Source organism: Flavobacterium sp. B114r (assembly GCF_056824125.1).
In genome coordinates, this window is sequence record NZ_CP124858.1 from 1 (window position 1) to 230,686 (window position 230,686).

Below are 230,686 nucleotides of genomic sequence, written 5' to 3' on the forward strand. Positions count from 1 at the left end.
ATGACTAAAACTGCTCAATCGGTATGGGAAAACTGTTTGTCCTTTATAAAAGACAATATTCAAGATCAAGCATATAAAACTTGGTTCGAACCAATCAAATCAGTTGAGCTAACCGACAACGCGTTATATATTCAAGTACCAAGTAAATTTTTCTACGAATGGCTAGAAGAACATTACGTGAAATTATTGAAAGTCGCACTTACCAAAGAACTGGGAAAAAACGCAAAGTTACTCTATAAAATTAAAATGGAGAACACTTATGGCAACAAACAACCGTTTACCGAACAGTTGCCAAGTGCCAACAGAGTGCCAATGAAACCGCAAGAGGTTGATGCTCCGTTTAAAAACTTAAACCCTGAACTTAAAAATCCGTTTGTAATTCCCGGAATTAGAAATCTTAAAATTGAATCGCAATTAAATGCGAACTACAGTTTTGACAATTTCCTTGAAGGTGATTCTAACCGTTTAGCCCGTTCTGCAGGTATGGCTGTTGCCAATAAACCTGGAGGAACATCATTTAATCCTTTATTGATTTTTGGTGGAGTTGGTTTAGGAAAAACACACTTAGCACATGCTATAGGTGTAGAAGTAAAAGATAAATATCCTGAAAAGACGGTTTTATATATTTCTGCCGAAATTTTTACACAACAATATATTGATTCGGTTAAAAAGAATAATCGTAATGATTTCATTCACTTTTACCAATTAATCGACGTTTTGATTATTGATGATGTTCAGTTTTTATCTGGAAAATCAGGAACTCAGGACGTATTTTTCCATATTTTTAACTATTTACACCAAAACGGAAAACAGGTAATTTTGACTTCGGACAAAGCTCCTGTTGACATGCAGGATATTGAGCAACGTTTATTATCTCGTTTTAAATGGGGATTGTCTGCTGAATTACACCAGCCGGATTACGAAACCAGAATTTCGATCTTAAAAAACATTCTTTATCGCGATGGTGTTGAAATCCCGGAAGATATTATTGAATATGTTGCACGCAATATCAAAAGCAATGTTAGAGAACTTGAAGGTGCTATTATATCGTTAATTGCACAATCTTCTTTCAATAAAAAAGAAGTTACAATTGAGTTGGCTAAAAGCGTTGTTGAGAAATTTGTTAAAAACGTAAAGAGAGAAATCTCTATCGATTATATTCAAAAAATTGTATCAGACTATTTCCAGTTAGACATTGAAACACTTCAATCAAAAACCAGAAAAAGACACGTGGTACAGGCAAGACAATTGGCTATGTTTTTTGCAAAGAAATTCACAAAAGCTTCTTTAGCAAACATTGGCTCACAAATTGGAGATCGTGATCACGCTACTGTATTACATGCTTGTAAAACTGTTGACAATTTAGTTTCTACAGACAAACAATTCAAGAAATTTGTCGAAGACATTAACAAAAAACTAACGCTATAAACGCGAATCATGCCAGTAAAAATTTTAATGGTTTGTTTGGGAAATATTTGCAGATCACCTTTAGCCGAAGGTATTCTAGCATCAAAATTACCCCATGATAAATTTATTGTTGATTCAGCCGGAACAGGTTCATGGCACGTAGGTAATGCTCCGGACAAACGTTCGATTGCAGTAGCCCAGAAAAATGGATTATGCATAGACGCTCAAAAGGGACGACAATTTAAAATCACCGATTTTGATGAGTTTGATTACATTTATGTAATGGACAGTTCCAATTATAGCGACGTAATTCATCTTGCAAAAACGCCTGAACACAAAAACAAAGTTCAGCTTATTCTAAAAGAACTTTTTCCTAATAAAAATACAGATGTTCCTGATCCTTATTACGGAGCAACAAATAGCTTTGACGATGTATATAAAATGCTGGATGAAGCTGCTGAAATTATTGCCAAAAAACTTATCAAAAAACATTCATAATTTAATTTGTATTTTAATTACTTAACTGGTAATTAAAATACATTTTTGTTTAAACTCTAAAATATCACAAAATGAAACTTCTAGGAAAATTATATTTAATTCCAACAACAATGGGCGAAAGCGATCCAATGGATGTTTTGCCACAAACCGTAAAAAGAAGTATCGATTTTATAGATCATTATATTGTTGAAAACGAAAAAACGGCAAGAAAATCAATAAAAGCGGTTTCGCCGGAAAAAAAACAATCAGAACTAATACTTTTCACCCTTAATAAACGTACCGAACCAAGCGAGCATTTAGATTTTATCAAACCTTTGCTGGAAGGAAAAAACGTAGGATTAATGAGTGAAGCTGGTTGTCCGGGTGTTGCTGATCCCGGTGCTGTAATTGTAAAATTAGCACATGAAAAAGGAATTCAGGTTGTTCCGTTAGTTGGTCCTTCGTCTATATTGTTAGCAATGATGGCTTCCGGAATGAACGGACAAAGTTTTACTTTCAACGGGTATTTGCCAATTGATAAAGACGAGAAAAAATCGGCATTGAAGTATTTTGAAAAATTATCGCAGGACAAAAATCAATCTCAACTTTTTATTGAAACTCCTTATCGAAACAATAAATTAGTTGAAGATATTCTTCAAATATTAAATCCTTCGACGCATTTATGTATTGCGACTGATATTACGTTACCAACAGAATTTATTAAAACATTGCGTGTTGCAGATTGGAAAAAACTAAAAGTTGATTTACATAATCGACCTACGATTTTTATTATACATAAAATGTAAACTAACTTTAAGACACTATATCATGAAAAAGTTTTTAATACTAATTCTAATTTGTGTTGCGCAAAAAACATTTTCACAAAAGGAGATCAGGAGAATTCCTGAACCTCCGAAAAATATAAATGGAAATATCATTCCTCCTAACGAAATCGACATATACAACCCTATTGGGATTGACGTAAAACCAGAGTTCCCAGGAGAAAAAGTAGAATTTCATCAATTTATAGAGAGAAACTATAAAAAATCAAACAAGAGACCAACTTTGCAAGGAAAAGTATTCGCCACTTTTAATATTGAAATAAACGGTTCATTAAGTGATATAAAAATCCTTCGAGATATTGCATCTTACAGCGGAGAGGAACTGGTAAGGGTTTTAAAATTATCTCCTACATGGAAACCTGGAAAACTAAACGGTAAAGGAGTCAGAACTATATACTCACTTGTTGTGCCTGTACAGCTATAAGTCTGCAATTATCAATCTTTTTCTTAATCTAATTTCATGAGCAAACTTCCAAATGTAACAACAAGCATTTTTACGGTCATGTCTAAAATGGCAACCGAATATAATGCAATAAATCTTTCGCAGGGATTTCCGAATTTTCCTGTAGACGAAAGATTAACAGCTATTTTGGCAAAATTATCGAAAGAAAATGTGCACCAGTATACACCAATGGCAGGTTTTCCTCCATTGATGAATCAGATTGCAAAATTGGTTCAGAGTTCATACAACAGAATAATTGTTCCTGAAACAGAAATCTTAGTTACTGCCGGCGCAACTCAGGGAATTTTCACTTCAATTTTGGCCTTGGTAAAAACAGGTGACGAAGTTATTATTCTGGATCCGAGTTATGACTCTTATGAATCCCCTGTTCTTCTTTGTAATGCAAAACCTGTTCGGGTAGCTTTAAATGACAATTATACACCAAATTGGGAAACCATAGAAAAAGCCTGTTCGCCAAAAACAAAGATGATTATTATCAATAATCCGCATAACCCAACAGGAAAAATTTTGACAGAAGAAGATTTTCTTCAACTAGAAAAACTACTATCAAAACATCCTGACATTATTGTTTTATCAGATGAAGTTTATGAATACATCACTTTCGAAGAAAAACATATTTCTGCACACACTAAAGATTTTCTTTTAAACCGTTGCATAATGGTTTCTTCTTTTGGAAAATCATTTCATATTACGGGCTGGAAAATAGGCTATACTGTTGCACCCGAACATTTGATGAAAGAAATTAAAAAAGTACACCAGTTTTTGGTTTTTAGCGTCAACAGTATTTCACAAGCTGCCATTAGTGAATATTTAGATCTTGTAAATGTCAATCTTTTAGGGAAATTCTATCAGGAAAAACGAGATTATTTCCAGAAATCACTTCAAAATAGTCGTTTTGAGTTAAAACCTTGCGAAGGAACTTATTTTCAGGTGGCTTCTTATGCAAGTATTTCAAACGACGATGATGTTACTTTTTGTAAAAAACTAATAACCGATCATGGCGTTGCTGCTATCCCTATTTCTACTTTTTATTCTGATCATAAAGACCAAAAATTAATACGTTTTTGCTTTGCCAAAGATGATTTTACTTTAGAATCTGCCGCAAAAAAATTGTGTGATATATAAAGTTTATCAAAAATTTATAACATTATTATGCGCGCATCCTATTTATTTAATTAATATTGTAATAAAAAGAAAAAAATATGAGCTATACAGATAAAATGTTAAGAGATGACGCTTTAAAAGGTAAAGTCATAGTAGTTACAGGTGGCGGAAGCGGTTTAGGAAAAGCAATGACAAAATATTTCTTAGAATTAGGCGCTCAGGTAGCGATTACTTCAAGAGATTTAGACAAGCTAAAAGCTACTGCAACTGAACTTGAAACTGAAACAGGAGGTAAATGTTTACCACTTCAATGTGATGTTCGTCATTATGAAGAAGTAGAAAACATGCTTCAGGAAGTTTTAAAAGCTTTTGGCAAAGTTGATGTTCTTTTGAATAATGCTGCCGGAAATTTTATTTCTCCAACAGAACGTTTATCTGCAAATGCATTTGATACTGTTATAGATATCGTATTAAAAGGGTCTAAAAACTGTACGCTTGCTTTTGGTAAGCACTGGATCGATACCAAACAAAAATCATCTACAATTTTAAATATAGTTACTACTTATGCCTGGACTGGTTCAGCTTATGTTGTACCAAGTGCTACTGCAAAAGCAGGAGTGTTAGCCATGACGCGCAGTTTAGCAGTCGAATGGGCAAAATACGGAATCCGCTCTAATGCAATCGCTCCGGGACCATTCCCTACAAAAGGTGCATGGGACAGATTATTGCCGGGCGATCTTGCTGAAAAATTTGACATGGCCAAAAAAGTTCCATTGAAACGTGTAGGTGATCATCAGGAATTAGCAAATTTGGCAGCTTATTTAGTATCTGATTTTTCAGCTTATGTAAATGGTGAAGTGATTACTATTGATGGTGGAGAATGGCTAAAAGGCGCAGGGCAATTTAATTTACTAGAAGCAATTCCTGAAGAACTTTGGGACCAGCTTGAAATGATGATAAAAGCAAAAAAGAATAAATAATTTTACGTGCTTACTAAATTCAGAATATTTTTTATAAACTATACTGATTGCACCAAATCCCGAAGGTTCTACTTTCGGGATTTTTTTATGTTTTTTACCATATAAGTAATATAAGTTCAATGAAGTAATAAATTGTTTAAAGATCTGTTTGCTTAAATTTACTTATATAACTTATATGGTTAAATAAGTTAATATGTGTAGACAATCCAGTTAAATTATTATTTTTGCCGAACAAAATATATAATATAAAATTATGCTCATTATTGGAATTGCAGGAGGAACAGGAAGTGGAAAAACAACGGTGGTACACCAGATCATGAACGAATTACCAGACACTGAAGTGGGCGTAATTTCTCAGGATTCGTACTATAAAGAAACCCATAATTTGTCATTCGACGAAAGAGCATTAATCAATTTTGATCACCCGCGCGCGATCGATTTTGAATTATTGGTAAAACATTTAAAAGCTTTAAAAGAAGGCGAAACTATCGACCAACCGGTATATTCATTCATTCAGCACAACAGAACTGACGATACGGTATCAACGCATCCAAGAAAGGTAATGATTGTTGAAGGGATATTAATTTTAACGAATCCTGAGCTACGCGACCTTTTTGACGTTAAAGTATATGTTCACGCTGATTCTGACGAAAGATTAATTCGTCGTTTAAAGAGAGATATTTCTGAACGCGGACGCGATATCGACGAGGTTTTAACACGTTATCAGAACACTTTAAAACCTATGCATGAGCAATTTATAGAACCTTCAAAAGCCTTCGCAGATATTATTATTCCTAATGATAAATACAATACTGTTGCCATTGATGTAGTTCGTGCTGTAATTAATCAACGAATTTCATAAATTTTATCGTAAATTTATTCCATAGAAATAAGGAGCTATTTCCCGCTCTCGCCTTTATCTTTTTATGGCAGAAAAAGCCATAAAAAGGATATCGGCTCCATCGGGGCTAGAACACCAATCAAAATTATAAGAAGTAATCAGTCAAAGAGAAAATGAAATTCAAAAATCCATATAAAGGCAAACGCTGGTTCAAATTAGTAGGCAACAAATATGTCTGGGTTTTACTCTTTTTTGTAATCTGGATGTTCTTCTTAGACAATTACTCTTATTTTGATCATCGCTTTTTAGACAACCAGATCAACGAACTACAAGACAACAAAAAGTATTACCAGGTCGAAATAAAAAAAGATCAGGAACAAATTAAGCAACTTAAAAACCCTGAACAAATAGAAAAATATGCTCGCGAAAAGTATTTCATGAAAAAAGACAGCGAAGATATTTATATCATCCAATTTGAAGGAGATACTATTCAAGACACTAAAGAATAATCAGAAAAAAGCACACAATCCCAATGGCTACTACCCTATTCGACGATTTTAATCCGATTTCATCCAAACAATGGAAACAAAAAATTCAGTTCGAATTAGACGGAGCTGATTATAACGAAACTGTTATTTGGAATTCTCCGGAAGATATTCAGGTAAAACCATTTTATCATATCGATGAATTTTCAAAAACTGCTTCAGTACAAACAGAAGCATCTAATTTTAAAATTTGCCAAAACATCTTTGTTTATGATATTGAGAAATCGATTCAAAGAGCCATTAACACTATCGAAAGAGGTGCGGAAAGTTTGCGTTTTACCATACAAAACGAAAAAATTGATGTCAAAAAATTATTAGAAACTCTTCCTTTAGAAAACAGAACAGTTTACTTTAATTTATCGTTTATTTCAATCGATTTCGTAAAAATATTAGACACTATTTCAATTCAGAAAAAAGCTATTTTTTATTGTAATATTGACCCAATTGGTCATTTTGCAAGAGAAGGGAACTGGTTTACTACATCAGATAAAAATAATTTTGAAACGATTGAAAAAATTTCAAAAGCAACAACAAATCTTAATTTATTAAGTATAGATTCAGGTTTGTATCAAAATGCAGGTGCCAATATTACACAACAAATAGCCTATAGTTTAGCGCATGCCAATGAATATTTGAATCGTTTACCAAGTATTACAAAACCAATTGTTTTTGAAATATCTGTAGGCACCAATTATTTTTTTGAAATTGCAAAACTTCGTGCTTTACGAATGCTTTTCAAATTGATCGCTTCAGAATACAATCCCAATTTAGAATGTCATTTTTTGGTAACACCAACCAAACGTAATAAAACGATTTACGATTATAACGTAAACATGCTTCGTACCACAACCGAATGTATGTCAGCCATATTAGGCGGTGCAGATGCTGTTGCAAATTTACCTTATGATTCATTATACCATAAAGACAATGAATTTGGTGATAGAATTGCCAGAAATCAATTATTGGTTTTAAAACACGAAAGTTACTTCGACAAAGTCAATAATCCGGCTGATGGAAGTTATTATATAGAAAGTCTAACCACACAATTGGCCGAGAAAAGTTTAACTTTATTTAAAGATATCGAGGCAAATGGTGGATTTTTAAAACTTCTAAACGACGGAACTATCAAAAAGAAGATTCAGGAAAGCGCTGTAAAAGAGCAGGAATTGTTCGATTCTAAAAAAGAAGTTTTATTAGGAACAAATAAATATCCTAATAAAGATGACAAGATGAAGCATGATTTAGAATTGTTTCCTTTTGTAAAAATAAAACCTCGAAAAACTTTAATTACACCTATTATAGAAAAAAGATTAGCTGAGAAGCTGGAACAAGAAAGATTAGAACTTGAATAAATATTTTTTCTAAGTAATTAATAAACCTGCTCAAAAGAGTATTTCCATGATAAGAAAAGACCTTAAACATATTAAGTTAAATGTAAAAAATGAAAAGTTAGACAAACTGGCCAATAATCCCAATTCTATAACTGAAAACTTTTACACGGCTGAAGGAATTGAACTCAAAAAAACTTATTCTGAAAAAGATATTGAGGATTTAGAGTTCTTAGAATTCGGAGCTGGCTTTGCACCGAATTTACGTGGACCATATGCTACTATGTACGTAAGACGACCATGGACGATTAGACAATATGCAGGATTTTCGACCGCTGAAGAAAGTAATGCTTTTTACCGAAGAAATTTAGCAGCAGGACAAAAAGGGCTTTCGATCGCATTTGATTTACCAACGCATCGTGGTTATGACTCAGATCATGAAAGAGTTGTGGGTGATGTAGGGAAAGCCGGAGTTGCCATCGATTCTGTCGAAGACATGAAAGTTCTATTTGATCAGATTCCACTTGATGAAATGTCAGTTTCAATGACTATGAACGGCGCCGTTTTGCCAATTATGGCATTTTATATCGTTGCAGCAGAAGAGCAAGGTGTTGCCATTGAAAAATTATCCGGCACGATCCAGAATGATATCCTGAAAGAGTTTATGGTTCGTAATACTTATATCTATCCTCCAACGCCTTCTATGAAGATTATAGCTGATATCTTTGAATTTACGAGCAAGAAAATGCCTAAATTTAATTCGATCTCGATTTCAGGATATCATATGCAGGAAGCCGGAGCAACTGCTGATATTGAATTGGCTTATACGCTGGCTGATGGTTTAGAATATATCAGAACCGGACTTTCTACAGGAATGACGATTGACGAGTTTGCCCCTCGCCTTTCTTTCTTTTGGGCAATTGGTATGAATCATTTTATGGAAATCGCCAAGATGCGTGCCGGAAGAATGATTTGGGCAAAATTAGTACAACAATTTAATCCTAAAAGCGATAAATCATTAGCTCTAAGAACGCATTGCCAGACAAGTGGCTGGAGTCTAACAGAACAAGATCCGTTTAATAATGTGGCAAGAACTTGTATCGAAGCTACTGCCGCTGCTTTTGGAGGAACTCAATCCTTACATACTAATGCTTTAGATGAAGCGATTGCATTACCAACAGACTTTTCGGCAAGGATTGCTCGTAATACTCAGATTTTTTTACAGGAAGAAACTAAAATCACAAAAACTGTTGATCCTTGGGGAGGAAGTTATTATGTTGAAAGTTTAACTAATGAAATTCTAAAAAGTACCTGGAAACTAATTGAAGAAGTAGAGGAATTAGGAGGAATGACAAAAGCTATTGAAGCAGGAATTCCAAAACTACGAATAGAAGAAGCAGCTGCCAGAAAACAAGCCAGAATAGATAGCGGACAAGATATTATTGTTGGTGTTAATCAATACCGACTGGAAAAAGAAGATCCTTTGCATATTTTGGATGTAGACAACCAAATGGTCCGCAAACAACAATTAGAGCAACTAGAACAGATAAAAGCAAAAAGAGATACTGAAAAAGTAAATCAATCACTCGAAAAATTAATACTTTGTGCCAAAACCGGACAAGGAAACTTATTAGAAATTGCTATTGAAGCTGCTCGAAACAGAGCAACATTAGGCGAAATCAGCGATGCTCTTGAAAGTATTTTTGGAAGATACAAAGCACAGATTAAATCCTTTAGCGGTGTGTATAGTGCAGCAATAAAAAATGACGAGAATTTTGAGAAGGCAAAACAATTAGCTAATGCCTTTGCCAAACAAGAAGGAAGACGTCCCAGAATCATGATTGCCAAAATGGGACAAGACGGACATGATCGCGGCGCAAAAGTAGTCGCAACCGGATATGCTGATGTAGGTTTTGATGTAGATATAGGTCCTCTTTTTCAAACTCCAGCCGAAGCAGCCAAACAAGCTGTTGAAAATGATGTGCATATTTTAGGCGTTTCATCACTGGCTGCAGGACATAAAACATTGGTCCCTCAAGTTATTGAAGAACTTAAAAAACACGGACGTGAAGATATCATGGTAATTGTTGGCGGTGTAATTCCGGCGCAAGATTATCAATTTCTGTTTGATGCCGGAGCCGTAGCTGTTTTTGGGCCAGGAACTAAAATCAGTGAAGCAGCTATTAAAATCTTAGAAATCTTAATTGACTAAAGAGCATAAAAAAATCCCGAACAATTTCGGGATTTTTTTATGCTTATTCTAAATTTGATCGTGTATTGTAGCATCATTATCTGCCTCAATATGGGATAAATCATAACCTCCAAAGGCTTTCATGTAACTTTTCAATGAAGTTCCATAGGCATCTTTAAAATGTCTGTTTCCATTATTTTTGAAAAAGTTTTTAACTGAACCAGCACCTCCAAGGTGTGCAGCTGCCAAAATTCCAGATTCGGTAATTTGAATGCCACTGATAATTTTACCTTGATACTTTTGAATTTCATTACGTAAAATCCATTTGTTTTTGGATAGCAAAGCAATAAATGCTTTTTCCTGTAAGGCAGGATCTTTTAAAAATGCTTTATTATTATGAACACCAACCGCTCTTAAGGCTTTAGAACCAAATTGGTATTTTCCCATGTAACCCAATGAATTTACCAATCGGTATTTTCCTTGAGATTCTTTAAAAGCAACTGCTTCTTTAAAACTTATAAGGCGCTTTTCTGTAAATAGAACATTTACCTTTTTTTCTGTAGGATAATCATCCTCTTCTTGCGATGGAAATACGTATTCAGATCCATCTGTTTTTTCGATTAGGAACCACGGTTTGGTTTCCATATTAAAGGGTTTAAAACCCAAACTCAAAAATGTAATAATAACGATCAAACTCGCATAAAAATACCACTTCTTTATCATAAATTGTTTTTCTTCAAGACGCTGTCACCCTCTTGAAATTTCTACGGTGCAAAGATAAGAAATACAAAACAATACTCATAATCAGCGTTTTACATATTTTATAAAATACAATAATCTCTTTTAATCCCTTTATTGACCGAGTATTCGAGCGATCGAACAGCTTCTGAAATTAGCTCCAAAAACTAAAAAAAAGAGTAAAAAAAAAGGGCTTTTTTAGCATTTTTTTATCAAATTCAAACAAAAAACAAGAAAAAACCTACTTTAAAATCTCGTTTTTAACAACGAAAAATGAATTTGATTTTAAAAATTCACATAAATCGAATCGAAATAAAAGATACTTTTTACTCAAATTCGAAGTCTGGTTTTTTACGAAAAATTAAAATTTACCTGAAAGCAAATGCTTTTTTTGTCAAAAGTATTTTCATAACATTCCATAAGTACAAAAATTGCAATTAAATGAATTTGCAACGGTTTTCCGAAATGCTTAGGTGTCATGTTTTTTTATGTAGGAAATAAAAAAATACCTCCCTATCAAACTATAATAAAAAAAACCGAAGCCATAAAAGCTTCGGTTTTCCATATAATTTCAATTGCACTACATGCAAATGCTCATTTATCTTGTTACCCCCTGGCTAGCAATCCAGTCTGAATATTTTTTTGCATTTTTAGTATGTTCTTCATAAGTAGCCGCAAATTCGTGATAACCAAATCGATCTACACTTGCACAAAAATAAATATAATCGTTTTTTTCCGGGTTTAAAACCGCTTCAAGAGCAGTAATATCAGGCATTGCGATTGGCCCTGGCGGAAGTCCTATGTTTACATACGTATTATAAGGCGATTTCATTACCAAATCATTATAAAAAACTCTTTTGATAACCTGATCAAAATTATTATCTTTTAATTTCAAGGCATAAATAACAGTTGGATCTGCCTGCAACGGCATTTCTAATCGTAAACGATTCAAATAAACGCCGGCAATGCGAGGTCTTTCATCTTTTTTGACAGATTCTTTATGAACGATTGAGGCCAAAATTGTTGCTTGTACAGGTGTTAATCCTTGTTTCTTTGCTTTTTCTATTCTTTCAGGAGTCCAGAAATTATGGTATTCCTTAATCATTTTATCACGGAATTTCTCTGCAGACGTATTCCAGTAAATTTCATAAGTATTGGGAATAAACATAGCAAATACATTATCTTCATTAAAACCATTTTCTTTCAAAAAAGCAGGATCTTTAATTGCTTTCATTAAAGACAAACTATCTGCTTCAATCTCTGCACCTACTCTTCCGGCAAAATTTTCTAAGCGCTCCTGATTATTAAAAGCCAATTTTACAGGAATATTAGCTCGCATCGCACGAACTAAATCAAGATTATTCATGTCTTTTTTAAGTAAAAAACGACCGGATTTTACATTTTCAGGATAGCTTCTTTTATTGGCAACCATTTCAAAATTGTCAAAATTCTTGATATAGGGTTCTAATATTTTCTTTACATCAGTATAATTTGCACCAGTTGGAACATATACATAAAGTTCTTTTTCTTCGAATTTGGTATTGGCGCTGAATATTTTATTAATTAAAATAAAACCATAAATCATTAAAACTGAAATTACAGCTACAGCAGATATCGTGATTATTTTTTTTAAGCTCAAAGTCTAAAGTTTAAATTTGTTTGTTAATTAACTGAAAAATTGCTTCATCGTGATAGCGGTTATTGAGCAAAATCCAATCTTTTTTAATTCCTATTTTCTCAAAGCCAAATTTAGTAAAAAGAGCTATACTTGGTACATTTCCTACAGCAATATTTGCATACAATTGATGTAAATTTAAATTATGAAAGGAATACTTAATTAAAAGTTCTAATGCCTCAGATCCAATTTTATTGTTTCTATTTTCACCACTCTGAATAACGATTCCAACTCCTGCTCTGTTATTTTTTGGATCAAATTCAAATAAATCAATTAAACCAATCGCCGGAAAATCCTGATCCTGGCAAATTGCCAGACGAAGTTGTTTTGCTTCGTAAATATCCTGTTGTGCATTTTCGAGATATTGCCTAACCAAAAATCGACTATAAGGCGTTTGTGTGTTACTGACTTCCCAAATATTTTCATCATTCTCCATCGCATATACAAACTCTAAATCATTAGGTTCTAATGCTCGAAGATAAATATTTTCGCCTTTCAGTGTAATCATTGTTGATTATATATTTGTCTTCGACTTGTCTCAGACTGACATTATTGATTAAATTTCTATTGTTCCCTTAAAAACAAATTTTGCTGGTCCGGTTAAGAAAACATTCGTAAAATGATCTCCTAATTTATCAAAAGAAACGGTTAATTTTCCTCCTTCAACATTTAGGTTAATCGAAGTTTTATCTGTCTCACCAATAGCGTTCATAGCAATAGCTACTGCAGTTGCTCCAGTACCACAAGCCAGCGTTTCATCTTCTACTCCTCTTTCGTAGGTACGAAGTGAAAAAGTACTGTCATCGACTTTTTTTACAAAATTAATGTTACTTCCTTTTTCTCCATACAACTCCCCATAACGAATTGCGGCACCATTCTCTTTTACATTATAATGTTCTAAATCATCAACAATCTGAACATGATGTGGGGAACCTGTGTCTAAAAAAGTATAAGAACCTTTTTTTTGCACTTCATCAACGTCAATCATTTGTAACGAAATAATAGCATCATCACCAACAGAAGCATGATGTAAACCATCTGTTGCAATAAATGTAGCTTTGTTTTCAATTACACCCAATTGATTGGCAAATGCTACTAAACAACGACCTCCATTTCCGCACATTGAACTCTGATTTCCATCTGAATTATAATATACCATTCTAAAGTCAGTTTCAGTATCATTTTCTAACAAAATAAGTCCATCCGCTCCTATTCCGAATCGTCTGTCGCACAAACGTTCAATTAATTTCGTATCTTTCTTGGGGAAAAAATCTAAACGATTATCAATCATTACGAAATCGTTTCCTGTTCCTTGATATTTATAAAATTCTACTTGCATTTTTCTTGAATTGAGAAATACAAAAGTACGAACTATTAATGATATGTTAATCATTGTTAAACAGAGTTAAACGACTTTACTTCAGATTTTTTTTGATATAATTTTACATTAGATAACTTAAATATTGATCAACTATGAAACGATTTTCTACCCTATTTTTAGTATCACTTTTAAGTGGTGCTACTACACTTGGTGCATACAAGTTATTATTTGAAAATAACGACTCTGTTTTTGGTACAAAAAATCCAGTAGTAACTCTTGCTCCAAATTCTTTCTCAAAGCAAGTAGGATTGGCTGCGGAAACTGTTGATTTTACTGCAGCAGCAGATAAAACTATTCATACTGTAGTACACGTAAAAAATGTGTCTCGCAGAACCGTAACTAATCCGATGTTAGAATACTTTTATGGTTACGGAGGTCAACAAACACAAGAACAGGTAGGAACAGGATCCGGGGTTATTATTTCTGCAGATGGTTATATTGTAACCAATAATCACGTGATAAAAAATGCTACCGAAATTGAAATTACTTTAAACAATAAAAAATCATATACAGCAAAACTTATTGGAACTGATTCTAAAATGGATATTGCATTATTAAAAATCAATACCGATGAAAAATTACCTTATACTGTTTTTGCAAATTCTGATGCTGTAAAAGTTGGCGAATGGGTTCTGGCTGTTGGAAATCCGTACAACCTAACTTCGACTGTAACTGCCGGAATTGTTTCGGCGAAAGCCAGAAATTTGGACACAAACGGAATACAATCTTTTATTCAGACAGATGCTGCTGTAAACCCGGGCAATAGTGGAGGTGCATTGGTAAATACTCGTGGAGAATTAATTGGCATTAACACTATGATATCCTCCACAACAGGATCTTATGTAGGATACTCATTTGCAGTGCCATCAAATATTGCCAGAAAAATTATCGAAGATATCATGGAGTTTGGTAATGTACAAAGAGCGATACTGGGTGTCGAAGGTGGCGAACTTAATAATGCCGCGTCCAAAGAACTAGGTGTCTCTCAAACTCAGGGCTTTTATATCAATAAAGTAAATAAACAATCAGGAGCCGAAAAATCTGGTCTTCAAAAAGGAGATATTATCGTAAAATTAGATAATCGGGACATTGCTACTTATGCTGATTTTTCAGGATATATTAATACAAAAAGACCAAATGATGTCGTTCAGGTAACCTATATTCGTGATGGAAAAAACAAAGTAGTTCCTGTTACCTTGAGCAAAAATGAATTTTTTAGTACTGAATTTAAAGGAATCGAATTAGAAAATATAGATGCTACCGATAAAAAGAGATTCGGTCTAAACTATGGTGTAAAAATAAAAGCGCTGACAAACGAAAATCTCAAACAATATAATAATGAATTACAAGGCAATATTATTTTGAGTATTGACAATATAAAAGCAACAGATATCGAAACGGTTTCAAAACTTTTAGGCCAAAAAGACGAAAATCAAAGCATACGAATTGAAATGATTAATAAAAAAGGAGAGATCATCCGAGTTATCATCTAATTCTTTTTATTTCCCAAAACTAAGCCATTCTGAAAAATCAGGATGGCTTTTTTATTTCGTAGAGGTTTTTAAAAATAAATCACAAAATAGCTTACGAAATCGATTGAAATAAATACTTTTGCGCCAAATTCAAAAATATTCGTGTATTTATTTTTTCAATTTAATCAATTATGAGTAACAAATCTTTGTACCAAAAAGAGGTATCATTACAAGTCGACCGAAGAAGAGCTGGTGTCGAATTAATTAAAATCATAAGCGATTTATGGTATGACAAATCCATTGAAATGGTCTTATTCAAGAATCAATTATTGGATAAAAATGTCAGCGATATAATCAATTTGCATCAATATGCAGGTGAATTTGTGGGTAAACCTATCACCATTTTTGATTCAGTTGAAATCGCAAAAGTTATCTTAACCTTAGATCTTCCTCCTGCAAAATTAGATCTTGGAAAACTAACTTATGAATATCGTTTAGAAGATGAAAAATATCCTGATGCAAGATATTTTGTAATCGATAAATTAAAAAAGGCTAAATCATCAGAAGAAATTCAGCCAAAAGATGTTGTTTTATATGGTTTTGGTAGAATTGGCAGATTATTAGCCCGGGAATTAATGTCTAAAACTGGTAAAGGAAACCAATTGCGCTTAAGAGCGATTGTAACACGTGACAAGAACGACACATCAACTTTAGAGAAACGAGCTTCTCTTTTACGTTATGATTCTATTCATGGAGATTTTCAGGGATCTGTAATTGCTGATCCAAAAAATAATGCTTTGATTATAAACGGAACTACGGTACATATTATCACTGCAAATGCACCGGAAGAAATTGACTATACTCAATACGGAATCAATGATGCGTTGGTAATTGATAATACGGGAGCTTTTACAACTGAAGAAGCTTTAAAAAAGCATTTGACTTCACCAGGAACTAGCAAAGTTTTATTGACAGCTCCCGGAAAAGGAATACCTAATATTGTTCATGGTGTAAATCATAATGAATATAATCCTGACGAAATTGATATTTTCTCCGCCGCTTCCTGTACGACAAATGCCATAACTCCTGTCTTAAAAGCTATTGAAGATACTTTGGGAGTGGTAAAAGGCCATCTGGAAACTATTCATGCCTATACAAACGATCAGAATCTGGTTGATAATATGCATAAAAAATACCGTCGCGGAAGAGCTGCAGCTTTAAATATGGTTATTACCGAAACTGGTGCCGGAAGTGCTGTTGCGAAAGCTTTGCCCTCATTAGAAGGAAAATTGACTTCGAATGCTATTAGAGTTCCGGTTCCAAATGGATCTCTAGTTGTTTTGAATTTAGAAGTTAAAAAGGCAACTTCTATTGCTTCAATTAACAAAATCATGAAAAAATATGCTCTCGAAGGAGAATTAGTAGAGCAAATAAAATATTCATTAAATAATGAATTAGTTTCATCTGATATCGTTGGAACATCTGCTCCCTCTATTTATGACAGCAACGCCACAATTGTATCAAATGACGGAAAAAACATTGTGCTCTATATTTGGTACGATAACGAATACGGCTACAGTCATCAGGTTATTCGATTGGCCAAATACATTGCCAAAGTGAGACGTTTTACTTACTATTAATATAAAACCAAAACCACCCATTATTTTTAAAACCATCAGGCAGTGCTTGGTGGTTTTTGTTTGAATGAAAAAGAACACAATAGGAATAGTTTAGATTATATAGGCAGAACAGTTGTGCTCTTAACTTCTGAAATTACAAAAACAGTATTAATTAAAGACACCTCAGGTAATATTGATAATTTTTTTTGATGAAATTGATGGTAACTTTCCATATCTGGAATTATAATTTTAAGCATATAATCAAAGTTTCCGGATACGTAATTACATTCCACCACTTCAGGCAAATTCAAAATCGACTGATTAAATCCTTCTGAAGTATCATATGTTTGTTTCGTTAGCGTTACCTGACAATAAACCGTGAGATTATTGCCTAATTTTTTCTTGTTTAAAATTGAAACATACTTCTCAATAACACCTTCTTTTTCAAGCCGTTTAACCCGATCATGTACAGGTGTAAGAGACAGATTTATTTTGTTTGCAATATCTTTTAAAGTATAGTGCGCATTTTCTTGCAAAAGTCGTAGGATTTTTTTGTCAATTTCATCTAAAGCCATAACGAAAACGTTTTCTGTAATTAATAAAATTTAGTCATTTTTTCTTTTTGAGCAAGATAGTAGGCTCTCAAAAAGAATATTTTTCTGTAAAAGTATTAAATAAAATAATATTTTCTTATTTATAGGTGCTCAATCCATAATATATTCTCTATCTGTAGTTTTGTAAAAGAATTTCAATAAAAACGAAAAAATATAACAAAATGATAATAGGTGTTCCAAAAGAAATAAAAAATAACGAAAACCGTGTGGCTTTAACTCCCGCCGGAGTTTCTGAAATGAAAAAACACGGACATGCAGTTTATGTTCAGGCAACAGCTGGTCTAGGAAGTGGTTTTAGTGATGAGGAATATGCAAATGCCGGAGCGGTTGTTTTAGCCACTATTGAGGAAGTATATGCTATTGCTGAAATGATCATTAAAGTAAAAGAACCAATTGCATCTGAATATCCATTAATCAAAAAAGATCAATTATTATTTACTTACTTTCACTTTGCTTCATCAGAACCATTAACTCATGCTATGCTTGAGAAAGGTGCTGTATGTTTAGCTTATGAAACGGTTGAAAAAGCAGATCGCAGCTTACCATTATTAGTTCCAATGTCTGAAGTTGCCGGTCGTATGGCTATTCAGCAAGGAGCAAAATATCTTGAAAAACCATTAAAAGGAAGAGGAATTCTTTTGGGTGGAGTTCCAGGTGTACCTCCTGCTAAAGTTTTAGTTTTAGGTGGGGGAATCGTTGGAACTCAAGCTGCAAAAATGGCGGCTGGTTTAGGAGCTCAGGTAACTATTATGGATTTAAGTTTGCCTCGTTTACGTTATTTAGATGACATTATGCCTGCAAACGTGAGTACAGAAATGTCAAATCATTACAACATTACAAAAGCAATTGCTACAGCTGATTTAATTGTTGGAGCAGTTTTAATTCCAGGAGCAAAAGCGCCTCACTTAATTACTCGTGACATGCTTAAATTAATGCGCCCGGGAACTGTTGTTGTAGATGTTGCAGTTGACCAAGGTGGATGTATCGAAACTTGTACTCCTACAACTCACGAAAATCCAACTTTTATCATTGATGATATTGTTCACTACTGTGTAGCAAATATGCCAGGTGCTGTGCCTTACACATCTACTTTGGCTTTGACTAATGCAACTTTGCCTTACGCGGTGCAATTAGCAAATAAAGGCTGGGAAAAAGCTTGTAACGAAAATGAAGAATTGAAAAAAGGATTAAACATTGCTAACGGAAAAATTCTTTACAAAGGAGTTGCTGAAGCTTGGAACCTTCCTTTTAACGAAGAGTTAGTGTTAGCAAACGCATAGTGCTAACATTAAATAAGTGCTTACTAAACACTATTCAAAAGGCTTTTCTTAATTGAAAAGCCTTTTTTTTATCACATAAAAAAACCTGCCATTATATGACAGGTTTTATTTTGTATGCTAGAGAGAAACTATTTTTTCTCATCTAAAACTTCTTGCAACACTTTTGCTTCAGTTCCATTTGGGAAAGTTACTTTGATTTTTTGCGCAATTGTTGGCGCAATCTCAGTAATGGCTTTCTTATCATAAGATTCTCCTTTTTTAATATGCCATCCGTAAAAAATAGCTGGCACATGTGTATCATAAGAATAAGGCGTTCCGTGTGACGTTCCTGTAGTTGTGTACTCGATAACTCCGGGTTTATCAATAATTACCAAATCACCATTTTGGGTGACATCATAACCTTTCGCGACAAAATTCAAATAATAATCATTTCCTGCATTAGCTAAAATTTCTTCTTCAGTATATACTTTTTTAACTTGTGGCTGAGCTATTAAAAAATCCTTAAAAGCTTGTTTTACTTTTACTAAATCTAACTTTTTATCTTTAATAATTTGTTTATTGAAGAAAACATTAAAGTTTGAGTAGTTTAAGATTAAATCAACTCCAAATGTTTTAACAGAGAAATCCTGTAAACTTTTTTTAACTTCTTTTGAAGGATAATTATCTACATTATATTTATGATCTTTTAAATAAATCACATTTTCAGCTCCTGCATGATCAGCAGTTAGAAAAAGTAAATAATTTCCTTTCCCAACAGTTTTATCCAGATAATTTAAGAAATCTGCGATTGTTTGATCTAATCTCAAATAGGTATCCTGAAGTTCCATAGAACGTGGCCCAAGTAAGTGACCTACATAATCAGTAGAAGAGAAACTTACAGTTAAAAAGTCTGTAATATTATCCTTTCCTAATTCTTCTTTTTCAATAGCTTTCTTAGCAAATTCAGCCAGTAAGTCATTTCCAAAAGGAGTTGCTCTTAGAATTCCAGCATCATTCTTTTCATACATTGATTTTAAATCATACGGAAAAACAGGCGCTGCACTTCCGTACAATTTACCTTCATAAGGATTATCATCAGGTAAACTTTCGTTATATGTTGAAGCTGGTTTGTACAAATCCCATCCTTTGTTAATATATGGCATATAATGTTTCTCATTATTGAATTGAATAACCCACTCAGGTAATTTTTCTCCATAAAAAGTACTTGAAATAAAAGATCCGGTTTTACTGTACCAAAATGCCCAGTTTGCAAAGTGACCTGCCGGCAAAATTGCGCCACGATCTTTAAGGCTAATTCCAATTACTTTTCCTTGAAAATTGGTCGCCATTCTTACTTCGTCAGTAATAGTAGTACTTTGCAAATTTTTAGGAGACATAGCACCTTCTTCTGCTGTACCATCACCAACAGTTTTCACACCTGCATCATCCGTACAATACATTTGCTTTCCAAGTGTTCTGCTAAACCATTCATTACCTACAATTCCATGTGTAGCTGGCGTAGTTCCAGTATAAATTGATGCATGTCCCGGGGCTGTATAAGTTGGCATGTAATTATAATGCATATTCTGAAAAGTATATCCATTATTCATCAATCTCTTAAATCCGTTTGGTGAAAAATCATCTGAAAACCGATATAAATATTCCATTTTCATCTGATCTACTACAATCCCTACCACTAACTTAGGGCGTTGTTGAGCATTTAAATTTGAGAGAACAAACAATGTCAACAATACAATACTTTTTTTCATACTTAAATTATAATATTTAATACAAAAATACAGATTCACATTTAGATAGGCTAACACACCATAATTTAAAACTTAAAAATGAATATAATTTAACAGAAACTTTTACAGAAAATTATCCAATACTTGATTTTGGCGTTTCCCTTCGGGTCGGGCTGTACGCTAAATCTTTTGCGATAGAGATATTAGTTTGTTTCGCCAGAGGCTTGTAGTATCGCAAAAGGATATCGCTGCCATCCCTAACGCAATCTAAGATAAAGAGAAGTGTCATTTTTAAAATTCCAGATTCCAAAGTATCACGCCTTGTGCCTTTGTGAACTTTCCACCAACATTCAATTAAAAGATTTTTTAGTCCTTCTCTTTTAAAAAGCAAACTAGAAGCTATTTAAAAAAAAAATAAGAATCAATAAAAACAAAAAGAAAGACAACTTTCCACAATTGCATTTGGTCACAAAATATCATCGGATCCAGCTTTGCGAACTTAACAATTACAAACTTTCCTTGCGCACTTTGCGGTTAAACTACAAAGCATTATAAAACATTACCCCAGTATTTTGTAAAACAAAAAACCCTGTTTCGCTAGAAACAGGGTTTTCAAAAGAAAGGCGACGACATACTCTCCCACATAACTGCAGTACCATCTGCGCAGGCGGGCTTAACTACTCTGTTCGGGATGGGAAGAGGTGAGCCCCGCCGCAATAACCACCTTAAGGCCGTTTTGCAATGGGTAATTAGCTGTTGCTAATCAACATTACACAATATCTTAACATACTGAGATAAAGAAAAGTATTTTTATTTATTATTTTTAGAAAGTTTCTTCCTCCCGATCACTCGGGAGGAAAAGGGTGTACATAAGCTTACGGATTATTAGTACTACTCGACTATGACATTACTGCCTTTACATCTATAGCCTATCAACGTGGTCATCTCCCACGATCCTTAAAAGAAATCTCATCTTGTGGTGGGTTTCGCGCTTATATGCTTTCAGCGCTTATCCCTTCCAAACGTAGCTACTCTGCGATGCTCCTGGCGGAACAACAGATACACTAGAGGTTTGTCCAATTCGGTCCTCTCGTACTAGAATCAGATCCACTCAAATTTCTAACGCCCACAGTAGATAGAGACCGAACTGTCTCACGACGTTCTGAACCCAGCTCGCGTGCCACTTTAATGGGCGAACAGCCCAACCCTTGGGACCTTCTCCAGCCCCAGGATGTGACGAGCCGACATCGAGGTGCCAAACCCCCCCGTCGATATGAGCTCTTGGGGGAGATCAGCCTGTTATCCCCGGCGTACCTTTTATCCTTTGAGCGATGGCCCTTCCATGCGGAACCACCGGATCACTATGCTCTACTTTCGTACCTGATCGACCTGTATGTCTCTCAGTCAAGCTCCCTTATGCCATTGCACTCTACGCACGGTTACCAAGCGTACTGAGGGAACCTTTAGAAGCCTCCGTTACTCTTTTGGAGGCGACCACCCCAGTCAAACTACCCACCAAGCAATGTCCCCCGTAAAACGGGGTTAGGCCTCAGATAAACAAAGGGTTGTATTTCAACAATGACTCCACAACGCCTGGCGACGCCACTTCACAGTCTCCAACCTATCCTACACATCATTTATCCAAGGTCAATACTAAGCTATAGTAAAGGTGCACAGGGTCTTTTCGTCCCACTGCGGGTAAACGGCATCTTCACCGTTACTACAATTTCACCGAGCTCATGGCTGAGACAGTGTCCAGATCGTTACACCATTCGTGCAGGTCGGAACTTACCCGACAAGGAATTTCGCTACCTTAGGACCGTTATAGTTACGGCCGCCGTTTACTGGGGCTTCAATTCAATGCTTCTCCGAAGATAACATCTCCTCTTAACCTTCCAGCACCGGGCAGGTGTCAGGCCCTATACTTCATCTTACGATTTTGCAGAGCCCTGTGTTTTTGATAAACAGTCGCCTGGACCTCTTCACTGCGGCCCTGATTACTCAGGGCGACCCTTCTCCCGAAGTTACGGGTCTATTTTGCCTAATTCCTTAGCCATGAATCTCTCGAGCACCTTAGGATTCTCTCCTCAACTACCTGTGTCGGTTTACGGTACTGGTACTAATTACCTGAAGTTTAGAGGTTTTTCTTGGAAGCCCTTAGGCGCACTATCTCTTTGTCCGAAGACTCCGAGTACTATCGTATTTCCCCAAAACCCGTGGATTTGCCTGCGGGTCTTATAGGTAGGTACTTCAACGAACTATTCCGTCAGTTCGCGGCGCTTTCATCACTCCGTCACCCCATCACAGTAATTAGTAGTACGGGAATATTAACCCGTTAGCCATCGACTGTCCCTTTCGGGTTCGCCTTAGGACCAGACTAACCCACAGCTGATTAGCATAGCTGTGGAAACCTTAGTTTTTCGGTGTGCGGGTTTCTCGCCCGCATTATCGTTACTTATGCCTACATTTTCTTTTCTAACCAGTCCAGCATACCTTACGATACACCTTCAACCCTGTTAGAATGCTCCCCTACCACTTACAATTGCTTGTAAATCCATAGCTTCGGTAATATACTTATGCCCGATTATTATCCATGCTCGTCCGCTCGACTAGTGAGCTGTTACGCACTCTTTAAATGAATGGCTGCTTCCAAGCCAACATCCTAGCTGTCTGGGCAGACAAACCTCGTTCTTTCAACTTAGTATATATTTGGGGACCTTAGCTGATGGTCTGGGTTCTTTCCCTCTCGGACTTGGACCTTAGCACCCAAGCCCTCACTGTTAGTGAACATTATATAGCATTCGGAGTTTGTCAGGAATTGGTAGGCGGTGAAGCCCCCGCATCCAATCAGTAGCTCTACCTCTATATAACTTTATAACTAACGCTGCACCTAAATGCATTTCGGGGAGTACGAGCTATTTCCGAGTTTGATTGGCCTTTCACCCCTACCCACAGGTCATCCGAAGACTTTTCAACGTCAACCGGTTCGGTCCTCCACTGTGTGTTACCACAGCTTCAACCTGCCCATGGGTAGATCACACGGTTTCGCGTCTAACACTACTGACTAAAGCGCCCTATTCAGACTCGCTTTCGCTACGGATCCGTGGCTTAACCACTTAACCTTGCCAGCAACGTTAACTCGTAGGCTCATTATGCAAAAGGCACGCCGTCACCCCACGAAAGGGCTCCGACCGCTTGTAAGCGTATGGTTTCAGGATCTATTTCACTCCGTTATTCACGGTTCTTTTCACCTTTCCCTCACGGTACTGGTTCACTATCGGTCTCTCAGGAGTATTTAGCCTTAGCGGATGGTCCCGCCAAATTCAGACAGGGTTTCACGTGCCCCGCCCTACTCAGGATACCACTATCTATTATACTCGTTACCCATACGGGACTATCACCCTCTATGGTGTCACTTTCCAGTAACTTCCGGTTCCTTGTACATAAAATATCGTGGTCCTACAACCCCAATCTTGCCGTAACAACATTGGTTTGGGCTAATCCGCGTTCGCTCGCCACTACTTACGGAATCACTTTTGTTTTCTTCTCCTCCGCCTACTTAGATGTTTCAGTTCAGCGGGTTTGCCCACCTATCGGTGTACTATGTCTTCAACATAGTGGGTTGCCCCATTCAGGTATCTACGGATCAATCGGTGTGTGCCCGTCCCCGTAGCTTTTCGCAGCTTATCACGCCTTTCATCGCCTCTGAGAGCCAAGGCATCCCCCATACGCCCTTATTTTGCTTATTGTACCAATCATAAATTAATATGACCGTTTTTTTTTGTCTTTTACAATAAAATTGTAAAAAACGCTTTCTACTTTTTATTATTTTCTTATCTCAATATGTCAATGAACTTTTTCTTTTTCAGAATAAAGAACATAGAGAATAGATAATAGACCAAGTCTATATTCTTTTTTCTATATTCTATCTTCTTAAAGATAGTGGAGAATAACGGAGTCGAACCGTTGACCTCCTGCGTGCAAGGCAGGCGCTCTAGCCAGCTGAGCTAATCCCCCTTTTTAATTAAAAATTAAAAATCGTGAATTAAAAATTATGAACTATGTGATCCTTAATCTTTCAACTTCTAAAATTTCCTTCTTTTTAAGAGTAAAATAGTTGTCTCGGACAGACTCGAACTGTCGACCCCTACATTATCAGTGTAGTACTCTAACCAGCTGAGCTACGAGACACTCTTATTCTTAAAATTTATTATTTGAACTAACAGCAAGAGTAAAATAGTCTTAAAATCAAAACCTATAAAGCTTCTTCTTTTTTCCTCAGCGTGTTGATAAATCAACTAACACTTGAGGCTCTAGAAAGGAGGTGTTCCAGCCGCACCTTCCGGTACGGCTACCTTGTTACGACTTAGCCCTAGTTACCAGTTTTACCCTAGGCAGCTCCTTGCGGTCACCGACTTCAGGCACCCCCAGCTTCCATGGCTTGACGGGCGGTGTGTACAAGGCCCGGGAACGTATTCACCGGATCATGGCTGATATCCGATTACTAGCGATTCCAGCTTCACGGAGTCGAGTTGCAGACTCCGATCCGAACTGTGACCGGTTTTATAGATTCGCTCCTGGTCGCCCAGTGGCTGCTCTCTGTACCGGCCATTGTAGCACGTGTGTAGCCCAAGGCGTAAGGGCCGTGATGATTTGACGTCATCCCCACCTTCCTCACAGTTTGCACTGGCAGTCTTGTTAGAGTTCCCGACATGACTCGCTGGCAACTAACAACAGGGGTTGCGCTCGTTATAGGACTTAACCTGACACCTCACGGCACGAGCTGACGACAACCATGCAGCACCTTGTAAATTGTCTTGCGAAAGATCTGTTTCCAAACCGGTCAATCTACATTTAAGCCTTGGTAAGGTTCCTCGCGTATCATCGAATTAAACCACATGCTCCACCGCTTGTGCGGGCCCCCGTCAATTCCTTTGAGTTTCATTCTTGCGAACGTACTCCCCAGGTGGGATACTTATCACTTTCGCTTAGCCACTGAGATTGCTCCCAACAGCTAGTATCCATCGTTTACGGCGTGGACTACCAGGGTATCTAATCCTGTTCGCTACCCACGCTTTCGTCCATCAGCGTCAATCCATTAGTAGTAACCTGCCTTCGCAATTGGTATTCCATGTAATCTCTAAGCATTTCACCGCTACACTACATATTCTAGTTACTTCCTAATAATTCAAGTCTAACAGTATCAATGGCCGTTCCACCGTTGAGCGATGGGCTTTCACCACTGACTTATTAAACCGCCTACGGACCCTTTAAACCCAATGATTCCGGATAACGCTTGGATCCTCCGTATTACCGCGGCTGCTGGCACGGAGTTAGCCGATCCTTATTCTTACGATACCGTCAAGCTACTTCACGAAGTAGTGTTTCTTCTCGTATAAAAGCAGTTTACAATCCATAGGACCGTCATCCTGCACGCGGCATGGCTGGATCAGGCTTGCGCCCATTGTCCAATATTCCTCACTGCTGCCTCCCGTAGGAGTCTGGTCCGTGTCTCAGTACCAGTGTGGGGGATCTCCCTCTCAGGACCCCTACCCATCGTAGCCTTGGTAAGCCGTTACCTTACCAACTAGCTAATGGGACGCATGCTCATCTTTTACCGTTGTGACTTTAATTATAAAATGATGCCATTTCATAATACTATGAGGTATTAATCCAAATTTCTCTGGGCTATCCCTCTGTAAAAGGTAGATTGCATACGCGTTACGCACCCGTGCGCCGGTCTCTGCTTCCGAAGAAGCATACCCCTCGACTTGCATGTGTTAAGCCTGCCGCTAGCGTTCATCCTGAGCCAGGATCAAACTCTTCATCGTATATTGTTGATCTAATCACTTAGATCGTATTGTTATTCGAATCAGTCTCTATCGGTTCTTTTTCAATCTCTCGATTATCTTACTCTTTATTCTTTTGTTTTAACATCTCTGTTAAAACGGCTGTCAATTCAATATGTCTACGAACGTGTCTTCTTATTTTGTTTCGCTTGTTTCTCAAAGCGGGTGCAAAAGTAGAAATTTATTTTTAACTGGCAAGTAAATTTTGAAGTTTTTTTTTTTAGAAAATTTCTTTTCCTTTTCTTCTCATTTCCCAACCAATCTATCAATGAACTTCCGTTGTTTTGCGGGGTGCAAATGTAACATCTGTTTTCAAATCTCACAAGCTTTTCGAAATCTTTTTTAGAAAATAAATTTTCGTTTTGATCAGTAAGGCTTGTCAGTATTTCAGTGAACGTCTGTCGTTGTTGCGGGTGCAAAAGTAGGTGGTTTGTTTAGTAAAACAATACCTTTTTCAAAGTATTTTTAATCTTTTTCTTAAGTCGCTGGTTTGGTGTTTTTTACAATCCGATTTCTTTTTGAGTTTTCTCCAGATTAACTGGTTTATGCTGGTTTTACCGTAAAAGGCGCTGGTTTTGCCACGAAGACCCTAAGACGCAAAGCCTGCTTTTCCTTGTGTTTTCTGGTTTATCGGAATTCCGATTGCTATCTCTGATAAAACGTTAAGTTCTCTTTATACTTATTGCAAATGTTCTTCTCATGAAAACTACTGCCCTAGCCCCGATAGTAGTGGAAATCCTTGTGTCGGGGTTCGGCACAAAAGATTGGAACGGATAGCGGGAAATAACTCCTCATCTTTATTAAACCCCAAATTCTAAAAAAAACCAAAATCCCAAAAAAAACTATCGGGATCTTTCAGCCGGATAAAAACTACTCTTATATATAGGTAGTAAAAACAAACCCTACGTGTTTTGAAAACCTGTCGGATTGGGCGATGGAAATCCTACCTTATATAATACCCAAACATACCTTTGTATTAATGATCAAAACTAACTAACATATATATTATCGCATAAACATGTATATATATATTGTATGTGTTTTTGTAATGCTTTATATTTGCATTCACAAAATTATAAACAATGATTAAGATTACTTTACCCGACGGGTCAATTAGAGAGTTTGCTTCTGGCATAACTCCGATGGAGGTTGCTAAGAGCATTAGTGAAGGATTTGCAAGAAACGTGATTTCGGCATCTTTTAATGGTACAACAATAGAAACCGAAACTCCATTGACGACCGACGGTAGTCTTATTTTATATACATGGAATGATGCGGAAGGAAAAAAAGCTTTCTGGCACTCCACTTCGCACGTAATGGCGCAAGCGCTTGAAGAATTGTTTCCTGGAATCAAATTGACTCTTGGACCTGCAATCTCAAACGGTTTCTATTATGATGTAGATTTTGAAGACCAAAAGATCACTGATGCTGATTTTAAAAAGATTGAAGATCGCGTTCTTGAGATTTCAAGAGGGAAACATGAATTTAAAATGCGCCCTGTTAGTAAAGCAGATGCACTAGAACTATATAAGGACAACGTTTACAAGACTGAGTTGATTTCTAACCTTGAAGACGGAACTATTACGTTTTGTGATCACGCTACTTTTACTGATTTATGTAGAGGTGGACATATCCCAAATACCGGAATCATCAAGGCTTTTAAAATCATGAGTGTTGCCGGCGCTTATTGGAGAGGTGATGAAAAGAACAAACAGTTGACTCGTGTTTACGGAACTTCGTTCCCTAAACAAAAAGATTTAACTGAATATCTTGAACTTCTTGAGGAAGCTAAACGTCGTGATCACCGTAAATTAGGTAAAGAACTTGAATTATTTGCTTTTTCTCAAAAAGTTGGTGCTGGTTTACCTTTGTGGCTACCAAAAGGCGCTGCACTTAGAGATCGTTTGGAGCAATTTTTAAAGAAAGCACAAAAGAAAGCCGGATACGAACAAGTAGTTACTCCACATATTGGACAGAAAGAGCTTTATGTTACTTCTGGTCATTATGCAAAATATGGTGCCGATAGTTTTCAACCTATTCACACTCCTGCTGAAGGGGAAGAGTTTTTATTGAAACCTATGAACTGCCCTCATCACTGTGAAATCTATAATGTAAGACCTTGGTCTTATAAAGATTTACCTAAGCGTTATGCTGAATTTGGTACTGTTTACAGATATGAGCAATCTGGCGAATTGCATGGTTTAACTCGTGTTAGAGGATTTACCCAGGATGATGCACACATTTTTTGTACTCCTGAACAATTGGATGAAGAGTTTAAAAAAGTAATTGACCTGGTTCTTTATGTATTTGGTTCTTTAGGCTTTGAAAACTTTACTGCTCAAATTTCATTAAGAGATAAGGAAAACAGGGACAAATATATTGGTTCTGACGAGAACTGGGAGAAGGCAGAGAATGCAATTATTAATGCTGCAGCCGATAAAGGACTGAATACTGTTGTTGAATATGGCGAAGCTGCTTTTTACGGCCCTAAACTTGACTTTATGGTTAAGGATGCTTTAGGCAGACAATGGCAATTAGGGACTATTCAGGTGGATTATAATCTTCCTGAGCGTTTTGAATTGACTTATAAAGGTGCTGATAATGAATTACATCGCCCTGTTATGATTCACAGAGCTCCTTTTGGATCGATGGAACGTTTTATAGCAATTTTACTAGAACACACAGCAGGAAATTTCCCACTTTGGCTAATGCCGGAACAGGCTATAATCTTGTCTTTGAGCGAGAAATACGAAATATATGCTAAAAAAGTTTTAGATTTGCTAGAAAATCACGAAATTCGCGCCCTAATTGACAACCGAAGCGAGACTATTGGTAAGAAAATTAGAGATGCTGAAATGCAAAAAATACCGTTTATGCTTATTGTAGGTGAGGAAGAGGAGAAAAACGGAACTATTTCGATCCGTCGTCACGGTCAAGAAGGAAAAGGGAATATTACAGTTACAATTGATGAATTTGTCGCTATTGTAAACGAAGAAATAAAAAAGACATTAAAAGTTTTTACAGTTTAACTTAAATTATAAAGTCATAGCAATAAGAAGCAACAGAGGTTATCAACCTCGAGTAGAAAAAAAAGATGCACACAGAATAAATAACCTTATTCGTGGTGTACAAGAAGTAAGACTAGTAGGCGAGAACATCGAACCAGGTGTATTTAAGCTTGCAGAGGCTTTACGTTTAGCGGATCAATTCGAATTGGATTTGGTTGAAATTTCGCCAAATGCTGAGCCGCCGGTTTGTAAAATCATGGATTACAAGAAATTTGTTTACGAACAAAAGAAACGTGATAAGGTATTAAAAGCAAAGTCGACACAAGTTGTAGTAAAAGAGATTCGATTTGGTCCTCAAACAGATGAACACGATTACGAATTTAAAAGAAAGAATGCTGAGAAGTTCCTAAAAGAAGGTGCTAAATTAAAAGCTTTCGTTTTCTTTAAAGGTCGTTCTATCATCTATAAAGATCAGGGACAAATTTTATTACTGCGTTTGGCTACAGATTTAGAAGAGTACGGTAAAGTGGAAGCTATGCCAGTTTTGGAAGGAAAGAGAATGATTATGTTCATTGCTCCGAAGAAAAAAAAATAATTATTTGCTATAAGCAATAAGTTCTAAGCTTTAAGCAAATTGTTATTGTAAACTTTTGCCTAAAGTCTAAAGCTTAAAGCCTAAAGCTTTTGAAAATATAAGTAAGTAAGAATAAATTAAAACACTAGGAAAAATGCCTAAAATGAAAACAAAATCTAGCGCCAAGAAACGTTTCAAAGTTACTGGTTCTGGAAAGATTAAAAGAAAGCATGCTTTTAAAAGTCACATCTTGACTAAAAAATCTAAAAAACGTAAATTAGCTTTGACACATTCAGCGCTAGTTCACAAAACAGATATGAAAAGCATCAAACAACAATTAAGAATTATCTAATATAAGTCTAAAGTTGTAAAGTCTTAAAGTTGCAAAGTTCAAACTTTTGACATTTGACTTTTAAAACCTTTGACTAAAGATTTTCTTTAGGTTAAAAATTATTTATATAACCTTGGAGTATGGCTTTTAAGTTCCTTTGATTTAATTCAGGACGCCTGCTACAAAAACACATTAAAATTATGCCAAGAGCAGTAAATTCAGTTGCCAAAAGAGCAAGAAGAAAAAAAATAATGAAGCAAGCCAAAGGTTTCTTTGGTAGACGTAAAAACGTTTGGACAGTTGCTAAGAATGCAGTAGAGAAAGCAATGTGCTACGCTTACCGCGATAGAAAACAAAACAAAAGAAATTTCCGTGCTTTATGGATTCAACGTATCAACGCTGGAGCTAGATTAGAAGGAATTTCTTATTCTCAATTCATGGGGAAAGTAAAAGCTAACGGAATCGAATTGAACCGTAAAGTTCTTGCAGATTTAGCGATGAATCACCCTGAAGCTTTCAAAGCAATACTTAACAAAGTAAAATAAACGTTTTATAAACTCAATTTAGATTACTTACTTATCATAGAAAAGCCATTCGTTAACACGAATGGCTTTTTGCATTTATAGTATTTTTTCATATTAAATTAATGATATAAAAAGATAAACTAACTCTAAATTTTAAAAACGATTTTAAAAAGTACATTTGCATATAATCTAAATCATAAACATGCATAAAGCACTTTTGCAACATATTGAAAAATTTATAACATTAGAACCTTCTGAAGCTGATATTTTAGAATCTTGTTTGAACGTCACTACCATTAAAAGAAAAGAACTCGTATTACAGGAAGGTCAAGTTTGTGATACATTGCACTTTATTATAAAAGGTTGTATGCGACAATACATTATAAATTCGAAAGGAACTGAGCAAACTCTTCAATTTGGAATCGAAAATTGGTGGATTACAGATTATTTAAGTTATCATAATACGATTCCTTCCCATTTCTACATACAAGCTGTCGAGAAGTCGGAGGTAATTGCCTTAGACAAAGCGACACTAGAAGCCATTCTTATTCAGATTCCAAAACTGGAACGTTACTTTAGAATTGTTGCTCAAAAATCATTTGGCGCTGCTCAAATGCGTATTAAGTTTTTGTTTACGATGTCAGCAGAAGAAAGATATCATCACTTTAACAATCTGAACCCGGAATTTGTACAACGTGTCCCGCAATATATGCTTGCCTCCTATCTCGATTTTTCTGCTGAATTCATGAGTAAAATACGTGCCGGAAAGGTATAACTGTATTTCTTGAAGTAGTTCAAGTTTTTTTAAGCAGATATGCCTCAACTTTGTATCAACATTAAAAAACAAGTAAAATGAAACCAAGAATCGTTATCCCAACAGTTGCTCCGGAAGCCTATGAAGCTTTAATTAATTTAGAAAAATATAGTGCAACTACTTCTTTAACTTCTACTCATAAGGAGTTAATAAAAATTCGTGCGTCACAAATAAATGGTTGTGCTTTTTGTATTAATATGCACACGGCAGATGCCAGAAAATATGGTGAAACCGAAAAACGTATTTATTTATTAAATGCATGGCGTGAAGCTGACGTTTATACTGAAGAAGAAAAAGCAATTCTAGCATTGACCGAAGAAATTACTATGATTAGCAATCATGTTTCTGATGAAGTATATCAAAATGCAGCCCGCTTATTTGAAGACAAATATTTAGCTGAGATCATTCTGGTTATTATCACTATTAATTCATGGAACAGATTAGCAATAGCAACAGGACTAAGAGCTGTGTAATTTTAAGAATTCAGGTTTTACACTAATATACAGGCGTTACTTACAAATACTAACACATCGCCTGTATATAATTGTAAATCAGGACAAACAATATTTTTAAAATTAAACAAAATACCGTATTTATACTCTTTTTTAAGAACTTAAATTCTTTACTTTTGGCGCATGAAACCACATATAATGCGTCTCTTTATATATCTATTTCTTGCTTTTTTTGCCTTTGTTTCCTGCCAGCAAAAAAGTAAAAATATCACAACCAAAAAAAGCACAAAACCTGAAGTTGAAAAATTAATTGGTATCGCAGATCGTTTTTATGATACTAAAAAATTTGATAGCGCATTCTACTACTACAATAAAGTGAAATTTATTTGCAACCCTAAAACGGATGTAGAAAATTACGTCAGATCTTTAAATAGAATGGCGGATATTCAACAATCTCAGTGGGATTATACTGGGAGTGAATCTACGGTTATTGAGGCTTTAAAATATCTGCAATATACGAAGAGTCATGACCTCGCATGGAATACTTATATTACTTTAAGCATTAATTACTTAAACACCTATGATTATAAAAAGGCAATACTATACAATCAAAAGGCATTAGGATTAAAAATAAAACCATGGCAAAAGTTAGCAGCCCAAAATAATATTGCAGTTATATTAATGGAAGAGGAGAAATACTATGAGTCTCTTGACATTTTTCTTTCTCTAATTAAAAAAAAAGAAGTAACAAACGACGATCGGTTTTATGCCAAAGTAATGGATAATATAGGATTTTGTTACTTTAAAATAAATAATTTAAAGGAGGCTATTGATTCTTTTAACCAAAGTCTTGAAATAAGACAAAAGGGAAAATGGTCCTTTGATCTAGGGAAAAGCTATCTTCATTTTGCAAAATACTACGAAAAAATTAATCCTGCATTAGCCAAAAGATACATGTTAATAAGCTATGAGCAATTTAGTATTATAAATAATGCTGATGAAAGACTCTCTGCTTTAAAACTAATTATCAAAAATAGTTCTGGTGAAGAATTAAAAAAACATTCGATTATTTATGTCAATCTAGTTGACAGTATTTTTGAAGCAAAACAAAAAGCTAAAAACCAATTTGCCAAAATTAAGTACGATTCTAAAAAAGAAAAAAATGAAAATCTCATACTTAAAACCTATAAGGCAGAAAATGAACTACAACTGGAAAAACAAAAAAATAGAAATATAGTTTCTTATGTTGTTATTGCTTTAAGTTTAAGTTTACTCACAATTCTCTATTTCTATTTAACTCTGAGGGGAAATAGAGAAAAAATTGAAGCTACTTATAACAGCGAAACTCGCTTTGCAAAAAAGCTACATGATGAACTTGCGAACGATATCTATCATACTATGGCTTTTGCCGAAAACAAGAATTTAGCTCTAGCCGAAAACAAAGCAAAATTACTAAATAATTTAGATGCTATTTACTCCAGAACATCTGATATGTCGAAAGAAAATTGCGCTATTATTTTTGATAAAAATTATATTTTGGTATTAAGGGAAATGATTGCCGGGTTTGGTACACCAAAAATTAGTGTTATTATAAATAAATTGGGCTCTATAAACTGGCATGATATTGAAAAAAATACTAAAACAACGATCTACAGGGTTTTACAGGAATTACTTGTCAATATGAAAAAACATAGTAATGCTTCAATAGTCGAAATTAATTTTAAAATTTCGGATGAAAGCATTATTATCAATTATACGGATAACGGGAAAGGTGTTGATCTTAATAGTATAACTTTCAAAAATGGACTTCATAATGTTGAAAATCGGATTTTGAATATTCACGGAGAAATTAATATTGATTCTGCTCCACATAAAGGTTTTAAAGTTTTTTTTAAATTTCCTTTACAATAATGGGAAAGTTAACTTATCTACTAAAAAATAGAGACTTTTTAAAATATCCTGTAGCAATACTGTTACTGGGAGCAATCTTTTTTTTACTTAACTATTACAAAAAAGAAACTCATTCGATCTCAAGTAAAAAAGATAATTCTGTTGAGATAAAAAAACTTACAGATATGGCGGATGTTTTTTATGACTCTAATAAAATAGACAGTGCCTATTTCTATTTTAACAAAGTCAAAAACATTTGCGATCCTCATACAAATACTATCGATTATGTATATGCACTATCCTGTCTTTCTGAACTGCAAATGAGCAAAGGGAATTATATCGCCAGTGAAGCAAATGCTACTGCGGCATTACCTTGTTTAAAACATATTAAAAACCCTAGGTATTCCTGGATTGTTTACAATCAATTGGGGATAAACTATACTAATAGCTACAACTATAATAATGCAATAGTCTATTTTAAGAAGGCGATTTCCTTAAAATCAAGTGCCTGGAGAAAATATATTGCTTTAAATAATCTGGCAGCGGTTTATATGAATCAGGAAAAATATAGGGAAGCCAAAAAAATCCTTTTAATATTATCAACTCAAAAAAGGGTTTCTAAGCATGAAGAAATTGATTATGACAATTATTCTTATGTAATTGATAATTTAGGGTTCTGTTATTATAGACTAGGTGATTCTAAAACTGCCTCTAAGCTACTTTATGAAGCTCTAAATATAAGACTAAGACACAAAACACCGGAATCATTAATTTTGAGCTATAAGCATCTTGCTGTATTTTTTGAAAAAACGAATCCTAAATTAGCAAAACATTACGCTAAAAAAACATATAGAGAGGCTCTAAAAACAAAAAATGTATCTGACTTAACTAATGCTTTGTCCTTAGCAATTAAAAATAGCGAGGGAAATGAATTAAAAAAATATTCCTTAAATTATATCAAAATAATTGATAGCATTACTGCTGCAAGACAACAAGCAAGGAATCAATTTTCTAATATTAAATATACTTCGCAAAAAGATAAAACTGAAAATCTTCAGCTTAAAAAACAAAAAGTAGAAAATGAATTGCAGTTAGAAAGACAGAAAAATAGAAATATCATTTCTTATATCATTATCTTGTTTACTTCTATACTAAGTTTATTTCTTTATTTTCATTTGATTACTAAAGGAAAAAAAGAAAAGAATCATGCAATTCTGGAAAGTGAAATGCGTATTTCTAAAAAATTACACGATGAACTTGCTAATGATGTCTATACTACATTGAATTTTGCAAAAAGCACAGATCTTAAACTGGGCGAAAACAAAGAACACTTGCTAAATAATCTTGAAAATATTTATTCGAGAACCAGAAACATCTCTAAAGAAAACAGTCCTATTATTACTGATCATAATTATAACATCGCATTAAAGGAAATGATATCGGGTTACAAAACATCTGATGTAAATATAATACTGAATGGATTTGATTTGATTTTCTGGAGCGAAATCGAAAAAAATAAAAAAATAATTCTTTATCGAATTATACAGGAGCTGTTTTCGAACATGAAAAAACACAGTAAAGCGACATTGGTCAGTATTTCTTTTAAAATGATCAACAAAAATTTGACTGTAATTTATAATGACAACGGGCTTGGAACTCAAAATGAAGTACTAAATTTAAAAAATGGACTACAAAATGTGGAAAGCCGTATTAAAACTATAAATGGAAATATTATTTTTGACAATAATTCAGAAAAAGGCTTTAGATTAAGCTTCTCATTTCCTTTATAAACACAATCGTATGTTCAAAAAAGTATTAGTTGCCGAAGATTTAGATAGTATAAGTATAGCAGTTATTCAAGTACTTGAAGACTTAAATATTCCTACAATTGATCACGTTAAATATTGTGACGATGGTTTATTAAAAATCAAAAGAGCTTTGATTGAAAAGGAACCTTATGATTTACTGATAAGTGACTTATCGTTTAAATCTGATCATCGTACTATAAATCTTTCTAACGGCGAAGAACTTATCGAAGCGGCTAACGCTGTTCAGCCCAAATTAAAAAAAATTGTATTCTCGATAGAAGACAAATCTTATCGCATAAAATCTCTTTTTTACGATTTAGGGATTAATGCATATGTATCTAAAGGAAGAAACAGCATTTCTGAATTGAAAAAAGCTATTGAGGGAACTTTTAGAAATGAAGAGAAAATACTTTCTTCTGATCTGTCTTTTAGTTTTAATGACAAGGCTTTAATTGAGATCGAATCTTACGACATTTCAATCTTAAAACTTTTGGCTCAGGGATATATATTAGAGAATATATCAAGTGAATTTAAGGCTTCATCAATAACTCCTAACGGAACGAGCAGTATTGAAAAACGAATCAATAAATTAAAAATATATTTTAAGGCTAACAATAATGTGCATCTTATTGCTATTGCCAAAGATTTTGGATTGGTGTAAATTTTATAGTGCTTTTACGGATTCCCGTAAGGAAATGATTTATAATACATTTAATTTTGTTTAGAATTTATTAACCACCTAATGAAACCTAAACCTAAAATTAGTTTTGGTAGAAGCTTAAAACAAGTTTATAACTTAAAAATTAATACTACTAAAAATAAAATTATAATGAAAACGATGTTACTTTGTCTTTTCCTATCATTAAGTTTTGCTTTCGTTTCGGAAAAAACAGGATGGCTGGAGGTAGATTGGAAAATCATATTTATACCTGCTTTGCTTGTTTTGCAGATAATAATTATTGGAACTGCTCTAAAAAACCGATATAAGAAGCATTAAATCGATTGCTTCTTAAAAAAAACTAACAGGCAGGCCGTTTTTATTTAAAATGTGCTGAAGTAAGAAGAAACAATTATTATAAAATTTTGAAATGCTTATATTTGAATTTTTAAATACTGCATGAAATATATTTTAAGTTTTGTTCTCTTACTTTTTACTTGCCTTACCTTTTCGCAAACTAAAATCCTCTCCTGGAATTTAGAGAACTTTGGAAAATCAAAATCTGAATCTGAATTAAATTTTATTGTCAATACAATTGCATCATATGATATTATAGCAATTCAGGAAGTTGTTGCCGGATATGGAGGCGCTCAGGCTGTCGCAAAACTCGCAATGATACTGAATGAAAAAGGTTCAAAATGGGATTATGCAATTAGTGATCCTACAAGTGGTACCAGCTATAAAACTGAACGTTATGCTTTTTTATGGAAAACTAGCAAGGTAAAACTAAAAGGGAATACCTGGCTGGAAAAAAAATATCATCTGGAAATTGATCGTGAACCTTTTTTTGCAACTTTCGAGATTGAAAAAAAGACAGTAACACTGGTTAATTATCATGCTATAACAAAAAGTAAGCAACCGGAAACAGAAATTAAATACTTTAAATTTCTACCGCTCCAATATCCCAATTTGAATCTTGTTTTTACAGGTGATTTTAATTGCCCGCAATCACACACTGTTTTTAATCCGTTGAAAAAGATGGGTTACTCTCCTATTTTACAAAAACAAAAAACGACATTAAAACAGAAATGCATCAATGAAACTTGTTTAGCATCTGAGTTTGATAATATGTTCTATAAAACAGATTCTGTGATTTATATTAATTCAGGTATAATTCCGTTTTATACAAAATTTAATTCTTTGAAAGAAGCCCGAAGAATTTCTGATCACATTCCTATTTGGTTTGAATTTTCTTTGAAGTAATTACGTTTTAAGCTTTTTCTTTTTTGCTGCCGGAAACAAAACATTATTCAAAATCAAACGATATCCGGGAGAATTGGGATGTAAATCTAAAACTGTTGGAGGATCTCCTACCTGATGCTGAAAATCTTCAGGGTCGTGTCCTCCAAAAAAGGTAAACATACCTTTTCCTTTTTCACCATGAATGTATCTTGATTCACCGTTAAGTTCACAAGTCCCCATTATTAATACATTAGATTTTATTAATGCTGTATCAAAGGATGTTGTCTGTCCCATAAAACCTTTTACTAATTGCGTATGGTTTTGACACAACATACTTGGAATTGGGTCCCATTTTGCAGAAAATTCCATTAATGTAAAATAGTCTTTTTCCATAGGAATTCTACGTTTCGAGGTCATATCTATATCCGAAAATTCATAAACTTCTGGTTTTCTTTCTAATACAAAATCTTTAAACGCAAACGAGTTTGCGTAATTTAATTTTGACTGGTAATTCGATTCGCTTGCATCTCCATCAAACATTGCTTCACAGATATCAACACCATCTGCTGCAAGTGCAATATCAAAACTATCAGTTGCAGAACACATAGCAAACATAAAACCACCACCAATGACAAAATCTCTAATTTTTTTTGCGACTGCGCCTTTTTCCTGTGATACTTTGCTATATCCTAATTTTGCAGCCAGAGCTTCGGCATCCTTTTTTTGTTCGATATACCACGGTGTATTTTTATATGCGGCATAAAATTTCCCGTATTGTCCGGTAAAGTCTTCATGATGCAGGTGTAACCAATCGTAAAGCAGCAATTGATCGCTTAAAACTTCTTCATCATAAATTGGCGTAAAAGGAATTTCCGCATACGTCAAAACCAATGTTACGGCATCATCCCAGGGTTGTTTTCCTTTTGGAGTATAAACTGCAATTTTAGGTGCTTTCTCTAAAATAACGGATTCCATATTTTGTGACGGACTTGAAATATCATTTAAAATAGAAGCTTCTTCACTATCTGAGAGTACTTCAAAACTTACACCTCTAATTTTACATTCTTTGCGAATTTCATCTGCATCCGGAAGTAAAAATGAACCTCCACGATAATTAAGCAACCAACTTGCCTTATAATCTTTACTTAAGCACCAATAGGTTATTCCGTATGCTTTTAGGTGATTTTGTTGTGTCGTTTCGTCCATCGGAATTAAGATAAACGATGCTTTTGCAGTTAATGAAAGTAGAAATATGAAAATACAAGCTAAACTCTTATTCATTATAAAATTATTTTAGTAAAGATATAAAGGAAGCATTAAAAAACACAATAGATATAGGTGTTTTATAAATCAATAAATGTTAAATAAGCCTTTACACAGAATTGAATTTTATTTCTTCACTTCTGAAAATCAGGTAAAAACACCTATTTGCCAAAGATATTTTATTACTACATTTGCTATCCCAGATCATCAAACTAATCAATGAAAAACCAAAACCATGAAGTTTAATGATAGTAATAATCAACCAAAGGGATTTAATGTGATGCAAAAAATAGGCTTATGCTTACTTGTACTAAGTATTATTTTGTATTATGTATTGTCAATTCAATTTTTAACAAGCTAAAATTAAATTGTTAAGACAGCAATTTCATTTTGAATTGCGTACACAACTAATCCCGCAATATTTCTGGATTCTGTTTTTAGCAGTAAATTGTTACGATGTCCTTCTACAGTTCTCGGACTTAAATAAAGGTGTTCAGCAATTTCTGTAGTCGTTTTTTGCTGACAAATAAGTTGAAGGATCTCTATTTCGCGGGGCGAAAGAAAACTTGTTTCTAAATTTCCTTTTGAATTTTTAGTGGAGACGATAGTTTCCTGAATTGTTTTTAAAACATTTTCATTATAATAAAATCCTTTTTTTGCTACCTGATTGATTGTATGGATCAAATCTTTTGGAGTTGTATTTTTTATTAAATATGCAACTGCTCCAACCTGAATCATATTTGCAATAAATGATTTTGAATCATAACTTGTTAAAGCTATTATTTTAATTTCAGGATATGATTTTCTGATGATTTTTGTAGCTTCGACACCATTTAAGACTGGCATTTTCAAATCCATCACAATAATATCCGGTTTGAATAAACTATCTTCTAAACTAGCAAGAAGTTCTTCTCCGTTGGATGCTTCAAAAATAATATCGATATTATCTTCTCTTTGCAATAAGAAGGCAATTCCTTTGCGGAATAAAACTTCGTCATCGACTAAAGCAATTTTAATAGCGGCACTCATTTTATTTGATTTTGGTCGTTTGGTTTGCCGAAATTACAAAATATGAAACGAAAACGACCTAAGAATACCAAGATATTGGCTAAAAATCATGTTTGTTTCTTGAATTTTAGCTTAAAAAGTAAAAACTACGGCAAAACCACTTCCTATTTCAGCGGTAAAATTAATGGTTCCGTTTAAAAAAGAAATTCGGCTATCAATGTTCTTCATTCCTAGTCCTTTTTGATTATCAGCTTTTTTACTATCAAAGCCAACTCCGTTATCTTCATAATTACAGGTATTAATTCCATTTACATTTTTAAAAGCTATCCAAATTTGAGTTGCTTTTCCGTGACGTAATGAATTGTTCATTAATTCCTGCAAAATTCTAAACACATGCAAATGGCGATCAATGTCTTTATCATCTAAATCCAGCTCATTAGTATAATTTACATTTACAGATTTACTACTTTCAAATTCTTCACATAACTCTTCTATACCTGCATTAAGCCCAAATTTCTCAAAAACCGGCGGCAATAAATTATGGGCAATTTTTCTGGAATTCTCCAATGCTTTTGCTGTCAGGTTGATAATATTTTCTGTAATCTCCTTTGTTTCGGCTTCAGTTAGATTTGGTGCAGAAAGCAAATGTGCATTCAATGAAACAATATTAAGTTTAGAGCTAATATCATCATGCAGGTCCTGGGCAATTCGTTTTCGCTCATCTTCCTGAGTTATAATAACAGCATGCAATTGTTCTTTGTTCAGATAAATTTCTAAATCTCTTTTTTCTAATTCTTTCTGAATGATTTTTTTTCTTGAAAAATAAAAGAACACTACCAAAAAAACTGCAACAACCATTAGAAAACAAGAGGTGTACAAAATAATTGTAACTATTTCTTTCTCGTAACCAAGATTTTCTCTCATACCTTAACCCCCTTTTTGGAAAAACTTTTTACCCATTCAAATAAAATAAAAAAGTGATAAACAATAAATAAAAAAGCATTTAATCTCCAGCTAAGATATTTAAAATCGTCACTTAATCCGATGGTTAGATTACCAAGTAAGAATAAAACCGTTCCTCCAAACATATAACCAATAACCCCTATTGTAAGATAATAATATTGTTTATTTTCTGTAAGCATGTTATAAAAATGAATTAGCGCAAAAACTACCGTTAATAAAGAAGTGATAGTAATTTGAAATAAATTAAATTTAAACTGTAAACTCGGATCATAAACAAGTCTCGATATTAAAATCAGCAAAGCAAGGCCTAGAGCTATCAAGACAAATTTCTTTTGAACTACCTGCTGGTATAATGATCTGTAAAACAATCCCAATAAAACCATTTGTTCTAAAAAATAAAAATTCATCAGCACTAAATTATTCATTTTTAAGTGATACAGAAATTCCATTCCAAATTGCACTAAGAGCGAAAACACCAAGTAAAGTAATAAAAAAACATTAGCTTTTTCCTTTCGAAAAAAGCTATATGAATATAAACCTACATTGATTACTAAAATAAAATAACCAAAGTATATCAAAAAATCATCCATTATACAAGCGGACTAGCCGGATCTCCATAAGGAGGACATGGGCGGGTTGCGTCGTAAGTAACTGCTTGAGCTTCTTCGATTTCATTACCTGAGAAGAACACATCTCTATAGATTCCTTTTTCATCTAGTTTAGTTCCTACAAAAACCAAAACCTGCTCTCCTGCATTATTAATAGCTTTATAAGCTCGAACAGCATCTATTGGATTTTCTAATACTGCTTTTAAAGTTGCTAACGGAATAAGATACGCATCCGTTTTTCTTCCTGCCTCTTCTTCTTCTCTGCTGGCTTTACGGTAATGTGCTGTCCAGGTTTTAGCAACAGACAATTCGACTTCTACACCTCCTAAATTTTCAAGATTTTGTTCTTTAGACATAATAATTTGTTTTTGGTTATTAATTAATTTACAATTGTTGGAATCAATTGTTTGGCTAAACTACTGAATTTTATCAAAAAACATTAACAATTAGACATAAAAAAAGCCTCTTAAAGAGGCTTAATTGTTTGATTAAAACGGAACATCGCTGTCGTCATCGTCGTCATTTAAATTACTGCCAAACGCTTCATTAGGCGATGGCAAACTTTTAGTTATGAATGGGTTTTCTTCATGATTCATTTTTGATGGCAAATCGTCATAGTTACCTGAGAAATCATCCAGGTTATCAAATTTTCCAAGGTGTCCAATAAATTTCAATCGGACGTTTTCGATACCACCATTACGGTGTTTCGCGATCATAATTTCTGCTTGCCCGGTAGTTGAAGAAGCTTCATCATCATCCCACTCTTCAATTTTGTAATATTCAGGTCGGTATAAGAACGAAACAATATCAGCATCCTGCTCAATCGCCCCGGATTCACGAAGATCCGATAGCAAAGGACGTTTACTGGATCCACGCGTTTCAACAGCACGCGATAACTGAGAAAGTGCAATTACGGGAACGTTAAGCTCTTTTGCCAAAGCTTTTAAGTTTCGGGAAATCGTAGAGATCTCCTGCTCACGATTTCCTCCTCCTTTACTATTTCCTCCGGCAGTCATCAACTGCAAATAATCTACAATAATAATTTTGATCCCGTGTTGCGAAACCAAACGACGGCATTTTGCTCTTAAATCGAAAATAGAAAGAGATGGTGTATCATCAATAAACAAAGGAGCTTTTTCCAGGTTCTTTACTTTGGTACTCAACATTGTCCATTCATGAGGTTCTAATTTACCTGTACGTAATTTCTCTGATGACAATCCTGTTTCAGACGAAATCAACCTGGTAATTAACTGGACAGAAGCCATCTCTAAAGAGAACAATGCCACTGGATGTCCAAAATCGATGGCAATATTTCTCGCCATCGAAAGTACGAAAGCTGTTTTACCCATCGCCGGCCTTGCTGCAATGATAATTAAATCACTTGGCTGCCATCCGGAAGTCAGTTTATCTAAATTGGTAAAACCGGTTTCAACACCACTTAATCCTTCTTGTTTAGAAATTTCTTCAATACGTTTTTTCGCTTGTAAAACTAAACTTTGTGCAGTTTCAGAACTACGCTTTATATTTCCTTGTGTTACTTCGTATAATTTTGATTCGGCCTGATCCAGCAAATTAAATACGTCTGTTGTTTCATCATAAGACGCTTCGATAATTTCAGACGAAATTCGGATCAAACTTCTTTGAATAAACTTCTGAAGAATGATACGGGAGTGAAATTCGATATGCGCAGAAGAGGCAATTTTTTGTGTAAGCTGAATTAGATAAAAATCTCCTCCTGCTAATTCTAATTTTCCATTTTTTTTCAGCTGACTCGAAACCGTCAATAAGTCAATTGGCTGTGTATCGGTAAAAAGTTGAACGATTGCTTCGAAAATAAATTTGTGTGCATCTTTATAAAAAGCATCGGCTTGTAAAATATCAATTACATCATCTACCCCTTTTTTATCAATCATCATCGCCCCAAGCACAGCTTCTTCTAAATCAAGCACTTGCGGAGGAAGTTTTCCTTTTTCTAAATTAATAATTGTGGTTTTATCTACCTTTGCAGGTTTTACATTTTTGAAATTTTCCATATAGCGAAAGTAGCAAAATTTAAAAAAAAATTGCTATCGAGTTATAACTATTAATTGTTTATAAATAAGTCTATTTTGTTCATAACCAAAAAAAAATCCGAAACTGTAAGGCTTCGGATTTTAAATCATTTTACATGAATTTACTCTTTATACTCACCCATCTTACTGTATTTGTCCATTCTTTGGGCAATCAGGTCCGTTGTTGATAAGTCTTTCAATTCATTATATCCTTTGGTAATATATTCTGCTACTGTTTTAAAAGTAGTTTCCCGGTCGTAGTGTGCTCCACCAAGTGGTTCCGGTATTACATCATCAACTAATTTTTGTCTCTTCATATCAGATGAAGTCAATTTTAAAGCATCGGCAGCACGTTCTTTGTACTCCCAGCTTTTCCATAAAATAGAAGAACATGATTCTGGAGAAATTACTGAGTACCACGTGTTTTCTAACATGTATACTTTATCTCCAACACCAATTCCTAAAGCTCCTCCTGAAGCACCTTCACCAACGATAATCGTGATAATTGGCACTTTTAAACGAACCATTTCGAAAATATTTCTGGCAATTGCTTCCCCTTGTCCTCTTTCTTCAGCTTCTAATCCAGGATATGCACCAGGAGTGTCTATTAAAGTTAAAACCGGAATTCCGAATTTCTCTGCCATTTTCATCAAACGCAAAGCTTTACGATATCCTTCTGGGTTTGCCATACCAAAATTACGGTACTGACGTGTTTTAGTATTAAAACCTTTTTGCTGACCAACAATCATAAACGACTGACCGTTTATTTTTCCTAATCCGCCAACCATCGCTTTATCATCTTTAAAATTTCTGTCTCCATGAAGTTCTAAGAATGTATCGCCACAAACTGCTCTGATATAATCTAAAGTATAAGGTCTGTTTGGGTGCCTTGATAACTGAACTCGTTGCCAAGCCGTAAGATTTTTGTATATTTCTTTTTTAGTTTGTTCTAATTTTTTGTTGATTTCCTTGCACGTAGACGTTACATCAACATCAGATTCTTTTCCAATTATAACACACTTTTGTAACTGTTCTTCAAGTTCTTTTATTGGAAGCTCAAAATCTAAATATTCCATGGATTTTTGAATTTTGTTTGTAAATCGAACCGCAAATATAAAAATATTATATCATTGGTGTGATTAAATCGTATTTAAAATATAAAAATGTAATTTAAAAATAAGGAAATTATTACACTTCTTTCTTATTTTTATAATGTTTAAAAACGCCATTTAAGATCACTGTAATTACAATAATCAGGGCGCCAATATAAAATTCTGTACTCATTTTCTCTTTTCCTCCCAAAATAAAATAAGCCAGCATAATGCCGTAAACAGGCTCTAAATTAGTGGTTAACATTACTGTATACGGACTTAATTTCTGCATTACTTTCACTGATGCCGTAAACGCATAAGCTGTACAAACTGAGGCCAGGACCAATAATAAAACCCAATTATTTAATGACATTGTAAAAAAATCTGCAGTGAATTTTCCCTGTATTAAAAAATAAATTGAAATAAAGAAAACTCCGGCTCCAAACTCATAAAACGTAATAACTGACGGTTCATGATCTGATATTAACTTTCCATTCATTAAAGTAAACAAAACACCCAGAATAATCGACGCCAAAGCATAATACATTCCGTGCAGGTATTTTACTTCTACTTGCATAATCAAGGCTAATCCGGCGATGATAATCAAACCGAAAAAAACTTCATAGAATAAAATCTTTCTTCCGTAAAAAAGCGGTTCTAATAATGAAGCAAAAAAAGCACCTAACGAAAATATCGAAAGAGTAATTGAGACATTAGAAACATGAATGGCTTTGAAAAAGAAAATCCAATGAAGCGCAATCAACAATCCCACAAAAATTAATTTGGCAAAAGATGTCGCTGATATTACAAAAGACTGTTTCTTATAGACTATAAAAGCTGCAAGAAAAACTCCCGCAAGAAGCATTCTGAACCAAACTAAATTTTCGGCATCAATAGTTATTAAAGCCCCAAGAATAGCCGTAAACCCCCATATAAAAACAATTAAATGAAGATTTAGGTAACTTTTTAAATTATCGTTTCGCATTACGTAATAAGTAGACTGCCAAAACTCCAAAAACAATATTTGGGAACCAGACAGCTAATAAAGGTGAGAATGTAGATTTTTCAGCAAGAGTACCAAATATTTTATCAAAAAACACAAATGAAAAGGCAATCGCAATTCCAATTGCAAGATTCGTTCCCATACCACCACGACGTTTCATTGACGAAACTGCCACAGCAATAATTGTTAAAATAAAAGCGGACACCGGTACACTATACTTTTTATAAAGCACGACTAAATAAGTATTGATATTTCCCGAACCTCTTTTGCGCTCTTTCTCAATAAAATCGATCAGTTTTCCTAACGGAAGAGTTTCTGCAATATAAACTACCGGAGTTAAATCTGCCAATTCAAATTTAAAAGGCACATTCTTTTCAGGGCTCTTCTCTATTTTATCGTTCAGTTCTCCAAGCGTTCTTTTCGTATAATCATACAAAGTGTAGGTCTTTTTTTTCGGATCCCATTTAATTCGGCTAGCCGTAATTTTATAGATCAACTGATCTTTTTCAAAATGTTCTAATGTAAAATTAAAAGCCGTTTTAGACTCTTCATTAAAACTATTTACAAAAATAAAATCATTATCATTAATCTGTCTGTATACATTGGTATTATTACCTCGCATTTCGACTTTTCCATTACCTTTCAGATACGTATACCTAAAATTATTGAATCCCTCACTTGCTGCAGGAACAATAAAAAATCCCATTAGAAGCACAAAAACCGAAACGATAGACGCGCCAATAATATAGGGACGCAAGAAACGTGTAAATGAAATTCCCGAACTTAAAATTGCAATAATCTCTGTATTATTTGCCAGTTTTGAGGTAAACCAAATTACGGATAAAAATAAAAATATTGGAAATAATGAGTTCGCAAAATAAACGGTAAAGTTGTAGTAATAGATCGCAATTGCGCTAAACGGAATTTTATTTTCCAGCATTTTGTTCACCTTTTCAGAGACATCAATTACAATTCCAATTGGAATAAATAATAAGATCATCACCGAGAAAGTGGCCAAATATCTTTTTAGAATATACTTATCTATTATTGTCAGCATAGATTTTTTGTTTTAGGTTTCAAGTTTTATTTGTTTCAAGTTTCCGGTTTCAGTGAAGAACTTGAAACTTGAAACCTGAAACCTGAAACTTTCTTATAGTCTTTGACTCATATTTTTAACCATCATTTCTTTCCATGGTCTAAAATCTCCTGCTAAGATATGTTTTCTGGCCTCACGAACCAACCACATATAAAAACCAAGATTATGAATCGTGGCAATTTGCTTTCCTAAATATTCATTAGCTGCAAATAAGTGACGTAAATACGCTTTTGTATATTCAGTATCTACAAAAGTATGTCCCATTTCGTCGATTGGAGAAAAATCATCTTCCCATTTTTTATTCTTTATATTGATTGTTCCGTTTGCGGTAAACAACATACCATTTCTGGCATTACGAGTTGGCATAACACAATCGAACATATCAATACCTAACGCAATATTCTCAAGAATATTAATTGGAGTTCCAACTCCCATTAAATAACGTGGTTTATCTTCTGGCAAAATTTCACAAACAACTTCGGTCATGGCGTACATTTCCTCAGCTGGTTCTCCTACTGACAAACCTCCAATTGCGTTTCCTTGCTGTCCTGAATTGGCAATATATTCAGCAGATTGCTGACGTAAATCTTTATAAGTACTTCCCTGAACAATTGGGAAAAATGTTTGCTCGTATCCGTATTTAAAAGGTAATTTATCTAAATGACCAATACAACGATCCAGCCAACGGTGGGTCATGTGCATCGAACGTTGTGCATATCGGTAATCACAAGGATAAGGCGTACATTCATCAAAAGCCATAATAATATCAGCTCCAATCGTACGCTGAATCTCCATTACGCTTTCTGGTGAGAAAAAATGATATGAACCATCAATATGTGATTTAAACTTCACACCTTCCTCTTTAATTTTTCTGTTATTAGAAAGAGAATACACTTGATATCCACCAGAATCAGTCAAAATATTACGATCCCAATTCATAAATTTATGCAATCCTCCTGCTTTTTCAAGAATTTCAGTCTGTGGGCGTAAATATAAATGGTAGGTGTTTCCTAGAATAATATCCGGATTTATATCCTCTTTTAGCTCGCGTTGGTGTACTCCTTTTACAGATGCAACCGTACCGACAGGCATAAAAATAGGCGTTTCGATTACGCCGTGATCTGTAGTAATACTTCCCGCTCTCGCTTTAGATTGCGGATCTTTTTTCAATAAATCAAACTTCATCTGTTTCTTTTTTCAGTCGGCAAAGGTAAGCTAATTTCAGAGAAAATTAATTAGATAATTTTTCAATTAGATAATTAGATAACGAATCAAGATTGAGATTCAATTTTCAAACTTGAAACCTGACCCGAGGCAAAGCCGAATTGGCGAACTTAAAACAAATAAAAGATGAAATTGAGAATTTTGAATTTGGAATTTAAAAAATTAAAGTTCAAAATATTTGGGCGTTCCCAAAAGGTCGGGCTATCCGCTGTATTCCCAATTAACAAAAACTAAGGCTAAAAAGGCATGTTTTTCTAAATCGGGAGATGCCGCTTCAATCCCTAACACAAAAAAACGTGACAGTTCTACCAGAAATCTTTAAATTTGAATAAATCAAAAAAAATCTGCTCACCCGAGATAGCGAACAGGTGAAGCAATCTGCAAATCTGTGAGCAAAAAAACAAAACACATGAACTTATCTCAAAAACTAGGATATCCTGAAAATAGCAAACTACTGATCATACATGCCGATGATGCCGGATTATCACATTCTGAAAATCAAGCCACTATAAAAACACTTCAAAACGGATCTGTAAATTCATACAGCATAATGGTTCCCTGCGCATGGTTTTTTGAAATGGCAACATTTGCAAAAAACAATCCAAATTATGATTGCGGAATACATTTAACACTGACTTGCGAATGGGAAAATTATAAATTTGGCCCAGTTCTTCCCGCATCTGAAGTTTCAAGTTTAATAGACAAAAATGGTTATTTTTATAAAACCAGAGCCGATTTTAAAAACAATGCAATTCTATCAGAAATAAAAAAAGAACTTACGGCTCAAATCGAAAGAGCATTACAATTTGGAATTCAACCTACGCATCTCGATTCGCATATGTGCAGCGTAGGAGTTACCCCTGAAATTTTAGAAATTTATAAAGACCTTGGAGATACCTATAATTTACCTGTTTTCATCAACAAACAATTTGTTGAATCGATAAGTTTGTCTGACGAAAAATACAATTACGAAAACACTCTTTTGGCAGATAATCTTTTGATTGGACATTTTGCTGATTTCGAAAAAGGCGAATTGCGACATGCCTACGCAAAAGCATTAGACAACATTCAGCCCGGATTCAATGTTTTTCTGTTACATCCCGCTTTTGATGATTTCGAAATGCAAGGCATTACAATCAATCATCCTAATTTTGGTTCAGCATGGCGCCAAACTGATTTTGATTTTTTTACAAGTGAAGAATGCAAATCAAAACTAAAAGAAAACAACATTCAATTGATTAGCTGGCGCGACATTAAGAAAATTACACAATGATTTTTCGAAATGTGAATACTGCAATTTCCTGATTTAAAAAATGTAAGAATATCAAACTGTTATTTTCGTAACTTTATATGATACTTAAAAAAATAAAAAATCATGATAAATTCAGAAGAAAAAAAACCAGCAAACGAAAATGAAATCGAAAAAAATCTGGAAGAATTAAATTATCCTGCTTCAGAAGACATTTACAGCAATGAAGACAAATTAGAAGACATCGACCCGGAGGAAATTTCAACCGAAAAAACGATCAGTCAGGACAATCATGAATGGAAACAAAACAGTGATAAACTCGGAAACGATTTAGATATTCCAGGTTCAGAACTTGACGATAAACAGGAAGAAATTGGCTCTGAAGATGAGGAAAATAATTTTTACAGTGAAGGCGATACGGAATAAAAAACGTATTGATATCATTTAAGCATACTTTAAGTCCCGAATTCGGGACTTTTTTTATGATTTTTCAGCAAAAAAAAAGAGCTTTTTTACCATCATATTCAGAAAATCTAAAATTAATCCATCGTTTTTATACATCTACAAAAAAAGCGGGTTAATTTAACAATTGTGACAAACTAAAGCGAAAAATCATTTGTCAGCCCGCAAAATAACAATTACTTTTGCATTCAGTTTAACTTTTACATATAAAATGAAGCCTAACACACAACAATTAAGCGATTTAACTATCCAAGTAAGAAGAGATATTCTTCGAATGGTACATGCTGTCAACTCAGGTCACCCAGGTGGTTCACTAGGTTGTACTGAATTTTTGGTAACTCTTTATCAAAATATTATGGAGCGTAAAGAAGGTTTTGATATGGACGGAATTGGAGAAGATCTTTTCTTCCTTTCAAATGGTCATATTTCTCCTGTATTTTATAGCGTACTAGCACGTAGCGGTTATTTCCCTGTTTCAGAACTTTCAACTTTTAGATTACTAAACTCACGTTTACAAGGACATCCAACAACTCATGAAGGATTGCCTGGAGTTCGTATCGCTTCTGGTTCATTAGGACAAGGTTTATCTGTAGCTCTTGGTGCTGCTCAAGCAAAAAAATTAAATGGCGACAATCATATCATTTATTCTTTGCATGGAGACGGTGAACTACAAGAAGGTCAAAACTGGGAAGCTATCATGTATGCTTCTGCCAAAAAAGTAGACAATATCATTTCGACTATTGACCTTAACGGGAAACAAATCGACGGAACAACTGACGAAGTTTTACCAATGGGAAGTATTCGTGCTAAATTTGAAGCTTTTGACTGGGACGTTCTTGAAATAAAAGAAGGAAATAATATCGATGCTATTCTTGCAGGTTTGAATGATGCTAAATCAAGAACAGGAAAAGGAAAACCAGTTTGTATCTTATTACATACTGAAATGGGTAACGGAGTTGACTTTATGATGCATACACATGCATGGCATGGTAAAGCACCAAGCAACGATCAATTAGCAAGTGCTTTAGCTCAAAACATCTCAACTTTAGCCGATTATTAAAAAATAGCCTTAAGCTTTAAGCAATAAGCTTTATGCCTATTGCCTACAGCCTATTGCTTATAGCAAAAAAACAAAATGAAAAAATACGAAAATACAGGAAGTAAAGATACCCGTTCTGGTTTTGGAGCAGGAATGACTGAATTAGGTCAAAAAAACGAAAATGTTGTAGCACTTTGTGCTGATTTAATCGGATCATTAAAATTTGATGATTTCAAAAAAAATCACCCGGAGCGTTTTTTCCAAATTGGTATTGCAGAAGCTAACATGATTGGTATTGCTGCAGGTTTAACAATTGGGGGGAAAATTCCTTTTACAGGAACTTTCGCAAACTTCTCTACAGGAAGGGTTTACGATCAAATTCGCCAATCTGTTGCTTATTCTGATAAAAACGTAAAAATTTGCGCTTCTCACGCTGGTTTAACACTAGGAGAAGACGGAGCAACACACCAAATCCTTGAAGATATTGGATTAATGAAAATGTTACCTGGAATGACTGTAATTAATACTTGCGATTACAATCAGACTAAAGCAGCAACATTAGCATTAGCTGATCATCATGGTCCGGCTTATTTACGTTTTGGCCGTCCGGTAGTACCTAATTTTACTCCCGCTGACGAACCTTTCGTAATTGGAAAAGCAATTTTATTAAGCGAAGGAACGGATGTTACGATTGTAGCAACAGGACACTTAGTTTGGGAAGCTCTTATTGCAGCTGAAGCTTTAGAAGCAAAAGGAATTTCTGCTGAAGTAATCAACATCCACACTATTAAACCTCTTGACGAAGAAGCAATTCTAAAATCATTGGCTAAAACAAAATGTGTAGTAACTGCTGAAGAACACAATATTCTTGGAGGTCTTGGAGAAAGCATTTCAAGAGTACTAGCTTTAAACAATCCAGCTCCACAAGAGTTTGTTGCTGTAAACGATAGTTTTGGTGAATCCGGAACTCCTGAGCAATTAATGGATAAATACAAATTAAACAATCAGGCGATTGTTGAAGCTGTAGAAAGAGTAATCAAAAGAAAATAATTTTTAGATTTCTTACTTATAGAAAAAGCCTCGAAAATTACTTTTCGAGGCTTTTTTTGTACTAATAAATAACTCTACTACACTTTTACCTAAACAAACACGAACGCCTTCTAAACTCAACTCACACAAACACAAAAAAAAAACCTCGAAATCACTTTCGAGGTTTATTATTTCTAAACTAAAATTTAATTCTGTTTGATAGGATACGTTTTATCCAAATGTATTCTTAATCTTGGCGTAGCCGTATAATCTTCAGGTAAATATGCTTTTACATTGGTCGAAGATTCAGGTTTACTAGGATCCGCTAGTGCTCCTGTAGGTCTTCTAGGAATTCCTCTTGGCTCCCATTCATTTACATTTGGTGTTGCAGGATTATCTTCCCTAGGATCCCAAGGATAAAACAAACTCACCCCATAATTAGGAGGACCAACCTGATCGCTTGGTTTTGTTATCTCAAATCTTGTTTTAAATCCATCACCGTCATCATCATAATCTAAAAAGTCCGGAATACCATCTCCATCTGTATCATCAATTAAATCAGCCGGAGGATTAGGATACTTAACCTTATCAGTAAAATTATAAAGATAACCATCACCATTAACATCTTCAAGATAATCAGGAATTCCGTCCGGAATATTTAAAGACTGACCACCCACAGACTCAATATCATGATCCATTCTCTGCAAATCAAGCAATTTAAAACTATAAACTATCGGCGTATACGCAGGAATCGTACCATTGCCTGAAGCGTAATAAGCTAAACCAGAAGGCAAAAACATCATACCAGCTCCATAATCCTGATAGGTAATAACTCCCGTACCCGCATTTGTAGTAGAGGTTCCTGTCTTAAATTTAGGCATAATCTCTCCATAACCTTCTCTAGCAATCGTAACCCCTGTAGTAGCTGCAGCATATATAAACAAATCCTGAGTAGCAGGAAATCCATATGTAGTCTCGGCAACAGTACCATCTAACAAAGAGCACGAATAAGATGTAACCACTCTATCCGTATTAATAGGAGTAATTCCTGTTCCTTGCCTAAAACTTAAATAATATATTGTATAAGTAATATCATTACTATACACAGGTCTTGTTTGCAAAGGGTAAACCTTCTGGTCCCAAATTGAGGTTTGCGTACCTCCTGCAGGAATTTTGGAGATCTTAACATCAAAATCAGCCGTTACCTCCTCAATAAAATTAGTCTTTAAATATTTAATAATAGAATCATTATCTGCTTTATATTGTTCCGCATAATCTCTTAAAGGAACGGTCACCACATCATTGTCATCACTTTTACTACAAGAAACCAAAGAAATGCCGGCAAGCAATAAAATAAAATAATATTTAAATTTATTCATTATTGTTAATTTTTTAGGTGCGCAAGATACAATATTGATTTATTTTTGTAAAGATTTTAACGTTGATTTTAGAAAAATTATGAGAATAGATAAATACCTGTGGTGCGTGCGTTATTATAAAACCAGAAACATGGTTACTGAAGCATGCAAAAAAAACCATATTACTGTAAATGGGCAAGTTGCAAAACCATCAAAAGAGGTTTTTCCAACGGATAAAATTACCTTTAGAAAAGATCAAATCACACAAATTATCACCGTACTCGACATACCTGAAAGTCGTGTTGGCGCAAAACTTGTTGATATATATCGAAAAAACGAAACTCCGGCTGAAGCTTACGCACATTTAGAATTATTAAAACTGTCTAAAGAGCACTATCGCAAAACCGGAACAGGAAGACCAACAAAAAAAGACAGAAGGGATATTGATGAATATGGCAATGATATTATTGATGAAAATGAAGAAAAATAAATTCCTAATTCCCAAAAGACCAAAAATCAAAAACCTCAACACTGGAATTTGATTCCGAAGCTTCGGGATAGATACTGGAATTTCATTCCCTAAATTTGTACTTTAGCAAAAAAAAATAAATCATGAGCAAAAACATTATCTTAACGAACCAGGAAATAGAACATAAAATAAAACGTATTGCCTATCAGATATACGAAACTTTTGTAGACGAAGAAGAAATTGTAATTGCCGGAATCGCTGCTAACGGATTTATTTTTGCTCAAAAACTTGCTTTGGCCTTAACTACTATTTCAACATTAAAAGTTTCTATTTGCGAAGTTAAAGTCGACAAACAAAATCCGCAATTACCCATACACACTTCATTAAGTAAAGAAGAATATAAAAACAAAGGATTAGTATTGGTCGATGATGTCTTAAATTCAGGTACCACTTTGATCTATGCTGTTCGTCATTTCTTAGACGTTCCGTTAAAGAAATTCAAAACAGCAGTACTTGTAGACAGAAATCATAAAAAATATCCTGTAAAGGCAGATTTTAAAGGAATCTCCTTATCAACATCTTTACTAGAGCATGTTCAGGTTGTTTTTGACGACAATGGCGACGATTATGCCTTTTTAAGCTAAGATTTCTAAAATATCCTGAACCGTTTCTTCGATAGTTTTATTATCAACCGCAACTTTGTGTTGTGCATGGTTGTAATAATAACTTCTATCGAACAAATGCTTCGCAATAAATTCTTTCATTTCTTCTTCATTCATATTAGCGATTAATGGACGCTTGCTTTTGTTATGAACCAGCCTATCGTACAAAGTCTCTATCGAAGCTTTTAAATAAACAGAAGTAACATCATCGCTTTTCAATAATTCATGATTATTGGCATAACAAGGCGTTCCTCCGCCTAAACCTATTATGCTTTTTTCTGAAGACTGAAGTAATTCTACAAATATTTCGTGTTCTAATTTTCTAAAATGAATCTCTCCAAATTGTTCGAAAATTTCATTTATTGATAAATTTGCTTTTTTTTCGATGCATTTATCTAAATCCAGAAAGGGAATATTTGTAATTTTTGATAAGTTCTGGGCAATTGTTGACTTTCCGCAACCCATATATCCTAATAATATAATCTTTTTCATTTTAATAATGACCTATAAATTAAGGCGTTGTAAATTTTGATTAAAAAAAGACAAATTTATAATAAATAAGCTTGCAAATATCAAAAATAACTCCTTATATTTGCACCCGCATTCAAGGAAAGAATTTGACTCGATAGCTCAGTTGGTAGAGCACATCACTTTTAATGATGGGGTCCTGGGTTCGAGCCCCAGTCGGGTCACAAATTTTGTGATTCACAAAATAACTTTTCTTGATAGCAATGACTCGATAGCTCAGTTGGTAGAGCACATCACTTTTAATGATGGGGTCCTGGGTTCGAGCCCCAGTCGGGTCACAAAAGGTCGAGTATTTATTTACTTGACCTTTTTTTATTTCAGGCCACGTGGAGAAACGGTAGACTTGCCATCTTGAGGGGGTGGTGCTCGTAAGGGCGTGTGGGTTCAAATCCCACCGTGGTCACTATAAAAAAATGAAAGCCTGCAAAGTGTATATTTTGCAGGCTTTTTTGGGATCAAACGCAAAAGTTGGGGATTACGCAAAAAGATTGCATAATCTGAATAAGAAAAAATCGGATGAGTCGCAAAAGTTGGGGATTAACCAAAAGGCTAGATAATATGAATAAGAAGAAATTTACTTTACGCACTCCTCTAAATTGACTTCTAAATGCTTTTACTCATTCAGTAATCGCAATATAGCTAACGATGTTTGTGTTTTTAGTGTTTTTCAGACATCTTTAAATAATCAATAAACCTGTCTATAGGCTTTATACATATGTTAGTTTCTTATCCGTGGATTTTATTAGTTTCATCGCCTTCGTATCTTCTTCAACTTTATGCAGATATTTTCAATGTAGAGTTTATTAAATTTTATAAGTTATCCTATTTGCGCCCCTGTTCTTGGAAAAGCTTTTGAAATCCCGTATTTATTGGAGTGGATTAATACATTTTCTAGAACAAAAAGCTAAGACTATATTCTTTTAATCAATAAAAAATTGACAATTAAAGTATCAAATTCTGTATAATATTTTTATATTCACTAACTATATTTTATATGCATATCTAAGGTAAACTTATTTTATTAGAAATCTTGTAAATGCCCGCTAATATCGATCTTAAAGCAAGGGTTAAAGACCTATAAGCTTTGCAAAATTAGATTTCTTTTGCTTGGACGAATATTGATATTCACAAGTTCAAATTTATAATATCTAAAACCAGTATCACCTGATCTTAAATCTCTAAATACCTTATTAACAGTTTTACCTTTTATTAAGCCTCCAACATTAAATGCAAGTTCAACAACTGATCTTCCTGTCAGAGTTAAAGTATCTTAACTAAACTTGCTCAAAAATACTTTTGAACTGATATAAAATGCGTTCGATCAAGCGCAAATCTTCGGTTACTATTTCGGCGCTTCCTTTCATTTCCTGCTGAAACACGATTTGTTTTTTATATGAAGTCATTAATCCGTTTGGAAGCGCGACATCCATTAATAAATTCCCATCTTTATCAGGAACCAGAGAAATATTTCGAATTTTACCTTTTAACACTCCAAACTCACGATCAGGAAAATTCGCTAATCTGATATTTACAGTTTGCCCCACTTTTATTTTTCCGGAATTCAACGCCGGCGCTTTTACTTTTCCAACAAAACCATTTTTTGTATCCGGAATAATAGAAAAAACATTATCCCCAACATTTATGGTTTGATTCTCTGTCCAAACCTGCAAAAAAGTAACCACGCCACTCACAGAAGATTTCAAAGTATAGGCCATCTCCCAGTCTTTTATTACTTTTTTAAGCTGATAAAAAGATTGCGCCATGTTTCTCCCTAACGTAACTTCTTCCTTAGTGCCGCTTATTTGCGAATTCTGACTTAGTTTTGAATTATCAATCAAAGACGACCTTAATTGAGAAATTGACGTTAAGAGGTTTTTATAACTCTTTTGTGCCTGAAGATAACCAAGCTTCTTCGCCTCCATCTCCTGAGCCGAAATAATACCTCTATTGAATAACGTTTCAAAACGGGCAATTTCATTTTTTTGAAGCTGTAATTCGCTTTCGTTTATTATCTTTTGCTGCTGAAGTATTTCCAGTCTTTCTTTTATCTGTACCTTTTCTGAAACCTGCGCCCTGTTTTCAACTTGAAATGGCTGTAGATCCTTATTCAATTGTTCAGCCTGATAATCTTTTTGAAAAACAGCAAAAGCACTTTCAATCTCTCCTAATTGCGAATTTTTTAATAGAGCAAAAGGAAATGCTTTTTTAGGATTATTAATATCATATTGATCAACTATCTTTTTTAATAAAAAAACATCTTTATAATTGGCTGTATTTTCAATAATAGCCAATGTACCGTTTTTTGCCACTATCGACTTGTCTTTTACCAAAATAGCTTCAATACGGCCAGAAGATTTAGAAACTATTTTCTCTGGCGGAATATTGGTTGTAATTACAATTTCAGTATTTACAACATCCGGATATTTTATAAACCAGGACACAAAAAACAGCATAAAAATAATTATGAATATCAAAACGGTCCCCCAACGGATCATCCAATGTGGTACTTTGGTGAGAATGTCCTGTACTTCTTCACTTCTTAGTTCGAATGTGGTGTCTTCAGCCATGATTTAATTTCCTAATTGTAATTGATTTTTAACCAACTCAAAATAATTCCCTTTTAGTTTTACCAAAGTCTCATGATTCCCAATTTCGATGATTTTTCCTTTGTCCAAAACTACAATTTGATCTGCATTCATAACTGTACTCAATCGATGTGCAATAACAATTACGGTTTTGTCTTTAAAGAAAATATCCAGTTTGCGCATAATCTCTTTTTCATTATTGGCATCTAAAGCTGATGTAGCTTCATCAAAAAATAATATTTCAGGGTTTTTATAAACTGCCCGTGCAATTAGCAAACGTTGTTTCTGTCCCGTACTCATCCCTACTCCTTCTGCACCAATTTTAGTATTATAACCAATTGGCAAACCGCTGATGTATTCTTTTATATTGGCAACATCTGCAGCATATACCAATCTTTCCTTATCGACTTTATCAACTCCAATAGCGATATTATTGGCAATGGTATCGCTAAAAATAAAACCTTCCTGCATTACCGCTCCTATATTTGACCTCCAGGCTTTTTGCGAAATATTTTTAAGTTGTGTATTTCCAATATTTACTTCCCCTTTTTCAGGTTCATAAAACTTAAGAAGCACCTTCATTAAAGTTGTTTTTCCACTTCCGCTAACCCCAACAATTGCAGTTACTTTATTGGCTGGAATTTTTAGCGTTAAATCGTCTAAAACAGGAATATCAGATCCCAGATAACGATACGAAAGATTCTTTATATCAATATCTGAATCATACGGAACATCGCTTGTCTGATGAACTTCCTGCTGGGTTTCATCTTCTTTTTCATGAATTTCAGACAATCTGGCCAATGAGATTTTAGCATCCTGAAGTTCTCTTACAAATTCTATAAGCTGGGTTATTGGTCCGTTTAAGCTTCCCACGATTGAACTTATCGCCAGCATCATTCCCAACGTTATAGAACCATCAATTACCAATTTTGCAGAAAGGAATATGATGAAAATATTTTTTAACTCATTGATCACAGAGGAACCAATAGTTTGGGTTTGCTCTAAAACTAATCCTTTTATAGAAACCCTGAACAATCTTGCCTGAACATATTCCCAGCCCCAGCGTTTTTGTTTTTCGGCATTATGGAGTTTAATTTCCTGCATTCCGTTAATAAGTTCCATTACTTTACTCTGTTCTTGGGAAACCTCAGCAAAGCGCTTATAATCCAGCACTTCTCTTCTTTTCAGAAATAAAGTAATCCATCCAAAGTAAAGTATGCTTCCTGCAAAAAACACAAAAAATATCTGCAGGTTGAAATAGGCTAAAACTCCTCCCATCACAAACATATTAATTACAGAAAACAGCACATTTAATGACGATGTTGTCAGGATTTTTTCGATTCTGCGATGATCATTTATGCGCTGCATGATATCTCCGGTCATTCTCACATCAAAAAACGAAATAGGAAGATTCATTAATTTAATGAAAAAATCAGAAATAAGCGAAATGTTTATTCTTGTAGAAAGATGTAATAATATCCAGCTTCTTATCAGTTCTAAGCCTGTTCTTCCGGCAAAGAGAAATAACTGAGCAAAAAGAATGAGATAAATAAAATGAATGTTTTGGTTTTGTATCCCAACATCAACAATACTTTGGGTTAAAAACGGAAAAATTAGCTGAATCAAACTACTCGCTAATAAACCAATACTAAGTTGTGTCAAAAATGATTTGTATCGCAATACATATTGTGATAGCAATTTAAAACCTAACCCTTTATTTTCTTCCTTATCAAATTCAGATTGGAAAAACTTGGGCGAAGCTTCCATCAATAATGCAATTCCTTCCTGAGTGGCATCATCGGCATTATTGCCTATCCAGAATTTAAGAAAATCCTGTTTGTTGTATTCAATTAAGCCAAAAGCGGGATCAGAAACATAATAAATATTTCTTTTTATTTTGTAAAGTACTACATAATGGTTTTTATTCCAATGTATAATACAAGGTAAAGGCGCTTCATTTAATCGTTTAAGATCCATTTTTGCACCAAGCGTCCTGAAGCCAATTTTCTCGGCGGCATCACTTAAAAAAAGCAAATTACTGCCTTCGCGAGTTGTTTCGCTGCTATCTCGCAAATCCTGAATGTTAATTGTTTTTCCGTAATGTTTCGATATAATTTTTAAACACGTTGGACCGCAATCTTTAAAATCGGCTTGTCTGTAATTGGTGAATTTTTTCAATTTTAAAATATGCAGGATTTTGTTAGATTATCTTATTTCTTATATTTAAGATGATTAAGGTAGCTTTTTGTTAAGTAATACATCTTGAATTCATTAAATCTTTGCTTTTGTTTAAAATGCCTATTCATGCTCATGTGTATTAATAACCATGCATAAGATGCCATGTCAGGCACTTTGGAACTATTTTTAGAAAACTTATTTTTTAAGGAATCATTATCTAAAAAATTGCCATAATCATATTTCTCAATTTCAAATTTCATTACAGCAAAATCTTTATTAAACTCTTTTCTTAACTCACCTGTAAGCTCAAACTCCTGAGAATAATTCTTTATAACATCCTCACAATTTTGTATCATATCATCTATGGAAAAATTTAAAAAAGCTAAATAATTTTTTATTTTTAGAATTGCAGTTATTTCAACAGTTTTTTCTTCTAAATCATTATCAAGAATACGCTGTAAAAGATCACGGCTGTCCAAATTAAAAACATCTTCCGAAAATTCCATCATTTCAAGACCTCCATATCGATATAATTCTTGCTCATATGGCAATATATGATATTTGCTGATAACATTTTTTGATTTTAATTTATGAATAATATTTATAATAAATTGTTTATTTTCTATCGACTTTGTTTTAAAACGTAATCTTAAGTGTCGATCTGGATTATTATAATTTACGAAGAAAAATTGATCTGTTTTATTTTTTGCAATAATTTCATTTTGAATAATTTTAAATATTTCAGGATCAGAGTGAACATTGCAAAATACTTCTAAATAAAGCCAGTGAGATACTACCGCAGCATTTTGAGAAGTGACTTTATTGATATGGACAGCCTCATAGTTGTTGTGTGGCCTCAAATAATGTGAGTTTTTAACACTGACAACTAATTCATGTGCAAAATTTTCATTACCTCTGCTAATCGAAGGATCAAAGCTTTCGTATAAACATTCTGAAATATAAAAAAATTTGTCTGTCTTTAATTTTTCTAACAAATAAGAAATGTTATCTTGATTATCCAGATCCAAAACAACCAGTCTTCGCTTATCTAGAATTGTTATCTTTTTTGCAAACGAATACTCTATTCTCTTTTTTAATAAGTAATCACTAAATCCCGATAAATCAAAATTAGTATCAATCAATAATATTTGTGCAGGCTGAAGTAAAATTCCCTTTTCAAGATATAATCTCGGAACATACGGAATAAAATTCCTGTATAAATTAAAATTAAAATTTACTCCATAAATTTCTTTGTTGTAGAATTCGTAGTCACAAAGAAAATTATAGGCATCTGAATCAAAAAGCATTTGATTGATTGCAGATCCTTTTTTTGGTAAAACTTCCTTTTGGTGCTGTTTTGAAATTAGTGAAATGTTTTTGCCATGAAGATGAATAAAAAGATCCGACAATAAAATAGGATTACCTGCTTCTGTATACGATGCATTGATAGGAATACAGTAATCATAACGCTGCTCTACAGGCGCAACATTTATACTTCTAAAACTGCCCACGCACTTAATGTCGGCAACAATTTTACTTTTATGAATCTCTTTTTCGTAATTCACAATATCCTCACATGCATCTTTTGTAATATCACTAAATCTCGAAATTAAGTTCAGAGCAGATGGATCTCCCATGCCTAGTACATATATAATTGATTCTCCTGACTTTTTGCAAATTAAAGTTTCTAAAATTACATTAAACGTCACAGGTAATTTAGAGGCTTTTATGTCTATATTATCGCTGACAGGCAGATTTAAAAATAGCTCGCTGTTATCAGAAGCTATAATTTTCAGGAGGATATCCTGATGGAGCTTCAATTCTTTTTCCTCTTTTAAAGCCCTGTAATTTATACCCGAATAAGGATTAAAAATATCATTTAAGGGTATGAAGCCGTCGTTATATTTCTCACTTAATTTAGCATTGAATTTGTTTAAATTATCATTTATAATAGTAGTTTGTGAATTATAATTTACGGTAAAGTCTATATATTTCTGTATTTTGCTCTGAATTTCAAAATCTAAACTCCCACCCTCTGTTTCAAAAGAATTAATGGCATAAAAATTTTTAGGCCTGTCATTCTCTTCAAAAAAATCATCTTGTTCTTTTATATAAGTTTTGATAAAATTTGTAAGTTCCTCTTTGGTTTCTATCAGATGTTCTTTCTTCTGCACCAAGCCAGAGAGATATGCAGCATATGGACTGTTCAGTTTACCCGCATATGACTCGTACAAAAAGAATTCTATAATCAGTCCTGTTTCAATAATCTCCAGTAAAAAAGTCTCAACTTCTTCAGTATCGAAACCTTGCGAGATAAGGTCTTCGATAACCAAATCCATTTTTTTAGGATACTTAAACTGATCTAACAGCCACTGCAAATCTTCGTCTACATCAAGTTCAGTATAGTTAAGTTCTATTTTATCATCCGCTTGATTTTTAGATTTATAAAAATTTAATTTTTCCTTATCCATAAAATAAACAGATGGATTAACACAATAATTTAAATGCTTCCAATTGTCAGATGGACCTTCATTTAATTTTGACGAAATAAAAAAATTGTCATATTTAACCAAAAAACGCAAAGAATCATTTTTAATAATATTGGTTTCAGTATCCCATTGCAGCGTACCAACACTGTTAAAAACACCAAAAGGAGTTGGATTAAAATGTGCTCGCAAAAAATAATTAGACAAAGATGCCTCTGTTTTTTGTGTCCTGTTTTTGCTTAGAGCATTGTATAAACTTCCCGAGGCAGTCAACAGACAAAGATTAAACAGCTCATTGTTCTCAAAGAAATCAGGCAGATCGTGTTTATTCAGGTCGTAGGATTGAATAGAAAAATTAGCAACCCGTTTAATAATGTTATTAAAAAAAATCATTTTTTGTATACTTTTTATAAATAATAATGACTAGTAAAGGTTGAAAGTCTCCAGCCATTTTGTATCCGCTTTTTTTTCCATAGTCAACAATGTCAATCCAATTCCTGCAGATCCCAGTAAAAGATTATTTTCTGCATGGTATCTTTGATTTAAATTGTCATAACAAAGAAATTCTTCAAAATTATTGGTCTGCTTTTGTAATATGACAAACCACTGCTCTATGGCCAAACTGTAATCGAGACTATATTTTTTAGCCGCTAAATAATACTGAATTAAAGCTCCGGCAGAACCATGGCAAAAACCGCTGTCATTAATTCCTGAATCTTCAAAACTTATTTTTGAACTGTTGTTCATCAATGAAATTGACTCGTTTACTAAATCATCATCGTTTAGAAAGACACCTGTATTATAAAGCGCATTTGAAATACCTAAATCACCCTGGCACCATGATAATCTAGAAGGGATAAATTCATTTGACTGCAATGAAAATATATTTGCAAAATACTGCTTAGATTCATTATCGTATTTTTTATAAGACATTAGAAAATCAACACAAATTCTTAAAGGTTTACGAATATCTATTTCCAATCCTTCAACATTTTTTTCCATGTAAATTAAAAAATTCAAATAACCTGCAACACCATGCGCAGCACCAAATGAATAATATTCTCCACGATTTTCTGATGATTTTACTAAAACATTTTTAAAATCTGCATTTATTTTCGAAATTAAATCGTGTGAAAAATGCTGTAAAACTTTAAAAATATTTTGGTTTTTACTTACCTTATATCTTTCTATAAAATACATCGATATACCCATTGACTCGTGCAAAAAATCAAAATTATTTGACTCATACAGCAACTTAAATTCTTCTAGTAAAATACCGTCGATAGTCTCAAAATACTCTTCATCTATATCAATACTTTTATTTTGAAGACGCAATAATGCTATCCCATATCCTGCAAACCCCGAACAAAGGGAAACAGAATCAACTCCCTCTTCAATCAATTGGTTCGCTTTTTCTATAATTGCCAATAATTTATTTTCGTATTCCTCAATTGGATATGCTTGGTGCAGATAGTCGTAAAACAGTATCATTCCGGATAATCCAACATATAATCCAACACTATTATTTTGGTCAAAAGAACCCCAAATGTCCTTTTCAATTTTTATTATATTATCTTTCATTATTTGAAATGATATATTTTTTATTTAACAATGCCTTAAAAACCATACTTATTATTTACAAAAAGAATCGCTTTATCCAGCACTTCATCTTTTCCCTGCTGAATACCCAAAATTGTTGGTTTTACTTCAACGTCAATAGGTATGCCGATTCGCTGTGTTTCTTTTTTATTAGGATAAAAGACTCCTTGTGAAGTAAAGGATGAATTGAAATCTTTAATTATTGTAAACGAATAATTTGCACCATCTGCTCCAGATGTCTGACTGCCTATTATTGTAGTTTTCGGAGCTGTCTGGAAACTCATAACAGTATATTCTGCATGACTTAATGTTGTTTCATTTACCAATACAATGACTTCGCCTTTATAATAGTCACTATTTGTTTTACCGCATTTATCCATCTCATTTTTCCAAATAAAACGTCCGGGAAAACTTAAATCCTGAAAAATAAATTTTGATATATTCCTTGGCTCGGGATTTAAATAATCATTGATATATCGATGCGTCCCCTTTGGTCTGTTTCTCACATCAAAAATAATTGCTTTTGTATTTTTAAATTCTTCCATCATTATTTTGACATCGTCAACTTCTAGTTTACCCATGTTGACATAACCAATGTTGTTTTCCAAAAGCTTCCATTTAGGTTTCGAATTTATTTTTCTTTCAAAGCTCCCTGCCTCATAACGGTGAATTTTCTTTACACCAGACTTATTGTCTCTGATGTATTCAATTTCCAGTTCATCAGTATTTCCATTTAATGCTACCCAGCCGAGATTTGATAAAGCAGCCGGTTTATTAGAACCTTCAAGATATTTTTGAATCTCTTTTGTTATTTGAGGAATTGTCTTACCATTAATCTTAGTTATCAAATCGCCCACTTTTATATCGTCAATTTTCGCAACAGAATCGTTAACTAATTGTGTGACAATTATTTTTTTATCAATTATTTTTGTTCCAAAAGCAGGATATTTTTCTCCCCCTAAATAATTCATCATTTTCATATTGAAGGTCGCTGCATGACTATCATTTAATTTTACAGAAAGCTCACGCATTGCCATAGTAAAATCTTCTTCTGAATCTGGAGTGCTAATATGGGGTAAAATTTCAAGCAATGCATTATCCCAATTTTGATCCATTTGATATTTATACGGAAAGAAATATTCTACATAATTCCAATATCTAAATAATGCTAAAATGCGCAGATTTAGATTTTGCCATTGAAAATCGGGGTACTCGTTCTCGTTAGTAAATTTCAGGTGCACCTCTGCTTCCTCATTGTAAAGAACATAATAGTTTTGTCCCTGAAATCTATTGTCTGCTATAAATTGCAACTTTTCAGAAAGTTCTTTTGAAAAAAATTTATGGTTTGTAATCCAATCCAGGTTTAAGTTTTTATTAAAACAACTTGCTTTTTCATGTAATTCCAAAATTTTAGTGGCAGGCACAACTCCCTGACTAGAAATCCAACTTTCTAAAACTGCTGAAAATTCCTCCTTACTTTTGGCATTTACAATTTCTGGCAATACCTTAAAAAGCTGTTCGTCCCAATTTGTTTTACCACTTGCAATTACAGGATGGTAATACTTCAAAAAGCCCCAAACTTTACAAGTAGTAGCTAACTTTTCTATTTCACTAATTTTGGCATTACCCGATATTGTATACAGTAATACTATAAAAAGCAACAAAATCTTTTTTTTCATTGAGTAAATATTAATTTAATAATTTCTAGTAGGAGGAATTTTAAAAAAATGGTATTTCAAAAACCATCAATTATAATTTCTTAAAAGATTATACATCATTTGTCTTTTTTGAAAATAAGGGCGACATACTGTATTTAAAAGAAATCTTGATTAATTTTAATTACAAGAGGCCGTTCAATTATTTTTGAGCTTCAATAAATTCTAATGCCCGGTCCAAAATTTCATCTTTTCCTTCCTGAATTCCTTTGATAGTGGTTTTGACAGCAATATCTGGTATGATTCCAACTCTTTGAGTTTCATGTTTATCGGGATAATAAACCCCTATCCCAGTAAATCTTGTATAAAAAGCTTTAATTAAATCAAAATCACTTACATTTCCATCAGCTCCCGCAGTCTGGCTGCCAATAATAGTTGTATTATCAGCAGTCTTAAAGCACATCGCTGTCCATTCAGCCTGGCTCAAAGTCTCTTCATTTACTAATACGACAATTTTACCTTTGTAATTATCATTATTTTCTAAACCTGTTATTGATGGCTGGCTCCACTTATATCTGCCTGGATAAGTTAAATCTGGTTTGGTGTAAACAACAAATTCTTTTGGCTTGGAATTTAAGAAATTTGATATTTCCTTGTAAGTTCCATTGGGATAATTTCGAAGGTCGAAAATAATTGCTTTGGTCAGTTTTAATTTTTCAATCATTGAAGGAACATTTTTAATTTTTAAAAGCCCCATGTCAACGTATCCAATATTATTATTTAGAATTTTAAATTTTTCTTTTATTTCCGCATGTCTATATTCATTCCTGTGGGCATCATGAACTTGATACCAATTTATCATTTTACTTTTATACTGACCATCCTCTAAAAATTCTAATTTAACATTATCCGAATATCCAGATAAGATTGGCATCTCTAGATTTTTCAAATAAAAAGCTTCATTTGAACCATTAACAATCTCTTTGTTTTCAGATATAATTTCTTTGATGGTCTTATCATTAATCTTTGTAATAACATCTCCTACTTTTATATCATCTGCTTTGGCAAGACTATCACTCAAAATCTTTGTTACAATTATTTTATCATCGATAATTTTACATTTAGCAGGAAAGTAATTAATATTTTTTTTCTGCTCATCTTCTTTAATAGGATATTTATAAAATATAGCATGAGAGTCATTAAGTCTGACAGTTAATTTTTTCATCGCAGTGTAAAAATCATCTTCATTTTCGGCATTTATAAAAATAGGCACCATTTCCTCTAAAGTGGTATTCCAGTTTTTATCCATTAAATATTTATATGGAAAAAAATACTCCATCAAATTCCAATACATAAACAGTACCTGAAGCCTTGACTCTTTGCTATTTGGCTGAAAATTGGAATAATTCTCATTTTGCAGCAAAACATTTCCAGCATTAAATGTTGTAATGTAATATTGATCTCCCTGAAATCTGTTTTGTTCTATAAATTTTAATTTTACTGCCAAATTTTCAGAAAATAGTTTTTTATTTTTAATCCATGATAAATCAAAGTTTTTGTCAAAATATTGTACATCTTTGGTTAAAGCGATTGGAGTAGCTGCGGGCACTTCTCCTAAAGAGTCGATCCAGTTTTCAAGTACAAGCGAAAACTCATCTTTTGTTTTTGCCTGATAAATTTTTGGCAGCATTTCAAGAAGCTGTTTATCCCAATTAAAATCACCGTGAGCAACTTTTGGATGATAGTATTTTAAAAAACCCCAAACTTTACAGGTTGCTGCTAATTTTTGAGTTTCTGAAAAATTAGTCTGACTATGAATGCTTTGAGCAATTATCAGTATGATAATTAACAATATTTTTTTCATCTGATAATATCTTTTATTAAAAAGGAAATATGACAATCTCTGTAATTCACTAAAAAAAATCCCATATTCTCGATGTTTCTAACAATACTTAGCATATACGATGCTAAGTATTGACATAGCGAATCTTAAATTTAATTTTTAGTCTAAATATTAAAATTTCATAGTATAACACCACATTACGTACGAAGTTGAAAGACGATTACATTGATCAGAAGTTTCCAATCCATATCCGCCTTTTATACTTTTCTTTTCCGCATCGCTTAGTTTTACAACTTTCATGTTTTTTAAACTTAATTTTTTCATAGTTACATTACTTTTAAATAATTAATAAATGTTTGATTTTATTCATTTAAAATGAAATAAGCCGATAATCAGTTTTGCATGTCAGCATCATTCTGCTGAAAAAGTCAATACTTAGCATTTGGAATGCTAAGTATTGCTTTGGGTAAAGTAATATTGAATACTATTTATTCTCAAAAATGGTATAAATTATCCTTTAATTTAATTGGTATTAATGTACATTACACCATTGAACGTATGGCCCTGAAGTACGATTACATTGCTCAGATGTTTCCCAATTGACAGCATAACCACCTTTTATTGATTTTTTTTCCTGTTCAGTAAGTTTTACAACTTTCATGTTTTTTAGGCTTAATTTCTTCATGTTTAAATTTTTTTAATGTTAATAAAAATTTTTAATTAAAAATATCTCTAGATTTCTAAAAATCTCAGAAACTACGTGCACTTAGCTTTAATTTTTCAAAAATGTGTGAGATTATTTTGATCAAAAATATAATTATAAACCATAAAAAAAAATAATAATTCATTTTTTTTAGAAAAAAAATATCTTTTATTTAATTTTTTATGATTAAAATTATATCTAAATTAAATATAACCTTAAATATTAAGTACCTATAAAAGAAAATGCTGATATTCATTTTAGTGTTATTTTCAAAACTTTTAAAAGAAATATTTTTAAATAGATTACAAAAAGACAAATACACTTATTTAAAAAATGCAGATTAAATCTTAAAAGTTAATAAAATGTTAATTTCTTGCTCGCTATACAATTAAGTAATGATATTCGCACACGTTAATTCTATGCTGAAGTATCTTTATTTATTTATAGTTTTATAGTTGTGGTATTTAAGATCATAAATTAATCAGTTTCATTTTAGCATTTAACTTATAACCATAATTATTAATAAATCAAGTCCATTTATTTTACTTAATGCGACAAATTATTTAATTCTTTTTTAATTTACATTTTATGACGAAAATTGCTTTAATTAATTGTTACATTGGTCCGTTTCCCTGGTTTTTTAATTTCTTTTTAAAATCTTGTGAATCCAATCCAACAATTGATTTCTTACTTTTCACAGATAATATTATAGATTACAAAACTCCTCATAACGTTAAGATTATCCCTATCACTCTTTCATATTTTAACCAGTTATCTACTGCAAAATTAGGGTTTGAAATTGAAGTTGAGAAGCCTTACAAGCTTTGTGACTATAAACCTGCTTTTGGCGTAATATTTTCATCTTATCTGACTAAATATGATTTTTGGGGTATTACAGATTTAGATGTTATTTACGGTAGAATTAGAGAATTTATGACCGAGGAAGTATTCGAAGAATTTGATATTATATGCGTTAGACATGATTTTATAACTGCATGTTGTATGCTTTTTAGAAACAATGATTATATTAATAATTTGTTTAAAAAAAGTAAAGACTATCATTTGATTTTTACCTCGCAGAAAAATTACGCATTTGATGAGACTAATTTTGAGCAAGAATCAATTTTTGAAAAAGAAGATATTTTTTCAATTGATTGCGAAATTGAAAGCATGCAACATATAATTCTTAATGAAGAACGAGAAGGTAGACTAAAATCTCATTTTGACTTTTTACTTTGTGAAGGTACAGCAGGAGAATTATTATGGGATAATGGGTTGTTTAGCTACAAAGGAAAGCTTGAAATAATGTTATATCATCTGCTAAACTATAAAGGCAATATTTTCTCAAACAATACTATGAAGTGGGATCAGATTCCGGATGTCTTTTACATTGACAAGTATGACTTTCGCAAAAATAACTCATTCTTATCTCGTTTTAAAGCACACTATACTGATAACTTGAGGCCTAAAATTTGGAATTCTTTTAAAAGATTAGATGCTATTATCTCCATGAAAGTATGCAATAGAACTGTTAATTGTATTGAAGAGGGCGAGTATATGTATTACCTGAGTAAAATGAAAATTGTAATAACCAAAAATGGCCCAAAAGGAGAGAATTTTTTAAAATTTGCAAATTCAAAACATTCTCGACTTTATCAATTAACTTTTAATAAAAAATATTTTTTTGCTGAAAACTTACCATTTATTTTTAGATTAGAAGGTGATAAAAAAACTCATACTAGTTTTAATTTAATTTCCGATATCGGTTATGGAAATGTTTACAACAAAAAAGCAAATTAAGAGAGGAAATAAGTATTTAAGCTAAAAAACAAACTACTTGCAAGAAGATTTCTTTAAAGTTTTAATATATACTTCTACTTAAAAATAAAGATTTCTAAGATTGTCCACATTTATTCTTGAGTTTTTAATTAAATTGAAAATACTTAGCAAAAATAATGATAAGTGTAGCGTTATTTTTAAAATTATTTACTGAATTTCTTTCACTGATAATTTCCTATAAAACTGTTGCGTTAGACAAAGATGAATTCTGATCCTGAAATGTCATCCCGAGGATTGTTCTCACAATGATTGTATCCTAAAGTAGCCGTTGATTCATCTTTTGGTGTTATTTTCCTTTAAATTTATATATTTTTTGATTACATATCAAGCTGATTAGAAATAAATTTTCTAATGAAAGTAAATGGTTGGTCTTTAGATGAACAATAGCTTAAATACTTGTTTAAAAATTAGATTGTAAAAGATTAATATCTGCGATCTATTCCAATTAAACAGAACCTAAATAAATTTATGGAAATAAGTGTTTAAAAACTCGCACCAGTGGTGCGAGTTTTTAGTAAGAGATTTGGATCTGATCTATTTAGTCCTCATGACGAACTTAAAAAATCAAATACTTTTATTTTCAAACCTCTGCCAAATCGCTTAAAATCTGAAAATCTTCTAATAAAAGATTCGAATTTTGTACCAAGGAGTTCACTAAACAAAAAACCTATTTCGTGATGAAATAGGTTATTTTATGTCCTTTTTTTCTAAAACTGCATAATCCTAAATAATTCAAATCCTACTTTAGCTTTAATAATTAACGGTATTCATATTTCACAATTTCTAAATTGAATGATTTCAGTAATTGGTTGTAATTTTCAAGATTCTTTTTATCACTGTCGTAAACATCAATTACTAAAGTTGAATCCGTTTTAATCACACCAAAATTTTGCCCGGCATTTCCAGGAAAACCTTCTTTAATTTTACTTTTAATAAGCTGTGATAAATAATTATTGATAGCCTCTTTTTGCTTATCCTCTAATTTTATTACTTTATCTACATAAGGTTGCTGAAATTCTGGTTTTCCATATAACTTTCCCAGTTTATCACAATCAACTTTTGTTCTTTTATAGTTTGCATAAAATTGTTTATCACCTTTCGAGAATATTTCAAAACTCTCTTTATGACCACCCCATTCTCCACATTCATCAAAATTTGCATAAACAAATAGTCTAGTAGCTGAACCAAATGCTCCGAGGTCGGCAGGTTGAAAAAAATCTATCACATTTTTTTCATTCTTTATTTGAATTTCTGGTCTTTCAGTTTTTTTATTACAAGAAATAGCCACGACTGCAAATACTAATAAAAATTTTTTTTTTATCATAACAGTTTTTTATTACTAAAACGAACCTATTTACACATTACAAAATGCTTAAATTATTTTTATTTCGGCCAACCATAAAGAATAAATCGATTTTATTTCAGCTAAATATAAACTAATTTCAATGTAAAAATGAATTATTCCCTACCACTAATTACCCAAGCAAAAGCTATTTCATATTATTTAAACATCATTCATCAAAAGTTCTTACCAGCTATCTTTTAATCCATATCATTTCACTACAAGAATCTCTAAATAAATCAATTAACAGCACATTCTAATTAAAAACACTCTAAAAAAACTGGTAAAATCCCTCACAAAAACGTTCTTTTTTTTCAATCTTAGAATAATAAAAAGAGATAAAAATACATAAAACGTATTTTACTTTTTTACGCTTTTATCCCCATTTTACCTCATAAATTTTACATTAAATTAAACTTAAATAAGCTATGATTTATCAAAAATAACTTCTTATATTTGCACCCGCGTTCAAGAATCGAATATGACTCGATAGCTCAGTTGGTAGAGCACATCACTTTTAATGATGGGGTCCTGGGTTCGAGCCCCAGTCGGGTCACAAATTGTGATTCACAATACAAGATTCTTGAAAGCAACGACTCGATAGCTCAGTTGGTAGAGCACATCACTTTTAATGATGGGGTCCTGGGTTCGAGCCCCAGTCGGGTCACAAAAAAGGTCAAGTATTAATTTACTTGACCTTTTTTATTTTAGTCCATATCCAGAAAAGACAAACTTCGGATCAAACGCAAAAGTTGGGGATTACGCAAAAAGATTGGATAATCTGAATAAGAAAAAATCTACTTTTCGTACTCCTCTAAATTGACTTCTAAATGCTTTTACTTTGGCATTAAAAGATTCTGCTGAAGCATTTGTACTTCTATTGTCAAAATAGTTTAAGATTGACTGGTAATTAACCGTTATGGTATTTAAAAGAATATTAAAATTTTTAAACCCTGACTCCTCTACATTCCTGTACCAATGTGCCAGTTTGGTCATCGCAATGTGTTTATTGTTATTATTGTTGTAAATACCTCGTAGTTGTTGGGTTAAACTGTATGCTTTTTTAATATCGGGATATAAGCCAAATAACAATTGGGCTCGTTCGTTTTGTCTTTCGGTCCATTTATCGCGGGATTTATAAAGAACATATCGACTTCTGGCGAGCAACTGTTTTACAGAGTCTCCATTAGATAAAAGATCTGGGAGATAAGTTTTGTTTTCTCTTTTCGCTTGTAATATCAATCGATTCTCAGTATCCATAGCTTCCCAACGATATTTTATTCTAATCTCCTGTAATGCTTCTAGAGCTAATTTTTGAACATGAAATCTATCGGTAACCTGTACCGCTTTTGGAAAACATTTTTTGGAAATCAATTTCATGGAATTAGCCATGTCAAGTGTTATTTCTTGAACCCAACTTCTTTTTTTGTAATTAATTTTACAAATATGTTCAATGACCTGATCTGCCTTTGTCCCTTCAATAATAGCAACTAGGCATCCTTTTTTACCTCTAGCTTCCTTATTGGTTACAATAGTAAAAAGCTCACCCTGAGACAAGGCTACTTCATCAATTGACAAGTGAGTACCTATATTTTCAGGATAAATAATCCACTCATGTGCATGTTCACGTGGAGCCCACGTACTAAAGGAGCTTAAAAATTTTTTGTATTGTCTTTGTAATTTTTTCCCATTGACTCCAAAGAAACCTCCAATGGTACGACAGTCAATAGCAGTTTTATCTATTAATTTCTTTTAAAAAAGCCGCAAACTCTTGAGTCATGCGGGTTCCTTTAGCTACTAAATTCCAATCTCTTTTAACGATCTCACCTGTATTTTTATTAGTCCAGCGACGTCTTTTGATATGTAAATACACGAACTTACCCCTCAGAGGAAAGTCCTGTATGGTAATCTCATCTTGAAAACCCTTTGAGACTAATTGAAGATCCCTAAACTCTTCTGGAGGTTTAGCATTCTCTTCAAAATAGAGGTGTAATATTTCTTCGCTATTAGTAGATGAAACTACTTCAAAATGTTCTACTAAAAAATCAGGAAGCATAAACTTCAAAAGTTCTATAGGGGTCATATAAAATTCTTAGATTACAAAGTTCTTATTTTATTTTGACATTTCCTCCCCAAGCTTTGCGCTTCATCCCAAACTTCTTCAGGAGCCATATCTTAAAATGGTTTAGAATAAATTCTCTGAATGATTATTTAATAATACTCAAAATATTGTTCAGTTACTTGTTTAATCTGCCCTTTGTCATTATAGGCAGTGCACAATAACCAATTACCAACATTATCATATTGATACACGTATGTGGTCTTTTCTTTACTTGCAGAATCAATTTTTATCACAGGATTGCCACGTTCATCATTTTGATAGGTAACTACACTTTCAAATGTTGGTTTATCTAAATATCCGGGAGGGCTAATACTCCAAAACGATTCTTTAATTTTATAATTATCAACATCATACTCGTAACGCTTTTCTGTATTGAGTTTGCCATTGGCATCATAATTCTGCTCTACTATTAAATTCCCTTTATTATCACGGATAAAAATGGTTTTCGATTTCAGCATATTCTCCTGATAGAACCAATAGCTTACTTCGTTTTTAGCCGAATCATATTTTACAGTAACAAGATAAGAGTTACTCGCTTTTTTTTCGGGATAATAATAGTCGGTAGCACTAAGATCTCCCTTTGTGTTATAATGATAGTTTATTTCAACAATAGAAGCATTATAAGATATGGAATTAGAAGAAATAAGAAACCCTTTTTCATTGTAAGTATTACCAATTCCCATTCGGCATATTTTATTATCAACTGCAAGAGGGATCGAAGTGCCTTCAAGAAGGCATTTTCCAAATGATTTTACACTCCCCTTCAGATTAACATCTTTTAGATCATTATGATTTGTTTGTGCCAGCGATAGATTATAAGTAAAAAACAGAAAACAGAATGTTGTAAGTAGTGCTTGCATTTTTGTAATTAAATTTTAAAAATCAGATCAAAATAAAACAATCTGAATTAAACACGACCTTTTTTGTAACTTTCTTTTATTTATTTCTTCTAATAGACAGACCTGACTCTTTCAAAACTAGCTCACGGCATATTTAAGATTCATCTAAAGACACCTCAGCCTACTAAAAAAAGATAACCGATGTCATCCTATGAAACATTTGCAAAAAGGTACATTTTACGGACAAACAAATGAGACGATTATATTAGACGGAATAACATTGACGGATACAGTTTACACACACAGTAAAGTAGACTGGCATTATCATGAAAATGCCTATTTTACTTTTATCCTTGAAGGAAATGTTGTCGAAGGCAATAAAAAGGAGGTTTACAATTGCTCTCCGGGAAGCTTACTTTTTCATAACTGGCAGGAACCTCATTATAATATTAAACCTGACGGATTTACAAGAGGGTTTCATCTTGAAATCGAAAAACACTGGTTTAAGACCCTATCATTATCAGATGATAATTTGCAAGGAAGCATCAATATCTTAAAACCGGAAATTAAGTTTTTGATGTATAAAGTATTCAGAGCTGCTAAAATTGAAGATCCAGCCGTAGATTTTTCAGCACAGACACTATTGATAGAAATCTTATCAAAACTAGACATACACAACAATTCATTATTATATAAAAATCCAAAATGGGTAACAATTATTGATGAAATTCTTCATGATCAGATTGGAGACACTATTACCTTAGACTACTTGTCTCAAATAGTCGGAATACATCCTGTTCATCTTTCAAGAGATTTTTCTAAATATTTTCACTGTACTTTGAGCGAATATAGAAGAAAATTAAAAGTAGAAAAAGCACTTTCGCTGCTGTCTTTACAAAAACAGTCCTTAACTGAAATTGCCTATGAATGCGGATTTTCTGATCAAAGCCATTTTACAAGATGCTTTAAGGAAGTAAACGGATTAAATCCTTCTGCACATTTAAAATTGCTTTTAATGAAATAATGCAAATGTTAATCTTGTACAATTTTTAATGCTGGCGGCAGAATAATTTTACATTTCAATCAAATCAAACAAAATATGAAACGAACATTATTCCTGCTGACAATCAATCTTTTTGGACTTATAGCTTTTAGCCAAAATACTAATCTTTTTAAAACTGAAGAAATTACCGGAGATCTCTATCAATCAAACATTGGAAAGGTCACTTTTATGGATGGAAATATCCCGCTGAATCAATATAAAAAATCTGATTTTCTTACGTCTTTTAACCTCGTCTACAAATCAAACCTTAATATTAGATTTTTTCTAAATAATTCCATAACGAACTACTTACATGAGTTAGCCCCTAATTTATCAGCTGAAGAACTTGTAGAAAAAGGTAATCTTCAATTTTCTTTTTACATCGACAACAAACCCATATACAAGGAAAATATTAACTCAGGATGTAATTTTGGCTATGGCAATAGCAAAGACACATCAGTAATATTCAGAATTCCTCTTACGAGTTCTAAAGACGAGAACCTCTGGGCATTGCATATGTGGGATCGTTTTAAACTTAATGGCGGTGGAGAAGCACTAACAAACGGAACTCACAATCTAAGAATTGAAATTAGACCATACATCATCACAAATACAGAAGCTTTAGTTGGAAATTTGGTTGCGAAAGGCCAAATTAAACTAATCATAAAAACGCCGAAAGTAACGGCAAAGCAAATTGAAATACAACCGATATTACCCAATAGCGAATGGGAGATTTCTAATTTTCAATTTGACCGCAAGAAAATAGAAATGCTAAATAAGGAGATTGCTTCTTATGATCTAAAAGAAATAACAAGTGTAGTTGCTATCTATGATGGAAAACTTTTAATAGAGGAGTATTTTAATGATGCCAGCAGAAATACTTTGCATGATACGCGATCAACGGGAAAATCCTTTGCCTCAACATTTATAGGCATTGCTATAAATGATGGATATATTAAAAATGAAAACCAAAGACTAAGTTCATTTTATAATTTAGGAGATTACGCAAATTACAATGCAAAAAAAGACAGCATAACAATAAAAGACTTACTCACGATGAGTTCATCATTTGACGGCTCAGATGCACATAGCGAATCACCAGGAAATGAAGAAAACATGTATCCTACAGATAACTGGGTAAAATTTACGCTGAACTTAGCTATTGACCCTTCTAAAACCAACGGAGGCAAATGGGATTACTTTACAGCAGGAACCATATTATTAGGAGATATTCTGGACAGAAATATTCCTGACGGATTAGAAAAATATGCTGATGAAAAACTTTTCAAACCATTAAACATTACCAATTATAAATGGCAATATACACCACAAAAAGTACCTAATACCGCCGGTAGCTTACAAATGACTTCCCTGGATTACGCAAAATACGCCCAGTTGTACAAAAACAATGGTATATGGAATAACAAACAAGTAATTCCTCAGGCATGGGTCGAAAAAACTTTAACAAAGCAAATTCAGATTCCGGAAAGAGACAATCAATTTTATAGTTATTTATTCTGGAATAAAACGGTTAATTATAAAGGCAAAAATTATGAAACTTATTACTGCGCCGGAAATGGAGGAAACCAATTTATTATTTTCAAAGACTTACCACTTGTCATTATAATCACGTCAAAAGCATTTAACAAACCTTATGGACATCCGCAAGCTGATAAAATAGTACATGACTATTTATTGCCAGCGATTTTGAAATAAAATTTTACATCAAAATAACTGGTCTAAAAAAGACAAACTTAATTAAAAGGCAAAATATATAAAAATGTATTTTGCCTTTTTTATTTAGCCTTATTTTATTCAGTAATTTTATATTGATAAAAAACTTTTGTAAACATGCATACCAATCTTACTTTCCGACTTGCAACAATCGAAGACTTACCGGAAATCATCAGTATGCTTGCTGATGATACTTACGGAGCAACAAGAGAAAATAATACCTCCATAGTTTCTGAAAAATACCTCAACGCATTTAAAAAAATTCAGGAAGATCCTAATCAGGAATTGATCGTCGCAACAATAAACGAAAATAAAGTAGCATCGTTTCAACTTACTTTTATACAATATCTAAATTTTGAAGGAACATTGCGAGCACAAATCGAAGCCGTAAGAACACATTCTGATTATCGAGGTCAGGGAATAGGAACCAACGTTCTTAATTACGCCATTAATCGCGCAAAAGAAAAGGGCTGTCAAATGATTCAGTTAACATCTGACAAAAGAAGAACAGAAGCTATTAAATTCTACGAAAAACTAGGCTTTAAAGCAAGTCATGAAGGTTTTAAACTAAAACTGGATTGATTTTAATATTCCGACAACAAACAATTTTACATAAAAACTAGTCCTGTTTGAATGTTTTTAACGTTCCGTCATCATTAAATTGTATTGAATACTTTTCCCTGCTTCCACTAATACTTGTTGGATACCATTGCATTGCATTTCCCCAAATCGATACATAAGCACTTGTAAGAGATTTAGCCCCTTCTATTTCTTGCGCTTTTTTATTATAAATACCCGTTAGCTTAGCAACATTTACAAATTTGATTTTATTAAGCGGAATCAAACGTTTCTGAACATCGTCTCTAATCGATAATTGAATAGGTCTGGGATCAGACCATTTATTATCCCTATAATCATAACCATCAACGTACTTGGGATTCACAGGATGCTGAAGCATAATATTAATAGTTCCATTATCATAAAAATAAGCAATCGAATAGACAAAAATCTCTTTTCCTGCATATTGAGGTAACTTTCGTAAAGCCTCTTCAGCTTTTTCTAATGCATTTGCATTCGTTAAAAAGTTTACATTTTCACTTTCAACATGCACTTGTGTCTCAACTGCTGTGTGTTTTTCGATAACACTATTTCCAATTGCACGAACATCCGGCTTATCACCTCCTAAAGATTCAGAAGCGGGATTTACTATTTCCTTAATTACTAAAGAATCACCGGACTTAAATGTTTCGCTAATACTTTTAGAGATCTGGTCACAGCTTAAAAGAAACGAAATGCAAATCATTAAGAGAATTAATTTCTTCATACAATATTATTTAAATCGCTTGCAAAAGCAATTTTGTTAGGATTTTCTTCGAGATAAAAAATTTCTATTTGTGATTGTTTAGTAAGATCTAACTCAAGAAGTCCCACCACTTTTTTTAAACTAATTTTATGAACCTGATGTTTATTATCGACATATTCAAGATTAAAACGAATCATAGGCTGTTCATTTATATAAGTTCCGGTCTGGCTTGCGTTAAGCAGTTTTGCCCAGGTTTTAACTCCTTTAAATTTTATCAACATCGAATCGTAATTTACACCAGTAAATTTTCCTAAAATAAATTTTAAAAAATAGCGATAAAATAAAAGCACGATCGGACAAATAATTAATGGATGACCAAAACTCATAAAACGCCATCCTGCACCATAACTTTCTAATTGATACGAATAAAAATAGTATCCAATTAAACCAATGAGAAGAACAAGCCAGGCAACTATTCTAAAAAAAAGACTTCCTATATTTATATTCGCTTGTGCAACAGCAATAACAAAATACGGAGGCTTTTTCATATTCCTGTCAAGCATTAAACTTATTTTCTTTCCAGCCTCGAAACGACGTTCATGAGGTTTACTATCCGTAATAATAGTTTTATGAGTAATTTCGGCATCAGCAAGATTTCTAAACAACAACTCAAGTTCATAGGAATTAAATTTTGCTGTTGGTTTTGAAATTTTTACAGCACTTAAAATTTTTGCTTCTCTCGATATTCCTTTGCTTTTTATTCTTTCTAAATTTCTCTTGGTTATAAAAATCCCTAAAATCCATTTTCTAAAATAACCAATTAAGACAATTAACCAAAGAATAACGGACACCAAAACAAAACTTAATGCCAGCCAGGGATTTTTATCTTTTAGCGTATTTACATCAAATTCACTATTGACAGCATAATAGATTATCATAGGAAAAGGAATTGCAAAAAAGAACATATAGAGCGCCCAGAAAATAATGATAAGATTTTTTTTCATTCCTTTTTAATAATTTGGGGATTACTAATCAAAACATTTCATTACGGTAACATGCCCGTACTTTTTATTTGCAGCAAGCTATCATAAAAACCCTTACACAATTACTACACAGACACATACATACCAAATTTACATAAAAATATTATTTTAGAAAACAACCAGAATAAAAATTCATTCCTTAAAATTCATAAATCCTATCAATCATTTGTTCTCATTAAAGAAAAAAACACATTTTTGACCTGCCTCTATTATCCAGAAAATTTATTCTTAAAACAATAACATTATGCAGTATTTTTACATCATACAAACTCTTTTCAAACAAGCTTATTCCTGAAATAATAAGAGTAATTATTTTCCGTTTGATACTAGAATGAGATCCTATTTTTTCCTTTTCCTTATTTTTCTCCTTCCCTATTTTTGCAAAGCGCAAATTGATACGACCTATATTAAACCTTTTCAGGATGAACTTTCAATAAGAACCTATCTTTCAATGAAATTCATTTCGATGGAACAGGAAGCAGATGGAGAAATTAAGAAATTCATGCCTAACACGCCAATGAATTTAGGCTTTGGAGTTTCTGTAAATAATACCATAATTAATCTGAGTTACGGATATGGCTTGAATTTTATGAAGGAAAAAGAGAAGGGAAAGACAAAAGCATTAGATTTCCAGATTCATAATTACGGACGAAAGTTCATAATTGATCTTTTTGTTCAAAAGTATCAGGGATTTTATACTGCGGATGAAAACGATAAAAACATAAAATTATATCCGGATTTAAACATTCAGCAATATGGTGCATTTGGTCAATATGTTTTTAATAACAAAAAATTCTCCTATAAAGCTGCTTTTAATCAGAACGAAAGGCAATTGAAATCGGCAGGAAGTTTTTTACTTGGTGGCGGAGTTTATTTTACAAAAATAGGATCTGATAGTTCTTTTGTTCATAAAACGAGGAATTCGTTGCGTAACTTTCAGTTTGGAGTAAGCGGAGGTTACGCCTACACCTGGGCCATTAACAAACGTTGGTTCGCTAGCGGATCAGCCACAGTGGGCGCAAATTTTGGTACTGAACGAATAAATGATTTCGGTAAACAAAAGATAGAAATATATCCTACTTTTTTTCCAAGAGTCGCAACAGGATACAATAAAGAAAAGTGGTCACTAGGATTATCATACGTTAATAACCTGATCTTTTCTTCGTTTTCAGAAAGCAACAATAGCAATATCGGTTTATCCTCCGGTAATTTTCAAATCGCTTATATATGGAGGTTTGATTCTAATCCATTCTGGAATAAGAAACCAAAATAAGACAAACACACTTAATGTCCATCAGAGGAAAATAAGAAATTAAATCATTTTATTTTATAAGCGATTAGCCATTTCATTTTTATTTACTGGTCATCAGGAATTTTGCAACAGCATCATAAGCTGGCAAAGAATACGGATCATTTGCACCATTTGCCGCTATCGGATTAGATGCAAAACGCACAATAACCATATCTGCTTTTGGATCTATGTAAATAACTTGTCCGTGAACTCCACGCGCGCAAAACGCTCCGTGATCATTATTGGTAATCCACCACATATCTCTGTAACTCCAACCTTTCAAAAGAGTATAACCGGCTTTTGCAAATGCTTCTTTACTTCCGCCTTTTCTTATATCATCAATGGCTGATTTAGGAATAATTTGCTCCTTGCCTGCTTTACCATTATTTAAAACTAACTGACCAAAGCGTGCCATATCTCTTAAACCAAAATTAAGTCCGCCACCGGCAAAAGGTGTCCCAATAGCATCTACAGAATAATAACCATCTTGCTCCATTCCTAATTTTTTCCAGATTTTTTCAGACAAAACCTCCGCGATTGTTTTTCCGGTAACTCTGGCGATTATCCATCCCAAAACATCTGAATTAACCGTTTTATAACCAAAACTCTCACCATGAACTCCAATTTTCTTTACTGTAGGAAGATATTCGTAATATGTTTTTGGTCCGTCATAATCTTTAGGTTTTGGCAAAGGATTACCAGCAGCCGAAAATTTCCATATTTCGGCATTTGGATCTGCATAGTCCTCACTAAATTGTAAAGCTGTCGTCATATCCATCACTTGCCTTACTGTAGCATCGCCAAAAGCTGAATTTTTAAGTTCCGGGATATAATGCGAAACGTTTTTTGTAGTATCTATCAAACCTTCTTTGGCTAACATAATACCAAGTGTTCCGGTAAAAGATTTTGTAACTGACATTGCAGCATGCTGTCCGTCAACTTTTAATACTCCAAAATATTTTTCATAAACAATCTTTCCATGATGCATAACGATCACGCCATCAGCGTAGACTTTCTGCAGTGATTCTTGCCAGGTAATTGCTTTAGTTTCCCCAAGCGGAACAAAGGTAACTTTATCAATATCGTTCTTACTATTTGTCACGAGTGGGTATGAAGTTCCCAATCCTCGAGAAACATTTATAGTTGGCATGAATTGACGCATATGTGCAACACTCCATCTAAGAGCGGGAAACTGAAAAAAACTGCCATCATCAAAACGGGGAATACGATTGACTGGCGGGGGCGAACCAATCATCCACCCCATCTTTACAGGATCACTTTGTTCTGCATCTAAATACTTTGTTTTTTCCTGGGCACTGGAAGTAATGCTGAACAGAAAAACTAAACCGAAAAATAATAATTGCGAATAACAATAAACTTGTTTCATATTATCTTAATTTATATTTAATGAGTAATAGAAATCGATTTGGGAGGAAATTATTCTTTTTTTTAACAGAAAAACAGTGCTAAAAAACATAAGAATTTAGCTAAGTTAAGAAATTATTTAGGAATATCTTCTTAATATTAAAAATATAGTCTGCAGAAATAAATAAAAAACAATAGTTATTTCGCAAAAGAACTTCTCTTACAAAAAAAGTTTACTAAATTCGTTTTAGAATTATTAACCTACTAACCTAATCCCAAATTGGTTTATGAAACATTTATTACTACTATCGTTTATTATGATTACTTGCTCTACATGGGCACAATCTGCAACCGGCTATTTTGACAAGGCCATCAAAAAAGCGGAAGCCGGCAATACAAAAGGCGCAATTGCTGATTATACAAAAGCCATTAGCATGAATTCTAAATTTGTGGAAGCTTACCAAAATCGCGGCGTTGCAAAACTAAAACTGAATGACTTAAAAGGTGCTCAGGCTGATTTTAGCAAAACAATCGAGTTAGATACCATGAACGCGGATGCCTTTACCGGAAGAGCGAATGTAAACTACAAATTAAACAACTTTAAAGAAACTGTTGATGATTGCACATCGTCTATTGCTTTAAATCCAAAAGATTATATCGCTTATAACTTACGAGCCTTAGCATATAACAAATTAGGCGACAAGAAAAACACTTGTAAGGATTTCTCTAAAGCAATCGAATTAGGAAGTCAAAGCGCTATTAAAAACAAAGCAACTTTTTGTAAATAGACAAGATTAAAGTTATCGAATAAAAAAGCAATCTATAAAATCAACATTTACAGATTGCTTTTTTTATTTAGAAATACTGAACTGATTTCATCCATAACTTATTCTTACATTTGCTGTTCAAAGCAACAACTTTAATGGCACTTTTAAAAAAGATAAATCACAAGGCACAAACTGACAAAAATTCCGGTTTTAGCGCTAATGCAAATAGTTATGGAGGAAGATTTGTAAACAAGGACGGAACTCCCAATATAGAAAAAAGAGGCATGCATTTGTTTCGCCAAATTAGCTGGTACCATACCATGATCGACATGCCCAATTGGAAATTCATGTCTATTTTGTTTTCTTTTTATATTGCAATGAATTTTATATTTGCAGTCGTTTACTACGCTATCGGAATTGAACATCTGGACGGGATTGAACAATCTCAAAGTGTATTGACTCAATTTGGTCAGGCTTACTTTTTCAGTGCTCAAACTTTTACAACTGTTGGTTACGGACATATTAGTCCAACGGGATTTTTGACAAGTGCCTTATCCGCTGCCGAAGCTTTAATTGGTTTATTAAGTTTTGCCATTGCAACAGGTTTATTTTTTGGAAGATTCAGTAAACCAGTAGCTTATTTAAAATTCGCAGACAATGCATTGATTTCACCCTATGGAGAAAACAAAGGACTTATGATACGTCTGGTACCTTTTAAAAATACCAATTTTACAGATGCAACAGCAAAAATTACACTAGGACTGAGTTTAGAAGAAAATGGAGTACAAACCAATAAATTCTACAGCTTAAAACTTGAATTAGACCACATAAATGCCCTTTCATTAAGCTGGACTTTGGTGCATCCAATTACAGAAGATAGTCCATTATTTAATTTTTCTGCAGAAGACTTTAAAAAAGCTCAGGGCGAAATACTAGTTTTCATCACCACTTTTGACAATATGTTTAGCAATACTGTCGCAGCTAGAACCTCTTATACTTTTAATGAAATTGTTTACGGAGCAAAATTTGAGACGATGTATAACCGAAGTAAAGACAACTCTAAAACCGTCCTGCATTTAGACAAACTAAACCATTACGAATCAGTAAACCTCTAGTAATCTATCATTTTGACTAAGTTATAAAGGTATTTTCATATTTTATTCTATTTTTGTTCACCAAATGGCCAGAAATGATAAACAATATTAAGACTGTTTTCAGCATAAAAGATCTCGAAAACTTATCCGGAATAAAAGCACATACCATTCGTATCTGGGAAAAAAGATATAACATCTTAGAGCCAATGCGAACTGACACGAATATCAGGCTTTATAATTTACAAAATCTCCAGAAGCTTTTAAACATTACGCTATTACACGAATACGGTTATAAGATTTCTAAAATCGCAACTTATCCAGAAGAAAAAATTCCGGAATTAGTTCGTGAAATTATTTCGACTAAAAATTCTCAGAATTACGCCATAACTTCTTTCAAAATGGCCATGATGAATTTTGATCAGGAGATATTCTTCAATACTTTTGATTGGCTGATTTCCGAAAAGTCATTTAAAGAAATTTTCAAAGATCACTTTCTTCCTTTACTAAAAGAATTGGGACTATTATGGCAATCAGAAACCATAACTCCTGCAAATGAACATTTCATGAGTCATTTGATCAAACAAAAAATATTAATTTACACGGAAAGCCTTCAAATATTAAAGCCAAGTAAAACCGATAGAATTTTTGTACTCTCATTGCCCTTAAATGAAATTCATCAAATAGGATTGTTATACCTGCAATATGAAATTTTATCTAAAGGCTATAAAACCATTTATCTTGGCGAAAGTATGCCAATAGAAAACCTTGAAGATCTCACCAGACATTTTGAAAATATTACGTTTGTATCTTTTATGACAATTCAGCCAGATCGCAATGTCATCAATCAATATGTAAAATCGATGGGCCAAAAATTACTACTAAACAATAACGAAATTTGGCTTATGGGAAATATGACAGAGCATATCGATCAGAAAATGCTATCAGAAAAAATACGCGTTTTTGACTCTATGGAAGAAACTATTAGTATGCTATAAAGTTTTTGTTTAAAGTTTTTGTATATTTGTTAAACAAATGAAAAAAACAATAGCAATAATAGGATCGGGCTTCTCTGCTTTAGCCGCTTCATGTTACCTGGCGCAGCAAGGAAACAAGGTAACTATTTATGAAAAAAATGATACCATTGGCGGAAGAGCAAGACAATTCAAAAAAGAAGGTTTCACATTTGATATGGGACCAAGCTGGTATTGGATGCCTGACGTATTTGAGCGTTTTTTTCAGGATTTCAACAAAGTAACAACTGATTATTACGAACTTACAAAATTAAATCCAGCATATCGGGTTTATTTTGGAGTCGACGATTTTATCAATATCTATGATAATCTCGAAGAAATAAAAGCCACTTTTGAATCTATTGAAAAAGGAAGTGGTCAAAAACTTGAAACTTTCATCAAACAAGCCAAAAGCAATTATGACATTGCAATTAAAGATTTGGTTTATCGTCCCGGAGTTTCTCCACTTGAATTAATCACACTTGAAACCACTTTAAAACTCAACCAGTTTTTTAGTACCGTAAGTACTGATATACATAAGAAATTTAAAAACGAAAGACTAATTCAGATTCTTGAATTTCCCGTTTTATTCTTAGGTGCAAAACCAACTAAAACACCCTCTTTCTATAATTTTATGAATTATGCCGATTTTGGTTTAGGAACCTGGCATCCCAAAACAGGAATGTTTGATGTGGTTTGCGCAATCGAAAAACTGGCCCTGGAACTTGGAGTTACGATAGAAACGAATTCTCCCATCGAAAAAATAATAGTAGAAAACAATACTGCAAACGCAATTGTAATTAACGGACAAACAATCCATGCAGACATTATCTTAAGTGGAGCCGATTATCAGCATACCGAAACTTTACTGGATAACGAACATCGCGCCTACTCTGAGAAATATTGGGAAAGCAGAGTTTTTGCTCCATCTTCGCTTTTATTCTTTGTTGGTTTTAATAAAAAGATAGAGAACATCTCTCATCACGCACTGTTTTTCGATGTCGATTTTAATCAACACGCAGCAGATATTTACGACGAACCAAAATGGCCTGACGCACCTTTGTTTTATGCCAATTTTCCATCAAAAACAGATTTGACTGCTGCTCCGGAAGGCATGGAAAGCGGATTTTTCCTTATCCCTCTAGCACCTGGAATAAATGATAGCGAAGCACTTAGAGAAGAATATTTCGAAAAAATCATTACTCGCTTTGAGCAATTAACAAAGCAGGAAATTAAAAATAATATTATCTTTAAAAGATCATTCTGCAAAAATGACTTTGTAACAGATTATAATGCTTACAAAGGAAATGCTTACGGAATGGCCAATACTTTATTGCAAACGGCTTTTTTAAGACCGAAATTAAAAAGCAAAAAAGTGCACAATTTGTATTTCACAGGACAATTAACCGTTCCTGGCCCAGGTGTTCCGCCTGCTTTAATTTCAGGAAAACTAGTAGCTGAGTTAATTCAAAAATCTTTTAGATCTTAAAAAATGAAATCACTATTCGACACCGTTTCTTTCAAATGTAGCAAGTTGGTCACACAAAACTACAGTACCTCATTTTCGCTGGCTGTAAAAATGCTTTCACCAAGCATTCGCGAAGCCATTTACAGCATTTACGGATTCGTTCGTTTTGCTGACGAAATCGTCGATTCTTTTCATGACTATGACAAAGAAGGTCTTATCAATGATTTCGAAAAAGAATATTACAAGTCCATGAAAATGGGAATTAGCTTAAACCCAATTCTCAACTCATTTCAACATACCGTAAAAGAATACAATATTACAGACGATCTGGTTCAGGCTTTTCTAAAAAGTATGAAACTGGACCTTATAAAATCAACTTACAGCTCACAAACTGAATATGAAGATTATATATATGGTTCTGCCGATGTGGTGGGCTTAATGTGTTTGAAAGTTTTTGTAAAAGGAAACAATCAAAAATACGAACAGCTAAAAAACGAAGCGATGCGATTAGGTTCAGCTTTTCAAAAAGTGAATTTCCTAAGAGATCTCAAAGATGATAATTTGGTTTTAAACCGAAACTATTTTCCTGGGGTCGATTTAAATTCTTTCGACGAAAATGCAAAAACTACTATTATCAATGAGATCGAAGAAGATTTCAGGATTGCTTATCAGGGAATAGTAAAACTACCTATCGAAGCACAATTTGGAGTTTATACTGCGTATGTGTATTATAAAAAATTGCTTAAAAAACTAAAAAATACACCGTATTATGAAATTGGGAATTCAAGAATCAGAGTTTCAAATTACACCAAAGCGGGACTTTTAGCGCAATCTTTTGTAACTTACAAGTTAAAATTAGTGTAGGATCGATTTCTAGCACATAGAAATATAGAATTTCCCATTTGAATAAAAGTCAAAATAAAATGACAAATCATTTTCACATAACTATGTGTATTTCAACAAGTGAAACGCCTCTTTTTTAAAGCTAACAAAAGCTATGTCTCTATGAGTTTAAATAAACTACATAATAAAAATCAAGAATTAATTTTCAACAATTCAAAACATAAAAAATGATTTCTTTTTTAATCTTTTTAGGCGTTTTTCTTTTCATGGAATGTGTTACCTGGCTTACGCACAAGTACATCATGCACGGATTGATGTGGTATTTTCACGAAGATCACCACCAGCCCAAATACGAAGACACTTTTGAGCGCAACGACATTTTCTTTGTCATTTTTGCCATCCCGAGTATCGTTCTTTTTTATTTTGGCGTTCAGGCCGGATTCAATTATTTATTTTTCATCGCCTGCGGAGTCACCACTTATGGTGCTTGTTATTTTTTAATTCACGATGTTTTAATTCATCAGCGCTTTAAATGGTTCAAAAACACGAAAAACAAATACCTGATTGGCCTTCGAAAAGCACATAAAATTCACCACAAACATCTGGGAAAAGAACACGGAGAATGTTTCGGGATGTTATTCGTTCCATTCAAATATTATAAAATGTAAACTGCTTCTGTTAAAAAAATAATAACCCGTTGGGTGAAATGTCTAAATGTTCTAATTAAACACATAAAAACATAGAATTTATGATTGTGAAAAAGTAAAATAAAAAGAAACTCGTTTCTCACACATAGCTATGTTTGTTAATGCTAGTGAAACGCCTTTTTTGAACATACAAAATCTATGTCTCTATGTGTTCAAAAAATAACCGACAAGTAAAATGTAAATCGATTTTATGAAAGTATATAAACTAGAAACCGTACAACACTTAAACGCCAGTATCGAAAAATGTTGGGACTTTTTTTCGAGTCCACAAAATCTCGAAGCGATTACGCCTAATGATATGAGTTTTGTAATTCAGGATTTCGATGGCAAATGCATGTATCCCGGACAAGTGATTACCTATACATTAAAACCACTTTTGGGAATCAAAATCAACTGGATGACGATCATCACCGTTGCACAGAAAAATCAATATTTTGTAGACGAACAGCGTTTTGGCCCCTATGCATTATGGCATCACAAACACTTTTTTGAAGCCACAGAAAATGGTACAAAAATGATCGATGTTGTTCATTATGCATTGCCTTTTGGTTTCTTGGGCCAACTTGCCAATACAATAATGGTCAAAAATAAACTGAAATCAATTTTCGAATATCGCCATAATAAAATCGAAGAGTTATTCAATTCAAAAGTATAATTACTCAAAAAAAATTTGCAACAGATTATAATGATTCAAATGATTTTTTAATCCGTGTTAATCCGTGTTAATCTGCATGAAAAAAAATCCTTTATAAATCCTTATAATCTGTGGCATAAAAAAAGAATACAATATAATGACTAAACAAAAAGTTACTTTTTTCTGGTTTCGACGTGATTTACGTCTTGATGATAACATCGGATTATTCAATGCCTTGCAATCTGATTTTCCCGTAATTCCGTTATTTATTTTTGACGAAGATATCTTAGAAAATCTTCCTAAAGATGATGCCCGTGTTAGTTTTATCTACGATTCACTTCAGAAAATAAACGAAGAACTTCAAACAATCGATTCTTCTCTATTGATCAAAAAAGGAAAAACTTTTGAGGTTTGGAAATCACTTATCAAAGAATATGACATTCAGCAAATCTTCTTCAATAAAGATTACGAACCTTATGCGATAAAACGAGATTTAGCCATTTCGGCTTTATTAAAAGAAAATAATACGGAATCCTTTTCATTCAAAGATCACGTGATTTTCGAAGAAAAAGAAATCACAAAAGCCGATGGACTTCCGTACACGATTTATACGCCTTATAAAAATAAATGGCTCGAGAAATACCATCTTTCAGGACATGCTCAGGAATATGACACAAAACCTTTATTAATCAATTTTGCTAAAAATCAATTCACATTTCCTGAATTATCTGACATTGGTTTTGAAAGAAGCACGATAAAAGTACTTCCACATAACTTAACTCAAATAGGCAATTATAAAGAAATAAGAGATTTTCCAGCTATAGATGGCACTTCTTATCTTTCGCCACATTTACGTTTTGGAACTGTGAGTATTCGAAAACTGGTTAATTGGGCAAACAAGAAAAACCAAACTTTTTTGAGCGAATTAATCTGGAGAGAATTTTTTATCCAGATTCTGTTTAATTTTCCTAATTGTGTCAATCACAATTTCAAATCAGCTTATGATGGCATTCAATGGCGCAATAACGAAGACGACTTAAAACGCTGGTGTTCAGGAACTACAGGTTACCCAATGGTCGATGCAGGAATGCGTCAGCTTAACGAAACCGGATATATGCACAATCGAGTTCGCATGGTTGTAGCCAGTTTTTTATGCAAACATTTACTGATTAACTGGCAATGGGGAGAAGCGTATTTTGCAGAGAAATTATTAGATTTTGAATTGGCCTCAAACGTTGGCAACTGGCAATGGGCAGCAGGAACAGGATGCGATGCCGCGCCATACTTCAGGGTTTTTAATCCTGAAATACAGCAAAAGAAATTCGACGAAAAAAGCATCTACATTCGCAAATGGATTCCTGAATTTGATTTGGGTTATAATGCACCAATGGTGGAGCATGCTTTTGCGAGAGACAGGGCAATTGCGACTTATAAGAAGGGAATCTTGAAATAAATTCAATTTTTTATCCCGAAGCTTCGGGACCAAATTCCAAACATCTGATGCTTTAAAACTTGAGTACGCAAGTACAAATTGCCTGATATTTAGACCAACAGAATATAAAGACAATTCAAGTCCCAGAGGGACGATATATTTATAGAAAAGATACACATCATCATGCTAAAGCTCCAGCGGAGCGACATATAATTGCCCTTAAGATTATAAAATATACCACCCCGCTGGGGTTCTGTTCAAAAAAAATAATTTTCTATAAATATATCGTCCCTCTGGGACTTACAACGATGATTTTTGATATAACGAAAATCAGATTTCAAGAAGAATCAGGGAAGACAAGCTCGCTGTTATGACATTAATCGATGAAACTTCTAATAAAAACTAAATCCCTAGCCCTGATAGAAGCGGTATCCTTTTGTTTTTTTTTAAACAAAAGATACAAGAGGATAGCAGGAATAGCTCCTAAAACTACTTAATGAGTTTATAAAGCATTCCGTTGAAGATAAAACCATGGAATGGCAAAACGGAATACCAATATAGTTTTCCTAATATACCATTAGGCTTAAAGGTTGCGGCCTGATATAAAGTGTTGTGTATAATTTTGAATTCGAGCCAGGCTTCACCTGGAAGTTTCATTTCGGCGTATAAAATCAGTTTTCCTTCTTGTTTATTGGCATACAAAACACGCCAAAAATCTAAAGCATCGCCGGAATGAATGTCGTGTTTATTGGTTCGGCCGCGACGTAAACCTACGCCACCAAAAAGTTTATCGATAAAACCTCGTAAACTCCAGAGCCAATCGCCGTAATACCAACCTGTTTCGCCTCCTATTGACCAAATTCTATCAATCGTATAATCGCGATTTTCAATTTGTTTTTTTCTTCGGTCGATATAACAGCCTTTTTTAGGAACTTTTAGATGTGCTGAGATATTTCGGTTAAAACGTCCGCTTACAAGGGAATCTTTCCAGCTTGAAGCTACTTTATCTTCTTCGACTTTTAGCAAAGCTCTCGAAAGTGCTTGTTTGTACGTCATTGGTTTTACCTGCAAAAGCTCATTTATGCGGTGATCCTTGCAAATAACCTCGACTTTCATACTGCTTACCAAAGCCGATGCCAGTTTATAAGAGGTTGAAGTAACAAAATACAACCAATACGACGACAACTTAGGTGTCATAACCGGAATGGTAAAAATGTATCGTTTGAGTTTTTTTGCTTCGGCGAATGCCAACAACATTTCTTTATAAGTTAAAATATCAGGACCTCCAATATCAAAACTTTGATTGTACGTAACAGGATTTAAAAGTGATTTTGACAGAAATTCCAAAACGTCAGTGATTGCAATAGGCTGGCACTTTGTATTGAGCCATTTGGGTGTAATCATCACCGGAAGTTTGTTGACCAAATCCCGAATAATCTCAAACGAAGCACTACCCGACCCAACGATAATTCCCGCTCTTAAAGTAGTCAAAGGCACTTTTGCTTTGGCTAAAATACTTTCAACATTTTTGCGGGAAGCCAAATGTTTAGAAAGCGATTTATCATTTACGATTCCGCTTAAATACAGGATTTGTTGCGCCTGAGTCTGATTGAGTCTTTCAACAAAATTAGTAGCCGAAATACTTTCGAGTTCATCATAATTGGTATCAGGTCCTGACATGGAATGAATGAGGTAAAAAGCAGCATCGATATCGGCAGGAATTGCCGATAAAGTTTCTTTTTCGAGAAAATCGACTTCTATGACTTGTACTTTTTGCAGAAAATCTTCGGGTATATAAAATCTGTTTTTATCTCTTACGCAGCAAATTATCTGATGTCCTTGCGCGACTAAAATGGGCAAAAGACGTTTGCCAATATAACCTGTTGCGCCTGTTAAGAGAATTTTCATGGCTGTTTAGATTTTAAATGTCACTAAACCATAATCCATTTCGAAAATTTGACCTGAAATGGAATTCGCTTTTTCCGAAATCAGGAAATCAACCATATTAGCGACTTCTTCAGGTTTTAAGTAACTTTTCATAGGATGGCGATCGATCATATTTTCTTTCATACGATCGTTTCGCAAAATAGAAGCCGAAAGAGAAGTATCTGTAATTGTGGGCGCAATGGCATTGACGCGAACTACAGTTGCCAACTCAGCACCAAGGTTTTTTGTTAAACCTTCGACACCCGCTTTTGCCGTTGCAATACTGGCATGAAAAGGCATTCCTAATTTTACGGCAACCGTACTGAATAAAACGATCGAAGGCTCGTCGCCTCTTTTTAAAACAGGCAAGTATTTCTGAATGGTTTTTACAGCTCCAATAACATTAATTTCGAAATCGTTTCTAAAATCATCAACGCTTAAATTCGAAATGGGTTTAAGCGTAATCGATCCGGGACAATAAATTAAAGCATCAACTTCTGCTATATCCGGCAGTTCGTCCTTCAAAACATCTAAACCAAAATGGGTAAGATTAGGATGTGTAAGTTTGGGCGCGCTTCGGCTGATATTAAAAACCCTATTTGTCTCTAGCTGTTGCAACAAAATAGCACTTCCTATGCCTTTACTTCCTCCGATGATTAATATATTTCTCATTTTTCTGATGTTTATTTGATTACCGGAGGACGATTAGGTTCTAATATTTGAGATAATTATTAACAGCAATCTTAGCTTTCAAATCAAACATTAAATTATATAAACCAAAGAAAGTACGATTCATATAGATAAAATGTTTTGAGCCACGATTTCCGTTCATTTTTTTGAGATTGGTATCGTTAGAGAAACGCTCTCCCAATTTGGCAATGCTCTCAAAGAAAGTTTCATCGGCAAAATCGAAGGTTTCGTTTTGGAAAGGTTTTGTAAAAAGTGATAGTAAATCATGAAACATTTCGGTAAAATATTCTATTTCGGCAGGTGAATCATCCGGGCGAAGAATTTCTAATTCGAATAATTTTTGATTGAAAAGTGCTTTATCTGTAATTACGTTTTTATTGATCAACTCAAAATATGGTACATAAAACTCTTCCGGAATTATTTTCATGCATCCAAAATCAAGTGCAATCAAATTGTTTTGATCGTCTACTAAAAAGTTCCCGGGATGCGGATCTGCATGTACTTTTCGTAATACGTGAATTTGATACATATAGAAATCCCAAAGTGCCTGACCTAATTTGTCGCCAACTGCTGCATCAGTATTTATAGCAGTAAATTCAGAAAGATGAATTCCGGTCATCCAATTCATTGTAATGATTTTCTCTGACGAAAACTCAGGATAATATCTCGGGAAAAGTAAATTTTCGATTTTACTACAAGCCTCAACTACTTCCTGACTTTGTTGTAATTCAAGCAAATAATTGGTTTCTTCTATCAGTTTATCTTCGACTTCTTTAAAATATTTATCAGAATCTTTTCCCTGAAGGTTAAACATTCTAATGGCGATAGGTTTTACTAAAGCTAAATCTGATGAAATGCTATTGGCAACACCGGGATATTGAATCTTAACGGCTAACTTTTTTCCGTCTTTTACTGCCAAATGTACCTGACCAATACTGGCTGCATTAACTGAATTTGCATTGAATTCGTCGAAGATTTCATAAGGCGTTTTTCCAAAATTGGTTTTGAAAGTCTTTAAAACCAATGGCGCTGAAAGTGGCGGAACTGAAAATTGCGACAAAGAGAATTTCTCTACATAGGCCTGCGGCAAAAAGTTCTTGTCCATGCTTAACATTTGGGCTACTTTTAACGCACTTCCTTTCAGGCTTTTTAGTCCGTCGTAAATATCTTCGGCGTTATTTTCATTAAGTTTATCGCGTGTCAAATCAGGATTAACCATTTTTTCGGCATAATGCTTTACGTAGTTTACTCCTATTTTGGCACCTGTTTGCACCAATTTACTGGCTCTTTCTATTTTTGATGTTGGTATATAATCGATTGTTTTCATTATTTGCTGTAGATTTTTTCTTTAAAAAGAAATTTACCTAAATCTATTAAATGATTTAAGGGCGCAACATTCATTAATTCAAATGAAGCATTAACTGATTTTTCGATAAAAATATCTGTTTTTTCAAAAGCTGCTGATTCATCATCAACCCAGAATTTGATCGTAAGCATTAATTGTAACCAAGCTGATTCCTGAATTCCTTTTTCCTGAAATTTTTGCAATTTTTCCTGTTCTAATCTGTAATCATCAGTCAGGATTTCTGAAACATATTCTTTAAAACTATTTCGAAGTGTAGTAAGCTGTACAAGATTCTTTAGCGGATTTCTGTCGAATTTTAACGATTGTAAAACATAACTTCTGTTGGCGGTTAAAATTTCGAAAAAAGTGAAATAAAAACTCAACATTTTGTTTTTCATATCATATTCTAAATATTCTGCGTTTTTGTTTAACAAATCGATTGTATTGGCAAAAAACAATCTGAATATTTCTTTTTCTAATCCTTCTAATGTTCCAAAAAAAGCATAAAATTCAGCTTCAGTAAAATCATTTTCTTTTGCAAAATGATATACCGATTTTGGCTTTTCTCCTTTTTCTAAAACTTCATTCATATATATTGAAACGATGTCTTCTTTACTGATTACCTTGCTTTTAGTTACCATTTTATTAAAGTTTTAAATTTGCATTAAAGGTAATCAATGTTTAATTATCTTTACTTATCGTTAAACAGAATATGATGTTAAATATATTATAAACTATTATGGCTAAAAATATCTTACTTACCGGAGGAACGGGATTTATAGGTCAGCATTTGACTGATTTGCTCATAGAAAATGGTTTTTCAGTATCTGTTTTAAGCCGTTCTGATCGAAAAAACACCTCATCTGTCACCTATTACAAATGGGATTTAACCCAAAATTATATTGATGAAGAAGCGATACTAAAGGCAGATTGTATTATTCATCTGGCAGGTGAAGGAATTGTAGAAAAAAGATGGACAGAAAAGCGCAAAAAAGACATTCTCGAAAGCCGCACAAAGCCCATTGATCTTATCTTTTCTATTCTTAAAAAAAACAATAAAATTTTAGATGCTTTTGTTTCAGCATCGGCAGTTGGAATTTATGGCGCTTATACGAATGAAACAATTTGTGAGGAGACGACGCAGCCGGCAAATGATTTTCTAGGCATAACGTGTCAGGAATGGGAAAAAGCTGTTGATAAAATTAATTCATTAGGTATTAGAACTGTAAAAGTAAGAACGGGAATTGTTTTAGGGAAAGATGAGGGTTTCCTTAAAAAAATTGTTCCCAGCTTTAAATCTGGCCTGGGCGTAATATTAGGTACAGGAAAACAATACATTCCCTGGATTCATATTGCAGATCTGTGCGAGATTTATTTAAAAGCAGTTGTTACTAATGAAATGCATGGTCCTTATAATGCCTGCATTACAGATGATACTACAAATGCTAGTTTATCTAAAACATTAGCCAATTTATTTGGATACAAAATTTGGCTTCCTAAAGCGCCCGCATTTATCCTTAAGATTGTTTTAGGCGAAATGAGTGCAGCTGTTTTAGAAGGACAAAGGGTTTCATCAGAAAAAATACAAAAAACCGGTTTTGTTTTTCAATTTACTGATCTGGAACGTGCGCTTGCAAGCTGCCTTACATAAAACTATTTTAGAGTCAGATACATTAAATCATCAGTATGAACGACTCCAATTAATTCTGTATTTGCAATTCTTGAAATCTTAGAAGCTATTTCATTGGGAATCTGAATATTAAAATCAGACACAGAAATTGGAAAATCAGATATAATCTGAATTCCATCGCCTACTTTTTTAATGAGAGCGTTTACAATTACTTCTTTCGATTTTCCGCGTAGTACAAGCTTTCCTTTAATCTGATATTCCTTTTCGATTTCATTGATATCTTTTAAATCAAATTTTTCAATTTTGCCTTTAAAGATGGCTTTGGGATAGCGGCGGCTTTCCATGTAGTTTTCGTTAAAATGTTCTTGCATCATATCTAACTTAAAACGAAACTCTTTTACAATAACAGTACAAATAAATGTACTTGTTCGTGGCTCTAAAATAATCGCAACCTGTCTGTTTACAGCTTTTATTTCTTCGAAAAATGGTACAGAAGCTTCAAAATTAATTGTTCCTGTAGTAGTAAAAAATTTATCCTGAGCAATAACAGAATACGCTGTAAATAGCAAAATAAATAAAGTAATTTTTTTCATAATCGTCAATATTTAAACAATTATGTCAATCGATTTTTTTATTTATAAGAAGAGAAAAAACTGGACTTAATTAAATTCGGGAAAAATCGAATGGCAATACTCCGTGAAAAACAGTAATCCAATCATTTATACTTAAAGTTACGTAATTTTATGCGATACGGTTGCCGATTTCTCCTAAATATTTGTGAAATGTTTTTTTTGTGTAAAAAGTGAAAATGTAGTTTGCAAAATGATTTTTTGTTTATAGAACATATCGTCTTGCTATTAAGAAATTTTTTAATGCTAATTAACTCTTTCTGCCTCAATAACTCTATCAGAATCTGCAATCTTGTCATCTCGACGCAGGAGAGATCACACAAAAAATTCGACAAAGGTTGGCGAATAGCTGAACGGAAATATTAGTGTGATCTCTCCTGCGTCGAGATGACAAACTTTGTGCTTACTTCTCTCTATTATTACTCATTCCTTAACTTAATGACATTGTGCTTTAGCTGGAGGCACTTATTATACGCAGGAAAAAGCCTTTAGCCAAATCACTTTTTTTAGACTAAAGCCTTTCATATTAATTCTGAATAAACCCCAGCTAAAGCTGGAGTTTATTCAAATAAAATTGTGATGACATTCCTCATACAAACTACAAAATTCTTTTCTGAAATAGCACCAATAATAAATATCTAACCCTGCACTTCTGTACAAATTTCGATTAAGAAACCATCCAGATCTCTGACATACGCCACAATTTGCCCCCATGGTTTTTGCGTTGGCTCTTTTACCAGTATTGCACCAAAAGAAGTTGCTTTCTGAACCAACTCTCCAACATTATCTGTAATAAAACCCAATTCGATTGCAAAAGGTTTATCTTCTAAATTACTTTCGATAAAACCGTCTTTCAAATTTTGTGCGGCTAGTTTTTTTGAAGCAAACGAAATTGTTGTTTCGCCAGTATTTAATTCTCCGTAATCATTTTCGGGAGTTACAAATTTTCTTGAAAAATCAAATGTATTCTCATAAAACCCAACAGACGCTTCTACATCTTGTACGTATAAAATTGTATATCCAAACTTTACCATTTTCCTTAATTTTAATTTGATGAATTATTCTAGCTAATTTCTAACAATACATTGTATTTAGCTAAACCTGCAAGATCTTCGATAGAGTTTACATTGGTTACTTTTTCATGTTCTTCGACCTCTTTTCGAAGTTCGATATGTTTGATTGCTTTTCTAAAACGACGAACTTCATCAAGATTAGATAAGATTAATCCGGGTACCGGAACACTTTTACCTTCCTTATCTTTAGCTACCATTGTAAAATAAGATGAATTGCAATGTTTGATCGCACCTGTCTGAATATTTTCGGCTTCGACACGAATACCTACAACCATTGAGCTTCGACCTACATAGTTAACAGAAGCTTTCATCGTTACTAATTCACCAACCTCAATTGGTTTTAAAAAATTAACCGTATCAACAGATGCTGTTACACAATAATTTCCTGAGAATTTTGATGCGGATGCAAAAGCAATCTGATCGAGTAATTGCAGAATATAACCTCCGTGGATTTTGCCACTAAAGTTAGTATGAGATGGCAGCATTAATTCAGAAATACTTATTTTCGAAGAAGAAACGGGTTTAAAATCTGCAGTCATATTTTTATTTTATAGGATAGGTTTATTTTTTTTAATCGGGGTAACTTAATTCAATAATTGATTTTCATCTTCAATTGAGGCTCTTGCGATAATATTTTCCGGAAGCGACTTTTTAGCCTTTGCTCCCATTTTTTTTAATTTTTCGACACTCGAAATCAAATTTCCTCTGCCATCAACGAGTTTGCTCATTGCACTTTCGTATTCTGTCTTAGTATCTTTTATCTTATTGCCAATTCTAACTAAATCAGTAACAAAACCTTCAAATTTATCGTATAATGCGCCGGCTTGTCTGGCAATTTCAAAAGCATTCTCTTGTTGTTTCTGATTGGTCCACATACTATCAATAGTTCGAAGTGTAGCCAGTAAAGTTGTTGGTGTAACAATTACAATATTGCGATCAAAAGCTTTATTGTACAGCGTTGGATCTTCGTTTAAGGCAATCGCAAAAGCGGGTTCAATAGGAATAAAAAGCAATACAAAATCCGGACTTTCTATTTGGTATAAGTCATGATAATTTTTGTTACCAAGTTGCTCGACGTGTCTTTTAATAGAATTTATATGTTCTTTTAAAAAATCAATTTTTAGGATTTCTGTTTCTTCGTTAATCCACCTTTCATATGCCACTAAAGAAACTTTCGAGTCGACAATCATTTTTTTACCATCAGGTAAATTAATTACGACATCAGGTAAAACTCTATTACCTTCGCTATTCGTAAAACTTTGCTGTACTTCGTATTCACGTCCTTTCTCTAAGCCTGATTTTTCTAAAACACGTTCCAGAACGAGTTCTCCCCAATTTCCCTGCATTTTACTATCGCCTTTTAAAGCTTTGGTCAGGTTTAAGGTTTCTTTGCTCATTTGAGCATTCATCTCGCTAAGCCCTATAATCTGCTGACGTAAAGCTGCATGGTAATCGATGCTTTCTTTATGTGTTTGTTCTACTTTTTTCTCGAAACCCTGAATTTTATCCTGCAAAGGCAGCAAGATATTTTTCATATTCTCACTATTCTGTTCTGTAAATTTGGCGGACTTTTCTTCGAGGATTTTATTGGCTAAATTTTCAAATTCTTTGGTGAATTTTTCCTGTAGTTCTGTGATCTCGTTTTTTTGTTCTTTATGACGTTCCCATAAATTTTCAAAATCTACTTCTTTTTTAGAAAGCTGAATGGCCAGACTATCTTTTTCTGTCCGGATACTCTCTTTTTCAACATTCGTTAACTGAAGTTGTTTTTCGAAATTATTTCTTTCTCTTTCAAATTGCTCTTTTTGCAATTGCATTTGATTTACGTTCGCTGTCAACCGTTCTTCTAAACCTACTTTATCAGATTGAAACCTAGCCGAAAACAGCAATTTACCTAAGTACACGCCTACGAATAAAGCGACAATAAAAGCTAATAAGCCGGGCAGAAAATCGAACATAATTACATTTGTTTTTAAAAAGTAAAAGTAAGCAATAATACGTAGTACTTAATTTTTAAAATTGAAATTTCATTAATTGGTGCTTATTCTGATTTTAATAAACATTGTGAAAATTAATCTTATTTAAAAAAACAAAAAAACTTTCCTTTTTAACGCAACCATTTCAAAAGATGACCATCTACAGTAATATAACCTAATTAAATTTATCATGAAAAAATTAATGTTAAGCTTATTTATAGCTTTTGGATTTAGTGGATGCTCTCTTAATAATGACGATATAAGAGTTGATTGTGGAGCAAGCGAAGAATCAGCTTTTACTAATACTCCTCTTTTATGTTCATACAGTGTCAATACTTATCCTACTGTTCCAACCTATATTTTAGTATCTTCTGATGAGAAACTAAAAACTTTCTTTACAAAGCGTGAAAGCACTTGTCCTAACTCAGGTGATCTTACAATTGATTTTACAAAAACCTACCTTGTTGGTCTTTTCTCAGGTCCTAAAAACACAACCGGATATGGTATAAAAATAACGAGTATCGTAGAAAATAAGTGCGAAATTTTAGTAAACTATTACGAAAAATCACCTCAACCGGGAGAGCCTATTACTGCAATAGTAAACTATCCTAGTGATTTTATCTTAATCCCAAAAACTACAAAAGCGATTCTTTTCAATAAAACGATAGAGAATCCGGACAACATTGTAATAGGAAGTTATTCTAACCAATGTGCTGGTGGTGATTGCCAGAAATTTTATCAGGTAAATGATTTCAATATTTTGAAGTTTTTAAATGTTGTACCTAATGGTTATGATTTTAATCAATATAAATATACGTCTACAACTAAAAAAGGAGAGTATGCATTGTTATTGAAAACTGTTCCTACAGAAATTTTAAATTTAAAAGGACAAACAAAAACTTATGGTACGCCGGATTCTGCTAACCAGGGAGGTACTTATTTTGAACTTCGTCAGGCAGGAACTTCTACTAAGATTTTTATTGATAATAATGATACTGCAGATCAGAGTGCTGAAATAAAAGCTTTCAAAAAAGTAATTCAGGACAAAATCGCAACTCAAAAATAATCGACTATGAAAAAGCAATTCTTATTATTTATTATGGTATGTTGTCTTTTTTCAACTGCTTATTCACTAGAGTCAACTACCATGAATTCCGGTTCTATTGTAAACACGTGGATCTGGCAAAAATCAATTGGAGGAAATAGCAATCCGTATACGGCAACTCCTAAAACCATAGGATTTACCAAGAAAGTAATATTTACTTCTGACGGAAGGGTAATTACCTACAAGAACAATGTAGAGATTAGAAATAGTACATATCAAATAGAAAAAGGCATTAGCTTTTTCGACCAGTCAGAACATGACTTAATTACTTTTGAAGGTAAGACTTACATCATAGAAAGTCTTGACAATCAAAACCTAACAATTGTAAGCAACAACCAGGACGCAGCCCGTACTATTTTTAAAAGATAGTTTTATAAGCTTATAAAAACTATTTTTGCAAAACCAAACAATACCACTTTTTGAAAGACGATTTAGAAAAATACATTCGGCTGTGCATAAAAAATGACAGAGAGGGACAACTGAAAATCTATCAGTTGTTCTCTCCTGTTTTATATGGTATATGCCTAAAGTATATGAAAAATGAAGATGATGCAAAGGATGTCTTTCAGGAAGCATTTGTCATTGTCTTTCAAAAAATAAGTCAATACAAATTTGAAGGAAGTTTTGAAGGATGGCTAAAACGTATTTTTATTAATAAACTAATCGAAACCTTAAATAAGAAGAAGAAAGAAAGTTTCTTTCTGGATGTTTTTGATGCTGATACTGATTTTGTAGAAGAGGAAGAATTAGACGTTCCTCCTATTGAACAAGACAAGTTATTAGAATACATCAGGGATTTACCTGATCAGTACAGGACTGTTTTTAACTTGTATGTTTTTGAAAAAATGAAGCATCGGGAAATTGCAGTATTATTAAAAATCTCAGAAGGAACATCCAAATCAAATTTAAATAGAGCCAAACACATATTGCAAAAAAGAATATTGAGCATAAAAAATTTTAAAATAGCATGAAAAAGCAAAATATAGAAGATATTTTTTCATCGATGGAAGACTTTTCAAGTGTTCCGCCTCCTGAATTATGGGGCGAAATTGAGAAAAAATTAGACAAACCTAAAAAGAAGAAAAGAGTTATTCTTTGGTGGTCGGCTGCAGCGTGCTTATTATTAGGCCTGCTACTCCCTTCTGTTTTACATTTTACTTCGAATTCAGGGATCAAAACTATAAATAATGGTTCTACAGAAAACAATAGTGTTGTTCTTGACGAGAAAAAAAATGAATTAAATACAAAAACACTTCCGACTCAGGAAACGGATTCCGGGCAAATACCGCATACAAAAGAATCAATTGCGAATGAGAATGTACCACCTTTAAAAAGCAATGAAAAGCAATTTGATAATTCTCAAAAGGTTCAAAGCAATAAAACGACAGTTGCACATTCTGACACAAAAAACAATAATAATTCTGATATTACAAATCTAAAATCAAATACTGCAAAATCAAATATTAATAAGCCTGTAACAGAAAAAACACAAGTTGCTGCTACAGAAAAGGTATCTGTTTCAGATCAAAAAAACGGATTTAATACAGGTTCACAAATTCAAATTGCGAATACCGATAAAAAAACTGCAAGTAAAACATTACCTGAAAAAGCATTTATTACAAGTAAATCAAACAGTTTTAATACAAGCTCTGCTAAACAAGTTGCCAATGCTGACAAAAAAGCTTCAGACAAAATTTTAGCCGAAAAAACTTTTGCTGTTGGCAATGTAAATCCATTTAATTCTACTTCAAAAAATCAAATATCGAAATCTGTTTTTGAAGACAAACAAATTTCAAAAAACAATAACAACATCGCTTTAAATGGTGCGAATTTAAACAGTACTCAAAGAACTATCATGGAGAATAAAGCAAAAGAAAATAGTTCAGGCTTAATATCTGAGAAGCAAATAGCGAACAATCAGAAAAGCAATTCAAAATTTAATAATGTTTTGAGCAAACAGGATTCTGTACAATTAGCAGAACTTCAAAACTTAGAAAAAGGCATTGTTACTAATGATGATAAAAAAGAAACAGATAAAAAACCTCTTTCGAATGCCGAAAAATGGGCTGTCGAAGTTTTTGCCGGAGTGGCAAATTCTGAAAATTATAAAAATGACAAAACTCTTGGCAATGCAAATGATTCTAAACAAAGTAACTCTTATGGAGTAAAAACTAAATACAAAATCACTAAGAAATGGGCGGTTGCTTCTGGTTTAAAAATAAATGAATTGGGTCAGAGCGTTGCGAATGTTTCGTACTTAAACGCTAAAAACAATACTTTTTTTAGCTCCAGCGATTACTTTAATCAAAAAGCTACGGCAGATGCAGCACCACATATTAGTACTAATGATAGTTATGTATTTGTTCCCAACACAACTTCTGATGCGTTGAAACAAAATGGTATTCAAAGCAATAATATGCAAACAGGAAATTTAGATCAAAACTTACGATATTTAGAAATGCCTTTAGAAGTTTCGTATGCTATTTTTAGCAGAAACAAGGCTAGTATTAATTTAAATACTGGTGGTTTTATTGGGAAATTAATTTCTAACAATGTGGCTTTAGACGGAAGTTCTATTGGTGAGAATGTAAATGCTAATGATTTTGTGTATGGATCTACGTTGAGCAGTACAATACAATACAGGGTGTACAAAAAAACAAATGTTTTTGTTGAACCTGCGATGAATTATTATGTAAATCCTTTAAGCAATCAATCTTTTAATCAGTTTCAGTGGGGATTGAATTTTGGATTGAATGTATCTTTTTAAAGTTCTTTTTGTCCTAATTTTACAACAACCTAAAAGAGCTTCTTAAATGACAACCAGAAATAACTGGACTATTCCGGAATCATTGCCTAAAGATTTAATTATCGCCAAAGACGTGATTTATGATTGTTGTGATTATGAAGTTTCTCAGCCGAAACCGGAAGCTGAAAGTGCTGATTATGATGCTTACACTTTTTATTTGAACGGAAAGCACATTTGTTACAGAATGTCTAAAATAACTCCAACAAAAACGGGACAGTTTGTAACGTTGTGGAAGCGGAATAAAACTGGAATCATCGAACCTTTTGATTTTTCAGATGCAATAGATTTTGTAATTATCAGTGTTCGTAAGGATGATTTATTTGGACAATTCATTTTTCCTAAAAGCATTTTACTGGAAAAAGGGATTTTTTCGACAGCAACTAAAGAAGGCAAAAGAGCGACAAGGGTTTATCCACCTTGGGATGAGACAACCAGTAAACAAGCACAAAAAACACAACAATGGCAATTGGATTATTTTTATACAATAAATCCGGATCCGGATTTAAATAAATTCAAAGTTCTATTTTAAACGTAAACAAGGCTATCTCAAAATCGAGATAGCCTTGTTTAGTTAATATAAGAAAAAATGCTAAATTGCTGTATAACCACCATCGGCAATGATATAACTTCCGGTTGTAAACGATAACTTTTCGGAACTTAAAAAAACAACCAGCTCTGCAATTTCCTCAGCGGTTCCCAAACGATTCATTGGCGCTTTTGCCGCGATGGCTTTCATAGCATCATTATTTAAATGATCTTTTAACAACGCAGTTTCAATATAACCTGGCCCAACAGCATTACAACGAATGTTTTTTAAAGCATATTCGACTGCTATATTTTTAGTTAAACCTACTACTCCATGTTTTGATGCTGTATAAGCGGGACTAAGAGGAGCTGCAACCTGCCCGTGAATCGATGCAATGTTTACAATACTTCCTCCACCATTTTTTTCCATTTGCTCTAATTGATATCGGCAGGCATAAAAAACACCGCTTAAATTCAAGGCAATTACTTTATCCCAGTCTTCCGGTTCATATTCTCCTGTTGGTTTCGCCGGTCCGCCCATTCCTGCATTATTACAAGAAATGTCAAGTCGGCCATATTTAGAAACAGTTACTTCAACCATATGTTTATTGTCGCTTGCACTCGATGAATCTCCTTTTACAAAAAAAGCTTCTCCACCTTTATCCTTTATCGTTTTTACGGTTGCTTCACCATGTTCTACATTAATATCTGAAAGTACTACTTTTGCTCCTTCTCGAGCGTATGCTTCTGCTACTGCACGTCCAATTCCTGAACCTCCACCTGATACAAAAGCTACCTTGTTTTCTAAAAGTGCCATCTTTAATTTATTTAAAATTTGTACTACAATTTACGAAGATATTGACAGACAATCTTTCTAAATATTAAGTTTAGAATAACATTAACGCCATTTGCCAATCAAATGTTATTTCAAAGAAAAATGCTCGAAATCAGCAAAATATTCACTATTTAAAGAATAACCTTACTCCTCATCTAATTTCATATTTCCTCTGTCTTTATGACTTTCAGGATTAGAATTTGGGTAACGATTTGGTGTAACATCTGAGTTTCTGTCTTTGTTCTCTACCGTTTTTTTTACTTCTTCATCTGTCGAAACTCCACGGTTTGCATTTGCACTATTTGTACTCTTCTTATCTGGAACTTCTTTTATTTCTTCATTTACATCTCTGGCTCTTTCTACAACTTCTTTATTACCATCCTCATCTGTGACGACCTCTTTTTTTAGTTTCGATTTATCTACTTCTGTATCGTGAGAAATATTTTTTCCTTTAGATTCATCTATATTTTTTTGTACGCCATTTATCTTTTTTGATCCTAAATTATTAGTTTCCATAATTCTGTATTTTAGTGTTAGTCTTATAATATTACGAATTCTTAAGCTCAAAACTAAGTCCTTTAACATTGCTTTTAGTTTATTTTAAACTTTATATTTCAAACCTCAAAACCAATAACAATATCATTTTCAAAACATTGACCTGATAAAATTGTAGATTAACATTCAAAATCATACATTTATATATCCTTATACGATTTAAATAAGAGCTATATTTATAAACAACTTTTAAGGTATAAATCACTTATTATGAACTTTTTTAAAATCAAAACAAATTGGTCAAATGCTGAATTTACTATCATAAAATTATGCATTGCATCTGCTTATCTTTTAATTGGAAGCTACTTTCATAATTTCATCAAAGATTATTATGCTCCTTTATTAATAGTTTTTGGTATAACCTTAATTTGGTTTGTGTATTTATGGCTGAAGAAAATGAAAGCAAGAAATCAGTAACAGATACAATAATTATTTTACTCCGTTTATATTCTTCTTTAATTACAGCCGAAACAAAACTATCTTTGCAGTCAAAAAATACAGCATGCATAAACATTTCATTCTTTTTAAACCTTATGGCTATCTGAGCCAATTTATCTATGAATTAAAAAGAAAGAAAAAGCTTTTGGGAGAATTACATGATTTCCCCGAAGGTACAATGGCTATTGGCAGACTTGACGAAGATTCTGAAGGATTGCTCCTGCTAACAACTGACGGAAAAGTAAGCGAGCAGGTGCGAAGCAAAAAAGTTGACAAGGAATATTATGTTCAGGTTGATGGCATTATTACTCCCGAAGCTATCGAAGAACTGCAAAAAGGTGTTGAAATAGGTTTCGATGGTGGAAAATACAAAACGAAACCTTGCTCTGCTTTTATCGTTACCGAAATTCCGGATTTTGGTCCAAGAGCTAAAAAGATACGGGACGAACGCCACGGACCAACTACTTGGGCATCGATAACCGTTAATGAAGGTAAGTTTCGTCAGGTTCGAAAAATGACTGCCGCGGTTGGTTTTCCTACTTTGAGATTGGTTCGTGTTCGAATAGGAAATGTATATTTACAAAACTTAAAAGCAGGAGAAGTTCTGGAAGTGACGGATTTTAAATTAGAAAAATAATTAGATAATGTGTCAATTTGAAAATTACATAATTCTCAAATTAATCGAATAAACAAATAAACGATAATGCTAAACGTTGTTCTTGTAGAACCTGAAATACCAAATAACACTGGAAATATTGGACGATTGTGTGTGGGTACAGAAAGTAGATTACACTTAATTCATCCTTTTGGATTTGTAATTAATGATAAAAACCTAAAACGCTCCGGTTTGGATTATTGGGTACATCTTGATGTTACCGAATATCAAAATATTGAAGAATGGATTCAGCAGATTCCGGATCAGTCTCGTGTTTTCCTGATGAGTTCTCATGCCGAAAAATCTTATCTTGAAACAGATTTTCAGGATGGCGACTGGTTGGTTTTCGGAAAAGAAAGTATAGGTCTAAGTCAGGAAGTTTTAGCCCGTTTTGAAAATCATTTAACGATTCCGATGTCGAAATTAATCCGCAGTTTTAATATTGCCAATTCTGTGGCTTTTGTGCTTGGAGAAGCTAAGAGACAGATTGGTTTGAAGAAATAATATGGAGAAAGAAATTACAGTTGATGAAGCATTGCAAAAAGGAAGGACAAAACTTGTTCACCTCCCCATGCTTGTCACTTTTGCAATCATCATTTCAAGTATTGTTTTAAGCGTTAACGAAATAGTTTCAAGTTGGATTATTCTAATAGGTTTTTTGGCCGGTTTTATATGTGGATGGCTAACGTGGAGCTATTTTGTCAATAAATGGAAAGTCTGGGCATTTGAAAATGTCCGAAATGTTCGTGAATTAAAACGAAAAGCAATTGAGCAAAAATTAATTTGGAAGAGCGACAGTTGGTTTGAAAAAACAGAATTTAAAAGTTTCGAACAAAAAACAAAACTAAAAGCACTGGAAAAAAAATTTCTTGAAAAAGATATCTACGAAGATGATATTACGATCCCAAAAGAAACTTTAATTTATTATTCGAAAACTTCACTGGTATTTTTATTAATCATAAGCTTAGGTATGACTTCTCTTGGGATATATTTTGTTTTAGAGAAAGATTATATCATGTCCTTTCTTATCCTGATTGGTTTATTTCTTGGCTACAATCAAATTAAAAAACTAAGAGATAATGATCCTCAAATCATAATTAATGATAGAGGTATTAAATTGAAAAGCGAAAAAATAGTTTCCTGGAATAAAATCCATGACGAAAGGGTGTTTACACAAAAAGGCGGGAGAAATTCTACAAATTATCTGGCATTTAATGATCAAATGATTGATATCGACGAGTTAACTGTAAAATTTGATGAGTTGGATAAAATGCTAAAAGTTTACAGAGTACGCTTTGAGAACAATAATTAAGTAATTACAAACTTTCCTTTCTCAGCATCAAAAATAATATGTTCGTCTTTGAATAAAGTAGCAAAACTTCCTTTTGAAATCAAATGACAAGGTTCGTCCTGAACAATTAATTCCGGCGTCATAATAATCATTTCATCACTTAACTGAATCGCCAGATCAATATCATGTGTAGAAAATAAAATACACTTTTGGGTTTCCTGCGTGAGCTTTTTCAGCAATTTAAATAACGAAACTTTGTGCAGTAAATCGAGATGTGTTGTGGGTTCGTCCAGAATAATTAGCGGAGTATCTTGCGCCAAAGCTCTTGCGATTAAGACCTTTTGCAATTGTCCGTCGCTGATTTCATAATGTTTTTTCTGAGCCAAATGCTCGATTTGTGTTAGTTCTAATGCCTCCTGAATTTTCTCAATATCAATTTGGGTTAATGTGTCAATCCAGTTTGTATAAGGCTGACGTCCCAAAGCCACTACTTCAAACACGGAAAGATTGCTTGGCGGTAATTTTTCGGTTAAAACCAAACTTAAGTTTTGTGCTAAATCTAAAGGTTTATAGGTATTTACATCTCTATCGTTCAGCAAAACATTTCCGGATAAAGGCTGCTGAATTCCGGTAATAGTTCGTAACAAAGTCGATTTCCCTATTCCGTTCGCTCCAATTAATGAAATTAGTTTTCCTGAAGTTAAATTCAAATTTAAATTTTCGGCAATAGTCACGGTTGCTTTCTTGGACTTATAGCCAATGCTTAAATTTGAGGTTTTTAGAATAGTTTTCATTGTGGATTATTTTTTAAACACATAGAAACATAGATTTAGTTTTATTATAAAAAAGGAATTTAAAATTTACTCATAAATTAAACATAGTTAGCGCCCTAATATTTTGGGAGTAATCTGAAATATTCATTTACAAATGTTTTTTGACCTTCTTTAAAAATATTAAAACAATTAAAGTTAATTATAATTCCTTTTGGAGCTTTCAAAAGCTTCATGTAAGTAAGAAGTTGAGCTTGATGCACTGCATTTATTTCAGAAACTGTTTTCAATTCTACTACCAAACAATTTTCGACAAATAGATCACATCTAAAATCTGCAACTAGTTCTTTCTCTTTATATAATATTGGGACTTTCATCTCTGTGAAAAAATTTAATTTTCTTTGTAAAAGTTCTTCTCTCAAGCATTGATGATAAACACTTTCAAGTAATCCTTTCCCTATTATTTTATGAACTTCAATAGAAGCACCTAAAACTTCATAAGTTAATTCGTCTAAATATTTTTGAGTAATCATTAATTTTTTAATTGAAATAAAAACTATGTTTCTATGTGTTTAAAAACTAAGATACTATTTATTACTGTAAGTTTTTACTGAAAATTTCTTTTTCGCATTAACAACCAAACCACAACTGGCGCTCCAATTATAGATGTTATGGCATTAATAGGCAATGTGGTATCTAATCCCGGTAATTGAGACGCTATATCACAAAACAACATAATGATTCCACCATAAAAAAACGTACTCCAATATAAAACGGAATGATTACTCGTCTGGAAAGTCAGCTTTGCAATGTGTGGAACCGCCAACCCTATAAAAGCTATCGGACCCGCAAAAGCTGTAACACTTCCGGCTAGAATACTTGTTGCAAATATGATGGTTAGTCTCGCTTTTTTGTAATTCAATCCCATGCTTTTAGCATAATTCTCACCTAAAAGCAATGCATTTAGAGGTTTGATGCTACTTGCGCTTAAGAGCAACCCCAAACCAATGCAAACTGATAGTACGGTAATGGATGTCCAGGAAAGATTTCCAAGACTTCCTAAAGACCAAAATGTAAATTTTTGTAATTGTTCTGCTGAACTAAAATAAGTTAAAACGCCAACAATAGCACTGGTAAAACTACCAAACATAAGTCCTACAATTAAAATTGCCATTGTATTTCGTAAGCGTTGTGCGACTAATAAAACCAGCAATAAAACTGAAATGCTTCCTAACGTAGAAGCCAATACAATTCCGTACGGTGATAATAAAACTGAATTCAGAAACGGTGGCAATAACCCTGCTCCCAAAATTACAACTGCCACTGCTAAAATTGCTCCTGAACTTAATCCCAAAACATCTGGACCTGCCAGCGGATTTCTAAATAAGGTCTGCATAAGCAAACCGCTTATCGATAATCCTACACCCACTAACATAGCAGTAATTGCTTTGGGCAAACGATAATTAATAATAATATATTCCCAAGTCGATTTGCTTGCCTGACCTCCGGTTAAGCTCGTATAAACCTCTTCGAATGGGATGGTAACGGATCCTAAACTAATGTCCAGAAAAAACATAAATAAAAGGGCAAGACCAAGTACCGAAAACAGGATTATATTTCGCTTTTTATTAATCAATGCTATTAATTTAATTTAGAGGCAAAAGTAAACTCATAGCTTGGCAATAACTCAGGGTGAAAGATCTTGATGTAGTCTTTTAACACTAAATCCGGACGACTTGGAGCCAATTCATAATAAACTGTTCCTCCTGTTGCTCCGTACTTTCCTTCGAATGTATATACGTTTTTGTTCTTAAAAGCATCAAACTGACTATAGTGCGGATTTGCTTTTTCTACTTCAGCTAAACTTTTAAACGAACCCGAAGCAATCCAGAAATTAGCCGTTTTACCTTTTACTAATATTTTCTCAAAAGACAAACCTTCGCTTCCTGTTCCTTTTAGATCTGACCATAAATAATTGGCATGAGCATCTTTCATAAATTGAGCTACCCAACTATTTCCTTTGGCTACATACCAAATATCTTCGTACATAGAACCGTATAAAACTGTTGACGTTGCAGGTTTATCAGCTACCAGTTTCTTCGCCTGATCGTAACTGGAAACAATTTTATCAAACAATTCTTTGGCTTTATCTTCTTTACCAAACAAAACGCCGTAAAGTTTAATCCATTCTGCTTTTCCTAGTGGCGATTGCTCCATCCAATCTGCTTGAATCAAAATATTTAAACCGCTTTTTTTCAAATTATCCAACGTTGGATTATTGTTGTCTACACCAAAAGTTACAATCAGATCCGGAGATAACTCGATCAATTGTTCGATGTTCAACTTCTCGTTTTCACCCACATTTTTAACCGCTCCTTTATCGATCAGAGCTCTTGTTTTTTCTGATGAAACATAATCAGTATGCGGAAAACCAACTAATTTATCTTCGACTTCCAGCATTTCAAGAAAAGGGATATTTGTTGTAGAAGTTACAACAACAGATTCTAAAGGAACTTTTATGGTCGTATATTTTTGCAAACTATCCGGAACTTTTGCATTTTTTTCTTTTAATACATAAGTGAATTTCGCATTGGCATTTGGCCACGGATCTGAAACAGTTACAACTGAATATCCTTTACTTTTTACAATAGAAAGTCCGGCAGCATATTCGATACTATTTTTTGCAATTTCCGTTTTTTCAATCTCTGCAGTTTCATTCTTTTTACATCCAACAAGAACAAAAAAAGGTAAAATAAAAATTAATTTAGGTAATAAATGTTTCATCTTTAAGTTATATATTTTTTTAAAGGAATAGTTTTTGCTTCTCGGTTTTAGCTCGTAATATGAATTATTACGATTTGACAATTTAAATTTTGATACTGACAAAGGTAACGTAATTTCTATTTTTTATGATTATCTTTATTCTTACAAAAACCAAAAACGACACCTTTAACCTATGAATAGCATAAAAACAAAAGTTTGCTCCAGCTGCGAATCTTCTTTTAGTTGTGGAGATTTATCAGCAGAAAGCAAGTGTTGGTGCAATGACTTTCCTCCTATTTTTAATCTTTCTGAAGGAAATGATTGCCTTTGTCCGGTTTGTTTTAAAGAAGCTTGCGAGGACAAAATTGATGCTTATGTAGAAACAATTACGCCACAAAAAGCCCTTAAAAACAAAGCGATATCTTTGCCAAAACAAGAAAAATTAATTGAAGGAATTGATTATTATATCGAAAACGACAATTATGTTTTTAAAACCTGGTTTCACCTAAAAAGAGGAAGCTGTTGCGGAAATGATTGCCGCCATTGCCCTTATTAAAAGTTATGAGTTATGAATTATTAGTTATAAGTTCATAACTGTTTTTTTAATGCAATTAGTCTTTTGCGTTAGGGATAGCAGCGGTATCCTTTTATTTTTTTCTTTAAAAAATAAAAGATATAGCGGATAGCCCGACCGCAGGGAACGCCATAACAATTCACAACTTACAATTCACAATTAAAAATGATTTACTTAATTACCGGAGGCGAGCGATCAGGAAAAAGCAGTTATGCCCAAACTCTAGCCTTACAACTTTCAGATTCACCAATATATGTCGCAACAGCCAGAAAATGGGATGCTGATTTCCAGAACAGAATCGATCGTCATCAGCAGGAACGTGATGAACGCTGGACAAATATTGAGAAAGAAAAATACTTAAGCGAAATTAATTTTACTAAAAAAACAGCACTTATTGATTGTGTTACCCTTTGGCTGACAAACTTTTTTACAGATCATCAATATGATGTAAATTTAAGCTTAGAGGAAGCAAAAAAGGAGTTTCTTGCGATCGCGAATCAAAAAAATGCTACACTAATTATTGTAACCAACGAAATTGGAATGGGCGTTCATGCCGAAACTCATATTGGCAGAAAATTTACTGAATTGCAAGGCTGGATGAATCAATTTTTGGCTTCTAATGCAGATCAAGTGGTTTTGATGGTTTCCGGAATCCCGGTTAAGATAAAAGGTTAAAAAATAAAAATCCATTTTTTTTAAATTCCAAATTCCAACGCTATCCTTTATCTTTACTTAAATCTTTAAATTTTAAATCCTTTTTAAGATTGAATTGGAATTTAGAATTTAAAAAATTGGAATTTAAAAATGAGCTACTTAGATGATATTTTAAAATCGCGTCGGGACACCCGACATTTTACCACTGACGAAGTTCCTGATGAAGTGATCGAAAAAGCATTGCAAGCCGGACATTGGGCACCTTCTGTAGGATTGACAGATGCTACACGTTATTTTATTATTAAATCTCCTGAAGTTAAAACGGCTGTAAAGAATCTCTTTTTAGATTATAATAAAAAGGCCGAAGAACTAACTGATAATCCTGAACAAAAGGAACGATACAAATCCTTGAAACTTGAAGCGATTGAAGAAGCGCCAATTGGACTTATTATTGCATATGACCGATCTGTTTTGAACCAATTTACGATTGGAACTGTGGGCAGCAACGAAGCAGTAAAATTTAGTTCAGTTTGTGCTGCACAAAATATCTGGCTTTCGCTAACTGAGCAAGGTTACGGAATGGGCTGGGTTTCGATTTTGAATTATTATCAGTTTAAAAAGATTCTTGATTTACCCGAAAACATTGAGCCTTTGGGTTATTTCTGTATTGGAAAACCGGCCACAAATTACGACAATCAACCCATGTTGCAGCAACTGAATTGGAAACAAAAATCTGAAGCTCCTGATTGCAAAGAAATCAAAAATATTACTGAATGTCACATATCTGATTTACCTAACAAAATTTCTGCTAAAAATGAAACTGAAAGTGATTTTAATACACTTTTGCAGGAAAAAATAGACTCTAAAACAAAACCACTTGGAGCTTTGGGAACTCTGGAAACACTTGCTTTTCAGATGGCAACGGTTTTTGAAACTCTAAATCCAAAAATAATAAATCCCAATATCGTTGTTTTTGCCGCTGATCACGGAATTGCAAATCATGGCGTTAGTGCTTATCCGCAAGATGTAACCCGACAAATGGTCGCGAATTTTCTGGAAGGCGGAGCTGCCATAAATGTTTTTTGTAATCAAAACGATATTCATTTATCGATCGTTGATGCCGGAGTCAATTATGATTTCCCTACAAACGCTAATTTGATTAATGCCAAAATTGCCAAAGGAACCCAATCCTTTTTGCATGTTCCTGCCATGAGCGAAAATGAATTGAATTTGTGTTTTGAGAAAGGAAAAGCTATTGTTGAAGACATTGCAAAAACGGGATGCAACTGTATTGGTTTTGGCGAAATGGGAATTGGTAATACCTCTACAGCTTCTGTTTTGATGAGTCTTTTAACAGATTCTCCTATTGAGGAATGTACTGGGAAAGGAACCGGGATTGAAAACGAAAAATTACTTCAGAAACAAGAATTACTCAAAAAAGCAATTGAAAATTATTCAGGCCAAGCCGAATTAAAACAACATCTCGCCTACTTTGGAGGTTTTGAAATCCTGCAAATCGCCAGCGGAATGTTAACTGCCTATGAAAACAAAATGCTGATTTTAGTAGATGGTTTTATTTGCAGCGTAGCATTTTTGATAGCTTCTAAAATAAATCCCGACATTCATAAAAATGCTGTTTTTTGTCATTGCTCTGCCGAAAAAGCACATCAAGGATTATTGAATTATTTTGATGCAAAACCTATTTTAAATCTTGATTTGCGCTTAGGTGAAGGAACTGGATGTGCCATTGCTTTTCCTATTTTAAAATCGGCTGAAGTTTTTCTGAATGATATGGCTAGTTTTGAAAGTGCCGGGGTTAGCAGGAAGTGATGAAGTCCCAGTTTTCAGTTTTCAGAAAAAAAACAATCATTTGCCACAATCTATGTCATTTCGACGAAGGAGAAATCACACTAGAAATTCCCCAAAGAAAATCAACAATCTTTGTCGAGCCCCGAGTATGATTTCTCCTTCGTCGAAATGACAAGACTAAATTAAATTTATATTAAAAATGAAAAAAGAACTACATATCTTCTTCACTTCCTTAATGTTCTACACCCGAATTCCTTGTCCTAAAAACATTGATCATCATCCTGATTATTTGAATAAAGCCACACGTTATTTTCCTTTGATTGGTTGGATTGTGGGAACCATTTCCTTTCTGGCTTTTTATCTTTCTTCTTTTTTTCTCTCAACAGAAACTGCAGTGATTATTGCTCTTATTATATCTGTACTAACAACCGGCGCCTTTCATGAAGATGGATTTGCTGATGTTTGCGATGGTTTTGGCGGAGGATGGACGAAAGAAAAAATCCTGATCATTATGAAAGATAGTGCGATTGGCGCTTATGGAGCAATTGGTTTGGTTTTGCTTTTTTTATTAAAATTCAAATTGCTTTCAGAATCTGTTTCGCTTTTTAAGGCAGATAATGCTATCGCTCTTTTCCAGATTTTTCTTTTATTTATTTCCGCGCATGCTTTAAGTCGTCTTGCTGCTATATCGATTATTTTTACTCACGAATATTCTCGCGAAGACGCTTCGAGCAAAAGCAAACCTATTGCTAAAGAAAATACCTGGAAAGAAATTTTAGGTTCATTTTTCTTTGGGTTAATTCCGTTATTGGTTTTATCTTATTTTCAATATCAATTTCTTTTAGCTGTAATTCCGGTATTTGTAATGCGCTATTTTTTAGCTCGTTATTTTCAAAAATGGATCGACGGCTATACCGGAGATTGCCTGGGAGCAACACAACAAGTTTGTGAAGTTATTTATTATTTAAGCATTCTTTTGATATGGAAATTTATCTAGTCCGTCATACCGAAACGATTTGCGAGAAAGGAGTTTGCTACGGACAATCGGATGTGGGTTTAGCAGAACCTTTTGAAAACATTTTCGAAAACATTGTTTTGCAATTACCCTCAGAAGCTGTTATTTTTTCGAGTCCCTTAAAACGTTGTATGATTTTGGCCGAATACATTCAGAAAAACATACAGGCAAATTCATTCGAAAAAGATGCACGACTGCTAGAAATGAATTTTGGTGATTGGGAAATGAAAAACTGGAACGATATTCCACCGGAACAACTCAATTCCTGGATGGAAGATTTTGTAAATATTAATGCTTTAAACGGGGAATCATTTATAGAATTACATAAAAGAGCTGGTGATTTTTTATCGCAGATTTCAAAAGAAATAACAACGCCTGTCGTTATTGTAGCGCATGCAGGTTTAATTCGAAGTATATTATGTCATCATAGTTCGCTGCCGTTAAAAGACGCCTTTAAAAACAAGGTAGATTTTGGGCAAGTCATCAAAATTGAACTATAAACGTCTTTTTGTTCAGAATTTGTTTTTAAAACTCAAACAAATTTGAAAAATCGACAATTTTAACTTTATCTTTGCACGAAATTAAGGTTGTGTTCATTTTTAACACATTAAAAGGGAATCAAGTAAATAATTAAAAAAATCTTGAGCTGTACCCGCAACTGTAAGCTTTGTTCTTAAACGAATGCTTGTTGTTAACTACAAAACCACTGCTCGCCCCGGCGAATGGGAAGGTAAACAACAAGACGCAAGCCAGGAGACCTGCCTTTGTAACAAATATCGAGCTCTCGGGAAAAAGAGTATTGAAATTATGACTTTAAAAAAACTTTTTGCTTTTTGTTTACTGTTGTTGTGCCAGATTATTTCGGCGCAAAGTGATTCTATTAATAAATTAAAAGAAGTCATCGTTTCTGATACCAATCTTAAGAAATACTCGAACTCACAATCAGTTCAGGTATTGAATGATTCTGTCATTAATAAAAATCAATCTTCCTTAACTTCCCTTTTAAATTACAATACTGTTATTTATTTTAAAGAAAATGGTCTTGGCATGACATCCGGCCCTTCTTTTAGAGGAACTACCGCATCACAAACTGCCGTTATCTGGAATGGTATCAATATCAATTCGCAATTTCTGGGTCAGACAGATTTCAACACCATCGGAACAAGAGATTTCAATTCTATAGCTGTAAAAGGCGGGGGCGGAAGTGTTCTGTACGGCAGCAGTGCCATAGGCGGAAGCATACACCTTAACAATGATTTACAATTTAAAAAAGAGTTTTCAAACCATCTCTTTTTTAGTGCCGGCAGTTACGATACTTACAGTGCCAATTATCGCACTATGGTTTCATCAAATAAGTATAGTCTGCAAGTAAGTTTTTCCAGAAACAGTTCAGAAAATGATTTTAAATATCCTGGAAATACGGATCAGAAAAACATCAATGGAGAATACTACAATACGAGTATGAACACCACTTTTGGTTATAAAATCAATTCTAAGAATACTATAAAATTATACAGCCAGTTTTATGATTCTGAGCGTCATTTTTCTTTAACTACTCCTACAGCATCCAAAACAAAATACGGCGATTTTAATACCCGAAACCTTTTAGAATGGGAAAATAAATTTGATCGGTTTACTTCGAAAGTAAAATTAGCTCATATTGGTGAATCTTATAAATATTTCTCTGACATAGATTCTGATTTGTTTACTTATGGAAAAGTCGAAACCTCAATTATAAAATATGATTTGGCTTTTGATGTAAATGACAAAATAAAACTTAATTCGATCATTGACTATAATCGTAATAAAGGATACGGATCAAGCATCAATAATGTAAAAAGAGAAATAGGTTCTGCAAGTTTATTATTAAGTCATTTAGTAACTGATAAATGGGATTATAACGCTAGTATTCGTCAGGAAGTAACCGACAATTATGGCAATCCTTTTCTTTTTTCTTTAGGAACAAGGTATTTGTTTACCGATTTTTATCGCATAAAATTCAATGCTTCTAAAAATTTCAGAATGCCTACTTACAATGATTTGTTTTGGGAAGGAAGCGGTAATCCTAACTTAAAACCTGAGACATCTTATCAGGCGGAAATTGGCAATGAATTTTTCACGAAAAACTTTTCATTATCTGTAACTACTTACTACAATTCGATCACAGACTTATTGCGCTGGGTACCATCACAAGGAGGCGGAGACAATTGGTCGCCTGAAAACACAAAAAAAGTGAGAGCTTATGGAGCGGAAGTACTTCTGGAATGGAGAACTAAAATAGACAACCATAATTTTACGCTTAATGGTACTTATGCCTATACCGTTTCAGAAAGCAAACAGTTAATAAGCGGTGAATTGGTCTATAAGCAACTTGTATATGTTCCTTATCATAAACTAACAGGATCGGTTTCGTACAATTGGAAAAAAGTATCCTCTTATTTTCAGTATTTATATAATGGCGATGTTTACAGCACTCCTTTTAATAATCCTGCAACCAGAGTAAAAGATTATAACGTTGGAAATTTTGGAGCTGATTATGATTTTGGAAAAAAGAACAGTTACAAAATTGGCTTGCAAATATTTAATATCTGGAACGAAAACTATCAACCTGTCATAAGCAGACAGATGCCCGGAACAAACTATACTTTATACATTAACCTTAATTTTTAAATATCATGAAAAGATTTAATAAACTGTTTTTAACCATTGCGATAAGTTCGGCATTTCTTGTGTCGTGCAGCAATGATGACAATGATAATCAAGCACCAAGAGGAGATTATGATGGTGGGCTATTCATTGTTAACGAAGGTAATTTTTTAACGCCAAATGGAAGTATCTCTTATTTATCAGATGATTTACAAATAGAAAACAACGTATTTACTTTAGTAAACCCAGGCAAAGTTACTGGTGACACTCCTTTATCTGTTAGTTTTAATGGTGATATAGCTTATATTGTTGTAAACGGTTCTAATAAAATCGAAGTCGTTAACAGATATACTTTCAAAAGTATTACCACTATTACTACAAACATAAAAAACCCAAGATACATTGCTTTTGCAAATGGAAAAGGATATATAACAAACTGGGGAGATATCGCTATTAAAACAGATGATTATGTAGCGGTTCTTGATCTTGCCTCAAATGCTGTTACTTCTACAATTCCTGTAGTTGAAGGTCCTGAAAAAATAGTTGAGAACAACGGTAAACTTTATGTAGCGCACAAAGGCGGAGGCGGACAAGGAAACTCACTGAGTATAATAAACGCTGCAAATAATACAGTTACATCAAATTTTGTAGTAGGTGATGTTCCTAGTTCATTAGTAAAAGAAAACGGAACTCTATATGTATTGTGCAACGGAAGACCTAGTTATGCAGCGCCGGAAACAACCGGTAAAATCGTTAAAGTTAATTTAAGCACGAATGCAGTAACATCTACTCTTGATTTTCCCGGACTAACGCATCCTGATTTCTTAGATATTGACAATAGCAAAATATATTATACTATTGGAAACAGTATTTATTCTATGGCAACAAACGCAACGGCTTTACCAACAGCAGAAACATTTAAAGCAAAAGAGGTTGGTTCTCTTTATGGCTTTGCTGCAAAAAATGGTAAATTATATGTGGCTGACGCAGTAAACTATCAGGATAACGGAAACATTTATCTTTATTCTTTAACAGGAACGGTTTTAAATAAATTTGGAGTATCTATTTTACCAAACGGTTTCTACTTTAATAACTAATCTAAAAGCAGATTAAGTTTTAGTTCCTGAACATAAAAAAAAGGCTTTCATTTCTGAAAGCCTTTTTTATTGGTCTTATTTTAATGCTCTTAAAAGTCCTTCCGGCGCTTTCTCTATATACATTTGATCTCTTGTTCCGGTCATTGCTTTACTATCTGTAAAGTTCCTTAAAACTATTCCTTTATCTAATTGTACTTTTTTACCCGTTGATCCGGTAATTTTCGAAATGGCAACACTTAGTAATGGCTCTGACGAATCTCCTAAAACACCTAAATTAGTTATGCGCTCTAATTGTTCGTAAGTAGGTTTTAAACCGTCTGTATATTCACCAAAATCAGCAGCATTTACAATTTTCAAAACCAGGGGTTGCATTGCATATTTATGATTAGGATTTCTTTGTGCTTTTCCAAAAGTTGGAGAATCATATAAAGTTATCGAACCTACATTTTTTCCAACAGTAGTCTCGCCTACCTGAATTACAGAAACATAAGGCGCTAATCCGTTTATTACTAATTCACTCGCAGATGCTGTACCGCTTGTTGTTATAATATATATTTTTGACAAGTTTAAGCTATTAATTGCAGCTCCGTCTATTTTGTCAACAAACCTGTTATTCAATGATTCCGGATCTTCGCTTTCGTAAAACTCATTAATTTTTGCATTCCATTTTTCTTTAGCAAAAATCTTATTGGTAAATTGTCCCGTAATCATACTTGCCAAACGTGTTGCTGTTTGTATAGAACCACCTCCGTTATATCTTAAATCCAAAACAAGATCTGTAATTCCTTGTGATTTTAACTCAGCAAAAGCTGCATTAAGCTGTGAATCATAATTGGCATAAAAACCATTGTACATTAAATAACCAATTTTTGAACTTCCTGATGGAATTACTTTATTAATAAAAACTGGATTTTCATTGAGAGTTGTCTTAACCAGTGCAACTGTCTTTCCGTTAGATTCAAAATCAGTTCCGGTATAAGAAGCCATATTTAAAGTAAAACTATCAGCCGCTAAAAGTGCCTGATAATTTGAAACTGTAAGTTGGGTTCCGTTTACGGCTGTAAAAAGATCTCCACGTTTGATATCTTTGTTCGAAGCATCAGAATTTGGAATAATATAACGCACATAGCCCACTAAATTAGTCGCGCTTCCCGGTCTATAGCCCAATCTAAAATCTACACCATTATTTTTTGTAGTTCCCTGAAGTTCTTGTTCCAAAACGCTGTAATCAGAAACAATCCAACTAAAGCGATCGATTGCCTGACCTTTTGGGAATTTACTAATTGGTTTATTCAATAAGTCCTGAAATAAATCTTCCGGTTTAGAATATCCTCTTAAAAAAGAATTTAAAGATTCCTGATTATTAAAACGATCATCTGCTAAATTAGGAACATCTGCTTGCCATAAATAGAATTGATTTAATCCTTTCCAAACAAAATCATTTACTTGCAAAGCCGCAGGAGCCGCCACATCATCCTGATCCTCGCAAGATTGCAAAGAAAAGGCAAGTAAAAATAATAACAGGACGCTCTTTAATATTGTTTTCATATAGTGGGTATATCTAGTACTAACGTAAAAATAGTATCTTTAGTTTTAACAATGATAAATTTAAAGTGTTTTTTGTTATAAAATTTACACATCATCATGTAACAAAAATAATAGTGCTTCGTCTTGACTATATAAGCTAACGAGTAACCAACGAATAACTACCAAATTTTATGAATCAAAATGTGTTTATAGAATTAATAAATCCTTTTAAAGACAAAGTTTTTCGTCTGGCAAAAAGATTATTAACCAGTACCGAAGAGGCGGAAGATGCAACTCAGGAAGTAATGGTAAAATTATGGAATAAAAAAGAGAATTTAAGCGATTATAACAACGTAGAAGCTGTTGCGATGACCATGACCAAAAATTATTGTCTGGATCAGCTAAAATCAAAAAGAGCCGGAAATCTTAAAATTGTTCATAATAACTATACTGATCGGGAACCTTTATTAGATAAAAAACTAGAAGATTCTAATAGTTTAGAATGGGTGGAAAAAATTATAAACCAGTTGCCTGAACAACTGCAAATATTAATTCAGTTGCGCGATGTTGAACAATATGAATTTGAAGAAATTGCGAAAATTGTCAATATGAATGAAACGGCTATTCGGGTAGCACTTTCGAGAGCGAGAAAAAAAATAAGAGAATCAATGCTTAATACACACGGTTATGGAATTCAATAAAATAGAGGATATATTAGAAAAATACTTTCAGGGAGAAACGACTATTGCCGAAGAAAAAGAATTAAAAGAATATTTTTCTTCACCAAATGTTGCGCAGCATTTAGAGCAATACAAACCTATGTTTGGTTATTTCTCTCAGGTAAAAGAACAAAAATCGACGCAGGAAATACCATTACAAACTAAAAAACGAAATGTAGCATGGTTATCAATTGCGGCTTCGGCTGTTGTTTTACTGGGAATTGGGTCCTATTTTTACGTGAGCGAAAAAAATACACCTCCGGTTGTGGCGCAATCAGAATTAGGAACCTACGATAATCCGGAAGAAGCTCTCGCTGCGACGCAAAAAGCTTTGGCCTTATTATCAAGCAATGTTAATGTAGGTATAGAAAGTGTACAATACATTAAGGAATATGAAGAATCAAAAAACAAAATTTTTAAACAATAATTAAAATTCAATCAAAAATGAAAAATTTCATCATAACACTAGTTTTAGCATTTGTTAGCCACGCTTTTTATGCTCAGGGAGCATTTGACAAATTTGATGGCCAGGATGACGTGACATCAGTAATTGTAAACAAAAAAATGTTTGACTTAATGAGTAAGGTAAAAGTTGATGCTTCTGATAAAGAAACGCAACAATACATTAACCTGATTAAAAAATTAGATTACTTAAAAGTGTTTACTACTAAAAACCCTAAAATTGAAGCAGATATGAAAGCTTCTGCTGACAAGTACGTTAAAACAGCTGGTTTAGAAGAATTAATGAGAGTAAATGACAGTGGTAAAAACGTAAGAATATTGGTTAGATCCGGTGCATCTGATACTCAGATAAAAGAATTGCTAATGTTTATGGACGGTGGCAAAAACGATGATACTGTTTTATTGTCTTTAACGGGTAACTTCGATCTAAATGAAATTTCAGTTCTTACGGACAAAATGCAGCTTCCTGGCGGAACTGAACTAAAAAAAGCTTCTAAAAGCAAAAAATAAGATGAAACTGAACATCATTACCTCAGCCCTTTTAGTACTACTAACTTTAATAAGTTGTAATTCTAATCCTTCGCTGCAAAAGTATTTTGTAGAGAACACAGATAATAAAAACTTTATTGCCCTGGATGTTTCACCTGGTATTTTGAACTTAGAAAAAACAAAACTAACTGCTGAACAAAATGAAGCTTTAAAATCATTTGATAAAATGAATATTTTAGCTTTTAAATCAAACGATAAAAATCAGGCAGAGTTCGAAACAGAAAGAGCTAAAGTTAAAGCAATACTTAAAGATCCAAAATACCAACAGTTGATGAGTTTTGGCTCAGGAAAAGACGGTGCATCAATAAGCTATGTTGGTACTGATGATAATATTGAAGAATTCGTAGTTTTTGCCAACAAAAAAGAAAGCGGCTTTGCTGTAGTTCGCGTGCTGGGAAAAAACATGAATCCAAATAATATCATGACCTTAATGTCTGTATTGAAAGAATCAAAAATCGATATGGAACAATTGAAACCTTTGCAACAATTGGTTAAATAATACATCTATCTTACTTTAAAACGAGAAGGCTCCATAATTATGGAGCTTTTTTTATTTATTCTTCTTTTTGAACATAGAAAAAAATAAATATTAACTCAAAAAAGAAACAAATTATCGAGCTATTTTCTTATAATTATTTGAAAGATTATACTGCATAATATTTAGTTCGATTTATTTTGATGTGAATCAAATTTGGTTATATTTGCATCCGATCAAATAAGTTTATTAAATTAAAACTTACGAATTAGCGAAATAAGGAATTAAAAAATAAAACCAATAATCGTTGAAAAAAGCATTAAAAATCACGCTTAAAATATTTCTGGTTCTTTTTGCATTTATTGCAATATACTTAGTAGCTGTATTTTCTCTTTCTAAAATCACAGTAAATCAAGAAGTGAATACAAAACCTGAAGTCGAAATTTATATTTTAACAAATGGGGTGCATACAGATATTGTTATGCCTACTAAAAATGATCAAATCGACTGGAGCCAACAAGTAAAATTTGAGAACACAAAAGCTGCCGACTCAACTTATAAATATATCGCAATGGGCTGGGGAGATAAAGGCTTTTATCTCGAAACACCGGAATGGTCAGATCTAAAAGCTTCTGTCGCATTCAAGGCGGTATCCGGATTAAGCAATACTGCTATTCATGCTACTTATTATAAAAAGTTAAAAGAAGCCGATGATTGCAAGAGAATGATGATCAGTAAAGAACAATATGATCGTTTGATAAAATACATCTCGGACAGTTTTCAAAAAGATGCTTCGGGAAATTTCTTAAACATAAAAACAAATGCAATCTATGGCAAAACCGATGCTTTCTATGAAGCTAACGGAAGCTATAGTTTGTTTCACACTTGCAATACGTGGGCCAATAGCGGCTTAAAAGCAAGTGGACAAAAATGCTGTTACTGGACGGCTCTGGATTCTGGAATTTTTTCGAAATATAAATAAATTTTAATATAAACATGGTACAAAAAACATCGAATGCCTTTATAGCGGCATCTTGGGTAGCTCTTGGAGCAGGAATGGTTGGATACATCGTTGGGCTTGCAAGAGCAGAAATGCTGTTAAATGAAAAAGGATATTATTTTACCGTTTTAATGTTTGGTCTTTTTGCTGTAGTTTCATTACAAAAAAGTGTTAGAGACAGGCTTGAAAAACTTCCGGTAACAGATATCTACTACGGAATTTGCTGGTTCGGAACGCTATTATCAATTGTATTATTAGCTGTTGGACTTTGGAACGCTACAATTTTACCAAGCGAAAAAGGTTTTTATGCATTTGCTTTTTTACTAGCGTTGTTTGGGGCAATTTCAGTACAAAAAAACACAAGAGATAATATGTCATTCTCTAATGAATAACATTAAAAAAAACTAACTAAACCAACTTCCAAATTAACCTTTAAAAGTTCCATGAAAATGGGACTTTTTTTTATTCGCAGCCTTTTCATATCGAATTTTCAAAGTTTATAATAAGAAATTTAAGCTGAACTAATATGTTCGATTATCCCAAAAACAGTATCCCCACTTTAACTGATTATAATGGATAGCATAAAAGAAAAACACGCATAATATTAACTCTAATTCCCTATTGTAACTTTATACAAAAAAAAGAGACTAATCATAAAAGATTAGTAATGGAAAACCAAAATAAACTAAGTGTTTTAAAATTAGCATGGGTGAATTTAGATTTTAGAAAGACCTATGTTGAATACTCCGAATTAAAAAAATTAATACAATTGAATTCAAATTCAATCGTGAAAAAGATTTTTATTATTAGTTTATTTGAATTTGCTCTTTCTATTTTACCCTTCTTTTTAGACGGGAAAGAGTTTTTTACGAAAGAAATACTAGATATTCAAAACAGTAGGATAATGCTATACTTAGATTATTTGTATTACGCTATTTTTATTTTTTTCATAATACAATTCTACCTCAACTTTAAGAAAATTAATGCCAACTCTAACCTTAATGAATTATCAAAAAACATTTTAAAAACAAGAAAATCAGTTTATAACTACATCTATGTCAGTTTAATTATTTTTAATTTAAACTCGCTTGTCTTTGCTTACTTATATTTAGAGAACAATTCTTCTTATAAGCAATTCATCAGCCACGCTAATTCACAAAACAGTCCACTTCTATTTCAGCTTATTTTTTATAGCATTTTAGTTGTTTTTCTTTCCGCGATCACGTACTCAATATGGCTGATATACAAAATACTATACCTAAAATTAATTAAAAAATTAGATCAGAACTTTCATGAATTAAACAGCTGATCCATACTAAAAACAAAGAGGCTGTCCGAAAAGTAATTTCGGGCAGTTTTTTTTTGTTTTACACATTGATTTTTCTTATATTTAAGTACTAAAATCAATGATTATGCAGCCAGTTTTTAAGCCTCATTCGGTTCACCAGCAAGATCTTTTTCCATTGAATTTAAATGATCTGATCCCAGAGAATCATTCTGCCCGATTAATAGACAGTGTTGTTGAACAGTTGGAAATTTCCGAGATTATATCACAGTTTAAAGGCGGTGGAAGATCCAGCTACCATCCTAAGATGTTATTGAAAATATTGTTTTACGGATATCTCAATAATACCTATTCCAGCCGAAAGCTGGCTAGAGCCGTGAAGGAGAATATATATTTTATGTGGCTCTCGGGAGGACTTCAGCCGGATTTTAGAACTATCAATGACTTTAGAGGAAAAAAATTAAAAGGGAATATCGAAAAACTTTTCAGCCAGGTCGTTCTGATGATGGTAGATTTAGAGCTCATTAGCCTGGAGAGACAATTTATTGATGGTACTAAAATAGAAGCCAACGCACATAAATACAGCTTTGTGTGGAAGAAAGCAGTTGAAAAACATAAAGACAGGCTTCAGGGAAAAATCGATGCTGTTCTGGCAGATATTGGTCAGGCTATCGAGTCAGACATTATGCATACTGATAACCAAACTGATACCAAGGTAGACAGTAAGAAATTAGAAGAAAAAATACACGAGATCAACCAAAGTGAAAAAAAGCAGAAGCTGAGTAAACAGCAGAACAAATCACTTCAAAAACTCGAGAAAGAACAGCTTGTAAAACTTAAAGAATATGAGAAACATCTCGAAATTCTGGGGGATAGAAACAGTTATTCGAAAACCGATACCGATGCTACTTTTATGCGCATGAAAGAAGATCATATGGGCAACGGACAATTAAAAGCGGGTTATAATATTCAGGTTTCTACAGAAAATCAAATTATTACACATTACTCCACCCACCAGACTTCTACTGATTTTACCACATTAAAGACTCACTTAGAAGGATTCAAAAGCAACTACGGCAAACAATCTGCAAAAGTTATAGCCGATGCGGGCTATGGAAGTGAGGAAAATTATCAACTCCTTGAAGACAAAGAAATTGATTTTTTTGTTCCCTACAACATGTACCGTATCGAAGAGACCCGTAAGCATAAAAACAATTTATTCCACGCACAAAACCTGTTTCATAATAATGAGCAAGACTTTTTGGTTTGTCCAATGGGGCAGCAAATGCCTCGTATCTTTACTAAGAAATCAAAAACTACAACTGGTTTTGAACAGTATCATTCGGTATATGAGGCTTTAAATTGCGCAGGATGTCCTCTGCGGGGGCAATGCTTTAAAGCTAAGGGGAACAGACGGATAGAAATTAATCACAATCTTCAAAGACTGAAATTCAAGGCAAGAGAGAATTTAGAAAGTGAATTGGGCAGGGAAATTTATAGTAAAAGATGTATTGAACCAGAGCCGGTTTTTGGTAACATCAAGCAAAACAAAGGATTTAAAAGATTTACACTTACCAAAACAGCCAAAGTAAATACTGAATTTGGCCTGATTGCTATTGCTCACAACTTTTCTAAATGGATCGCTAAAATCCGTTTGGGCAATTTTAACCTCATTTTTGATCTCGTAGAAGCTTTAGAAAAGTTTATAGAAGACCATTTTAGCCCAAATTTACATTTTTCAAGAAACACTCTGTAAATCTACTAGTATAATAAAAGAAAGAGGTCGTCTTTTCAGACAACCTCTTTTATATCAGGATTTGAGATTATTTACTCAAATACATTTTTCTTCTAGAGTACAATTCGTAGAATTGATCGTCTTTTAAATCATCAATAAACAAGATACTTTCTCCCGTTGATTTCATCTCCGGTCCTAATGCTTTGTTTACATTATGGAACTTGCTGAAAGAGAAAACCGGTTGTTTGATTGCATATCCTTTTAATTGTGGATTAAAACCAAAGTCAGTTACTTTATTGTGTCCTAACATTACTTTCGTAGCATAGTTTACATAAGGTTCTCCGTAAGCTTTTGCAATAAACGGTACTGTTCGTGAAGCTCTAGGATTTGCTTCGATAATATAAACTGTATCGTCTTTTATCGCAAACTGAATATTGATCAAACCAACTGTTTTTAGCGCTCTTGCTATTTTTGTTGTATGATCTTTTATTTGCTGCATTACGAATTCTCCTAAGTTAAAAGGAGGCAATGTTGCATTACTATCTCCAGAGTGAACTCCGCAAGGTTCGATATGCTCCATAATTCCTATGATATACACATTTCCGTCAGCATCGCAAATTGCATCTGCTTCTGCCTCGATTGCTCCTGCCAAATAATGGTCTAAAAGCAATTTATTTCCAGGAATTGTTTTCAACAAATTGATAACGTGTTCTTCCAGTTCTTTTTTGTTGATTACGATTTTCATTCCCTGGCCACCTAATACATAAGAAGGACGAATCAATAATGGGAAGTCTAAAGTATCTGCAAGAGCAGAAGCCTCATCAGCTGTTTCTGCTATTCCAAATTGTGGGAAAGGAATCTTTAATTCAGTCAATAATTCAGAGAAACGACCTCTGTCTTCGGCTAAATCAAGCGCATCAAAACTAGTTCCAATGATTTTTACTCCGTATTTAGATAATTTCTCAGCTAATTTCAAAGCTGTTTGACCACCTAACTGCACAATTACACCTTCTGGTTTTTCATGTTGAATGATGTCATAAATATGTTCCCAGAAAACAGGTTCGAAGTATAATTTATCTGCTGTATCAAAATCTGTCGAAACAGTTTCAGGATTACAGTTGATCATAATGGTTTCGTAACCACATTCTTTGGCAGCCAAAACTCCGTGAACACAAGAATAATCAAACTCAATTCCTTGTCCAATTCTGTTAGGTCCTGAACCAAGAACGATAATTTTCTTTTTATCAGTTACAACACTTTCGTTATCTACATAACGCTCGCCGTTTGCTTTTTCTATTTCAGCTTCAAAAGTGGAGTAGTAATAAGGAGTTTTTGCTTTAAATTCTGCCGCACAAGTATCTACTAATTTAAATACACGATTAACATTCAAATTCATACGTAAAGTATGCACTTCACTTTCCAAACAATTCACCATGTGAGCAATTTGTCTGTCAGCAAAACCTTTTTGTTTCGCTTCAAGCAAAAGTTCTTTTGGAAGATTCGAAATTTTATAGTTCGAAATTTCTTTCTCTAAAGTATAAAGTTCTTCATATTGTTTTAAGAACCACATATCGATTTTTGTGATTTCATGAATACGGCTCAACGGAATTCCCATTGCGATTGCATCATAAATTACAAAAACACGATCCCAACTTGCAAAAGTTAGTTTCTCTATAATCTCTTCGTAGTTTTTATATCCTTTTCCGTCAGCACCTAAACCGTTTCTTTTAATTTCTAAAGATTGAGTTGCTTTGTGTAAAGCTTCCTGAAAAGAACGTCCGATACCCATTACTTCACCAACAGATTTCATCTGAAGACCTAAAGTCCTGTCAGCACCTTCGAATTTATCAAAGTTCCAACGAGGTATTTTCACGATTACATAATCCAAAGTCGGTTCAAAAAGAGCCGAAGTTGATTTTGTAATCTGATTTTGCAATTCATCTAAATTGTATCCTAAAGCCAGTTTAGAAGCAATTTTAGCAATTGGATATCCAGTTGCTTTAGATGCTAAAGCTGATGAACGTGACACACGAGGATTAATCTCGATTGCTACGATATCTTCTTTTTCGTCTGGTGAAACCGCAAATTGTACATTACAACCTCCCGCAAAGTTTCCGATACTACGCATCATTAAGATTGCATAGTCACGTAATTTCTGGAAAGTGGTATCTGATAATGTCATTGCTGGTGCAACCGTAATCGAATCTCCGGTATGAATTCCCATTGGATCCATATTTTCGATTGAACAGATAATTACAACATTATCATTTTTATCTCTTAAAAGCTCTAATTCATACTCTTTCCAACCCATCAAAGCTTTGTCAATCAAAACTTCATGTATTGGCGAAGCTTCTAAACCACGTGTTAAAAGCTCATCAAAGTCTTCTTTTTTATAAACAATTGCAGCTCCGGTTCCTCCAAGTGTAAACGAAGGACGTATTACAAGTGGAAAACCAAATTCCTGAGCAATCTCTTTTCCTTCTAAATAAGAAGTAGCTGTTTTTGCAGGTGCAGTTGGCACATTAATTTTTTCAAGAAGTTGTTTAAACTGCTCTCTGTCTTCTGTAATATTAATAGCGTTTACGTCAACTCCAATTAATTTCACTCCAAAATCTGCCCAAATTCCTTTTTCATCAGCTTCTAAACATAAATTCAAAGCCGTTTGTCCACCCATGGTAGGCAAAACAGCATCAATTTGTGGATGTGCTTTTAGAATTTCAATAATCGATTTAGTAGTTAAAGGTTTCAAATATACGTGATCGGCCATTGTTGGGTCGGTCATGATAGTCGCTGGATTTGAGTTTATCAAGATAACTTCAATTCCTTCTTCACGAATAGAACGTGCAGATTGAGAACCTGCATAATCGAATTCGCAGGCCTGACCAATAACAATAGGTCCTGACCCTATTATTAAAACTGATTTTATTGATGTGTCTTTAGGCATTTTATTTGTATTGTGTAGTTATATAAAGTACTTTAAAAAACATTCGTAGTCTATTCTAAACTAGAACGTTGAGAATTTTTTACCGACAAGGTATAAAAAAAGGCGATACTAAAAAAAGTAACGCCTTATTTATGTTTATAGAAACATTATTTTTTGTGTCTAGGTTCGCTAGAAACAGTCAATTTATGTCTTCCTTTAGCTCTTCTACGCGCCAGAACTTTTCTTCCATTTGCAGAAGCCATTCTGTCCATAAATCCGTGCTTATTTCTTCTTTTTCTTTTCGATGGTTGAAATGTTCTTTTGCTCATTGCTTTGTATCTTTAAAATGGTGTCTATTTTCTGTTTTTCTGTTTTGAATATCGTTGTTCCAAAACCGAGTGCAAATATACAAAGACTTTTTTTTCTCGCAAGTAGTTTTATAAAAATATTTTTAATTCATTTTACTATATTTGCAATCATAAATATACATCTATTATGTTTCACAAGAATATTAAACTTATTTTGGCCGGACTTCTAGTAGTCGCAGGCGTTTGGCAATTTACAGAGAGTAATATCGGGAACGGAATATTCCTTATTTTATTGACGGCAATTCCAATTTTTCTTTACTTTAAAAATGAATTTATCCTTTTAGCCTTCCTTAAATTAAGAAAACAAGACTTTGAAGGTGCTAAAAAATGGCTGGCATACATCAAAAATCCGGAAGCCGCTTTAGTACGAAAACAACAAGGATACTTTAATTATCTGCACGGAATCATGTTATCTCAAACCAATATCAATCAGGCCGAGAAACATTTCAAGAAAGCAATCGAACTTGGATTGTCTATGGATATGGATTTAGCAGTAGCAAAATTAAACCTTGCCGGAGTTGCAATGTCACGCCGCAGAAAACTTGAAGCGACTAATTTGCTCAACGAAGCTAAAAAATTAGACAAGCAAGGAATGCTGAAAGAACAAATTACAATGATGAAAGATCAAATGAAGAAAATCTAGAACTTTCTCAAATTCCAAAATATTTTAAAATCCCAAATTCCAAAAGAGTTTGGGATTTTTTTGTTTTCAGGCTGGCGAAGTCGAAGTCTCAACCCAATATTACCATTTCGAAGAATGAGCAATCACATAAAAAAACCGACAAAGATTACACATCGAAACCCGACAGGTTTTAAAAACCTGTCGGGTTTACTATGCGCAACTACCTTTGTCAAAGTTTGAGACCAAGAGTGTAAGGAACTTTTGTAAAAAACTATTATTTTTATTTTCTGTATTTATAAATCTATCAGAAAATGCAAATCAGAACAGAAGTAAAAGAAATATTAAATTATATTTCAGAAGATCAACTTGATTTTTTTGCTCAGCAAACTATGGTTGACTGGAATGCTAAAAAACTAAAAGGCAAGGAATTATTTAAACTTTGTGTTTTTGGAGTCTTAAATGAAAATAGAGCCAGCTCTAGAGTATTTGAGAATTTTTATGAGAATCATTTTTTTTGTAAATATGCTCAAATTCCCAAAGATAAAAGTGTAAGTCACAGCAGTATTGCAGAGAGAATAGGAAAAATAAACGTTGAGTATTTCGAAAAACTTTATCAGCACACCGTTACTGTTTTTCAGGATAAACTCAATGATAAAGATAAGATCAAATTAAGTTTGTATGATTCCACAATTACAAGCTTATCTGCTTCTTTGTTAAGTTTCGGGATGCGAAATGGGCAGAAAAACAAAAAAGGAGAACAGGGCAAAAATAGTATAAAATTTACAATTGGTTTTAATGAATTGCCCTTTAATGTAAAGTTTCACAAGGATCAAAAAATGATTAGTGAAGATTTGGCTTTGGGCAATATTCTAGAAGAGCACATAGCCAACAAAAAAGATATTGCCGTTTTTGATCGTGGAATGAAGAATAGAAAAACAATGGTTGATCTCTCTACTGATGATAAATATTTTGTAACCCGAATTTATAAATCATCTAAATATGAAGTAGAGAAAGGCAGTAAGGTCACTCCATTGGATTTTGAAAATGATATTCTTAAATTAACAAAACATAGCAGGGTTTATCTTTACTCGAATCAAAAAAAGACTAAAATAGTTTTTAGATTAGTGGAAGGGATATTAAAATCTGATGGAGAGAAGATCTTGTTTTTAAGCAATTTGCCAGAAGAAGAATTTACGGCAGATCAAATAGCAGAAATTTATAAAAAGCGTTGGGACATTGAGCGTTTCTTTAGATTTATAAAGCAAGAAATGAATTTTAAGCACTATTTTTCAAGACAGTGGAATGGAATTCAGGTAATGATATATATTATTTTAATTGCATCAATCTTGCTCTTGAGTTATATAAAACTAAATGAATTAAAAGGATATAAGATCCCCAAAATTTCATTTTGTAATCAATTACAAAATGAAATCATTCAACAAATAGTAATACATTGTGGTGGGGATCCTGCTAAAATAGAGACATTCAATACATAAAATAAAGTTCCTTACACTCTTGGTTTGAGACTTTGAAAAAAGGTTCCCAATCATAACATTTAGAATTTAGTCCCGAAGCTTCGGGATAAAAAATAGTATTTAATCTTCTAGTATAATCGAAGGTAAATTTTCATTCAGCCATTTGTATTTATTCAGAATCATGATGTGAGTCCCTCCTTTTACAACAATGCAACTATTAATATACTTTATAGGAAAAACATCGTCCTGATCACCGTGAATATGAACAACGGCTGCATCAATCTCATTTCTATCCCACCGAATAACAGATTCAACGGCCCATTGCAAATATTTGAGATCACGAACAGCTAAAAACTTTTCGTATAATTTAATCCGTTTATTTACTTTTTCTCCAAAAGAGTATTTAGCAAGATTTTCGATATTCAAGATCAGCTTCATCGGAATCAGCTTGTATGCTTTCGTTTTCTTTCCAATTTTCATTCTTCTCGGAAATTCAGCATTACTTCTGACACTCGAAATAATAATTACTTTTCGCGTCTGGATATGTTTTGATATCTCCTGAACCAAAATTCCTCCAAAGGAAACTCCAATTAAAACAGGATTTTCGTGTTTAATATTTTTTGCAATTCGCAATGCATAATCAGACAAAGACTCTTTTGGAAGTGGAATTTCCCATTCTAACAAACACATTTCAAAAACAGATTCATCTAATTTGATTCTTTCAAAAATAGCCGGACTAGCAGCCAGACCAGGCATAAAATAGACAGGGATTTTACTCATTTGTTCGAAAAAGGTTTATAGTTATAGGTTTTAATTTCAAGATAAAATTAATTTTTTTAGCAATATACACTACAAATGTTACACCATAATTGTTTTTTAGACGAAATAAAATCACAAAAAACACGGCCAACCCAGCTATATATGGGGTTTCAAAAAATAATTTTATATTGAAAATCAAATGATTACCTTTGTAGATACTATAATCATTATTTAAACATCATTCCAAGATGTTTCACATAGTGCTATTAACGTTCTTTTTCTATTATTTTTTAATCCAATACCCCAAAAAACATGACTAATATGGAACCTATTGAAACTATGGAAATCAAAGACAACACTTTTGCAAGACAATTTGAAACCATAGTACCCGAAGGATTACTTTCTGTTGAATATTCATTTCAGGAGAAAAAAATCTTTCTAACTAAAATCAACTCACCAGAAGGTTTTGACAATCAAGCATTAATTGATGTAGTACTTAAAAACATCATGGATATCATTATCGAAAAGAAATTCAAATTAATGCCTATTCATCCCAGAATTGTATTATTTATCAAAAAAAACCCTACTTACAAGGAATTACTTCCTCCCGGAATTAGAATTTAATTTTTAAAAATAACCAATAAGTCTCAGCCACAGTCCACCAATAACCATGTAAATAAGTAACATTGTTAATCCGGTGATGAGTCCTTTGACCCACCAGCTTTTTAAATCGACATAGCCGCTCCCGAAAAAAACGGGTGCCGGCCCATGTCCGTAATGCGTTAAAGTTCCATAAAGCGATCCTATAAAACCAAGCATAAAAGCTAATAATAATCCGGGAATCCCTAGTGAAACACCTACACCAAGTAAAGCCGCATACATCGCTGCTACGTGTGCGGTTGCACTTGCAAAAAGATAATGACTAAAAAAGTATACCAGTATAATAATAGGAAAAGCCATTTGCCAGCTTAATCCGCCAATTTCTGCTTTTACCAAATTACTGAACCAGCCAATAAAGCCCAGTTCGTTGAGCGAACTTGCCATCATTACCAAAACCGAAAACCATACAATTGTATCCCAGGCTCCTTTTTCGGCTTTTACATCTTCCCAGGTTAAAACTGAGGTCAGCAATAAAATCACTAAACCAATAAATGCTGTTGTTGTAGCATCGATAGAGAATAAATCTCCTGTCATCCAAAGAAATAATAAGATAAAAAAAGTCAAAAGCATCAGCCATTCATTACGGCTTATTGGCCCCATTTCTTTCAACTTTTGAGCCGCAATTTGTGGCGCATCTCCAGTTTTTTTTAATTCTGGCGGATAAATTTTATACAACACAAGCGGAATCACAAAAAAGGCAACTAAACCGGGAACAATTGCTGCCGTTGCCCACGAAATCCACGTTATTTTAATTCCTAAGTTAAGGGCAAATTTTTGACACATCGGGTTACTCGCTGTTCCGGTAAGAAACATAGACGAAGCTATTAAATTTGCATTATAACTGCTTAATGTCAGATATGAACCTAATTTTCTGTGCGTTTCCGGCTGGTCAGGCATCGAACCAAAACTCATTGCCATTGATTTCATGATGGGATAAATAATCCCTCCTCCTCTGGCGGTATTACTTGGTACAGCCGGGGCCAAAACCAAATCGGCTAAACCCAAACCGTAAGCTAATCCAAGTGAGCTTTTTCCGAATACTCTAATAAATAAAAACGCAATTCGGTTTCCTAAACCTGTTTTGATAAAACCTCTTGCAATAAAAAATGAAATCCCGATAAGCCAAATCACTTTATCTCCAAAACCTCTTAGCGCCAAAGTAATTGATTTTCCGGCTTCACCGGGAGCCAAAACTTGCGAAAAAGCTGTTAACGCAATCGCAATCATACACATCGTACCCATTGGAGCAGCTTTCAAGATGATTCCTAAAATAGTAGAAACAAAAATTGCAAATAAGTGCCAGGCTTCAATTTTTACACCATTTGGCGCAGGGATTAGCCAAATTGCAATTCCAATTGCAAGTGTAATTAAGGTTTGAGGAATTTTTACTTCTTTCATAAAAACAAGAATTAAATTAGATTAAAGTCGGAGTTGTAACTGAATGATAAATAAATCATCATTGTAAAAAGAGGTGTCAGGAATATTTTTATCGAATCGATCAATCTCAAATCCCATCTCTATACGACCTAAATAAGCTTTCCCAAATTCAAGGCTTATCATTGGTGTATATGTTTTTCTAACATTCGAGTTTACCTTAAAATTATTATCAAAAGATTCAAAACGACAGGATAGCTCAAGAGAGGTCAATTTTTTATAATCAACTACATATCTGAAATTTGGCAAAAAATAAACCCCTCTCATTTGGTAATCATCCAAATTTGGCGTTCTGCCATCAACCGGTAAAGAAAAATACAGATTTTGATTAGTTCCTTGTTTGTATTCAATTTGCAAATCAAATGTAAGCCTGTCAGTTAACTTAAAATCACTTGTTATATCAGCCCCCACAGCAAATACTTTCTGATCTGATCTTTTACCGATACCTCCGTTTAATCCTAAATTTATTTTATGAAGTTTTGACAATTCAAAAACCCATCTGCTCGAATATTGTTTTCCGTTATCATTATCCATTTCCTGATTTCTCCCGTTTCCGTTTAAAATGGAAATCGCATAACTTACAGGATTTTTACCAATATCAAAACTTCCGCTTGCAGAAGCACCAATTTGAAAACTCGTCCAGCCATTTTTTCCAAATTCATAATATTGATTTGAGAAATCAAATGATTTGATAATATCCACCGGGACTAATTCTTCGATACCAAATGCGGGACGAAATTGACCTCCGGTTAAAGCAATATATTTATTAAAAGTATATTTTCCGTAAGCATTTTCAAGTACCTTTCCTTTAGGATCGGATTTAAAATCAGCCAGATTTACTAAAATTACTACTTCAGTGGTGTTGCTTAATTTAGTATTAAGACCAACACGCATTCTTTTAATATCAAACGAACTTTGAGTAACTTCTCCTGTTGAATGCTGCACACCCAAAACATCAACATTTTTACCGGAACTTTCTAAATATCTTGCCTGCAAAAGCCCTTTGAACTGAAACTGAGGATATTTGATAGTATTTTCGGCATCTTCGAGTGCTTGGGTATCAGTAGTTTGCGCCTTTGCAAAAAAGGGCACTATTAAAAGAACAAAAATTAGTTTTATTAGTAAAGTTTTATTCATAAGCTCTGTCTATTAAAAATTCATCCATTACTAACATCTTAAAAATCAATCACCTCTACCTACCTCCTGTTAGAACCGCCATTAGCTGGTCTTGGTGCTGCAGGTCTGGGTGCTGCAGGTCTTGTTACGGGTTGTGTTGGCCTAACAGCAGGACGCGTAGACGGAACAGCCGGGGTAACAGGACGCGTGACTGGCCTTGTTACAGGCTGCGTTGGTCTTACAGCTGGCCGTGTCGATGGATTAGTTGGTGTTACCGGACGTGTTGTTGGTCTGGTGGTTCCTCCTGGTCTGGTCGATGGATTCGTAGGTCGTGTTACCGGTCTTGTTGTATTTCCTGGTCTTGTTGATGGGTTTGTTGGGCGTGTTCCCGGCCTGTTACTGTTTCCCGGTCTGGTTGGTCTTGCTGTAACCGGAGCTGGTCTTTTATAGTCCCTGCCATTATAGGTCGTGTTATAACGTCCGTTAGTTCGGTTATTTCTAACAATAACGGATGTATTTCTTCTGCTCGCATAATTATTATAATACCTTGGGTTTCTTATAACAGCAGTTCTTCGATAATATGGGCTTCTGTAATAATGGCCGTGATATCCCCAATAATCATGATAATAAACCGGACGCCAAGGACGCCAGTAAGGAGGATAATATCCCCAATGCCAAGGAGACCGATACGCAACATATACAGGAGAAAACAAAAATAATATAACCGGCCATGCACTAACACTGGCGCTTACATAACTTGGGCTTGTTGTTGTATTATAATTATTGGTTGTATTATTATTTACAATTACAGTGCTACCTCCTGTATATCCGGGATTTGGTGTTCCGGAAACATTGTTTGCAGGCTCTACAATATAATTTTTGCCATATAAATCTTCATCACCAATAGCCTGAACATGAATATTGTTCTTTTTATCCTTATCAACTTCAATAACAGCAACATCTTGTGTTTCGCTATTATTTACTGCAACCTGAAGTACAATTACATGCGTATTTCCTTCTTTGTGACTTTCTATCTCAATATAATCGATCTCTCCATCATTATTCAGATCTAAATTATTGACCTTATTATCCGGATCATTTAATGCTTTTTCAAAATCCTCAAGGGTTTTAGACTTTTGAAAAAGATCTAAAACAGCATATAAGTTAAGGTTATCTCCAGGCAGCCCCAAAGCAACAGGCTCATTATCAGTTTGAGAAAAAACAGGAAGACTAAATAAGCCAGTCAACACAATAGCTAAAAACAAGGCTTTCTTTTTCATGCTAATTAGTAATTAATTTACAAATATTCCTACTAAGGTATAAAAAAACAAATAAAGTACATCAACATCAAAAATCTTTCTATTTTCTTATTAATAACTACTAAAAAGTTGCAATTCAATCAATCATTCTCTTTTATAATCGTAGAATGTAAGACTAATATGCTTAACTTTGTAAATAGCCGTATTTTATACGTACCTATTCCGTTTGTAATACCTTACAAAAATCTGTTTACGATTTATCATATAATAGAAACAAAAATTACAATGAGAAAACATCTACCATTCCTCTTTTTCTTTCTTTCCATAACTTCCGGATATGCTCAGATAGAGATTTCACCCACTCTTGAAGATGCTATTATTAAAGCTATAGAAAAAAGCGCTTCTTTAAAGAACAAAGATCTGGATATTGAAAAATTAAATCTTCAGGAAAAAGGAGTCTGGAACAAATACATTCCTACTGTAGAAGCCAGTGCGCTGTACTCTTATTTTGACAACAAATTGACTGTCGATCTTCCTACGGCTACCATACCTATTGTAAATTATCCTTTGTTTGATGGAAAAACTGCTTTTAAAAATTACGGAAATATTTTTAATGGAAGCGTAATGGCAAAAACAGTCTTATTTAGCGGTATGCAAATTCCAAACGGAGCAAAAGCAATTCATGAAAAAACGAAAGGAACCGTATTTTTAAAAGAATCAGAAAAGGATCAAATCACAAAAGACGTTATTAATACTTTTGATCAGTTAGAACTCTTAAAAGAAATAGACAGACTCATAAAAGAAAGCGAAAAACGACTTGAAACAGAAACCAAACGTGTTACAAAAGCAATAGAACAAGGACTTGCAATTCCTTATGACCGGGATAAAATAAAACTGGCATCTCTTGAATTAGCCTCTAAAAAAATTGAACTGGATGGAAAACGAAAATTAGTTTATAAAAAAATCCAATATTTAACGGGGTATTCCAATGCTGAAACTGATAATGTCAAATACGATTTAATTCCCTATTTGATTACCGATGAAAAGCTAAGTACCCAAAACAAACAGGAAATAAAAGCTCTGGAGTCGTTTAAAACCGCCTATGAATTTTTATTAAAGAAGGAAAAAGGTACTTATCTGCCAACTTTAGGAGCATTTGGTGGTGTTTCTTACTCGAGTTTATTTGATGCAAATGCTACGACACCTATCGTTACGGGAATCAATCAGGCTCTATATTTAGGCTTAAACGAAGTAACAATAAGCAATAACTGGGTTGTGGGCGCAGCAATGAAATGGGAAGTATTTTCAGGTTTTGAAAGAAAACATAAAGTACACGAAGCTAAGATCAATATCGAACAGGTACAAAACCAAATTGATGATACGAAAGAAAAACTGGAATTGCTTCTTGAAAAAAACCTGGTTGATTATAGTGTCCTGACTCAAAAAATTGACATTACCCAACAACAGGAAAAAGTAGCCGCTAATAATTTGAATTTAGCCATAAAACAGTATAAAGAAGGTCTTATCAATATATCAGAACGTCTTGAAGCTGAAAATGATTCATATAAAGCATCTGTAAACAAGACAACTACCTTAATCGAACAACGATTAGCGGCTATTGAAACTATCATCGCTACCGGCGATTTATCAAAAAAACTATCTAAATAAAAGTTCTGTTCTATGAAAAAAGCAATTATGATAATCAGTTTAATTTTCATTTTTATAAGTTGCCAAAAAGCTAAAAAAGAAAATGTAATTCAGGGAAAAACAGAAAAGGAACAAATTGCAGTTGTCAGTAAAATCCCTGGCAAGATTTTAAAAATCTTTGTCAAAGAAGGTGACATAGTGCAAAAAGGAGACACACTGGCGCTGCTTGATATTCCGGAAGTAGATGCTAAAAAAAGTCAGGCCGAAGGTGCCGTTATCTCTGCAAAAGCGCAATACAAAATGGCTGTAAAAGGCGCAACCGAAAATCAAATCAAACAGCTTGAGGCTAAAAAAATGGGATTGAAGGAACAATATGAATTTGCTCAAAAATCGATCAGACGATTGAATAACATGCTTAAAGATTCTTTAATATCGCAACAAACTTATGACGAGACTTTTGCTAAATACCAAGGAGCACAAGCGCAATATAATGCGGTTATTGCTGAACTGGATGATGCAAAAAAAGGTGCTCGTATCGAACAGCAAACTATGGCTTTGGGACAACAAGACAGGGCCCTTGGTGCTTTGCAGGAAGTGGAAACTGCTGACAAGGAACGTTATATTATTGCACCGCAGGACATGAGTATTGAAACTATTACGCTTAATCTCGGCGAACTAGCTTTACCCGGCTATACCTTGTTTAATGGCTATATTGCCAATAGTACTTATTTCCGTTTTACAATTCCTGAAAATCAACTGGCAAAATTCAAAAAAGGGCAAGAAGTTACCGTTCATGTTCCTTATAAAAAAGAAGACATTAAAGGAACCATCTCTACCGTAAAACAACTGGGGGCTTATGGAAATATTGCAACTGCATATCCAGACTATGAAATGCAGGAAAGTTTATTCGAAATAAAGATAACGCCTGCGAATGGCGACCAGACAAAAGATCTTATTACAAAAACAACTGTTACCTTATCTCTTTAACTATGCAAAATTTCTTTTCATTGCTTAAACGGGAATTCAAACTATTTTGGAGCAATAAAGTACTCCGATTGTTATTTATTGGTGCACCTATACTCTATGGCGTATTGCTAGGATATGTTTATGGAAAAGGCAAGGTAACTGATTTACCCATAATTATTGTGGATCAGGACAGGTCTGAATTAAGCTCAAAAGCAATTCAGATGTTTGAAGACAATGAAGTTCTTCATATTTCTTCAATTCTATACGACCAGAATAATCTTTCGCAGATTGCTATCGAAAAAGAAGCTACCTGTGTTGTCATTATTCCTAAAGGTTTTGAGAAATTGACACTTACAAAAAGATATCCTGAAATTACTACTATAGTAAATACATCCAATGTTTTAACTGCCAATTATGCATCAACTGCAATACAGGTCTGTCTTGGAACATTAAAAGCAGGTGTTCAAATTGAGACTTTAAGAAAACAAGGCGTCCCCGAAAATTTGCTCGCCTCACAATACGAACCTTTTAAAACTACTTTCATAAAAAAATACAACCGAAGCACTAATTATATGTACTTTTTATGGCCGGGCGTTTTAGCAACGGTTCTGCAACAAGTACTATTATTAGGGCTGGCACTTTCTTTTGCATCGGAATTTGAAAACGGAACTTTTAAAGAATTAGTCAAAAGATGCCCTTCAATTTTAAAACTTCTCGCGGTAAAAATTATTCCTTACATGATCATGAGTTTTGGTATTTGGCTGATATATTGGCTTTTTACTTTATGGTTCAGGATTCCGTTTTACGAAAACTTACTTCCACTTACCTTTATTGCCGGAATATTTGTACTCTCAGTTTCTTTTATTGGTATACTGGTGAGCATTCTGGTTCCAAGTCAATTGAAAGCTACTGAAATTTTGATGGTTATTGCAACTCCAAGTTTTATCTTAAGTGGTTTTACCTGGCCATTAAGCCAGATGCCACAAGCAGTTCAGGCAATTGCAAATGTAATTCCGTTAACTCATTTCCTCAAAGCATTTAGGATTCTGATTATCGAGAACGGAAATTTTTCTCAAACTACTACACCCATTTGGAATATGATAATTATAGGTGCGGTTTGTTCTATTGCAGCATATATCGCTTTATATTTCAAGAAGAAAAAGGCTCTGAAAGAAGCATAAAACATTCCGTTAAAAATAATAAAAAGCACAAGATTTCTCTTGTGCTTTTTGAATTTATATAATGAATTATTAATTCAAATATCCCAAAAAATTCAACCATAAACCACCAATTACCATATAAATTGCCAACATTGCAAGTCCTGTTATCAACCCTTTGACCCACCAGCTTTTTAAATCCACATAACCACTACCAAAAAATACAGGTGCTGGTCCGTGACCGTAATGGGTTAATGTTCCATAAAGAGAGCCTACGAATCCTAACATAAATGCCAAAAACAATCCAGGAACTCCCAATGACATTCCAACAGCAAGCAATGCCGCATACATAGCTGCAACGTGAGCTGTTGCACTTGCAAAAATGTAATGACTAAAGAAATATACTGCTATGATTATTATAAATGCCAATTGCCAACTCATACCATTAATCTGCACTTTTACAATTTCACTAAACCAACCAATAAATCCCAGCTTATCCAGAGAGCTTGCCACCATTACTAAAACCGCAAACCATACAATAGTGTCCCATGCTCCTTTTTCGGCTTTTACATCTTCCCAAGTTAAAACAGAAGTCAGCAATAATACTACTAAACCTATGAATGCTGTAGTTGTAGCATCGATAGAAAACAGATCTCCGGTCATCCAAAGAAATAGTAGAATAACAAAAGTAAGAAGCATGAGCCATTCGTTTTTAGAGATTGCTCCCATTTCTTTTAATTTCTCTGCCACAATTTTTGGCGCATCACCCGTTTTCTTCAGTTCAGGCGGATAAATTTTACCGCATTACCATCCGGATGCTGAAGTCCTGTTGTAGCATCTATTCCATTTGTAAAACCACTTAGATATCGCCCCTAAAAAGTCCCTGAACTTTAAATTGGGGATATTTTACTTCATTTTGAATATTGGACTCGGAAGTTTGTCCATTTGAAAAAAAAAAAAAAAAAAAAAAGGGAATAAAAAGATTACAAATATAAATCTCTTTAAAAAAAAAACATTTAAAACATTCATGATAAACTTTAGATTAGTTTTATTTTTAATGCATTTTAAGCTACAAAAAAGCTTTTTTGCTACATTAAAGTTATCGCAACTATTCAGTTGTTAATCTGATTTATATCATGTTTTAAACATTTACTCTTTAATCACTTTATTTTTATTTTAAGCAAAAAAAAAGGCGTTAGAATTAACTAACGCCCTCTTTATTATTACATTTTTAACTAGATTACTTCTCGATCTCTCTCATAGAATCCATTTTTTTATGCGCAAGGAAACCTGCTACATCTTCAAAATGTTCCTTAACACGTTTGTTTCCAAACTCAAAAACTTTAGTCGCTAATCCGTCAAGGAAATCACGATCGTGAGAAACCAGGATTAAAGTTCCGTCAAAGTCACGCAATGCATCTTTAATAATATCTTTAGTCTTCATATCAAGGTGATTTGAAGGCTCATCGAGAATTAATAAGTTAACCGGTTCCAACAATAATTTTATCATTGCCAAACGCGTTTTTTCACCACCTGAAAGTACTTTTACTTTCTTGGTAATATCATCGCCCTGAAACATAAAAGCTCCAAGAATATTTTTTATTTGTGTACGGACATCTCCAACTGCAATTGCATCAATAGTTTCAAAAATTGTAGCATTTTCATCTAATAAAGAAGCCTGGTTTTGGGCAAAATATCCAATTTGAGAATTGTGCCCTATTTCAACACTTCCTTCATCGATACCAATCTCTTTCATGATCGCTTTGATCATGGTTGATTTTCCTTCACCATTTTTACCTACAAAAGCCACTTTTTCTCCTCTTTCTATAACAATATTAGCATCTTTAAAAACTACATGATCGCCATATGATTTAGAAAGTTCTTTTACCACTACAGGATATTGACCTGAACGTGCTGCCGGTGGGAATTTAAGTTTCAATGCTGAGTTATCTACTTCATCAACTTGTACGATCACTAATTTCTCAAGCATCTTAACGCGGGACTGGACTGCATCTGTTTTAGAAAAAGTTCCTTTGAACCTATCAATAAACGTTCTGTTATCTGCAATCATTCTTTGTTGCTCATCATATGCTTTTTGCTGGTGTACACGACGGTCTTTTCTTAACTCTAAATAGTGAGAATATTTTGCTTTATAATCGTAGATTCTTCCCATTGTAACCTCGATAGTACGATTTGTAATGTTGTCTACAAATGCTCTATCGTGCGAAATTACCACAACTGCTTTTGCTGAATTAATCAAAAAATCCTCTAACCACTGGATACTTTCAATATCCATGTGATTGGTTGGCTCATCTAATAAAATTAAATCAGGTTTACGCAAAAGAATTTTCGCCAATTCGATACGCATTCTCCATCCTCCTGAAAACTCAGAAGTCTGACGTGTAAAATCTTCACGTTCAAAACCTAAACCAACTAAAATCTTCTCAACTTCGGCTTCGTAATTTACTTCTTCAATAGCATAAAATTTCTCGCTTAAGTCAGAAACTCTTTCGATTAATTTCATGTAAGCATCGCTTTCATAATCTGTACGAACAGTCAATTGCTCATTGATCTCATCTATTTCAGCTTTCATTTGAAAAATTTCCCCAAATGCCTTTGATGCCTCTTCCATTACAGTCGAACCATCTTTAGTTAACAAATGCTGAGGCAAATAAGCTACAACTGCATCTTTTGGAGCAGAGATACTTCCGGTTGAAGGTTTGCTTTGTCCTGCAATTATTTTTAAAAGTGTCGATTTTCCCGCACCATTTTTACCCATAAGGGCAATTTTATCATTTTCATTTATAGCAAAAGAAACATCGCTAAATAATGTAGTTCCACCAAACTGAACTGAAATATCGTTAACTGTAATCATTTAGATTTTTAGATTTTAGACTGCTCAGATTTTACATTTCCGGGCAAGTATTTTTTTGAAAGCGCAAAGATAGATTAATTAGACTATTAGGCAATACTATTTTAGACTACGGGCATCTTCTGATTTTTAATTTACACCTATATTCTTACATTTTTTAAAAATTTAGCCTTATCTTGTATAAGAATTTAAAAATCAGCAAAATATGAGAACGAAATTAAATTTGACTATATGTCTAATTGCAGGATTAATATTTGGACTTTCTGCAAATGCGCAAAAAACTGTAATTAAAAAAGAAGCTTTGCCCGCAAACGCACAAACCTTCCTGAAAACTCACTTTGGGTCGAAGAAACCAAGTTATGTATTGCAAGACAAAGAAATTCTTTCTACAGAATACAAAGTTCAATTTGACAATAAACTTGAAATCGAATTTGATAAAAAAGGAAACTGGAAAGAAGTAGATGCAAAAGGCGCTAAAATTCCCGCATCTATTATCCCTAAAAAAATCGCTTCTTATGTAAAAACCAATTTTCCTAAAGAAAAAATAACCAAAATAGAAATAGGAACTTTTGGTTATGAAACGAAACTAACTAACGATTTAGAATTAAAATTTAACCTAAAAGGGGATTTTACCAAAATCGATAAATAGCATATAACTTAAATAATACAATCATGAAAAAAATAATCTTAACTCTTGTTACTGCTGTATCACTTCTATTTTTAGCCACAGCTTGCGATAGTGGCGAGGACGGCAATCATGACTCTGTAATCAGCGCTGCAGATTTACCAAAATCAGCAAGTGCATTTGTCACCACTTACTTTCCCGGTATCACTTATTTGACCGTAAAAAAACACAATATCCCAGAGAGCGACGGATCTGTTTATGAGGTAAAACTTAGCAATAATTTCGAAATTGATTTTGATGCAAATGGAAACTGGATAGACATTGACGGAAACAACCAGCCGATTCCCACAGATCTGATTTCTGAAAAGATACAAAACTATCTAACGGCTAATTATCCCAATCAATTTGTAACATCAATCGATAATGAGAAAACCTCTATTGAAGTAGAACTTTCTAACAATATAGAACTCGTTTTTGATCTTCAGGGAAATTTTATTAGAATTGATAAATAACCATATTAAAAACAAAACCCCTCAATTATCAAAAATTGAGGGGTTTGTTTTTTTAGTCTTTTCTCCACTTTTTAGTTTCCTCAAAAATGTGTTCCAGAATTGCTGATTCCGTTTCGTCGAAATCTATATTTCTTCGTCCCATAACTAATTTTGCAGTTTCAAAAGCTTTTTTGGTTACATAAGTTGTAAAACCTGCAGCTCCTCCCCAGGAAAAACTAGGGACAAAATTGCGGGGAAAACCACTTCCAAAAATATTAGCACTCACTCCTACTACAGTTCCGGTATTGAACATCGTATTAATTCCGCATTTACTATGATCTCCCATCATTAAACCACAAAACTGAAGTCCTGTTTTAGCAAAACCTTCGGTTTCATAACTCCACAACTTCACTTCTTCGTAGTTGTTTTTCAGGTTCGAATTATTGGTATCTGCTCCAATATTACACCATTCGCCCAAAACCGAATCCCCTAAGAATCCGTCATGCCCTTTATTTGAATTGGCGAACAGCACTGAATTTTTAACTTCTCCGCCAATTCTTGATCCCGGACCAACTGTTGTTGCTCCGTAAACTTTAGCATTGAGTTTTACCTGTGCATTTTCGCACAAAGCAAAAGGGCCGCGAATTACGGTTCCTTCCATAATTTCGCTATTCTTACCTATATATATAGGACCGTTGGATGCATTTAGGGTTACAAACTCTAATTTTGCACCTTCTTCAATAAATACATTTTCGGGAGCGATAACATTTACGCTTTTCGGGATTGGCTGTGATTTTCTGTCTTCGGTCAAATAAATAAAATCCTCCCGAATCGCAGCATCATTTTTAGAAAAGATATCCCACGTATGTTCTACAGTTAAAACATTTTCGTTGTACTGAATAATTTCGTACGTATCAAAATCAACTTCTTCCTGATTTTCTGTTGTAAAAAAAGCAATTACATCATCGCCTTTAAAAATTGCCTGATTGGCTGTAAGATCAGAAACCATTTCTGCAAGAGTATCATTTGGTAAATACGCTGCATTGATCATTATGTTTTCTTCTAATTCTACCATTGGAAATTTCTCTGCCAGATAATCTTCGGTAATAGTGGTAATAGTCGAACCTAAACGCGCCTCCCATTTCTGGCGAATTGTCATTATTCCGATTAATATATCAGCAACAGGTCTTGTAAAGGTAAAAGGTAACAAAGCATTCCGGACGGGACCGTCAAAAAGAATGTAATTCATAAATATTAAATTTGGAAACTTGTTAAAATCTTGATTTGGTTATCGCGATCAAAGTTACAAATATTTTTTTTGTTCTATTAAAAGTACTCTTATTCAAAATAAGAAAATAATTGCATTTTTTTTAAACCTATTTTTTATATTGATAATCATTTAACCAAAAAGTGCGCAAAGTTTATATTATTACGTTTTTGCAAAAAAGTAAAGTTCGCAAAGCTTTATATAGATTTAGCTTGCGAACTTTGTGTTTTCTAAATATAATACCAGATAAAAATCTTTGCGCAATTTGCGATTAAATTTTACAATTCCATAAAAAAAGCCTTCCGATTGGAAGGCTTTATATAAGTAAAAACAGCTTTTATTATTTAGCGTGTTTTGCATATTTAGTTTTAAATTTATCAATACGTCCTGCAGTATCGATAAGTTTAGATTTACCAGTATAAAAAGGGTGAGATGTTCTAGAAATCTCCATTTTTACAACTGGATACTCAACTCCGTCAACTTCAATTGTTTCTCTTGTATCTGCAGTAGATTTAGTGATAAAAATTTCGTCATTTGACATGTCTTTAAATGCAACTAATCTGTAATTTTCTGGGTGAATTCCTTTTTTCATCTTTTCTTTTATTTATTGTTTAGAGCATTTTTATTTTGAAGCTTTTTCGTGGTTAGAAAAAGGTGTAAACAAAGGATACTCTTTTTTTGTTTAAAAATTTAATTATTTTTGAGTGTGCAAATTTACAATTCTTTTTTAATAAACAAACATTTAGTACACTTTTTTTAGTAAAATTCAAAAAGCTTTTTTTCTCTCTCATTATATTGGGAATTGCTATATTTGTGGATTAATAAATCATCGTTTTATGGAAAAAAATACTTCTCCTGCTAAATCATCAATTATATATGGTGTTTTGTTTGGTGTTATCATGGTTTTAGAATTCGTGGTTATGTATATAATTGGTATGAAATCACTGGTAAATTCTAGTGCCGGCTCAATTGTAAACATTGCGAACTATCTTATTTTACCAATCCTGTTTATATATATAGGTTGTACTAATTATAAGAAAAACGTAAACAACGGATTCATTTCTTTTAGTGAGTGCTTAAAAATTGGAATTTCGATCACGTTTGTTGCTGCTTTTGTCTATGCAGCGTTCAGCGTTATATTTAATTTCATTTTCCCGGAGTTCATCAACGAAATGATTGACATTTCAAAAGAAGGAATGCTGGCTAAAAATCCTGAAATGACGGCCAAAGAAATGGAGATGGGAGTCGAAATGATAAGAAAATTCATGAACCCGTTTATTGTTTTCCCTGTAACACTTGTTATGTACTCTTTCTTCGGATTATTGTATTCATCTCTTATAGGGGCAATTATTAAGAATAACAATCCTCAAAGTTTATAAAAAATTAAATGAATTTATCTATACTTATACCGCTTCTAAATGAGGAGGAATCACTAAAAGAACTCTATTCCTGGATTATTAAAGTGATGCAATCTAACAATTACTCTTATGAAATCATTTTTGTAGATGATGGAAGTACGGATGATTCTTGGAATATTATCGAGAGTTTTTCTAACGAAAACCCAAATGTAAAGGGTATTCGTTTCATGAAGAACTTTGGAAAATCACAGGCTTTACATGCTGGTTTTGCAAAAGCACAAGGTGATGTTATTATTACAATGGATGCCGATTTGCAGGATAGTCCGGACGAAATTCCGGGATTATACGAAATGATTACCAAAGAAAAATTTGATTTAGTTTCAGGCTGGAAAAAGAAACGTTACGACTCTGTTGTAGCAAAAAATCTTCCGTCTAAACTTTTTAACTGGGCAGCCAGAAAAACTTCCGGAGTTGAGTTGAACGATTTTAACTGTGGATTAAAAGCTTACAAAAATACGGTTGTAAAAAACATTGAAGTTTCAGGCGAAATGCACCGATACATTCCTGTTTTGGCAAAAAATGCCGGTTTTAATAAAATTGGCGAAAAAGTAGTTATTCACCAGGCTCGAAAATATGGTGAAACCAAATTTGGAATGGAGCGTTTTATAAACGGTTTCCTGGATTTGATTACGATTTGGTTTTTATCGCGATTCGGAAAAAGACCAATGCACTTGTTTGGTGCAATGGGATCTGTAATGTTCATCATTGGATTTTTATTGGCAGGTTATGTTGGAATTTCGAAATTATACCATATGTATAACGGAATGAAATACAGTTTAATCACCAGTAACCCTTGGTTTTTTATTGCTTTGACAACTATGATTTTAGGAACTCAATTATTCCTTGCAGGTTTTCTGGGAGAAATTATTTTGAGAACTAAAAACAACGAAGCACGTTATAAAGTAGCACGAGAAGTTAATTTTTAACGTAAATCCCTAGCCCTGATGGAAGGGAAAATCCTTTTTTATCCGCCGCGTCGGATAAAAAAGATTGGAATGACAGCAGGAAATAGCTCCTGAAAATTATTATTATTTTAAATATAAAAAGATACGAATGATGAATATAGCACCTAATATTTTGAATGCTGTAAACGAATGGTTGACTCCTACATTTGACAACGATACACAAGCTGCGGTTAAGGAATTAATGACTACGTCGCCAAAGGAACTTGAGGAAAGTTTTTATAAAAACCTGGAATTTGGAACTGGCGGAATGCGTGGCGTTATGGGTGTTGGAAACAACAGAATTAACAAATATACCCTTGGGAAAAATACTCAGGGATTATCTGATTATTTGCATCAGGTTTTTCCAAATCAACCTCTAAAAGTAGTTATTGCTTACGATTGTCGTCATAACAGTAATACTTTAGCGAAGGTTGTAGCAGATGTTTTCTCTGCAAACGGAATTCATGTTTATTTGTTTTCTGACTTACGCCCTACTCCTGAATTGTCTTTTGCGCTTAAATATTTAGGCTGTCAATGCGGAATTGTTCTTACGGCATCGCACAATCCTCCGGAATATAACGGTTACAAAGTATACTGGGAAGATGGCGGACAAATTGTTCCTCCTGAAGATGCTGCAATTATCAATGTAATCGAAAATTTAAATTACGATAAAATCAAATTCAATGCTAACGAAAAGCTGATTGAATATATTGATACTGAAATTGACAAAGCATTTATAAAATCATCTATCGAAAACGCAAGTTTTAATACTCCGGCTGCTGCCAAAGACAACTTACAGGTTGTTTTTACTTCGCTTCACGGAACTTCTATAAAATCTATTCCTGATACTTTATCTCAGGCAGGCTACACTAATGTGCATATTGTTCCGGAACAAGCTGAACCAAACGGGGATTTCCCAACAGTAAAATCTCCAAATCCCGAGGAACCGGAAGCTTTGACTATGGCTTTGGCTTTGGCAGACAAAACTAATTCAGATATTGTTGTTGGAACTGATCCTGATTGTGATCGTTTAGGTGTTGCCGTTAGAAATAATGATGGGAAAATGATTTTGCTTAACGGAAATCAAACCATGATTTTAATGACTTCTTTTTTATTGAAACAATGGAAAAAAGCGGGTAAAATTAACGGAAAACAATTCGTAGGCTCTACAATCGTTTCGACTCCAATGATGATGGAACTGGCAACTAGTTACGGTGTTGAATGCAAAGTAGGTTTAACCGGTTTTAAATGGATCGCTAAAATGATCAAGGACTTCCCGGAACTTGAATTTATTGGCGGTGGTGAAGAAAGCTTTGGCTTTATGGTTGGCGATGCCGTGAGAGATAAAGATGCTGTTGCAGCTACTTTATTGATCTGCGAAGTTGCGGCTCAGGCAAAAGCAGCAGGAAGCAGTGTTTATAAAGAACTTTTACAACTTTATGTTGAAAATGGTTTTTATAAAGAATACCTGGTTTCGCTAACTAAAAAAGGAATCGAAGGCTTACAGGAAATCACTCAGATGATGATTGATTTACGTGAAAATCCTTTGAAAGAAATCAGCGGACAAAGAGTAATTATGGTAGAAGATTATCAATCTTCTATTGCTTTGAATTTATTGACCGGCGAAGAAACTACAATGGATATCCCAAAATCTAACGTATTGATTTATTATACTGAAGATGGTTCTAAAATTTGTGCAAGACCAAGCGGAACTGAACCTAAAATTAAATTCTACATTAGTGTTAATGCAGAATTAGATTCAGTTACTAATTTTGATGCTGCCGAAAGTTTCTTAGACGAAAAAATACAAAATATCATTGCAGGAATGCATTTGAAATAAAAAATAATGAGTGACAAACCGGAAACGAATGATCAGCCCGAACTATTAAATTCAATCATTGGATTAATAGATCAGACTCGTCATTTTGTTGCTAAAACGGTTAATCAGGAATTGACTTTATTATATTGGAAGATTGGAAAAACGATTAATGAAGAGATTCTAAAAAATGATCGGGCCGATTACGGAAAGAAAACAATTCAAATCCTGAGCTCAGAACTATCAAAAAGATACGGAACCGGCTTTAGTAAAAGAAACATACATAGTTTCATAAAACTAAATACTGTTTTTCAAGACTTTACAATTGTGCAGACAGTGTCTGCACAATTGAGCTGGTCTCATTTATATTCGATACTAGGAATTGAAAATGATATAAAGCGTGAATTTTATATTCAGATGAGCGCTCACGAACGCTGGAGTGTACGAACCTTGCAGGAACGTATTGACAGTATGCTTTTTGAAAGAACTGCGATCAGCAAAAAACCAGAAGACACAATACTCAATGACTTAGCGTTATTAAAAAACGAAAAACAAATAAGTCCTGATTTAACCTTTCGCGATCCTTACTTCCTGGATTTTTTAGGATTACACGATAGTTATTCTGAGAAGGATTTAGAAAGTTCAATTTTAGCCCAATTACAAAATTTCATTACTGAAATGGGCAGTGAATTTGCTTTTCTTGCCCGCCAAAAAAGGATCACTATTGACGATGAAGATTTCTACATCGACTTGCTTTTTTACCATCGCGGCCTGCGCCGATTGGTTGCCATTGACTTAAAACTAGGAAAATTTAAAGCCGGATACAAAGGTCAAATGGAGCTTTATTTGCGTTGGTTAGAGAAAAACGAGCAAAAAGAAGGAGAAAACAAACCAATTGGATTAATTTTGTGCAGTGAAAAATCTCCAGAACAAATAAATTATCTAATGCTTGATAACGATGAACAAATCAAAGTATCAGCTTACTTAACTCAATTACCAGAAAAAAAATTATTGCTGGAAAAACTCGAAAGAGCCATTGCCATAGCAGAAAATAACATCCATAATAAATGAGTAATTTCAAAAAAATAGTTCCTTTTATATATCCGTATAAAAAATACGCGTTCTTAAATATCTTTTTTAATATTTTGTATGCGCTTTTTAGTACACTTTCGTTTGTCGCTTTAATACCAATGCTTCAGGTATTGTTTGACCAGGCAAAAGAGAGAAAAGCAAAACCAATATATGAGGGAATTTTCAAACTCCAGAAATACGGAGAAGAATATCTAAGCTATTACATCACTACAACAAAAGGCGATCACGATCCTGGTTATATTTTAGCCATAATGGTAGCCATTATAATCTCTATCTTCTTATTGAAAAATTTAGCAGATTATCTGGCTATGTTTTTTATTACTTTTTTACGAAATGGGGTTTTAAAAGACATGCGAAATGCTATGTACAAAAAAACACTTGAACTGCCTTTGGCATTTTATTCAGAGAAAAGAAAAGGAGATGTTATCTCAAGAATTTCCGCGGATGTCAACGAGGTTCAAAACTCATTTTTAGCAATATTAGAACTTATTGTAAAAGAACCATTAACGATACTTTTCACAATAACTACAATGCTAATCATTAGCACCAAACTAACGTTATTTGTTTTTATTTTTATTCCTATTTCAGGCTACATTATTTCATTAATTGGAAAACAGCTTAAAAAACAATCAACAAAAGCACAAGAAGAACAAGGTGCTTTTCTATCTACTATCGAAGAAACTATTGGCGGATTAAAAGTCGTAAAAGGATACAATTCTGAAAACTATTTCAATACCGTTTTTCAAAATTCAACAGAGCGTTTTTTCAATTTATCAAATTCTATAGGCAATCGCCAGAACTTAGCTTCTCCTGCAAGTGAATTTATGGGAATTACTGTTATCGCTATTTTATTGTGGTATGGAGGTCAAATGGTTTTGATCGACAAGACACTAAGCGGCCCTTCCTTTATCGCTTACATGGGATTGGCTTATAATATCTTAACGCCTGCAAAAGCAATCTCTAAAGCTTCTTACGGAGTTAAAAGAGGAAATGCGGCAGCAGAACGTGTACTTGAAGTTCTTGAGCAGGAAAACACTATCGTTTCTAAACCAAATGCAATCGAAAAAACTACTTTTGATGATTCTATCAATATTCAGAATGTAAATTTTAAATATGAAGAAGAAACGGTTTTAAAAGACTTTTCTCTTACTATTAAAAAAGGACAAACTGTGGCACTTGTTGGGCAATCCGGAAGTGGAAAAAGTACCATTGCCAACTTATTGACGCGTTTCTACGATGTAAATGACGGAACAATTTCTATTGACGGAATCAACATCAAAGACATGAATTTACAATCGCTTCGCAGTTTGATGGGATTAGTAACTCAGGACAGTATCTTGTTTAATGATACTATAAAAGCAAATATTTCGTTAGGAAAATTAGATGCTACAGATGACGAAATTATTGAAGCCCTGAAAATTGCAAATGCTTTTGAATTCGTTAAAGATTTGCCTTTAGGAATCTATACTAATATTGGTGATAGCGGAAACAAGCTTTCAGGCGGACAAAAACAACGTTTATCGATTGCCCGTGCTGTATTGAAAAATCCTCCAATTATGATTTTGGACGAAGCTACTTCTGCATTGGATACGGAAAGCGAAAAGTTTGTTCAGGTTGCATTAGAGAATATGATGCAAAACAGAACTTCGATTGTGATTGCGCATCGCCTTTCAACAATTCAGAAAGCAGACTTAATTGTGGTCATGCAAAAAGGAAAAATCGTTGAACAAGGAACGCATGACGAATTGATTGCGCACAACGGAACCTATAACAAACTGGTAACGATGCAGTCTTTTGAATCGTAAATAAAAGAAAACATCTTTTAGCCACAGATTACACAGATTAACACAGATTCTTTTTTTAACGAAATAAATCATTTTAATCTGTATAATCTGTGGCTATTTTTTTTAAAATAAATCTTAAAACAAAAAAATGTATCTCAACAATCAGAATATAAAGCTTCCCGATGATCCGGATACCATTGTTTGGAAATACTTAGACTTATCTAAATTCCTCGATTTATTATTGTCTAAGAAATTATTCATGTCCCGTTCTGATAAATTCGAAGATCAGTACGAAGGCACTTTTAGCGAGCCCACTTATGAAGAGATCAAGAAACTGGCTAATGAAAATCCAGACTTTTTAAACTATTACAAAACACATCGGGAAAAAGTCGCTATAAGCAGCTGGCATATTAACGAATATGAATCGTTTGCCATGTGGCAGATTTTTACACAAAACAGCGAAGGATTAGCCATTCAGTCTACTATTGGAAGATTACAAAAAGCACTGAATCCGGAGAATAACTTTGATCAGTATATTGGCGAGGTCAATTATATCGACTATAAAAAAGAATACATCCCGTTTGATGATTCGTTCTTCCCGTTTCTATTCAAACGAAAAAGCTTTCAATACGAGCGTGAAGTCCGCATTATTACGGATACTTCTAAAAGTACCATAAAACTAAATGACGGCTTGAAAATCAATGTTGACCTTAGACAATTAATTGAAAAGATTTACATTCATCCAAAATCTGAAAACTGGTACAAAAAACTCGTTATTGAATTGGTGGAACGTTTAGGATTTGGTTTTGAAATCGAAAAATCAGATCTTGAGAGCGATATTTTGATTTAGACTGCTATTTGTTGTTTTTTGATTATTCGTTATTCGTTATTCTAAACTGGACTAAAGTCCAGCCCTACAATATGGATCGAGCCTGACGGCTCTTTTCTATCGATCGTGATTAAACAAAAAAAAAGACTATTTAAAAAGTGATTTTTAAATGGTCTTTTTTATATCGTTAAGATTGAGATTCTAATTTTTCAATCTAAAATTTATATCGGCTTATAACTTTTAACTTCCCATTTTTTAGCAGCTAAATCAATGTAGTTATAATGTACAACATCATTTTTATCAAACTGTCCGTTTTGGTTCGTATCTTCAATTGTTCTAAAGTACAAACGGTTTTTAGATTCAATTAAACTCCAATCTATTAACTCCTGAAAGTCTTCTGAAACCTTAGTAAAATTTTCACCACTAATATTACTCAAATACAACGTTTTAATATCACTGCTATCAATTTTACCATCTTTATTGGTATCTGCATCTGCCAAAGTATACACCATAATCTGATTTTGCGTTCTCTCTGCAACTGATTTCAAATAAGTAGCAGTTAATATTAAAGCCGGTTTATCAGTTAACGGTCGAATAGAATCTGAATCTACTTTTTGAAATTTCAGGTTTTGCAAATAACCCGTAATTTCATATTCGCCTAAATTAGAAATAGTAAAACTTACATCGTTCACGCTTGAAGATCCATAACGGGATTTCGTTCCTCTTTCAAAAACACGCAAATCCCCAACAGGATGAATCAAATAATTCGTTCCCGTCATCTGAATAGGCAAATCTGCCACTTCAATCTGCGTTGAATCCGTTTTGGTTACAACACTTACTTTATTGGCACCATCATAAATTACTTTTGGTTTCTGCACTTCATCTTTACAACTCACTAATGTTCCGACGATTGCTAAGGCTATATATTTTAAAGAATTTTTCATGTATGCTAATTATATTATAATATCAAATATAGTATTTTTGATTGTATTATCTAGTTTTATTGAATTTTACTAGGGCAAAGATATTGAGAAGAACAAGTCCAAGATAGCCTATAAAAAGTAATTCCCATTTTTGTTTGAAAAAAGAGGCTTGAAAATTAATTATTTCTTCTTCTTTTTTCGCTTTTTGCTCCCAATAAGCCTGTTGCCTCATAATCTCTCCAGTACCACAATTCATTGTATAATGTTCAATAGTATCTTGAACTTTTTTATAATTGTTGCTACTTCCTAAAATATAAATATCATTTTTATTTGCAATCCATGTAGGAGCATTTTCTTCAGTTAAAACATCAAGACTGGTAATAAAAGTTTGATAATTAGATTTTACACCAAAATGTATTTTAATTCCATTTATCGTATCCTTCTCAATTTTTAATTTCCTTAAATAAAGCCTCATTTCTTTCAGCCTATTGTTTTCTAAATGGCTTCCATCAAAATTAAATACTTTATATTTTCTTAAAGTAAGAATTCTATAATCTTCAAACTCGTTTCCAACAGGAACATATAATTCAATACTACGATAAACCTTAAAAGCATCAATTTTATAAAAATAATACAAACACAACAACGGAATAAAAACCAAAGATATTATTCCCGGCACGTAAAAAATATTTTTTCTTTTCTCACGTTTACTTATCATAATCTCGCATTCAGCTTTACATTAAAAACTCTTGAAGTCATATAATTTGGAATTGCATATTGATTTTTAGAATACACATCACGAACCCAGGTATTGGTAATTGCATTTTGATTATTGAAAAGATTAAAAATCTCTAACCCAACAGATAATTCTTTGAAGTTTTTTAGCCATTTTGCTTTTGCTACTTTAGTACTATTATCAACAAAAACCTTTGCAAAACCAACATCTGCCCTACGATAATCATTCAATCTACCCTGATACTGATATGGATCAGAATATGCCGGAGCTCCACCAGGCAAACCAGTATTATAAACTAGATTCAGGTATAATTTGACACTCGGGATATTGGGCATATAATCTTGAAACAACATCGCAAATTTCAAACGCTGATCTGTTGGTCTCGCGATATATCCTTTGTCTGCATAATTTTCTTCGGTTTTCAGATAACCAAAGCTGATCCAGGATTCTGTTCCCGGAACAAACTCTCCGTTCAGCCTAAAATCAAGACCTTGCGCATAAGCTGTTGCATTATTATTGGCGATATAACGAATTCTGACATTATCGATCGAATACACATTGACATCTGAAAGTGACTTATAATACAATTCTGTAACCCATTTGAAGGGACGATTCCACATCTTGAAATTATAATCATTACTCAGAACAATATGTACCGATTCCTGCGCTTTTACATTTGGATTTACCACTCCATCCGGATCACGAAGTTCCCTGTAAAATGGGGGCTGATGATACAACCCGCCGGAAAGCCTGAAAACCATATCCATATCCCAATCGGGTTTTATTGCAAATTGAGCACGCGGACTAAAAACGATTTGATTTTTTCCTTCAACTGCAGCTCCAGAAACATTCCAGCTCTGAAAACGCGCTCCTATATTATACCAAACCTGATTGGATCCTAATGCTGATTTTTTATTATATTGTGCATATCCTGAAAACCTGTTAATGGTATTAAAGTTTGTAGCACGAACATCCTGATAAGGCAAAAGCGGTCCTGTATAAGGATCGTAAGGCTGATTGTTTTTTGGTAAAATAACAATTGGCGGATTTATAGAAAACCCTGCCGAGTCAATCATTTCCCATTCTACAATTCTGTCACGAATAGATTCTCTGGTATATTTTAAACCAAACTCTAACTGGCTGTCATTTTTCCACTCTTTAAAACCCTTAATCTCAGCATTTGCAATAAGGGCATCCAAATCGTTTCGGGCATGATTCAATTGCGAGCCTATTGCTCGGGTAAAATCGACAGAAGTTGTTTGATCATTACCTACATTTCCTAAACGATATTGTGCCAGAATATCAAAATACTCTTGTTCTATCGTATGAAATAAAGAACCTATAAACTTTAGGGTAAAGGTGGGCGAAACTTTATAAGTTGTTTTGAAAGCACCAAAATAAGTGTCGTATTTATCTCTTTCCCTTCCTTCATAATACACAGCAAGCGCCATTGGCTTATCTACCGTTCCAAACTTCGTCTCACGTGTTAACGGCTGATATAAATATTCATTTTTAGCAATATTACCTAAAAAACTTACTTGCCATTTATTCGAAATGTCGTAATTTATATTAGTTTGAATATCTGCAAAAGTGGGCGTATAATTGGTTTGTGTATCCTGACTGTTTACCAGCAAACTATTATTTCGATAACGAACACCTGTCACGGCAGACCATTTTTTATTTTTAGAAACGGCATCGACAGCAACACTTCCGCCAAGTAAACTAGCCTCTAAAGAAACGCCAAACTGAGTAGGTTTTCTATAGGTAATATCTAAAACAGAAGATAACTTATCGCCAAATTTAGCCTGAAATCCTCCAGCCGAGAAATCAACATTCTGAACTAAATCCGTATTGGTAAAACTCAACCCTTCTTGCTGACCGGAACGAATTAAAAACGGACGATAGACTTCGATTTCGTTTACATAAACTAAATTTTCGTCATAATTACCACCACGAACCGCATATTGCGTGCTTAGTTCATTATTTGAATTGACACCGGGTAATGTTTTCAGAATATTTTCTATTCCTGCATTGGCACCCGGAATTTTCTTAATGGTTGCCGCATCGATAGTTGCAATTCCCTGAACACGTTTTTTATTTCCGGAAGACACAAAAACTTCTCCCATTTGTTCCTCATAATTACTCATTACAGGATTAAAAATAAAAACTTCGTTAGATTCCAGATTTACCGTCAAACTCATCATCTTTAATGAAATATGAGTAAAAACTAAAGAAGTTTTTTTATTTGAAGGCACATCGACTTCAAAAAAACCATTTGCATCTGATTGTGTTGTTTTACCCAGTGATGTAATATTAACATCGGCCACAGGACGATTTTGACTATTTAAAATAATACCTTTAACATGAGCGTTTTGAGCAAATGAAACACAAGAAATGCATAAAAAAAGAAAAACGAATATTATCCTGCTACTGTTCAAACGCTTTGGTTTTATTTTTGTTGGCTTCTAAAAAAATGAGCTTCAAAGATAGCAGAATTGCCCACATTATCAGTGACTTCAATTTTTAAATCGTTGGCTCCTTCTGCAAGTAAGGACTCATCAAAAGTATGTGTGATTTTTTTCGTTTTATTTTCATACTCAAACAAAATCCATTTTCCGTTCAAATAACCATTATAAGATTTAATCCCTGAAGAAGAATCATTAATAACAAACTCAATTTTTTTCTGGTCACTAATCCATTTATCCTCAATAGGCTTTAAAATTTTAATTGTTGGTGCAATCGTATCGAGCACAAGTCCAAATTGCCCTAATACTTTTGATTTGGCTGTAAAAACATCTCCTTTTCTAATTGTGCCATTATAACCAGAACCATTTCTACCAATAAAAAGCTTATCTCTCAATGCTTCAGGATACGAATCATCTTTTATCGTTATGGTAAAATTAGAATGAACCGGCACAGTATCGTCGTGAATATATATTCGATTATTTCTGACATCAAAATTCAAATTAAAATCATCATAAAAAGTTCCTGCAGGAAAGAACACTGACATATTATCTTTTTCGAAATTAGAATCTTTATTGACTTTAATAAAATACTTTGACGTTATTGGTTCTGCTTTTACAATTGGCGTTGCAGCATCATATTCAATAGGAACTGTAATAGAACTTAGGTTTCCGAAATAATCCGAAACTTCAATTCTGTACGTCGAAGCTAAATTTGGTTTAACCGGAACAATTCCGCGAAGAGAATCCGTTTTAATAATGCTTAATGCAAAAGGCGTTTTCATAAAAAGTTTCTGAACGCGCTGACCTGATTTTTTATATTTAGCATAATCAATCAGAGCATTTACATAACGCATCTCATCAAATGAATAGGTATTGAACTGATAATTATAATTTTGATTTCCGTTAAAAAAAGTAGAGACATTAAAAACCCCGTTTTTATTAAACGAAACATTATCATAATCTACCGCAGAGATTCCAAAACCAATTTTTCCGTTTGCTTTTACTTTACTTGCCAGATAGGTTCCGTCTTTTTGCAATGCGAGATTCAGCAGCAAAGGCAGTTTAGACTGATTGACTGTCGAATTATCTAACGGATATACATAAACACTTGAAACAGTAGGTTTTTTCGTGTCTTTTATATTTTTATCAAACCCGAAGAATATCGGATTAATAACAAATTCTGTTTTAGAATCGCGAATTTCAAAATGCAAATGCGGTCCTTCAGAAGAACCTGTGTTTCCGGAAAGTCCAATTATTTGTCCTTTTGTAACCGGCAATTCACCTGGCTTCAGAAACATTTCGATTTCATATGCTTTTTCTTTATAATGCGTTTTTTTTACATAATCCTGAATTGGACCAACGGCAGTTTGCAAATGTCCGTAGACCGAAGTATATCCGTTTGGGTGTGTAATATAGATGCATTTTCCGTTTCCGAAAGTAGAAATTTTTATTCTCGAAACGTATCCATCCGCAATTGCATGTACACTTAATCCTTCTCTTTGATTGGTTTTCAAATCGAAACCTGCGTGAAAATGATTGGGTCTCAACTCCCCGAAATTACCGGAAAGCTGCATAGGAATATCAAGCGGAGCGAGGAAATCATCTTTAGGATATTGGGTTTGAGCAAAAATAAACGGACAAAAAAATAGGGTGAGTAGTGAGAATTTCATAAGCAACATTTTTGCTAAGATAAAAAATAAAGAAGCCAAATCCGAGTATAAAGCTACAAAAATACAATTGATTGAATTTCATTTATTTGGTTATTTTTAATGTAAAAAAATCGATAAAAAATTGCATTAATAAAAAGGAATACTAACTTTGTATGATTAAGTAATGAATAGGATTTACAATGAGTGTAATTGCAGAAATAATTGATACTCTTGAATATAAAGTTGAAAAGCTTTTTGAGAAATCAAAAGGCCTGGAGAAAAACAATCAGGTTTTACAATTAGAACTAACCAAAGCTGCGCAAATTATCCAGAAACAATCTGAAGAAATGGAGGCTTTGAAGAAGCAATATGAAACCCTTAAAATCGCTAATTCATTACTTGGCAGCGACAATAACAAGAGAGAGACAAAGCTTAAAATAAATTCATTAATTCGCGAAATCGATTACTGTATAGCGCAACTATCAGACTAGAAAGACATGGACGGAAAGCTTAGAATTAAAATATCAATTGCAGACAGAGTTTATCCATTAACGGTTGAACCAAGTCAGGAAGAGGGACTTAGAAGTGCTTCTAAAAAAATTGATGCTATGATCAAGCAATTCGAAGAAAGTTACGCGGTTCGTGACAAACAAGATGTTCTGGCTATGTGTGCCTTGCAATTTGCATCACAAGTAGAGCAAAAACAAATTGATAACGCAATCGATGGAGAAGAAACCATTGAAAGAATTAAAAGATTAAATTCGCTATTAGATCAATATCTCGAAAATTAAACGTTCTTTACAGAAACTAAGATACTGCCTACATTAGTTCACAATTGGTAAACTCAACACTAACAAATTAAAGTGAGTGAATCTTCGCTACTATAGTATGCCATGCTTCGGCAAGGAAACTTGAACAGTGAGTTAGCTCAAAACTTGTCTTTACGAGTTTATTCAAGCAATTAATGTAGGCTTTTTTTATATATAAATTTTAACAAACATGGACATAATAACGATCATTATTTCAGGTATTATAGGGATTGCAGCAGGTTTTGCAATCGCTAAAATTATCGAAAAGAGCAATATTTCTAATCTAATCAAGAACGCAAAAAAAGAGGCTTCTTCAATTTTAAAAGATGCTAATTTAGAAGCCGAGAACATTAAAAAAGATAAAATCCTTCAGGCGAAAGAAAAATTTATCGAATTAAAATCTGAGCACGAGCAAGTTATTTTATCAAGAGATAAAAAAGTAGCAGAAGTGGAGAAAAGAGTTCGCGATAAGGAATCTCAAATCTCAAATGAATTATCGAAAGCTAAAAAAGTAAACGATGATTTTGAAGCTAAAACAGCAGAATACAACAACAAAATCGAGGTTTTAGACAAAAAACAAACTGAAGTTGACAAATTACATAAAAGTCAATTACAACAACTTGAAGTAATCTCAGGACTTTCTGCCGAAGAAGCAAAAGAACAATTAGTAGAAGGCTTAAAAGCCGAAGCTAAAAGTAAAGCAATGTCTCATATTCAGGATACGATTGAAGAGGCTAAACTTACTGCACAACAAGAAGCTAAGAAAATCATCATTAATACAATCCAGAGAGTTGGAACTGAAGAAGCAGTTGAAAATTGCGTTTCAGTATTCAACATTGAATCTGATGATGTAAAAGGTAGAATTATTGGTCGTGAAGGTCGTAATATTAGAGCTCTTGAAGCTGCAACAGGAGTAGAAATCATTGTTGATGATACACCGGAAGCTATTATTCTTTCTTGTTTTGATCCGGTTCGTAGAGAAATTGCCCGTTTGGCATTGCACAAACTGGTAACTGACGGACGTATTCACCCGGCAAGAATTGAAGAGGTTGTTGCTAAAACTGCCAAACAAATTGATGACGAAATTATCGAAGTTGGTAAACGTACTGTTATTGACTTAGGTATTCACGGTTTACACCCTGAATTGATTAAAGTTGTTGGTAGAATGAAATACCGTTCATCTTACGGACAAAACTTATTGCAACACTCCAGAGAAGTTTCTAAACTTTGTGGTATCATGGCTGCCGAACTTGGCTTAAACGTAAAACTGGCTAAAAGAGCAGGTTTACTTCATGATATTGGTAAAGTTCCGGATACTGAAAGTGATTTACCTCACGCATTATTAGGAATGCAATGGGCAGAGAAATACGGTGAAAAAGAAGAAGTTTGCAATGCCATTGGAGCTCACCACGACGAGATCGAGATGAAATCATTACTTTCTCCTATCGTTCAGGTTTGTGATGCTATTTCAGGTGCAAGACCAGGCGCAAGACGTCAGGTTCTGGATTCATACATTCAACGTTTGAAAGATCTTGAAGAAGTAGCTTACGGATTTAGCGGTGTAAAAAATGCATACGCAATTCAGGCAGGTAGAGAACTTCGTGTAATTGTAGAAAGTGAAAAAGTTTCTGATGATAATGCAGCAAACTTATCTTTTGAAATTTCACAAAAAATTCAAACTGAAATGACTTACCCGGGTCAGGTTAAAGTAACAGTAATTAGAGAAACAAGAGCTGTTAATATCGCTAAGTAATCTCAACATTATATAAAAACAACAAAGGCTATCCTAACCGGATAGCCTTTATTGTTTTGCACCAAAGGCAACGTTGCCTATATTTTATAAATAAAAAACCTGTGGAGAGAAAAAAAATTACCACAGGGATTGCAATTTTTTTTAAATATGCTACGTTAAAACCACGAAGCTTTGCGAACTTAGATTGCGTAAACACAACTTAAATCTTAGGTAACTCTGCGAAAAACCTTTGTGCTTTCTTCGTTAAAACCAGTATTTCTATGTCTTTAAATAAATTTTAAAGATCATTAAAGACAATTTTAAAACTCGTCCCTACTCCAACCTCGCTTTCTACAGAAATACTTCCTTTCATGGCCTCAATTTGGTTTCGGGTAATATACAAACCAATTCCCCGGGCCTCCTGATGTTTATGAAACGTTTTATACATTCCGAATAACAACTCTCCGTAAACACTCAAATCTATTCCCAAACCATTATCTGTAATTTTTAATGATTTATAACCTTCCGGCTCAATGGCAAAATCAAAAACAATAACCGGATCACGATCAGGATGTGCGTATTTTATGGCATTCGTCGCAAAATTCAACAGCACACTTTCCATATACGCCGGATTAAAATTTACAGTCAAATACTTCGGCACATTATTTATAATCGTTACATTCTTCTGTTTGTCAAATCCTTTTATTGTAGAGATTGTTTTATCGATATAATCAGAGAGCTTTAACGGAGTAACCGCTATATTAATATTACTCTGCGTTTTTACAATCTGCGTTAGATTAGCTATTGTATCATTCAAATCATTAGAAACTGTTCGTAAATGCTCCAACATTTCGCTAACAGTTTGTTTATCTACATCTGCATCAATAAAATCTAAAATAGACTTTATATTCCCTGCCTGAGTATTTAGATTATGCGAAACGATATGCGAAAAATTAACCAGTCGGCTATTTTGATCACTATATAATTTCATCGTTTTTAAAAGCTCTAATTCTTTTTCCTTTTGCAAAGAAATATCGGTATGTGTACCTATTACCCGTAATGGTTTACCATTTTCGTCTCTTTTAATCACTTTTCCGCGATCCAGAATCCATTTATAATTACCACTGGAAGTCATTACACGATGATAATTTTCGTAGTACGGAATCTTATTGTCAAAATGTTCCTGAATATCTGAGTAATATTTTGGCAAATCATCAGGATGAACAATCTTGTCCCAGCGTTCAGGATCATCAAAAATATCTGCTGATTCTAATTCTAAAATTTTTAATGATAATGAAGAGTAAAAAACAGTATTGGTAACCATGTCCCAATCCCAAATTCCTGCTGTCCCGGCTTCAAGAGCAAACTGAAAACGTTCTTCGGATATACGAAGTTTTTCTTCTTTTTCCTTTAGCTCCGTAATATCAGAAACGTGTCCATAAAAACTAACACAACCATCGTGAGCCAATTCAGTTTTAGACGAAATTTTAAACCAGCGCAATCCTTTCTTAGGCAAAACTGCCCTAAATTCAATATCCCATGGCTTTACTTCTTTTCTTGCTTTTACAAGGGACTGGAAAAAGAAATCGCGATCCTGAGGAAAAATCCTGTCATAAATAATTAGCTTGGGATTATTTGAAAACATATCAGCTGCAAGCTCAAAGATTTCGTCAGCCGATTTACCGACTAAAGGAAAAGTATAATTGTTATCACAATCAATAACAAACTGAAAAAGTAAATCAGGCATTTCTGCAAACAACTTTTTATAAAAATTATTTACTTCTAAGCAATCCTCATTTCCATATAAATCAAAAACCATATATCACTTATTTAGTAGATTCAATTATTTCGAATAATATCTCAACGAAAAAGAACCACTTTATGCCTCTCCTATTTAAAGATTAACACAAAACCTTACACAATATATTAAATTTTCACTTAAAAAGGCAGGTCTTCACATAAAATTATTTTCTGGGATGATAAGAATGCATTACTTCTTTTAAAAAACTTCTGTCTAAATGAACATAAATTTCAGTAGTTGTAATCGATTCATGCCCTAACATTAACTGAATTGATCTTAAATCAGCGCCATTTTCGAGTAAGTGCGTTGCAAAAGAATGTCGCAACGTATGCGGACTTATATTTTTATTTAGATTAATCTTCACAGCCAGGTCTTTTATAATCGTAAAAATCATAGCCCGTGTGAGCTGACTTCCTCTCCGGTTTAAGAATAAAGTATCTTCAAAACCTTTCTTTATCGTTAGGGTTCCCCGAATATTTTTTTGATAAATCTGCATGTATTTTTGGGTATATTTTCCTATTGGTACAAAACGTTCTTTGTTTCCTTTTCCCGTAATTTTAATAAACCCTTCGTCAAAAAACAAATCGGAAATCTTTAGCGAAACCAACTCCGAAACCCGAAGTCCGCAACCGTATAATGTTTCTATAATAGCACGATTTCGTTCGCCTTCGTTTGTACTTAAATCAATAGCTGCAATAAGCGAATCTATTTCCTGAACAGATAAAGTATCGGGGAGTTTACGTCCTGTTTTTGGAGTTTCGATTAATTCTAATGGATTATCATTTCTATAATCTTCGAAAACAAGATAGCCAAAAAAACTTTTTAAACCTGAAATAATACGGGCTTGCGAACGTGGATTCACTTCTTTTGCAACAGCATATATAAATTGTTGAACGGTTTCATCTGAAATTTTCAAGGGAGAAACCTCTATTTGATTCGTTTCTAAAAAAAAACATAATCGTTCGATATCAAAGCCATAGTTCTCGATTGTATTTTTCGACAATCCTCTTTCGATTCGCAAATACGACTGATAATCTTTAATATAGCTGTTCCAATTCATACTTACAAAGTAAAACATTTTTAGGCATAAAAAAACCTTCCGTATTAGAGAAGGTTTTATAAAGTATGTTGCTGTAAATATTAAATTTTATATGCTAATGACAATGCAAAATTGCTATTTTTAAAGCTTGCATTATAAACAAATGGATAATCCTGAATGTCATCAGGAACATCTGCTATATCTGACAATCCTATTGTATAACGTACGCCCAGAGCAAAATTTTCCGTAAAGTCGTACCCGATTCCCAAATTAAGGCCATAATCTGTTGATTTAAACAAATCCTTAATATCTTCCCCTCTACTTTTGGCTGACAACAAAAACCCAATCTGTGGTCCAGCCTCAACACTAAAAGCATCTGTAATATAATATTTAGCCAAAACCGGAATATTTAAATAATTCACTTTGACATTTGCATTCGAATTACCACCTTAACCTTCGACAGTAGTACCCTGAGTCGAGAACAAAAATTCAGGCTGAATCGCAAATTTTTTCGCCACTTTAATTTCAGCGAATCCTCCAACATGAAAACCAGCTAAAGATTTAACATCTTCCTGATAACCTGTAAAATTCGAGATATTCAGTCCGCCTTTTACTCCAAATCTAGTAGATTGGGCACTTGCAAATCCAAATAACATACATGCCATAATTGGTAAAATAATTCTTTTCATTTCATAGATTTTAAATTAAAGAAAAAGAAACACAACAATAATGACAGAATATTCTTATACAAATATAGAAATTTATTTTTGATACAATTCATTTAGACGATTGTTTTTCAACAACTTAAAAATAACAAAATAAAAAAAACCTTCCTGATTAGGGAAGGTTTTGAAAATTTATTTTCTAGAAGTAATTAGAATTTATAAGCTAAAGATAAAGCAAGGTTACTATTTTTAGCACTATCATAATAATCTTCTGTATTATCAATTTCGTTATCTGTAATAGGAGACAATCCTATAGTATAACGAAGACCTACAGAAAGATTATCTGTAAAATTATATCCTGCACCAATATTAAACCCAAAATCTACAGACCTTGTATAGTCTTTAAAATCGCTACCATTTGCTTTTGCAGATAACAAAATACCTAATTGTGGACCAGCTTCAACGCTAAATTTATCCACGATATAATATTTAGCTAAAACCGGAATATTCAAATAATTTAATTTAAGATCTGCATCAGTCCCTAAAGGACCATCAACCTTAGTTCCTTGAGTTGAATACAAAAGCTCTGGCTGGATAAAGAATTTGTCAAAAATTTTGATTTCAGCAAAACCTCCAACGTGAAAACCGACTAACGATTTAGTATCTTCAACATCTCCTCCAACTAAAGTTGAAATATTAAGACCTCCTTTTATTCCAAATCTTGTTTGCTGTGCATTAGTAAATCCAAATGCCATTACCGCTATAGCAGCTAAAATAATTTTCTTCATAATATTTGTTTTGGTTAAATTAATAATCAAATATAAAAATTTACTTCATAAAAAATAATTTTTATTTTAACAAATAAATTGGTAATTAGAAACTTAATCCTGTTAAAAAATTAATTAACGAATCACAATTTGTTACACATTAGGCATACTAAATTAAAAAAGCCTTCTCACATGTGGAGGGCACTGAAAAAGTAACCGTTTATCAAAAGAGGTTGTTTTCAAATATGACAACGGCTTCTTTTTCTCTGATATTCTCGGATAGGTGACGGAGAACACTTTAATACAGACGATTTTCAGAGCCTCTATTTTACTTATAATCTTCTCCATTATCACCATAACCTAATCCTACTTTTACAGCTAAATTATCCATTACAAAATAACCACCCTCAGCACCAACATTCCAAGAAGTAGTACCATCTTCTGAACGCAATGCAAAGCCTGTGTTACCAGTTCCCGTTGCTCCAAAAGAAGTATTACCTTCAATAAGATACTTTCCTTTTTTAGTTTGCTCTTGTGCACTTGCAAAACCAATTGTCATTACTGCAATAGCAGCTAAAATATTTTTTATCATGTTTGTGTTTTTATTTATTACCTAACAAAACTAATCTTATACTTGTTAAAACAAGTACATAATAAAAACAAAAAGCATTAAAATAAGACAGAATTTAATTACAAACAAAAAGCTGAATTTCAACAGATTAGCCAATGAAGTAAAAAACGAAGGTTAATAAAAAACATAAATACGTGAGATTTTTGTTAATTATTTAAAGCTATATATAAAACAATAAAATTAAAATAATGTAGTTTTGACTAATAGATAACATTAAAAAAATACCAAATTTAAAAACACTTTTATGAAAAAAATAATTTTAGCGGCTGTTCTGTTCATCGCAACATCAGCTACAATTCAGGCACAATTACTAAAAATTGGGGTAAAAGCAGGGGTTAACTTTGCTAGCCAAACTGGAGACGCATTTCCAAGTCAGAATATTGACAAAGAAGGAATAACAAACTTTCATGCAGGTTTAGTTGCTGAAATTAAATTATTAGAAAAATTCTCTATTCAACCTGAACTTTTATACTCTACTCAAGGAGCATCTTATAAATTTAAAGATGTGAACCAAGAAGTAAAAAATGACTTGGGATATATATCTATTCCGGTAATGGCTAAAATTTATTTAAGTAAATCATTTAGCTTAGAGGTGGGACCACAAGCTCAATTTTTAGTAAGCGACAAAGATAATGTTAACCTTGGAGACACTAAAACATTCGATTTCGGACTTAATGCTGGTTTAGGTCTAAAACTTACAGAAAGTATTTTTGTGCAAGCTCGTTATGGAATCGGACTTACAGAAGCATCAAAAGATGCAAATGTAAGAAACTCTGTTATACAACTTTCAGCTGGAATAATGTTGTTCTAAAAAAATTTATCACATACTTTTAAGAAAACCGTTCTATTAATTAGAACGGTTTTTTTATTTTTACCAAGTTCTATGACAATTTCAAAAACAATTTCAACCAATAAAATTAATTTAGCTTAATTGAACTTCTATTTCTTATATGGTTTAAAAAACTAAATGTTTTAACTCGCACAAAATATCTTTAAAATATGAAAATCGCTATAATCAACGGCCCCAATTTGAATCTATTAGGAAAAAGAGAACCGGAAGTTTACGGAAGCCAAACTTTTGAAGATTATTTTGAAACGCTGCAAACTAAATTCCCTAACATAGAACTTTCTTACTACCAAAGTAATATAGAAGGTGAGTTGATTGGAAAAATTCAGGAACATGGTTTTACATATGACGGAATTATTTTGAATGCCGGTGCTTATACTCATACTTCAATAGGTTTAGGCGATGCTATAAAAGCGGTTACAACTCCTGTTATCGAAGTACACATTTCGAATACTTATGCCCGCGAAAGTTTCAGACATCAATCGTATTTGTCCGGAAACGCGAAAGGTGTAATTTTAGGCTTTGGATTAAAAAGCTACGAATTGGCCATTCAGTCATTCCTGTAAATACTTATAACTTTCTAACCGAATGTCACCCTGAGAGAAGTCGAAGACTATTGAAAATGAGAGAGCTTTCAGTCCGCTCAGCCTGACAAACAATTTAACAAATAATTAATAGGCTCGTTTTTAACTTATTCTATTTTTGTGAGAGAAACCACTTTCATGAAAAACTATACTTTACTAGCCTTTTTATTTTTTTCGATCTCCAATTTTGCTCAAATAAAGGGAACTATCACTGACGAAAAGGGTAATCCGCTGCCTTTTGTTTCTGTCTTTGAAGAAAACACTTATAGCGGAACTACTTCTAACGAACAGGGAAAATATCAACTTAACGTAAAAGAACCGGGCAAGAACAAGATTACTTTTCAGTATTTAGGCTTCAAAACACAAAAAATCTCAGTTTCTCCTGATTCGAAAACTTTTACGTTGGATGTAAAAATGCATGAAGAAAGTTTTGCATTAAACGAAGTCGTAATTGATCCCAAAAATAATCCGGCAATTGCAATCATAAAAAATGCTATTGCGAACAAAAAAGACAATTCAGATAAAACAGCACGATACACGGCTGATTTTTATTCTAAAGGAATGTTTAAAGTCAAAGATTTACCTAAAAAAATTCTTGGCAAAAAAGTAGATCTTGGAGTTGACATGGCATCAAATCTGGATTCTACGGGATCGGGAATTTTATACTTATCTGAAACCATATCGAAAATTATTTTCGAAAAACCGGACAAATTAAAAGAGAAAATCATTGCTTCTAAAATATCCGGAAACAACAAGGGTTATAGTTACAATACCGCTTCATTATCGACTTACGATTTTTATGACAATACGCTGGACTTTGACGTTAAGCTGATCTCCCCTATTGCAGATAATGCTTTCAGCTATTACAAATACAAACTTGAGGGGAGTTTTTATGACGATAATAATCAACAGATTTACAAAATCAAAGTAATTCCTAAACGTGATAAGGAACCTGTTTTTGAAGGTTACATTTATATAGTCGATGATAGTTTTGCCATTTATGCCATAGATTTAGTCATAAAAGGATACCGCATGAAAAATGAATTCACTGAAGTAATGAACTTAAAACAAAGCTTTAGTTATAATCCAAAAAACAAAATTTGGACAAAAAATGCGCAAACCCTGGATTTTAGTGCAGGTATTTTTGGTGTAAAATTCTCGGGGAAATTCAATTATGTATATTCAAACTATGAGTTCCCTGCTTCGTTTGAAAAAAAGACTTTTGGAAATGAAGTTGTTGCGTTCGAACTTAATGCGAATAAAAAAGACGATGCTTTTTGGAATCAAATCAGACCCATTCCGTTAACGATTGAAGAAAGTACGGATTACACAAAAAAAGACAGTCTTCAAACAATTAGAAAATCCCAAAAATATACTGATTCGCTTGATGCAAAAAACAACAAGTTTAAGGTTTTGGATATATTAATGGGCTATGATTACAAGAATACTTTCAAGAAGCATTCTTTTGAATACAAAGGTTTATTGAATATCACATCATTGAGTTTTAATACTGTTCAGGGGTTTAATTTAGATTCTGGTTTTTCTTTTAAAAAGTGGAATGAAGAACAAGGAAAAAGCACTTCGATCAGTACTACTTTTAATTACGGTTTTTCAGACGAACGTTTTAGGGCGGTTGGAGAATTCAATCATAAATTTAATAATATCAATTATGCTACTATTGGAGTTTCAGGAGGAACAAAAACAGCGCAATTCAATAGTTTCGAACCTATCAGCAAGCTTATCAATTCTATAAGTTCTTTATTTTTTAACGACAATTACATGAAGCTGTATAATCTGGAATTTGCCCAGATCAATTACTCGCAAAACATTCTGAATGGCGTTAATATCGTTGGAAAAGTAGCATACGAACAACGAAAAACCCTTTTTAATACAACCGATTACTCTTTCTTTAAAAGAGACGATGTCTATTCTTCTAATAATCCGTTAGCGCCAAATGATTTTACAACGCCGGCATTTGATCCTCATCATTTATTTAAAGCCGCTCTAAGTACCAGAATCAACTTTGGCAATAAATACATTTCAAGACCTGATGGAAGATATAATATTAAGGACGAAAAATATCCGACAGTATTTTTAGCTTTTGAAAAAGCATTTGCGGCAAGCGAGAAAAAGTACGAATTTGAACGAATTGGAGCTTCTTTTCTTTACGATTTATCGTTAGGAAACAAAGGAATTCTTGGCATGAATTTAAGAGCGGGAAAATTCTTTAATGCCGAAAATATTTCTTTTATCGACTACAGACATTTTAACGGAAATCAAACTCATATTGGCACAAGTGAGCGCTACCTAAACGTTTTTAACCTAATGCCTTATTACGCCAATAGTACAAATGACAGTTATTTTGAAATGCATCTGGAACATAATGATACGGGATTTATCATGAACAAGATTCCTTTGCTGAATCTTTTAAAATCAACGATGAATCTTGGATTTCACTCCCTGGCAATTCCGGACAGGAAACCTTATACTGAATTTACTGTTGGTTTAGACAATTTAGGCTTTGGAAAATTCAAGATATTCAGATTGGATTATGTTCATTCTTATCAAGGCGGAATTCAGCAAAATGGTGTTGTTTTTGGCTTGAAGATTCTAAATGTATTGAATTAGGCTTCTATCTAAATAAGCACAATCTTGTCATTTCGACGAAGGAGAAATCACATCACGATTTTCACGTCTTGTACATAATCACAAAGGAATCAATTATGATTTTTCTTCAAAATTTTATTATTGGAGTCGAATTTCTTTATGTGACTTCTACTTCGTCGAAGTGACAAAAAAACCGCAAATGTTATCATTATCCCGGATCGCGTTAGAGGGAGAAGCGATATCCTTTTGCTTTTTTCTTTAAAAAGTAAAAGATATGGCGGATAGCCCGTTCGCCACGGCGAAAACGACTATAAAAAAATCCGCTTACTCTCTGAAAGAATAAGCGGATTTGAGATTTTATCTTTGACAAGTTTTGAACTTTGACAGCGGTTCATAACATATTACAAGCCTTTGCAACTACTTTGAAACCTTGTCACTTTGAAGCTCTCCTAGTGATAATCATCCGGTTCAATATGTATTAAGACATTCCCCAATTGAGGTATTTTTTCTTTTAAAGTATCTTGTAGTTTGTGTGACAAATCATGTCCTTCTTTTACCGAAATTTTGGCTGATACAATAGCATGGAGATCGACATGATATTTCATTCCGGCTTTACGGATAAAACATTTTTCAGTTCCCAGAATACCAATAACGGTTAGAGATTTTATTCGAATCTCTTCAACTAAGTCATCGTTTAAATTTTCGTCCATAATTTCGCCAAGTGCCGGCCTGAAAATCTTATAGCTGTTATATAAGATAAAAAAAGCAGCAAAAAGTGCCGCCCAGTCATCTGCTGATTCATACCCTTTTCCCATAATAAGTGCAATCGAAATCCCGACAAATGCCGCTACAGAAGTAATGGCATCACTTCGATGGTGCCATGCATCAGCTGCCAATGATGAACTATTGGTTTGCTTACTGCGTTTCATCACTAAACGAAACGAATATTCTTTCCAGACAATAATAGCTCCCAAAACATATAAGGTCCAGGATTTTGGCAAATCATGCGGATTTTGAATATTGGCAATACTTTCGTAACCAATAATGGTCGCAGAAGTAATTAAAAAACCAACTACCAAAAAGGTAATCAGTGGTTCTGCACGACCGTGACCGTAAGGATGGTTTTCATCTGCGGGTTTGTTTGAATATTTTATTCCGAACAAAACCAGACAAGACGAAAATATATCTGTAGTCGATTCGATTGCATCTGCAATCAAGGCATAGGAATTGCCAAAAAAACCTGCCAAACCTTTTATAACGGCCAAACAGGTGTTTCCAACTATACTAAATATAGTAGCTTTTATAGCTTTTTGTTCATTTGTCATGTGAGACTTTTAACGGATTTTAAAATCAAGTTTTAAGATATAAAAACCATTAAGATATTAAGTTTCATTAAGATATTGCAATCTTAATTTTCCTTAACCTCCTAATGGTTTATTTTGAATATTTATTTGACTAAATATTTATTTATGCTCTTATAATTTTTGCTCCAATCGCTCTCAAACGCTCGTCGATACGCTCATATCCACGATCGATTTGTTCAATATTCTGAATTGTACTTGTTCCTTTTGCAGATAATGCAGCAATTAATAATGAAATCCCCGCACGAATATCAGGAGATGACATTGTTGTAGCTTTTAATTGAGATTCAAAATTATGTCCCATAACAACTGCTCTGTGCGGATCACATAACATAATTTTAGCTCCCATGTCAATTAATTTATCTACGAAGAACAAACGGCTTTCAAACATTTTTTGGTGAATCAAAACATCTCCTTTCGCTTGTGTTGCCACAACCAAAACAATGCTCAATAAGTCAGGTGTAAATCCTGGCCATGGCGCATCTGCAATTGTCAGAATAGAACCATCAATATCTGTTTTTACTTCATACCCATCAACGTGAGCAGGGATATAAATATCGTCTCCGCGTTTTTCGATTGTAATACCTAATTTTCTAAAAGTATTCGGGATCAAACCTAAGTTTCCCCAGCTTACATTTTTGATCGTGATTTCGCTTTTTGTCATAGCCGCAAGACCAATCCAAGAACCAATTTCAATCATATCCGGTAAAATTCTATGCTCGCATCCGCCAAGGCTTTTAACACCTTCGATGGTCAATAAGTTAGATCCAACTCCTGTGATCTTAGCTCCCATTGAGTTTAACATTTTGCATAATTGTTGCAAATAAGGTTCACAGGCAGCATTATAAACTGTCGTTTTTCCATTTGCTAAAACAGCAGCCATTACGATATTTGCTGTTCCGGTAACTGATGCTTCGTCAAGCAGCATATCTGTTCCTTGTAATCCTTCTTCCGGAGATTCAACTCCGTAAAAGTGATCTTCTCTATTGTATCTGAATTTCGCTCCAAGGTTAATAAAACCTTCAAAGTGTGTATCTAATCTGCGACGTCCAATTTTATCTCCTCCCGGTTTTGGAATATATCCTTTTCCGAAACGTGCTAATAGTGGTCCAACAATCATAATAGAACCACGTAATGCTCCACCTTCTTTTTTGAAAGCTTCGGTTTCTAAATATCCAACATTAACCTCATCGGCCTGAAACGTAATCGAACCCGGTTCATTTCGTTGAATTTTCACTCCTAAATTACCCAACAATGTGATTAATTTATTAATGTCAATAATATCGGGAATATTATTAATTTTTACTTTATCCCCCGTTAGAAGCACGGCACATAAAATTTGTAATGCCTCATTCTTTGCTCCTTGCGGAGTAATTTCTCCCTTTAAAGGAGTTCCTCCTTCGATTTTAAAAATTCCCATATTTCTTTTTTAGGTTCTGAGTTACTGAGGTTCTAAGGTTCTAAGTTTTTTTTGAGGTACTTAGTAGATTAGCTGCTAGCAACTTTTTATTTCTGATTGTTTTTTTTAAGGTTTTGAGTTACTAAGGTTCTGAGTTACTAAGTTTAAGAAAGACCCAGCAACTTAACATCTTAGACAACTAGCAACTTTTTCTACTTTTGATTGTTGTTTTTCTGAAAAGGTTTTGGTTTTCCGCCTTTAATATTGTTTTTATTACTTTGGATTTTTGGAGGTCCGGCTGGCGTAATTTTATTAGACATGCGTTTGTTGGTACGCAATAAATCTGTTGTATTCAAAAGCTCTTCTGTGCTTTGTAATAAATTAATTTTACCTCCTGACAATTCATATAAATGCTCAAAAATCACATCATCTTTTACTGTGTCTTTGTTCCAGCTTAAATATGATTTTTTCATATGATTGGCAATTACCAATATCAATGCATTTTTCATTTCACCATCTTCCCATCTATTAGCAACATCAATCATGTATTTGATATTGTTACCATAAAATCTGTATTTAGGAAAATTTTGCGGATACTGTAAAACATCCGGTTTTAGCTGCAATACATCTCTCGACGGAATTGGATATGGCGATTCTACATTTAATTTAAAATCAGACATAATAAATAGCTGATCCCATAATTTATGTTGAAAATCCGGTACATCACGCAAATGAGGATTCAGACTTCCCATAACCTGAATAATGTATTTCGCAGCTTTGTTGCGCATTTCATCATCTTCAATAATAGTTGCCTGATCAATCAGTTTTTGCAAATGACGACCATATTCCGGAATAAGTAAACGCTGTCTTTCAGAATTATATTCTAAATTGAAAACAACGTCATTCGCTACTTCTTTTTTATATTTTTCGACCATAACTTATAATGAAACTATACCTTCTATTGTAGAAACTTCAATGTATTTGCTAATCACATGATCAGCACTATGCATTGTAACATCTATAGAAACACTGGTAAATTTACCTGTTTTAGATTTTGTTGTTTTAATTACCGCGCCCATACTGTCAAAAGCTTTTTCAACTCGCTCCACATTATCGTCTACCGAAGGCATTATAAATTTATACAAATATTCTGCAGGCCAAGCATTTGAGTTATCTAACTCAACCTTTAATCTTTCGTAAAATTCGGCGGTGTTTTTTTCTTTATCGTTCTCCATTTGCACTTTAAAATAGAAAGCAAATATACGTTTTTGATTTCAGATTTCAGATTTTCGGTTTTAGATTTTTTTCATTGAAGAAAGCATCGATTCTTTGCCACGAATTTCACTAATTTACACGAATTATATTGTGGTAAATGTATCCTCTGCTTTCACTCTTTTTTGATTAATCCTAAAGTTAAAATCCGTAAAAATTCGTAAAACTGGCGGCAAACTTTTATATTTGAGAAACTTTGCTTCTAAATTTGCAACAAAGTCACGAAGGCGCAAAGCTTAAACAGTCATAAGTTAAAAAACTTTGTTCCTTCGCTACTTTGCGATTCAAAAAAAACATTACAATGAAAAAAATTCTCTTATTTTTTATCGCACTTACAATCAATAACATTCACGGACAGGAAATCAAAACGATGACTTATTTTCAGAATGACACCATCAAACTGGATCTGGATTTATACTTACCTCAAAAGAAAACAAACGAAAAACTTCCGTTAATTATTTTTGCATTCGGCGGAGGATTTTCTGGCGGAGAACGTACGAGCGAAAAAGAATTTGGAATGTTCATGGCAAAAAATGGCTATGCGGTTGCGAGTATTTCGTACAGCTTATATATGAAAGGAAAAGATTTTGGTTGTAAAGGAACGTTGACCGAAAAGATAAAAGCAATCCAGATTGGCGTGAGCGATATGTGGCAGGCAACTTCGTTTTTGATCGAAAATGCCAATAAATACAATATTGATACTTCTAAAATATTCATCTCAGGAATTAGTGCGGGAGCCGAAATTGGTTTTCATGCTTCGTTCTGGGATTATAAACTCATGAATTTATACAAAAACAATCTTCCGGAAAACTTCAAGTACAAAGGTTTTATTGGAGGATCAGGCGCCATTCAGGATATTAATTTAATTACAAAAGAAAAAGCGATTCCAATGTTGTTGGCACACGGAAATAACGATGATACCGTTCCGTATAGTGCTGGTTCGCATCGCTCCTGCCCTACAAATGCATCGGGCTGGATGATTCTTTTTGGATCTTATGCGGTTTACAATCATATGAATGATCTACACAAAGACATTGAACTAATCACTTTTTGCGGCGGCGGACATGAATTATCAGGTTATCTTTTCCACCAAGGTCAACAATATGTTCTGGATTTTGTAAATGATGTGTTGAAAGGAAAGAAATTTGAGTCCCATATTATTATTCCTTCGCAAAAGAAAGGTGTGGGTTCTGAGAAATATTTGTTTTGCGAATAGGCCTTACAGGACATTTTCGCCAACCCATCTTTGTTTTTCTACCGACCAATATAAACTGGACTAAAGTCCAGCCCTACAATATTTGCCGAGTCTACGACTTTTTTTTTATTTAGTTCCGGAGGAACGATCTATTTTACAGAGCTGGACTTTAGTCCAGTTGCGATAACATTTGCATAGGATTATTTTCATTTTTGAACTGTTTTGTTTCAACGTTCCGAAGCATGAAGAAAAAACCTCTCGTTTTTTTCTTTAAAAAGCAAAAGATTGCAACGAATAACTGATTCCAAACCTCCTAATTCACATAAAATTGCGAAATCGTTCGCTCAAGGCAAAATAATCTTTTTAAATACAATAAGTTTAGGTAAATTTGCGCTTTATTTTAAGAAAGTGCAAAAACAAATCATAGTTCTCATTGGTGGCCCGGGAACGGGAAAATCTACTCTTATTAACGAATTGGTAGCTCGTGGCTACTGCTGTTATCCTGAAATTTCAAGACAAGTTACACTCGAAGCACAACAACGGGGAATTGACCAATTGTTTCTGGAACAACCTTTATTATTTAGCGAAATGTTACTTGAAGGACGCATTAAACAATTCAAAGATGCTCTTGAAGAACCTGATGATGTAGTTTTTATAGATCGCGGTATTCCAGATGTTGTCGCTTATATGGATTATATTGGTGATGATTATCCAGCACATTTTGTAAAGGCGTGCGAGGATTTTAAATACACCAAAACTTTTATTTTACCACCTTGGGAAGAAATTTACGAATGCGATACAGAGCGTTACGAAAATTTTGAACAGGCACTAACAATTCAAAAACACCTTGTTGAAACGTATAAGAAATATGGCTACGACTTAATTGAAGTACCAAAAGATACGGTTGAGAACAGAATTCTTTATATCTTAGATAAAATTTAGGCAGGTGTTTAAAGTTGCAAAACTAGAAACTGATTTCTAAATTTTTTAACTTTAAAATGACACCAATGCCAGAAGCGCAAGAAATTCTTTTAAAATATTGGAAACACGACAGTTTTAGACCGTTGCAAAAGGAGATTATTGACTCGGTTTTGGACGGCCAGGACACTTTTGCCTTACTACCAACCGGTGGCGGGAAATCGATTTGTTTTCAGGTTCCGGCCATGATGCAGGAAGGTATTTGTTTGGTCGTTTCGCCTCTGGTCGCTTTGATGAAAGACCAGGTAGGGAATTTGCAGAAGCGGGAAATTAAAGCCATCGCCCTTACAGGAGGAATTCACACGGAGGAAATCATTGACCTTCTTGACAATTGCCAATACGGAAATTACAAGTTTCTATATCTTTCTCCCGAACGATTACAATCCGACTGGATTTTGGAACGTATCAAAAATCTTCCAATAAACTTAATCGCCATTGATGAAGCACATTGTGTTTCGCAATGGGGACATGATTTTCGTCCTGCTTATTTGAAGATTTCAGAACTTAAAAAACACTTCCCGAAAATTCCATTTTTAGCTTTGACCGCCACAGCAACTCCAAGGGTTATTGAAGATATTAAAACTGAATTAGGACTAAAAGACCCTATACTTTTTCAGCAATCTTTTGAAAGGAAAAATATTGCCTACATGGTTTTTGAAGTTGAAGACAAATTGTACCGTGTAGAGCAAATTTTAAAGAAAAATCCGCAGCCTTCTATTATATATGTCAGAAATAGAAAATCTTGCCTGAATATGTCGACGCAATTGCAATCGTTAGGATTTAAGGCGACTTATTATCACGGTGGACTTTCATCAAAAGAAAAAGACAAAAACATGCAATTGTGGATGTCACAACAATCTCAGGTTATTGTTGCCACGAATGCGTTTGGAATGGGAATCGACAAAGACAACGTAAAAACGGTTATTCATACTCAGCTTCCTGAAAATATAGAAAACTATTACCAGGAATCCGGAAGAGCAGGACGAAATGGAGAAAAAGCATTTTCGGTTGTTTTGACCAACTCATCAGATGGGAATCAAACAGAACAACAATTTTTAAGTATTCTTCCTGATAAAAAATTTCTGAATGCGATGTATATCAAACTTTGCAATTATTTTCAGATTGCTTACGGCGAAGGTCTGGACGAATCATTTTCGTTTAAACTAAATCATTTTTGCCAGAAGTACGACTTCCCTACCCTTAAAACTTACAATGCTTTGCAGTTTTTGAATCAGCAGGGAATTATTACGATGTCTCAGGAATTCTCTGAGAAAATTACAATGCAGTTTTTGATTGAATCAAAAGAAGTAATTCGGTACATGAGCCTGAATTCAAATGACGAAGAAATTATTCTGGCAATTCTGAGAACTTATCCCGGAATTTACGAAATGAAAACTCCGTTTAATATTTCGCTGATTGCAAAAAAATCAAATCATACCGAGGCACAGGTTTCAGCTGTTTTAGACAAACTAAAAGAGAAAGATATTATCGATTATAAAGCAAAAAACAACGACGCTACTATATTATTTAATGAAGTACGCGAAGACAACCTTACCATAAACAGGGTTGCAAAATATCTCGAAAAACAAAATCAACTCAAAAAAGATCAGCTTTTATCTGTCCTGCATTATATAAAGGACAATAAAACATGTAAAAACCGATTGATCCTGGATTATTTTGGAGAAGAAACAACTAAAAATTGCGGAGTCTGCTCGTATTGCATTACCCAAAAGGGAAAAATAACGGAAGCGGATTCGATTGCAGATAAAATCCTGCACTTGTTGAGAACAGCAGCTTTGACTTCGAGAGAGATCGAGGCTAAAATAAAACTAGATACAAAGGATGTAATTTTGGCGCTTCAGGAATTACTTGAAAACAATTACATTATCATTCAGCCTAATAATAAATACACTTTAAAATTATAATGGAAAAATTGAGAATCATATTCATGGGAACTCCGGAATTTGCTGTTGGCATTTTGGACACCATTATCAAAAACAATTACGATGTTGTTGGCGTTATTACCGCTGCAGACAAACCGGCTGGACGCGGACAAAAAATAAAATATTCGGCAGTAAAAGAATATGCACTGTCGAACAATCTTACCTTATTGCAACCCACAAATTTAAAAGATGAAAGTTTTCTTGCCGAATTAAAGGCTCTGAATGCTAATTTACAAATTGTTGTTGCTTTTAGAATGTTACCAAAAGTAGTTTGGGAAATGCCAAGCTTGGGCACCTTTAATCTTCATGCGTCTTTATTACCAAATTATCGTGGCGCTGCACCTATTAACTGGGCTATTATTAATGGAGAAACAAAAACGGGCGTTACCACTTTCTTTATTGATGACAAAATCGACACCGGCGCAATGATCTTAAATTCGGAAATTGCTATTGAACCGGAAGAAAATGCAGGACAATTACACGACCGATTAATGTTGCTAGGAAGCGAAACGGTAATTGAAACTTTAAAGGTTATCGAAAGCGGAAATGTAACAACAACAATCCAGAAAGATGATGCCGAAATTAAAACGGCTTACAAACTCAATAAGGAAAATTGTAAGATCGACTGGACCAAATCCGGAGAAGAAATCAATAATTTAATTCGCGGATTAAGTCCATATCCGGCTTCCTGGTGCTTCTTAAAAGACAAGGAGGAAGAATTAAGTATCAAAATATACGAGGCAAAACTTATTGAGGAATCCCATTCTTATGAAGTTGGAAGCTTGATTAGCAGCAAAAAAGAAATCAAGATCGCGATCAAAGATGGCTTTATTCAGCTTTTAGGTTTGCAATTACCAGGAAAAAAGAGAATGCAAGTTGCCGAATTATTGAACGGTATAACATTTTCTGATAGCACAAAGGTCTATTAAGGTCAGTAAAACAGGGGTTTTTACCTGATTTTGAGCGGAAAACGACTTGCGTTATGAACAAAAAAAGCAAGTTATCAACAATTTTTGCTAAAATTAAAGAAAACACTTGCAAGGAACGGATTTCCTACTAAATTTGTGTATTAACAATTTTTTTTAACCAACAATTAATAACTAATTATTATGAACAAATCAGAATTAATCGATGCTATCGCTGCTGATGCAGGAATCACAAAAGCTGCGGCAAAATTAGCTTTAGAGTCATTTTTAGGAAACGTAGGAGCTACTTTGAAAAAAGGTGGGAGAGTTTCATTAGTAGGTTTTGGATCATGGTCTGTATCTGCTAGAGCTGCAAGAGACGGAAGAAACCCTCAAACAGGAAAAACTATTCAGATTGCTGCTAAAAATGTAGTAAAATTTAAAGCTGGAGCTGAATTAGAAGGTGCAGTGAACTAAGTAAGAAAGTTCTCTAAACTTATAATATAATCAAAACCCTCCCATGGAGGGTTTTTTTATGCGGTTTAACGATTTTATTTGTGATTTTAAAAATTTTATTATTAAATTTAATAAAAATTGTAGCCGTATGATTTCAGAAAAATTAAAAAAAGGACACCTGCTTATTGCCGAGCCTTCTATAATTGGAGATTTATCTTTTAATAGATCGGTAATTTTATTAGCAGACCATAACAAAGAAGGATCGATAGGTTTTATCATTAATAAGCCATTAAAGTATACTATTAATGATTTAATTCCTGAGATTGATGCCACTTTCAAGATATACAACGGGGGGCCGGTTGAACAAGACAACCTTTATTTTATTCACAATATCCCGGAATTGATTCCAAATAGTGTTGAGATTTCAAATGGGATTTATTGGGGAGGTGATTTCGAATCGACCAAAGACTTAATAAACGACGGATCTATTGGCAAAAACAATATTCGCTTTTTCTTAGGTTATACTGGTTGGGACGAAAATCAGCTTGAGAATGAAATGCAAGGAAACTCATGGATCATCACTGATAATAGTTATAAAAATAAAATTATCGGAAAGTCAACCACCCATTTTTGGAAAGAGCAGATTATTGAGCTCGGAGGCGATTATCTTATTTGGTCGAATGCACCTGAAAATCCATATCTGAATTAATTTTCAGAAATGGATTCATTTAGTTTCTGCACTAATAAATGCGCCAGATTACTTGTAAACTCCTTTTTTCGATACTTAGTTATCGGTTGTATCCCTGTGATTACATTTGTCAGAAATAATTCGTCAGCTTTTTGAAGATCAAATGGCGAAATTATTTCTTCAAGCATTTCTATGCCTTCAACTTTTTTAGCCAGAGCTATTATTTGTTTGCGCATAATTCCGTTCAGACATCCTTCGGAAATTGGCGGAGTGATCAGTTTTTTACCCATAACCATAAACAAATTGCCTTGCAATGCTTCTACAACATTTTTAGTATCGTTTACTAAAATGCAATTGGCAAGACCATTTTCGTGTGCAAAAATGCTTCCCGTAACATTTATCAATTTATTAGTCGTTTTAATAGACGATAATAACTGCTTGGTTACATAGAAGTCTTTATACAAATCAACTTCATATTCGGCAATATTTACAGCATAAGAAACGCTTTCAAGTGCAGTTGCGTGAATTAAATATGAAACTTCATTCGTTTTTGGTAAATACAAACCTCCGTCTTTTCTAAAAACAGTAATTCTTGCTCTGGCTGATGCCGAAATACTTTTTTGATTCACCAGGCTTAAAACCTCTTCTTCAAAATACTCCATTGTAAAGTTCATAGGAATTTCCATTCGAACTACACGCATCGAAGCCATTAACCTAAAATAATGATCTTCAAGAAACAAGATTTTATTATTGACTATTTTTAGCGTTTCAAAAACTCCGTCTCCGTACAAAAAAGCACGATTTTGAGTTAATATATTATCGTCCTGCGCTACTATGTTTCCGTTAAAATTGATCATAAAAAAACCCTGAATTTTGTTCAGGGCAAATATAAGGTATAAAATAGAAATTCACTAAACAGAACCTATAAGATGTTTCAGATCTGAAATCTGATTCTCCCACAATTGTTTAGCTTCTCCTACTTCTTCTTTTTCAGCAAAATCGACTACCATTAATGATACATCTTTTGTTAATTCATCAACCAAAATATGAAGTTCAAAAAAGTATTCAGTATCCTTACTGCTTTCATCAACCCATTTGAATTTTACTTTTTCTCCTGTTTTTTTAGAAGCTAAACGCGCTTTTTCCTGCGAGTCGTTCCAGATAAAAGTGAAAAATTCGCCTCTTGAATTTACATTATCTGCAAACCATTCTGACAAACCTGACGGCGTTGATATATATTGATACAATAATTGCGGCGAAGAATTTATGGGAAACTCGATTTCGTAACGTATTTTTGACTCCATGTGCTACTTTTAATTTTTTGGAAATATAAGAATATATGTCCAAAAACAATGCATTTTTAAAAAAATTATTTTTTCTTCATTTTATTCTTGTAAGCTTTAATAATATTTCTATCTTTGCACCCGCAATGAGGAACACGGTTCACTTGCAATCTTGGCGAGGTAGCTCAGTTGGTTAGAGCGCAGGATTCATAACCCTGAGGTCACGGGTTCAACTCCCGTCCTCGCTACATAAAAACAAAACCCTAATCATCAATTGATTAGGGTTTTTTTATTGTAGTTTTGTTTAAAAAACTTCATAAGAACATCTCAAATATCTAAAAAAGAAGCAACAATGGATATAGTTAAATTTAAAATCACATCAAAAACGATAAAAGTAGAAGTACGCAATTCGAATAACTACGTTTTTAATTTTAATACAGCTTTAGAAATTGAAAAAGAAGACAGAGATGTTTTACTAAGACTTTACAACGCATTAGACATTCTTTTTAAGAAAGAAAACACTCCTGAAGTAAAAAACTACATTTCGCCCAACCAAACCAATATACTGGATCAGATTTCTGCCGTTGATGGTTTAGAAGAAGAGGAATAAACAACAAACCTCATAATTCAATATTTTCAAACCATTACATTGTCTGAAAAATTGTACTTTTTTCAAAACACTACATTTTTATACAATTTTATAAAAATGTATTTTACAGCTAAAGCAATGTGTTTTACCAAACCCGAAAAATTTTAAAGAATTTTAAATATCTTTGAACTATGAGCACAGTAAGAAAACCATATCATATAGGGCGAAAAATTAGCCGTATTCATGAACTGAAAGACCTTAAACAAGAAGCTTTGGTGCAAGCTTTAGGAACGAATCAATAATCAGTTTCGGCTATAGAAAACGGCGAAACTATTGATCAGGAAAAACTTACTGATATCGCAAGGCACTTGGTGTGAGTGTAGAAGTAATTAAAAATTTCTCAGAAGAAAATATGATTAGTTATTTTAATACTTTTAATGATAATAGTATTGCGAACGGACTGGTTAACAATGCAAATCATTGCACTTTCAATCCATTGGAAAAACTAATGGAATCAGTAAAGGAAAACAAAAAACTTTACGAACGTTTATTACAAGCTAAAAAAGTTAAAATCGAATATTTAGAAAAATTATTAAAAGACAAATAGTTTTACTTTGTAAATCAATTTTCATATAAGAGGCTGTCCGAAAAGTAATTTCGGGCAGTTTTTTTTTGTTTTACACATTGATTTTTCTTATATTTAAGTACTAAAATCAATGATTATGCAGCCAGTTTTTAAGCCTCATTCGGTTCACCAGCAAGATCTTTTTCCATTGAATTTAAATGATCTGATCCCAGAGAATCATTCTGCCCGATTAATAGACAGTGTTGTTGAACAGTTGGAAATTTCCGAGATTATATCACAGTTTAAAGGCGGTGGAAGATCCAGCTACCATCCTAAGATGTTATTGAAAATATTGTTTTACGGATATCTCAATAATACCTATTCCAGCCGAAAGCTGGCTAGAGCCGTGAAGGAGAATATATATTTTATGTGGCTCTCGGGAGGACTTCAGCCGGATTTTAGAACTATCAATGACTTTAGAGGAAAAAAATTAAAAGGGAATATCGAAAAACTTTTCAGCCAGGTCGTTCTGATGATGGTAGATTTAGAGCTCATTAGCCTGGAGAGACAATTTATTGATGGTACTAAAATAGAAGCCAACGCACATAAATACAGCTTTGTGTGGAAGAAAGCAGTTGAAAAACATAAAGACAGGCTTCAGGGAAAAATCGATGCTGTTCTGGCAGATATTGGTCAGGCTATCGAGTCAGACATTATGCATACTGATAACCAAACTGATACCAAGGTAGACAGTAAGAAATTAGAAGAAAAAATACACGAGATCAACCAAAGTGAAAAAAAGCAGAAGCTGAGTAAACAGCAGAACAAATCACTTCAAAAACTCGAGAAAGAACAGCTTGTAAAACTTAAAGAATATGAGAAACATCTCGAAATTCTGGGGGATAGAAACAGTTATTCGAAAACCGATACCGATGCTACTTTTATGCGCATGAAAGAAGATCATATGGGCAACGGACAATTAAAAGCGGGTTATAATATTCAGATTTCTACAGAAAATCAAATTATTACACATTACTCCACCCACCAGACTTCTACTGATTTTACCACATTAAAGACTCACTTAGAAGGATTCAAAAGCAACTACGGCAAACAATCTGCAAAAGTTATAGCCGATGCGGGCTATGGAAGTGAGGAAAATTATCAACTCCTTGAAGACAAAGAAATTGATTTTTTTGTTCCCTACAACATGTACCGTATCGAAGAGACCCGTAAGCATAAAAACAATTTATTCCACGCACAAAACCTGTTTCATAATAATGAGCAAGACTTTTTGGTTTGTCCAATGGGGCAGCAAATGCCTCGTATCTTTACTAAGAAATCAAAAACTACAACTGGTTTTGAACAGTATCATTCGGTATATGAGGCTTTAAATTGCGCAGGATGTCCTCTGCGGGGGCAATGCTTTAAAGCTAAGGGGAACAGACGGATAGAAATTAATCACAATCTTCAAAGACTGAAATTCAAGGCAAGAGAGAATTTAGAAAGTGAATTGGGCAGGGAAATTTATAGTAAAAGATGTATTGAACCAGAGCCGGTTTTTGGTAACATCAAGCAAAACAAAGGATTTAAAAGATTTACACTTACCAAAACAGCCAAAGTAAATACTGAATTTGGCCTGATTGCTATTGCTCACAACTTTTCTAAATGGATCGCTAAAATCCGTTTGGGCAATTTTAACCTCATTTTTGATCTCGTAGAAGCTTTAGAAAAGTTTATAGAAGACCATTTTAGCCCAAATTTACATTTTTCAAGAAACACTCTGTAAATTTACTAGTATAATAAAAGAAAGAGGTCGTCTTTTCAGACAACCTCATTTTATTTACCTACTGCTTTTTGCAAATGAGCCGGGTATCTATCTCCTTGTATTGTGGTTTGAGCAAAAGCATCGTCAATTTTTTTAACGTCTTCTGTCGATAAATTAATTGAGGCTCCACCAATATTTTCTGTTAATCGGTGTGATTTTGTTGTTCCCGGAATTGGTACAATCCAAGGTTTTTGTGCCAATAACCAACCTAAGGCAATTTGCGCTGGAGTTGCTTGCTTTTGAGAAGCAATTATCGCCAGTAAATCAACTAATTTCTGATTTGCTTTTCTGTTTTCTTCACTAAAACGAGGCAAAGTACTTCTAAAGTCCGTAGACTCAAAGCTTGTGTTTTCAGTAATCGCTCCGGTTAAAAAACCTCTTCCTAACGGGCTAAATGATACAAAACCAATTCCTAATTCTTCTAGTGCCGGCAAAATTTCTAATTCCGGTTCTCTCCACCAAATCGAATATTCGCTTTGCAAAGCTGTTACAGGTTGAACTGCGTGCGCTTTTCTAATAGAGGTCACGCTAGCTTCAGACATTCCAAAGTATTTTACTTTTCCTTCTTGTATTAGATCTCTTACCGTTCCGGCCACATCTTCTATTGGCACATTTTGATCTACTCTGTGTTGGTAAAACAAATCAATAACATCAGTTTTCAAACGTCTTAAAGATTCCTCGGCAACGGCCCTGATGTTTTCTGGTCGGCTATCTTGTCCGTTAAGTGCATTTCCTCCTTTAAAACCAAACTTTGTCGCAATAACAACTTCTTTTCTAAAGGGACTTAAAGCTTCTCCTACCAGTTCTTCGTTGGCAATTCCGTAAGCTTCGGCAGTATCAAAAAAGTTAATTCCCTGCTCGTGTGCTTCTCTGATTATTTTTATTGCCTGTTGTTTTTCTATCACCGCACCATAAGCAAAACTCAATCCCATACAACCTAATCCCAGTGCAGAAACTTCTAATCCTTGTGTTCCTAATATTCTCTTTTCCATAATTTCATTTTTTATATTAATTTTATTCAAAAAGTGGTAGCTACCGATTTTAGTATAATCCACTTTCCTTTTCGTTTTTCCAATTGCATTGTTTGCTGTAAACGCCAATTATTTCTGGTTCCCCAAATTCTGGCATCTAAAATGTTCTGACCAACAAACACCGCTTTATCTCCATCAATTGTTACTGAAGTTTTAACTTCCTGAAAGGAGTAATATTTCATTCGCTCACTTTCAATTTCAGAAAACCATTCTTCTTTTGACTGCACATATCCCGTAATATGTGTGAGCGTAAAGTTTGCATCCAAAATAGCATTGATTTCTATTGTATTCCTTTCAATCATCAACTGTGTCAATTGGCGCGTTATCTCCAGAATTTGCGATTTATTATCTGCTGTTTTATCCGTTTCCACACTATCGACTACCAATCCATTTTACAATTTCAGGATCGCGATGATCGAAGAAAACACTTTTTTTAGTATCTAAAATCGAAATTACATCCATATCTTCTAAAGATAATTCAAAATCAAAAATATCAATATTTTCAGCAATTCTTTCTTTTTTAACTGATTTCGGAATCGCCACAACTTCTCTCTGGATCAACCAGCGCAAGATAATTTGTGCTACACTTTTATTGTATTTACCCGCTATTGAAACCAATAATTTGTTGGTAAACATATTATTTCGACCTTCTGCAAATGGTCCCCAACTTTCTATTTGCACTTTGTTTTCTTTCAAAAAATTTTGTGTCTCAATTTGCTGATGAAAAGGATGTGTCTCAATTTGATTAACAGCCGGAACTATTTTGTTATGAATAATCAGATCCAGCAAACGGTCCGGATAAAAATTACTTACGCCAATAGCTTTTATTCTCCCCTCTTCATATAATTCTTCCATTGCGCGCCATGAACCGTAAACATCTCCATAAGGCTGATGAATTAAGTACAAATCAAGATACTCTAATTGTAGTTTTTCTAACGAAGTTTCAAACGCTTTTTTAGTTTTTTCGTAACCTGTGTCTGAAACCCAAAGTTTTGTAGTAATAAACAAATCTTCACGTGGCACTCTGCTTTTTTGAATGGCTTTCCCTACCGCTTCTTCATTACCGTAAGCCGTAGCGGTATCAATTAATCTATAACCTGCTTCGATAGCATTTAGCACACTTTTTTCACATTCGTCAGCATCTGGAATTTGATAAACCCCAAATCCTAACAATGGCATTTCGAGACCGTTATTTAAAATAATATTTTTCACTTTATATAATTTATAGTAGTTAAAAAAAGTTAAGAGCTTACTATTTATTCTTCAGATAAACCGAGTAATCCTTCATTAAGTCTTGCTCCCTGAAAAGTTATTTTTGCAAGTCCTTCTTCTATTTCCTGTAAATCTTTTATCGAAAGTTCGACAGCTGCAGATTTAATATTATCATCTAAATATTCTATTTTATCCATTCCGGGAATTGGCACTATAAAAGGCTTTTGAGCTAATAACCACGCCAAGGCTATTTGCACAGGTGTGGCATTATTTCTATTAGCAATTTTTGTCAGCAACTCCACAACAGGCATATTTGCTCTAATGGCTTCCGAAGTAAAACGTGGGAAAGCAGCACGTAAATCTGTATCGCTGTCAAATTTGGTGTCCGGCGTAATTTTACCTGTCAAAAAACCAGTACCAATTGGCCCCCACGGCACAAAACCAATTCCTAATGCGTCACATAATGGCAAAACTTTTACTTCCGGCTCTCTTGTCCAGATCGAATACTGGTTCTGAACTGCTGAAACCGGCTGAATCTCATGGGCACGCTGAATCGTTTCTGCACCCGCTTCTGAAAGTCCAAAGTATTTTACTTTTCCTTCCTGAATCAAATCTTTTATGGTTCCTGCAACATCTTCGATTGGCACATTTGGATCTACCCGATGTTGGTATAATAAATCAACATAATCTGTTTGTAATCGTTTTAAGGAGGCTTCAACCACTTTGCGAATGTGTTCCGGTTTGCTGTTAATTCCGGTATCCGAAATCATTCCGAATTTTGTTGCAATAACAACTTCTTTTCGAAAAGGTTTCAATGATTCTCCTACTAACTCTTCGTTTGTAAAAGGTCCGTAAGCTTCTGCAGTATCAAAAAAAGTGATTCCTTTTTCATATGCTGAACGAATTACTTTAATTCCTTCGTTTATATCAACTGCTTTTCCTGTTCCAAAACTCAGGTTCATACATCCCATTCCTAATGCAGAAGCTTCTAATCCTTGTGTTCCTAATATTCTTGTTTTCATATTGCTTTTTTTTGACTAAATTGTCTATCATCTTGTCAATACAAAGTTCATTCAATATTAAAAGCTTTCTTTTATACAAATTACTGTTATTAATACCATTTTTACTGATTAGAATTATCACGCTAAGTTATTAATAATCTGAGTAGTATATTTGCATTAATAATTTTAAAAGTTGCATCATGGATCCTATTATAAAACTCGAAAAAATCGCTCAGTACAATCAATTTAAAGGTATTGAAACGCAACATCCTTTAATAAGTGTTTTTGATAACTCTGCAACAAAAGCATTACCCAATCATACGCGCATGCATTTTGGGTTTTATGCCATATTCCTGAAGGCCGGAAATTGCGGCGAATTAAAATATGGCCGCAATAATTATGATTATGATGATGGTACAATGGTGTTTGTTTCGCCCGGACAAGTTATTGAAGTAAATAACCCCGAAGATTATCATCCTACAGGATTAGCGATTCTATTTCATCCTGATCTGATAAAAGGCACTTCGCTGGCAAAAAACATGAGTCAGTATTCTTTCTTTTCTTATGAATCGCATGAAGCTCTTCATTTATCTTTAAAAGAACAGCAAATAATAAAAGATTTATTTAGTAAATTACAATACGAATTAAGCCAGTCTATTGATAAACATAGCAAAAGCATTATAAGTAATAATATAGAGTTGGTACTAAATTATTGTGTTCGCTTTTATGACAGACAATTCATTACCAGAGAAAATATTAATACTGACGTTTTATCAAAATTTGAAAATTTATTACAGGATTATTTTCAATCTGAAAGTGCACAAGATACAGGTTTACCTTCGGTGGGATATTTTGCAGATCGTTTGCATCTTTCGGCTAATTATTTTGGCGATTTAATAAAAAAAGAAACAGGCAAATCAGCTCAGGAACACATTCAGTTAAAGTTGATAAATGTGGCGAAAGAACGAATTTTCGATACTGATAAATCAGTCAGTCAAATTGCGTTTGAACTGGGTTTTAAATATCCACAGCACTTTAATAGAATGTTTAAAAAGAATACGGGTTTTACACCAATTGAATACAGAAATTTAAACTAAAAAATCATAAACCAAATTTCATAAACCACAAGAATGCTAGAGAATTTCCCTTTTTATTTAGGTTTGTTAATTGTTATTTTATTACTGATTATGTTGGCCAATAAAATAAAAGTAGCTTATCCGATATTGTTGGTATTGGCCGGATTGGCAATCAGCTTTATCCCAAAGGTGCCTTTAATACAAATCGAACCTGATTTAATATTCTTTATATTTCTGCCTCCTTTACTGTACGAAGCGGCCTGGACGGTTTCATGGAAAGAAATGTGGCGCTGGCGACGCATTATTACCAGTTTTGCCTTTGTAGTTGTTTTTGTTTCGGCATTATCTGTTGCCTTAGTTGCTAATTATATTATTCCCGGATTTTCATTGGCGCTTGGTTTTGTCTTGGGCGGAATTGTATCTCCTCCGGATGCAGTAAGTGCCGGTGCTATTTTGAAATTTGTAAAAGTACCCAAAACTATTTCATCAATTTTAGAAGGCGAAAGTTTGCTGAATGACGCCTCTTCTTTAATTATTTTCAGATTTGCAATGATTGCCGTTGCAACAGAGCAATTTATATTTTATAAAGCCGCCGTTAGTTTTAGCTGGATGATTTTTGGCGGAGTTGGAATTGGGTTATTAATTGGCTGGCTTTTTATGAAAGCGCACAAATATTTGCCTACAGATGCAAATGTCGATATTGTTTTGTCTTTGCTTACACCCTATATTATTTATCTGGCTGCCGAAGAAGTTCATAGTTCCGGTGTATTGGCCGTAGTATGTGGCGGATTGCTTTTGTCTAATAACCGACACCGATTTTTGAGCAGTAAATCTCGTTTGCAGGGCATCAATGTTTGGCAAAGCCTTACTTTTATTCTGAATGGTTTTGTGTTTATGCTGATTGGCTTAGATCTGCCACAAATTACAAACGGTCTTAAAGTCGAAGATGTTAGCATTTCGTCCGCAATTGGTTATGGCGTTCTGATAACATTTGTCTTAATAATCAGTAGAATGATATCTTCTTACGGAGCCGTTTTGGTGACGCTTGTTGCACGAAATTTTATCACGGTTGCTGACAGCAGAAATCCCGGTTATAAAACTCCGTTTATACTGGGCTGGACGGGAATGAGAGGTGTTGTATCATTGGCTGCTGCCTTATCTATACCTGTTTATCTTAATAATGGCAACGGTTTTCCGCAACGGAACCTCATCTTGTTTATCACGTTTATCGTTATTCTTTTAACTCTGGTAATTCAGGGACTCACATTGCCTTATTTTATTAAAAAAATCAATCTTACTGATATGTATGATCCTCTGCCAAAAGAAGAAGCTCATAATAACCTGCGCCACGAATTAGCCGAATTTGCTTTAGATTATCTAAAGAGTAATTACAGCGATCAGATCGAAAGCAATTCTTCGCTACAGCATCTTATCCAGAAATGGGAACAATACAGCAATGGCATTGATGACGAACAAATAGGAAAAGAACTTAAAGTAATCTATCTCGACTTATTAGACAAGCAAAGGCAATGGCTGATTAATAAAAACAAAGAAGATCAAACTCTTGATGAAACCATTATAAGACGACAAATGCATTATTTAGATATCGAAGAAGAGAAACTAAGGTATATTTAGCATTAATTTTACTGCTATTTCACCTCGAAATTGGTCATTATTTATTTTTTGAAATCAGGAATTTTCTCGGTCAAATTCTTCCAATATCGTTTTGGCATATGCTGAAGATGAAGTCGCATGTTCTTTCTCGATTCAATATTGACACTGCTGAAATAACGTTTCCAAAGATTTTGAAAAAATTCTTCCTTTTCGTCACAGATTTCAGTTAAGAATTTCGAAGAAGCAGCTTCCGGATTGAATTGCAATTGTACGGTTGCAACATTTTCGAGGTCATAATAAATTCCATATTTGCGCTTTGCATCATATATTAACCAACGCTGATCTGCGTAACGGTTTTTAAAATGGCTTTCTATAAGTGGTAACACATCACAATCCGGCTCAACAATGGCATAATACAATTGATCTTTGGTTAATTTGAACCGCACAAATGCTTCCATTCGGTGACTTTCTTTGCCCGTTAATCGAGCCGCCTTTTTTATATCTAAAACTGTACTGTTGCTTAAATCTCTTTCTATATTTATTGAACTGGCGAGTACATATTTTACAAACTGAAACATTGTTTCCTCTATCTGATTTACTTCTGATAAAAAAGCTTTGTAAATATTCGAAATTCCTTCTGCCGACAGGCGTTTTTGTAAACCACTTAAAACGCGCTTTGCTTTGTCAGGATCTGTTGTTACAAAATGAGTGGTTGAAAAAAGCAAAGAATTAGAAACTTCGTTTTTTACAAAAACAATATCGCCAAGCTTATATTCGTAAATTTCAAATACAGCTGTGAGCCATCCTTCATAAGTTGCGTCATAAATTACTTGTGTCATTTAATTTAATTCAGTTATTACAATTACTTCGTATGTTCGCTTGCACGAAATTAAACACATAGAAACATAGATTTATATCTAAAAAAGAAATACATTTCTTTCGCGTAGCTATGTGCATTTTAATCAAGTGCAACGATTTATTTAATAAAAAAAGGCTACGTTTCTATGTTTTAAAAATTACAGCATGACATTTAATCAACTAAAATAAAGCAAGTTGATTTGAGAAATCATTTTTATACTTACTCTTTTGAGAATTTAAAATCTGACTTTTGATTTGTATAGAAGTTAAATCTTTCTGCATTTGAAACGGTGTTGCAAATGCCAGAAAATATTTGGCACGGGTATAAGCAATTCCTAACTTTTGCAAATCCTGTGGCATCAGTTTTTTAAATTGTCTTGCAGCGACTATTTTAGTGGCACTTAAAAAACCAATACCGGGAATGCGTTTTATAAGTTCTAAATCTGCGGTGTTTATATCTACAGGAAATTGATTCAGATTTCGCAAAGCCCATCCTAGTTTAGGATCAATATCCAGATCGAGATTTGGTTGATTGAACCCAACAATCTCATTTACATTAAATCCATAATATCGTATTAGCCAATCGGCCTGATACAAACGGTTTTCGCGTATAATAGGAACCGGTGTTCCAATTGCAGGAAGACGATTGTCATTACTTATTGGCACATATCCGGAATAATACACACGTTTCATATTCATTTGCTGATAGAAATAATCTGCCATGCCCAATATTTCAAGATCACTCTCTTTTGTTGCACCAATAACCATTTGGGTACTTTGACCTGCAGGAGCAAAAAGCGGCGCTTTGTAATTGAGTTTTTTTTCTTCCCGATAACCAACAATTTCATTCTTGAGGTATTCCATGGGTTTGATCACGTCGATATGATTTTTATCCGGCGCCAGTAATTTAAGGCTTTGTTCTGTTGGCATTTCGACATTTACACTCAGACGGTCGGCATACATTCCGGCTTCTTTCAACAATTGGTCACTAGCTCCGGGAATCGCTTTAAGGTGAATATAACCATTAAAATTGTGCTCTAATCGTAATTTCTTCGCTATTCGAACCAAGCGTTCCATTGTATAATCGGCATTGTCAAAGATGCCGGAACTCAAAAAAAGTCCTTCTATATAATTTCTTCTGTAAAAACCGATAGTAAGATCAACCACCTCATCTACTGTAAAAGCAGCACGTTTTATATCGTTGCTTTTTCGGCTTACACAATATGCACAGTCAAAAATACAATGATTGGTCAGCAGGATTTTCAGTAAAGAGACGCAACGTCCGTCTTCGGTAAACGAATGACAAATGCCATATCCTTTAGAATCTCCCAATCCTTTGTCTTTATTCTTTCTATTGCTTAAAGCTGATGAACATGATACGTCATATTTTGCAGCATCGGCCAATATGCCCAACTTCTCCATCACTCTTTCATGTACCATTTTGAACCTTTTTAGTGGTTAAGGAATTAAATTTGTTTGACCTCAAAACTACTATTTTGCGATACAAAAATCCTGAAATCCGTTGTTCTAAATTGTACCAAATTTCAATAAGACAATCTCAACTCACTTTCAACTACAATAATAACCCACTGATTATAAAAACTTTAATACGTAGAAAAATAGCTTTACTTGCTTAAAAAAGGCGTTTCATTTATTTAAAACACACATAACTATATATCGAGAAGAAATATATTTCTTTTTGTCTCTGCGACACATAAAATCTATGTTTCTATGTATTTATTTTTTCAAGGCCCAAACGAAGAATCATCCAAACCAGTTAATAATAAATCAAAGTCCAATTTTTCCTTCTGCCCAATACGGCTGCGTATAGATTTTTTTATTTAGAACACCTTTTTCTTTTAAGACTTTTCTAAAGGCCTGAATTGACTTCGCATTTCCCATTAAATAAAATTGTCCATGCTGCCATAAATCCCAAATTTTAGGATCTAATTTATTCAGCATTTCGATTGCAAATTCGGCTTTTATGTTTGTTTTTTGCACGATATCCACTTCAAGTCCCAACATCTTTGGGATTTCAGCGGTACTTGCATCTAATTCTAAAATGCCTAAATAATTATTTTCGCCGGCATTAATTTCGTCTTTGATACTTTTAAAAACGCTGATACAAGTTTCATCTCCATAAAAGAAATGATACTTTTCTTCCTTTTTAAAAAACTCAAAACCTCGCGGTAATCCCACTGTTACCTGATCATTGGGTTTTAAGTTTTCTACAAAATAACTTCCGGGACCGTTTTTATGAATATGAAAAATAACTTCAAACCATCCTTGTGCACTATTCCATTTACTGGGCGTGTAATTGCGATAATTTGTATCATCTATTCTAATGACTATGGCTTGTCCTATTTTAAAATTAATGTGGGGAAAATGACCTCTGAACTGGATCATTTTTACATTTTCGCTGAGCATTTTAGTCGCTGCAACGCTTACTTTGCAAATCTTGCTAGTAAACGCCAGTTCCATAAAATCTCCAATAATCTTGGGCATCGAATTCATAATGGTATGTTTTAATTTCGATACAAAATTGAAACTAAAACAAAAAGAATTAATTGAAGAAGAAATAGGGATGATTGGACTATTCGCGGAATTTTAACCGGAAGGCTAAAGGTGTTTCACCGTTTATTTTTTTAAACAATCTGGAGAAATAAGTATGATCCTCAAATCCTAACATAAAAGCGATTTCCTTTACATCATTATCTGTGTAGTACAATAATCGTTGCGCTTCTAAAATCATGGCGTTCTGAAGCCAATACGTTACCGATTTTCCCGTCGCAACATTCACACAATAATTTAAATGCGAAGTGGTGACATTTAATTTTTCAGCAAAGAAAGAGGGACTTTCTAAAAAAGTAAAATCAGATAGTAATTTTTTAAAATTAGAATAAATCTGTACCGCTTGATTTTTAATTTCCGTTGTTAACTTATTTGATTCTGAATATATATTTACAAAACGATAGACCAAAGCACTAAAAAGACCATTGACAATAGGTGTTTTATTCGAAGTACTATTTTCAAAAGAACGGTGTAGCAACGACACCGTTTCTAAAACATCTTTCTTCTGAAATTTATCAATTTTACTGACCTGATTCGCAATTTTCAAGTTCTGAAAAACGGTAGCACAATTATTCGGAATTAAAAATGGTGCCACACCTATGTAATATCCGGCAGCATCAGGCGAAATAAATTGTGGCGAATGAATTTGAAATGGCTTAATAACGACAACACTTTGAGCATTTATCTTTACATCTACCATATCACATTTCATGATGACTTTTCCTTTTGTGAGCACAAAAAAAATATAAAAATCATCCCGATGTGCTCCTAATTTTTTTATAACATCAGAATCTTTTACTAATACAGATAACTCACCAATATAGATCCCTCCTACTGCTTCTGATCTCTGGTTGTAAATAGGAATTTTCAAGTTTGAATCTTTTTTAAAATTATAAGTACGTAAACTTTATGACGGATGATGTTATACAAACTTAGAAAATTAATTCTAAAATGATTTTCAATATTCTTTAATAGGCCTGGAAATACAAAAAGCCTTTAACCACAAACGGATTAAAGGCTTTTATTTCTTTATCTAAAATATTAGTGAAGCTTAGAAAGTCACAAATTTCACTCCTAAACTAAACCATCTCGAAGGAAGAGGAACTGCTCCTACTTCATAATATGTGGTATTGAAGATGTTTTGTGCATCGACATAAACTGTTACTTTTTTGATCGCCTGACTTACTCTAAAATCATTTACCCAATAAGATGGTCCGGTTACTCTCTGACTGAAACGAGTCGCAAATAAAGCAGTAAAATTTTTATGCTGAAAATCTATTGTATTGGTTATTTGATGTTCTAATGATGAAACCAGATATTTAGAATAAACTACCGGAATAACATCCTGAAATTTGAAATCTAAATACGAATACGCCAGATTGATATTTAATCTCGAATTCGCAGAAAAGTGTGTACTATAATTGGTACGCAGGTTAAAACCGTTTGTATTCAGATTGCCATAGTTATTACTCTGGTAAGGTTCTGTGGTAACATTTCTGGTCCAGTCGATAAAATTGTTGATTTTTCTATAGAAATAATTGGCATTAAAAGTAAAATCGCGTTTGATGTATTTGAATCCTACTTCGCTCTGAAAAGCATTTTCGGTTTCAAGATTAGGATTTCCTATGTTTCCCGGACGCTGGTTGAGGTATAAATCCGTAAACGAAGGAATACGCTGACTTGTCCCGATGTTCCCTATGATCTTAAAAGCATCTGTTATGGCGTAACTGGCATCAAGCCCAGGATAGACCTGCCATTTGTAATCTGAATTATAATTAAGATAAGCTCCTAAATTTACATCCAGTTTTTCTATAAAAGTGGTTCTGTATTGTAGATAAAGTCCGTAATTTTCACGATTATGTTCTCCAATATTAGACGAACTTATGTCCTCACTTCTTGCTTCTGCACCAAATCCTAGTTCACCATTTTCCATCTTGTACGATGTGTTAACTTCTGCAGCAAATGAATTGGTATAATGCTGGCTTCTTCCGGCATTTAAGTTTGCAATTCCGTAATAGCGGTAGTCGTCATAATTGTATCGGTAACTCAATCTTGGCATCAATGTCCATTTTTCAGACAACTGATGTTTAGATTGTACAGATGCAAATGTAGTTTGCACGACTTCACTTGAATTCTTATCGCCTGGTGCTGCATAAAATCCGTTGGCACCAAAACCGTTATTGATGTAACCAAACGAACTTAAAATTTCATTTTTATCGTTGAGTTGGTAATTACCCTGATAGAATATTTTATTGTTTTCGAAAGCCGTATTGTATCTATATCCGTTGCTTTTATCGTGAGAAGCAAAAAGTGAATGTTGCTGTTTCTCTTTGCTCAAAACACCGCCCACCTGAATTCCGGTACCGTAAAATGTATCTCCGGTATCCTGGGTGTCTTTTTCGAAATTCGATCCTGCATAAGAATTTACCATAAATCCTGATTTTGTTGGCTTTTTGGTAATAATATTAATCGCTCCGGTCAGACTATTAATCCCGTAAGTAAGCGCTGCCGGACCACGAATGATTTCGATTCTCTCGATAACCTCAACCGGAATAGGCAGGTTTAGCATATTGTGTGCCGTTTGGGAATCTATTATTTTAGTTCCGTTCAGAAGAACAACGGTTTGCTCAAAGCTTCCGCCATCAACACTGACGTCAGCCTGACTTCCAAACGGTCCTCTTTGTCTTAGATCGACGCCATTGGCATATTGCAGAATTTCCTGAACAGATCGTCCCGGCAGTTTTGCAATTGTTGCTTTATCAATTACATATACGTTTCTGTTTTTCTTAGATATTGGCGTACTAAACCTATTTTCATGAATAATTACTTCATCAATATTAATGGTATCTTTTTGCACCTGAGCTTGTAAACTAACACATATCAGAGTCAGTGCAGCAAAATAAAGTTTTGTCATTTGTTTTAATTTTTTGCAAAAGTAGTATCTTGCCGTACTACTAATGTGTACCAGTTTTATAAAAATGGATAGTCCGGTTCAAATTCCTTTCAAAAGTTTCATTCAGCTTAAGCCTGAAGAAGCGACTGCTTTATATCTGCAAATCGTTTTTGAATTTATAAAAGCGATACAAATTGGTTTACTTCCTGAGGGCACAAAACTTCCGGGAACCCGCATATTATGCAAACTTTTATGCGTTAACAGAAACACATTGATCAAAGCTTTTCAGGATTTAGAATTACAAGGATGGATTGAAATTTTACCCAATAAAGGAACTTTTATCTTATCTGAAAAACAACAAAAAAACAAGGCGGAATTTACTTCTGAAGAAAACAAAAATGTTGCAAAAGCATCTACAGGTTTTACTTTCAAGCATTCTACTATTCTCGAAAACCCTAAAGAAGTAAGTACTTTGCCTTATCAATTCAACGATGGTTTACCTGATCTGCGACTTGTTCAAACAGATGTGCTGGCAAGATTGTACGTTTCTAAACTAAAGAGACAAAAAAGTACCAAAACTGGCGAACAATTTCAGACACAATCTCATTTCAATTTTAAAACCCAGTTTTCTAATTTTTTAAATCTAACGAGAGGTATTCGGATTTCAACATCAAATTTGCTCACTACAAGCAGTCATGAAATTAGTTTGTATCTGGTTACCAAATTACTTATTTCGCCTGGCGATAAGGTAGTTGTTGCTTCTCCGGGTTACTACATATCAAATATGACATTGTCTGATAGCGGAGCTCAAATTATGACAATACCTGTTGACAAGGAGGGAATCAATACGGAACAACTGAGACAAATTTGCGAGGAACACCAAATCAGGATTTTATATCTTACCTCAAATTACCATTATCCAACGACCACTTCTCTTAGCGCCAAAAGAAGAATGGAGGTATTAGAATTGGCCAATCGTTATGGTTTTGTGATTATCGAAGATGATTATGACTTTGATTTTCATTACGACAATAATCCCGTTTTACCTCTTGCCGCTTTAGATTCAAACGAAAGAGTTGTTTATATCGGATCATTTGGCAGATCATTACCGGCAGGTTTTGGTTATGGTTTTATTGCCGCGCCATCGGCATTTATAAAAGAACTCGAAAAGCATCAAAATATTCTCGAACCGGGAATAGATGTCATCAAAGAACAGGTTTTAACGGAATGGATCAAGGAAGGTGAAGTGCATCGCCTTTCTAAGAAAAATAAAAAGGTATATAAGGAGCGCAGGGATTATTTTATTTTATTATTAAAAGAAAAGTTAGACGGGAGAATCAAATTTCAGATTCCAGTTCGGGGTTTGGCGATTTGGGTAGAATGGCTGGATAATTTTAATTTGATAAAATTACAAAAGCAATGTGCTGCAAATGGATTATTCTTGCCAAAGACGGTTTTATATCAAACCAAAAATCTAACAGCAACACGTTTAGGTTTTGGACATTTAGATGAAACAGAAATGGAGAATGCTGTAGCAATTTTACGCCAATCTCTCGAAGCTATTCTTTAAACAATACAATTAATGCTTTCTAATAATGTCGCATTAAAATAAAAAAATGATATGGAAATAGAACAAATTCTCGATCAAATATATGCATTACCTGAAACTTCAAAATTGAAACTTCAAAATTGTGTGACTGAAATAAATTATCCTAAAGGGCATCTTTTATTGAGGGCTGACAAAATTGAAACGAATATTTATTTTATCCGAAAAGGGATTGCAAGGGCTTATTCTAATCGGGATGATAATGAAGTTACTTTCTGGTTTGGTAAAGAAGGCGATACGGTTTTATCGATGAAGAGTTATGTTGCCAACCAAAAAGGATATGAGGATATCGAACTTTTGGAAGATTGTGAATTGTATGAATTGAAATCTGAAAAGCTGCAAAAGCTCTTTCAGGAAGATATTCATATTGCCAATTGGGGACGAAAGTTTGCAGAAAAGGAATTGGTAAAAACCGAAGAACGCCTTATTTCTCGTCAATTTAGAACTGCTACAGAACGCTACAAAGAACTTCTTATTGATTATCCACATTTAATTCAGCGTGTACAATTAGGTCATATTGCTTCTTATCTGGGCATTTCCCAAGTAAGCCTGAGCAGAATTCGCGCCGACATTAAATAACTTTTATTTTTTAACAAATGTAAAATGCTCTCCGAATCTCTTTTCTAACCTTTGCAAAAAAAAGATATGAACTGGATTATTTTGATTATTGCCGGCTTATTTGAAGTTGGCTTTACTTTGTGTTTAGGAAAAGCAAAAGAAACAACGGGAAACGAAATGTATATGTGGTATACGGGTTTTCTTATTTCTTTAGTTGTTAGTATGGGACTTTTAATGAAAGCAACACAAACTTTACCCCTGGGAACTGCTTATGCTGTCTGGACAGGTATTGGCGCGGTTGGAACTGTTATAATTGGAATTTTAATTTTTAAAGATCCAACGAATTTCTGGCGCCTCTTTTTTATTGCAACTCTTATTGGTTCAATTGTAGGATTAAAAGCGGTATCTCACTAATTTAAAGAAAAAGGATATAGAACAAGCGGGTTAGTAAATACTAATCCGCTTTTTTATGCCGTTATTTAAAACCTCTTTTGAAAATCAGGTATTTATACTTGGTTCCCTAATTATTAAAAAAACGATTTTTGTTTACAAAATGTGACAATCCGTAAGTTATTCTCAATAAACGATTATAAATTAGCAAGACATTTAAGTCAAAAAAATTCATTACACATTTTAACCTAAAAAGATAATCATGAAAAATCTTTGGTGTTGGCGTTGTAAAATAGAAGTTCCTATGCTTGATCAAGAGGAATATAAAGTTGCATCTAAACTGTATCGCAATGGTTTTGAAACAGGAAAGTGCAACATGACGAGAAAGACACGTTTTAAAGACTTACTTGATTATTATAAAGACTTAACAGGATTTGAAGAAACTAATCCTAATGCTATCATGCATCACAGAATTGACTTGTATGGTGCGGCTTGCGAAAATTGTTCTAAACCTTACAGAACTCCCAAAGCTTCTTTTTGTGCTGCATGCGGAAACAAAAAAAAAGCTAATAACTGTACTGAATCTTTACACAAAGAAAAACCAAAATGGTGGCAAAAATTATTGGTTTTGAATAAGGCTGCTTCAAACTGATAAAAAAAATTAATAATCTTTTTTGCAGATTTATTTTTACAGATACCTCTTTCGTTGAAGTTGAAAAGATTGTAATTATAGCAGCGGTGAATCGCTATTTATTTATCCAATGTCAAAAATGCGTTAAAAAACTTTTCGGATAGCAGTTTTTCGACAATAAAAAATACTTTTGTGAGAAAGGAAAAACAAAGACTTATCAGCAACCGGAAAACATAATGGTATGGATTACGAAAAATTCATCTTCTGCCTCGAAGGTGTTCCAGACGTAGACGACGACAGAGCAACTTTAGTGGTACAAAACTTAGAAGAAATTGCAATTGATCAGGGTATTGCCAGTATTTATAAAACCTGCGATACTATCGAAGGATTAGAAGAAAGCTTGAATGTATTGCTTTATGAAGATCATAATTTTAAGGATTATGAAATCATTTATTTGGTTATGCCCGGTGAAGCCAATACGATATGCCTTCATGATTATTACTATAGTTTAGAAGAAATAGCAGAACTTTTTGAGGGGAAAATGAAAGGAAAAATTATTCATTTTGCGAATCTAAAGGTTTTGGACCTCAACAACGAAGAAGCACAATATTTCCTGGACATAACCGGCGCGCGAGCCATTTCCGGTTACGGATCTACTTATAATAAAATTGCCAGTTGCAGCACTATTGACAAAGCCTTTTTTAGTCTCTATCAGGACAATGACGACATTACAGAAGTGGTAGAGGAATTGTACCAAAAACATTATGCTTTGTGCAAATTGCTCGATTTTAGATTGTACTATTAAACGATGAAAAGCAAAACAATCGAAAAGGTAAAAACCTACGAAGCAAAAGGATTCAGGGAGAAGTTTTTGGGCGAAGATAATCCTGCACATTTGCTTTTTAAATCAAATTCTGATCACTTTTTTTGTTTACAAATGAATGAAATAGTGGGTCTGCAATATCCTGTTCCTCCATCTAAACACAGTTGCCATACTTTACTTTTTATTGCATCCGGCAGTCAAACAATGAAAGTGGGATACCAGGAATATCAAACTGTTCCTAATGAAATTATTGTGGTACCGGCAGGTCAGGTTTTTTCGATAAAAAACATTAATAATTCACATACCGGTTATGTCTGTCAATTTCATCCTGATATTTTAATTGGAAAATATGCCAATCGTGAAATATTGAATGATTTTGATTTTCTGAAAATATCCGGAAACCCAAAAGTGAGTTTATCAGCCAATGACACGGCATCAATTATTACGATCTTAAATAGACTGCAAACTGAATATACAGAAACTGAAACAGCCAATCTGGATATTGTACAAGCTTATTTAATTGCCCTGTTTTATGAGATGAATAGAAACACGGTAAAAGCTTCTAAAAATGTGTCGGCAGCAGAAATTCTTACTACTAAATTCAGAGAATTAATTCATCAAAATGTCAAAAATTATCATCAGGTTAGTTATTATGCCTCTCTACTGAATGTGACACCCAATCATCTTAACAAATCTGTTAAAGCTGTCACGAACAAAACAGCGGCTTCATGGATTGATGAAACCATTTTATTAGAAGCCAAATATTTACTTTTTCAAACCTCTCTTTCTGTCAGCCAAATTGCCATGCAGGTGGGTCATGAGGATCATTCTTACTTTAGCAGATTTTTTAAAAAACGCGAGGGCATTACCCCTGTTCAATATCGAAAATTGATTGATAAGTCCTAATTATTGATTAGAGAATCCTATCAAATTGAGAAGCATTTATTGAAATTTGCCAAGTAAAAAAAAGCAAGTTATGATTTATGTTTTTAAAACTTCCGTTGATACAAAATCGAAATTAGAATTCGCAAACGTGTTACTCGAACAATTGCTTCCAGATGCTTTATGGAATTTTGATCTTGAGGATTGCGATAATATTTTAAGAATTGACAGCGACGCTGATATAAATGAAATGGCATTGAAAAATGACATTTTTGATTGTATCGAACTAGAATAAATTGCTTTACAAACACTTCTTTTTAAACCTTAGCTTATTAATATGGAAACGGCATTGCATCAGAACAAAACATTTGACACTATTGATTACTCCGATCAGAAACTATCAGATAACGAATTTGTAAATTGTGAATTTATCAATTGTAATTTCTCGAAAAGTGATTTCAGTTATATCGATTTTTTGGACTGTACTTTCAAGAACTGTAATCTTTCGCTTTCTACCTTAAAAGGTACAGGATTAAAAAACATTAAATTTATTGGCTGCAAATTAATGGGGCTTGACTTTAGTGCCAGTAACAGCTTTTTATTTTCGATGAATTTTCAGGATTGTCTTCTGGATTATTCCACTTTTATTTACAAAAAACTGAAGAAAACAAACTTCATTGATTGCTCTCTTAAAGATGTCGATTTCTCGAACACTGATTTGTCTTTGGCCATTTTTAAAAACTGCGATTTGGCGAACGCTACTTTTCAGGATTGTGTATTAGAGAAAACAGACTTTCGCTCTTCCAGAAATTATGCCTTTGATCCCTCTGAAAATAAAATAAAAAGAACCAGAGTTTCTCAAACGGCACTTGCCGGTTTATTAGAAAAATTTGATCTGGATATTGAGTAAGAATTCCGCTAAGAAGACACACGGATTTTTATAGATTCAAACAGATTTTATTTTTACTGAAACCTTTATAGAAGTAGTAAATATTATTGATACTTTATAACAGCATTTAGTTGTATAAAAAAAGGGATGCAGTTCAAAAAAACTGCATCCCTTTTTAACTAACTCTATAAAAATTTCTTATTTAATCCAACGTGGATCTCCTACTTTATTATCTTTTAATGTTTGATTACCTAGAGTAAAATCTCCGGTAGCAGCACTAGCAAATTGAGGATTTAATGCCGTTCCGGCAGTATCCGATTTAAGAGGTGACACAGGACTAGCCTGATTAAGGGTAGCTGCATTGAAATAATTATTATTAGAAAATGTTGGTGCATTTGTTGTCGCTTGATTGATATATCTTGCAATTGTTTCTGCAAATAATGAGTTACGGACAATTGTAGCATTACTGGCAAAACGAATATATAGAATTTGATATCCACTAGCTGCAATTGTATTAGTAACGCCATAGAAAGTACAACTATCAATTAAGGTATTTGTTGTAAGTCCAGTCCCAAATGAAGTTGTAGCATCTTCTCTAATAAAAGCTCTTGTTGAGGCACAATTGTTAAATGTACTTTTTGTCAGAGTAATATTAGCCACATAACCAACTCTAAAATCAATAAACTCTCCTGTTGCTGCAGTATCGATATTTGTAAGTTCTGAATTGTCTACAGTAATTGATTCAATCTTAGCTCCAATTGCACTTCCTGCAATAGCAAACGAACCAAGATAATCATAAATTTTACATCCGCTAACTAATAGTTTACCATATGTACCACTTTGATTGTATCTTACAAAATCTGTTTGAGTTTTTTCACCATTAAAATTTAAATCGATTAAACTTACATCGGTAACACCTGGATTGAATGTAAATCTTACATATAATTTCGGTTTATCAGAAACCCTTAACCCTCTAATTGTTATAGGTTTACTCAACACGATTTCCCCTTTAAAAACGGTATAATCTCCTGGCATTAATACCAAAACAGAACCAGCAGGTGCATCTGCTATTTTAGCATTTAAGTCGTCTTCTGGTTTAACCAAAATACCTGTTCCTATATCGATTCCGGTAGTAAAAGTTCTAACACCTCTTGTCTTAGTTCCGTTTATCAAAGTTGCGGTATAAGCAGTTTCACTTGTTAGACCTGATACTATAGCAACTCCCGCTATTTTTTCCGCTGGAGTTATCGTATGAATAAGATTTCCGGGATTAGAAGTAATTTGTGTTACAGCACTATTTGGAGTCCATCTTAGTGTAACTTGCTTTGCCTCAATATCAGCATCAGCAACAGGAAATAAAATTTGCTCAGAAAGTGTAGTTGCAGTTGCAACTGTCCACTTAGAATCTGCTAATCCGGTTGTAATTGCTTTTACTCGTATTGAATAAGTTGTTTCGCCTTCCAGCTGAACTGTTAATGGCAATTGAGACCCCGTAACTTGTACCGTTTTATAAATCACTTTAAAATCTATATCATCTGCACTAAATTCTACTGTATAATGATCCGCTGCCGGATTCACTGTCCAGTTAAGTTCGACAAATGTCTGATTTTTTACTTTTGCTGTTAGAGCGATTGGAGAAAATTCTCTTGTATTGCCTATACCGTCTAACAATCCCTCATTATAACTTTCGCAGCCTGAGACTGCAAATGCAAGTACTAATGTGGCTATTAATCCTTTAAGCATATGTTTTGTTTTCATCATAATAACTTTATTAATTTTTTCTAAGATCTTAATAACCGTAATCATTTTTTAATTGATTGTTGCTTCCATCAATAAACACTTGCCATATTGGCCAGAATTGTCTGTTATCAGGATTCACGCCTGGTTTGTACAATGAATTTATCTTAGCATCTGCTGCTGTTCCTGTCCATGTCCAGGTAGCAGATGAATATAGTGCTCCCGGATTTGTTGTTTCTCCTCTGTTTAATCCGTAGATATCAAGAGAAACATTATCAGCTTTATATTTATAGTACAAGGTTGTCGGTATATCAGCATATTCACCTGTTCGAGCTGACAGATTTGTCATTTTTTGTTTTGCCAGATCCAATTTTACTTTCAGCAAATTCCAACGAATAAGTGCTTGCTTACGCTCCATTTCTCCGGTAAACTCAAATTTATTTTCTTCAACGATTGCATTCAGCATTGCCTCTTTACTAGTAATATCATTTACATATTGATCTACTTTAACAGCTTGTGCTGCTGCAGGGAATGCTCTTCTGCGAATTTCTTTCAGATAAGGTGCAGCTGCACCCGGACCTTCTAATTCGTTAGCTGTTTCAGCAGCAATTAAAAGTACTTCTGCATAACGCATGTACATTTTATTTACACCATCATCATTGGTAGAAGTCACATAACGTTTCATCCATTCGTAACGGTATTTACCAAAATACCACGTATCTAGCGTGTTTAACTCTTGTTTAGCAATATTATTAACCGCTGCACCATATTTATAAGGCACACAAGTAACATCTCTACGGGCATCAGCCTGGTCATAGTCATAAAAAACAAATGGTAATGGACCTGCTACACCACCGCGATTGGCTCCATTAGCTTGAAATTGATCACTGGCTGCTGTGTGTTTTACAGCGAAAGTAAACAGCATTCTACCACGTCCGTCAGCAAAAGGAAGCTCCCAAAGAGATTCTCCTCCGGCAGTAGTATTTTCTTCATTGTATTTTCTCCACAATCCCTCAAAAGTAGATTCTAAACGAGCTGCACCACTTTGAATCACTTCACGAGATTCTCTTAATGCCAATCCATACATATTACCCACTGAAAGTTCCGGATCTGTACTTCTTCTTACTCCGTCAGGATATTGCTGAAAACCACTTGAAACCAAAGCCAAACGTGCTCTAAATGCTTTTACAAAAGCTTTATTTATATGCTCTACTGTACTTGTATATGCAGTTTCGTTAGGCCATGCCACTAATGTTGATGCTTCTCCTAGATCTGTAATTAATTGTTTGTAAAGAATGTCTCTACTTGATTTAGGCAAATATAAAGTTGCAGAAGTAATAGGTTCAAAACGAGCCGGAACATCTCCCCATGCTTTAATTAAATCAGCATAGTAAATAGCTCTAAGCGTTAAAGCTTCTCCTAATAATTGCCCCATTTCTGTTCCCGGCAAAGGATTTCCGTACTGACGTAAACCTTTAATACAAATATTAGCACGCTCAATACCTGAGAACATCATTGAATAAGCATTATTGGTAGTATTCATCTCTGTATTGCTTGGCTTTGTATCGTAAACACACAAATCTGCCTTATCCCCTGCTGTTTGCGAAGTAGCATACCATTCTACATCTGTGTTTAATCCGTAATAAGGTAAAAAACGTCCTCTGTAAGAGTTAGTCTCGGCAAATGGTACTTTTATTCCATCAATAGCTCCTTTTGCAAGTCCGGCTGTAGAGAAAATTACAGACGCGTCTAATGTTGATTGTGCAGGTGCTTCTAAATAGTCGTCTTCAAATTGTTGGCAAGAACTGAATAAACCAGAAATAATCAATCCTGCTATTATTATTTTATGTTTCATTTTGTGATAATTTAAAATTAGAAATTAAGATTCATCCCAAAAACCATTTGTCTGCTTCTTGGATAAGGACTTGAATCAACCCCAGGTGTCAATGGATTTTTTCTTTTCGTTGACACTTCCGGATCAGAACCTGAGTAGTTTGTCCAGACAAAAACATTAGTTGCTGTCAGATAAAATCTTAATTTAGAAACTCCAAGTTTAGATGTAAACATCTGAGGGGCTGTATACCCTAATGTTAAAGTATTCAATCTTAAAAACGACGCGTCCTCAACAGCCCAATCAGTAAGAATAGCACTTCTCATATATGGCGACCACATCGTGGTATTAGCATTAAGAGCTGTTAATGCAGCAGGATCTGTTACTAACTGGCCAGAAACAGGATCTAAATTTGTCCATCTCTGTCCATCAGCCATAGTAGAATTTAAATTTTTGTACTTTCCTGAAGCAGTGGCTGTCGAAAACTCGATTTTATCAGCATTGTAGATGTCATTTCCAATACTCCAGTTAAAAGCTGCCATTAAATCAAAACCATAAGCATTTCCGTTGATAATAAAACCACCATAACTTTTAGGATTAACATTACCAATAACTGTTTTATCATTTATATCTACTTTACCATCTCCATTAACATCTTTCAATTTCATATCTCCGGGTTTAAGACCACTTCCGTCTCCTACTAGAGTGGTAGCAGTACTCATTACGCCACTTTTCAAAATATATTTTCCTCCCACAAAATCAAAGTCCGACACTTCGTATCTTCCATCATTTTTATAACCATACATAGACCCTAGAGAAGAATTAACCGCTACCTGATAATCATCGCCAATTTGTGAAGAAGCCCATCCTGTAGCCTGTCCAAAATTATCCATAACACCTAATGAGTTAATTTTATTCTTGTTTATTCCCATATTGAATGAAAAATTCAATCCGTATTTGGCTTTATCAATTGCAACAATATTTATAGTAGCCTCAAAACCTGTATTTTGTGTTTCACCCATGTTACGATATTGATAATCGTATCCGGATCCAGGAACTAAAAAGTTAATTAATAAATCACTTGTAATATTTTTATAGATATCAAAAGTACCGCTTAAGCGATTTTTGAAAAATCCAAAATCCAAACCAACATTTTGGGTAACTGTTGTTTCCCATTTCAATTCAGGATTAGGCATTGTTTTAGAAGGTGCCCAAATACTGGTAACGCCATTGATCCATGTTGTTGGTGTTGATTGAAAAATTTGAACTTGTTGTCCAACTGGTATGTTATTATTTCCTGCTTCACCATAACTGGCTCTTACTTTTAAAAGATTCATCCAGGTTTTATCTTTTAGAAAATTCTCTTCAGAAATTTTCCATCCCGCTGCAAAAGCCGGGAAATATCCCCAACGATTCTCTTTTAAAAATTTACTTGACCCATCTGCACGAAATGTAGCTGTTAATAAGTAACGGTTTTTGTAGTCGTAATTGGCACGTCCAAAAAACGACAATAATTTATCATCAGGGCTGTAATAATTATCTATTGATTGTGGTGTTCCTTGTGTTGTTAATTTTTTTGCCTGATCAAAATCAAAAAATACAGGGTATCCATGAATCGTATTCGTTACAGTATTAGAAGTATATTCAATACTTTCCTGTCCTAAAAGAGCACTCAAATGATGATTTCCACCCATTATTTTTTTGAAATCATAATTCAATGTATTTGCATTTCTAAAACGTCTGTCTTTAGTATCGCTCATAATCATCGCAGGCATATTTTGCAATGGTCCTACAGGAGCGTTAGCAATATAATAAGTAGTTAATCCGTAAAAACGATAATCCAGATTGTTAAAATTATCCAGACCTAAATCTACTTTCAATTTTAAATTTTCTGCAAGCTCCCATCCAAAACTACCTAACATATTATAGTTCTTACGAAACTGTTGACGATCATTGTCTGCAACAGATGTTAAAGGATTTATCAATACATCTGAACCGTCTCCGGATGTATCATCTGAAGTTAAACCTGGTACCGGAAGTGGCGCATAACCAACAATAGTACGCATACGTGAATCTGATGAAGATTTTTCGTTTTGCTCATTTACACCACCACCATCAATTTCAGTATCTGAATAGCGCACCGTAAAAGCGACATCAATCTTATCTGTTATTTTACTTTTTAAAGCCAGGGAAAGGTTGTTACGTTTATAATTAGAACCTATCATAATCGCCTTTTCATCGTAATGAGCATAATTAAAATTATAATTAAGTTTATCAGTTCCTCCTCTGATTCCTAAATCACGACTTTGCACCTCTCCAGTACGTCCAAAAATTTGTTTTTGCCAATCATCTCCTTTTAAACCTTTGTACATATCGTGATCTTGCCAATTTCCAAAATACTTGGTATATGAAGTTGGATCAGAAGCTACTTTTGTCCCTGATTGCGAAAGCAGCGCATACTCGTATTGCCATTTAGTATAATCTTCCGGCGATAAAACATCAATTTCATTGGCCATCTTTTTCATACCATAAAACATGTTCAGACTTACTGCCATTTTACCATCTTTCCCGCTTTTAGTTGTAATGATAATTACCCCATTTGCACCACGTGATCCGTATATTGCAGTTGAAGCAGCATCTTTCAAAACCGTCATAGAGTCAATATCAGATGAGGAAATATCATTCATATTATTTATAGGAAATCCGTCCACAATAATCAAAGGCGAAGCATCCTGAGTAAGAGAACCACCTCCACGAACTCTAATTTTTATATCAGCATCGGGAGAACCCTCTGATGAGGTTACCTGTACACCTGCAATACGACCTGTTAAGGCTTCAGCAACATTTGCCACCGGTACTTTTTTCAAATCGTTACCTGAAATAGTAGAGACAGCACCTGTTAAATCGCTTTTTTTCACAGTTCCGTATCCAACAACGACAACTTCATTTAGAGCATTTGAATCTTCAGATAAAACAACATCAACTTTAGTTTTTCCGTCAACGGCCACTTCTTTGGTTTTAAAACCTATAAAAGAATAGGTTAATACAGCTTTTGAACTGGTAAGCTTTATTTTATAATGCCCGTCAAAATCTGTAGAAGTTCCATTTTTAGTTCCTTTTTCTAATATATTAACACCCGGTAAAGTGAGTCCTGCAGCATCTTTAACTGTTCCTTCAAGTGTTACTGTCTGCGCATTCATTTGATGGCTCGTCAGTAAACACAATAAGAAAACAACTGCAAAGCAACAATTTGCTCCTTTGTTAAATAAATCTTTAAAATTCATGGTTAATTGTTTAAGTTATTAATTAGTTTTTTGTTTTTAAGTGTTTTTTTGTGGTCATTCTAAGTATGCTCTTTCAACTTTTATTTTACTGTTAAAGTTTCATTTCTTCAGTTATACTGTGGGAATTTGCCTTTTTTAGAATATCTGTAAAGCCAAATAATTCATTCAATAAAAAAGTTGTAATCGATTACACAAACATAAATATTTTTTTGATACAAAAAATTAAAACTCATAAAAATTTCCTAAAATAAATAAAATATCAAAAATAAAAGCACTTTTTTATATGACATATGTAATTTAAGTTGAAAATAAATATTAAATATATTTTTAATATTTCGAAATTTGTTGCGATTTTCGAATTAAAACAATCGATTACACTAAAAGTATTTGCAATATTATTAAGTGTTGTTTTAACATTTAAAAAAGATGAAAATTAAAAAAATTTTTACTAAAGTGATGAAGATTTAAAACAATATGAAAGATCATAGAACTAATACATTTCAAAAAACCAGTACTATTCCTACGATTAAAACTTTCATTTATCTGACTTTAAAACTTTAACCTAAAAAAGAATTAGGAACATAACACAAAAAAGCCCCCAAACAATTTTGTTTAAGGGCTTCTGTTATTTTAAAGAAGAATCTACATGTTAAGCACGCTGAAGCTGCAGATTACTTTTATGTTTTTGCATTAAAACAAACGTAATAATCATACCAAGGACAGCCATTGCAACGCCAATAAGATTTGGGGACGCGTAACTATATCCCGCTGCCAAAGGTAATCCTCCCAGAAAAGCTCCCAAAGCATTACCAATATTGAAGCTTCCCTGCAATGCTGCCGAAGCAATCATTTCTGCATCTTTAGCAGTTTTAATCATTAACATTTGAATAGGTGCAATAACTGAGAAAGAAATCGCTCCGGTTAAAAAAGTAAGGAATAACGATATATATTGATTTGAAGAGAACAGATAAACCAAAATCAAATCAATTGACATTACAAATAATAAAGCTAATACTGTTGGTGCAGGCGAATATTTATCGGCTAGTTTACCGCCTAAAAAGTTTCCTACTACCATTCCCAAACCGGCTAGAATCAAAATATACGAAACATCCTCGGCAGAAAATTTAGACACATTTATCAATAAAGGTGCGATATAACTAATCCAGGCAAACAACCCACCAAATCCTATAGCGGTAATCCCGATGATTAACCAGGCTTCTGTTTTCTTAAAAAACAGTAACTGCGTTTTCATATTTACATTTTGATCTTTCTCCAGATTTGGCATCCATAAAGAGATAAACAAAAAGGTTAGCAAACCTACAACAGCAATTAATATAAAGGTATAACGCCATATAAAATTGTGTCCTATATAAGTACCAATAGGTACACCTATTAAATTAGCCAGTGTTAAACCTGAAAACATGATTGCAATTGCCTGCGCTTCTTTGCCTTTATCAGCCAAACGGCTGGCAACTACAGCACCAACGCCAAAAAAGGCTCCGTGTGGTAAACCGGAAAGAAATCTGGACGCGAATAAAAAATTATAGGTAGGTGCAATAATCGAAAGCGCATTAAAAACAGTTAACATCAAAGCTAATATCAGAAGCATTTTTTTTGGAGCAAGATTTCTCCCTAAGATTACTAATAAAGGAGCTCCAATAACAACTCCAATGGCATAAGCAGAAATTAAATATCCTGCAACGGGAATCGAAACATTCATATCTGAGGCTATATCCGGCAACAAACCCATCATAACAAACTCGGTAATACCGATTGTTAAACCTCCTAATGAGAGTGCAATAAGACTTTTTTTCATTTGTTTTTATAAGAAAGGAATAGATTTTCTATGGTGCAAATTTAAGACCGTTCTGCTTAAAATAAATTGTACATTTGTGATATAAACTTGTAAATTTAGGTTATGCCAAAATTAAATCAATTCAAAACCCTGGTTATTGATGAATTTGAAGATGAAAAATTTCACCTTCCACCACACACGCACACTTATTATGAAATTATTTATATAAAAAAAGGAAGTGGAGTCCATCACCTGAACAACAACTTGCTACCTTATAAATCGGGTGATCTGTTTGTGATTTCGCCAGAAGACGAACACTATTTTGACATAAAAAAATCAACCCGATTTTTCTATATTAAGTTTACTGACAATTATTTTAACTCAAAGCAAAACCTTACCTGCGATGAATTTTTAATTCATACTCCGGAAAGTTTCATGAGGGACAAAACACTAAAAGAAACGGTTCTAAAATTAGACGATCCCTGCAAAACAATATTAAAAAACACAATCGAAAATATTGCTGCCTATAACTGCAAAACCGATGTTTCGACCTCGCCTATTGTATTTTATCAAATTCTTTCGATTTTTGGATTAATCAAGGAAACTATGCGCGGTATGAATCTTGTCGTAAAAGGAAATTCTATCGATAACGAACAAATCACTTCATACATTCATCAGAATATTTATCAGCCAAAATTAGTTCAGATAAAAGTTATTGCGAATCATTTTAATATTGCCGAAACGTATTTTAGTGCTTATTTTAAAAGAACCTTTACAATTAATTACCGCGATTATATTCACAATCTAAGAACTACCTTAATCGAAAAACGAATTCACAACAATCAATTGCCTATTAAACAAATAGCATACGAGTTTGGTTTTACAGACGAAAGTCACTTATCTAATTATTTTAAAAAGAGAAAAAACATGAAACCAACGGACTTTAAAAAAACATAACATTCGAAATCTTAAATAAATAGCGGCTGTTAAAAAAAATATCTAAATTTGTATTATTAAATACCATTTTCATTGGCAAAAAAATTCCACATATTATTTCTGTTTATAACTTTTGGCTTCTTTATGATGTCAAATACGGGTTATGCATGTGGAAAAGCAGAAGAAAAAACTTCGTATGAAAAGAACACTACTTCAAAAAAGAATGTTGCTGATTCTTGTCAAAAAGACTGTTGCAAAAAAAATCAGAATTCTAAAAAAGACCAACATGGCTGCAACAGAAAATGTGATCATTCCGGTTGTACAACTTCCGGCCTACTCTATAGTCTGGTAACTGCAAATGAATTTGAGTTCAATAATAATCTATTCAATTTCTCATTTGAGAAAACAACTCCCTATTATAAAAACATCAGTATTTCTGATGGGTTTACTTCTATCTGGTTACCGCCAAAAATAAATTAATTCTATTTCTGAGAGCCATAATTACGTTTTGCCAAAAGACATCAAGGTTCAAGAAAAAAAACAGTCCTTTGTATCCCTCTGTAACTTTACAGAGAATGACTTTTTATAAAGATTAAAATTATTTAACTTAGAGAAAAAAAATATTCTCTACAAAAACACATAAAATGAAAAAATCAATTTCAACTATAGCTGCAGCAATCGCCTTGTTATTTACTGCAAATTTCGTTCAGGCAAATACAATCAAAACAGAAACAACTGCAATCGAAGTTGCAGATTCAAGTCAATTGCAATCTGTTTATGATGCTTATTTTACAGTAAAAGATGCCTTAATTAAAAGTGATGCTAAGCTAACTTCAGCGAAAGCCACAGATTTATTGGCTGCAATTACTGCCATAAAAATGGATAAACTAAAAACTACAGAACACACCGCGTGGATCAAAGTGGTAAAAAAACTAACAGCTGATGCAAAAAGTATTTCAACTACAACAGATCTTAAAAAACAACGTGAGACTTTTAAATCACTTTCAAAAAACACATACGATTTAATTAAAGTTTCTAAATCTGATGTTGCCGTTTACAAACAATATTGTCCAATGGCAGATGCAGATTGGTTAAGCAAAGAAAAAGCAGTTAAGAATCCGTATTACGGTTCTTCAATGCTGACTTGCGGAAATGTGGTAGAAACTATTAAATAAATATGACTATCTACATCAAAAACATGGTGTGTGGTCGCTGTAAAATGGTTGTGAAGTCTGAGTTGGATAAACTCGGGCTTCAGACTGTTTCTGTTGAATTGGGTGAAGTAGAATTGCAAAATGACATTCCGGACAATTTAAAAGAAGTTTTACTTAAAAACTTACAAGATTTGGGTTTTGACTTTATTGATGATAAAAAAAGTAAGACTATAGAGAAAATAAAAAATCTTATTGTCGATTTAGTTCATCATAAGAACAATGAACTCAAAATTAATTTGTCTGATTATTTAGTCAAAAACCTCAACCAGGATTATAGCACGCTAAGTAATCTGTTCTCTGAAATTGAAAATACTACTATCGAGAAATATTTTATCAGTCAAAAAATAGAAAAGGTAAAGGAGTTATTACTTTACAATGAATTATCATTAAGCGAAATTGCCGATTTATTAAACTACAGTAATGTCGCGCATTTAAGCAATCAGTTCAAGAAAATCACGGGCTTTACACCTACGCATTATAAACAGTCGAAAGATAAAAAACGCATTCAGATTGAGAATTTATGAATCTGATTTCATAAAAAAAACGTGCTAAAATTTAGCACGTTTTCTATTTATCAGAATAATGTCCCATCGCAGAAATCACCACAACGGTAACCAGCTCTTCTTTAACTCTATATAAAAGTCTGTCTTTTTTATTTATTTCCCTTGACCATAATCCTGAAAGTTCATGTTTTAATGCCTCAGATTTTCCTACTCCTTCAAACGGATTTTCAATTAGTTCTTCTAATATCTTTGTAATCTTATTTATGCTGGAATGATTACCTGATTCAAATGTTTAGAAATATGCATTTGAGTTTCTGCAGTTATTTCAACCCTAAACTTCCCCATATATCATTTGGATCAAGTGTTATACTTTTAGATTTTCCACTATTATAATCTGCTTCTATCTTTTTTGTTTTTTCCACAAATTCAGGATTATATGGACTTTTTTCTTCGATTTCACACCTTTATTTGTAGGCGCCAACAACTTTGCAAGTTCAAGCAATGTTTTACCCGCTTTGGTTCGCTCGTTTATAGTTATCGTTGTCATAATCTTTATTTTTTTATTATTACTAAGACACAAAAATCATGCTATTTTATTACGATACAATTCTGTAAGTAAAAATATCACTATTTTTGTATACCCCACAAAATCAACCACTTTGAATCCTGAGAATTTCTAAATCTTACAAATCATTCTCAAAATTATACAACCCGAACTAATAGTTACTTCGGAACTTTGCATTGTAATACTTAAAAAAATAGAAACAATGACTCATCAATATGTAATTTCAGGAATGTCGTGCGATGGATGTCGTAAGAAAGTCGAAAAAACTTTGAATTCGATAGAAGGAATTCAGGCCGAAGTAACATTAGATCCTCCGTTGGCCACTATAACAATGGAAAAACATGTTCCGACTGAAAAATTTCAGAAAGTCCTGTCCGAAGCCGGAAAATATACTATTGAGATGACTAATTCTAAAAAAACTTCAGAACCTGCAGCTAAATCTTGTTGTTCAGGTGACAACAAAGAAAGTCATACTGGTCATCATGATAAAAAAGAATCAATTGCATCACATAATCATAATGCAACTGGCGTTTATTATTGTCCAATGCATTGCGAAGGAGATAAAACATATAACAAACCCGGAGATTGTCCGGTTTGCGGTATGGATTTAGTGCAGCAAGTTGCCATTAATGTTGCGCAATTTACTTGCCCGATGCATCCGGAAATTGTTTCGAACGAACCGGGAGATTGCCCAATTTGCGGTATGGATCTGGTACCCATGCAAGCCTCTGAAAACCAAGAGAACAAAACCTACACCGACTTATTAAAGAAGATGAAGATTGCTGTTCTATTTACGCTTCCTATCTTTATTATTTCGATGTCAGAAATGATTCCTAATAATCCTCTTTTTAAAATAATGCAAATTGAAAACTGGAATTGGGTTCAGTTCTTATTTACGCTTCCGGTACTTTTTTACGCAGGCTGGATGTTTTTTGTTCGTGCCTACAAATCAATCATCACATGGAACCTAAATATGTTTACCCTAATTGGGATTGGAACTGGTGTTGCCTTTCTATTTAGTATTGCGGGAATGTTTTTTCCTGATATTTTCCCTTCTGAATTTAAATCGCATCACGGTACCATTCATCTTTATTTTGAAGCTGCAACTGTTATTATAACTTTGGTTTTATTAGGACAATTATTAGAAGCTAAAGCTCACGGACAAACCAATGGCGCCATAAAAGCATTATTGAAATTAGCTCCAACCGAAGCAACTTTGGTCGAAAATGGAAATGACAAAGTAATCTCAATCCATAATATTAAAAAAGGAGATTTACTGCGTGTAAAACCGGGAGAAAAAATTCCGGTTGATGGAAAAATTACTACAGGGGAAAGCAGTATCGATGAAGCTATGATTACGGGAGAGCCAATTCCGGTTGATAAAAAAGTTGACGATACCGTAATTGCCGGAACCATAAACGGAACAAAATCGTTTGTCATGATTGCCGAGAAAGTGGGTTCAGAAACTTTGCTTTCGCAAATCATACAAATGGTAAATGACGCAAGCCGCTCACGTGCTCCAATCCAGAAATTAGCAGATCGCGTGGCCAAATATTTTGTACCAACCGTTGTCATTATTTCCATAATAACCTTTTTTGTCTGGGCAAAATTTGGTCCTGAACCCGCTTACATTTACGGACTGATCAATGCCATTGCGGTATTAATTATCGCTTGTCCCTGTGCTTTAGGATTAGCGACACCAATGTCTGTAATGGTTGGTGTGGGAAAAGGTGCGCAAGTCGGAATCCTGATAAAAAATGCCGAAGCACTAGAAAACATGAGCAAAATTGATGTTCTGATCACAGATAAAACCGGAACTATTACTGAAGGAAAACCATCTGTAGAAAAAATCTATGCCGTAAATAATAATGAAGACAATTTACTGCAAAATATCGCCTCACTTAATCAACATAGCGAACATCCTTTGGCACAAGCCGTAGTTAATTTTGCCAAAGCTAAAAATCAAACGATACTTGAAGTTCCGGACTTTGAAGCCATCGCCGGAAAAGGAGTTACAGGAACTGTCAATAACTCAAAAGTAGCGCTGGGAAATAAAAAATTAATGATCCAGGTTGGCGCTTCTATCTCTGATGCTATCGAAAACAAGATTGCTGCCGAACAAAATCTAGGTAAAACTGTTTCTTATATCGCAGTAGATAAAATTGTTTTGGGTTATGTAACCATCACAGATGCGATCAAAGAAAACAGTAAAAAAGCCATCAAAGAGTTAATCGATCAGGGCGTTGAGGTCATTATGATGACGGGCGATAATGGCAACACTGCCAAAGCTGTTGCGGATCATTTACATCTAAGCTCGTTTAAAGCTGATTGTCTTCCTGAAGATAAACTAAAAGAAATTCAGCGTTTGCAAGCCGAAGGCAAAATTGTTGCCATGGCTGGTGACGGAATCAACGACGCTCCTGCTTTGGCGCAAGCCAATATTGGAATCGCAATGGGAACCGGAACTGATGTCGCCATAGAAAGCGCCAAAATTACTCTTGTAAAAGGAGACTTGAACGGAATTGTAAAAGCTAAAAAACTAAGTTATAATGTGATGAAAAATATCAAACAGAACTTGTTCTTTGCTTTTATATATAATGTCTTGGGCGTTCCCATCGCAGCAGGTATTTTATACCCGGCATTCGGGATTTTGCTTTCACCAATGTTAGCGGCGTTAGCCATGAGTCTGAGCTCAGTTTCAGTAATTGTAAACGCTTTACGATTGAGAAATCTAAAACTTTAAAAATCAATATGAAACTATATACTATACTAATTGCCTTTTTGCTTGTTTTTAGTGCAAACGCTCAAAAAGTAGTTCGTTACGATTTGCACGTTCGCGATACGATTGTCAATTTTTCAGGAAAAGAAAAACGCGCTCTTACAGTCAACGGACAAATTCCGATGCCAACATTGACTTTTACCGAAGGTGATATTGCCGAAATTTATGTGCACAATGATTTAAAAAACGAAGATACTGCGCTGCATTGGCACGGGTTATTTTTACCAAATAAAGAAGACGGAGTTCCGTATTTGACCCAAATGCCAATAAAAGCAGGAACAACGCATAAATATTCTTTCCCGATTATCCAGAACGGAACGTATTGGTATCACAGCCATTCGGGTTTGCAGGAACAAATAGGTTTGTACGGACTTTTTATCATCAATAAAAAGAAAGACGATACTACTTTTAGAAAAGGGATTGACGATTTGCCAACTATTCCGGTTATTTTAAGCGAATGGACGGATTTGAAACCGGAGAATGTCCAACGAATGCTGCACAATGCCAACGATTGGTTTGCCATAAAAAAAGGAACTACTCAAAGTTATGCCGAAGCAATTAAGCACGGTCAGTTCTCGACAAAAATCACGAACGAATGGAAACGTATGAATGCCATGGATGTGAGTGATGTTTATTATGAAAAATTCCTGATTAACGGAAAAAATGAAGATCAGCTTTCACAATTTAAAGCAGGTGACAAAGTACGATTGCGAATTGCAAATGGTGGCGCTTCAAGTTATTTCTGGCTGACTTATGGCGGCGGAAAAATAAAAGTTGTATCCAGCGACGGTAATGATGTTGAACCTGTAGAAGTCGATCGATTAATTATTGCAGTCTCTGAAACCTATGATGTTGTGGTTACGATTCCGGAAGATCATAAAGCCTTTGCTTTTTTGGCTACAGCCGAAGACAGAACCGGATCAGCTTCTTTATTTCTGGGAGAAGGAACAAAACAGACTGTTTCCCATCTTCCAAAATTAAAGTATTTTGAAGGAATGAAAATGATGAACGGCATGATGAAGATGAACGGTGAAATGAATGATATGGGCATGAAGATGTCTTTGAACAAAATGGACATGAATGCTGTAATGTATCCTGAAATTTCCGGCAAAGACAAATCTATGAACATGGAAAATCACGCAGGTCACAATATGGAGGGCATGAAAATGGAGGATATGAAAATGCCAACTGATACTACAGAAACTGCCGAAATTACAACTCTGAATTACGGAATGTTAAAATCACCGACCCAGACAACGCTTCCAAAAGATGCACCTGTAAAGGAATTACGTTTCGAATTATCAGGTAATATGAATAGATATGTTTGGAGTTTAGACAATAAGGTGATTTCTGAAACGGATAAAATCTTAATCAAAAAAGGTGAAAACGTCAGGATTGTATTGTACAACGGATCGATGATGCGTCATCCAATGCATTTACACGGACATGATTTTAGGATTCTGAATGAACACGGTGATTATTCTCCGCTTAAAAATGTAATTGATATTATGCCAATGGAAACCGATACTATCGAATTTCAGGCGAATGCTGATGGCGACTGGTTTTTTCATTGTCACATCTTATATCATATGATGGCGGGAATGGGACGTATTTTTAGTTATGAAAACTCAGCTCCCAATCCGTTGATTCATGATCCGAAAATGGCCTACAAAATGCTAAAAATGGACGATCGAATGTTTCATTTTATGGCCGAAAATGATTTTGCGTCAAACGGAAACGATGGAGAAGCAATGTTAGGCAACACACGTTGGAGCATTGGTACGGAATGGAGATTAGGCTATAATGACAAGCACGGTTATGAAACTGAAACACATATTGGCCGATACATAGGCAAAATGCAATGGTTCATGCCTTTTATAGGTTTTGACTGGCGTTACAGAAAAATGGGAATAGACGAACAGGAACAAAATCTTTTTGGACAAACCAATACCAAAGACAATCGTTCGGTTTTTAGTGCTGGTATCGAATATACTTTGCCAATGCTCGTAAAAGCACAAGTAGAAGTTTTTACAGATGGAAACGTGCGAATAAAATTTGAAAGAAAAGACATTCCGCTTTCAAGACGTTTGCGAATGAACTTAATGTGGAATACAGATAAAGAATATATGGCGGGTCTAAAATATGTGGTTGCCAGAAACTTTGGGATTACAACACATTATGATAGTGATATGGGGGTTGGGTTTGGATTGAATCTTAATTATTAATTGTTTTGTAAACCATATACAATTGGATTACAAGCATAAGAAACAAAACCGGCTCCTAAAAAAGAGAAAGCTAGAAAAAAACCTGTTCTAAAAATCAAGTGACAAAGACAAAAAATGTTGCGCTAAAAAATAATCGTAACACGTATTTAAACAAAAAGGCTTCGAATAATTTGAAGGCACTGAAAAAGTAACCGTTTATCAAAAGAGGCTGTTTTCAAATACGAAAACAGCTTCTTTTTCTTTGATATCCTCGGATAGATGACGAAGAACACTTTCGTACAGACGATTCTCAGAGCCTCCATTTTATTTATAAAATTACCTTTTTAACTTTAAAGGACTTTTTCAGTGCCCTCAATAATTTCGAAGCCTTTTTTATATTTTTTTTTCGCGACGAATTTTACTAATTTTCACGACAAAAAAACTATGCATCTAACTTTGAAAAAGTTATCCATTCAAAAATCTTTTTAATCCCTTTGATCTGTGATGAAAAAGAAACTATTTCAGCCTCACACTCCATTCAAAATCCATTTCAGAAACCTGAATGCCTTCTTCATTTGTTCCTATGGATTTCATCCAGAACGTTTGCCCCTCGCCCGTTGCAATTGTCTGTTTAATAGCATCGGCTATTAAATGTCCATCGTTACAAACGAATGTTATTCTTCCGGTTGCTTTTTTAGTAAAGTTTCCTTTATTATTGGCTACCAGCATCGAGATCTTTTTTCCGCTTTGCTGAATTTGGGAGATTACCAAAGCTCCTGTAGTTAACTCTGCTGCCATTGCCTGAACAGCAAAATACATCGAGTTAAAAGGATTCTGATTAATCCATCTGTGTTTTACACTTACCACGCATCTATCTTCGTCGATTGCCTTTACACGAACACCGCAAATGTATGCAGATGGTAATTTGAATAATACAAATTTGTTGAGTTTAGAAACTGATATTGCCATGATATTTATTTTTTTATGTAAAAATACAAAAAAACTATGCATGCACAATAACTTACAATTACTTTCCAAATACCTCAATAAAATCAAGTCTTCCGAATGATTTTCAGAACATTATAAGTTGATTTCAAATTTTAACTTTGTTAAAATTATGTTAATTTTAGGTACTATGCAAAACAAGATACTGTCTTTTAGATATATATTTGCATAAGAAAATACTATATACTTTTAATCATGGCAACAACAACACCACTCATCATGGAAACAACATCAGAAAAAAACATTGCAGCGTTTACGCATTTAAGCACTTTAAGCCAGTATATCATTCCGTTTGGGAATTATATTTTTCCAGTATTATTCTGGACAAGTTACAAAGACAAATCAGAATTTGTAAATCACCACGGAAAACAGGCATTGAATTTTCAATTAAGTATTTTGCTTTATACTTTAATTTTAGCCTTAATTGCAATACCCATCTTTCTAACTGTTTTTTTACAAAACATTCCTTTGGAAGCCGTTTTTAACGACGAAGATTTTATCATCAGAAATTTTAATTTTCAAGGAAACATCACATTATTAAGTATTGGGGCAACGGCAGTTTTACTTTTTGGATTATTAAAATTTGTTGAATTCTTTTTAGTGATTTACGCTTCGGTAAAAGCTTCAAACGGAGAATTATATAAATATCCGCTTACGATTCCTTTTATAAAGTAATTAGAGAAACGCTCAGTGTGACATAAAAAATTAAAAGTTATAGTTGGAACTTTTCAGGCAATCAACAAGAATAGTTTCGAAATCAATCATCAATCAATCATCATCAATCAAAAAACGAATTGTTCAATCTAAAAAAAACAAAATGAAATTATGAACATTGAAAACACAAAAGCACAGATGCGCAAAGGTGTTCTTGAGTTTTGCATCTTATCAGTATTAAAAGAAAAAGACGCATACACATCAGAAATATTAGACACTTTAAAAAACGCAAAATTACTAGTTGTTGAGGGAACTGTTTACCCACTTCTAACCAGGCTGAAAAACGACGGTTTGCTCAATTATAGATGGGAAGAATCGACATCAGGACCACCACGAAAATATTATGGATTAACCGAAATAGGACAAACATTTTTAAACGAACTTAACGGTACCTGGACAGAATTGTCTGATGCTGTAAATCTAATCACCAATCAAAATCAATAAGTCATGAACAAAACAGTAAATATTAACTTAGGCGGTATGGTCTTTCACATTGATGAAGATGCATATTTAAAATTGACACGCTATTTTGACGCTATAAAACGATCACTAAACAACTCGTCTGGTCAGGATGAAATTATTAAGGATATCGAAATGCGTGTTTCTGAATTATTAATCGAGAAACAAAAAAGCGACAAACATGTTGTAGGACTGAAAGACGTTGAAGAAGTGATTACAGTTATGGGGCAACCCGAAGATTATATTCTTGAAGACGAAGAAAAAACAAATCAGTCTTTTAATGATTATGGTAACAGAAAACATAAAAAATTATACCGTGACAAAGAAAAAGGTATGATTGGTGGTGTTGCAACCGGATTAGGTCACTACTTTGGAATTGATGCTGTCTGGATAAAAATCTTATTCTTAGTATTTGTTTTTGCAGGTTTTGGAACTGGAATTTTAGCTTATTTCGTTCTTTGGATCGTAACTCCGGAAGCGGTTACAACATCAGAAAAATTAGAAATGACTGGTGAACCGGTTACTATTTCGAACATTGAAAAAAAGGTACGTGAAGAAATTGAATCCTTATCTGATAAATTTAAAAACGCAGATTATGATGCAATGGGAAACCAGGTAAAGTCAGGAGCTGAGAGAATAAGTAGTTCATTTGGAGACTTTATTATGACTGTTTTTAAAATCTTCGCTAAATTTTTAGGCGTAATCTTAATCATGTCAGGACTAAGTATTTTAATCATGTTATTGATTGGAGTTTTTACTCTTGGAACTAATATCTTTATTGATTTCCCTTGGCAAAACTTCGTTGAAGCAGGAAACTTTACAGATTATCCTCTATGGTCATTTGGTTTATTAATGTTCTTTGCTGTTGGGATTCCGTTTTTCTTTTTGACACTTTTAGGTTTCAAATTGTTATCTCCAAACTTAAAATCAATTGGCAATATAACAAAGTATACTTTATTAGCCATCTGGATTATAGCAGTTGCCATTACTATTAGTATTGGAATTAAACAAGCGACTGAAATCTCATACGACAATAGATCACTAGAGAAAAAAATACTCAATATTAGTACAAAAGACACATTATTTGTAAAATTCAGATACAACGATTATTATGCAAAAGATCTTAATCATCATAGAGAATTTGAGTTTGTACAAGATTCAGCAAACAATCAATTAATCTACTCAAACGATGTTCGCTTGCATGTTTTGCGCACTGATGAAGCCGCTCCTTATATACAAATAGAAAAAACGGCAAGAGGAAATTCATTGTCATCTGCGAAACAAAGGGCGGAGAAAATTAACTACAAATATCAGATCAACGGAAATCATTTAGTTTTGGATAATTACTTCCTTACTGATGTAAAAAACAAATTTAGAGGTCAGGAAGTTGATGTATATTTGTACCTGCCCGAAGGTCAGTTATTCAAACCAGATACTTCTGTACAAGATTATGATGACTCAGAAAATGATTTTTTCAACTTGCACTTTAGCGGTAATTATAATTATAAAGTTGAAGGTTCAAAAATTAAATGTCTGAATTGCCCATCAAATGAAAATGACTATAATGATTCAGATGAGGAAAACGTAATTGAAAATGACAGCGTAAACGAAGTTTCAATTAAAATTAACGGAAAAGAAGTTTTAAACGGAAAAAAAACTAACGGCAGATTAACCACTGACAAAAACGGAGTTATAATTAAAATTAACTAAGCCATGATAAAAATAATCATTCATATTACGAAATTTCTTATTGCAACTATTACTGCATTATTGTTTGCCTCTTGTAATTTTAATGTGAACTCAATTGAAGGAAGCGGAAATGTTACAACTGAAAAACGAATCGTTAACGGAGATTTTACTAAAGTATCCGTAAGTAATGCCATCGATTTAGTAATTATACAATCAGATTCAACAGAAATCGTCGTTGAAGCTGATGACAATTTACAGAAAGAAATTATTACTACTGTTGAAAACGGAACTCTAATTGTAAAATGCAAATACAGCTCTTTTAGGGATATTACAAAGAAAACGGTAACTGTAAAAATGCCAAAAATCAACAAGCTGGAAGCATCAAGCGCTTCTAATCTGGTAAGCAAAGGGCTTCTTCAGGGCGAGGATATTGATATTGAAACTTCAAGTGCAGCGTCAATAGATATTAATTTGGAATTTGATAATATTTCTGCTGATTCCGGAAGCGGAAGTACAATTGACTTAAAAGGAAAAGCATTAAGACTCAAAGTTGCAGCATCTAGCGGTTCCGGCATAAACGCCAGTAAATTATTTGCAAATGAAGTTCATGCAGAGGCTTCAAGTGGTGCAAGCGTAAATGTGCATCCAATTGTAAGTTTAAAAGCGGAAGCCAATAGTGGAGCAAGTATTAATTACGACATTACACCTAAAACAATAGAGAAAACTTCGAATTCTGGAGGAAGTATCAGCCAGGGATAAACCCTATTAATCTGTTAAATATAAAAAAATCATTCATCGAAAGTGGATGATTTTTTTATATTTGTGAAAATCAAATCTAGAATTAATGAAAAAGAATACAGCCTTACTCCTATTATTATTGGTTACGACGCTAACTTTTGCTCAAAGAAGAGAAAAAATAAAAGGATCTAAAATCGTAACTACTTCAGTAAAAGAAGTAGGGGAATTTGATGGTATTGAAGCCGATGACAACTTGGAAGTTTACCTGGAAAAAGGAGAAAAAAACGAAATAAAAATTGAAGCCGACGATAATTTACATGATATTATCGGGATGGATTTAAGAGAAAAAGTCCTTCGCTTATACACTTCAAAAGAAAGTACAATTTATAAAAAACTAATCGTACGTGTTACTTATACCAACTCACTAAAACAAGTAATTGCTAAAAATGACGCTGTGATTTATGCGATACAAGAACTTCAGTTAGAGGATATCACTTTTAATACTTTTGATTTTTCGAAATTATTCCTGAATGTAAATTCAAAAAAATTCACATTATTTGCTGATGACAAATCCAAAACCGAATTGAATTTAAAATCAGAAGACGCTAATTTACAACTAAGCAAAAATGCGTCAATTAAAACATTAGTATCAGCAATAAAATTCAAATGCGATTTGTACCAGAAAGCTGTTGCTAATATTGAAGGAATTGCCGAAAAAGCAACGATTCGGTTAGACAACAATTCAATCTTTACAGGAACAAAATTTACTTTGAAAGAAGCTAATGTTACCGCTGAAAATTATGCAATTGGATCAGTTTTGGCAGATACTACAATTTCGATCGCTCTTGGAGACAAAGCAGAGCTTTCTCTTTTTGGAAGCCCGGTCATTACCCTGACTCGTTTTTCTGAAGAAGCAAAACTGATTAAGAAAATTAAGTAGTTTTTTTAGTCTCAGTTTTTAGTCACATTTTTCAGTCTCAGTTTATAGTCACAGTTTGCAGTGAGATCGCTTACAAAATAAAAAGTCCCAATCGATTTAAGATTGGGACTTTTATTTTATAGTTCTGTTCACATTTCAATAACTGAAAACTGAGAATGAAAACTTACTCTTTTGAAGCTAAATATCTCTCAGCATCTAATGCAGCCATACATCCTGTTCCGGCAGCAGTAATTGCCTGACGATATACATGATCAGCAGCATCTCCCGCTACGAAAACACCATCAACATTTGTTTTAGATGTTCCGGGAACGTTTACAATATATCCTGTTTCATCAAGAGTAATATAATCTGCAAAAATATCTGTATTTGGTTTGTGTCCAATGGCTACGAAAAATCCTGTAGCAGGAATTTCAATAACTTCACCTGTAGTTTTGTTCAACGCTTTAATTGCGTGTACTACTTGTTGGTCACCTAATACTTCAATAGTATCGTGGTTCAATAAAATTTCGATATTTTCAGTTTTACGAACGCGTTCTTCCATAATTTTAGAAGCCCTGAATTTTTCGCTTCTTACTAACATCGTTACTTTTTTACAAAGTTTAGATAAGTAATGTGCTTCTTCACAAGCAGAATCTCCAGCTCCAACAATTACAACTTCCTGGTTACGGTAGAAAAATCCGTCACAAACAGCACAAGCAGAAACTCCGCCACCCATTTGCAAATAATGTTGTTCTGATGGTAATCCTAAATATTTAGCAGATGCACCTGTCGAAATAATAACAGTTTCGCAGTGTAATTCGATAGAATCGTTAATCCAAACTTTTTTAATATCTCCTGAAAAATCAACTTTAGTAGCCCAGCCATCACGAATATCTGAACCAAAGCGTTTTGCTTGCTCTTGCAATTGAATCATCATTTCAGGTCCTGTAACACCATCAACATAACCAGGGAAATTTTCCACTTCATTTGTCGTAGTCAATTGACCGCCAGGTTGCATTCCTTGATATAAAACTGGATTCATATTTGCTCTGGCTGCATAAATAGCCGCAGTATAACCTGCTGGACCAGAACCAATAATTAGGCATTTAATTTTTTCGATTGTATCTGACATAATATGTATAGTTTTAAGTGATGCAAAGGTAAACTTTATTATAAAAAAGTACCATCAAATCAAATCCTAAATAACTATCTCAAAATAAGTTTTATTTATTTTAATATTTTTCTTTTGTAATTCGAATTTATTACTATCTTTGCATCCGCTTACGGGGTGTAGCGTAGCCCGGTTATCGCGCCTGCTTTGGGAGCAGGAGGCCGCAGGTTCGAATCCTGCCACCCCGACAAAAGTCTTTTCATCTTCTTGAAAAGGCTTTTTTTTTGTATAAAACTGAAAATCAATTCAAAAACAATTCGGATCAAACGCAAAAGTTGGGGATTATGCAAAAATATTGCATAATCTGAATAAGAAAAAATCTACTTTTCGTACTCCTCTAAATTGACTTCTAAATGCTTTTACTTTGGCATTAAAAGATTCTGCTGAAGCATTTGTACTTCTATTGTCAAAATAGTTTAAGATTGACTGGTAATTAACCGTTATGGTATTTAAAAGGATATTAAAATTTTTAAACCCTGACTCCTCTACATTCCTGTACCAATGTGCCAGTTTGGTCATCGCAATGTGTTTATTGTTATTATTGTTGTAAATACCTCGTAGTTGTTGGGTTAAACTGTATGCTTTTTTAATATCTGGATATAAGCCAAATAACAATTGGGCTCGTTCGTTTTGTCTTTCGGTCCATTTATCGCGGGATTTATAAAGAACATATCTACTTCTGGCGAGCAACTGTTTTACAGAGTCTCCATTAGATAAAAGATCTGGGAGATAAGTTTTGTTTTCTCTTTTCGCTTGTAATATCAATCGATTCTCAGTATCCATAGCTTCCCAACGATATTTTATTCTAATCTCCTGTAATGCTTCTAGAGCTAATTTTTGAACATGAAATCTGTCGGTAACCTGTACCGCTCTTGGAAAACATCTTTTGGAGATCAACTTCATGGAATTAGCCATGTCAAGTGTTATTTCTTGGACATAACTTCTTTTTTTGTAATCAATTTTACAGATATGTTCAATGACCTGATCTGCCTTTGTTCCAGCAACAATAGCAACTAAGCATCCTTTTTTACCTCTAGCTTCCTTATTGGTTACAATAGTAAAAAGTTCACCCTGAGACAAGGCTACTTCGTCAATTGACAAGTGGGTACCTATATTTTCAGGATAAATAATCCACTCATGTGCATGTTCACGTGGAGCCCACGTACTAAAGGAGCTTAAAAATTTTTTGTATTGTCTTTGTAATTTTTTCCCATTGACTCCAAAGAAACCTCCAATGGTACGACAGTCAATAGCAGTTTTATCTATTAATTTCTTTTAAAAAAGCCGCAAACTCTTGAGTCATGCGGGTTCCTTTAGCCACTAAATTCCAATCTCTTTTAACGATCTCACCTGTATTTTTATTAGTCCAGCGACGTCTTTTGATATGTAAATACACGAACTTACCCCTCAGAGGAAAGTCCTGTATGGTAATCTCATCTTGAAAACCCTTGGAGACTAATTGAAGATCACTAAACTCTTCTGGAGGTTTAGCATGCTCTTCAAAATAGAGGTGTAATATTTCTTCGCTATTAGTAGAGGAAACTACTTCAAAATGGTTAACTAAAAAATCAGGAAGCATAAACTTCAAAAGTTCTATAGGGGTCATATAAAATTCTTAGATTACAAAGTTCTTATTTTATTTTGACATTTCCTCCCCAAGCTTTGCGCTTCATCCAACAATTCCGTTTCAAATATAGACCGTGGTTTCAACTATGGGAAACGTTTTATGATAATGCATCATAAATAATATATTTGTAAAAAATATTGCGCCCAAACGGTTGAAACCGTTGGCTATGTTTGAATATTACAAACAAGAAGCATGGTTATAATAATCCACTTGAAATCGAGAAAACCTTGGCATCAAATAAAAAAACTCTGATGACATTTGATCTTCAGAGTTTTTTTTAAGATTTTCCAGCAAAAATCTACCTTTATTATTTACTTCTCAGTAGCAATATAGGCAGGATATGATTCACGACTAGGCAAATCAAATTTTTCATCATAAGGTTGGATCCCATCGCCATTACTGAATAATGCTACACGTTTTACACCAGTTGCCGTACTGCCGCCAATACCATTGACAACATTTTGAATATTACCAGGACCTGCAAAACGGGTGATACACATTTTTTCGAGTTTTACATTTGGACTATTCGGTATTTCAAAACCATTTTTCTTGTTTACGATTCCACCATTTCCTGTAAAAACTGCGTAAGACCCCATTCCTATACTGTGATGTTCTTTGACTGTATTTGCTACTTTGAATGCTGCATAACCATCAACCCTTCCATCCTGACTACTCCAGCTTGCCTGATTTGGAGCATCGTACGGCGGTTCGTTTTGAAAGAAAAAAGTCCTGCCTCGTTCTCCTAACCACAACACTTCATATTCTTGATAATGTTCTGCAAATAAAGCATAAAGTGTAACATCATCACCAACAACAATAAGTCCGTTTTTACACCTGTCTCTTGCCCAACGAACATCTCCGCCTTTTTGTGAACCATGATCGGCACGCCACAACCAGAAATGATCCCCGACTACATTGTTGCTGTTTATTTGCATAGAAGTTTGTATCTGAATATTTTTTGACTGAACTCCTCCTACCCTACAAGTAATATCTGTAAGCAAGATAGGATCTGCAGAATGGTCAGCATTTGCGCCTTCGTCACCAATTCTAACTTGATACGTTGTACTGTTGAATGAATCCATAAGAAGTCCGGCAATGATAATTCCGTCTTTGTCGTCAGCAAAAATACATCCCCAAGTATTCTTTTCAGTAGGCTCTAAAGTTACCGAAGCTATTCCGGCACCCAGAAGTATTGCATCTTTTTTATTTACCTGAATAGGAGCATTCAACGCATAATGCCCTGGTGTAAAAAATATATTTTTACCGGCTTTTAGCGCATTATTGATTTCTACATCAGTGTCGCCTTCTTTGGCAACATACCAATCCATAAGCAAATCCTGAATTTTACCTTTGCCCATATCTGTTGCAGACCAGGAAACCCCCACTCTATCCTTTTGCCATGCGGGAACAAACACTTTGTATTCGCCATCATTATCAATAAAAAGAAAAGGTTTTTCTCTGATAATAGGTGTCACAGGAATTGGAGAATTGGCATCATCTGCTTGTGGAGGATTCACGCAGCCTTGCCAAACCATATTGTATGAACCGCCCATAGCTCCTGAGCCTGAAGGAAAAACAGCATTCCTGGTGTACCATTGTTGTTGTCCGCCCCAGTCTGGTCTTGTTGATGTATAATGAGTATCAGCAATAAAACCACCGCTGCCCCAGAAGTTAGTGTCACCAATATCCGAGATATATTTAGAAGTACTTTCAATCGACATTCTTCGTGCACTGGTAGATTGAGAAACTGTCCAGGCAAAATCTCGCATTACAGCCACATTTTCAACAGAACGCCAAAATGTACATGTAGCATTTGCTCCTCC

207 protein-coding genes, 9 tRNA genes, 3 rRNA genes, 4 pseudogenes and 1 riboswitch (1 of these 224 cut by a window edge) are annotated in these 230,686 nt (G+C 33.7%); of the genes and pseudogenes, 124 read left to right on the forward strand and 99 right to left on the reverse strand.

The features are described from left to right. The 10 genes from dnaA (at position 1) to scpA (ending at position 10,199) form a co-directional block, all read left to right on the forward strand. On the forward strand, positions 1 to 1,428 hold the full coding sequence (gene dnaA / locus QLQ94_RS00005) for a chromosomal replication initiator protein DnaA (RefSeq protein WP_271334477.1): 1,428 nt from the start codon (positions 1 to 3) through the stop codon (positions 1,426 to 1,428). A gap of 9 nt (positions 1,429 to 1,437) precedes the next feature. Continuing rightward, positions 1,438 to 1,905, forward strand: coding sequence for a low molecular weight protein-tyrosine-phosphatase (locus QLQ94_RS00010; RefSeq protein WP_482498775.1), 468 nt, complete (start codon positions 1,438 to 1,440; stop codon positions 1,903 to 1,905). A gap of 71 nt (positions 1,906 to 1,976) precedes the next feature. Then, the gene (locus tag QLQ94_RS00015; RefSeq protein WP_427401665.1) at positions 1,977 to 2,690 is read left to right on the forward strand and encodes an SAM-dependent methyltransferase; all 714 of its coding nucleotides are present in this window, start codon (positions 1,977 to 1,979) and stop codon (positions 2,688 to 2,690) included. A 22-nt stretch (positions 2,691 to 2,712) separates the two neighbouring features. After that, positions 2,713 to 3,150 carry an energy transducer TonB gene (locus QLQ94_RS00020; RefSeq protein WP_271334480.1) on the forward strand — a complete coding sequence of 146 codons (438 nt, stop codon included), beginning with the start codon at positions 2,713 to 2,715 and terminating at the stop codon, positions 3,148 to 3,150. A 36-nt stretch (positions 3,151 to 3,186) separates the two neighbouring features. Continuing rightward, positions 3,187 to 4,314 (forward strand): methionine aminotransferase, encoded by a 1,128-nt coding sequence (locus tag QLQ94_RS00025; RefSeq protein WP_271334481.1) that lies wholly within the window; start codon positions 3,187 to 3,189, stop codon positions 4,312 to 4,314. A gap of 77 nt (positions 4,315 to 4,391) precedes the next feature. Then, on the forward strand, positions 4,392 to 5,273 hold the full coding sequence (locus tag QLQ94_RS00030; protein ID WP_271334482.1) for an SDR family oxidoreductase: 882 nt from the start codon (positions 4,392 to 4,394) through the stop codon (positions 5,271 to 5,273). A gap of 253 nt (positions 5,274 to 5,526) precedes the next feature. Then, positions 5,527 to 6,135 (forward strand): uridine kinase, encoded by a 609-nt coding sequence (gene udk / locus QLQ94_RS00035; protein ID WP_055095441.1) that lies wholly within the window; start codon positions 5,527 to 5,529, stop codon positions 6,133 to 6,135. A 152-nt stretch (positions 6,136 to 6,287) separates the two neighbouring features. Further along, positions 6,288 to 6,623, forward strand: a complete 336-nt coding sequence (locus QLQ94_RS00040; RefSeq protein WP_271334483.1) for an FtsB family cell division protein — start codon at positions 6,288 to 6,290, stop codon at positions 6,621 to 6,623. A gap of 23 nt (positions 6,624 to 6,646) precedes the next feature. Then, complete coding sequence (locus tag QLQ94_RS00045; protein ID WP_271334484.1) at positions 6,647 to 8,011, forward strand: methylmalonyl-CoA mutase subunit beta; 1,365 nt, start codon at positions 6,647 to 6,649, stop codon at positions 8,009 to 8,011. Positions 8,012 to 8,057: 46 nt separating this feature from the next. Next, on the forward strand, positions 8,058 to 10,199 hold the full coding sequence (gene scpA / locus QLQ94_RS00050) for a methylmalonyl-CoA mutase (RefSeq protein WP_271334485.1): 2,142 nt from the start codon (positions 8,058 to 8,060) through the stop codon (positions 10,197 to 10,199). A gap of 48 nt (positions 10,200 to 10,247) precedes the next feature. Here the strand turns inward: scpA and QLQ94_RS00055 are convergent, their stop codons facing one another. The 4 genes from QLQ94_RS00055 to dapF form a co-directional block, all read right to left on the reverse strand. Then, positions 10,248 to 10,901, reverse strand: coding sequence for a peptidoglycan-binding protein LysM (locus QLQ94_RS00055; RefSeq protein ID WP_271334486.1), 654 nt, complete (start codon positions 10,899 to 10,901; stop codon positions 10,248 to 10,250). 613 nt (positions 10,902 to 11,514) lie between these two features. Further along, positions 11,515 to 12,555, reverse strand: a complete 1,041-nt coding sequence (gene mltG, locus QLQ94_RS00060; RefSeq protein ID WP_271334487.1) for an endolytic transglycosylase MltG — start codon at positions 12,553 to 12,555, stop codon at positions 11,515 to 11,517. 10 nt (positions 12,556 to 12,565) lie between these two features. Next, positions 12,566 to 13,099 (reverse strand): GNAT family N-acetyltransferase, encoded by a 534-nt coding sequence (locus QLQ94_RS00065; protein ID WP_482498778.1) that lies wholly within the window; start codon positions 13,097 to 13,099, stop codon positions 12,566 to 12,568. 48 nt (positions 13,100 to 13,147) lie between these two features. Then, the gene (gene dapF / locus QLQ94_RS00070) at positions 13,148 to 13,930 is read right to left on the reverse strand and encodes a diaminopimelate epimerase (RefSeq protein ID WP_271334495.1); all 783 of its coding nucleotides are present in this window, start codon (positions 13,928 to 13,930) and stop codon (positions 13,148 to 13,150) included. Positions 13,931 to 14,064: 134 nt separating this feature from the next. Between dapF and QLQ94_RS00075 the strand changes: the two genes are divergently transcribed. Beyond that, a complete protein-coding gene (locus tag QLQ94_RS00075) occupies positions 14,065 to 15,465 on the forward strand; it encodes a S1C family serine protease (RefSeq protein WP_427401662.1) in 1,401 nt (466 codons plus the stop codon). Between the two features lie 170 nt (positions 15,466 to 15,635). After that, positions 15,636 to 17,084 carry a glyceraldehyde-3-phosphate dehydrogenase gene (locus QLQ94_RS00080; protein WP_271334490.1) on the forward strand — a complete coding sequence of 483 codons (1,449 nt, stop codon included), beginning with the start codon at positions 15,636 to 15,638 and terminating at the stop codon, positions 17,082 to 17,084. A gap of 95 nt (positions 17,085 to 17,179) precedes the next feature. Here QLQ94_RS00080 and QLQ94_RS00085 read toward each other — a convergent pair whose 3' ends face one another. Next, positions 17,180 to 17,638, reverse strand: coding sequence for an Lrp/AsnC family transcriptional regulator (locus QLQ94_RS00085; RefSeq protein ID WP_072961962.1), 459 nt, complete (start codon positions 17,636 to 17,638; stop codon positions 17,180 to 17,182). A gap of 200 nt (positions 17,639 to 17,838) precedes the next feature. On the opposite strand from QLQ94_RS00085, the gene ald reads away from it, so the two are divergent. Then, entirely contained in the window at positions 17,839 to 18,957 is a 1,119-nt protein-coding gene (gene ald, locus QLQ94_RS00090; protein WP_271334491.1) for an alanine dehydrogenase, read from the forward strand. Positions 18,958 to 19,085: 128 nt separating this feature from the next. Here the strand turns inward: ald and pafA are convergent, their stop codons facing one another. The 6 genes from pafA to QLQ94_RS00120 form a co-directional block, all read right to left on the reverse strand. Then, on the reverse strand, positions 19,086 to 20,705 hold the full coding sequence (pafA, locus tag QLQ94_RS00095) for an alkaline phosphatase PafA (RefSeq protein ID WP_427401660.1): 1,620 nt from the start codon (positions 20,703 to 20,705) through the stop codon (positions 19,086 to 19,088). A gap of 597 nt (positions 20,706 to 21,302) precedes the next feature. After that, positions 21,303 to 21,412: ribosomal RNA gene (rrf, locus tag QLQ94_RS00100) — 5S ribosomal RNA — on the reverse strand. 137 nt (positions 21,413 to 21,549) lie between these two features. Beyond that, a 23S ribosomal RNA gene (locus QLQ94_RS00105) occupies positions 21,550 to 24,433 on the reverse strand. 194 nt (positions 24,434 to 24,627) lie between these two features. Continuing rightward, positions 24,628 to 24,701: transfer RNA gene (locus tag QLQ94_RS00110), tRNA-Ala, on the reverse strand. 100 nt (positions 24,702 to 24,801) lie between these two features. Then, positions 24,802 to 24,875: transfer RNA gene (locus tag QLQ94_RS00115), tRNA-Ile, on the reverse strand. 126 nt (positions 24,876 to 25,001) lie between these two features. After that, positions 25,002 to 26,515: ribosomal RNA gene (locus tag QLQ94_RS00120) — 16S ribosomal RNA — on the reverse strand. Together the 16S, 23S and 5S rRNA genes with 2 tRNA genes alongside form the textbook arrangement of a ribosomal RNA operon. Before the next feature lie 1,100 nt (positions 26,516 to 27,615). On the opposite strand from QLQ94_RS00120, the gene thrS reads away from it, so the two are divergent. The 11 genes from thrS to QLQ94_RS00175 all read left to right on the forward strand — a co-directional run bounded on the left by thrS (position 27,616) and on the right by QLQ94_RS00175 (position 37,855). Then, positions 27,616 to 29,562, forward strand: a complete 1,947-nt coding sequence (gene thrS, locus QLQ94_RS00125; RefSeq protein WP_427403017.1) for a threonine--tRNA ligase — start codon at positions 27,616 to 27,618, stop codon at positions 29,560 to 29,562. A 16-nt stretch (positions 29,563 to 29,578) separates the two neighbouring features. Then, the gene (gene infC / locus QLQ94_RS00130; protein WP_371296044.1) at positions 29,579 to 30,136 is read left to right on the forward strand and encodes a translation initiation factor IF-3; all 558 of its coding nucleotides are present in this window, start codon (positions 29,579 to 29,581) and stop codon (positions 30,134 to 30,136) included. A 133-nt stretch (positions 30,137 to 30,269) separates the two neighbouring features. After that, entirely contained in the window at positions 30,270 to 30,467 is a 198-nt protein-coding gene (gene rpmI, locus QLQ94_RS00135; protein ID WP_022827375.1) for a 50S ribosomal protein L35, read from the forward strand. Between the two features lie 179 nt (positions 30,468 to 30,646). After that, positions 30,647 to 30,991, forward strand: a complete 345-nt coding sequence (gene rplT / locus QLQ94_RS00140; protein WP_056246768.1) for a 50S ribosomal protein L20 — start codon at positions 30,647 to 30,649, stop codon at positions 30,989 to 30,991. 181 nt (positions 30,992 to 31,172) lie between these two features. Next, entirely contained in the window at positions 31,173 to 31,745 is a 573-nt protein-coding gene (locus QLQ94_RS00145; protein ID WP_271338331.1) for a Crp/Fnr family transcriptional regulator, read from the forward strand. Positions 31,746 to 31,822: 77 nt separating this feature from the next. Then, positions 31,823 to 32,257, forward strand: coding sequence for a carboxymuconolactone decarboxylase family protein (locus tag QLQ94_RS00150; protein WP_427403018.1), 435 nt, complete (start codon positions 31,823 to 31,825; stop codon positions 32,255 to 32,257). A 162-nt stretch (positions 32,258 to 32,419) separates the two neighbouring features. Continuing rightward, the gene (locus tag QLQ94_RS00155; protein ID WP_271338333.1) at positions 32,420 to 34,147 is read left to right on the forward strand and encodes a tetratricopeptide repeat-containing sensor histidine kinase; all 1,728 of its coding nucleotides are present in this window, start codon (positions 32,420 to 32,422) and stop codon (positions 34,145 to 34,147) included. Then, entirely contained in the window at positions 34,147 to 35,916 is a 1,770-nt protein-coding gene (locus QLQ94_RS00160) for a tetratricopeptide repeat-containing sensor histidine kinase (RefSeq protein ID WP_427403019.1), read from the forward strand. Before QLQ94_RS00155 ends, QLQ94_RS00160 begins: the two co-directional genes overlap by 1 nt. 10 nt (positions 35,917 to 35,926) lie before the next feature. Beyond that, the gene (locus QLQ94_RS00165; protein WP_271338335.1) at positions 35,927 to 36,595 is read left to right on the forward strand and encodes a helix-turn-helix domain-containing protein; all 669 of its coding nucleotides are present in this window, start codon (positions 35,927 to 35,929) and stop codon (positions 36,593 to 36,595) included. Positions 36,596 to 36,676: 81 nt separating this feature from the next. After that, positions 36,677 to 36,931 (forward strand): hypothetical protein, encoded by a 255-nt coding sequence (locus tag QLQ94_RS00170; RefSeq protein WP_427403020.1) that lies wholly within the window; start codon positions 36,677 to 36,679, stop codon positions 36,929 to 36,931. 120 nt (positions 36,932 to 37,051) lie between these two features. Further along, positions 37,052 to 37,855, forward strand: a complete 804-nt coding sequence (locus QLQ94_RS00175; protein WP_271338336.1) for an endonuclease/exonuclease/phosphatase family protein — start codon at positions 37,052 to 37,054, stop codon at positions 37,853 to 37,855. On the opposite strand, the gene QLQ94_RS00180 is transcribed toward QLQ94_RS00175, so the two are convergent. The 10 genes from QLQ94_RS00180 to tgt all read right to left on the reverse strand — a co-directional run bounded on the left by QLQ94_RS00180 (position 37,856) and on the right by tgt (position 48,102). Next, entirely contained in the window at positions 37,856 to 39,115 is a 1,260-nt protein-coding gene (locus tag QLQ94_RS00180) for an asparagine synthetase B (RefSeq protein ID WP_271338337.1), read from the reverse strand. It lies immediately after the preceding gene. Between the two features lie 345 nt (positions 39,116 to 39,460). Continuing rightward, positions 39,461 to 40,126, reverse strand: a complete 666-nt coding sequence (locus QLQ94_RS00185; RefSeq protein WP_271338338.1) for a response regulator transcription factor — start codon at positions 40,124 to 40,126, stop codon at positions 39,461 to 39,463. 111 nt (positions 40,127 to 40,237) lie between these two features. Continuing rightward, positions 40,238 to 41,029 (reverse strand): sensor histidine kinase, encoded by a 792-nt coding sequence (locus QLQ94_RS00190; protein ID WP_271338339.1) that lies wholly within the window; start codon positions 41,027 to 41,029, stop codon positions 40,238 to 40,240. Next, the gene (locus QLQ94_RS00195) at positions 41,026 to 41,658 is read right to left on the reverse strand and encodes a hypothetical protein (protein WP_482498784.1); all 633 of its coding nucleotides are present in this window, start codon (positions 41,656 to 41,658) and stop codon (positions 41,026 to 41,028) included. The genes QLQ94_RS00190 and QLQ94_RS00195 overlap by 4 nt, the downstream gene beginning before the upstream one ends. After that, the gene (locus QLQ94_RS00200) at positions 41,658 to 42,032 is read right to left on the reverse strand and encodes a hypothetical protein (RefSeq protein ID WP_271338341.1); all 375 of its coding nucleotides are present in this window, start codon (positions 42,030 to 42,032) and stop codon (positions 41,658 to 41,660) included. Before QLQ94_RS00200 ends, QLQ94_RS00195 begins: the two co-directional genes overlap by 1 nt. 132 nt (positions 42,033 to 42,164) lie before the next feature. After that, entirely contained in the window at positions 42,165 to 43,709 is a 1,545-nt protein-coding gene (dnaB, locus tag QLQ94_RS00205) for a replicative DNA helicase (protein ID WP_271338342.1), read from the reverse strand. A gap of 140 nt (positions 43,710 to 43,849) precedes the next feature. Beyond that, positions 43,850 to 44,803, reverse strand: a complete 954-nt coding sequence (locus QLQ94_RS00210; protein WP_271338343.1) for an acetyl-CoA carboxylase carboxyltransferase subunit alpha — start codon at positions 44,801 to 44,803, stop codon at positions 43,850 to 43,852. A 112-nt stretch (positions 44,804 to 44,915) separates the two neighbouring features. Then, positions 44,916 to 45,803, reverse strand: coding sequence for a DMT family transporter (locus QLQ94_RS00215; protein ID WP_271338344.1), 888 nt, complete (start codon positions 45,801 to 45,803; stop codon positions 44,916 to 44,918). Next, the gene (locus tag QLQ94_RS00220; protein ID WP_427403022.1) at positions 45,790 to 46,878 is read right to left on the reverse strand and encodes an LptF/LptG family permease; all 1,089 of its coding nucleotides are present in this window, start codon (positions 46,876 to 46,878) and stop codon (positions 45,790 to 45,792) included. Before QLQ94_RS00220 ends, QLQ94_RS00215 begins: the two co-directional genes overlap by 14 nt. Before the next feature lie 93 nt (positions 46,879 to 46,971). Then, on the reverse strand, positions 46,972 to 48,102 hold the full coding sequence (tgt, locus tag QLQ94_RS00225) for a tRNA guanosine(34) transglycosylase Tgt (RefSeq protein WP_271338346.1): 1,131 nt from the start codon (positions 48,100 to 48,102) through the stop codon (positions 46,972 to 46,974). Positions 48,103 to 48,550: 448 nt separating this feature from the next. On the opposite strand from tgt, the gene QLQ94_RS00230 reads away from it, so the two are divergent. From QLQ94_RS00230 to QLQ94_RS00245, 4 genes are all read left to right on the forward strand, one after another. Continuing rightward, positions 48,551 to 49,414 carry a polysaccharide deacetylase family protein gene (locus QLQ94_RS00230; RefSeq protein WP_271338347.1) on the forward strand — a complete coding sequence of 288 codons (864 nt, stop codon included), beginning with the start codon at positions 48,551 to 48,553 and terminating at the stop codon, positions 49,412 to 49,414. Positions 49,415 to 49,516: 102 nt separating this feature from the next. After that, positions 49,517 to 49,816 carry a hypothetical protein gene (locus tag QLQ94_RS00235; RefSeq protein ID WP_482498788.1) on the forward strand — a complete coding sequence of 100 codons (300 nt, stop codon included), beginning with the start codon at positions 49,517 to 49,519 and terminating at the stop codon, positions 49,814 to 49,816. 247 nt (positions 49,817 to 50,063) lie between these two features. Next, positions 50,064 to 50,912, forward strand: coding sequence for a transketolase (locus QLQ94_RS00240; RefSeq protein WP_271338349.1), 849 nt, complete (start codon positions 50,064 to 50,066; stop codon positions 50,910 to 50,912). 75 nt (positions 50,913 to 50,987) lie between these two features. Next, entirely contained in the window at positions 50,988 to 51,941 is a 954-nt protein-coding gene (locus QLQ94_RS00245) for a transketolase family protein (RefSeq protein WP_427403023.1), read from the forward strand. 185 nt (positions 51,942 to 52,126) lie between these two features. On the opposite strand, the gene bamM is transcribed toward QLQ94_RS00245, so the two are convergent. Beyond that, a complete protein-coding gene (bamM, locus tag QLQ94_RS00250) occupies positions 52,127 to 53,299 on the reverse strand; it encodes a BamM family beta-barrel-assembly machinery protein (protein ID WP_271338351.1) in 1,173 nt (390 codons plus the stop codon). Positions 53,300 to 53,378: 79 nt separating this feature from the next. On the opposite strand from bamM, the gene QLQ94_RS00255 reads away from it, so the two are divergent. Next, a complete protein-coding gene (locus tag QLQ94_RS00255) occupies positions 53,379 to 53,768 on the forward strand; it encodes an RNA-binding S4 domain-containing protein (RefSeq protein WP_271338352.1) in 390 nt (129 codons plus the stop codon). A gap of 122 nt (positions 53,769 to 53,890) precedes the next feature. Next, a complete protein-coding gene (locus QLQ94_RS00260) occupies positions 53,891 to 54,391 on the forward strand; it encodes a phosphoribosyltransferase domain-containing protein (protein WP_427403024.1) in 501 nt (166 codons plus the stop codon). On the opposite strand, the gene QLQ94_RS00265 is transcribed toward QLQ94_RS00260, so the two are convergent. Then, a complete protein-coding gene (locus QLQ94_RS00265) occupies positions 54,383 to 54,901 on the reverse strand; it encodes a shikimate kinase (protein ID WP_271338354.1) in 519 nt (172 codons plus the stop codon). The genes QLQ94_RS00260 and QLQ94_RS00265 overlap by 9 nt on opposite strands. Before the next feature lie 127 nt (positions 54,902 to 55,028). Here QLQ94_RS00265 and QLQ94_RS00270 point away from each other — a divergent pair. From QLQ94_RS00270 to QLQ94_RS00280, 3 genes are all read left to right on the forward strand, one after another. Beyond that, positions 55,029 to 55,101, forward strand: a tRNA-Lys gene (locus QLQ94_RS00270). Positions 55,102 to 55,142: 41 nt separating this feature from the next. Beyond that, positions 55,143 to 55,215, forward strand: a tRNA-Lys gene (locus QLQ94_RS00275). 42 nt (positions 55,216 to 55,257) lie between these two features. Then, positions 55,258 to 55,340, forward strand: a tRNA-Leu gene (locus tag QLQ94_RS00280). Positions 55,341 to 56,211: 871 nt separating this feature from the next. On the opposite strand, the gene QLQ94_RS00285 is transcribed toward QLQ94_RS00280, so the two are convergent. The 8 genes from QLQ94_RS00285 to QLQ94_RS00320 form a co-directional block, all read right to left on the reverse strand. Then, entirely contained in the window at positions 56,212 to 57,504 is a 1,293-nt protein-coding gene (locus QLQ94_RS00285) for an HlyD family secretion protein (RefSeq protein WP_482498791.1), read from the reverse strand. A 3-nt stretch (positions 57,505 to 57,507) separates the two neighbouring features. Further along, positions 57,508 to 59,700, reverse strand: coding sequence for a peptidase domain-containing ABC transporter (locus QLQ94_RS00290; RefSeq protein ID WP_482498793.1), 2,193 nt, complete (start codon positions 59,698 to 59,700; stop codon positions 57,508 to 57,510). A gap of 32 nt (positions 59,701 to 59,732) precedes the next feature. Continuing rightward, on the reverse strand, positions 59,733 to 62,579 hold the full coding sequence (locus tag QLQ94_RS00295) for a thiopeptide-type bacteriocin biosynthesis protein (RefSeq protein ID WP_427403106.1): 2,847 nt from the start codon (positions 62,577 to 62,579) through the stop codon (positions 59,733 to 59,735). A 30-nt stretch (positions 62,580 to 62,609) separates the two neighbouring features. Beyond that, complete coding sequence (locus QLQ94_RS00300; RefSeq protein ID WP_271335146.1) at positions 62,610 to 63,767, reverse strand: lanthionine synthetase LanC family protein; 1,158 nt, start codon at positions 63,765 to 63,767, stop codon at positions 62,610 to 62,612. Between the two features lie 35 nt (positions 63,768 to 63,802). Continuing rightward, on the reverse strand, positions 63,803 to 65,464 hold the full coding sequence (locus QLQ94_RS00305; protein WP_482498796.1) for a S41 family peptidase: 1,662 nt from the start codon (positions 65,462 to 65,464) through the stop codon (positions 63,803 to 63,805). 178 nt (positions 65,465 to 65,642) lie between these two features. After that, entirely contained in the window at positions 65,643 to 67,304 is a 1,662-nt protein-coding gene (locus QLQ94_RS00310; protein WP_271335148.1) for a S41 family peptidase, read from the reverse strand. Positions 67,305 to 67,454: 150 nt separating this feature from the next. After that, the gene (locus tag QLQ94_RS00315) at positions 67,455 to 67,607 is read right to left on the reverse strand and encodes a hypothetical protein (RefSeq protein ID WP_348079641.1); all 153 of its coding nucleotides are present in this window, start codon (positions 67,605 to 67,607) and stop codon (positions 67,455 to 67,457) included. A gap of 208 nt (positions 67,608 to 67,815) precedes the next feature. Next, entirely contained in the window at positions 67,816 to 67,968 is a 153-nt protein-coding gene (locus QLQ94_RS00320; RefSeq protein WP_271335150.1) for a hypothetical protein, read from the reverse strand. Between the two features lie 606 nt (positions 67,969 to 68,574). Here QLQ94_RS00320 and QLQ94_RS00325 point away from each other — a divergent pair. Next, positions 68,575 to 69,786, forward strand: a complete 1,212-nt coding sequence (locus QLQ94_RS00325; RefSeq protein ID WP_482498799.1) for a DUF6625 family protein — start codon at positions 68,575 to 68,577, stop codon at positions 69,784 to 69,786. A 796-nt stretch (positions 69,787 to 70,582) separates the two neighbouring features. Here QLQ94_RS00325 and QLQ94_RS00330 read toward each other — a convergent pair. After that, on the reverse strand, positions 70,583 to 71,149 hold the full coding sequence (locus tag QLQ94_RS00330) for a hypothetical protein (RefSeq protein WP_271335152.1): 567 nt from the start codon (positions 71,147 to 71,149) through the stop codon (positions 70,583 to 70,585). Between the two features lie 501 nt (positions 71,150 to 71,650). Between QLQ94_RS00330 and QLQ94_RS00335 the strand changes: the two genes are divergently transcribed. Beyond that, a tRNA-Lys gene (locus QLQ94_RS00335) sits at positions 71,651 to 71,723 on the forward strand. 38 nt (positions 71,724 to 71,761) lie between these two features. After that, positions 71,762 to 71,834 (forward strand) — tRNA-Lys (locus QLQ94_RS00340). Positions 71,835 to 71,926: 92 nt separating this feature from the next. Here QLQ94_RS00340 and QLQ94_RS00345 read toward each other — a convergent pair. The 3 genes from QLQ94_RS00345 to QLQ94_RS00355 all read right to left on the reverse strand — a co-directional run bounded on the left by QLQ94_RS00345 (position 71,927) and on the right by QLQ94_RS00355 (position 74,149). Beyond that, on the reverse strand, positions 71,927 to 72,910 hold the full coding sequence (locus tag QLQ94_RS00345) for an ISAon1 family transposase (RefSeq protein WP_482499936.1): 984 nt from the start codon (positions 72,908 to 72,910) through the stop codon (positions 71,927 to 71,929). Then, positions 72,903 to 73,250 carry an ISAon1 family transposase N-terminal region protein gene (locus QLQ94_RS00350; RefSeq protein WP_482498407.1) on the reverse strand — a complete coding sequence of 116 codons (348 nt, stop codon included), beginning with the start codon at positions 73,248 to 73,250 and terminating at the stop codon, positions 72,903 to 72,905. The genes QLQ94_RS00345 and QLQ94_RS00350 overlap by 8 nt, the downstream gene beginning before the upstream one ends. A gap of 128 nt (positions 73,251 to 73,378) precedes the next feature. Further along, positions 73,379 to 74,149, reverse strand: a complete 771-nt coding sequence (locus QLQ94_RS00355) for a hypothetical protein (protein WP_482498801.1) — start codon at positions 74,147 to 74,149, stop codon at positions 73,379 to 73,381. 190 nt (positions 74,150 to 74,339) lie between these two features. Between QLQ94_RS00355 and QLQ94_RS00360 the strand changes: the two genes are divergently transcribed. The 3 genes from QLQ94_RS00360 to QLQ94_RS00370 all read left to right on the forward strand — a co-directional run bounded on the left by QLQ94_RS00360 (position 74,340) and on the right by QLQ94_RS00370 (position 77,486). Beyond that, positions 74,340 to 75,152 (forward strand): helix-turn-helix domain-containing protein, encoded by an 813-nt coding sequence (locus QLQ94_RS00360; protein WP_482498802.1) that lies wholly within the window; start codon positions 74,340 to 74,342, stop codon positions 75,150 to 75,152. 75 nt (positions 75,153 to 75,227) lie between these two features. Then, a complete protein-coding gene (locus QLQ94_RS00365) occupies positions 75,228 to 76,886 on the forward strand; it encodes a serine hydrolase domain-containing protein (protein ID WP_271335155.1) in 1,659 nt (552 codons plus the stop codon). Between the two features lie 135 nt (positions 76,887 to 77,021). Beyond that, the gene (locus tag QLQ94_RS00370) at positions 77,022 to 77,486 is read left to right on the forward strand and encodes a GNAT family N-acetyltransferase (RefSeq protein ID WP_271335156.1); all 465 of its coding nucleotides are present in this window, start codon (positions 77,022 to 77,024) and stop codon (positions 77,484 to 77,486) included. Positions 77,487 to 77,523: 37 nt separating this feature from the next. Here QLQ94_RS00370 and QLQ94_RS00375 read toward each other — a convergent pair whose 3' ends face one another. Then, positions 77,524 to 78,228 (reverse strand): hypothetical protein, encoded by a 705-nt coding sequence (locus QLQ94_RS00375; RefSeq protein WP_271335157.1) that lies wholly within the window; start codon positions 78,226 to 78,228, stop codon positions 77,524 to 77,526. Beyond that, on the reverse strand, positions 78,225 to 79,211 hold the full coding sequence (locus tag QLQ94_RS00380) for a hypothetical protein (protein WP_427402066.1): 987 nt from the start codon (positions 79,209 to 79,211) through the stop codon (positions 78,225 to 78,227). Before QLQ94_RS00380 ends, QLQ94_RS00375 begins: the two co-directional genes overlap by 4 nt. Before the next feature lie 370 nt (positions 79,212 to 79,581). On the opposite strand from QLQ94_RS00380, the gene QLQ94_RS00385 reads away from it, so the two are divergent. Further along, a complete protein-coding gene (locus QLQ94_RS00385; protein WP_271335159.1) occupies positions 79,582 to 80,523 on the forward strand; it encodes a DUF4421 family protein in 942 nt (313 codons plus the stop codon). A gap of 79 nt (positions 80,524 to 80,602) precedes the next feature. On the opposite strand, the gene QLQ94_RS00390 is transcribed toward QLQ94_RS00385, so the two are convergent. After that, positions 80,603 to 81,928, reverse strand: a complete 1,326-nt coding sequence (locus QLQ94_RS00390) for a serine hydrolase domain-containing protein (protein WP_271335160.1) — start codon at positions 81,926 to 81,928, stop codon at positions 80,603 to 80,605. Positions 81,929 to 82,193: 265 nt separating this feature from the next. Between QLQ94_RS00390 and QLQ94_RS00395 the strand changes: the two genes are divergently transcribed. From QLQ94_RS00395 to QLQ94_RS00430, 8 genes are all read left to right on the forward strand, one after another. Further along, the gene (locus QLQ94_RS00395; protein WP_271335161.1) at positions 82,194 to 82,694 is read left to right on the forward strand and encodes a tetratricopeptide repeat protein; all 501 of its coding nucleotides are present in this window, start codon (positions 82,194 to 82,196) and stop codon (positions 82,692 to 82,694) included. Positions 82,695 to 82,828: 134 nt separating this feature from the next. Further along, positions 82,829 to 83,788, forward strand: coding sequence for an ion channel (locus QLQ94_RS00400; protein ID WP_482498805.1), 960 nt, complete (start codon positions 82,829 to 82,831; stop codon positions 83,786 to 83,788). 74 nt (positions 83,789 to 83,862) lie between these two features. Then, the gene (locus tag QLQ94_RS00405; RefSeq protein WP_482498807.1) at positions 83,863 to 84,762 is read left to right on the forward strand and encodes a MerR family transcriptional regulator; all 900 of its coding nucleotides are present in this window, start codon (positions 83,863 to 83,865) and stop codon (positions 84,760 to 84,762) included. Positions 84,763 to 84,799: 37 nt separating this feature from the next. Beyond that, on the forward strand, positions 84,800 to 86,266 hold the full coding sequence (locus QLQ94_RS00410) for a phytoene desaturase family protein (protein ID WP_482498809.1): 1,467 nt from the start codon (positions 84,800 to 84,802) through the stop codon (positions 86,264 to 86,266). Positions 86,267 to 86,269: 3 nt separating this feature from the next. After that, on the forward strand, positions 86,270 to 87,109 hold the full coding sequence (locus tag QLQ94_RS00415; RefSeq protein WP_271335166.1) for a phytoene/squalene synthase family protein: 840 nt from the start codon (positions 86,270 to 86,272) through the stop codon (positions 87,107 to 87,109). A 206-nt stretch (positions 87,110 to 87,315) separates the two neighbouring features. Beyond that, positions 87,316 to 87,756 carry a sterol desaturase family protein gene (locus tag QLQ94_RS00420; protein WP_271335167.1) on the forward strand — a complete coding sequence of 147 codons (441 nt, stop codon included), beginning with the start codon at positions 87,316 to 87,318 and terminating at the stop codon, positions 87,754 to 87,756. 229 nt (positions 87,757 to 87,985) lie between these two features. Beyond that, on the forward strand, positions 87,986 to 88,450 hold the full coding sequence (locus tag QLQ94_RS00425) for an SRPBCC family protein (RefSeq protein WP_482498811.1): 465 nt from the start codon (positions 87,986 to 87,988) through the stop codon (positions 88,448 to 88,450). A gap of 136 nt (positions 88,451 to 88,586) precedes the next feature. After that, complete coding sequence (locus tag QLQ94_RS00430) at positions 88,587 to 89,882, forward strand: cryptochrome/photolyase family protein (RefSeq protein WP_482498813.1); 1,296 nt, start codon at positions 88,587 to 88,589, stop codon at positions 89,880 to 89,882. A gap of 468 nt (positions 89,883 to 90,350) precedes the next feature. On the opposite strand, the gene QLQ94_RS00435 is transcribed toward QLQ94_RS00430, so the two are convergent. From QLQ94_RS00435 to QLQ94_RS00450, 4 genes are read right to left on the reverse strand one after another with little or no spacing between them, the layout of a single operon-like run. Beyond that, complete coding sequence (locus QLQ94_RS00435; RefSeq protein WP_482498815.1) at positions 90,351 to 91,769, reverse strand: SDR family oxidoreductase; 1,419 nt, start codon at positions 91,767 to 91,769, stop codon at positions 90,351 to 90,353. A 6-nt stretch (positions 91,770 to 91,775) separates the two neighbouring features. Continuing rightward, entirely contained in the window at positions 91,776 to 92,459 is a 684-nt protein-coding gene (locus QLQ94_RS00440; protein WP_482498817.1) for an SDR family NAD(P)-dependent oxidoreductase, read from the reverse strand. A 40-nt stretch (positions 92,460 to 92,499) separates the two neighbouring features. Next, positions 92,500 to 93,804, reverse strand: coding sequence for an ABC1 kinase family protein (locus tag QLQ94_RS00445; RefSeq protein WP_271335172.1), 1,305 nt, complete (start codon positions 93,802 to 93,804; stop codon positions 92,500 to 92,502). Further along, positions 93,804 to 94,463 (reverse strand): TetR family transcriptional regulator C-terminal domain-containing protein, encoded by a 660-nt coding sequence (locus QLQ94_RS00450; RefSeq protein WP_271335173.1) that lies wholly within the window; start codon positions 94,461 to 94,463, stop codon positions 93,804 to 93,806. Before QLQ94_RS00450 ends, QLQ94_RS00445 begins: the two co-directional genes overlap by 1 nt. Positions 94,464 to 94,561: 98 nt before the next feature. On the opposite strand from QLQ94_RS00450, the gene QLQ94_RS00455 reads away from it, so the two are divergent. Further along, entirely contained in the window at positions 94,562 to 95,473 is a 912-nt protein-coding gene (locus tag QLQ94_RS00455) for a TIGR01777 family oxidoreductase (protein ID WP_427402059.1), read from the forward strand. Between the two features lie 2 nt (positions 95,474 to 95,475). Here the strand turns inward: QLQ94_RS00455 and QLQ94_RS00460 are convergent, their stop codons facing one another. From QLQ94_RS00460 to QLQ94_RS00475, 4 genes are all read right to left on the reverse strand, one after another. Continuing rightward, complete coding sequence (locus QLQ94_RS00460) at positions 95,476 to 96,045, reverse strand: YceI family protein (protein ID WP_271335175.1); 570 nt, start codon at positions 96,043 to 96,045, stop codon at positions 95,476 to 95,478. A gap of 674 nt (positions 96,046 to 96,719) precedes the next feature. Next, complete coding sequence (locus tag QLQ94_RS00465) at positions 96,720 to 97,115, reverse strand: VOC family protein (RefSeq protein WP_271335176.1); 396 nt, start codon at positions 97,113 to 97,115, stop codon at positions 96,720 to 96,722. 29 nt (positions 97,116 to 97,144) lie between these two features. Then, positions 97,145 to 97,693 (reverse strand): acyl-CoA thioesterase, encoded by a 549-nt coding sequence (locus QLQ94_RS00470; protein WP_271335177.1) that lies wholly within the window; start codon positions 97,691 to 97,693, stop codon positions 97,145 to 97,147. A 45-nt stretch (positions 97,694 to 97,738) separates the two neighbouring features. Continuing rightward, positions 97,739 to 99,112 carry a DNA recombination protein RmuC gene (locus QLQ94_RS00475; RefSeq protein ID WP_427402058.1) on the reverse strand — a complete coding sequence of 458 codons (1,374 nt, stop codon included), beginning with the start codon at positions 99,110 to 99,112 and terminating at the stop codon, positions 97,739 to 97,741. 208 nt (positions 99,113 to 99,320) lie between these two features. On the opposite strand from QLQ94_RS00475, the gene QLQ94_RS00480 reads away from it, so the two are divergent. From QLQ94_RS00480 to QLQ94_RS00500, 5 genes are all read left to right on the forward strand, one after another. Then, the gene (locus QLQ94_RS00480) at positions 99,321 to 100,196 is read left to right on the forward strand and encodes a protease complex subunit PrcB family protein (RefSeq protein ID WP_271335179.1); all 876 of its coding nucleotides are present in this window, start codon (positions 99,321 to 99,323) and stop codon (positions 100,194 to 100,196) included. Between the two features lie 6 nt (positions 100,197 to 100,202). Further along, positions 100,203 to 100,604, forward strand: coding sequence for a hypothetical protein (locus QLQ94_RS00485; RefSeq protein ID WP_271335180.1), 402 nt, complete (start codon positions 100,203 to 100,205; stop codon positions 100,602 to 100,604). Positions 100,605 to 100,729: 125 nt separating this feature from the next. Then, complete coding sequence (locus QLQ94_RS00490; RefSeq protein ID WP_271335280.1) at positions 100,730 to 101,206, forward strand: RNA polymerase sigma factor; 477 nt, start codon at positions 100,730 to 100,732, stop codon at positions 101,204 to 101,206. After that, positions 101,203 to 103,002 carry a hypothetical protein gene (locus tag QLQ94_RS00495; protein WP_271335181.1) on the forward strand — a complete coding sequence of 600 codons (1,800 nt, stop codon included), beginning with the start codon at positions 101,203 to 101,205 and terminating at the stop codon, positions 103,000 to 103,002. The genes QLQ94_RS00490 and QLQ94_RS00495 overlap by 4 nt, the downstream gene beginning before the upstream one ends. A gap of 46 nt (positions 103,003 to 103,048) precedes the next feature. Continuing rightward, positions 103,049 to 103,570, forward strand: coding sequence for a MepB family protein (locus QLQ94_RS00500; RefSeq protein ID WP_271335182.1), 522 nt, complete (start codon positions 103,049 to 103,051; stop codon positions 103,568 to 103,570). A 60-nt stretch (positions 103,571 to 103,630) separates the two neighbouring features. On the opposite strand, the gene QLQ94_RS00505 is transcribed toward QLQ94_RS00500, so the two are convergent. Together QLQ94_RS00505 and QLQ94_RS00510 are read right to left on the reverse strand one after the other, a co-directional pair. Next, positions 103,631 to 104,383 carry an SDR family NAD(P)-dependent oxidoreductase gene (locus tag QLQ94_RS00505; RefSeq protein WP_482498822.1) on the reverse strand — a complete coding sequence of 251 codons (753 nt, stop codon included), beginning with the start codon at positions 104,381 to 104,383 and terminating at the stop codon, positions 103,631 to 103,633. Positions 104,384 to 104,545: 162 nt separating this feature from the next. Beyond that, the gene (locus QLQ94_RS00510) at positions 104,546 to 104,917 is read right to left on the reverse strand and encodes a hypothetical protein (protein WP_271335184.1); all 372 of its coding nucleotides are present in this window, start codon (positions 104,915 to 104,917) and stop codon (positions 104,546 to 104,548) included. A 249-nt stretch (positions 104,918 to 105,166) separates the two neighbouring features. On the opposite strand from QLQ94_RS00510, the gene QLQ94_RS00515 reads away from it, so the two are divergent. The 4 genes from QLQ94_RS00515 to QLQ94_RS00530 all read left to right on the forward strand — a co-directional run bounded on the left by QLQ94_RS00515 (position 105,167) and on the right by QLQ94_RS00530 (position 107,361). After that, positions 105,167 to 105,373 carry a hypothetical protein gene (locus QLQ94_RS00515; RefSeq protein WP_271335185.1) on the forward strand — a complete coding sequence of 69 codons (207 nt, stop codon included), beginning with the start codon at positions 105,167 to 105,169 and terminating at the stop codon, positions 105,371 to 105,373. Positions 105,374 to 105,458: 85 nt separating this feature from the next. Continuing rightward, the gene (locus QLQ94_RS00520) at positions 105,459 to 106,031 is read left to right on the forward strand and encodes a pseudouridine synthase (RefSeq protein WP_271335186.1); all 573 of its coding nucleotides are present in this window, start codon (positions 105,459 to 105,461) and stop codon (positions 106,029 to 106,031) included. Positions 106,032 to 106,097: 66 nt separating this feature from the next. Further along, entirely contained in the window at positions 106,098 to 106,553 is a 456-nt protein-coding gene (locus QLQ94_RS00525; RefSeq protein WP_427402052.1) for a tRNA (cytidine(34)-2'-O)-methyltransferase, read from the forward strand. 1 nt (position 106,554) lies between these two features. Beyond that, on the forward strand, positions 106,555 to 107,361 hold the full coding sequence (locus tag QLQ94_RS00530; RefSeq protein ID WP_427402051.1) for a LapA family protein: 807 nt from the start codon (positions 106,555 to 106,557) through the stop codon (positions 107,359 to 107,361). Here the strand turns inward: QLQ94_RS00530 and QLQ94_RS00535 are convergent. The 4 genes from QLQ94_RS00535 to QLQ94_RS00550 form a co-directional block, all read right to left on the reverse strand. Further along, entirely contained in the window at positions 107,358 to 108,134 is a 777-nt protein-coding gene (locus tag QLQ94_RS00535; protein WP_482498824.1) for an ABC transporter ATP-binding protein, read from the reverse strand. The two genes, QLQ94_RS00530 and QLQ94_RS00535, sit on opposite strands and share 4 nt — an antisense overlap. 95 nt (positions 108,135 to 108,229) lie before the next feature. After that, positions 108,230 to 108,643, reverse strand: a complete 414-nt coding sequence (locus QLQ94_RS00540) for a GxxExxY protein (protein ID WP_427402049.1) — start codon at positions 108,641 to 108,643, stop codon at positions 108,230 to 108,232. Positions 108,644 to 108,717: 74 nt separating this feature from the next. Further along, a complete protein-coding gene (locus tag QLQ94_RS00545) occupies positions 108,718 to 109,746 on the reverse strand; it encodes an iron chelate uptake ABC transporter family permease subunit (RefSeq protein ID WP_427402048.1) in 1,029 nt (342 codons plus the stop codon). A 5-nt stretch (positions 109,747 to 109,751) separates the two neighbouring features. After that, positions 109,752 to 110,894, reverse strand: coding sequence for an ABC transporter substrate-binding protein (locus QLQ94_RS00550; protein ID WP_427402047.1), 1,143 nt, complete (start codon positions 110,892 to 110,894; stop codon positions 109,752 to 109,754). Between the two features lie 172 nt (positions 110,895 to 111,066). Here QLQ94_RS00550 and QLQ94_RS00555 point away from each other — a divergent pair, with 172 nt between their 5' ends. The 7 genes from QLQ94_RS00555 to QLQ94_RS00585 all read left to right on the forward strand — a co-directional run bounded on the left by QLQ94_RS00555 (position 111,067) and on the right by QLQ94_RS00585 (position 118,668). Then, positions 111,067 to 111,429 (forward strand): C1orf53 family protein, encoded by a 363-nt coding sequence (locus tag QLQ94_RS00555; protein ID WP_271335192.1) that lies wholly within the window; start codon positions 111,067 to 111,069, stop codon positions 111,427 to 111,429. A 183-nt stretch (positions 111,430 to 111,612) separates the two neighbouring features. Continuing rightward, positions 111,613 to 112,122: a bifunctional adenosylcobinamide kinase/adenosylcobinamide-phosphate guanylyltransferase gene (cobU, locus tag QLQ94_RS00560; protein WP_271335193.1), complete on the forward strand. Its 510-nt coding sequence runs from the start codon at positions 111,613 to 111,615 to the stop codon at positions 112,120 to 112,122. Between the two features lie 129 nt (positions 112,123 to 112,251). Further along, positions 112,252 to 113,931: a nicotinate-nucleotide--dimethylbenzimidazole phosphoribosyltransferase gene (cobT, locus tag QLQ94_RS00565; RefSeq protein WP_271335194.1), complete on the forward strand. Its 1,680-nt coding sequence runs from the start codon at positions 112,252 to 112,254 to the stop codon at positions 113,929 to 113,931. 178 nt (positions 113,932 to 114,109) lie between these two features. Then, on the forward strand, positions 114,110 to 114,907 hold the full coding sequence (locus QLQ94_RS00570) for an adenosylcobinamide-GDP ribazoletransferase (protein WP_271335195.1): 798 nt from the start codon (positions 114,110 to 114,112) through the stop codon (positions 114,905 to 114,907). Then, positions 114,892 to 115,425 (forward strand): alpha-ribazole phosphatase, encoded by a 534-nt coding sequence (cobC, locus tag QLQ94_RS00575; RefSeq protein ID WP_482498827.1) that lies wholly within the window; start codon positions 114,892 to 114,894, stop codon positions 115,423 to 115,425. Before QLQ94_RS00570 ends, cobC begins: the two co-directional genes overlap by 16 nt. 67 nt (positions 115,426 to 115,492) lie before the next feature. Then, a riboswitch (cobalamin riboswitch) is annotated at positions 115,493 to 115,705 on the forward strand. A 27-nt stretch (positions 115,706 to 115,732) separates the two neighbouring features. Beyond that, on the forward strand, positions 115,733 to 117,595 hold the full coding sequence (locus QLQ94_RS00580; protein WP_271335197.1) for a TonB-dependent receptor plug domain-containing protein: 1,863 nt from the start codon (positions 115,733 to 115,735) through the stop codon (positions 117,593 to 117,595). A 5-nt stretch (positions 117,596 to 117,600) separates the two neighbouring features. Next, positions 117,601 to 118,668 carry a YncE family protein gene (locus QLQ94_RS00585; RefSeq protein ID WP_271335198.1) on the forward strand — a complete coding sequence of 356 codons (1,068 nt, stop codon included), beginning with the start codon at positions 117,601 to 117,603 and terminating at the stop codon, positions 118,666 to 118,668. Between the two features lie 75 nt (positions 118,669 to 118,743). Here QLQ94_RS00585 and QLQ94_RS00590 read toward each other — a convergent pair whose 3' ends face one another. Then, positions 118,744 to 120,216, reverse strand: coding sequence for a S41 family peptidase (locus QLQ94_RS00590; protein ID WP_271335199.1), 1,473 nt, complete (start codon positions 120,214 to 120,216; stop codon positions 118,744 to 118,746). Positions 120,217 to 120,386: 170 nt separating this feature from the next. On the opposite strand from QLQ94_RS00590, the gene QLQ94_RS00595 reads away from it, so the two are divergent. Genes QLQ94_RS00595 through QLQ94_RS00605 form a run of 3 tightly spaced genes read left to right on the forward strand, consistent with a single transcriptional unit; the run spans position 120,387 to position 121,886 of the window. After that, positions 120,387 to 120,896, forward strand: coding sequence for an RNA polymerase sigma factor (locus tag QLQ94_RS00595; RefSeq protein WP_271335200.1), 510 nt, complete (start codon positions 120,387 to 120,389; stop codon positions 120,894 to 120,896). Beyond that, a complete protein-coding gene (locus tag QLQ94_RS00600) occupies positions 120,883 to 121,341 on the forward strand; it encodes a hypothetical protein (RefSeq protein WP_271335201.1) in 459 nt (152 codons plus the stop codon). Before QLQ94_RS00595 ends, QLQ94_RS00600 begins: the two co-directional genes overlap by 14 nt. 17 nt (positions 121,342 to 121,358) lie before the next feature. Continuing rightward, a complete protein-coding gene (locus QLQ94_RS00605) occupies positions 121,359 to 121,886 on the forward strand; it encodes a DUF4252 domain-containing protein (protein ID WP_271335202.1) in 528 nt (175 codons plus the stop codon). Here QLQ94_RS00605 and QLQ94_RS00610 read toward each other — a convergent pair. After that, positions 121,857 to 122,039 (reverse strand): annotated as a pseudogene (locus tag QLQ94_RS00610) (hypothetical protein); the annotation flags it as partial. The gene QLQ94_RS00605 and the pseudogene QLQ94_RS00610 overlap by 30 nt on opposite strands. Here QLQ94_RS00610 and QLQ94_RS00615 point away from each other — a divergent pair. The 4 genes from QLQ94_RS00615 (at position 121,960) to QLQ94_RS00630 (ending at position 126,441) form a co-directional block, all read left to right on the forward strand. Next, positions 121,960 to 122,424, forward strand: a complete 465-nt coding sequence (locus tag QLQ94_RS00615) for a DUF4252 domain-containing protein (RefSeq protein WP_414655386.1) — start codon at positions 121,960 to 121,962, stop codon at positions 122,422 to 122,424. The pseudogene QLQ94_RS00610 and the gene QLQ94_RS00615 sit on opposite strands and share 80 nt — an antisense overlap. 283 nt (positions 122,425 to 122,707) lie before the next feature. After that, positions 122,708 to 123,382, forward strand: coding sequence for a TIGR02117 family protein (locus tag QLQ94_RS00620; RefSeq protein ID WP_427402042.1), 675 nt, complete (start codon positions 122,708 to 122,710; stop codon positions 123,380 to 123,382). 14 nt (positions 123,383 to 123,396) lie between these two features. After that, positions 123,397 to 123,792 carry an inner membrane protein YiaA gene (gene yiaA / locus QLQ94_RS00625; protein ID WP_271335205.1) on the forward strand — a complete coding sequence of 132 codons (396 nt, stop codon included), beginning with the start codon at positions 123,397 to 123,399 and terminating at the stop codon, positions 123,790 to 123,792. Between the two features lie 1,014 nt (positions 123,793 to 124,806). Next, positions 124,807 to 126,441, forward strand: coding sequence for an IS1182 family transposase (locus tag QLQ94_RS00630; protein ID WP_482498831.1), 1,635 nt, complete (start codon positions 124,807 to 124,809; stop codon positions 126,439 to 126,441). Positions 126,442 to 126,508: 67 nt separating this feature from the next. On the opposite strand, the gene carB is transcribed toward QLQ94_RS00630, so the two are convergent. Beyond that, positions 126,509 to 129,364: a carbamoyl-phosphate synthase large subunit gene (carB, locus tag QLQ94_RS00635; protein ID WP_482498833.1), complete on the reverse strand. Its 2,856-nt coding sequence runs from the start codon at positions 129,362 to 129,364 to the stop codon at positions 126,509 to 126,511. Between the two features lie 146 nt (positions 129,365 to 129,510). After that, positions 129,511 to 129,672, reverse strand: a complete 162-nt coding sequence (gene rpmH, locus QLQ94_RS00640; RefSeq protein WP_008464848.1) for a 50S ribosomal protein L34 — start codon at positions 129,670 to 129,672, stop codon at positions 129,511 to 129,513. A 166-nt stretch (positions 129,673 to 129,838) separates the two neighbouring features. On the opposite strand from rpmH, the gene QLQ94_RS00645 reads away from it, so the two are divergent. Further along, complete coding sequence (locus QLQ94_RS00645) at positions 129,839 to 130,354, forward strand: hypothetical protein (protein ID WP_065451088.1); 516 nt, start codon at positions 129,839 to 129,841, stop codon at positions 130,352 to 130,354. 290 nt (positions 130,355 to 130,644) lie between these two features. Further along, a complete protein-coding gene (locus QLQ94_RS00650) occupies positions 130,645 to 131,829 on the forward strand; it encodes an IS4 family transposase (RefSeq protein ID WP_482498835.1) in 1,185 nt (394 codons plus the stop codon). 99 nt (positions 131,830 to 131,928) lie between these two features. On the opposite strand, the gene QLQ94_RS00655 is transcribed toward QLQ94_RS00650, so the two are convergent. Beyond that, positions 131,929 to 132,588 carry an alpha/beta hydrolase gene (locus QLQ94_RS00655; protein ID WP_271335207.1) on the reverse strand — a complete coding sequence of 220 codons (660 nt, stop codon included), beginning with the start codon at positions 132,586 to 132,588 and terminating at the stop codon, positions 131,929 to 131,931. 318 nt (positions 132,589 to 132,906) lie between these two features. Here QLQ94_RS00655 and QLQ94_RS00660 point away from each other — a divergent pair, with 318 nt between their 5' ends. Further along, positions 132,907 to 133,191, forward strand: coding sequence for a GNAT family N-acetyltransferase (locus tag QLQ94_RS00660; RefSeq protein ID WP_414655387.1), 285 nt, complete (start codon positions 132,907 to 132,909; stop codon positions 133,189 to 133,191). 3 nt (positions 133,192 to 133,194) lie between these two features. On the opposite strand, the gene QLQ94_RS00665 is transcribed toward QLQ94_RS00660, so the two are convergent. From QLQ94_RS00665 to QLQ94_RS00675, 3 genes are read right to left on the reverse strand one after another with little or no spacing between them, the layout of a single operon-like run. Beyond that, on the reverse strand, positions 133,195 to 134,625 hold the full coding sequence (locus tag QLQ94_RS00665; RefSeq protein WP_271335209.1) for an anion permease: 1,431 nt from the start codon (positions 134,623 to 134,625) through the stop codon (positions 133,195 to 133,197). A 21-nt stretch (positions 134,626 to 134,646) separates the two neighbouring features. Next, on the reverse strand, positions 134,647 to 135,798 hold the full coding sequence (locus QLQ94_RS00670) for a porin (RefSeq protein ID WP_271335210.1): 1,152 nt from the start codon (positions 135,796 to 135,798) through the stop codon (positions 134,647 to 134,649). A gap of 59 nt (positions 135,799 to 135,857) precedes the next feature. Beyond that, entirely contained in the window at positions 135,858 to 137,057 is a 1,200-nt protein-coding gene (locus QLQ94_RS00675; protein WP_482498837.1) for a hypothetical protein, read from the reverse strand. A gap of 264 nt (positions 137,058 to 137,321) precedes the next feature. On the opposite strand from QLQ94_RS00675, the gene QLQ94_RS00680 reads away from it, so the two are divergent. From QLQ94_RS00680 to QLQ94_RS00690, 3 genes are read left to right on the forward strand one after another with little or no spacing between them, the layout of a single operon-like run. Beyond that, positions 137,322 to 138,704, forward strand: a complete 1,383-nt coding sequence (locus QLQ94_RS00680; protein WP_271335212.1) for a TolC family protein — start codon at positions 137,322 to 137,324, stop codon at positions 138,702 to 138,704. A 12-nt stretch (positions 138,705 to 138,716) separates the two neighbouring features. Then, a complete protein-coding gene (locus QLQ94_RS00685; protein WP_482498839.1) occupies positions 138,717 to 139,670 on the forward strand; it encodes an HlyD family secretion protein in 954 nt (317 codons plus the stop codon). Between the two features lie 2 nt (positions 139,671 to 139,672). Beyond that, positions 139,673 to 140,830 (forward strand): ABC transporter permease, encoded by a 1,158-nt coding sequence (locus QLQ94_RS00690; RefSeq protein ID WP_482498841.1) that lies wholly within the window; start codon positions 139,673 to 139,675, stop codon positions 140,828 to 140,830. 69 nt (positions 140,831 to 140,899) lie between these two features. On the opposite strand, the pseudogene QLQ94_RS00695 reads toward QLQ94_RS00690, so the two are convergent. Continuing rightward, positions 140,900 to 141,604 (reverse strand): annotated as a pseudogene (locus QLQ94_RS00695) (DASS family sodium-coupled anion symporter); the annotation flags it as partial. Positions 141,605 to 142,046: 442 nt separating this feature from the next. Beyond that, positions 142,047 to 143,681: an ABC-F family ATP-binding cassette domain-containing protein gene (locus QLQ94_RS00700; RefSeq protein ID WP_271335215.1), complete on the reverse strand. Its 1,635-nt coding sequence runs from the start codon at positions 143,679 to 143,681 to the stop codon at positions 142,047 to 142,049. A 202-nt stretch (positions 143,682 to 143,883) separates the two neighbouring features. Here QLQ94_RS00700 and QLQ94_RS00705 point away from each other — a divergent pair, with 202 nt between their 5' ends. Both QLQ94_RS00705 and QLQ94_RS00710 read left to right on the forward strand, forming a co-directional pair. After that, on the forward strand, positions 143,884 to 144,327 hold the full coding sequence (locus QLQ94_RS00705; RefSeq protein ID WP_482498843.1) for a PepSY-like domain-containing protein: 444 nt from the start codon (positions 143,884 to 143,886) through the stop codon (positions 144,325 to 144,327). Positions 144,328 to 144,350: 23 nt separating this feature from the next. Beyond that, positions 144,351 to 144,815 (forward strand): PepSY-like domain-containing protein, encoded by a 465-nt coding sequence (locus QLQ94_RS00710; RefSeq protein ID WP_482498845.1) that lies wholly within the window; start codon positions 144,351 to 144,353, stop codon positions 144,813 to 144,815. Between the two features lie 52 nt (positions 144,816 to 144,867). Here the strand turns inward: QLQ94_RS00710 and QLQ94_RS00715 are convergent, their stop codons facing one another. Both QLQ94_RS00715 and QLQ94_RS00720 read right to left on the reverse strand, forming a co-directional pair. Further along, a complete protein-coding gene (locus tag QLQ94_RS00715; protein WP_271335218.1) occupies positions 144,868 to 146,043 on the reverse strand; it encodes a GlmU family protein in 1,176 nt (391 codons plus the stop codon). Positions 146,044 to 146,401: 358 nt separating this feature from the next. Beyond that, positions 146,402 to 146,653 carry a type B 50S ribosomal protein L31 gene (locus QLQ94_RS00720; protein ID WP_213301759.1) on the reverse strand — a complete coding sequence of 84 codons (252 nt, stop codon included), beginning with the start codon at positions 146,651 to 146,653 and terminating at the stop codon, positions 146,402 to 146,404. 244 nt (positions 146,654 to 146,897) lie between these two features. On the opposite strand from QLQ94_RS00720, the gene QLQ94_RS00725 reads away from it, so the two are divergent. From QLQ94_RS00725 to QLQ94_RS00750, 6 genes are all read left to right on the forward strand, one after another. Next, the gene (locus QLQ94_RS00725; RefSeq protein WP_482498847.1) at positions 146,898 to 147,440 is read left to right on the forward strand and encodes a DUF4199 domain-containing protein; all 543 of its coding nucleotides are present in this window, start codon (positions 146,898 to 146,900) and stop codon (positions 147,438 to 147,440) included. 8 nt (positions 147,441 to 147,448) lie between these two features. Beyond that, positions 147,449 to 148,405, forward strand: a complete 957-nt coding sequence (locus QLQ94_RS00730; RefSeq protein ID WP_271335220.1) for a glycosyltransferase family 2 protein — start codon at positions 147,449 to 147,451, stop codon at positions 148,403 to 148,405. Positions 148,406 to 148,535: 130 nt separating this feature from the next. Further along, positions 148,536 to 150,263: a phospho-sugar mutase gene (locus QLQ94_RS00735; protein WP_271335282.1), complete on the forward strand. Its 1,728-nt coding sequence runs from the start codon at positions 148,536 to 148,538 to the stop codon at positions 150,261 to 150,263. A gap of 6 nt (positions 150,264 to 150,269) precedes the next feature. Beyond that, a complete protein-coding gene (locus QLQ94_RS00740) occupies positions 150,270 to 151,310 on the forward strand; it encodes a PDDEXK nuclease domain-containing protein (RefSeq protein ID WP_271335221.1) in 1,041 nt (346 codons plus the stop codon). Beyond that, the gene (locus QLQ94_RS00745) at positions 151,307 to 153,136 is read left to right on the forward strand and encodes an ABC transporter ATP-binding protein (protein ID WP_482498850.1); all 1,830 of its coding nucleotides are present in this window, start codon (positions 151,307 to 151,309) and stop codon (positions 153,134 to 153,136) included. The genes QLQ94_RS00740 and QLQ94_RS00745 overlap by 4 nt, the downstream gene beginning before the upstream one ends. 127 nt (positions 153,137 to 153,263) lie before the next feature. Continuing rightward, on the forward strand, positions 153,264 to 153,965 hold the full coding sequence (locus QLQ94_RS00750; RefSeq protein ID WP_271335223.1) for a hypothetical protein: 702 nt from the start codon (positions 153,264 to 153,266) through the stop codon (positions 153,963 to 153,965). 200 nt (positions 153,966 to 154,165) lie between these two features. On the opposite strand, the gene QLQ94_RS00755 is transcribed toward QLQ94_RS00750, so the two are convergent. From QLQ94_RS00755 to QLQ94_RS00770, 4 genes are read right to left on the reverse strand one after another with little or no spacing between them, the layout of a single operon-like run. Next, positions 154,166 to 154,888, reverse strand: coding sequence for a hypothetical protein (locus QLQ94_RS00755; protein WP_271335224.1), 723 nt, complete (start codon positions 154,886 to 154,888; stop codon positions 154,166 to 154,168). A 46-nt stretch (positions 154,889 to 154,934) separates the two neighbouring features. Continuing rightward, positions 154,935 to 155,585 (reverse strand): hypothetical protein, encoded by a 651-nt coding sequence (locus tag QLQ94_RS00760; RefSeq protein WP_482498852.1) that lies wholly within the window; start codon positions 155,583 to 155,585, stop codon positions 154,935 to 154,937. Then, positions 155,582 to 158,041, reverse strand: a complete 2,460-nt coding sequence (locus QLQ94_RS00765; RefSeq protein WP_482498854.1) for a TonB-dependent receptor — start codon at positions 158,039 to 158,041, stop codon at positions 155,582 to 155,584. Before QLQ94_RS00765 ends, QLQ94_RS00760 begins: the two co-directional genes overlap by 4 nt. A gap of 11 nt (positions 158,042 to 158,052) precedes the next feature. Next, positions 158,053 to 159,738 carry a M23 family metallopeptidase gene (locus QLQ94_RS00770; protein ID WP_482498856.1) on the reverse strand — a complete coding sequence of 562 codons (1,686 nt, stop codon included), beginning with the start codon at positions 159,736 to 159,738 and terminating at the stop codon, positions 158,053 to 158,055. A 179-nt stretch (positions 159,739 to 159,917) separates the two neighbouring features. Between QLQ94_RS00770 and QLQ94_RS00775 the strand changes: the two genes are divergently transcribed. The 3 genes from QLQ94_RS00775 to rny all read left to right on the forward strand — a co-directional run bounded on the left by QLQ94_RS00775 (position 159,918) and on the right by rny (position 162,279). Next, entirely contained in the window at positions 159,918 to 160,208 is a 291-nt protein-coding gene (locus tag QLQ94_RS00775; RefSeq protein ID WP_271335228.1) for a hypothetical protein, read from the forward strand. Between the two features lie 6 nt (positions 160,209 to 160,214). Beyond that, positions 160,215 to 160,508 (forward strand): cell division protein ZapA, encoded by a 294-nt coding sequence (locus QLQ94_RS00780; RefSeq protein WP_056246511.1) that lies wholly within the window; start codon positions 160,215 to 160,217, stop codon positions 160,506 to 160,508. Between the two features lie 208 nt (positions 160,509 to 160,716). Then, on the forward strand, positions 160,717 to 162,279 hold the full coding sequence (gene rny, locus QLQ94_RS00785) for a ribonuclease Y (protein ID WP_271335229.1): 1,563 nt from the start codon (positions 160,717 to 160,719) through the stop codon (positions 162,277 to 162,279). Positions 162,280 to 162,556: 277 nt separating this feature from the next. Here the strand turns inward: rny and QLQ94_RS00790 are convergent, their stop codons facing one another. The 5 genes and pseudogenes from QLQ94_RS00790 to QLQ94_RS00810 form a co-directional block, all read right to left on the reverse strand. Then, positions 162,557 to 164,077: a PAS domain-containing sensor histidine kinase gene (locus QLQ94_RS00790; protein WP_271335230.1), complete on the reverse strand. Its 1,521-nt coding sequence runs from the start codon at positions 164,075 to 164,077 to the stop codon at positions 162,557 to 162,559. Positions 164,078 to 164,222: 145 nt separating this feature from the next. Next, positions 164,223 to 165,119 (reverse strand): site-specific tyrosine recombinase XerD, encoded by an 897-nt coding sequence (gene xerD, locus QLQ94_RS00795; RefSeq protein WP_271335283.1) that lies wholly within the window; start codon positions 165,117 to 165,119, stop codon positions 164,223 to 164,225. Positions 165,120 to 165,199: 80 nt separating this feature from the next. Continuing rightward, positions 165,200 to 165,787 (reverse strand): annotated as a pseudogene (locus tag QLQ94_RS00800) (porin family protein). 185 nt (positions 165,788 to 165,972) lie between these two features. Continuing rightward, complete coding sequence (locus QLQ94_RS00805) at positions 165,973 to 166,551, reverse strand: porin family protein (protein ID WP_271335231.1); 579 nt, start codon at positions 166,549 to 166,551, stop codon at positions 165,973 to 165,975. Between the two features lie 307 nt (positions 166,552 to 166,858). Then, positions 166,859 to 167,122, reverse strand: a complete 264-nt coding sequence (locus tag QLQ94_RS00810) for a hypothetical protein (protein ID WP_271335232.1) — start codon at positions 167,120 to 167,122, stop codon at positions 166,859 to 166,861. 283 nt (positions 167,123 to 167,405) lie between these two features. Between QLQ94_RS00810 and QLQ94_RS00815 the strand changes: the two genes are divergently transcribed. The 3 genes from QLQ94_RS00815 to QLQ94_RS00825 all read left to right on the forward strand — a co-directional run bounded on the left by QLQ94_RS00815 (position 167,406) and on the right by QLQ94_RS00825 (position 171,220). Continuing rightward, entirely contained in the window at positions 167,406 to 167,972 is a 567-nt protein-coding gene (locus QLQ94_RS00815) for a porin family protein (protein WP_271335233.1), read from the forward strand. Between the two features lie 188 nt (positions 167,973 to 168,160). Then, positions 168,161 to 168,574, forward strand: a complete 414-nt coding sequence (gene aroQ / locus QLQ94_RS00820) for a type II 3-dehydroquinate dehydratase (RefSeq protein ID WP_271335234.1) — start codon at positions 168,161 to 168,163, stop codon at positions 168,572 to 168,574. A gap of 156 nt (positions 168,575 to 168,730) precedes the next feature. Further along, a complete protein-coding gene (locus QLQ94_RS00825; RefSeq protein WP_482498859.1) occupies positions 168,731 to 171,220 on the forward strand; it encodes a DUF5686 and carboxypeptidase regulatory-like domain-containing protein in 2,490 nt (829 codons plus the stop codon). A gap of 428 nt (positions 171,221 to 171,648) precedes the next feature. On the opposite strand, the gene QLQ94_RS00830 is transcribed toward QLQ94_RS00825, so the two are convergent. The 4 genes from QLQ94_RS00830 to QLQ94_RS00845 form a co-directional block, all read right to left on the reverse strand. Then, positions 171,649 to 172,524, reverse strand: a complete 876-nt coding sequence (locus QLQ94_RS00830) for a cation diffusion facilitator family transporter (RefSeq protein WP_271335236.1) — start codon at positions 172,522 to 172,524, stop codon at positions 171,649 to 171,651. 142 nt (positions 172,525 to 172,666) lie between these two features. Then, a complete protein-coding gene (gene murA / locus QLQ94_RS00835; RefSeq protein ID WP_271335237.1) occupies positions 172,667 to 173,980 on the reverse strand; it encodes a UDP-N-acetylglucosamine 1-carboxyvinyltransferase in 1,314 nt (437 codons plus the stop codon). A gap of 191 nt (positions 173,981 to 174,171) precedes the next feature. Continuing rightward, entirely contained in the window at positions 174,172 to 174,894 is a 723-nt protein-coding gene (locus QLQ94_RS00840; protein ID WP_271335238.1) for a DUF4290 domain-containing protein, read from the reverse strand. A gap of 3 nt (positions 174,895 to 174,897) precedes the next feature. Next, the gene (locus tag QLQ94_RS00845; RefSeq protein WP_482498862.1) at positions 174,898 to 175,194 is read right to left on the reverse strand and encodes a DUF493 family protein; all 297 of its coding nucleotides are present in this window, start codon (positions 175,192 to 175,194) and stop codon (positions 174,898 to 174,900) included. A 338-nt stretch (positions 175,195 to 175,532) separates the two neighbouring features. On the opposite strand from QLQ94_RS00845, the gene QLQ94_RS00850 reads away from it, so the two are divergent. The 6 genes from QLQ94_RS00850 to QLQ94_RS00875 all read left to right on the forward strand — a co-directional run bounded on the left by QLQ94_RS00850 (position 175,533) and on the right by QLQ94_RS00875 (position 181,417). Continuing rightward, entirely contained in the window at positions 175,533 to 176,447 is a 915-nt protein-coding gene (locus QLQ94_RS00850) for a carboxylesterase family protein (RefSeq protein WP_271335240.1), read from the forward strand. A gap of 387 nt (positions 176,448 to 176,834) precedes the next feature. After that, the gene (locus tag QLQ94_RS00855; protein WP_271335284.1) at positions 176,835 to 177,368 is read left to right on the forward strand and encodes an AAA family ATPase; all 534 of its coding nucleotides are present in this window, start codon (positions 176,835 to 176,837) and stop codon (positions 177,366 to 177,368) included. Positions 177,369 to 177,433: 65 nt separating this feature from the next. After that, positions 177,434 to 179,329, forward strand: coding sequence for a RecQ family ATP-dependent DNA helicase (locus tag QLQ94_RS00860; RefSeq protein WP_427402026.1), 1,896 nt, complete (start codon positions 177,434 to 177,436; stop codon positions 179,327 to 179,329). After that, positions 179,329 to 180,276, forward strand: coding sequence for a methionyl-tRNA formyltransferase (gene fmt / locus QLQ94_RS00865; RefSeq protein WP_482498865.1), 948 nt, complete (start codon positions 179,329 to 179,331; stop codon positions 180,274 to 180,276). The genes QLQ94_RS00860 and fmt overlap by 1 nt, the downstream gene beginning before the upstream one ends. Before the next feature lie 180 nt (positions 180,277 to 180,456). Beyond that, positions 180,457 to 180,729 (forward strand): HU family DNA-binding protein, encoded by a 273-nt coding sequence (locus tag QLQ94_RS00870; protein ID WP_017498096.1) that lies wholly within the window; start codon positions 180,457 to 180,459, stop codon positions 180,727 to 180,729. Between the two features lie 127 nt (positions 180,730 to 180,856). Next, positions 180,857 to 181,417 carry a YqgE/AlgH family protein gene (locus tag QLQ94_RS00875; protein ID WP_072959341.1) on the forward strand — a complete coding sequence of 187 codons (561 nt, stop codon included), beginning with the start codon at positions 180,857 to 180,859 and terminating at the stop codon, positions 181,415 to 181,417. Here the strand turns inward: QLQ94_RS00875 and QLQ94_RS00880 are convergent. Together QLQ94_RS00880 and QLQ94_RS00885 are read right to left on the reverse strand one after the other, a co-directional pair. Further along, positions 181,414 to 182,253 (reverse strand): aminotransferase class IV, encoded by an 840-nt coding sequence (locus tag QLQ94_RS00880; protein WP_271335243.1) that lies wholly within the window; start codon positions 182,251 to 182,253, stop codon positions 181,414 to 181,416. The genes QLQ94_RS00875 and QLQ94_RS00880 overlap by 4 nt on opposite strands. A 54-nt stretch (positions 182,254 to 182,307) precedes the next feature. Next, complete coding sequence (locus QLQ94_RS00885) at positions 182,308 to 182,700, reverse strand: START-like domain-containing protein (RefSeq protein WP_140509532.1); 393 nt, start codon at positions 182,698 to 182,700, stop codon at positions 182,308 to 182,310. 153 nt (positions 182,701 to 182,853) lie between these two features. Between QLQ94_RS00885 and QLQ94_RS00890 the strand changes: the two genes are divergently transcribed. From QLQ94_RS00890 to QLQ94_RS00905, 4 genes and pseudogenes are all read left to right on the forward strand, one after another. Next, positions 182,854 to 182,927: transfer RNA gene (locus tag QLQ94_RS00890), tRNA-Met, on the forward strand. A 104-nt stretch (positions 182,928 to 183,031) separates the two neighbouring features. Further along, positions 183,032 to 183,289 (forward strand): hypothetical protein, encoded by a 258-nt coding sequence (locus QLQ94_RS00895; protein ID WP_271335245.1) that lies wholly within the window; start codon positions 183,032 to 183,034, stop codon positions 183,287 to 183,289. Positions 183,290 to 183,459: 170 nt separating this feature from the next. Further along, positions 183,460 to 183,875, forward strand: a pseudogene (locus tag QLQ94_RS00900) (helix-turn-helix domain-containing protein). A gap of 109 nt (positions 183,876 to 183,984) precedes the next feature. Next, positions 183,985 to 185,619 carry an IS1182 family transposase gene (locus QLQ94_RS00905; RefSeq protein WP_072959494.1) on the forward strand — a complete coding sequence of 545 codons (1,635 nt, stop codon included), beginning with the start codon at positions 183,985 to 183,987 and terminating at the stop codon, positions 185,617 to 185,619. A 50-nt stretch (positions 185,620 to 185,669) separates the two neighbouring features. Here QLQ94_RS00905 and QLQ94_RS00910 read toward each other — a convergent pair whose 3' ends face one another. From QLQ94_RS00910 to QLQ94_RS00925, 4 genes are read right to left on the reverse strand one after another with little or no spacing between them, the layout of a single operon-like run. Further along, positions 185,670 to 186,650: an aldo/keto reductase gene (locus tag QLQ94_RS00910; protein ID WP_271335246.1), complete on the reverse strand. Its 981-nt coding sequence runs from the start codon at positions 186,648 to 186,650 to the stop codon at positions 185,670 to 185,672. Positions 186,651 to 186,676: 26 nt separating this feature from the next. After that, positions 186,677 to 187,075: a nuclear transport factor 2 family protein gene (locus tag QLQ94_RS00915; RefSeq protein ID WP_271335247.1), complete on the reverse strand. Its 399-nt coding sequence runs from the start codon at positions 187,073 to 187,075 to the stop codon at positions 186,677 to 186,679. Next, complete coding sequence (locus QLQ94_RS00920) at positions 187,062 to 187,901, reverse strand: aldo/keto reductase (protein ID WP_271335248.1); 840 nt, start codon at positions 187,899 to 187,901, stop codon at positions 187,062 to 187,064. Before QLQ94_RS00920 ends, QLQ94_RS00915 begins: the two co-directional genes overlap by 14 nt. A 44-nt stretch (positions 187,902 to 187,945) precedes the next feature. Next, a complete protein-coding gene (locus QLQ94_RS00925) occupies positions 187,946 to 188,923 on the reverse strand; it encodes an aldo/keto reductase (RefSeq protein WP_482498868.1) in 978 nt (325 codons plus the stop codon). 179 nt (positions 188,924 to 189,102) lie between these two features. Between QLQ94_RS00925 and QLQ94_RS00930 the strand changes: the two genes are divergently transcribed. Both QLQ94_RS00930 and QLQ94_RS00935 read left to right on the forward strand, forming a co-directional pair. After that, positions 189,103 to 189,999 carry a helix-turn-helix domain-containing protein gene (locus tag QLQ94_RS00930; RefSeq protein WP_482498870.1) on the forward strand — a complete coding sequence of 299 codons (897 nt, stop codon included), beginning with the start codon at positions 189,103 to 189,105 and terminating at the stop codon, positions 189,997 to 189,999. Positions 190,000 to 190,032: 33 nt separating this feature from the next. Then, a complete protein-coding gene (locus QLQ94_RS00935; protein WP_271335251.1) occupies positions 190,033 to 191,613 on the forward strand; it encodes a Na+/H+ antiporter in 1,581 nt (526 codons plus the stop codon). 41 nt (positions 191,614 to 191,654) lie between these two features. Here QLQ94_RS00935 and QLQ94_RS00940 read toward each other — a convergent pair whose 3' ends face one another. The 5 genes from QLQ94_RS00940 to QLQ94_RS00960 all read right to left on the reverse strand — a co-directional run bounded on the left by QLQ94_RS00940 (position 191,655) and on the right by QLQ94_RS00960 (position 197,935). After that, positions 191,655 to 192,431: a TIGR03915 family putative DNA repair protein gene (locus QLQ94_RS00940; protein ID WP_271335252.1), complete on the reverse strand. Its 777-nt coding sequence runs from the start codon at positions 192,429 to 192,431 to the stop codon at positions 191,655 to 191,657. Between the two features lie 199 nt (positions 192,432 to 192,630). Further along, complete coding sequence (locus QLQ94_RS00945) at positions 192,631 to 193,890, reverse strand: putative DNA modification/repair radical SAM protein (protein WP_271335253.1); 1,260 nt, start codon at positions 193,888 to 193,890, stop codon at positions 192,631 to 192,633. A 348-nt stretch (positions 193,891 to 194,238) separates the two neighbouring features. After that, entirely contained in the window at positions 194,239 to 194,964 is a 726-nt protein-coding gene (locus tag QLQ94_RS00950) for a siderophore-interacting protein (RefSeq protein WP_271335254.1), read from the reverse strand. Positions 194,965 to 195,043: 79 nt separating this feature from the next. Beyond that, the gene (locus tag QLQ94_RS00955) at positions 195,044 to 195,892 is read right to left on the reverse strand and encodes a helix-turn-helix domain-containing protein (RefSeq protein WP_271335255.1); all 849 of its coding nucleotides are present in this window, start codon (positions 195,890 to 195,892) and stop codon (positions 195,044 to 195,046) included. A 180-nt stretch (positions 195,893 to 196,072) separates the two neighbouring features. Continuing rightward, entirely contained in the window at positions 196,073 to 197,935 is a 1,863-nt protein-coding gene (locus QLQ94_RS00960) for a TonB-dependent receptor plug domain-containing protein (protein WP_271335256.1), read from the reverse strand. Positions 197,936 to 197,999: 64 nt separating this feature from the next. Between QLQ94_RS00960 and QLQ94_RS00965 the strand changes: the two genes are divergently transcribed. The 8 genes from QLQ94_RS00965 to QLQ94_RS01000 all read left to right on the forward strand — a co-directional run bounded on the left by QLQ94_RS00965 (position 198,000) and on the right by QLQ94_RS01000 (position 203,714). Beyond that, positions 198,000 to 199,484, forward strand: coding sequence for an aminotransferase-like domain-containing protein (locus QLQ94_RS00965; protein ID WP_271335257.1), 1,485 nt, complete (start codon positions 198,000 to 198,002; stop codon positions 199,482 to 199,484). A 51-nt stretch (positions 199,485 to 199,535) separates the two neighbouring features. Next, positions 199,536 to 200,099: a Crp/Fnr family transcriptional regulator gene (locus QLQ94_RS00970; protein WP_271335258.1), complete on the forward strand. Its 564-nt coding sequence runs from the start codon at positions 199,536 to 199,538 to the stop codon at positions 200,097 to 200,099. 66 nt (positions 200,100 to 200,165) lie between these two features. Beyond that, positions 200,166 to 200,492 carry a DMT family transporter gene (locus tag QLQ94_RS00975; RefSeq protein WP_271335259.1) on the forward strand — a complete coding sequence of 109 codons (327 nt, stop codon included), beginning with the start codon at positions 200,166 to 200,168 and terminating at the stop codon, positions 200,490 to 200,492. Between the two features lie 238 nt (positions 200,493 to 200,730). Next, positions 200,731 to 201,120 carry a hypothetical protein gene (locus QLQ94_RS00980; RefSeq protein WP_482498873.1) on the forward strand — a complete coding sequence of 130 codons (390 nt, stop codon included), beginning with the start codon at positions 200,731 to 200,733 and terminating at the stop codon, positions 201,118 to 201,120. Between the two features lie 220 nt (positions 201,121 to 201,340). Beyond that, positions 201,341 to 201,904, forward strand: coding sequence for a DUF6642 family protein (locus tag QLQ94_RS00985; RefSeq protein ID WP_271335261.1), 564 nt, complete (start codon positions 201,341 to 201,343; stop codon positions 201,902 to 201,904). A gap of 3 nt (positions 201,905 to 201,907) precedes the next feature. Then, a complete protein-coding gene (locus QLQ94_RS00990) occupies positions 201,908 to 202,828 on the forward strand; it encodes an AraC family transcriptional regulator (RefSeq protein WP_271335262.1) in 921 nt (306 codons plus the stop codon). Between the two features lie 70 nt (positions 202,829 to 202,898). After that, on the forward strand, positions 202,899 to 203,099 hold the full coding sequence (locus QLQ94_RS00995) for a hypothetical protein (RefSeq protein WP_271335263.1): 201 nt from the start codon (positions 202,899 to 202,901) through the stop codon (positions 203,097 to 203,099). Between the two features lie 42 nt (positions 203,100 to 203,141). Next, complete coding sequence (locus QLQ94_RS01000; protein ID WP_271335264.1) at positions 203,142 to 203,714, forward strand: pentapeptide repeat-containing protein; 573 nt, start codon at positions 203,142 to 203,144, stop codon at positions 203,712 to 203,714. 177 nt (positions 203,715 to 203,891) lie between these two features. Here QLQ94_RS01000 and QLQ94_RS01005 read toward each other — a convergent pair whose 3' ends face one another. The 4 genes from QLQ94_RS01005 to QLQ94_RS01020 form a co-directional block, all read right to left on the reverse strand. Next, positions 203,892 to 205,454, reverse strand: coding sequence for a DUF5123 domain-containing protein (locus QLQ94_RS01005; RefSeq protein WP_271335265.1), 1,563 nt, complete (start codon positions 205,452 to 205,454; stop codon positions 203,892 to 203,894). A 28-nt stretch (positions 205,455 to 205,482) separates the two neighbouring features. After that, entirely contained in the window at positions 205,483 to 207,285 is a 1,803-nt protein-coding gene (locus QLQ94_RS01010; protein WP_271335266.1) for a RagB/SusD family nutrient uptake outer membrane protein, read from the reverse strand. Positions 207,286 to 207,302: 17 nt separating this feature from the next. Further along, the gene (locus tag QLQ94_RS01015) at positions 207,303 to 210,545 is read right to left on the reverse strand and encodes a SusC/RagA family TonB-linked outer membrane protein (protein WP_271335267.1); all 3,243 of its coding nucleotides are present in this window, start codon (positions 210,543 to 210,545) and stop codon (positions 207,303 to 207,305) included. A 649-nt stretch (positions 210,546 to 211,194) separates the two neighbouring features. Beyond that, on the reverse strand, positions 211,195 to 212,361 hold the full coding sequence (locus tag QLQ94_RS01020; RefSeq protein WP_271335268.1) for an MFS transporter: 1,167 nt from the start codon (positions 212,359 to 212,361) through the stop codon (positions 211,195 to 211,197). A 102-nt stretch (positions 212,362 to 212,463) separates the two neighbouring features. Between QLQ94_RS01020 and QLQ94_RS01025 the strand changes: the two genes are divergently transcribed. The 4 genes from QLQ94_RS01025 to QLQ94_RS01040 all read left to right on the forward strand — a co-directional run bounded on the left by QLQ94_RS01025 (position 212,464) and on the right by QLQ94_RS01040 (position 215,014). Next, positions 212,464 to 213,297, forward strand: coding sequence for an AraC family transcriptional regulator (locus QLQ94_RS01025; RefSeq protein ID WP_271335269.1), 834 nt, complete (start codon positions 212,464 to 212,466; stop codon positions 213,295 to 213,297). 123 nt (positions 213,298 to 213,420) lie between these two features. Continuing rightward, the gene (locus tag QLQ94_RS01030; protein ID WP_271335270.1) at positions 213,421 to 213,756 is read left to right on the forward strand and encodes a hypothetical protein; all 336 of its coding nucleotides are present in this window, start codon (positions 213,421 to 213,423) and stop codon (positions 213,754 to 213,756) included. 164 nt (positions 213,757 to 213,920) lie between these two features. Continuing rightward, positions 213,921 to 214,451 (forward strand): DUF3347 domain-containing protein, encoded by a 531-nt coding sequence (locus QLQ94_RS01035; protein ID WP_271335271.1) that lies wholly within the window; start codon positions 213,921 to 213,923, stop codon positions 214,449 to 214,451. A gap of 2 nt (positions 214,452 to 214,453) precedes the next feature. After that, entirely contained in the window at positions 214,454 to 215,014 is a 561-nt protein-coding gene (locus tag QLQ94_RS01040) for an AraC family transcriptional regulator (protein ID WP_271335272.1), read from the forward strand. A gap of 43 nt (positions 215,015 to 215,057) precedes the next feature. Here the strand turns inward: QLQ94_RS01040 and QLQ94_RS01045 are convergent, their stop codons facing one another. Together QLQ94_RS01045 and QLQ94_RS01050 are read right to left on the reverse strand one after the other, a co-directional pair. Continuing rightward, the gene (locus QLQ94_RS01045; protein WP_414655388.1) at positions 215,058 to 215,258 is read right to left on the reverse strand and encodes a Txe/YoeB family addiction module toxin; all 201 of its coding nucleotides are present in this window, start codon (positions 215,256 to 215,258) and stop codon (positions 215,058 to 215,060) included. Between the two features lie 55 nt (positions 215,259 to 215,313). Further along, the gene (locus QLQ94_RS01050; protein ID WP_414655385.1) at positions 215,314 to 215,415 is read right to left on the reverse strand and encodes a hypothetical protein; all 102 of its coding nucleotides are present in this window, start codon (positions 215,413 to 215,415) and stop codon (positions 215,314 to 215,316) included. A gap of 345 nt (positions 215,416 to 215,760) precedes the next feature. On the opposite strand from QLQ94_RS01050, the gene QLQ94_RS01055 reads away from it, so the two are divergent. After that, a complete protein-coding gene (locus tag QLQ94_RS01055; protein ID WP_271335273.1) occupies positions 215,761 to 218,301 on the forward strand; it encodes a heavy metal translocating P-type ATPase in 2,541 nt (846 codons plus the stop codon). Between the two features lie 8 nt (positions 218,302 to 218,309). After that, positions 218,310 to 220,562 (forward strand): multicopper oxidase domain-containing protein, encoded by a 2,253-nt coding sequence (locus tag QLQ94_RS01060; RefSeq protein WP_482498878.1) that lies wholly within the window; start codon positions 218,310 to 218,312, stop codon positions 220,560 to 220,562. A gap of 495 nt (positions 220,563 to 221,057) precedes the next feature. Here the strand turns inward: QLQ94_RS01060 and QLQ94_RS01065 are convergent, their stop codons facing one another. Beyond that, positions 221,058 to 221,510, reverse strand: coding sequence for a DUF4442 domain-containing protein (locus QLQ94_RS01065; protein WP_271335275.1), 453 nt, complete (start codon positions 221,508 to 221,510; stop codon positions 221,058 to 221,060). Positions 221,511 to 221,741: 231 nt separating this feature from the next. Here QLQ94_RS01065 and QLQ94_RS01070 point away from each other — a divergent pair, with 231 nt between their 5' ends. The 5 genes from QLQ94_RS01070 to QLQ94_RS01090 all read left to right on the forward strand — a co-directional run bounded on the left by QLQ94_RS01070 (position 221,742) and on the right by QLQ94_RS01090 (position 226,086). Beyond that, complete coding sequence (locus QLQ94_RS01070) at positions 221,742 to 222,221, forward strand: DUF4870 domain-containing protein (RefSeq protein ID WP_271335276.1); 480 nt, start codon at positions 221,742 to 221,744, stop codon at positions 222,219 to 222,221. Positions 222,222 to 222,371: 150 nt separating this feature from the next. Continuing rightward, positions 222,372 to 222,704: a PadR family transcriptional regulator gene (locus QLQ94_RS01075; RefSeq protein WP_213259014.1), complete on the forward strand. Its 333-nt coding sequence runs from the start codon at positions 222,372 to 222,374 to the stop codon at positions 222,702 to 222,704. Between the two features lie 3 nt (positions 222,705 to 222,707). Next, positions 222,708 to 224,429: a PspC domain-containing protein gene (locus QLQ94_RS01080; RefSeq protein ID WP_271335277.1), complete on the forward strand. Its 1,722-nt coding sequence runs from the start codon at positions 222,708 to 222,710 to the stop codon at positions 224,427 to 224,429. A 3-nt stretch (positions 224,430 to 224,432) separates the two neighbouring features. After that, positions 224,433 to 225,167, forward strand: coding sequence for a head GIN domain-containing protein (locus tag QLQ94_RS01085; RefSeq protein WP_271335278.1), 735 nt, complete (start codon positions 224,433 to 224,435; stop codon positions 225,165 to 225,167). A gap of 85 nt (positions 225,168 to 225,252) precedes the next feature. Continuing rightward, positions 225,253 to 226,086, forward strand: a complete 834-nt coding sequence (locus QLQ94_RS01090; protein WP_271335279.1) for a GIN domain-containing protein — start codon at positions 225,253 to 225,255, stop codon at positions 226,084 to 226,086. Between the two features lie 163 nt (positions 226,087 to 226,249). Here QLQ94_RS01090 and trxB read toward each other — a convergent pair whose 3' ends face one another. Beyond that, positions 226,250 to 227,197 carry a thioredoxin-disulfide reductase gene (gene trxB / locus QLQ94_RS01095; protein ID WP_271338734.1) on the reverse strand — a complete coding sequence of 316 codons (948 nt, stop codon included), beginning with the start codon at positions 227,195 to 227,197 and terminating at the stop codon, positions 226,250 to 226,252. 152 nt (positions 227,198 to 227,349) lie between these two features. On the opposite strand from trxB, the gene QLQ94_RS01100 reads away from it, so the two are divergent. After that, positions 227,350 to 227,424: transfer RNA gene (locus QLQ94_RS01100), tRNA-Pro, on the forward strand. A gap of 94 nt (positions 227,425 to 227,518) precedes the next feature. On the opposite strand, the gene QLQ94_RS01105 is transcribed toward QLQ94_RS01100, so the two are convergent. The 3 genes from QLQ94_RS01105 to QLQ94_RS01115 form a co-directional block, all read right to left on the reverse strand. After that, positions 227,519 to 228,502, reverse strand: a complete 984-nt coding sequence (locus tag QLQ94_RS01105; RefSeq protein ID WP_482499938.1) for an ISAon1 family transposase — start codon at positions 228,500 to 228,502, stop codon at positions 227,519 to 227,521. Further along, positions 228,495 to 228,842, reverse strand: a complete 348-nt coding sequence (locus QLQ94_RS01110; RefSeq protein ID WP_271338800.1) for an ISAon1 family transposase N-terminal region protein — start codon at positions 228,840 to 228,842, stop codon at positions 228,495 to 228,497. Before QLQ94_RS01110 ends, QLQ94_RS01105 begins: the two co-directional genes overlap by 8 nt. 332 nt (positions 228,843 to 229,174) lie before the next feature. Continuing rightward, positions 229,175 to 230,686, reverse strand: partial view of a hypothetical protein gene (locus QLQ94_RS01115; protein WP_482498882.1) — the 3' portion only. The gene runs 657 nt beyond the window's last position; the window shows 1,512 of its 2,169 coding nt (coding positions 658-2,169); the start codon falls outside the window, past its right edge — the gene reads right to left on this strand; it ends in the stop codon at positions 229,175 to 229,177.

Bases quoted from the DNA above. Each gene is read 5' to 3' on its own strand.
- QLQ94_RS00175 (WP_271338336.1), top strand. From the start codon at position 37,052: ATGAAATATATTTTAAGTTTTGTTCTCTTACTTTTTACTTGCCTTACC.
- QLQ94_RS00455 (WP_427402059.1), top strand. From the start codon at position 94,562: ATGGCTAAAAATATCTTACTTACCGGAGGAACGGGATTTATAGGTCAG.
- QLQ94_RS00520 (WP_271335186.1), top strand. From the start codon at position 105,459: ATGCATAAACATTTCATTCTTTTTAAACCTTATGGCTATCTGAGCCAA.
- QLQ94_RS00945 (WP_271335253.1), bottom strand. From the start codon at position 193,890: ATGGTACATGAAAGAGTGATGGAGAAGTTGGGCATATTGGCCGATGCT.
- dapF (WP_271334495.1), bottom strand. From the start codon at position 13,930: ATGCAAGTAGAATTTTATAAATATCAAGGAACAGGAAACGATTTCGTA.
- QLQ94_RS00500 (WP_271335182.1), top strand. From the start codon at position 103,049: ATGACAACCAGAAATAACTGGACTATTCCGGAATCATTGCCTAAAGAT.
- QLQ94_RS00905 (WP_072959494.1), top strand. From the start codon at position 183,985: ATGATTATGCAGCCAGTTTTTAAGCCTCATTCGGTTCACCAGCAAGAT.
- QLQ94_RS00365 (WP_271335155.1), top strand. From the start codon at position 75,228: ATGAAACGAACATTATTCCTGCTGACAATCAATCTTTTTGGACTTATA.
- QLQ94_RS01090 (WP_271335279.1), top strand. From the start codon at position 225,253: ATGAAAAAGAATACAGCCTTACTCCTATTATTATTGGTTACGACGCTA.
- QLQ94_RS00305 (WP_482498796.1), bottom strand. From the start codon at position 65,464: ATGAAAAAAAAGATTTTGTTGCTTTTTATAGTATTACTGTATACAATA.
- QLQ94_RS00650 (WP_482498835.1), top strand. From the start codon at position 130,645: ATGCAAATCAGAACAGAAGTAAAAGAAATATTAAATTATATTTCAGAA.
- QLQ94_RS01080 (WP_271335277.1), top strand. From the start codon at position 222,708: ATGAACAAAACAGTAAATATTAACTTAGGCGGTATGGTCTTTCACATT.
- QLQ94_RS00770 (WP_482498856.1), bottom strand. From the start codon at position 159,738: ATGAAATTCTCACTACTCACCCTATTTTTTTGTCCGTTTATTTTTGCT.
- QLQ94_RS00010 (WP_482498775.1), top strand. From the start codon at position 1,438: ATGCCAGTAAAAATTTTAATGGTTTGTTTGGGAAATATTTGCAGATCA.
- QLQ94_RS01040 (WP_271335272.1), top strand. From the start codon at position 214,454: ATGACTATCTACATCAAAAACATGGTGTGTGGTCGCTGTAAAATGGTT.
- QLQ94_RS00550 (WP_427402047.1), bottom strand. From the start codon at position 110,894: ATGAAACATTTATTACCTAAATTAATTTTTATTTTACCTTTTTTTGTT.
- QLQ94_RS00155 (WP_271338333.1), top strand. From the start codon at position 32,420: ATGAAACCACATATAATGCGTCTCTTTATATATCTATTTCTTGCTTTT.
- ald (WP_271334491.1), top strand. From the start codon at position 17,839: ATGATAATAGGTGTTCCAAAAGAAATAAAAAATAACGAAAACCGTGTG.
- QLQ94_RS00350 (WP_482498407.1), bottom strand. From the start codon at position 73,250: ATGACCCCTATAGAACTTTTGAAGTTTATGCTTCCTGATTTTTTAGTA.
- QLQ94_RS01030 (WP_271335270.1), top strand. From the start codon at position 213,421: ATGATGTCAAATACGGGTTATGCATGTGGAAAAGCAGAAGAAAAAACT.
- QLQ94_RS00330 (WP_271335152.1), bottom strand. From the start codon at position 71,149: ATGATAAAAAAAAAATTTTTATTAGTATTTGCAGTCGTGGCTATTTCT.
- QLQ94_RS00585 (WP_271335198.1), top strand. From the start codon at position 117,601: ATGAAAAGATTTAATAAACTGTTTTTAACCATTGCGATAAGTTCGGCA.
- fmt (WP_482498865.1), top strand. From the start codon at position 179,329: ATGGAAAAATTGAGAATCATATTCATGGGAACTCCGGAATTTGCTGTT.
- QLQ94_RS00730 (WP_271335220.1), top strand. From the start codon at position 147,449: ATGAATTTATCTATACTTATACCGCTTCTAAATGAGGAGGAATCACTA.
- QLQ94_RS00935 (WP_271335251.1), top strand. From the start codon at position 190,033: ATGCTAGAGAATTTCCCTTTTTATTTAGGTTTGTTAATTGTTATTTTA.
- QLQ94_RS00940 (WP_271335252.1), bottom strand. From the start codon at position 192,431: ATGACACAAGTAATTTATGACGCAACTTATGAAGGATGGCTCACAGCT.
- murA (WP_271335237.1), bottom strand. From the start codon at position 173,980: ATGGGAATTTTTAAAATCGAAGGAGGAACTCCTTTAAAGGGAGAAATT.
- QLQ94_RS00670 (WP_271335210.1), bottom strand. From the start codon at position 135,798: ATGAATAAAACTTTACTAATAAAACTAATTTTTGTTCTTTTAATAGTG.
- QLQ94_RS00705 (WP_482498843.1), top strand. From the start codon at position 143,884: ATGAGAACGAAATTAAATTTGACTATATGTCTAATTGCAGGATTAATA.
- QLQ94_RS00710 (WP_482498845.1), top strand. From the start codon at position 144,351: ATGAAAAAAATAATCTTAACTCTTGTTACTGCTGTATCACTTCTATTT.
- scpA (WP_271334485.1), top strand. From the start codon at position 8,058: ATGATAAGAAAAGACCTTAAACATATTAAGTTAAATGTAAAAAATGAA.
- QLQ94_RS01005 (WP_271335265.1), bottom strand. From the start codon at position 205,454: ATGATGAAAACAAAACATATGCTTAAAGGATTAATAGCCACATTAGTA.
- QLQ94_RS00685 (WP_482498839.1), top strand. From the start codon at position 138,717: ATGAAAAAAGCAATTATGATAATCAGTTTAATTTTCATTTTTATAAGT.
- QLQ94_RS00740 (WP_271335221.1), top strand. From the start codon at position 150,270: ATGAGTGACAAACCGGAAACGAATGATCAGCCCGAACTATTAAATTCA.
- QLQ94_RS00655 (WP_271335207.1), bottom strand. From the start codon at position 132,588: ATGAGTAAAATCCCTGTCTATTTTATGCCTGGTCTGGCTGCTAGTCCG.
- QLQ94_RS00880 (WP_271335243.1), bottom strand. From the start codon at position 182,253: ATGATCAATTTTAACGGAAACATAGTAGCGCAGGACGATAATATATTA.
- QLQ94_RS00745 (WP_482498850.1), top strand. From the start codon at position 151,307: ATGAGTAATTTCAAAAAAATAGTTCCTTTTATATATCCGTATAAAAAA.
- QLQ94_RS00260 (WP_427403024.1), top strand. From the start codon at position 53,891: ATGAGCAAAAACATTATCTTAACGAACCAGGAAATAGAACATAAAATA.
- QLQ94_RS00535 (WP_482498824.1), bottom strand. From the start codon at position 108,134: ATGAAAACTATTCTAAAAACCTCAAATTTAAGCATTGGCTATAAGTCC.
- QLQ94_RS00285 (WP_482498791.1), bottom strand. From the start codon at position 57,504: ATGGCTGAAGACACCACATTCGAACTAAGAAGTGAAGAAGTACAGGAC.
- dnaB (WP_271338342.1), bottom strand. From the start codon at position 43,709: ATGGAAAATTTCAAAAATGTAAAACCTGCAAAGGTAGATAAAACCACA.
- QLQ94_RS01020 (WP_271335268.1), bottom strand. From the start codon at position 212,361: ATGAAAAAAAGTCTTATTGCACTCTCATTAGGAGGTTTAACAATCGGT.
- QLQ94_RS00325 (WP_482498799.1), top strand. From the start codon at position 68,575: ATGACGAAAATTGCTTTAATTAATTGTTACATTGGTCCGTTTCCCTGG.
- xerD (WP_271335283.1), bottom strand. From the start codon at position 165,119: ATGAATTGGAACAGCTATATTAAAGATTATCAGTCGTATTTGCGAATC.
- QLQ94_RS00825 (WP_482498859.1), top strand. From the start codon at position 168,731: ATGAAAAACTATACTTTACTAGCCTTTTTATTTTTTTCGATCTCCAAT.
- QLQ94_RS00065 (WP_482498778.1), bottom strand. From the start codon at position 13,099: ATGATTACACTGAAAGGCGAAAATATTTATCTTCGAGCATTAGAACCT.
- QLQ94_RS00405 (WP_482498807.1), top strand. From the start codon at position 83,863: ATGATAAACAATATTAAGACTGTTTTCAGCATAAAAGATCTCGAAAAC.
- QLQ94_RS00195 (WP_482498784.1), bottom strand. From the start codon at position 41,658: ATGGATGATTTTTTGATATACTTTGGTTATTTTATTTTAGTAATCAAT.
- QLQ94_RS00450 (WP_271335173.1), bottom strand. From the start codon at position 94,463: ATGGTAACTAAAAGCAAGGTAATCAGTAAAGAAGACATCGTTTCAATA.
- QLQ94_RS01010 (WP_271335266.1), bottom strand. From the start codon at position 207,285: ATGAAACATAAAATAATAATAGCAGGATTGATTATTTCTGGTTTATTC.
- QLQ94_RS00465 (WP_271335176.1), bottom strand. From the start codon at position 97,115: ATGGTAAAGTTTGGATATACAATTTTATACGTACAAGATGTAGAAGCG.
- QLQ94_RS00570 (WP_271335195.1), top strand. From the start codon at position 114,110: ATGAAAAAAGAACTACATATCTTCTTCACTTCCTTAATGTTCTACACC.
- pafA (WP_427401660.1), bottom strand. From the start codon at position 20,705: ATGAAAAAAAGTATTGTATTGTTGACATTGTTTGTTCTCTCAAATTTA.
- QLQ94_RS00895 (WP_271335245.1), top strand. From the start codon at position 183,032: ATGGATATAGTTAAATTTAAAATCACATCAAAAACGATAAAAGTAGAA.
- QLQ94_RS00555 (WP_271335192.1), top strand. From the start codon at position 111,067: ATGAATAGCATAAAAACAAAAGTTTGCTCCAGCTGCGAATCTTCTTTT.
- QLQ94_RS00810 (WP_271335232.1), bottom strand. From the start codon at position 167,122: ATGATAAAAAATATTTTAGCTGCTATTGCAGTAATGACAATTGGTTTT.
- QLQ94_RS01015 (WP_271335267.1), bottom strand. From the start codon at position 210,545: ATGAATTTTAAAGATTTATTTAACAAAGGAGCAAATTGTTGCTTTGCA.
- carB (WP_482498833.1), bottom strand. From the start codon at position 129,364: ATGCCTAAAGACACATCAATAAAATCAGTTTTAATAATAGGGTCAGGA.
- QLQ94_RS00480 (WP_271335179.1), top strand. From the start codon at position 99,321: ATGAAAAAATTAATGTTAAGCTTATTTATAGCTTTTGGATTTAGTGGA.
- QLQ94_RS00540 (WP_427402049.1), bottom strand. From the start codon at position 108,643: ATGATTACTCAAAAATATTTAGACGAATTAACTTATGAAGTTTTAGGT.
- QLQ94_RS00380 (WP_427402066.1), bottom strand. From the start codon at position 79,211: ATGAAAAAAAATCTTATCATTATTTTCTGGGCGCTCTATATGTTCTTT.
- QLQ94_RS00320 (WP_271335150.1), bottom strand. From the start codon at position 67,968: ATGAAGAAATTAAGCCTAAAAAACATGAAAGTTGTAAAACTTACTGAA.
- QLQ94_RS00995 (WP_271335263.1), top strand. From the start codon at position 202,899: ATGATTTATGTTTTTAAAACTTCCGTTGATACAAAATCGAAATTAGAA.
- QLQ94_RS00845 (WP_482498862.1), bottom strand. From the start codon at position 175,194: ATGGAGAACGATAAAGAAAAAAACACCGCCGAATTTTACGAAAGATTA.
- QLQ94_RS01075 (WP_213259014.1), top strand. From the start codon at position 222,372: ATGAACATTGAAAACACAAAAGCACAGATGCGCAAAGGTGTTCTTGAG.
- QLQ94_RS00590 (WP_271335199.1), bottom strand. From the start codon at position 120,216: ATGAAAACAATATTAAAGAGCGTCCTGTTATTATTTTTACTTGCCTTT.
- rpmI (WP_022827375.1), top strand. From the start codon at position 30,270: ATGCCTAAAATGAAAACAAAATCTAGCGCCAAGAAACGTTTCAAAGTT.
- QLQ94_RS00665 (WP_271335209.1), bottom strand. From the start codon at position 134,625: ATGAAAGAAGTAAAAATTCCTCAAACCTTAATTACACTTGCAATTGGA.
- QLQ94_RS00180 (WP_271338337.1), bottom strand. From the start codon at position 39,115: ATGAATAAGAGTTTAGCTTGTATTTTCATATTTCTACTTTCATTAACT.
- QLQ94_RS00870 (WP_017498096.1), top strand. From the start codon at position 180,457: ATGAACAAATCAGAATTAATCGATGCTATCGCTGCTGATGCAGGAATC.
- QLQ94_RS00875 (WP_072959341.1), top strand. From the start codon at position 180,857: ATGATTTCAGAAAAATTAAAAAAAGGACACCTGCTTATTGCCGAGCCT.
- QLQ94_RS00030 (WP_271334482.1), top strand. From the start codon at position 4,392: ATGAGCTATACAGATAAAATGTTAAGAGATGACGCTTTAAAAGGTAAA.
- QLQ94_RS00410 (WP_482498809.1), top strand. From the start codon at position 84,800: ATGAAAAAAACAATAGCAATAATAGGATCGGGCTTCTCTGCTTTAGCC.
- QLQ94_RS00470 (WP_271335177.1), bottom strand. From the start codon at position 97,693: ATGACTGCAGATTTTAAACCCGTTTCTTCTTCGAAAATAAGTATTTCT.
- QLQ94_RS01070 (WP_271335276.1), top strand. From the start codon at position 221,742: ATGGCAACAACAACACCACTCATCATGGAAACAACATCAGAAAAAAAC.
- QLQ94_RS01110 (WP_271338800.1), bottom strand. From the start codon at position 228,842: ATGACCCCTATAGAACTTTTGAAGTTTATGCTTCCTGATTTTTTAGTT.
- QLQ94_RS00790 (WP_271335230.1), bottom strand. From the start codon at position 164,077: ATGGTTTTTGATTTATATGGAAATGAGGATTGCTTAGAAGTAAATAAT.
- QLQ94_RS00960 (WP_271335256.1), bottom strand. From the start codon at position 197,935: ATGACAAAACTTTATTTTGCTGCACTGACTCTGATATGTGTTAGTTTA.
- QLQ94_RS00525 (WP_427402052.1), top strand. From the start codon at position 106,098: ATGCTAAACGTTGTTCTTGTAGAACCTGAAATACCAAATAACACTGGA.
- QLQ94_RS00530 (WP_427402051.1), top strand. From the start codon at position 106,555: ATGGAGAAAGAAATTACAGTTGATGAAGCATTGCAAAAAGGAAGGACA.
- cobC (WP_482498827.1), top strand. From the start codon at position 114,892: ATGGAAATTTATCTAGTCCGTCATACCGAAACGATTTGCGAGAAAGGA.
- QLQ94_RS00160 (WP_427403019.1), top strand. From the start codon at position 34,147: ATGGGAAAGTTAACTTATCTACTAAAAAATAGAGACTTTTTAAAATAT.
- trxB (WP_271338734.1), bottom strand. From the start codon at position 227,197: ATGTCAGATACAATCGAAAAAATTAAATGCCTAATTATTGGTTCTGGT.
- QLQ94_RS00310 (WP_271335148.1), bottom strand. From the start codon at position 67,304: ATGAAAAAAATATTGTTAATTATCATACTGATAATTGCTCAAAGCATT.
- QLQ94_RS00025 (WP_271334481.1), top strand. From the start codon at position 3,187: ATGAGCAAACTTCCAAATGTAACAACAAGCATTTTTACGGTCATGTCT.
- QLQ94_RS00700 (WP_271335215.1), bottom strand. From the start codon at position 143,681: ATGATTACAGTTAACGATATTTCAGTTCAGTTTGGTGGAACTACATTA.
- QLQ94_RS00425 (WP_482498811.1), top strand. From the start codon at position 87,986: ATGAAAGTATATAAACTAGAAACCGTACAACACTTAAACGCCAGTATC.
- QLQ94_RS00295 (WP_427403106.1), bottom strand. From the start codon at position 62,579: ATGATTTTTTTTAATAACATTATTAAACGGGTTGCTAATTTTTCTATT.
- QLQ94_RS00460 (WP_271335175.1), bottom strand. From the start codon at position 96,045: ATGAAAAAAATTACTTTATTTATTTTGCTATTTACAGCGTATTCTGTT.
- QLQ94_RS00600 (WP_271335201.1), top strand. From the start codon at position 120,883: ATGGAATTCAATAAAATAGAGGATATATTAGAAAAATACTTTCAGGGA.
- QLQ94_RS00780 (WP_056246511.1), top strand. From the start codon at position 160,215: ATGGACGGAAAGCTTAGAATTAAAATATCAATTGCAGACAGAGTTTAT.
- QLQ94_RS00055 (WP_271334486.1), bottom strand. From the start codon at position 10,901: ATGATAAAGAAGTGGTATTTTTATGCGAGTTTGATCGTTATTATTACA.
- QLQ94_RS00080 (WP_271334490.1), top strand. From the start codon at position 15,636: ATGAGTAACAAATCTTTGTACCAAAAAGAGGTATCATTACAAGTCGAC.
- QLQ94_RS01025 (WP_271335269.1), top strand. From the start codon at position 212,464: ATGCCAAAATTAAATCAATTCAAAACCCTGGTTATTGATGAATTTGAA.
- QLQ94_RS00430 (WP_482498813.1), top strand. From the start codon at position 88,587: ATGACTAAACAAAAAGTTACTTTTTTCTGGTTTCGACGTGATTTACGT.
- QLQ94_RS00240 (WP_271338349.1), top strand. From the start codon at position 50,064: ATGAAGCCTAACACACAACAATTAAGCGATTTAACTATCCAAGTAAGA.
- QLQ94_RS00395 (WP_271335161.1), top strand. From the start codon at position 82,194: ATGAAACATTTATTACTACTATCGTTTATTATGATTACTTGCTCTACA.
- QLQ94_RS00680 (WP_271335212.1), top strand. From the start codon at position 137,322: ATGAGAAAACATCTACCATTCCTCTTTTTCTTTCTTTCCATAACTTCC.
- QLQ94_RS01065 (WP_271335275.1), bottom strand. From the start codon at position 221,510: ATGGCAATATCAGTTTCTAAACTCAACAAATTTGTATTATTCAAATTA.
- QLQ94_RS00015 (WP_427401665.1), top strand. From the start codon at position 1,977: ATGAAACTTCTAGGAAAATTATATTTAATTCCAACAACAATGGGCGAA.
- QLQ94_RS00355 (WP_482498801.1), bottom strand. From the start codon at position 74,149: ATGCAAGCACTACTTACAACATTCTGTTTTCTGTTTTTTACTTATAAT.
- QLQ94_RS00360 (WP_482498802.1), top strand. From the start codon at position 74,340: ATGAAACATTTGCAAAAAGGTACATTTTACGGACAAACAAATGAGACG.
- QLQ94_RS00715 (WP_271335218.1), bottom strand. From the start codon at position 146,043: ATGAATTACATTCTTTTTGACGGTCCCGTCCGGAATGCTTTGTTACCT.
- QLQ94_RS00910 (WP_271335246.1), bottom strand. From the start codon at position 186,650: ATGGAAAAGAGAATATTAGGAACACAAGGATTAGAAGTTTCTGCACTG.
- QLQ94_RS00660 (WP_414655387.1), top strand. From the start codon at position 132,907: ATGGAAATCAAAGACAACACTTTTGCAAGACAATTTGAAACCATAGTA.
- QLQ94_RS00440 (WP_482498817.1), bottom strand. From the start codon at position 92,459: ATGAGAAATATATTAATCATCGGAGGAAGTAAAGGCATAGGAAGTGCT.
- QLQ94_RS00045 (WP_271334484.1), top strand. From the start codon at position 6,647: ATGGCTACTACCCTATTCGACGATTTTAATCCGATTTCATCCAAACAA.
- QLQ94_RS00475 (WP_427402058.1), bottom strand. From the start codon at position 99,112: ATGTTCGATTTTCTGCCCGGCTTATTAGCTTTTATTGTCGCTTTATTC.
- QLQ94_RS00605 (WP_271335202.1), top strand. From the start codon at position 121,359: ATGAAAAATTTCATCATAACACTAGTTTTAGCATTTGTTAGCCACGCT.
- QLQ94_RS00675 (WP_482498837.1), bottom strand. From the start codon at position 137,057: ATGAAAAAGAAAGCCTTGTTTTTAGCTATTGTGTTGACTGGCTTATTT.
- udk (WP_055095441.1), top strand. From the start codon at position 5,527: ATGCTCATTATTGGAATTGCAGGAGGAACAGGAAGTGGAAAAACAACG.
- QLQ94_RS00690 (WP_482498841.1), top strand. From the start codon at position 139,673: ATGCAAAATTTCTTTTCATTGCTTAAACGGGAATTCAAACTATTTTGG.
- yiaA (WP_271335205.1), top strand. From the start codon at position 123,397: ATGGTACAAAAAACATCGAATGCCTTTATAGCGGCATCTTGGGTAGCT.
- thrS (WP_427403017.1), top strand. From the start codon at position 27,616: ATGATTAAGATTACTTTACCCGACGGGTCAATTAGAGAGTTTGCTTCT.
- QLQ94_RS00220 (WP_427403022.1), bottom strand. From the start codon at position 46,878: ATGCTGACAATAATAGATAAGTATATTCTAAAAAGATATTTGGCCACT.
- cobU (WP_271335193.1), top strand. From the start codon at position 111,613: ATGATTTACTTAATTACCGGAGGCGAGCGATCAGGAAAAAGCAGTTAT.
- QLQ94_RS00150 (WP_427403018.1), top strand. From the start codon at position 31,823: ATGAAACCAAGAATCGTTATCCCAACAGTTGCTCCGGAAGCCTATGAA.
- QLQ94_RS00990 (WP_271335262.1), top strand. From the start codon at position 201,908: ATGAAAAGCAAAACAATCGAAAAGGTAAAAACCTACGAAGCAAAAGGA.
- QLQ94_RS00595 (WP_271335200.1), top strand. From the start codon at position 120,387: ATGAATCAAAATGTGTTTATAGAATTAATAAATCCTTTTAAAGACAAA.
- QLQ94_RS00415 (WP_271335166.1), top strand. From the start codon at position 86,270: ATGAAATCACTATTCGACACCGTTTCTTTCAAATGTAGCAAGTTGGTC.
- QLQ94_RS01085 (WP_271335278.1), top strand. From the start codon at position 224,433: ATGATAAAAATAATCATTCATATTACGAAATTTCTTATTGCAACTATT.
- QLQ94_RS00265 (WP_271338354.1), bottom strand. From the start codon at position 54,901: ATGAAAAAGATTATATTATTAGGATATATGGGTTGCGGAAAGTCAACA.
- QLQ94_RS00515 (WP_271335185.1), top strand. From the start codon at position 105,167: ATGAACTTTTTTAAAATCAAAACAAATTGGTCAAATGCTGAATTTACT.
- rpmH (WP_008464848.1), bottom strand. From the start codon at position 129,672: ATGAGCAAAAGAACATTTCAACCATCGAAAAGAAAAAGAAGAAATAAG.
- QLQ94_RS00255 (WP_271338352.1), top strand. From the start codon at position 53,379: ATGAGAATAGATAAATACCTGTGGTGCGTGCGTTATTATAAAACCAGA.
- QLQ94_RS00420 (WP_271335167.1), top strand. From the start codon at position 87,316: ATGATTTCTTTTTTAATCTTTTTAGGCGTTTTTCTTTTCATGGAATGT.
- QLQ94_RS00495 (WP_271335181.1), top strand. From the start codon at position 101,203: ATGAAAAAGCAAAATATAGAAGATATTTTTTCATCGATGGAAGACTTT.
- QLQ94_RS00435 (WP_482498815.1), bottom strand. From the start codon at position 91,769: ATGAAAATTCTCTTAACAGGCGCAACAGGTTATATTGGCAAACGTCTT.
- QLQ94_RS00235 (WP_482498788.1), top strand. From the start codon at position 49,517: ATGATAAATTCAGAAGAAAAAAAACCAGCAAACGAAAATGAAATCGAA.
- QLQ94_RS00230 (WP_271338347.1), top strand. From the start codon at position 48,551: ATGAACTTATCTCAAAAACTAGGATATCCTGAAAATAGCAAACTACTG.
- QLQ94_RS01060 (WP_482498878.1), top strand. From the start codon at position 218,310: ATGAAACTATATACTATACTAATTGCCTTTTTGCTTGTTTTTAGTGCA.
- QLQ94_RS01000 (WP_271335264.1), top strand. From the start codon at position 203,142: ATGGAAACGGCATTGCATCAGAACAAAACATTTGACACTATTGATTAC.
- QLQ94_RS00985 (WP_271335261.1), top strand. From the start codon at position 201,341: ATGGATTACGAAAAATTCATCTTCTGCCTCGAAGGTGTTCCAGACGTA.
- tgt (WP_271338346.1), bottom strand. From the start codon at position 48,102: ATGAAGTTTGATTTATTGAAAAAAGATCCGCAATCTAAAGCGAGAGCG.
- QLQ94_RS00930 (WP_482498870.1), top strand. From the start codon at position 189,103: ATGGATCCTATTATAAAACTCGAAAAAATCGCTCAGTACAATCAATTT.
- QLQ94_RS00315 (WP_348079641.1), bottom strand. From the start codon at position 67,607: ATGAAAAAATTAAGTTTAAAAAACATGAAAGTTGTAAAACTAAGCGAT.
- QLQ94_RS00840 (WP_271335238.1), bottom strand. From the start codon at position 174,894: ATGGTCGAAAAATATAAAAAAGAAGTAGCGAATGACGTTGTTTTCAAT.
- QLQ94_RS00445 (WP_271335172.1), bottom strand. From the start codon at position 93,804: ATGAAAACAATCGATTATATACCAACATCAAAAATAGAAAGAGCCAGT.
- QLQ94_RS00510 (WP_271335184.1), bottom strand. From the start codon at position 104,917: ATGGAAACTAATAATTTAGGATCAAAAAAGATAAATGGCGTACAAAAA.
- dnaA (WP_271334477.1), top strand. From the start codon at position 1: ATGACTAAAACTGCTCAATCGGTATGGGAAAACTGTTTGTCCTTTATA.
- QLQ94_RS00750 (WP_271335223.1), top strand. From the start codon at position 153,264: ATGTATCTCAACAATCAGAATATAAAGCTTCCCGATGATCCGGATACC.
- QLQ94_RS00645 (WP_065451088.1), top strand. From the start codon at position 129,839: ATGTTTCACAAGAATATTAAACTTATTTTGGCCGGACTTCTAGTAGTC.
- QLQ94_RS00630 (WP_482498831.1), top strand. From the start codon at position 124,807: ATGATTATGCAGCCAGTTTTTAAGCCTCATTCGGTTCACCAGCAAGAT.
- bamM (WP_271338351.1), bottom strand. From the start codon at position 53,299: ATGAATAAATTTAAATATTATTTTATTTTATTGCTTGCCGGCATTTCT.
- QLQ94_RS00965 (WP_271335257.1), top strand. From the start codon at position 198,000: ATGGATAGTCCGGTTCAAATTCCTTTCAAAAGTTTCATTCAGCTTAAG.
- QLQ94_RS00505 (WP_482498822.1), bottom strand. From the start codon at position 104,383: ATGGCACTTTTAGAAAACAAGGTAGCTTTTGTATCAGGTGGAGGTTCA.
- QLQ94_RS00385 (WP_271335159.1), top strand. From the start codon at position 79,582: ATGAGATCCTATTTTTTCCTTTTCCTTATTTTTCTCCTTCCCTATTTT.
- QLQ94_RS00215 (WP_271338344.1), bottom strand. From the start codon at position 45,803: ATGCGAAACGATAATTTAAAAAGTTACCTAAATCTTCATTTAATTGTT.
- QLQ94_RS01055 (WP_271335273.1), top strand. From the start codon at position 215,761: ATGACTCATCAATATGTAATTTCAGGAATGTCGTGCGATGGATGTCGT.
- rplT (WP_056246768.1), top strand. From the start codon at position 30,647: ATGCCAAGAGCAGTAAATTCAGTTGCCAAAAGAGCAAGAAGAAAAAAA.
- QLQ94_RS00245 (WP_427403023.1), top strand. From the start codon at position 50,988: ATGAAAAAATACGAAAATACAGGAAGTAAAGATACCCGTTCTGGTTTT.
- QLQ94_RS00755 (WP_271335224.1), bottom strand. From the start codon at position 154,888: ATGAAAAATTCTTTAAAATATATAGCCTTAGCAATCGTCGGAACATTA.
- QLQ94_RS00185 (WP_271338338.1), bottom strand. From the start codon at position 40,126: ATGAGTGCCGCTATTAAAATTGCTTTAGTCGATGACGAAGTTTTATTC.
- QLQ94_RS00190 (WP_271338339.1), bottom strand. From the start codon at position 41,029: ATGAGAGAAAATCTTGGTTACGAGAAAGAAATAGTTACAATTATTTTG.
- QLQ94_RS00760 (WP_482498852.1), bottom strand. From the start codon at position 155,585: ATGATAAGTAAACGTGAGAAAAGAAAAAATATTTTTTACGTGCCGGGA.
- QLQ94_RS00815 (WP_271335233.1), top strand. From the start codon at position 167,406: ATGAAAAAAATAATTTTAGCGGCTGTTCTGTTCATCGCAACATCAGCT.
- QLQ94_RS00885 (WP_140509532.1), bottom strand. From the start codon at position 182,700: ATGGAGTCAAAAATACGTTACGAAATCGAGTTTCCCATAAATTCTTCG.
- QLQ94_RS00170 (WP_427403020.1), top strand. From the start codon at position 36,677: ATGAAACCTAAACCTAAAATTAGTTTTGGTAGAAGCTTAAAACAAGTT.
- QLQ94_RS00200 (WP_271338341.1), bottom strand. From the start codon at position 42,032: ATGTCTAAAGAACAAAATCTTGAAAATTTAGGAGGTGTAGAAGTCGAA.
- QLQ94_RS00980 (WP_482498873.1), top strand. From the start codon at position 200,731: ATGAAAAATCTTTGGTGTTGGCGTTGTAAAATAGAAGTTCCTATGCTT.
- QLQ94_RS00075 (WP_427401662.1), top strand. From the start codon at position 14,065: ATGAAACGATTTTCTACCCTATTTTTAGTATCACTTTTAAGTGGTGCT.
- QLQ94_RS00165 (WP_271338335.1), top strand. From the start codon at position 35,927: ATGTTCAAAAAAGTATTAGTTGCCGAAGATTTAGATAGTATAAGTATA.
- QLQ94_RS00970 (WP_271335258.1), top strand. From the start codon at position 199,536: ATGGAAATAGAACAAATTCTCGATCAAATATATGCATTACCTGAAACT.
- QLQ94_RS00040 (WP_271334483.1), top strand. From the start codon at position 6,288: ATGAAATTCAAAAATCCATATAAAGGCAAACGCTGGTTCAAATTAGTA.
- QLQ94_RS00145 (WP_271338331.1), top strand. From the start codon at position 31,173: ATGCATAAAGCACTTTTGCAACATATTGAAAAATTTATAACATTAGAA.
- QLQ94_RS00400 (WP_482498805.1), top strand. From the start codon at position 82,829: ATGGCACTTTTAAAAAAGATAAATCACAAGGCACAAACTGACAAAAAT.
- QLQ94_RS00485 (WP_271335180.1), top strand. From the start codon at position 100,203: ATGAAAAAGCAATTCTTATTATTTATTATGGTATGTTGTCTTTTTTCA.
- QLQ94_RS00975 (WP_271335259.1), top strand. From the start codon at position 200,166: ATGAACTGGATTATTTTGATTATTGCCGGCTTATTTGAAGTTGGCTTT.
- rny (WP_271335229.1), top strand. From the start codon at position 160,717: ATGGACATAATAACGATCATTATTTCAGGTATTATAGGGATTGCAGCA.
- QLQ94_RS00085 (WP_072961962.1), bottom strand. From the start codon at position 17,638: ATGGCTTTAGATGAAATTGACAAAAAAATCCTACGACTTTTGCAAGAA.
- QLQ94_RS00860 (WP_427402026.1), top strand. From the start codon at position 177,434: ATGCCAGAAGCGCAAGAAATTCTTTTAAAATATTGGAAACACGACAGT.
- cobT (WP_271335194.1), top strand. From the start codon at position 112,252: ATGAGCTACTTAGATGATATTTTAAAATCGCGTCGGGACACCCGACAT.
- QLQ94_RS00950 (WP_271335254.1), bottom strand. From the start codon at position 194,964: ATGAATTCGATGCCCAAGATTATTGGAGATTTTATGGAACTGGCGTTT.
- QLQ94_RS00720 (WP_213301759.1), bottom strand. From the start codon at position 146,653: ATGAAAAAAGGAATTCACCCAGAAAATTACAGATTAGTTGCATTTAAA.
- QLQ94_RS00210 (WP_271338343.1), bottom strand. From the start codon at position 44,803: ATGGAATATTTAGATTTTGAGCTTCCAATAAAAGAACTTGAAGAACAG.
- QLQ94_RS00390 (WP_271335160.1), bottom strand. From the start codon at position 81,928: ATGAAACAAGTTTATTGTTATTCGCAATTATTATTTTTCGGTTTAGTT.
- QLQ94_RS00735 (WP_271335282.1), top strand. From the start codon at position 148,536: ATGAATATAGCACCTAATATTTTGAATGCTGTAAACGAATGGTTGACT.
- QLQ94_RS00580 (WP_271335197.1), top strand. From the start codon at position 115,733: ATGACTTTAAAAAAACTTTTTGCTTTTTGTTTACTGTTGTTGTGCCAG.
- aroQ (WP_271335234.1), top strand. From the start codon at position 168,161: ATGAAAATCGCTATAATCAACGGCCCCAATTTGAATCTATTAGGAAAA.
- QLQ94_RS01035 (WP_271335271.1), top strand. From the start codon at position 213,921: ATGAAAAAATCAATTTCAACTATAGCTGCAGCAATCGCCTTGTTATTT.
- QLQ94_RS00925 (WP_482498868.1), bottom strand. From the start codon at position 188,923: ATGAAAACAAGAATATTAGGAACACAAGGATTAGAAGCTTCTGCATTA.
- QLQ94_RS00020 (WP_271334480.1), top strand. From the start codon at position 2,713: ATGAAAAAGTTTTTAATACTAATTCTAATTTGTGTTGCGCAAAAAACA.
- QLQ94_RS00370 (WP_271335156.1), top strand. From the start codon at position 77,022: ATGCATACCAATCTTACTTTCCGACTTGCAACAATCGAAGACTTACCG.
- QLQ94_RS00300 (WP_271335146.1), bottom strand. From the start codon at position 63,767: ATGAAAGATAATATAATAAAAATTGAAAAGGACATTTGGGGTTCTTTT.
- QLQ94_RS00850 (WP_271335240.1), top strand. From the start codon at position 175,533: ATGAAAAAAATTCTCTTATTTTTTATCGCACTTACAATCAATAACATT.
- QLQ94_RS00375 (WP_271335157.1), bottom strand. From the start codon at position 78,228: ATGAAGAAATTAATTCTCTTAATGATTTGCATTTCGTTTCTTTTAAGC.
- QLQ94_RS00830 (WP_271335236.1), bottom strand. From the start codon at position 172,524: ATGACAAATGAACAAAAAGCTATAAAAGCTACTATATTTAGTATAGTT.
- QLQ94_RS00725 (WP_482498847.1), top strand. From the start codon at position 146,898: ATGGAAAAAAATACTTCTCCTGCTAAATCATCAATTATATATGGTGTT.
- QLQ94_RS00805 (WP_271335231.1), bottom strand. From the start codon at position 166,551: ATGAAGAAAATTATTTTAGCTGCTATAGCGGTAATGGCATTTGGATTT.
- QLQ94_RS00775 (WP_271335228.1), top strand. From the start codon at position 159,918: ATGAGTGTAATTGCAGAAATAATTGATACTCTTGAATATAAAGTTGAA.